This is a genomic window from Flavobacterium alkalisoli, assembly GCF_008000935.1.
In the GTDB taxonomy this organism is placed as follows: domain Bacteria; phylum Bacteroidota; class Bacteroidia; order Flavobacteriales; family Flavobacteriaceae; genus Flavobacterium; species Flavobacterium alkalisoli.
The window spans coordinates 2,937,307-3,167,992 of the sequence record NZ_CP042831.1 but is presented as its reverse complement, the minus strand read 5'-3'; the positions used below and the strand labels follow the sequence as shown (position 1 = coordinate 3,167,992).

Below are 230,686 nucleotides of genomic sequence, written 5' to 3'. Positions count from 1 at the left end.
GCTAATAAAGTTTCCGGATATTTACCTAAAACTTTCCTCGTTTGGTCAAGCTCAGCACAAAGGGCTAAAAATACAGCCTACATTTTTGCAGAAAGCCTTTCTATCCCCATAGATAACATAATCTTTAACGACGACCTTTATACTTTTGAGGTAAGAAAGCTTGAGAAAATCATAAAAAGTTGTGATAACAAATATGATAACCTAATTCTTTTTGGACATAACGAGGCGATTACTAATTTTGTTAATATCTTTGGGAACATTACCATAGATAATGTGCCTACTTCGGGATTTGTTTCAATGTCATTTAATACAGATGATTGGAACGTTATCGAAAAAGGTACAATAGAACAAACCGTTTTTCCAAGCGAATTAAAAAAGTATGATCCACCACCACACACCGGTGAACCGGTATATTGATAGGGAAAAAAGCTGGCTTGCATTTAATGCGAGGGTACTGCAGGAAGCTGCAGACGAAAAAGTCCCTTTATTAGACAGGCTTAGATTTTTAGGAATATTTTCAAATAATTTAGACGAATTTTTCAGGGTTCGGTACGCTGCTGTAAGACGTTTGAGTCTTGCAGGGCAAACCGGCGAAAAGATACTTGGAGGTATATCTGCACAGCAACTGCTTAAGGATATTACCGAGATTGTTATTGAACAGCAGTCTGAAAGTTTAAGGATATTAAGTGTTATAGAGCAGGAACTTCAGCAGGAAAACATTTATATCATAAACGAAACAGAAGTATCTAAAGAACAGCAAAACTTTATAAAGGACTTTTTTATACAGAAGGTAAGTCCTGAGCTGGTTACCATTATACTTAATGATCTAGATGAGTTTCCGCTTCTTAAAGATGCGGCAGGATATCTTGCGGTTAAACTTGTAATACCGCCAAAGGAAAAGAAAATTACTGAAGGAGAGCCTGTTAATTTAGAACCCGAAGTACGTTACGCTGTTGTTGAAATGCCTAAAACCATTAACCGTTTTGTGGTATTGCCTTCTAATAACGAAAAACAGTATATCATTCTCTTAGACGATGTAATTCGCTACAACCTGTATAGTATTTTCAATATCTTTAATTATGAAAGCATTTCGGCTCACATGATTAAAATCACCAGAGATGCTCAGCTCGAGATTGATAGTGATCAGAGCAAAAGTCTTATGGAGAAAATATCCAAAGGTGTTAAGGAAAGAAGGATTGGAGAGCCTGTTCGATTTGTATACGATCAATCCATTGAAAAAGATACATTAAACTTTTTCCTTACCAGAATGGGTATCGATGCTACCGATAGTATTATTCCGGGTGGGCGTTACCATAACAGGAGAGATTATATGAGTTTCCCTAACCTTGGCAGGTATGATTTACTGTACAAGCAAAACACTCCTTTACCTATACCTGGGCTTAGCCTGGAAGGAAGTATACTGCAAAAGATTAAACAAAAGGATTATTTGTTAAACGCTCCATATCAATCCTATTCTTATGTTATTAAGTTTTTAAGGGAAGCAGCGTTAGATCCTAAGGTTGTTTCTATTAAGATAACATTATATAGGCTGGCTAAGAATTCGCAGATTGTGAGTTCCCTTATCAATGCTGCTAAAAACGGTAAGAAAGTAACGGTTCAGATAGAACTTCAGGCACGCTTTGATGAGGCGAGTAATATCTCTTATTCTGAACAGATGCAAAGGGAAGGTATCAACCTTATTTTTGGTGTAAAAGGATTAAAAGTACACAGCAAAATATGTGTTATCGAGAGGATTGAAAAAGGTAAATTTAAACGCTACGGATTTATATCTACGGGTAACTTTAACGAGTCTACCGCTAAAATTTATACCGATGTAACTTTGTTTACTTGTCATCAGCAAATATTAAAGGACGTAAACAAAATATTCGACTTTTTTGACGTAAATTACAGGGTACACAGGTACAAACATTTGTTTGTTTCGCCCCATTATACAAGGTCTAAGTTTTATAAACTGATAGACAGGGAAATACTTAATGCTATAGCAGGAAAAGAAGCTTACATTAAACTTAAGATGAACAGTCTTACAGATTATAAAATGATTGATAAGCTGTATGAAGCAAGCAGGGAAGGTGTAAAGGTTCAGCTTATAATAAGAGGTATATGCTGTCTTATTCCGGGAGAGGAAGATATGAGCGAGAATATTGAGGCAATTAGTATTGTTGACAATTATCTTGAACACTCAAGGGTTTATATATTTGGTAATAGTGGCGATCCTGAGGTATTTATATCATCTGCTGATTTTATGACACGTAACTTGGATGAGAGGGTAGAGGTAACGTGTCCTATCTATGATGCCGATATAAAACAGGAGCTTATAGATACTTTTGAAATAGGGTGGAAAGGTAATGTAAAGGCAAGGCTTCATTCAGAAAATCTTGAGAATAAATACAGAAAACGCCCTCATGAAAAAGTATTCAGGGCACAACTTGAAACATATAACTATTATAGGGATATGCTTGAAGTGATTTACGAACAATTATAATTAGATTCTGAGGTTGTAAATGAAAGACCTTAGTAACTGAAGAGAATGATTAACATAAAAAAATATGCTGCTATCGATATTGGATCTAATGCCATGAGGCTATTAGTGTGTAATATTGTGGAGCAGGAAGGGAAACCTACACAATTTAATAAAAGTTCATTAGTACGTGTTCCTATCCGTTTGGGGCAGGATGCCTTTACAGTTGGTGAGATTGCAGATGAGAGTATAGAGCGAATGATTGACGCTATGAAGGCCTACAAGCTACTAATGAAGGTGCATAAAGTAGAACGTTATATGGCATGCGCTACTTCTGCTATGAGAGAGGCTTTTAACGGAAAAGAAGTAGCCGATCTTATTGAACAGGAAGCAGGAATTAAAATTGATATTATAGATGGTAAAAAGGAAGCTGCTATTATTGCTTCAACCGATTTACATGCTTTTATAAAACCCGACCAAACCTATCTTTTTGTTGATGTAGGTGGTGGTAGTACAGAGTTTTCATTGTTTGATAACGGAAAAATTGTTGCTTCAAAATCGTTTAAGAACGGTACCGTACGTTTACTAAACAATATGGTTAACGAACTGGTTTGGGTTGAGATTGAAAAATGGATAAAGACCGTTACCGAGCCTTATGAAACCATTACGCTTATAGGTTCCGGAGGTAACATAAATAAATTGTTTAAACTATCAGGTAAAAAACAGGACTTACCATTATCCTATTTCTATATAAATTCTCAGTACCAGTTTTTAAATACGCTTACTTATGAGCAGCGTATTTCTGAACTAGGACTAAACCCTGACCGTGCTGATGTGATTATTTATGCTACCCGTATTTACCTTAATGCTATGAGATGGAGTGGTGCACGTAATATTTATGTTCCTAAAATAGGTCTTTCAGACGGTATTGTTAAAGCTATGTACTATGGTAAGATATAATGATGGTAAAATAGAACTGATAAAAGGGGATATTACCAAAATTGAGGCAGATGCCATAGTTAATGCAGCTAATACATCTCTTTTAGGAGGTGGAGGTGTTGATGGCGCCATACATAGAGCAGGAGGGAAAGAAATACTGGATGCCTGTGTTGCTATTAGAAATAAACAGGGGAATTGTAAAACAGGAGAGGCTGTAATTACTACAGCAGGAAAGCTACCCGCTAAATTTGTTATACACACCGTCGGCCCGGTATGGAATGGAGGAAAAAAGAAAGAAGAGCAACTACTTCAAAATTGTTATATAAACAGTTTGCAGTTGGCCATAGATAATCATGTAAAGACTATTGCTTTTCCAAACATAAGTACCGGAATTTATCGTTTTCCGAAAGATAAGGCTGCCTCATTAGCTATAGCAAGTGTAAAATACTTTTTAAAGAATCACGAATCAATTGATAAGGTTATATTTGTTTGTTTTGATGATGAGAGCTTTGATTTATATCAGCAAATTTTAAAATTTGAAGAGTAAATGGAAACAAGGATAAGTAACTTTTCTTTTGGTATAGGTATGTGGCAATTATTTTGTATACTATTGCTCCTGCTTTTTGCAGTAGGTATATTTTTTCTTGTAAGATTTGTTGTAAAAAAAAATGAGAAATTAATCGATTATAGTTGCTTTGATATCTCTTTTATCAATTAATCCGATATACCTAGAATCCATAGCATTATCTCTGTTATCACCCATAACAAATAATTTATTGACAGGGATGATTATAGGACCAAAATTATCTTTATTCCAGTTCTTTCCAAAAGTCTCAACGATAAATTTGTCGGGGATACTATCTAGCTTTCTTTTAAAAGGAAATTTTGCTTTGTACATAATACGATCTTCAGCGCTAGTAATTAAGTATTTATTATTAAGTAAAGCAGGATAGGCTTTTTGTGAAAAATAATCTTTTTCATTTTCAGGAAGCTTTTTTATTTCTTCAATATCAATTAAGTAATTATGCTGAAGATTATAGTCCTTATCGAAATTTATCCCATTACGAAATAAAACGCCATCCCTAATTTCAAGAGTATCATTTTCTACTCCTACAAGTCTAAAAAAGCAGGAACCATACTCACATTTATAAATAATAAAATCTCCGACTTCTGCTTTTTTCAGACTCGTAGCGAAGAAAGTATCTCCTAATTTTATTGTAGGCTCATTACCACTAGTAGGTACATTATATAGATTTATTATTCCCAGTACCCTACATACAATGAGTAAAAAGAAAATAGTACCTAAAAAAATACCTGTAAATAAAAGTCCTTTTTTCATTGTGAAAATTTAAAATCCTTCAAATACACCTAATCCAAAAAGAGCGAAGTCATATTTAACCGGGTCAGTTGAATCTAACAGTCTTAATTGTGTATCCAGCTCCAACAGAGCTTTTGCATCATTTTGTTTTCTGTTCAATAAACCAAGTTTACGTGCTACATTTCCGGAATGCACATCAAGAGGGCAGGAGAGATGAGATGGGGAAATGTTTTTCCAAATACCTAAATCAACACCCGCATTATCATTTCTAACCATCCAGCGTAAAAACATGTTGATAAGGGTAATTAATGCGGTATGTTAATTAAATTTAACTAGCTCGTCTTTAGAAAGATTCACTTGATGTCCTGCCATAATAGAAACTGATTCATAACCAGAAAAATCAGCAGGAACTTCTTCTTTATTCAAATATTCATAAAGTTCTTTATCTTGATATTCTTCCTCTTTATTTGTAAATCCTTCTCTATGATGCTGAGCCCAAAACCATTTCATTAATTGGTGATTAGTAGTAAAAAGGGATATATCCCCAAAATGCTTATACTCCAACATCAAGATAAAATAACCTCCTTTTTCTTGTTTAAAATGTCCTACTTTAATACTCTCAATCAAACTATGAATTGACGCTTTAACCGTATCAAAACCTTGATTGATTTCAAATCCTTCAACTATATTATTAAAATGTGTTAGTGAAAAGTTAGATTCCATTTCACTTATTTCTTCTTTAAGTTTTTTTACTTTACTATTAAGTATAGTTTTTTTCTCTTTTGCTTTTTTAAATTGAAATACAAAAGTCTCATCATCTTCAACTTCATCAGCTACTAAAAGCATACGTTCAATACGTTTATTTATCTTTTGTAATTCTTCCTGCGAATTAGCCAATTTTAATTTGACCCCATCTATTCTTGATTCAGAAACAGGTCTTGAGCTATTTAATAACTCCTTAAGTGTTTTAGACTGAAATAAATGTTTTATAACAAAAGTTTCAAGTTTTTCAATATTCATACCTCTACAATTCATCCCTCCTCCACATTTATATGCTGAATCTTTACCTTTTTCACGCTTTTTTCCACGCATTTTCTTTCCACAATTCTCACAAGTAATCAATCCATTAAGCAAATATTTGTATTCTTCTCTTTTACCAACCTTCTTCTTGTTTGAAGAAAGATTTTCAATTACTTTATCATAAAATTCAGGTTCAATTATTATAGGTGAATCTATTGTAATTTGATTTTCTTTACCATGATTAAATACTCTAACTCCTTTATAAATCTTGTTCTGAATAATACCAGAAATTACATTCCCGCGCCATTTTATTGAACTTTTATCAAATGTAGTTTCTTCTTTAGTATATTTATCAACTTTTGTTATTTGACCGTTATACTTATTATAACGAGTTGGAATATTTTCTCTATTTAAAATATTAGCTATAGTATACGCTCCATTTCCTTCTAAAGAAAGCTTAAAAATTCTTTTTACAATAATACTTTCTTCCTCATCTATAACTAATTTTCCATCTTCACCTTTCTTATAACCGTAGGCGGTAAGGCCAATAGCTTTTTTTTGAGTAATTCTTTGAATAAAACTATCTTTTACTTTTTTGCTTGTCCTTCGGGCAAAGCTGGCATTCATAACAGACATTATATTTGTCATTACCCTCATATCTTCATCCTCAAGGTCGAAACGAATATTACCAGTATAAAAAGCAATTTTGTACTTTACTACTAATGTTTGAAAGTCAAACCATAATGTTTCACTGCGTTCAAACCTTGATTGGTCAATAACCCATACAGATGTAATTTTTTTAGCTTCAATATCTTTAAACATTTCATCTAATGCATCCCTATCATCAACACCTTTTTGACCACTTATACCTTTATCTACATAATATTTAAATGTTAAACCGTTTTTAGCTGCAAATTCAGCTCCTTGTCGTTGTTGAGTAGCAATTGAAGTATCAACTCCCTCTTCTTTCTTCTTCGATATTCTACAATATATAGCTAACATAAATATTATATTGATGATTTGTAAAGGCGGTGAACTGTAGTGGATAAAAATTGTTTTCCATATCTTGTTTTGAAGTTGAGCTCGTTAAGATATTCAGCAATCTGGCGAAAAGTCATTCCTTTTTCCTTACAGCTTTGAACTATAGATTTGGCTTGTCTGTTTCTATCATTATTCAAAGCATTCTTCTTAATGGTTTCTATACCTTTACAGCGTGCTTCTTGAGTAAGATTACTTGGATTGCCAAGCTTTATTCCTTTTTTCTTCAACTCGGCTAAAGATTGCTTAGTCCTTGAACTAATTAACTTTGCTTCTTGCTCTGCCAACGCACTAAAAATATGTATAGTAAAATTATTAGCAGAAGGCATATCAACTGCTAAAAATTCGATTCCAGAATCCATAAGGTTTGAAACAAAGCTAACATTACGGGCCAAACGGTCTAGTTTAGCAATGACTAACACAGCCTTTTTATCCTTGGCCAACTGAATAGCTTTTTTTATTTCTACACGTTCGCGTTTATTGGTTCCCGTTTCAACTTCCGTGAAGTCTTCCAAGACAGCCCCATCCTGAGATTTCACATATTTTTCTACGGCACTTTTTTGTGCTGCTAAGCCCAGTCCGCTTAAACCTTGTTCCTTTCGACTCACCCTATAATACGCGATGTAATTTTTCATAATGCTTCTTTTTAGGTTGTAACAAATCACAAACGACCGTTTAAGGTTTGTTACAACGATGAAGCGAATGTAATATCCTGGAATTTAATGCACAATAAAAATTATAATTATCCAGGAATATTATTAGTCTGTTTTATGTTCTTCGAGCTTTTTTATAAGTGAACTATTTTCTACTTTTAAACTATCGCATAGTTTTTTCTGTTTAATTCCCTCTTGCTCTAAGTGTATATTATCTTCAAGTAAACGTTCTATTTTATTTTTCATCACTTTTTCTTCTGAAAAATTTGACTTAAAAAAGAATGATGAAATAAAAAAGATTAAAAAAACAAATATCAAAGGAAAATAAAAGGAATAAAATCTTCTACTGGAATTTAAATTAATACTTAAAAATGTTTTAAAAGAACTATTTTTTAAAAAAGGAAAAAGATAGAACTTATAATTACTTTGTCTGGAAATAGAATTACTAAGTCCTAATTCTGGAAATACAGTATACCATTTATTCTCTATCGTTGAAGCCTGAATTGATGCTCCAATTAAATATTTATGATACCAAAATTTATCCATAAAATAAAAGCACCATATTATTAAAATTCCAATAGGACTAATAATCGTAAGAGCATTTAAATTTAAAGAGAATAATTTGATAAAAATATTTTCTTTGATTATGTATCCAAGCGTGGCCACAATAAAAGTAAAAGCCGTTAAAGTCAAATTTCTAATCCTGAGTGCGATATCATTAAAGTGTTGTTGCACTTTAACGATATCACTCCAAGCATTAATTACTTGTGGTAATAAGTTTCTATCTAACTTATATCTGTATGCTTCAAATGCAAAAAAATTAAAAAGCTCAGAAAAAGATGTGTTTAAGGTGTAATCAGGGGTAATTACATCATTTTTATGCTTCTCATGATTTTCAATTTCTCTTTGAACATCCTCTTGTGTCCAATGTGTAACTTCTCTTAATAAAGTATATTTCTCATCTTCTATTTCACTACCATATTTTGCATATACGCTTGTAATTCCTGCATCGATAGCCATTCTAACATCTCTATCGATTTTATCCCCAATGTAAATTGCTTGATTAAAAGGAACTTTAAAGTCTCTTAAAATGATTCCTAAAATTTCACTATTAGGTTTTTTTACTGTTTTAGATAAATATCTTATTTCTGTCTTTTGAGGCTCCCAGTATTCTTCACTATAAACTTTTCCAACACTTTGTGGAACACCTGTATCTAAAGGAGTATAAATGCAATCAAATAAGCCATCTAACCCTAAATGTTTAATTCTATATTTTGTAAAAAATGCATTCGACTCAGTAAAGCCAATTATCAAGACTCCTTTAGATTTTAATAATTCTAATGATTCTAAAACACCATCATATAACTTTAAGTTTAACTTCTTATCAGAGTTATACTGATGTAAGATGCTCTTTTTGCCTCCTTCTTTAGCTGTGATTTTTGCTTTATTTAAAGCATTTAAAGTATTAAGTTCTTCAAATGCAAAAGACACCTCTGTTGTATTATACTTTTGATGTAATTTTTTAAAATCAGCTTTTAATTCATTTTCGGGAATATTAAAATCCTTTTGAATTGTAGTATAATAAGGATGGAAAGAATTGTACCACATGGTTAACCAATCCCAAATAGTATCATCTAAATCAGTGACTACACAACTTTTAATGCTTTTTTCCATAATATTATTTATTCAATGCATAATCTTCAACATCAGTCATATTGGTTGCAACAATCATTTTACTACCAATAGCATCAAAATGACGTTTTCCGCATTTTATCTTACCAGCTTCTTTTGGTCTTAAATCAAATAAGCCTGTACTTCCTTTAGACTCAACAACAAAGAATAGCTTTTCTTCATCTTGGTCTTTCCACATAATTGCCCAGTCTGGATTATAGGTCCCTAGTGGTGTTTCAATTTTAAACCATTCGGGTAATTTAGCGTATACAGAAATATTTTCACTATTTTCAAACTCTTTAGTTAAATCAGACTCTACATTAGAATCATAAACTACATAGTTGTAAGGAGATTTTGAACTCTCTTTCAAATTACTCTTTAAATAGCCAAATAGCTCTTTGTTTTCAAAAAGTTCCTGACTATAATATTCCGTATCTCCAATTTTTTTATAACTGATACCATCAATTATATGCAGGTTCATTTGTTCGTTAATGATATCAATACATCCCTCAATGAATTTTTGAGGATTACTTTTAAAATAATCTAGCTTATCACAGCCTGTCAATATCTGGACAATTGATTTTCTGGTAAGCTGAGTTTCATTTTGAAGATAACTTACAATATCAGGTAACCTTTCAACTTCATCATTTATACTAACTGTTTCACTGTTTGGACTTACAACTCCATCGACACCACCTGCATTAATAGTAATTGCTGCCTTGGTATAAATAAGTTTACCTCTGGCAATTTTTAAACGGTCATTTATGGCATTAATACATTCCTTTACTAAAGTCTCAGAATCAAAGTTTACAGAAAATGTAGTTTTAAACTTCACTTTTTCCCATAGTTCTCTAAACTCAGGACTATCAAGAACTCTTTTATTAACAGCAACTTTCTTTTTGTCAGCTTGATTTTTAATTTCAAGTTTACCAGTCGTTTCTTTTAAGGTGTTTAATATTTGATTAAAAATATGTTCTTTTTCTTTGAACTCTTCTGGAATATCAACATTTTCAGCCTTTAAGTCAATTTTTAATTTATCCTGTACTTTACCTTTTATATCTATATAGCCATGATTAATAAAGTGATTAAATAGCTCTTCTGATTTTTGTTGTCCGAGATAAAGAATATGTTCTTCATTGATTTCAACTACAATATTACTAAAGCTATGTGTTTCCAGAATACCGAATTTGATACCTGTTTCAGCTTCAATCTCTTTTTGTAAATTATCAACAAACTCTACATATGTCTCAGAGGCCATTACTGTAAGCGTATTAATGTCATGTCCATAAACACGCTCTCCCTGCTGGTTAACACATAAACGTAATCCACGACCTATTTCCTGTCTTCGTCTTATCTCAGAGCCCCCAGCATCTTTTAAAGTACATATCTGGAATACATTTGGATTATCCCATCCTTCTTTAAGGGCAGAATGGGAAAAAATAAAACGTAAATTGGAATCGAAACTCAAAAGTAACTCTTTATCACGCATAATGAGATTATAAGTGTCTTCATCAGCATTAGTATTCCCTTTAGTATCTTTAAAGTATTCGTATTTATCTTTTTTATTTGAGGCCTTAGCTTTTTTATCAATCGAAAAATAACCATTATGCACTTGAGAAGCATCTATATCATCATCGGTTATTTCGCCAAATAAACTTACATACTTGGGTTTAGTTATTAGCTTTTTATATTCTCTTTCAAATATTTCGGCATATTCACCATTGCTTTCATTTCCATCTTCATCATACTGCCTGTATTTATTCACATTATCAATGAAAAACAGAGAAAGCACCTTTATTCCTTGAGGATTAAGTACAATTTCCTTATTTAAGTGTTCTTCAATTGTTTTACGAATTAATGCAGTTTTTATCTGCTTATCATCAACATTACCTATTGCTTCACCCAATCGTAATATTTCATCTTTACTGGTAAAATCAATATACTCATTACCAGCAACAGCATGTATATCTTTTATAATATATCCTTCATATTCTGTCCTGTCAGTAATTTGCTCAAGGTCGTAGTTTTGTTTTACCTGTAGTGTCTTTCTTGAAATACTGCCATTTTTAAAAATATCCAGCTCTACTTTAGCAATAGGAAAACCTTTAGAAACTTTTACCTCTACTAAACGGATATAAGCATTGTTATTTATACCCTCTGTTTGAACAGAACCCACCTCTATTTGTTTTACCAGCTTCTTTTCATAAGCATCTACAGCATCCAGCTTGTACATCATATTGATTTTTTCATCTTTACGGTGCGTAGCGGAATATTTAATAGTGGCTAACGGATTAAGGTTTTTAATAGCCTTTTTTCTCGTGTTTGTACTAATAGTTGTTTGCGGTTCATCGATAATTACTACGGGATTGGTATTTTTAATCAAATCCAATGGTTTGTAACCTAATGAATCATTATACCTGTGAATAATATTGGCTGCCTTTTTTTCATCGTCGGGATTATCAAAACTTTTAGCAAAAGCATCAATGTTAATAACCATTATTTCAAGTCGGTCATTAGTTGCAAAATCACGGACCTCATTTAATTTACTGGAATCATAAATGAAAAAGTTGTAATTAACATTATCATACAGTTCTTTTAAATGCTCTTTTGTAATCTGTAATGACTTGTAAACCCCTTCTTTTATAGGAATAGATGGTACAACAATAATGTGCTTGGAAAAGCCATACTTTACATACATTTCCAAAATGGTACGTAAGTAAACATAAGTTTTACCAGTACCCGTTTCCATCTCTACAGTAAAATCAAGATGGTTCCTGTCTATATCGCTCCTTGTTGAAGGTTTTAGTCCATTAGATAATTGTATACGTTGTACATTCTCTATTATTTGTCCCTCTGTTAATAGCAAGCGGTTACCATATCCTATTTCGGTAAACTCCATGCTCTTTTGCTTAGCCAGAAATTCAGGAGAATATACTGTAAAATTTGAATCGCATTTTTCCTGACCGCTAAATATATCAACAATAGCCTCAATAGCATCCTGCTGGTAGTTTAACGAACTGTCAAATTGTATTTTCATTATATACTTTTGATTTCGTTAATACCAAAGCGTTTTAAGGTTTGTACTGCATTGGTTTTCTCTACATCGGTAAAACCAGAATCTTTAAATATTACCCTGCAAACTTCGGGGTTCAATTCTTCTTTCCATTTACCAATACCTTCGGCTACTTTATTGGTTATGTTATCAGCAAGACAAATAAATAATGCTCCATAGCCAACACTAAATACATTTTTACCTTCAATCAAATTTTCTTCAATAGGTAAGGTAAGGTCAAGACCATATTTAAGAAGAATCTCAAACAAAACATCTTCTTCTGTACGGTCAGTTTTTATATTATCCTGTGAATCAAAAAGGTTTTGTTCGAGATTTTCAGGGTTACCATCCCAGCCTTTAATATTACTGCTATCTAATTTCAATACTTTAAAGCCTGAATGTACTGTTTTATAATCTTGATTACTTAAATAGACTTTTTTTATTCTATCTTTTGCAATATCAGTAATTTTCTTATAACCTAATGAAATGGCATTTTTTCCTTCTTCTGATTTTGAATCAATATCTTCTGGTAATTGAATGCATATAAATTTTAAGTTTAAACCTTGTTCTAACATAAACTCTATACCCGCTTGAAAAGTAGTCGCTGAACCAGAAAAAAAATCAAGAACTATATCCCCAGTTTGAAGTGAAAAGCCTAACAATTCTTTTATCAACCCAAGGGGTTTAGGATGTGAAAAAACTTCCTTCCCAAATAATTTCTTTATGCTATTACTCCCGTCACTATTAGTTCCCAATTCCGACCAGATAGAGTTTCGTAAAAAAATAGTTCTAGGTTTTTTACCCTTGGGTAATCTCTGTTTAAAATGTACATTCCAAACTCCTTTGTTTTGAACAAATCTTACTTCACCCTCACTTAAATCCTGTAAAAATCTTTCTTCACTTCTTAACCAACTAATTCTATTACCTAAATCATCAAACTCCAAAATGGAACCGTCTGGACAAGTAATCGAATAGAATTGTTTTCCAGATTTTCTTTTAAATGTGTCCCAGAAATATTTACCTTTTTCATCTTCCTCTTTATATCTTTTTAAATATTCTGGCTTATATGGCTCAAATAAGTCATGAAGAGCTGTTTCATTTTTACAATACATTATAACATACTCATGCTCGACAGCTACATATTTGGCATCATTTCCTCCACCTTTTTTATTTTGCCAGACAAAATCAGCAATGTGATTAGATTCACCAAATATCTCATCGCAAATGATTCTCAATTTACTGTTCTCAATCTCATCAATACTTATAAATATAACACCATCTTCTTTCAAGATATTTCTTGCCAATAGCAACCTTGGATACATCATGTTGAGCCAGTTAGAATGATAGCGGCCGTCATTTTCGGAATTGGTTGTAAGCTTATTACCGACATCATCAACTTGACCTGTTACTTGCTGATAGTTTTTCAGATTATCTTTATAATTATCTTTATATACAAAGTCTTTACCAGTATTGTAAGGTGGGTCTATATATATCATTTTAACTTTACCAGCATAACTTTTTTGTAGTAGCTTTAGAACTTCTAAGTTATCACCTTCTATATAGAGATTTTGAGTAGTATCCCAATCTACACTTTCTTCTTTAGCTGGCCTTAAAGTACCTGTACTTGGTTTATGAGCTTCTCTTCGAGCCTGTGCTTTACCTGCCCAAGTAAAACGGTAGTATTCTTCCCCTTCTTCAATTTCATTACCTAATATATCCTGTAGCACTTTAAAATCAATTTTTCCCTCGGTCACTACCTCAGGGAAAAGTTCTTTTAAACGAGATATATTTTCATTAACTATATCTAAACTTTTGGTAAGTTCATTACCGTTCTTAATTTGTTCCATTCTTAATTATTTTTTCCAGATGATTAATGCTGTTGCGTATAAATCATTTGCTCTGTCGCTTATTGTCTGTTCGTTCCAGTCTGGACTGTTTACATATTTAGTTGTTAACGGAAGAGAAGAATATTCGGTTAATATCTCTTTCTTCACCGCCCAAGCTGAATTTCGCAATTTACTATTTAAATTTCGCGTAATTATAGTTAAATTCCCTAGTGTTAATAATTTTTGATTTCTATAGTTTTTTTCTTCTGGAGTTAAATTTGCCTGCCAGTTACTCTGCCATTTCTTTGGCATAATATGTTCTACAGAAAATGATTCAGAACTTAAAGAAGTTATATCATGTAAAACTGTATTTACATGGTACAAAGTAATTATAAACAAAAACTCTTTTGAATATTGATTTGAGAATACCGAATTAGCGAAACCTGTTTTAAATTCTTCATCGCTAGGGAATCGACTGGTATCATCACTGTAACTCAACAAAATTTCAGAAAGACTATCTATTAACTTAGGGGTTTCAACCTCTTTTAATTGCTTTATAAGTGAAATAAATAAATTGTTATAATTTTTTGTAGTTAGTTTACATACAGCTCTTCTTACCAAATAGCTTTCAAGTAAGATTAGGCACTTCTCCCTTTCATATGTATCTTCAATGTTCTTGTATAAGAATAAAATTAGAGGATAAACTGTAGTAATATTTAAGTTTTCAATTATATGAAAGAATCGTTTTTCATTATCACTAAAGCGTAGGCTCTCTAATTCTGTACCAGATGGTAAAGAAAAATAAATCTCTGCATATGTTTTAAGAGCTTGTAAAAACTCCTTTTTGTCCTCAAATTTTTTATCTTTTAACCAAGCTTTATAGTCTTTAAATAAATGCTCAAGAGAAACATCTTTTTCCTTTTCTATTAATAGATAACAATATAGCAAAACATCTATATTCTCACGATAAACTCTACCTGCTGTTTTTTTGGTATTCCAAAACTTAACAGTCTCTTCATCCACTTCAAAAATATCTTCCCAGTATTCTTTATAATGTTCCTTAGTCTCATCATCATTAAAAATATGATTTTTTAAAAGTTCTGATGTTGTTAATTTAACCCCTAAAGAGTTAATAGTATCAAAAATTTCCTGCTCATCATCATTATGGTCAAGCACCATATTTATTGCAGGGAACTTGTGCAAAATAGTAACGTTTAAAGCTAATATTTCTTCGTTTGTAAAATCTTTAAATTTCTCCTTAAAAAAAAGATAGGTGTCAATAATTTTACTCCCATTAGAAGTTATATCAATGTCAGTATCACAATCAGATTGCATTACCAAATCAAATGACTTTTTATCCAATCTGTTGTGTATTATTCTGTAATGAACCTTACCGTAAGCATCCTCATAAAACAGAGAGCTATTAATATTTTTAATTAAAAAATTAGCTCCTTCAACAGTACTGTCTACACTGTTGGCTAAAGCCTTTATTACAAGACAGAAAGTTGTCATACGCTGTTGGCCGTCAACTAAATTATATTTCGCAGCCATCTGTGTACTGGAAGAGTTAATTTTTGTTATTACTGTCCCTATAAAATGCTCTTTTTGAGGTTTTATCTTTCCTTCCTCATAGGTTGCCAGTATATCTTCAAGTAAATTTTCGCAATCTTCTTTTTTCCATACATAAGGTCTTTGAAAAAAAGGTATTATATATTGGTTAGTTCCAGTATTTAATAATTTTATTAAATGTTCTTTGCTAATGTCCATTTGAAAGTGTGGTTTTTAAGGTGTGAATTTGGTTGCGTTTATCCTGAATTTCTATATTTAAAGAAACCTTTTGATTTAACTGAGTTTCTTTTTTTATTTGATTCGACAAAGTAATGATTTCTTTTTCTAAATTCTCTATTTTTTCAAGCGTTAAAAGGTCTTCGGCTGTACGATTACTACCTCTTAAATTAAATTTACCAGTAACTGTAGCGGTCTTTAATTGCACTATAGCCCCTATGTAACTCTTATATAATGTTTCGAGATTATTCTTATTCAGGGCACTAAAATTTATAACCTGAAAAAAGGTATTGATTGATTCATTTTTATAGAGTTTTGAGAGTAATTGCGTACTCAAATCTCTCTCTATAATTCTTTTATTGGTATCGGCTAAATTTATCCTTTTTTCAGAAACATTAATCATGAAATAATTGTCATCTTCTGCTATAACAATTGAGTGATACGGTATATATTTTTGAACGAACTGAATATATTTATTGGCTAGATTCTCTGTGATATTGTCAGAAAGCGTAATGATAATTATTTGAATTTCTTCATAACTATAAGCACTGGTTTTAACAGGGCTCACATTAACTGATGATTGTTTGATACTTGCAAACCAATTTATATTTGGAATATCATTAAGTAATTTTTTCTCAGCAGCAGTTAATTCAAAATTCTTCAAAAAGAAGGATTTTGTGATTTTCTTATTCAATAAGGTACGCTCTGGTAACCCAAAAATATTATTATAATTAAAACTCATTACTTTATTACTAAATAACTAATCAATTCAAGTCTGTCTTGCTCAGAAAAAGTTTCCTGTAGTAAAGTTGTGCCTCCTGGAGTAGCCAAAGAATCAAGTCCAACCTCCTCCTGAATCCCTACTATTTCTTCTATACACTTTTTAAGAAGTTTTGTGTAGGTCTTCATCTTTTTATTATGTTTAGTTTCTTTTTCAAACTCAGTTATCAATGAAGACAATACGCCGTCATTACCCATACATAACTTTCTAAAATAATCCAGTGCAAGTTTAGTTTGCGCAGCTTTTATAATTTCGCTGCCGTCAAGGCTGATATAAATTAAATAAAACGGGTGTAAAATGTTATTTCTTAGTTTTCCAGTATGCTCTTCCCCAATATCTTTTAAACAGAAAATAACACCTTGTTTTATGTCTTCAAGATTTGATTTTACAACTGCATAAGAGGCTTTAGGTATATCTCTAAGCTCTAACAATTCTTCATCAGTACTTTTCTCTAAATCTATTTTAAAATCATTGAATGTAAGGTCGGTTATAGATATAGTGCCTTGTACATCTTCAAGGTCTATTACCTGATTTTGTAGTTGTTTTAACTGTCTTCTCCTGTAATCCAAATCCTGCATCTCCCTACCACTTTGTGATATGATATTATCTTCACCAGTTGCAGAAACATCAAGCATTACCATACGTCCCTGAACACGAGCAACCAAATCAATAAAGCTATCAAGCTCCATTGAAGGAAAGAAATTCACCAGTTGAATTTTTTCATTTTTAGAACCAATACGGTCAATACGTCCAAAACGTTGAATGATACGAACGGGATTCCAATGGATATCATAATTAACCAAATAATCACAATCCTGAAGGTTTTGACCCTCAGAAATACAATCGGTACAAAAGAGAATATCTATTTCATTTTTCTCATGAGGATATATTTCATCCCTCTTTTTAGAAAGTGGAGAGAAGTTTGTTAGAATGGAGTTCAAATCTGTTTTGCACTTTGGCATATTGGTTTTATTAGTCCCTGAGCCTGTTACCAATGCAGAATTTAATTTATGCTTATTTTTTAACCAATTATGTAATTCATTATACAAATAGTCGGCAGTATCAGCAAAAGCCGTGAATACTATTATTTTTTTATTATCTGGGTTTATCGGATTGTTTAACTTTTCTTCAATTCTATTTTTAAGCTCTAATAGTTTTGCGTCACGTTTTACATCAATCAATTTGATACTTCCTAATAATTTAACTAAAATTGATTTATCCAATTTTAGGTCTTGCTTCCATTGAATGTTATCTAAATCCTGAATCAATACTTTCGTTTTTCCACCGACCAATAAATCTTCTAACTCAGTATCATCAATTTCAATATCATTAATACCAAAATCCAAATCATAAGCTCCTGATTTATGATTTTCTATTAACCTTAGATTTTCATCAATGATGGCAATTAATTTTTCAACAGTCAATTTAAAAGAATGGATAGAACTTTCTAAACGTTTTAAAAGGTTGACACGCATTAAATAAATTAAACTCTGCTCACGGTCAACTTGTTTAAAAACACCACCAGTACGCGTTTCTATATCATATTTCGTTTCATATTCGTCTCTTTTATCTGCTCTTACATAAGCCAAAGGAGTATATGATGCTAAAGTCAATGTACTGATTTCATCATAAATTTGTCCGATATTACTAAACTGACCTTTGGTGTCAATCTCTGGAGTAATGGTTAAAGGCGTGAGTCTATTTGGAAAATTACCAATATCGGCCATATCATAGTATTTCTCAATATGTTTACGAGACCTCGCAATAGTTAACATATCTAAAATTCTAAAATAAGTACCGTCTAAACTTTCCATTAATGAATTAACTTCTAAATTGTTTGGGTCTCCATTTTTGTACCAATTAGTGAATTTTCGTTGAGCATCACGCATTACTTGAGCGATACTGTCTATACCATATTGCGCGAAAGCCCTATCATTTCCCTCAGTAATAAATGAAACTTGATTTTTTAAATCGTTCATCTTATTATTTACAGGAGTTGCCGATAGCATTAATACTTTTGTTTTAATATTTGCTTTTATGACATCATTCATTAATTTTTTGTATCGAGTCATTCCCTCTCTCTTGTTGGGATTGTTTCTGAAATTATGGGATTCATCAATAACAACCAAATCATAATTCCCCCAATGAATCATTTCCAAATCAATATCACCTGATTTTCCTCTTTCTCGGGTTAAATCTGTGTGGTTCAACACATCGAAATTCAAACGGTCTTCTGCAAGGATATTTCTCCTATCATTTATTTGAGTATAAATTGTCCAGTTCTCTCTTAATTTTTTTGGTGCTAAAACCAAGACTCTTTTATCGTTTCTTAAAAGATAATATGACATTACTGCCAAAGCTTCAAATGTTTTCCCTAATCCAACTGAATCAGCAATTATACAACCTCCATAGGTCTCTAATTTTTCAATAGCACCAATTACGGCATCTTTTTGAAAATTATAAAGCATACTCCAGATTTTAGTATTTTTAAATCCAGTTCTCTCCAGTTTTTCGTCTGCTCTTTCATTTATTGTTGAATATTGAAATATTTCTCGTATACTGTATTTATAAATTGCTTCGGCTGAAAAACTTGCCGCCCCTCTCTTCAGCATAGAAATAACCATATTGTTAAGATTAGCCCTGCTATTATCCCATGAATTATTGAAGATATTTAAAAACTGATTCTGTTCATCTGGAAATGAAGTGATAAAAATTGGTGATTTAGCAGTAACCCGTCCGAGTGAAACAGAATCAAAATTTAATGGTGTAAGATTAAACGAAGTAGAATCACCACCATTTTCAACAATTAAGACACGTTGATTAGCTAAACTCCCTTTTCGTATTTCTATTTTATCTTCAATTAAGCTTATAACCTGATTAATACGATATTTTCTATCTAGTAGTAAGTTTAATTTATATTCTTCGGCATTATAGAGAAATTTAAAATCTTCCTCTGTATTAGTGTTATAATTCAATAGAATCCTTATTGTATTCACTTGTTTGAAATCATCCAGTATTTCAAATAAAGCATATGTTGTAAAATAATCACAACTTATTGAAATATTGGATTCAGAAGTAAGAAGAGCTTTTAACTCATCTATTAGCAAAACATTCTGATTGTTGATTAGTTTCATTTGTAAGGTTGGTTAGGTAAAAAATATTTAAACTTTAAAAGTAAGAATTTTAGGCCAACTAGAAATTATAAAATAAAAAAAGGGGCTAATAGCCCCAATTATAATGATTATCCAATAATATATTGTTTTCGATAACTTGTGCCTCCACAGGTGCACCCTGTGTAGCTACACTTCTGACAGGTTATTTTGCTACATCTGCTACATTGCTTTGCTCTGTCGCCCTTGTGACTGTTTCCACAGGAACATGATGAAATTTTATCCATGATATATGTATATTAGTTTAAAAATGAAACTATTATGATGACAAAGAACAACAGCATGTGAAAGCCAGCTATATAGCTATAAGGTTTCTGTTCTTTCATCTTATCCCTGAAAGAAGACTCAATATCAATGTCTTTGATGGCGTCAAATTTTTGCTCCTGTGCGGGCAATATCAGCTTTACGAAAATAAAAAGGGAAGCTATACAGCCCAGCCAGATATAAAACCAGATGCTGGTGTCGGGTATCTGCAAAAACTTATGGCATAATAAGCCAACTCCGAACGGAAATACAAAATATATGATATGATTTTGATTCATTGTTATTTATTTTACTTGTTTAATGCTTCCTGTGCGGTAATTAGGATTCATCTTTTTTGCCGTTACCAAAGCTGATGCCTGATTGGCAGCGAATACACGCGTAGCAGTCTTTAATCCTCCTCCTTTTGGTAGTAATTCAACTATAAACTCTTTCATAATTAATTGTTTGGTCGATGGTAATACTTAATGTAGTCCGCTTCTTCACTAGCATCCAATATAAGTTCACCATTACTTATAGTAATAATATGGTGGTAGCTATTTGGTGCTCCAAATGCAATGTTACCGTCATCCAATATCCACCAGAAGTAAGTGCCTGCAACACCGATATTACAATCATTATCGCTATATAAGGTTTCTGTTACCTCACCATTTCCATTGAATTCCAATATCTGACGGCCGCATTCTCCGTTACTCTCATAAAGTATCGGTTGAGTTCCCTCCCCGTAAATACCTTTATATATTACCCATTTACCAAGGAGTTGGGAAGTGTCTGTATTTTGAGCTGAGTTTGGTGAATCATCATTACCTGAACAGGCTGTAAAACAAACGATAATGGCCGTAAAAGCTAACGCAATTAATTTTCTCATAGGTTATTGATTTAAGATTTAGACTACAAATATAAAAATTAAATTCTATTTTATAGTGTACTATATATTAGAGTACCTAAAATCATACACTATTGTGAGATTTGAGGTATGGAAAAATCAACTAAGAAAGGACAATTACCTGAGCTGAATTTAATTGCAGAAAGATTAAAGGCTCTTAGAAAGGAGAAGGGGTATAAAAACTATGAGCATATCGCCTTTGATTTAGGCATGAGTAGAAGCGCTTACTGGCGATTAGAAACAGGTGCAAACTTTGAATTAAAAACATTGATAAATATTTGTAGGGTGCTTGGTGTTAGTCTTGAGGATTTCTTTACAGGAATCTCCTTGCCAGAGCCAAAAAAAGAAGATTAAACCTCCTTTAAACTTTTACCTCGTAATTTTTTATAAAAATTTTTTTTCAAAATATGAAAAGGACTCAGATTAGAGCTATCATAAGGAACCAGGGAGGGGGGATAAAAGGGAGGATACCCCAACCTTTTAAATGATTTTTTAAAAAATTCCGCTAATGGGTGCGTAGGAGAGACAAACCAATCTGTATTATATCTCCAAACAATACCAAAAACACATATTTAAAGATTGTAGGGCTTACCTTATACGTGTGAAGCAAGTTTCTTAATGTAACACTTAAACATTACTTAAATGACCTTATTTGCTGTTATGGTACAATATCAGCAGCGTATAGACGTTATTTCGGTGCGCTATTGGTTGTGAGATTGTTGGTCAGTATTCCTATATTTATACGATTAGTACTCTATTCTCTAACGTTAGACACATCCATTCTAATATTAGACTGATTACTATATATTCTTATTACCCTTTTCTCTCTATCATATATGTTACTTAATATATAACTAACTATATTAAAGGAACTACCAGTAAAATAGAGACATCATAAAGATTATCAATAAAAGTATTGAGCTTAGTTTGCGCTATTAAACTATTTCAACATAAAATTTATACCAATAAATATCCATTGTGTCATTGACTTATTAAAACATTTTGTGTAGAATTAGTGAAAATAGAGAGAATAAACTCCAAATTCCTGAGTGCTGGGGAAATGATTCACCCCAGCTTCTTCTGTCAGGTTAAATAACAGAAGACGATAAATAAGCACCAGTAGACTGGTGGGTGAATAGAAGTATAACCAAAATGATTTCAAAGCATGACTGCATTGGCCTTACAGGCGACACTGAGGATATTAATGTCCTATTAACTGAAAATAAGCTCTCTGAGGCTTCGTTGGTGTTTCCCAACGTAAATTCTATAATGATTCCGAAGAAAGCTCTTTACAATCTTTCTAAATACACTTCAAAGCCACTGCTTAAGGCCGTTGACCCAAAGATAGAGGTGGCCGTGGAAAAGTGCCTTGTTTTTCTCTCTAACCTTGCCATGACTTACTACACGGAGGATAAATGGAAAAAGCTGTACTCAGGTATCCTTCATGACCAGTCCAAAAAGGGTAATAACAATACATGTATATACCCTAAAATCGTTGATGTACTTACAAAAGGAACATCAAAGGGAGCTTTTATTGAGGTAAATAATCAATACTATGAAGGTGAGTCCAGAAAATACCGCTTAACAGAAACTTATCTGAAAGCTGGCCTTACGCAGTACACTATTAAAGATAGTAAGCTCATACAACGTCTTAACAGCATTTATTACACCAGACTGGATACGGCTATTAAAAACCCTGTTTGCCGTAATCTTATCAGCATCTATCCCAAACTTGAGCTGCCTACCTCTGAGGAACTGCTAGCCATTGGTAAGAAGCTGGTAAAGGAAGGCCGTGAAACTAAAAGAGGAAAGCTCCTGACCATGCGAAATAAGCACAGCAACGAGTACTGGAGTGATTATACGAACAGAAGCTTTGTAGAGGATAACATAAGGTTATTTGAGTTCCTGACCAGTAGGGGCTTTATGATTCCAAGCGAAGGGGATGATAAAAGCGGTCACCGTGTGGTAGACTCCTTTACACTTATGCCGTCATGGATAAGAGAGCAGATAACCATAGGCGGTATAAAGCTAAGGGAACGTGATTACACAGCATTACACCCCAACATAGCCATCAAACTCTATGGTGGTAAGCAAAGTAATATTACACATCAGAATGTGGCAGAAAAAGCCTCTATTGATATTATCGATGTAAAGCAGGAACATCTAAGCTTCTTTAACAAGACTTGGAAAGGGATGCAAAAATCACCACTATATCAACATTACCAACAAACGGAGCCTGTAATGCTGGAGAATCTTCGTAAAGACAAGAAAAAGAATGGTTATAAGGTCACATCCCGAAAGATGTTTAAAATCGAGGTTGATATAATGACCGAGGTAATACAACATCTTAATTCAGTTGGTATTCAGGTATTATACGTGTATGATGCGCTATTATGCGAAGAAAAAGACAGACAGGTCGTAACTGAGACTATGAACAGTACTATCTTAGAACATGGTGTAAAGACCTCAGTAAAGATTGAATCACCAGTACAGGGAGAAACAATCCAATGTAAGCAATATCGTTTAGATGAAGAAATAAACCTATATGAAGTATTACCAGCCATGTCATTTACCATAGAGGAAAGCATGACAATTATATGTGATTTTGATTTCAGTAAGATGCAGATGAGTGAACTGGTAAAATATATCGGAAAGCAACGCAAAGAGCAACAGTATAATGATTATAATGGTGTACGGATTACACCCGAACACATTGATGCATTAAAAACTATCATTGCTACATAATGCTAAAAAAAAATAAACCTCTACCAATTCAGTAGAGGTTATTTGTTTTATATCAACAAAATAATGTAATAAATGTTTGTCATCTTAATCAGTGGTTATTTCCAGCCCTCAAAAACTCCTAGTCCAAACAAGGCATAATCATACTTAACTGGGTCAATTGGGTCAAAATTCCTCAAATGAGTATCTAATTCCATTAAAGTTTTTATATCATCCTGCTTTCTGGTAATAAGCCCTAAATTACGACCAACATTACCTGTATGAATATCAAGAGGGCATGACAGTAAGCTTGGAGAAATAGATTTCCATATACCCAAGTCTACTCCAGCATTATCATTTCTAACCATCCATCTTAAAAAAAGATGAAGTCTTTTAGCAGCACTGCCACGTAAAGGGTCGGCAATATGCTTATGGGTTCTTTGTTCATGTTCAACCTCAAAAAACTTCTGTTTTAATTGGCTAATAGCATTATGCAAATATCCTTCTTTCTGATGCTTATTAAAGATATTTTCAAGACCACTATGGTTAGTATAAATATGTTTCAAACCGCAGATGAAGGTTGTAAAATCCCTACCGTTGAATGTTCTATGTACAAAGCTTTTCAAAGGTTCAAGTTGGTATGGCTTATGGGACATAACAAAATCATAAGGTGAATTCCCCATGAGGTTCATCATCTTATGGCAATTATTAATAACCATTTTTCTATTGCCCCAAGCTATTGTGGCTGCAAGAAATCCAGCAATCTCAATATCCTCTTTATGATTAAAAAGATGGGGAATCTGTACTGGGTCAGTTTCTATAAAGTTGCTGTTATTATATTGCTGATACTTTGTATCAAGTAGGTCTTTTAAATTTTCTTTATTCATTTTTCAAAAATACTATTTTTACAAAAAATAAGTATATTGAATATATTATTGGTTTTTACTATTAATCATAATAATCCTTTAATTTAGATATAGTCTTATTATTTAATCTATTACTTGATTATTTAAGATGTCAGAGATTTGATTCTGTTGGAAGAATGTTAGTACAACAATTTCTTTCACATTCGATAAAAATTAATTTAAAATAATATCTATGAACTTCTCGAAAGTTGTTAAATTAAGCATAATAAACTATTTAAAAGAGGAAGATGTAATACCTTTTTGGAATAAAGATAAGGTGATAAGCTTTGATTTTTATGACTTTATAAATAAAATAGCTGAACTAGATATAATGCCTTCTCAAATAGCAGAGTTTGAAAATGCCAAAGAAGAAATTGAAAACCTGTTGAATAAAAATGAAATAACTTTTGAAGAAGTTTTAATTGAACGATTAAATATATTGAACGATAATAATCTTTTTCAAAAACTTATTGAAGAAATCGTCTCAAAGGAGGATATAGAGGATGCTGAAAGAAAATTGCATCTATTTGCAATAAATAATTATTTAGAAAATGATAAGCTTATTTTAAAGTTAAATAGAAAAAATAATAAATATTCCGTAATTGGATTGACAGAGGATATTTTTGATGAAATTGAATTGAGGAAATCTCAATTCAACTTCATAGTTATAAATAAAAATGAAATTCATCGCCCAGTAGATAGAGGAGAGTATTTTCTTCTTCGTGAGGATACTTGGGATGATTTTAATAGTGTTACAACATTTGGATTGTCATATTACAAAGGCAACACTCTACTGCATAATTTTGGTTACATCAAAATTATGATAAAAAGTGAAAGAATTACAATGAACGTAATTCCAAAAAAATTCCATTTCTTACCTCAAAAATTCTGTTCTTTAGGGCAAACTGAAATATTTTACAAAAAAATGAATGAAATATTTTCAGATAAGTTCGTTATAATTTTGTCCGCTTTGTGTGATTGTGCTTTCTTTCCAGAAAAACTAGAACAATTTGAGAATCACCCAAGGTTTATAAATTCATTGATTAGGGATGATGATACTGAAAGGGTTCTCCGTACAATTAGACATACGCTATTCAATCATGATATAAGTAATATGTTCTCTTTTATTTACAAGTTCAAACCACCATATTCAAAAACTTCAATAGATGTTGGATTTAATTTTCCAAATAATCAATACCAAAAATTCTTTTATCCACGATTGAATACAATAACTTCTAATCGTATATATGCAATTATTGGAAAAAATGGTACGGGTAAAACTCAATTATTAAATTCGATTCCAAAAGATTTTATGGGAACTGATAAACAAAATTTTGTTCCACGACAACCATCTTTTAGTAATATAATACATATATCTTACAGTATTTTTGATAGTTTCAAACCTTCTACAATTACAAATAAAAAGTATGTATACTGTGGTTTGAAGGATGAAAAAGGTGATTTGATTGATTCAAAAAGGCTACTACTACGTTTTCACAATTCATGGAAAAAGATAAAATTTAATAAACGAATGTATCGGTGGAAAGAATTGCTATCGGGAATTATAGATATGGAATTATTAGATAACTTTATTATTGATGACCTTAATGATAATAATCATGACAATAGGTATACTGTCGACATCCCTAAATTCCATAAAACTAGAGAAAAATTAAGTTCTGGCCAAAATATATTGCTATTCATTATCACTGAAATCGTTGCAAACATCAAATATGATTCATTAGTATTATATGATGAACCCGAAACCCACCTTCATCCAAATGCTATAACTCAATTGATTGGAACTATATATCATCTAGTTGATGAATTCCAATCATTTTGCATTGTTGGTACCCATTCCCCTTTAATAATCCAAGAACTTCTTTCTAAAAATGTTTTGGTGATAGAAAAAGATGGTGAAGTAGCTTCTATTCGAAAAATTGAAATTGAGTCTTTTGGAGAAAATTTATCAAAACTAACAGAAGATGTATTTGGAAATAGAGATACCTCTAAAAAGTATAAAGAAATTATTTCTCAACAAGTAAATAATGATAAAACATACGACGAAATAGTAGAAATGATTACATCTGATGGAGTTCCATTAAGTTTAAATACAAGATTGTTTATTGCTGGAAAAATTTCACAACGATGAAACAATTAGAACCAACAACTAGAGACCATTACCAGTTCCATTGCGATGTAATTGCCTCTACAAGATTTCGACAAAATGACCCCGAGTTTCAAAATCGTTTAAATGCATTAGGTGCAGAATTAAGTACATTATTCATTCAGTATGCTGAAAATTTTGCAACAAATGATTTAACGACTACTTTACCAAGGGTAACCACTAATATTGAAAAAGCAGATTTAATAAGTTTATATAAGTTTGACCGCAAATTAATCCAAGAATTAAAAAAAGAAATAACAACAACCGCAACTGGAAGAATTATTTCGACATGTCAAAATTGTACAATAAATAGTGCAAATACATTTGACCACATTTTACCAAAAGAAGTTTATTCAGAGTTTTCTGTTAATCCATTAAATTTATTTCCTACTTGCTCAGAATGTAATAGTTATAAGAATTCACAATGGCAGAATGCAGGGATACCATATTTTCTAAATTTATATTTAAATAATTTACCTACAGTTCAATATTTATTTGTTGATTTAAACTTTAATGGAAATAATGTAACAACAAATTTTCGATTAGAACCTCATATATCAATAGCTCCACAGCTTTGGCAAATTATAAACTCACATTACACAAGATTGCATTTATTGCGAAGGTTTGTTAGTGAGGTAGATAGAGTAATACCAAAACTTGTAGCACAAATTAAGGCTAGCCTAGCCCATTCAAACCTTAATTACACCGAAATTCAACAGATTGTTATTTCACAAATTAATGAACAAAAATTATCATATGGTGAAAATTTTTGGGAAGCTATACTTGGTCTAACTTTAATAAATCATCCAGATTTTTTAGCGTTTGTAAATGCTAACTAAATTATTATGATTTTAAATAAATCTATGACTAATAATAATTTTCTAGGGAATTTACGCCACATTAATTACCCTTGTCAACATATTTATCCTTTTTGCGGCCGAACCATTTAAAGGATCAGATATATGTTTTTGAGTACGTTGCTGATGCGCTATTTCAAAAAATATTTTTTTAAATTCACTAATACTTTGCTGTAAGCTGTTGTTTCCCTGGTATCTTGCAAATACAGACTCCAGTCCGCCATGATTGGTGTAAATGTTTTTTAGCGACTGTATAAAAGTAGCAAAATCGATACCATTAAAAGTACGGTGTACAAAGCTTTCTAGACTTTCAAGATGGTCTTCGTTGTGACTCATTACAAAGTCATAAGGGCTGTTCCCCATAAGATCCATCATCTTCTTTGCATTATTGATAATCATTTTGCGATTACCCCATGCTATTGTCGCCGAAAGAAAACCGGCTATTTCTATATCCTCTTTTTGTGTAAACAGGTGAGGTATCTGTATTGGGTCTGTATCAATAAAATCCGGGTTATTGTAAAGTAGTACCTTTTCATCAAGGAACGATTTAAGTTCCTCCACATTCATTTTTTCTTTCATTAAACCTGTTTCAGTCATATATTATGTCCGGCTATTATCTGTCCGTCACTCATAACCAGTTTTCTGTCTGCCATATTGGCCAGTTCTTCATTATGGGTAACAATTACAAAAGTCTGTCCCATTTCATCTCTTAACTTAAAGAATAACTTATGAAGATTTTCTGCAGAATGCGTATCAAGGTTTCCTGAAGGTTCATCGGCAAAAATAACGGCAGGCTTATTAATAAGAGATCGGGCCACAGCTACACGCTGTTGTTCACCACCTGATAATTCCCCGGGTTTATGATTTATTCTGTGTGACAATCCTAAGTATTCCAAAAGTTTTTTAGCTTCTTCTTCAGTCTCGGCTTTTGGTTTTCCGGCAATAAAAGCAGGAATGCAAACATTTTCTAAAGCTGTAAATTCAGGGAATAACTGATGGAACTGAAATATAAATCCTAATTTGATATTACGAAACTTAGACAAGGCTTTGTCTTTCATATTAACTACATCTTCATTATCAATTAATAATGAAGTGCCAGCCTCAGGTTGTGGTTTGTCCAGTGTACCTAAAATTTGCAGGAGTGTAGTTTTACCGGCTCCTGAAGCTCCTACTATAGAAACAATTTCTCCTTTTTTAATATGAAGGTCAACACCTTTAAGCACATGTAGTGCATCATAATATTTATGGATGTTTTTTGCCTGTATCATCAATTCGGGGTTTTCACAAAGAAACAAACAATTTAAAGAAAAATAAATCTTTTTTGGCACAATATTTCGTATATAAAAGTATAGCTATTACCTCAAAAAAGAATTGTATAATTTTGAAAAACCGTTACACAATGAAAAACATACTAGCCATTACATTTGCTTTTTTAGCGCTTTCCTGCCAGGGGAAGGCTGAGACTGCAACGGCAGAAAATAATAACGACGAATTAGAGAAAGGAGAATTAAAACAAATGGATAACAGTAAATTAGAAACTGCCATCTTTGCAGGTGGCTGCTTTTGGTGTACAGAAGCTTTTTTTACCGAACTTAAAGGAGTGGATAAAGTAGTTTCGGGCTATATCGGCGGAAATACGAAAAATCCCACCTACAGGGAAGTATGCAGCGGTACAACAGGTCATGCAGAAGCAATTAAGATAACCTATAATCCTGATGAGATTGCTTATGAGGATTTACTGGAAATCTTTTTTGCCACACACGATCCAACAACCCTAAACAGGCAGGGTGCCGATGTGGGTACACAATACCGAAGCGAAATTTTCTACACTACGCCGGAGCAGAAAACCGCGGCAGAAAACTTTATTAAACTATTAGAAGATCAGAAGATATTTGATAAAAAGATAATGACCAGAGTAACTGAAGCACCAACTTTTTACCCTGCTGAAGATTACCATCAGGATTACTTTGCATTAAACCCTGATCAGCCTTATTGCAGGGCGGTAATTGAACCTAAGATGGCCAAGCTTAAAAAGAATTATAAATCTAAGCTTAAGGAATAAAAGAAAAAGCCCCTTAATTAGGGGCTTTTTTATTTTTAAACAGGAAACCTAGTCCCATTGCTTTCAGCATCTTTTTTTCAAAGTTCCAGAAGAACCTGAATTGTCCGGAAATAAACCCGAAAAATACAAGCAGTACCTGATATACAGGAAAAATTATTAATATTCTCAAAGGAATGTATATCCATGGAGATAAAGCTTCCTTTGAAATACCTAACCACTGAATTACAGGCTTAGATAAATAAGCAGATGTAGATCCTGTTACGGCAAATACAATAAATATTACTACAAGCTGGAAGTTACTGGTAATACCCCAGCGTTTTTTTAATTTTTCCATGAAAACGGTTAAAAGACAAATATACTTGATTTAGAATTGCGGCACAATACCTCCCAGACGTTGTCCTGTGGTTAATTGAAAATATACCAGATAATTGTATAACATATAATTTACTTCATACCCATAATCTATATGTGGTTCATAATCTATAGCCATTAAGTATAAGTCTCCATATCGTTGGGGCTGCATGGCCCGAATATTCCATTGTGTAACCCAAAGCTTGTTTTTGGTTTCAAAATACTGTTGATTATAGTATCCTCTTGGTCTTGCTCTACTATATAACCATGAGTTAAATCCCGGGTCAATAATGATAATTTCATATTCTAATTCATCGTTTGCAATGCGTACAGTGTCATTAGCCATAGCAGTGGCTTTTTCCTCGTCTGCTAGGTTCATGGGTTGCATATCGTTTTTCTCCTGAGTCTTACAGCTTATTATAAGTAGTAATAAACCAGAGAAAAAAAGAAAATAATTTTTCATAGCATCATGATTTAACGATCATACTATAAAATTAAAAAATAAAAGCACCCTTTAGGGTGCTTTTGTATAATTTAACCTTTTCGGTTTTTTATTTTTCTGTTTTAAGGATACTGATAATCTGTTCTGCCAGTTCAGTACCAATCCTGTCCTGAGCTTCCAGAGTAGCAGCTCCTATATGCGGAGTTAATGAGATTTTAGGATTCATCAGTACCTGTACTGCAGGCTTAGGTTCGTCCTCAAATACGTCAAGCCCTGCAAAGGAAACTTTGCCTGAATCAAGAGCATCAACTAAGGCAACCTCATCAATAATACCTCCACGTGAAGCATTAACTATACCTACGCCATCTTTCATTACTTCAAACTGATCTTTACTTATAAGGTAACCTTCCTGAGCAGGAACGTGAAGTGTAATAAAATCAGCATGTTTAAAGATGTCTTCTATTGGTTCGGTTGTAATTTCAACATTTATAAACTGGTTGTTGTAAAAATCAACCCTGATTTCTGCCTTACCAATAAACTTATCTGAAGCAATTACTTTCATACCAAGGCCTAAAGCAATCCTCGCAACCGATTTACCTATTTTCCCAAAACCTATAATACCAAGAGTCTTGCCTCTAAGCTCTATACCGGCAGCATATGCTTTTTTAAGGCTTTCAAAGTTTATATCGCCTTCAAGCGGCATCAGCCTGTTTGAGTCATGAAGAAAACGTACTCCTGAGAAAAGGTGAGCAAAAACAAGCTCGGCAACTGAGTCAGACGATGCAGCCGGAGTATTTATTACATGGATTCCTTTTTCACGGGCATATTCCACATCAATGTTATCCATTCCAACACCACCGCGACCTATAATTTTAAGGCTGGGGCAGTTGTCTATAATATCTTTTCTAACTTTTGTTGCACTTCTAACAAGCAGTACATTAATATTGTTTGTGTTAATGTAATTTGCTACCTGCTCCTGAGCAACTTTTGTTGTTATAACTTCAAATCCGGCATCTTCCAGGGCAATAATACCACTTTTAGAGATTCCGTCGTTTGCTAAAATTTTCATTATTATTTACGGGATTTAATGATTAAAAATTAAGCGTTTCTTTCCAGCTCCTGCATCACATCCACAAGTACTTTAACGCTTTCTATAGGCATTGCATTATATATGGAAGCCCTATATCCGCCAACAGATCTGTGGCCGTTAAGTCCGCTTATGTCAGCAGCTTTCCATAACTTATCAAACTGTTCAGTATGTTTTTCATCCTTAAGCAGGAAGGTAACGTTCATTTTAGAACGGTCTTCTGTATTTGCTGTCCCTGTAAATAACGGGTTGCGGTCTATTTCATTATAAAGAAGCTCTGCTTTTGAATTATTCTTCTCCTCCATAGCGGCAACACCACCGTTGTTTTTAATCCACTGTAAGGTTAACAACGAAGTGTAAACAGGAAATACAGGAGGTGTATTGTACATGCTCTCTTTAGCTATATGCTGACCATAATCCATTATGCCCGGAATAGCCCTGCCTGTTTTTCCTAAAATATCTTCCTTAACCACTACAAGGGTAGTACCTGCCGGACCCATGTTTTTTTGAGCACCTGCATAAATAAGGCCGAATTTAGAGAAATCCAGTTCTCTTGAAAAAATATCTGAACTCATATCACATACCATAGGCACTCCTGTTTCTGGAAAGCTATGCATTTGCGTACCAAATATTGTGTTGTTACTTGTGCAGTGAAAATAATCTGCATCTGCAGGTACAGTATAATCTTTTGGTATATAAGTGTAGTTAGCTTCTTTAGAAGAGCCTATAATTTCAGTATTGCCAAAGCGCTTAGCTTCTTTAATGGCGCCAGCTGCCCATGTTCCTGTATCAAGGTAAGCAGCTTTACCGTTTTCCTTTAAAAGGTTATAAGGTACCCTTACAAACTCCATACTGGCACCGCCGGAAAGAAAAAGAGCCTGATAGCCTTTACTTTCTAGGCCTAAAAGCTCTAAAGCTGTAGCTCTTGCTTCTTCCATTACAGAAACAAAATCTTTGCTTCTGTGTGATATTTCAAGGATTGAAAGGCCAAGGTTATTAAAATTGAGGACTGCCTGGGCAGATTTTTCAAACACCTCTTGTGGCAGGATTGAGGGACCTGCACTGAAATTATGTTTTTTCATGGGACAAATAAAATAGAATGCGAGCTACAAATTTCCAAAATATAGCTTAGAAAACAGCAAAAAATATTGGGAAATATTTCGCTATATTTTTGATAAAAATGCAATAGTATCTACATTATCAGCATAATCCCAAAGTTGTGGTTTTTGTGTTTGCCCAAAGGCAACTGAGTTTTCTCCCGAAATGTTACCAACAATACACTGTATCTGGTCTTTTTCATCTTCCAGTTTTGCTTTAAGGGTGTCGGTATTTGTATAATATTCGTAAAACAGACTCGAAATAGGAGAGGAGTAACTGCTATCCTCTTTTATGGTAAGAAAGCCATTATCAAGAATCTTGAAGTTACTCATTAAAAATACGGCTTTATTGTAGTCGTAATTGTTAGCATATTTTTCATACTGAATAATATCCCTGTATTCATAAACGGCTTCCCAAAACGGAGTAAAGTCATACCCTTCAGGAATAAATAATTTAGATACATTTCTACAGCCTAAACCAAAATACCTGAGTATATCTTCTCCCAGCTGTACAAGTTCTTCTTTACTCTCATTTCCTGTAAGCACTGCCGCAGAGTTCCTGTTCTTACGTATAATTGAAGGTTTATTCTTAAAATAATATTCAAAATAACGGGCTGTATTATTGCTTCCGGTAGCTATTACAGCATCAAAGCCTTCCAGCTTTCCTTCGGTAAAAGGAATGTAATCTTTAAAACGGGGTTCTACAGCAACAATATACTTAGCTAAAAAGGGTAGTAACAGTTGATCGTTTGAAGATGTTTTCACTAAAGCTCTGTGTCCGCTTATTAAAACAGAAAGAAAATCATGAAATCCTACTAATGGTATATTACCAGCCAGTATTAAACCAACTGTTTTTGGTTGTACATTTTCAAAATCATATTCATTAAGCCATTTGTCAAGATTTTGAGATGTAAGAGCATCTGCCCAAGACTGAGCTGCAAAATATACCTGTTCTTTTGTAAACCAACCATTGTGAGACTGTGATAATTTTATTAGATTGATAAAATCATCAAAAAATAAGTCATTACATAATACCCCCTCTTTTTGAGAAGTATTATTTTCAGAAAACTGACTTAAAAATTTTCCTAATTCCACAAAGGCTGTTTTTCTTTCGTCTAAAGTCATTAGATTTGCTTATGAATAGTTTTGGATGTAATTTTGTGCAAATTTACATTATTAAAAAATAAAATAAGCTATGGCTATCATTATAACAGACGAATGTATTAACTGCGGGGCATGTGAACCGGAATGCCCAAATACTGCAATATATGAAGGTGCTGATGACTGGAGATATAAAGACGGTACCAGTTTAAATGGCAGAATTGTACTGCCAAGTGGGGAAGAGGTAGACGCTGATGAAGCTCAAACACCTATTTCTGATGATATTTATTATATTGTGCCGGGTAAATGTACCGAGTGTAAAGGTTTTCACGAGGAGCCTCAGTGTGCTGCGGTATGCCCTGTGGATTGCTGTGTGCCTGATGATAACCATGTTGAAAGTGAAGAAACACTATTAAACAGACAGGCATTTTTGCATAACGAAGAATAGTTTATTCTAGATATTATTTTAAGCCCCAGCATTTCTGGGGCTTTTTTTATTGCAATAATTTAAGTTAAAATGTTTTACCATATAAGTAAATATTATAACTTTGAAATGCAAAGTACTTTTAAATATAAATTAACAATATGAGCACTGAATATTTTGTACATAAAAATTCTATAGTAAGAAAGATATGGGGGAAGAGCGATACCATTATTTTTATATTCGCAGGGGCCTCTGCAGAATTTGCTCTAAACAAGGCGGTAGACTGGCTCTATTTTACAGGTAAGCTACCTAAAGATCCCTTAGGACGTCTTTTTTCTACAGTAGCTTATGCAAAATTAATTGTATTTGCGGAAAGAGAATCAGCCATAAAGGCAATTAGTTCAATGGCAGCCATACATTCGCAGGTTGAAACTAACAGACAGGCTAAAATACCGGATTGGGCATACAGGGATGTACTTTTTATGCTGATAGTTTATTCTATAAAATCTTTTGAAGTATTGGAACGTAAACTAACAATAGAGGAAAAAAGGGAAGTGTTTGATGTGTTTAACAGGGTAGGACTGTTAATGGGGTTAAAAGGACTGCCTTCCAATTATGAAGAGTGGCAGAGTATGCGACAGGAGCATTTATCGCAAAACATGAAGTATAGTTATTATACTGATGATTTATTCAGGCAATATAGAAAACATCTCGGATTGGTAAGATATAGAATACTACTTGAAGTACAGCGTACTGTAATCCCGGTTGAAGTTAAGGAAATGCTGCGAATAAAAAATACAATGTTTGTTAGCAATATGGGGTTGTCTTTGTATAAACTAGCTAAAGCTTTAAATATAGATAGTATTTTGAAAGCTATGGTTTTGCCTGCTAACTATAAAGAGAAAGTAAAAGCACTGGATAATCCTCCGGGATAAAAATAAAAACACCCTTTTAAAGGGTGTTTTTATTTTTTAACTACAGCATTGTTGTTGGGCAAACGTAGTCACTGATTTTAAATTTACCGGAATCTTTAATAGCCTTAAAGCCTCCCTGTATATCAATCAGATTATTATAGCCTCTAGCCTTTAATATCGAAATAAAAATCATTGAACGATATCCGCCTGCACAGTGTACATAATACGTTTTATTTTTATCAACCTTAGCTAAGTTTTGATTTATATAATCGAGTGCAATGTTTTCTGATTGAATAATATGTTCAGAGAAATGTTCGCTGGCTTTCCTAACATCAAGAATATTTAATTCGGGATTAACCTGTAACCTTTCCCAAAGTTCATCAGCTGTAATTGAGGTAATACTATCCTGTGATTTTCCGGTTTTTTTCCATGTTTCAAATCCTCCTTCAAGATAACCTATAGTATTATCATAACCTACTCTTGCCAAACGTGTAACAACCTCTTCTTCACGTCCCGGTTCGGCTATAATAAGTATAGGGTGCTTAATGGTTGGTATTAATGCTCCTGCCCATGGGGCGAAGTTACCATCTATACCGATATTTATACTGCCGGGAATAAATCCTTTGGCAAAAATTTGAGGATCCCTTGTATCTAAGATAAGGGCTTCTGTTTCGCTTGCCGCAGTTTCAAAGCCTTCAGGGCTAAAGGAATGAAGCCCTTTATTTAAAACACTGTCAATACTTTCATACCCCTTAATATTCATAAGTACATTTTCAGGAAAGTAGGCGGGAGGAGGCATTAGTCCGTCTAACACTTTATCTGTAAACTCTTCTTTACTCATGGGTTGTAACGCATAATTTGTTTTCTTTTGATTACCTAACGTGTCAGTAGTTTCTTTACTCATGTTTTTGCCACAGGCAGAACCTGCACCGTGTGCGGGGTAAACAATTATATCATCAGCTAACGGAATAATCTTATCATGTAAGGAATTGTATAAATGTGCAGCAAGTTTTTCCTGAGTTAAATCTGCAATTACCTTTTGCGCAAGGTCGGGGCGTCCTACATCACCTATAAATAGTGTGTCTCCTGTAAATAAAGCTGTTTCTTTTCCATCAGAATCAATTAGAAGGAAACAACTGCTTTCCATTGTGTGTCCAGGCGTGTGAATAACCTTAATTGACACATCACCAAGCTGTAAAATTTCTCCATCATGGGCAACATGAGCTTCAAAACCGGGTCTTGCAGTAGGGCCAAATACTATTGTAGCTCCGGTCTTTTTAGCAAGATCTAAGTGGCCGCTCACAAAATCAGCATGAAAATGAGTTTCAAGTACATATTTTATTTTAGCATTATTGTTAGTTGCTCTGTCAATATAAGGCTGTACTTCACGTAACGGGTCAATTATTGCCGCTTCTCCATTACTTTCAATATAATAAGCTCCCTGAGCTAAACATCCGGTGTAAATTTGTTCTATTTTCATAATTAGGTTCTTTTAGTTATTATACTGTAAAAGTATATCTTGCTTATAGGTAAGGCAGTAACAAAAGTTACATACACAGCAATTAGTTAAGAACAGTATTTTGTAATGTTTTTAAGGTATCTGTAAACTGAGAAAGATCTTCAATTTCCACATGTCCCATAACAATGATTTTATACCATTGGTTGGATTCATCATGTTTTTGAGGAACCAAATCAAATTTATGAGCTATTTCGTCAGGAATACCTTCGGCTTTAATGGTAACGATATTCATATGGGGATTTCTGTAATAACTAATCCCTAACTCATCAAGCTGATTACAAAGCCAGACGGTTCTCATTTGAAGGATGCTTATTTTTTCAAACCACGCATGCGGTCCATAAGCCGAAAGTATTGTCCATACGGCTACAGCATTAGCTCCTGAACGGCTTCCGCATAATGTGAGATCCATACCTTCTACATACTCGGCTTCTTTAGTCAGTACATTTTCAATAAATCCTTTCCTGCATATAAAAATTCCTGTTCCATAAGGAGCCTGCAACATTTTATGGGCATCAATAGTTATGGAACTGATATTAGGGTTAAGAAAACTTATTTCATTATCTTTATTACTAAAAGGATAGATAAAGCCTCCATAAGCGGCATCAATATGTAATTTATATGTCAGTTTGTGTTGTTGCATTATATCGGTATATATACTTACATCATCTACTGATCCAAACATGGTGGTACCCATATTTGCTACTATAATAAAGTATTTCTTACCATTGGTAACAGCCTTCTCAACGATTGTCTTTAGTCCTTCTTTATGTATTGACCTATCCTCAAAATTTACAGGAACTTTCACATAATCAACTATTAAAAGATTAGAACCTTTAGGAATTGAATAATGTGTATCTTCCGAAGCCAGAATTACAATTTCTTCGGGTAATGCATTATAGTTGTTTATAAAGTAGTTTCTATATACCCATATCGCCTGTATATTAGCCTCTGTTCCTCCCGGAGCGATATAGCCATCAAAAGAATCAGGCTGTGCTTTAAAAATATCTACAGCCACGATGTTAAGTACTTTACGTTCTACATCCTGCGTGCCTTTAAAAGCTTTTTCTGAAGAACCGAAGGTGTGGCAGCCAATATGATTAGGGTTTGCAACAAAGGATTGCAAAATAGGGGAGTCTTTTAAAAAAGTAGCCTCATCATTAAAAACTTTTTCATCAAGTCTTGAGGCAGGATAGCCCAGAGAAGGATCTTCGGAAAAATTAACATTACCCTGTAATGCTTTCTTAATATATTTCAGACGTTCGTCATGGGAGAATTTTTTCCAGTATTTCATCTTAATTTACTTTTTAGGCAAAGTAAATCACTGCTCAAAACATAAAATATGATATAAGTTAGGTTTTGGAAATATTGTAAAAGTATTTATATCTGTTAAGAGTTGAAATTAAATACAAAACCAGTCTCAAAAAAGTGGAATTTAAGCTTAATATATTATGAATTTAGCGCCAATAGTTTTTTATTTCTGAAAATGTTTTATCATTTTAGTTATAAATTAACGTATTATTGCATAAAATAAAACAGAACTATCACCTTATCATCATCTGTATAACATGAAGAAGAAACAAGTATCAATAAAGAGTATCGCAACGGCCCTCAATATATCTGTTACTACAGTTTCATTTGTACTTAATGGTAAAGCAGAAGAGAAACACATCTCTAAAGAGATGACTCAAAAGGTTTTAGACTATGTGAAAAAAACAAATTACAGGCCTAATCAGATAGCTCAGAGCCTTAGAACAGGAAAATCAAAAATCCTGGTTTTTATGGTTGAAGATATCTCAAATAACTTCTTTAGCAAATTAGCAAGAATTATAGAAGATATGGCCTATGAGAAAGGTTATAAAGTTATTTTTTGCAGTAATGAGAATGACGACAATAAATCTGAAGAGCTTATCCAGCTGTTCAACTTCAGGATGGTTGACGGATTTATTATTGTTCCTTCTCCCGGGATGCAGGGAGTAATTAAACAGCTTATTGACGAAAATATACCAGTTGTACTTCTTGATAGATATTTCTCTGATTTAGAAAGTAATATTGTTATTGTAAACAACGATGAAGCTGCTTATAATGCTACAGAGCATTTAATAAAGAATCAATACAGGAAAATTGGTTTTATTACTACCGATACTTCTCAAACACAAATGCTTGATCGTTTAAATGGTTATAAACGAGCTATTTCCGACAATGGTCTTGTTTCGAACATTTTATACATACCTTATAACGAGACCAGTACACAGCTTAGTAGAGATTTGATTTATTCTTTTGTTGCCGATAATCCTGAACTGGATTCGTTGTTTTTCTCTACAAATTATTTAGCTCTCAGAGGATTGGAGTCACTTAAATCAGACTGTGATGCTTTAAAAAAGAATTTTGGGGTAGTAACATTTGACGATAATGAATTCTTTTCTATTTGTAATCCTACCATAACTGCGGTAGCGCAACCTTTATATCAAATAGGTGAGGAGCTTATGAAGATAATGCTTAATCTGCTTAAAAAAACAGACGACAAACCCCAAAAGATTATTCTTAACACAGAATTGAAGATTAGAGAGTCATCAAAACCAAAGCAGGTATTTTAAGAATTTAGTTTTTCTTAATTTTAAAATATTGCTCCTTAAAATTAAGAATACGTTAAATTTTATTTTGAATAAAAACATAAATTCAAAAAAAATAATTCTGTACTTCGCTGTTATCATTGTATTATTTTTAAAAAGTCGTGTATTATTTAACACTTGATTGATAATTTAACATAATTAATTTGCTAAATAAAAAAATATTTGTTTTACTAAATCGTTTTAGTACATTTGTTTTTAAACATAATTAATTATTCCTAGTTAACAATCAACTTAATGAAAATCAAAACTACTTTTAAAAATTTTCGGCAAAGCAGAGATTTGCTAAAAATAAGGGAAGGGTGTAATTTAAAAAGCACTTTACTTACCTTATCACTACTGCTATTATTTTCTTCTTCGGCTTTTGCCCAAACCCAGGTAAGGGTATCAGGTACGGTAAGTGATGCCACAGGTGTCACTTTACCAGGTGTTACAGTTTCTGAAAAAGGAACTACGAATGCTATACAAACAGATTTGGATGGAAACTACTCAATTGAAGTTTCTTCATCAGAATCTGTAATTGTTTTTTCTTATATAGGAATGCAAACGATTGAGAAGAAGGCAAGCGAAGGCCCAAACATTACAATTGTTATGCAGGATTCCTCTACAAACCTTGAGGAGGTTGTAGTAATAGGGTATGGCACCCAGAAGAGGGGTAAGGTTATTGGAGCTGTCGATCAGGTAAACAACGAAGCATTTAACGGAAGGGCTGTTGTAAATACAACTCAGGCGCTTCAGGGTAAATCACCAAGTTTAACTATACAGCAAACTAATTCTGAACCCGGTGCACCACTTAATATAAATATTAGGGGTATTGGTACACTTGGTAATAACAGTCCGTTAGTTGTAATAGACGGTATTGTGGGGGGAGATATAAATTCTTTAAATCCTGCAGATATAGAAAGTGTATCAGTTCTTAAAGATGCCGGTAGTACAGCAATTTACGGTTCAAGAGCCAGTAATGGGGTAATCCTTATAACTACACGTAAAGGAAAAAAGAATTCAAAAATCACAGTACAGTATAATACTCTTGTTGGTTTTAATTCTCCACATTATTTTACAAAACCTGTTCACGGTTATGAAAATGCTATGCTAAGGAATGAAGCTGCCTATAACTCAGGAGAGTCCAGTGCTGTTTTTACGGCAGATGAAATTGCAACTATGAAGGCAAATGGTGATACTGAATGGTTTGCCGAAGAAATAGTTAAGCCTGCATTACAACAAAATCATAATTTCTCAGTATCAGGAGGTAATGAAAATTCAAGCTATCTTGTTTCTGCAGGTTATCTGGATCAGAGGAGTAATTTTGTAGGCCCTTCTAAAGGTATGGAACGTTATAACTACAGGATTAATCTTGTAAATGAGTACAACAGATTTAAACTGACATCGTCAATAGCTTATGCTAAACAAAAAATAACAGATCATTCTTCCAGTACCAGTACACTAATGGTAGATGCTTTCAGGGTACCTTTATATTATACTCAAAAAGATGAAAACGGGAACTATCTTACTAATGATGTTCTTCAACAGTTTAATCCATTAGGTATTTTAGAAGAAGGCGGATTTAGAAGATATGATAATGATGATATTTTCGGTACTATCAATGCCGAACTTAAATTGACAGATAACGTTAAATTAAAAGGTATTTTTGGGGGAAGATCTTGGTCTAATACTATGTATAGCAGAGTCCAGACAGTTAATTTTGAACCAGGGGGTATTTATGGAGCAGACAGGAATACAAATGATGAAAGCCGTAAGAGTTTAGATCTTAATACTCAGTTTATGGCAGAATATACCAATACATTTGCAGATAAGCATTATGTAGATGTACTAGTTGGTGTTTCTAATGAAAATCATTCTGATAGAGGAACGGGTATTTATAAGCTTTATACAGATCCTGATCTAGGAACTCCTACAAGTGAAACAGTTATTAGTGAAAACTCATATAATTCTAATCAAAGCTCATCAAAAAATAGTCTTAATTCATTGTTTGGACGTGTTTCTTATGATTTTGAAAATAAATATTTTACTGAATTCAGTTTTAGATATGATGGTTCATCTAAATTCAGAAAAGACATACGTTGGGGATTCTTTCCTTCTGTAACAGTTGGTTATAATGTGACTCGTGAGGATTTTATGGAAAGTTACCGCTCTAATGTAGGTAATCTTAAACTAAGGTCTTCATATGGTGTAGTAGGAAATCAAAATGTTGGAAATTATCAGTTTCAAACTACTTACTTTACTTTTCAAAATGCCTATGGCTTTAACAATACAGGTGTAACCGGTACAGGATATAATTTTGCTAATCAGAATATTCAGTGGGAAAAAGCCTCTACTTTTAATATTGGTCTTGATGCTGATTTTTTTAAAGGAGCTCTTAGTTTAACTTTTGATTATTTTAATAAAGTTACCAGAGATATACTTGTACCACCTCAGGTGCCGGGTGTATTTGGAACTGGTCTTCCTGATTTTAACTCTGCAGAAGTTGGTAGTAAAGGATGGGAAGTAAGTCTTACTTACAGACATTCAGGTGAAGTTTTTAATCACAGCCTTACTGTAAATGTTGGTGATTCAAAAAATAAAGTGCTTGACTTTAACGGAGGTCAGGAAAGGTTAACAAACCTTGAAGAAATGCAGGTTATTTTACGTGAAGGGCTTCCATATAACTCTTATGTAGGGTTGATGAGAGATGGTTACTTCCAAAGTTGGGAAGAAATTCAAGGAGCAGCTGTTCCTGTTGGTGTAAGTGTACAGCCTGGGGATAACAGATATGTTGACCTTAATAAAGACGGAAAAATTGATGATAACGATAAATTCATTTTTGGTAATCCATTCCCAAGATATACTTATGGAGTTACTTATAATTTAGGTTATAAAAACTTTGATTTGGGAATATTTGTTCAGGGTGTAGGTAAAAGAACAATGATGATAAGAGGTGAATTAGTTGAACCATTTCATTATAATTATGGTATGACCATGTATACACATCAATTGGATTACTGGACACCACAAAACCCTGATGCAAAATATCCTCGTTTAGCAAATAACGGTACTCAGTCTAATACCAATAACTTTAGAAGAGGATCTGATATGTATCTTTATGACGGTGCCTATTTAAGGCTTAAAAATGTTCAGATTGGTTATTCACTTCCTGATAGTGCTGCTAAACAAATAGGTGTTGAAAAATTCCGTATGTATGCTTCAGGTCAAAACCTATTTACATTATCTAAAGTTAAATTTGTAGATCCTGAACTTTCAGAGTTTAACGGTAATATGACAGCATCAGGAGCTAATAGCGGAAGGGCTTATCCTACATTGATTTATGTTGGTTTAGGCTTAGATATAACTCTATAAAAAAATGAAAATGAAAAACAGAATTTTAAATAAACTTTTTCTTGTTCCCCTTGCTGCCTTAATGATAGTGGGTTGTGAGCCGTTAGATCTTGCACCGGAAAATCAGTTTACCGATTCAAACTACTGGACAAGTATTGAGAATGCATCTACTGTATTAAATACTGCTTATTCTCAGATGCAGAACAGTAATTATTTCTTTTACAACGAAGGTTTGTCTGATAATGCTTATAATGGCAGGGGAGATGTGGCAGGTGTTGCTTCTATAGCTGCCGGTATATATGACCCTTCGTTAGCAAGGTTAAAAGATGAATGGAATAGTAGATATGCCGGAATAAAAACCTGTAATTTATTACTTCAGAATATAGACAGGGTATCAACAAGTGATGTAGAGACAATTGAAAGATTTAAGGCAGAAGCTCGTTTTTTAAGAGCTTTTCAACACTTTCAATTAACGACATGGTTTGGAAATATACCATTACTGGATCACGACCCGTCTCTGGAAGAAGCTACTTCAATTACACGTACTTCTCATGCACAGGTTGTTGAATTTGTATTAAATGAACTGGATGACATTATAGAAATATTGCCTACAAATTCACAATATGCACCTCAGGATAGGGGTAGAGTAACCTCGGGGGCTGCACTTGCCCTAAAAGCAAGAGTACTTTTATATGAAGAAAGATGGGATGAAGTTGTTGAAGCGACAGAACAGTTAATGAATGGCCAATATGGTGATTACAGTCTGTTTAATTCATATAGCGGTATTTTTCTTCCTCAAAATGAATACAATAGTGAAGATATCCTAAGTATTCAATATGTTCCTCAGGACAGAATGTGGGGAGAGTTTTTTGATATGGCTCCTTTATCTGTTGGAGCAAGGCTTAATGCTTTAGCCCCTACACAGGAACTGGTTGATAGTTACCTTATGCTAAACGGACATAAGATTAACGATCAGGATTCTGGGTATGATGAACAAAATCCTTATGTAAACAGGGATCCAAGATTAACAGGTACTGTGGTATATCATTTATATGATTGGGAAAATGAAGACGGAACTTCAAGTACTATTTATATAAAGCCGGGAACTTTTCCGGGTGATGATGCTCCGGACGAGTATGTTCCTGGTTCATCAGCAAGTCCTACCGGATATTACACACGTAAATATTTTGATCCTCAGCATTTATCTTCTTTACAGTCAGGTCTTAACCTAATGCTTATTCGCTATGCAGATGTACTGTTAATGTACGCTGAAGCTAAAAATGAACTTGGCCAGCTGGACAGCAGTGTTTGGGATATTACTATTGGGGCATTAAGAGAAAGAGCCGGATTTACGGATGCATTAGCATTAAATTTTGACAGTTCTTTAAACCAGGCTCAGTTAAGGGATGTGGTAAGAAATGAGAGACGTTCAGAATTTGCTATGGAAGGCTTAAGGATCTTTGATATCAGAAGGTGGAAAATAGCAGAAGATGTACTTAACGGATGGGCTCATGGTGCTCAGTACGGAATAGAGTCTCAGGATAATGGTTATATAAGAGCAAACCTTAGAACTTTTGATCCCGGTAAACATTATTTATGGCCTATACCTCGTGATGAGAGATTGATAAATAGCAATTTAACTCAAAACCCTGGTTGGTAAAAATTTTAAAACTTAAAAACAATCAATATGAAAAATTTATATACAAAATTATTATTCCTGTTTTTAGCTGTTCTGGCTACAGGATGCTCGGATGATGATACCGTAAGTCACACTAATGTTTCGGCTGTTGAGGCGTTATACTTACCTGAAGACAATAAATTCTATGATTTAGGTGCACAAAGTTCTGCCTTATTTGAGTGGCAGGGAGCGTATGCTGAAGATAATGGTGTTGTACTTTATGATGTTGTTTTTGATAAAGAAAATGGCGATTTTTCTAACCCCGTTTATGTTATCCCTTCTGATGGTAACGGATTCCAAAAAACACTGAACCTTACTTTTACCAAGCTTAACACAATTGCAGGTTTAGCTGGTATTGAGCCTGAAACTACAGGGAAACTGAAATGGACAGTTCGCTCATCTAAAGGAATAAACTTTATGATGGCTTCTGTTTACCGTACTATTGAAGTTTTACGTCCGGGTGGTTTTTCACCTCCAGATCAGTTATTCATTACTGGTTCAGCTTCTGAAGAAGGTGATGTGGTTGAAAATGCAATTCCTTTCAAAAAAACAGGAGTTTCAACATTTGAGATTTACACTCAGTTACAGGCAGGAGAATACAGTTTTATTACACGTATAAACGGAACACCGGAAGTGTTTTATATTAATAACGGCGATTTAAAACAAGACGGATCTACTACTTATAGCGATGAAACTAAAGTGTACAGAATTAGGGTTGACTTTAGTGATGGATCTACAGAAATTACTGAAATTCAAAAAATAGAACTATGGTTCCCTCCATTAAGTGAATATTTATTTGAGTATAATTATGCAGGCCACGGAACATGGGAAGCTTTAAATGAATACATTGAGTTTAAGCAGGAATCTTGGGGAAGAGATGAGCGTTATAAATTTAAATTTACTGTAGTAACTGACGGAGAAACTACAGAAGAATGGTTTGGTAGTGTTAATGCAGATAACAACAGACCGGATGAGAATTCTTCGGAATCTTACTGGTATATGGTTCCTGTAACCAATGATTTTTGGAATAACTGTTTCAAATTTGCTACGCCGGTAGACATGAGTAATGTTAATGCTAAAATAGATTTTGGCGCAACAATACCGGCATATACACATAGCTTTACAGTACTTTAATAATAAAAAATATCCTTCGCTGTTATGCAGCGAAGGATGAAAAACATTTAATATGAAAAGTTTATTTTCGATACAAAAATATGCGGCAGTATTCGTTTTGGGTTTAGGTGCTTTAGTTACTTCGTGTGATGATGATCCTATTCCGTTAAACGATCCTTCTACTGGAGGAGGACAGGAATTTGAATATACCTGGGCTAAGACTGCCGATTCATTACAGGCTGCTACCTACAATACTTTCTTAGGTTCAAACGGAACTTTTGTACAAAACAATGCCGGTAATTCAACATTTCACTACTGGCCAAATGCCCATGTACTGGATGTATTGACAGACGGTTATTTACGTACGGGGGATGAAAATTATGTACCAAGAATGAAAGCTTTGCTTAATGGTATAAAAATTAAGAACGGAGGTACATACAACAATGTGTTTAACGACGATATGATATGGTTGGGTAATGCTTGTGTTCGTGCTTATAATGCTACTAATGATGAGGACTACAAAGATGTAGCTCTGGAATTATGGGGAATAATAAAACAGAGTTGGAGTGATGATGTTTTTAATGGCGGTATTACATGGAAACAGGATACACCTTATCAAAAAAATGCCGTTTCTAATGCCCCGGCTGCAATATTAGCGATGCGATTATATGGAATAGACCAGAATCCTGATGATCTTGTTTGGGCTCAAAAAATCTATAATTGGCAAAAGAGTACTCTTGTAAACCCATCTAATGGTATAGTGTGGGATAACATTTCATCTGATGGCCCTGAAGGCACTCCGGTTGTAAATTCTGATTGGGTGTTTACATATAATATGGGTACATATATTGGTGCTGGTGTATGGTTGTATAATGCAACTGGTGATCAGTCATATTTAAATGATGCCGTTAAATCTGCAAATACTTTAATGACTAGCCCTCAGTTAACATCCGAAGGTATTCTTAGGGATGAAGGTCAGGGAGATGGCGGATTATTTAAAGGTATTTTAGTGAGATATTTTACAGAACTTATAGAAGTATCTTCTTTAAACTCTACTGATCGTAGCAGTTATGTAAATTTCTTAAGATTTAATGCAACTACTTTCTACAATGATGGTTTACTTAGACCTTCAATGATGTGCGGACCAAATTGGAAAAACACACCAACAGGAACTACTGATTTAACAACACAATTAAGTGGTGTTATGCTTATCGAAGCAGCAGCAAAACTTCATGAAGAGCAATTATTAGATTAAATATGTAACCGCCGGGAGGAGTTTATTCTAACGGCGGTTAATCTTTTTATTAAACCAGCTAAAAAATATACGCATAAAATAATACATGAAAAAAGTAATTTTCCTGATGGCTCTTTTTGTTGTGTTTGGATTTCAGAATACAAATGCACAGGATTGTGCTAACTTAAAAAAATATGAAAAAGAAAATATAAGATTGGGAAAACCTAAGGCGATGGAAAAGAGGGTGGTATTTATGGGGAATTCCATTACTGAAGGATGGCTAAGAACAAGCCCTTCATTTTTTGAAGGTAAATCATATATAGATAGGGGTATAAGCGGGCAAACCACGCCGCAAATGCTTCTTCGATTCAGGCAGGATGTAATAGACTTACAACCAAAAGCCGTTGTTATTTTGGCAGGTATCAATGATATTGCCGAAAACACAGGGCCAATATCTTTAGAACAAACAGCAGGTAATATCTTTTCTATGGCAGAGCTGGCAAAGGCTCACGGCATAAAAGTAATACTGTGTTCAGTACTTCCGGCCTCCGATTTTCCGTGGAGTCCGGGAAAAAATCCTGGCCCCAAAGTGGTTAAACTTAATGCAATGCTTAAAAGTTATGCCAACGAGAATAATATTCCTTATGTAGATTATTATTCAGCTATGGTAAATAGCGAACTTGGATTAAAAAAAGAACTTGGTGAAGATGGTGTACATCCTAATCAGGAAGGTTATGCTATAATGGAACCTTTGGTTGAAAAAGCGATTGCAAAAGTTATTAATAAGAAAGTAAAATAATAATGAAAAAATATATTGTTACAATAATTGCCCTTGTTGCTACCCATGTCGTTAATGCACAACAATGGCAGCCACAAGGAAATAAAATAAAAACTAAATGGGCAGAGCAGGTAGACCCAAATAAAACACTACCGGAATACCCGCGCCCTATAATGGAACGTGACAAATGGAAAAACCTTAACGGGCTTTGGGATTATGCAATTCAGCCGGTAGGAAAAACTGCTCCTTCAAAATATGACGGAAAAATTCTTGTTCCCTTTGCTGTAGAGTCAAGTCTGTCAGGGGTTATGAAAGAAGTTGGCTCAGCAAATGAGCTTTGGTATGAAACCACATTTTCTATAGATAGTAACTGGAAAAGTAAAGATATCTTATTACACTTTGGTGCTGTGGACTGGAAAGCCGAAGTATGGATTAATGACATAAAAGTAGGTGTTCATACAGGAGGATTTAGCCCTTTCTCCTTTAATATTACACCATTTTTAAACGGGAAATCAAATAAACTTAAAGTTAAGGTTTGGGATCCGTCAAATGACGGACCTCAACCCAGAGGAAAGCAGGTTAAAAATCCGGAAGGAATTTGGTATACACCGGTAACAGGTATATGGCAAACGGTATGGTTGGAGCCTGTAAGTAAAAAACATATTGAAAACCTGAAATCAACTCCTAATATTGATAATAACAGTATAACTATTTTAAGTGAAGTTGAAGGTGCTGACAAAGGTGATATCATTGAAGTAATTGTATATGACGGAAATACCGTTGTTGCTTCCTCAAAAAGTGTTGCGGGACAATCGGTTGATATAGTTTTAAATAATCCAAAACTATGGTCTCCGGATTCTCCGTTTCTTTATGATATAAAAGTTAAGCTTATAAGCGGCGGTAAAGTACAGGATGAAGTAAAGAGTTATTTTGCTATGCGTAAAATATCATCTAAGCGTGATGATAGCGGTATAGTAAGAATGCAGCTTAATAATAAGGATTGTTTTCAGTTTGGTCCTTTAGATCAGGGTTGGTGGCCTGATGGTTTATATACAGCACCAACAGATGAGGCTTTAAAGTATGATATAGTACGAACTAAAGAGCTAGGGTTTAATATGATTCGTAAACACGTTAAGGTTGAACCGCAAAGATGGTATACACACTGCGACAGGTTAGGAATTTTAGTTTGGCAGGATATGCCAAGCGGAGATGACGGACCTATATGGCAAATGCATAATTATTTTGAGGGTACTGAGCTGAAGAGAACGGCACAATCTGAAGAATACTACAGAAAAGAATGGAAGGAGATTATGGATAATCTATACTCTTATCCAAGTATCGTAGTATGGGTTCCGTTTAATGAAGCATGGGGACAGTTTAAAACTGTTGAAATTACTGAATGGACAAAAAAGTATGACCCAAGCAGGCTGGTAAATTCGGCTAGTGGGGGTAATCATTTCCAAACAGGAGATATTTTGGATATACACCATTATCCGCAACCTAACTTATTACTGTATGATGCAAGAAGAATAACTGTATTAGGAGAGTATGGAGGTATAGGCCTTCCTGTTGAAGGACATTTATGGCAAACAGATAAGAACTGGGGGTATACCCAGTTTAAAAATAAAAACGAGACTACTGCTAAATACATTGAATATACAGATCTATTAAAAAAACTTGCGAAATCAGGATTCTCAGGAGCCGTATATACTCAAACGACAGATGTTGAAGGGGAGGTTAATGGTTTTATGACCTATGACAGAAAGGTTGATAAGATGAATTTTTCAGAAGTCAGAAAAGCAAATCAGGAAGTAATCAATTCAATAAATTAATTAATAAGTTGAAAAGATTAAGCATACAAAATATTTTGTTAGGGTTAGTAATAGTAACCGCATCTGTTACTAGTAGTGGTCAGACTGTACCTGTTAACGACAGTAAAACACCTGTAGAATGGGTGAGTCCGTTAATGGGTACAGACTCTGATTATCATGTCTCAAACGGGAATGTATATCCGGCTATAGCCATGCCGTGGGGTATGAATTTTTGGACTCCCCAAACAGGAGGCATGGGAGATGGCTGGGCATACACCTATAATGCAACAAAAATTAAAGGTTTCAAGCAAACCCATCAGCCTTCTCCGTGGATGAATGATTACGGACAATTTTCTATTATGCCGATAACGGGAGAACTTAGATTTAAGGAAGAAGATAGGCAAAGTTGGTTTTCTCACAAGGCAGAAACGGTAACACCATATTATTATAGTGTTTATCTGGCAGATCATAATGTAACAACCGAAATAACTCCTACAGAAAGGGCAGCACTTTTTAGATTTACTTTTCCTAAAACAGATGAAGCCTATATTGTTGTAGATGCATTTGATAACGGATCTTATATAAAAATAATACCTGAAGAAAATAAAATTATAGGTTATACCACTAAAAATAGTGGAGGGGTACCTCAAAATTTTAAAAACTACTTTGTAATTGTTTTTGATAAGAGCTTTACAACTTCTTCAGCTTTTAACGGAGATGCTTTGGTAAAAGAAATTGAGCTTAAAGCAAATCATACAGGAGCTGTAATTGGTTTTAAAACAAGGCAAGGAGAACAGGTTAATGCTAAAGTGGCATCATCATTTATAAGTTTTGAGCAGGCAGAAATAAACCTTAAAGAAATAGGAAACAATTCTTTCGATCAGCTAAAGGAAAAAGGTAAATCTGTTTGGAATGAAAACCTTGGAAGGATAGTACCAGAGGGTGGAACAGCTGCCCAAACGACTACCTTTTATTCCTGTTTATACCGTTCCATGCTTTTCCCTCGTAAATTTTATGAGTATGATGCTAACGGAAATGTAATGCATTATAGTCCTTATAACGGAAATATTTTGCCCGGGCATATGTATACAGATACCGGTTTTTGGGATACTTTCCGTTCTTTATTTCCTTTTCTTAATCTGGTCTTTCCTGAACAGAATTCAGAAATACAGGCTGGTTTGGCAAATGCATATAAAGAAAGTGGCTGGTTGCCGGAATGGGCAAGCCCCGGTTTAAGAGATATCATGGTAGGGAATAACTCTGCTTCAGTAGTTGCCGATGCGTATCTTAAAATAGGATCTGATAACCAGTATGATATTAATACGCTTTATGAAGCGGTAATACACGGAGCTAATAATGCTGGGCCTTTAAAGGCAGTAGGGCGCGCCGGAGCTGAGCAATATATACAATTAGGTTATGTTCCTTATGACGTAGTTAACGAAAGTGCTGCAAGAACTTTAGAATATGCTTATGACGATTTTGCCATCTACCAATTGGCTAAGGCGTTAAAAAGGCCTAAAAAGGAAATTGCCTTATACAAGAAAAGAAGTCAGAATTATAAAAACCTGTTTGATCCGTCGCATAATCTTATGCGTGGAAAAATGCAAAACGGAGAGTTTATGAAACCTTTTGATCCAATTCGTTGGGGGGAAGGTTTTACAGAGGGCAACAGTTGGCATTATAGCTGGTCTGTATTTCATGACATTCAGGGACTTATAGACCTTATGGGAGGTAAAGAGACTTTTGTAAAGCAACTGGATAGTGTTTTTGCAATGCCTCCGGTATTTAATAATAGTTTTAACGGAGGGTTTATTCATGAAATGCGCGAAATGCAGGTGGCAAATATGGGACAATATGCTCATGGCAACCAGCCAATACAGCATATGATATATCTTTATAATCATGGTAGTGAGCCATGGAAAGCTCAGTATTGGGTAAGGGAAACTATGAACAGGCTGTATACCCCTAATCCTGATGGTTATTGCGGTGATGAGGATAATGGACAGACATCAGCCTGGTATGTATTTTCAGCGATGGGTTTTTATCCTGTTACACCAGCTACAGATCAATATGTGCTTGGAGCACCGCTTTTCAAAAAAATTACCATTAATCTGAAAAACAATAAGCAGATAATAATAAATGCTCCAAAAAACAGTGTAGTAAACAGGTATATAAAATCATTAAAACTTAACGGAAAAGAGTATACTAAAAACTGGCTTAGCCATACAGAACTGATAAAAGGGGCTGTTCTTGATTTTGAAATGGATGAAATTCCAAACAAGAATCGCGGAATTAATAAAGAAGATTTACCGTACTCATTAACAAACGAATAATTAGGCGTAACCTTATAAAAATTACAAGAATGCAAAGAAGAAAATTTATTCAGAATACTGCACTTTTCGGCGGTTTAACTTTACTTGATCCTATGGAAATTATAGCAGGGATTAACAGCGGAAATAATTTTCCGGTAGTAAGAGTAGCTAAAGGCAAAAGAAATTTTGAAAGTGAAGTAATAGAAAAAACGATAACAGAGTTTCAAAAAAACGTAAAAGACAAAGAACTTGCCTGGTTATTTAATAACTGTTTTCCAAATACACTGGATACTACAGTAACGTATGCGCAAAAAAACGGAAGACCTGATACTTATGTAATTACAGGTGATATAGATGCTATGTGGTTAAGGGACAGCTCTGCTCAGGTGTGGCCATATATGGCTTTTGCAGGAAAAGACACTAAGCTTAAAAATCTTATTGCCGGAGTTATTAACAGGCAAACAGAATACATATTAAAAGATCCGTATGCGAATGCATTTTATGGAGACCCCAACAAAAGAGGGGAGTGGACCAGTGACCACACTGATATGAAACCGGGGGTACATGAAAGAAAATATGAAATAGATTCTTTATGTTACCCTATACGCCTTGCTTATAACTACTGGAAAACCACTGGAGATACATCTCCGTTTGATGAAAACTGGGTAAATGCAATAAAAACAACACTTAAAGTTTTTAGGGATCAACAGGAAAAGGATGGAAAAAATCCGTACTCATTCCAACGTACAACCCAGTTTGGGACCGATACAAGAGCACTAAAAGGATACGGATACCCTGTTAAACCGGTTGGACTGGTATGTTCAGCATTTAGGCCAAGTGACGATGCTACAGTATTTTCATTTCTGATACCTTCAAATTTCTTTCTTGTAGTTAGTATGAAGCAGGCTGCAGAAATGCTGAGGGAAATTAAAAAGGACAATGCTACTGCAAAAGAGCTCGAAACACTTGGAGCAGAAGTGGACATGGCATTAAAAGAACATGCAATTATAAATCATCCTAAATATGGAAAAATTTACGCATTTGAAGTAGACGGATTTGGAAACAGTTTATTGATGGATGATGCCAATGTGCCAAGTTTACTGGGATTACCTTACCTTGACGCAGTTGATGTAAACGACCCAGTTTATCAAAACACAAGAAATTTTGTTCTTTCTACAGATAACCCTTTCTTCTTTAAAGGTACTGCGGCCGAAGGTATTGGAGGCCCTCATGTAGGCATGGATATGATATGGCCTATGGCAATTACCATGAGAGCTCTTACAAGCACAGATGAAAATGAAATAAAGGAATGTATAAAGATGCTGAAAGCTACACACGGCGATACAGGGTTTATGCATGAATCCTTCCATAAGGATGATCCTAAAAACTTTACAAGACACTGGTTTGCCTGGGCAAATACACTGTTTGGAGAATTACTGTGGGATACTTATAAAAAACACCCTGAACTTTTGGAAGTATAAAAGCAATTTTAAATTATGAAAATATACAAAAATAATTTTGCACTTGCTTTTTTGGTTGCCATCTTATGTTTAGGGGAGGCATCGGCACAGTTAAAGACAAGTGTTGCAAAAACAAAATATACCTCACAGGTTAATCCTTTTATAGGTACAGCTCCCTTATTAGATACAAAAATTATAGGGTATACGCCTCCGGCAGATATGCGTGTATGGGCAGGGCTTGTATTTCCGGGTTCTTCTGTTCCTAATGCTATGGTGCAATTAAGTCCCATGACAAAATATAGGTCTGGGGCTGGTTATGAATATGAAGACACCTCAATTTTAGGTTTTACCCATACTAATAAAGGGCATTGGAATTTATGCCATATTCCAATACTTCCTGTATCGGGGAATGCGTCAGTACCATATCAGTCTGCTTTTAGTCATGATAAGGAAAAAGCTAGTCCGGCATATTACGAAGTGTATCTGGATGACTATGATGTTTTGGTAAAACTTACTTCTACCTTACGTTGTGGTGTACACGAGTATACTTATAAAAATAATTCAGGCAGAAAGATATTGTTTGATTTAGGTAAAGCAAACAATCATGTAGACGACTGGACTATTAAACAGGAAGGAGCAAATGTAATTACCGGATATCAGAGAACCGGAGGAGAGAAAATTTATTTTTACGCTACTGTAGATACTGATATTCTTAATACAGATGTAAAAGATATTACTAAAAGCAACGGATATGCATTATTATCTCTTAAGGATGGTAATAACCCTGTAACTCTAAAAATAGCTTTGTCTTTTGTAAGTGTTGAAAATGCGGCTGAGAATTTAAAAAATGAGGTAGGTAATAAAACTTTTTCACAAGTTTACCAGGAAGGTAATACTACATGGGAAAGCCTGTTGTCTAAAATTGAAGTACAGGGCGGTACAACCCACCAAAACATGTTGTTTTACAGCATGCTTTACAGATCGTTTCTTTGGCCAGCACTTAGAAGTGACGTAAACGGACAGTTTACGGATGAAGCCGGTAAGATTAGAAAAGAAAATTATCGTTATTATACCCTGCCATCTTTATGGGATGATTACAGGAATAAGCTTGTACTCCTTAGTATTTGTTCTCCGGATGTAACAAACGATGTTATAAACTCTATGATTAATGAAGGAGAAATAAAAGGTTTTATGCCTACATTTTTTCATGGTGATCACGCAGCATCTTTCATTGCAGGTTCCTATCTAAGAGGTATTAGAGATTATGATGTAAATAAGGCTTATCAATTACTATTAAATAACGCCTATAAAGAGGGCGGTACAAGACCTTATATTTCCGAATATATTGCCAAAGGTTTTATTTCAGATCCTGATGTTGAGGATCCACATGTGGAAACGAAAGCAAAAGCCGGTGTTACAAAAACACTTGAATATGCTTATGATGACCATGCTTTATCACTTCTTGCTAAAGAGTTAGGAGATACTGAGCATTATAAGGATTTAGAGAAACGTTCTAAAAACTATAGTAATGTATTTGACAAGCAAACCAACTTTATGAGAGGAAGACTTGAAAACGGAGACTGGATTACTCCTTTTAACCCTGAATATCCGTATTATGAATATATGTATCGTGAAGCCAATGCCTGGAATGTCTCGTTTTATGTGCCTCATGATATGGAGGGTTTGGTTAAACTTTACGGTGGTAAAAAAGCTTTTGAGAAGAAGCTTGATACATTTTTCACAAAACCCTGGAATCCTGAGTACATAGCCTGGAATATATCAGGTTTTATAGGTCAGTACTGCCATGGTAATCAGCCGGCTCACGAAGCTCCTTTCTCATATTATTTTGTAAATAAGCCTGAAAAATCGCAAAAGATTATTGATGAAGTTTTAGCTACCATGTATGATATTGGACCTGAAGGTCTTGCTATGTGTGGTATGGACGATGCGGGTGAAATGTCATCATGGTTTGTATGGTCAGCTTTAGGTTTATATCCTTTATCCCCGGCTGATCCTGAATATATTGTGACAGTACCGATTTTTGATAAAGTTGAATGGACTATGCCATCGGGTAAAAAGCTTATATTAAGTAATCCTAATGGTAAAAGAGATTTAAAGTCAATAAAAATAAATGGTTCTGATATAAAAGGATATTTTATACCACATGATTTATTTAAAAATGGCGGTAGTATTGAAGTAAATACAAAATAACAGAATATAATGTATATATGAATTTTAAAAGTATCATTATAATCTTAACAGCCTTTATTTTACAGGGATGTAAGGAAGAAGCTAAATCTTCTGTTACCGATTCTGTATATGCTGTAACTTCTGAAGGAGAGGAAATCCATAAGTATACCTTAATTAATATAAAGGGTATGCAAATGGAAGTCATTACAATGGGCGGAGCTATTATATCATTAACAGCACCTGATAAAGAAGGAAAATATGAAGATGTAGTATTAGGATATACAACTCCTGATTTATATCTAAATGGTAATCCGTCATATTTTGGCGCAATTATAGGACGTTACGGTAATCGTATAGCTAAAGGGAAATTTACATTAGAGGATGTTGATTATCAGCTTCCGGTTAATGATGGAGTTAATCATTTACACGGAGGTAAAGGTTTTGACCAGAGGATTTGGAAAGCCGAGATAATTGCAGAAGATGAGCCTTCATTAAAGTTGTCATACACATCTGTAGATAGGGAAGAAGGATATCCGGGAAATCTAGACGTTACTGTAATTTATACGATTACTAATAAAAATGCTCTTGAGATTTCTTATGAAGCCACTACAGATAAAACAACTATAATAAATCTTACTCAGCACTCGTACTTTAATTTGTCAGGTAATTTTAAAACTATACTTGATCACAGTTTAGAGCTTAAGGCCGATAAGTTTTTACCTGTTGATAATACCCTTATTCCTACAGGTGAGTTAAGGTCTGTTACCGGAACACCATTTGATTTTACAATAGCAAAAAATATTAAGGAAGATATTAATGTACATAACAATCAGCTTGTAATAGGAAAAGGATATGACCATTGCTGGATATTTAATGATACTGTTAAACACATGAAAGAAGTTGCAGGTTTATATCATAAAGATTCAGGCAGATACATGACAGTTTATACAGACCAACCGGCAATTCAGTTTTACAGCGGAAACTTTTTAGACGGAACTCTGAAAAATAAAAAAGAAGGGAACTATGAGAATCGTAGTGGTCTGTGTCTGGAAACACAACATTACCCCGACTCGCCTAACCAAAAAGAATTTCCTTCGGTTGTATTAAGGCCGGGAGAGAAATATAAAACAAAAACAATCTATGAATTTAGTGTTAGATAACTCACTAAACAAAGAGTTTTAAATATTTTTTTGAAAGTTAGTAGTTTGTAAAAGCCAATTCAATATTTATGAATTGGCTTTTTATTTAAGCTTAATTTTTAAATTAGAGTAAATTGTGATAAAATAAAAAAGCCTTCGATAAAATCGAAGGCTTTAATTAAGCGGAGAAAGAGGCTCCGTAACCTTGTTTAAAACACCAGTATTTACTGGGTATTCACAATACTATCTGAAACAGGGTAACATCTATCTAAATATAAATAAACATTACAAACAAACCATTTGTTTACATAAATCTACTATGACAAAGAAGCTGGTTATTATGTAAATATAAAAACATATAATTTAAATTTCTTTGTAATGTATCTGAATAACTGAATTTTAATTTGTTTGATATAAAATTTAAAAATAACTATAATGTTAAGTGTTTGGTATTGAGTGTGTTTTATGATTTTTTTAAGAAAACTAGCATAGCTATTTCTTAACTTTAGTTAAATAACGACTAAAAGTCTTAAAAAAATCATATACCACAACCACTAAACCAACCCCACATATGAAGCAATACTACCCTGAAGAATACTTTTCTTCCAAAAGGGGCTTTGCTACTAAGTTGTTTTGTATAGCATTTGTCCTGTTTTTTGGAACCTTAACACTCAAAGCTCAAAACTGTACTGTTAACGCAGGTATTTTAAATGAAACTATTTGTGAAACAGATGTACTTATATTACAGGGTAATGTACCTTCCCCCATTATTGGGCCGGCAGAATGGTCACAGGTATCAGGACCCAGCGTTAATATAGTATCTCCTAATTCCGTTAATACTGTAGTAACTGGTTACACAGGAGGTAATACTTATGTATTTAGGTATAGTGCAACCTGTGGTGATGGAGTTTATACTTATCAGGATAAAACGGTTGTGGTAATGCCAATAACAATCGCAGACGCGGGTACAGATATTGCCAGTTGTCCAAATTCTTCGGGAAGTCTTGTTATAACAGGAAATGCTCCTGAAAATTCCGGGGAAACAGGGCAATGGAGTATAGTTGGGAGTAACGATGCAGGTGTGGTTATTAATTTTCCTAATTCGCCCACATCAACCATTACACTTCCTCAAACAAGTTGTGGTACCACTACATTACGTTGGACAATAACCGGTACTGAATATGCCCCCGGGCAGTTTTGTGAAACTTCTTCTGATATTACAGTTACTAACTACGGAGGACAAACACCAATATCGGCGGGTCCCGATCAAACCCTTGGTAATTGTTACACAACAACACAGTCAACAGATTTGGCAGGTTCGTTTGGTGGTTGTGGGCTTAACGGACAAAGTGGTACTTGGGAATTTGTTAGCGGGCCTAATACTCCAACAATAAGTAGCCCTAACGGTAATCTTACATCAGTAGGTAATTTAATAGAAGGAACCTATGTGTTTAGATGGACAGTAACCGGTCCGTGTGTTTCAGGAAGCGACGAGGTAAGTATAACAGTGCCTGCTGCTACTCAGGATGTAACAACACTATCCGGAGGTAATGAAAACATTTATTTTTGTGATAATACCATTACTCAGGTAACACTTGAAGCACAAACTCCTTTGTACGCAAATGAAACGGTGGAATGGACACAAATTGAAGGAGATCCGGGAGCCGTAATTGAGTCACCTAATAATCCCACTACTTTAGTGACTAATATTTCAAATTCCGGAGATCCTTATACTTTTAGATATACACTTACCAATTCGGTAACAGGTTGCGTCTTTACAAAGGATTACATCGTACATTTTAGTGGTCCAACACGTACTATAGAAGCAAACGGAGGAAATAATATTCATGGTGCTTGTAATGAAATAGATTTTTCAATTCCACTTGTAACAACAGGTAATGGCGTAAACCGATACAGAATAGTTAGCGGTCCCGCAACATCTCCTCTTGGTCCGTTTCCTACTTCGCCTTCAAATGTAGGAAGCACTTTAAATATTAGTTTAACTGTTTCGGGTACATACATTATACAATTTGCACGTGTACCTAATGGTGATTTGCCCGTAGGGTGTGATTATGGGTTTGATACCATAACTATAGTTGTGTCAGGCGATCCGACTCCTTCTAATGCCGGTTCTAATATAAGTCTTGATTGTGGGGTAACATCCACTCAATTAGCAGGTGTGCCACCGGTTGTAGGTATTTCGGCATGGACGCAACTTAGCGGACCTAACCAGGCAACCATAACCGATAATTTTGATCCGGAAACTACAGTAACAGGACTTGTATCGGGTACTTATGTTTTTCAGTATATTACTAAAGGAGAAGGGGCAAGGTGCGGATTTTCTACGGCTAATGTGGAGGTATATGTTTCATCTTCAACCTTAACACCTGCTGATGCGGGTGCTGCTGATGCAGTTTGTGTTGAGGGAACAATAACATTATCAGCAAATGAACCTCAGGCAGGAGAATATGGGGAGTGGAGTCAGGTTTCCGGCCCTGATACAATAACCTTTTCCGATATTAATGATCCTAATGCAGTTGCCTCAGGCTTTCTTTCTGACTCTTCTGCTTATGTATTGCGATGGACAATAGGGTATTCAAATCCGGGGTCTGCTGGTTGTAGTGCTCCTGTGTTTGATGATGTAGAAATTTCTACTAATACAGATAATGCACCCACAACAGCAATTGCAGGGCCTGATGCCTGTTATCCTTCAGGAACTACAGATGTTCCTTTAAGTGCGAATGACCCCACTATTGTGGAAGAAGGAACATGGATAGTTAGTCCGGCAGTTGGAGTAACATTTGATGATGAAAACGACCCTAATACTATAGCACATGTACCGGCTAACGGTACTTATATTTTTACATGGGGTATACAAAGGATAATTCCTTTATGTAATGCCTCTACAGATGATATGGTGGTAACAGTGGCAGATACCCCTATTGCCGATGCGGGGCCTGATCAGGAAGTATGTGATGATAGTGTTATTATGGCAGCTACTTTATCAAGCGGGGCACAGGGTACATGGACAAGAGTTTCGGGTCCTGGGAGTTATACAATAAGTAATGTTAATGATCCTAATGCTACGTTCACTTTTACATACAGCGGGTTTTATACTTTTAGATGGACAGTAGATGCAGAGGTATGCGCAACGAATTTTGATGATGTAGACTTAACGGTTAACGTACCAGTAGGAACAGTAGATGCAGGCCCGGACCAAGATATTTGTGCTGGAGACTCAACAGTATTGGCAGGTAGTTCTTACGATTCTTTTTTTGAAACAGGGCAGTGGTCACTTTTGGCAGGAGCTCCTAATGTACCAACATTAGCTGATGCCAGCGACCCGAATACATCGGTTACCGGTTTGGTGGCAGGAACTTATACTTTTAGCTGGACCGTTTCAAGTAAAGATTATTTTTTATGTCCTCCTGTAACTGATACTATGGTAATAGAGGTGTCTCCTCCGGCAGATGCAGGAGATGACGCTAACTATTGTGATGTAACCAGTGTACAGCTTATAGGTAATGACAATTCTACAGGTACCTGGACACAAATTTCGGGTCCCGCCTCAACAATAATACAAAGCCCTGCTAACAGCTATGTGGCCAATGCTACGGTTATACCGGGAAATACATATGTGTTTCAGTATGAAACCGATACTTTTAATTTTACTTCGGGAGGTAATTGTCCCGGTTCTACCGATACAGTACAGGTAGAGATATTTTCGGGAGCCAGTGTAGATCCAAATGCAGGTCCTGACCAGCAACTATGTATAGATGACGTGGCAGGAACCGCAACAATGGTTGGTAATGCTCCACCGGGAGATGTTACTCTAGCCGAGTGGCGCTGGATATACCAGCCTGCAGGAAGTGTTGCTACTATCGATAACCCGACAGATGAAAATACTACTATTTCTAATCTGACCGTTGAAGGATTGTATATTTTAGAATGGGTGTTTGAAAGCGCTTCATGTCGAAGCCTTTCAGACATAGTACGTATTAACATGTATGCCGCGCCAAGTACTGTTGATGCAGGTCCTGATGATACGGTTGCTTGTCAGCAAACATATCAAACCAATGCCATAGCTCCTACTGTAGGTATTGGTACATGGTCCTTTGCAAATCCTGCCGATGATCCTTCAGGGGGAGATGTAGTTATAGATAACCCAAACAATCCGGTTACTACTTTATCTAACATAACTACATTAGGTACCTATACACTTACATGGACAGTTACTAACGGACCTTTTACAAACCCATCGTTATGTGAGCCTTCGACAGATACCATTTCCATAACATTTAATGATGATCCGCCATCACAGGCAGATGCCGGTGCAGATCAGGAATTATGTGCCGTAACACAAACCAATATGGCTGCTGTACCGTTATCGTCCGGTTTAGGTACATGGACACAAACTTCAGGGCCAACAGCTAACATAGCATCTCCAAATGATCCTGCAACTCTTATTTTCGGTATGATTGCCGGTACTTATGAGTTTACCTGGACAGCCACTACAGCTAATAATGACGGATGCTCCTCACAGGATACCATGCAGGTTATAATATATCAGGCGCCATCAGCAGCTAATGCAGGTCCTGACCAGCAGATAGCTCAGTTTTCCCCTGTAGTTATGGCAGCTACTGCTCCAACAGTGGGTACAGGAAGATGGACTCAGGTATCAGGTCCTACCACAGTAGGCTTTACAACTGATACATCACCAACAACAAATGTAACGGGTACAGTTGCGGGAATTTATGTCCTGCAATGGAATGTAAGCAATGGCACATGTAGTGCTTCTGTAGATCAGGTAACCATAGAAATTGTCGCTCTGGCAGATTTGGAACTTAGTAAATCAGTTTCGCCTACTACAGGTAATGCAGGAGATGTAGTAACCTTTACTATAGAAGTATTTAATAATGATGTTTTGGGAGGAAGTGTTGATGCTACAAGTGTTGCGGTTAAAGATATAATTCCTTCAGGCTATACACTTGTTCCGGGTACGGCAAGTAATGGAGGTGTATATAATTTGGGAGACAATTCTTTAACATGGTCAGGATTAACAATACTAAACGGAGATACGTTAACACTTACTTTTGATGCTACAGTCAATGCAACTGGATCGTATATTAATACGGCTCAGATTACAGCATCAGATCAGGTTGACCCTGACAGTACACCAAACAATGATGACGGCGATCAAAGTGAAGATGATGAGGATAATGCTACAATAAATGTTGAAGTTGCCGATCTTTCACTTCAAAAATCAGTAACACCGGGAACAGTAAGTGTAGGAGAAAATGTAGTGTTTACAATTCAGGTAGATAATGCCGGACCTGATAACGCTACAGGGGTTACAGTATCAGACCAGTTGCCTTCCGGCTACACCTATGTTAGTGATAATGGAGGAGGAGCTTATAATAGTAGTACAGGAATATGGACTATAGGAACTATCAATAACGGGGCTTCGGCTTCACTTCAAATAACTGCAACTGTAACTGCTATAGCCAACTATAGTAATACAGCTGAAGTAGAAACAGCAGATCAAAGTGACCCTGACAGTACACCGGGAAACGGACTTACAGAGGATGATCTTGATACAGCAACAATAAACTTACAGCAAGCCGATTTAGAACTGGTAAAGAATGTCTCAAGTACATTAGTTAATGAAGGAGATACGGTTACTTTTACCCTTACCTTTTTTAATAACGGGCCGGGTGATGCAACAGGAATTGAAGTTGAAGATTATCTTCCTAATGGTTATACCTTGGTACCGGGTTCAGTTTCAAACGGTGGGCTGTACCAAATTGCCAACAGCACTATTAGTTGGATCGGCCTATCATTAGCAAACGGAGGATCACTTAACCTTACCTTTGATGCCATAGCAGTAGCCGGTGGTAATCATTTTAATACAGCTCAAATCACCGCGAGTGATTTACCTGATCCCGACAGTACACCTGATAATGATGATGGCGACCAAAGTGAGGATGATGAGTCAGGAATTGATGTCAGTATAATAATTACCACACCTTCTGCCGATCTTTCATTAACAAAAAGTATAGTTGCAGGAAATACAACCCCATTAGTAGGGACACAGGTATCCTTTGAATTGATTATAACTAATGATGGACCGGATAATGCTACTGGTGTTCAGATAACAGACTTGTTGCCATCAGGATATGATTTTGTTAACTTCAGTTCGTCAGCCGGATTATACGATGAAAATACAGGTTTATGGAATGTAGGTACAGTAGATAGCGGTACATCTGAGTCTTTAATTATTGACGCTATAGTATTGGCAACAGGTGATTATCTTAATGTAGCTGAGGTAATTGCCAGTGATTTACCCGATCCGGATTCCACACCAAATAACGATGACGGTGATCAGAGTGAGGATGATGAGGACAATGCAATTGTAAACCCTATAGCCCCAATTGCTGATTTATCGATAACCAAAGCAGTAAGCAATACCACTCCGCTTGTGGGTTCTCAGGTGACTTTTGAAGTCGTGGTCACTAATGATGGCCCACAGGATGCTAGTGGTGTCCAGGTGACTGATTTATTGCCTAATGGGTATGTCTATAATTTATTCACCGCTTCTTCCGGAACTTATAACAGTACTACAGGTGTTTGGAATATAGGTACTTTAACAAGTGGTGATTCTGAAACGTTAATATTAGCAGTTACAGTAAACACTACAGGCGATTATGTAAATATAGCTGAGGTAACCGCCAGTGACTTACCGGATCCGGATTCTACTCCTAATAACGGAATCGATACCGAAGATGATTATGCGAGTGTATCAACCACCCCGGTAGCCACTGCAGCAGATTTATCAGTAAGCAAAACGGTTAACAATGCAACACCATTAGTTGGCACAAACATAACCTTTACCGTAACGGTAAGTAATGACGGTCCGCAGGATGCTACGGGAGTAATTGTAATCGACCTACTTCCTTCGGGATATATTTTTGTATCGTCAACTGCTACTACTGGCGCTTATAATAATGCTACAGGACTTTGGACATTGGGCAGCATTGCCACAGGAAGTTTTGAGACCTTACAGGTAACTGCTACAATTAATGCTACAGGCGATTATGTAAATATAGCTGAGGTAACAGCCAGTGATTTACCGGATCCCGATTCAACTCCAAATAACGGAATTGACTCTGAGGATGACTATGCCAGTGTAACAACCACCCCGATTGCCACAGCAGCGGATTTATCAGTAACTAAAACAGTAAATAATGCTACTCCATTGGTTGGTTCTCAGGTGACTTTTGAGGTCGTAATTACCAATGATGGACCACAAACAGCAACAGGTGTTCAGGTTACTGATTTACTTCCTGATGGCTATACTTATAACTCATTCAGTACTACAACCGGAACCTACAATACTACCACCGGATTATGGAATGTGGGAATACTTGCAAATGGTGAAAGTGAAACTTTATTGGTGTCCGCTACGGTTAATGCTACAGGCAATTATGAGAATATTGCAGAAGTAACTGCCAGTGATTTACCGGATCCTGATTCTACACCGAATAATGGAATTGATACCGAGGATGACTATGCTAGTGTAACAACCATCCCAACAAATGCTGTTGCCGATCTTTCATTAAACAAAACTGTTTTAGGGTCCACAACACCTTTGGTAGGAGGGCAGGTAACATTCTCCATAGCAATAAGGAATATGGGACCACAGGATGCTACTGGAGTTCAGGTGACAGATTTATTACCCGATGGCTATAATTTTGTTTCTTATAGCGCAACTACGGGAAGTTATGATAGTGTAACAGGTGTTTGGGATATAGGAGGTATGTCAAACGGAGCCAGTGAAACGTTACTAATTACCGTAACAGTAAATGCAACCGGAGACTACTTTAATATAGCACAGGTGTCAGCAAGTGATCAGGACGATCCTGATAGTACTCCAAATAATGATGACGGCGACCAGAGTGAAGATGATGAGGATAATGCCTTTGTAACTCCGGTAGCCACAGCAGCCGATCTATCAATAACTAAAACAGTAAATAATACTACACCTCTGGTAGGTACTAACATCAACTTTACCGTAACGGTAAGCAATGCCGGTCCGCAGGATGCTACGGGAGTAGCAATAACCGACCTGCTTCCTTCGGGATATACTCTTGTATCGTCAACAGCTACCACAGGAGCTTATAATGACGCCACAGGACTTTGGACAGTAGGTAGTATTGCAATGGGAAGCTTTGAGACTTTACAAGTCACCGCCACGGTTAATGCTACAGGTGATTATGAAAACATTGCAGAGGTAACTGCCAGTGATTTACCAGACCCTGACTCTACTCCGAATAATGCGGTAGACACCGAGGATGATTATGCAAGCGCAATAACCAATCCGGCAGCCCAATCAGCCGATTTATCATTGACCAAAACGGTTAATAATGCTACGCCATTAGTTGGCTCTCAGGTAACTTTTGAGGTTATCATTACTAATGATGGTCCCCAAACAGCAACAGGTGTTCAAATAACCGATTTACTACCAGATGGTTATACCTATAATTCATTTAGTGCCACGACAGGAACCTATAACAGCACAACCGGATTATGGAATATAGGAACTTTGGCAAACGGTGAAAGCGAAACTTTGTTGGTAATCGCCACAGTAAATGCCACAGGTGATTATGAAAACATCGCCGAGGTAACAGCAAGTGATTTACCGGACCCTGATTCAACTCCAGGTAACGGAATCAATACCGAGGATGATTATGCAAGCGCAATAACCACTCCGGTAGCACAATCAGCCGATTTATCATTGACCAAAACAGTAAATGATGCGACTTTGATTGTAGGAGATCAGGCAACTTTCGAAATTATTATTACAAATAATGGTCCACAAAATACTACAGGCGTTACAGTAACTGATTTTTTGCCTGCAATGTATACTCTTGAAAGTTATACTGTATCTACAGGAGTCTTTAATCCTGCAACGGGATTATGGACTGTAGGCTCACTCCTAAGTGGCAATTCAGAGACCTTGCAAATAGTCGTAACTGTTAATGCGGTAGGTACATACGGTAATAGTGCAGAAATAACAGCAAGTGACCTTCCGGATCCTGATTCCACACCGAATAATGGAGTTGATACTGAGGACGATTATGCCACAGCAATAACAGCGGTTAATGCCCAGGCCCCAATTGATGTTGATGCCGACTTATCATTAACCAAAGCAGTAAGCAATACTACTCCGCTTGTAGGTTCTTTAGTAACCTTTACGATTGATTTAGTTAATAATGGACCTTATGATGCTTTGGGCGTTGAGGTTACTGATTTACTTCCTTCAGGATATACTTATGTCTCTTATACTGCTACAGCTGGTACATATAATCCTGCAACGGGATTATGGAATATAAATCAGTTACCTGATGAAGCTTCAGAAACTCTACAAATTACAGTGATAGTAAATGCTGCAGGAAATTATGAGAATGTGGCTGAGGTTACTGCCAGCAGTCAGCCAGATCCTGACAGTACACCTGACAATGGTGTGAATTCTGAAGATGACTATGCCAGTGTAACAACAATTCCAATTGCCACAGCTGCGGATTTATCAGTAACCAAAACGGTTAATAATGCTACGCCATTAGTTGGTTCACAGGTAACTTTTGAGATTATTATTACTAATGATGGTCCGCAAACAGCAACAGGTGTTCAAATAACTGATTTACTGCCTGATGGTTATAGCTATAATTCATTTAGTGCCACGACAGGAACCTATAACAGTACAAGCGGATTATGGAATATAGGAACTTTGGCAAATGGTGAAAGCGAAACTTTGTTGGTAACCGCTACGGTTAATGTGACAGGCGATTATGAAAACATTACTGAAGTAACAGCCAGTGATTTACCAGACCCTGACTCTACTCCGAATAATGCGGTAGACACCGAGGATGATTATGCAAGCGCAATAACCACTCCGGTAGCCCAATCAGCCGATTTATCATTGACCAAAACGGTTAATAATGCTACGCCATTAGTTGGTTCACAGGTTACTTTTGAGGTAGTCATTACCAATGATGGACCGCAAACAGCCACAGGTGTTCAGGTAACGGATTTATTACCTGACGGATATACCTATAACTCATTTAGTGCAACTACAGGAACTTACAACAACACAACAGGGTTATGGAATGTAGGAAGCTTGGCTAACGGTGAAAGTGAAACATTATTAGTAATAGCGACCGTAAATGCTACAGGTGATTATGAGAATATAGCTGAGGTAACGGCCAGTAATTTACCGGATCCTGATTCGACTCCAAACAATGCAGTAGATACCGAGGATGACTATGCCAGTGTAACAACCACTCCTATAGCCACAGCAGCAGATTTATCAGTAACCAAAACGGTAAATAATGCTACGCCGTTGGCTGGTAGTAACGTAACCTTTACGGTAACGGTAAATAATGACGGTCCTCAGGATGCTACAGGAGTAACAGTAACCGACCTGCTTCCTACAGGGTATGCCTTTGTATCTTCAACAGCTACCACAGGAGCTTACAATAATACTACAGGATTATGGACAGTAGGTAGTATTGCAATGGGAAGCTTTGAGACCTTACAGGTAACCGCTACGGTTAATGCCGCAGGCGATTATGAAAACATTACTGAAGTAACAGCCAGTGATTTACCAGACCCCGATTCTACTCCTAATAACGGAATCGATACCGAAGATGATTATGCAAGTGTAACAACCACTCCTATAGCCACAGCAGCAGACCTGTCAGTAACCAAAACGGTAAATAATGCCGCACCGCTCGTGGGTTCACAGGTAACTTTTGAGATTATTATTACTAATGATGGTCCGCAAACAGCAACAGGTGTTCAAATAATGGATTTACTGCCTGATGGTTATACCTATAATTCATTTAGTGCAACAACGGGAACCTATAACAGTACAACCGGATTATGGAATGTAGGAACCTTGGCAACCAGTGAATCAGAAACATTGTTAGTGATGGCAATCGTTAATACGACAGGCGATTATGAAAACATCGCTGAGGTAACGGCCAGCAATCTTCCTGATCCTGACTCCACGCCGAATAACGGAATTGATACCGAAGATGACTATTCGAGTGTAACAACCGCCCCGGTAGCACAGTCAGCAGATTTATCAATAACAAAAACGGTTAACAATGCTACGCCACTGGTTGGCACAAACGTAACCTTTACGATAACGGTAAGCAATGACGGTCCTCAGGATGCTACAGGAGTAACAGTAACCGATCTGCTTCCTACAGGGTATGCCTTTGTTTCCTCAACAGCTACCACAGGTGCTTACAATAATACGACAGGATTATGGACAGTAGGGAGTATCGCCACAGGAAGCTTTGAGACCTTACAGGTAACCGCTACGGTTAATGCGACAGGCGATTATGAAAACATCGCTGAGGTAACGGCCAGCAATCTTCCTGATCCTGACTCCACGCCGAATAACGGAATTGATACCGAAGATGACTATTCGAGTGTAACAACCGCCCCGGTAGTACAATCAGCCGATTTATCATTGACCAAAATGGTTAATAATACTACGCCATTAGTTGGTTCACAGGTAACTTTTGAGATTATTATTACTAATGATGGTCCGCAAACAGCAACAGGTGTTCAAATAACCGATTTACTGCCTGATGGTTATAGCTATAATTCATTTAGTGCCACAACAGGAACCTATAACAGTACAAACGGATTATGGAATATAGGAACTTTGGCAAATGGTGAAAGCGAAACTTTGTTGGTAAACGCCACGGTTAATGCGACAGGTGATTATGAAAACATTGCAGAGGTAACTGCCAGTGATTTACCGGACCCTGACTCTACTCCGAATAATGCAGTAGACACCGAGGATGATTATGCAAGCGCAATAACCAATCCGGTAGTACAATCAGCCGATTTATCATTGACCAAAACGGTTAATAATGCTACGCCATTAGTTGGTTCACAGGTAACCTTTAGTATTCAGATAACCAATGCAGGACCTGAGGATACAAGTGGCGTAACTGTTACAGATTTACTACCTACAGGTTATACTTATGTTTCCTATACTGCGACTGCAGGAGCTTATGACTCTGTAACCGGTTTATGGACAATAGGTAATCTTGATAGTGGAGTTTTCCATACCTTACAGGTTACAGCAACGGTAAATGGATCGGGAGATTATACGAACATTGCAGAAGTTACTTCAAGCAACTTACCGGATCCGGATTCCACCCCTGGTAACGTTATTGATACAGAGGATGATTATGCCAGTGTAAGTACTGTACCTATACCTATATCTGCCGATTTATCAATCACTAAAACAGTTAATCATCCTACGCCATTAGTAGGATCTGGAGTTGTATTTACAATTACCGTAACAAATGACGGTCCACAGGATGCGACCGGGATTCAGGTAACCGATCTGTTACCTTCCGGATATTCTTTTATAGTTGCTACCACAACTTCCGGAATTTATAATAACCTGACAGGTATTTGGGAGGTTGGAACTGTTGCTTCCGGTGTATCAGAAACATTATTAATAAATGCAAGTGTACTACCTTCAGGAGATTATCTGAATGTAGCTGAAATTACTGCAAGTGATACTCCGGATCCTGACAGTACACCAGGAAACGGACTCGATACTGAGGATGATTATACCAGTGTTGCTACTGTGCCAATTGCAGTTTCTGCCGATTTATCAATAACCAAAACGGTAAATAACCCAACACCTCTGGTAGGCAGTGGCGTTATATTTGAAATAATAGTTACAAACAATGGACCTCAAACGGCAACAGGAGTTGTGGTTACCGACCAGCTTCCTTCCGGTTATTCGTATGTGGTTGCTACCACAACAGCAGGTATTTATAATAGTACCACCGGGGAATGGGTAGTAGGGACGATGCCGTCAGGTACGTCTGAAACCCTATTAATAAATGGTATAGTACAACCGACAGGAGATTATTTAAATATTGCAGAAATCACCTCGAGTAATGAACCCGATCCCGATAGTACTCCGGGTAATGGTATTGATACAGAAGATGATTATGCGAGTGCTATTACAGTGCCAATTGCTGTTTCTGCTGATTTATCAATAACAAAAACAGTAAACAATCCAACCCCTCTTGTAGGCAATGGAGTTGTATTTACAATTTCCGTAACAAATGACGGACCTCAAACCGCAAATGGAGTTGTGGTTACCGATTTACTGCCTTCAGGATATGCATTTGTGGTGGCTACTACAACGGGAGGTATTTATAACAGTACTATTGGTGAATGGTCGGTAGGTACGTTACCGTCAGGTACATCTGAAACTCTTTTAATTAATGCTATAGTACAACCGACAGGAGATTATCTGAATGTAGCGGAAATTACCTCAAGTAATGAACCAGACCCGGATAGTACTCCGGGTAATGGTATTGATACAGAGGATGATTATGCGAGTGTTACTACGGTACCAATTGCAGTTTTTGCAGATTTGTCGTTAACTAAAACAGTAAACAATCCTACTCCGATAATTGGAGGAGGAGTTACATTCGAAATAATAGTTACGAACGACGGCCCTCAAACAGCAACAGGAGTTGTAGTTACTGATTTGCTTCCTTCAGGATATTCTTATGTAATAGCCAGTTCAACAGATGGTGTTTATAATAGTAATACGGGTGAGTGGTTAGTAAGTGCTTTACCTGCCGGTGCTTCTCAAACCTTATTGATAAATGCTACGGTACAATCAACAGGTGATTATTTAAATGTTGCAGAAATTACCTCGAGTAACGAAGCTGATCCCGACAGTACACCTGGTAACGGTGTTGATACAGAGGACGATTATGCCACTGCAATAACTACCCCAATTATACCTACAGCCGATTTGGAGTTAACCAAAACGATTGTTGGAGGCAATACCACACCATTAGTAGGAAGCCAGATAATTTTTAATATCGAAGTTAGTAATGCAGGACCTGCATCTGCAACAGGAGTTGTGATTGAGGATGTTCTTCCTTCGGGATATACTTTTGTATCTTATAATGCGACGGAAGGTATATATAACAGTATAACAGGTTTATGGACAATTGGTGATCCGCTAATATCAGGAGCTTCAATATCCCTTCAAATAACAGCAGTTGTTAATAGTACAGGGGATTATTTAAATATAGCTGAAATCTTCTCCAGCGATGTATTGGACCCAGATAGTACACCAAATAATGGGGTTACTACAGAAGATGATTATGGATCAGTATCAACAATACCAATTCCTTTAGTTGCTGACTTGTCATTAACTAAAACAGTCAATAATGCTATGCCACTCGTTGGTTCACAGGTTATCTTTGAGATTGTTTTAACCAACGATGGCCCCCAAACAGCAACAGGCGTTCAGGTAACGGAGTTACTTCCAGATGGCTATACGTATAACTCATTTAGTGCTACAACCGGAACCTACAACAATACAACTGGGTTATGGAATGTGGGCAGCTTGGCTAATGGTGAAAGCGAAACTTTATTAGTAACGGCTACGGTTAACATTAGTGGTAATTATCTGAATATTGCAGAAGTTACGGCTAGTGACTTGCCGGACCCTGATTCCGTATCAAATAATGGGATTGACACTGAGGATGACTACGCGAGTGCAACCACAACTCCAATTACTACCGCAGCAGATTTATCGGTAACGAAGACTGTCAATAATGCCACGCCATTGGTTGGTTCACAGGTTACTTTTGAGGTTGTTATTACTAATGATGGTCCGCAAACAGCAACAGGTGTTCAGGTAACGGATTTATTACCTGATGGCTATGCGTATAACTCATTTAGTGCTACAACCGGAACCTACAACAATACAACTGGGTTATGGAATGTGGGCAGCTTGGCTAATGGAGAGTCAGAAACTTTACAGATAACGGTTACAGTTAATACTATTGGTGATTATGAAAACATTGTCGAGGTAACGGCCAGTAATTTACCGGATCCTGATTCGACTCCGAACAACGGAATTGATATAGAGGATGACTATGCAAGTGCGACCACCACTCCGGTTGCTACAGCCGCGGATTTATCAGTAACTAAAACAGTCAATAATGCTACGCCACTCGTTGGTTCACAGGTTATCTTTGAGGTTGTTATTACTAATGATGGCCCGCAAACTACAACAGGTGTTCAGGTGACAGATTTACTGCCTGATGGCTATACTTATAACTCATTCAGTGCCACAACAGGGACATACAACAGTACAACGGGATTATGGAATGTGGGAACATTAGGAAATGGGGAGTCAGAAACTTTACAGGTAACGACTACAGTAAATGCTACAGGTAATTATGAAAACATAGCTGAGGTAACAGCCAGTAATCTTCCTGATCCCGATTCGACTCCTAACAACGGAACCGATACCGAAGATGATTATGCCAGTGTTTCTGTAACTCCGGCTACAGTATTCGCAGATCTTTCAATAGCTAAAAATACAATTGATGGAAATACATCCTATAATGTAGGAGCTCTGGTGGTATTTGGAGTTACGGTAACCAATGATGGTCCCGGAGTTGCAACAGGCGTTGTAGTAGAAGATTTATTGCCGTCAGGCTTTAGTTTTTTGTCTTATACTGCAACCAGCGGAGTTTATAACAACACAACCGGAGTATGGACTACAGGAGCTGTGCTTTCGGGAGGTACACAAACACTGTTGGTTTACTCTACGGTTAATGTACCTACAGGAAATACAGGTGAATATACCAATATAGCAGAAATCATGCAAAGTGATGTTTCTGACCCGGATAGTACCCCCGGCAATGGTGTAACTATAGAAGACGATTTTGCAACCTTGGATATTATTGTTGAAATGGCCGATTTGAGTCTGGAAAAAACGGTAAACAATATTACCGCAAATGTGGGAGAAACCCTTGTGTTTACTATACAAATAAATAATGATGGCCCTACAACAGCCACCGGTGTTGCAGTAGAAGACATTGTGCCTGTTGGTTATTATGATGTAAGTAATATTAGCGGAGGCGGTATATTTAACGGCTATACAATTACATGGCAAGGCCTTACTGTTCCTTTAGGAGGAGTCACCTTAACCTATGAGGCAACAGTATATGATCCAGCAGGATTAAATGATGAGGATTATAAGAATATAGCCCAGATAACTGCGAGCGATCAGTTTGATATTGACAGTACACCTGATAATGATGACGGAGACCAGAGTGAGGATGATGAAGATGCTGCGTTTATTGAAGTTCCGCGTACAGATATCGGTATAACCAAGACGGTTGACAATGCTGAACCGGCAATGAATACCTTGGTGAGCTTTATCATAACAGCAGAAAATATTAGTGCTCTTGAGGCAACCAACGTAATAGTTAGTGATGCTTTACCAAACGGATATGAGTTTGATTCCTACTCAGCAAGTACAGGTGATTATAATCCGCTTACAGGAGTTTGGTCGATATCTCAAATTGCCGGAAACAGTTCAGAAACTCTTGTAATAACAGCTAAGGTGGTCGATAATAGCAATTACCTCAATATAGCCAGGTTGGAATCTTTAGACCAGGTAGATTATAACCCTGATAATGATGAAGGCAGCGCTTCGGTAAGTCCTAAATGTCTGGATATCTATAACGAGTTTTCTCCTAATGGAGACGGCGATAATGATACTTTCTACATAGACTGCATCACTAATTATCCAAACAATGTACTGAGAATTTACAGTCGTTGGGGAGATGAAGTGTTTAGTGCAAAAGGTTATGACAATACTTGGACGGGAACATCAGACGGACCTGAGAAAACACTACCGGTAGGTACCTATTTCTATATCCTTGATTTAGGTGACGGATCAGAGGAAATTCAGGGATGGTTATATCTAAAACGATAATATATTAACAGTATATATACCTAATAATAGTTGATTATGATTTACAAAATAAAACAAATACTGACATTATTTATACTGTTTATTGTATCACAGGCTTATAGCCAGCAGGATCCGCAGTATACCCAATATATGTACAATACATTGAGTGTAAATCCGGCATACGCAGGTTCTTTAGGACATTTTACCCTTACGGGTATTTACAGGTCACAGTGGGTAGGTATTGACGGAGCTCCTGTAACGCAGACATTAAGTATGGATTCGCCCGTAGGCAAAAATGTAGGGTTAGGTCTTTCTTTTCTTAATGAGAGCATTGGTCCGTCTGAAGAGCAATGGTTAAATGCAAATTTTTCCTACACAATAAAGACTTCAGAAACAATGAATCTGTCTTTTGGTGTAAATGCGGGTGGAAGGATATTAAATATTGACTGGAGTAAGGGGACTATGCAAAACGGAGATGATTTTCAATATCAGGATAATATAGTCAACCGTTTTTTACCTACCATAGGTGCAGGGGTTTACTATGATGGAGAAAGAAGCTACGTAGGGCTATCGGTACCTAACTTTTTAGTAGATGAAAGGTATGATGGTACAAAAGAAGGACTGGCAGATGAGCGTATGCACTTTTATCTAATCGGAGGATTGGTTTTCGATCTTTCGGCTAATACAAAGTTCAAGCCTGCTTTTTTACTTAAATATGTATCGGGAGCACCGGTTGTAGCCGATTTATCAGCCAACTTTATGTTTTATGACAAGTTTAGAATAGGAGCATCTTATCGTACAGGCGATTCGGTAAGTGGCTTGGTAGGGTTCCAGTTAACACAGTCTATATTAATAGGATATGCTTACGATTATACTACTACAGAACTCCAGCAATTTACCTCAGGCAGTCATGAAATTATGTTGCGGTTTGAGCTTAAATCTAAAGAGGAAGGTTTAAAATCACCAAGGTTTTTTTAATACGGTTTGATTATGAAAAAAATAGTTATACTAATATTTATTTTGGGAGCTTACACAGGCTTGGCACAAACCGGGAACAAAAATGCCGATGCATTGTTTGATAATATGTGGTATGTGGAAGCTGCAAAAGCCTACGAAAATGCTATAAAAAAAGGTGATACTTCGCGTATAACACTTGAAAGGGCAGGAGATTCCTATTACTTTAATACCCAAATGCAGGAAGCTAATAAATGGTATGGACAATTGGTATCAGAATATCCTAATGAAGTTTCTTCAAAATATTTATTTCGCTATGCACAAACATTAGAGGGTACACAAAATTATCCTTTAGCAAAGAAATGGATGAAACAGTTTGCAGAAAAAGCATACAATGATGACAGGGTAAAAGATTTTTCTTTAAAAGATATTACAATTGATGATCTGTTGGCTCTGGAACCTCAGTTTACATTGCAAAACCTGTCTATTAATTCCAAGAATTCAGATTTTGCGCCTATGTATTTTAAAGGTCAGCTTGTATATGCTACAGCTATAGATTCCTCTTATTTCCATACAAGAAAATACGGATGGAATAACCAGCCTTTTCTTAATTTACATCTTGGAAGGATTAATCCGGTACAGACCGATGTAACTTTTCTGGAAAAGTTCTCGAAGGATATAAATACCAAATACCATGAAGCCTGTGTGGCTTTTTCGCCTGATGAAAAAACCATTTACTTTACCAGGAATAATTATGAAGGTAAACTTAAAAAAGACGGTAACGGGGTTAATCATTTAAAATTATATTCTGCCACAGCAGTAGAAAAGGACGGAAAAATAAGATGGGAGAATATAAAAGAACTGCCTTTTAATAATGATAGCTATTCGGTAGGGCAGCCGGCAGTAAGTAAAGATGGTACAAAGCTTTATTTTGTTTCTGATATGCCGGGAACAATAGGGGAGACTGATATTTTTGTTGTAGACATATTAGGCGATGGTAACTACGGACAGCCTAAAAACCTTGGAGAAACCATTAATACAAATGGAAGGGAGATGTTTCCTTATGTGACCGACAGAGCATTGTATTTTGCTACCGACGGGCATTTGGGATTGGGCGGACTGGATGTTTTTGAAAGTGTTATTACAGATGGTACATTTCAAAAACCGGTTAATCTTGGAGGACCTCTTAATACTAATATGGATGATTTTGCCTACATAGTGAATGAAGAAACAAATAAAGGCTTTGTCTGTAGTAACAGAAAAACCGGAAAAGGGGATGATGATATTTATTCTTTTGAAAGAACGCCAATAGTTTGTAAACAGGTAATTAAAGGGATCGTTTCTGAAGAACTCACAGGTGAAAGGATATCCGGAGCAACGGTTGTTCTTTATGATACAAAGGGAGTAGAAAGGGAACGTACAGTATCACAAATTGGTGGAGAGTATGCTTTTACAACTCCTATAGACTGTAATATTAATTATTTTGTAGAAGCTTCCAAACAAGGATATAGAGTGACTAATAAAACGGTGCTTACAGGAAGTGTTACAGGTGAAACTGTAGTTCCTCTGGGTATTAGCCATGAATTGATAATTAAAGAGAACGGATTGCTTAAAATCAAGATTGACATTATTTATTTTGATCTTGATAAATCTTACATCAGAAATGATGCTGCTGTAGAGTTGAATAAAGTAGTGTTTTTAATGAATGAATATCCTAATATGGTAATTAAGATAGAATCACATACTGATTCCCGTGGTAGAGATCAATATAATTTAGAACTTTCTGACAGAAGGGCTAAAGCTACCAGAGATTACATTATATCGCAAGGTATAGCTGCAGAAAGAATTGAAAGTGCAATAGGATATGGTGAAACACAGCTTATAAATGACTGTTCTAATGGTATACCTTGTACTGATGCACAACATGAAATGAATAGGAGGTCTGAGTTTATTATATTGAAGATGTAATAATTAACTATTTTTATTAAGAAAATACATTGTTTAAAATACATAAATACAAACCAAGTCAGGTTACCACCTCGTCGGCAGCTTTAAGAACACTGTCGGAAATTCTTTCCTTAACCTCAATCCCTGTTATTTCCTTAATATCATCAGGCATGCATTACTTTTTTGTATCCAGAAATTCAATTATACGCCTGTCTACCTCATCTTTTTGGTCTATAGTAAGAAAATGCCCGGCATCTTCAATAACTGCAGCATTTATTTTAGGCAGTATTTTACCTGCTTTTTCAACTATATTACTATTATTAAGAATATCATGATCGCCAACAAGCACTAATACAGGTAGTGTTAACGCTTTAAGTTCTTTCTTACTGAAAGGAGTCATTTGCAGCACATCAAAATTAGACTTTGTATTTTTTACACCAAGGTACATCTGTTCCTTAAAGGCAGGAGCTATTTTTTCGGGCCTGCGTGAGAGGGCATTCACAGCTTTTTTTAAATTATTTCTGTTTGGGAAGAATTTAAAATTAGCAGCTGTCATAGTTTTAGTATCAACCTCAATATTGTTAAAGGTTTGTACCGGTGCCAGCAATATGAGTTTTTTTATTCTGTCCTTAGAATGTAGCGTATAATGTGTTGCCATCCATCCGCCTCTTGACATTCCGACAAGATTAAACTGTTCTAATCCGAGATTATTGAAAACCTGATCATACCAAGAAATAATCTCATCTGTATTAAGTTTATCGCCTTTTGAAACTGATTTTCCGGGCTCCATTAAATAATCTATGGTATATACCCTGTATTTTTTTGCATAATCCCCAATATTTGGATACCACATAGTAGAGCTGGCGTCCATACCATGCAATAGTACCAACGGCTCACCAGATGTAGGACCGCTTATTATAACATGTGCTGTGCCAAAGGAGGTATTAATATCTTTTTCCTCATAAGAAACAGGCCATAGTTTCATTGTATTATTATACGAGGTGATATATTTTTGTTCGGCTTTAGAATCTTTAAATACAAAATGGCTGCTTGCTGTTTTTGTTGCCCCACAGCTTAATAATATAAAAGCAGATACTATAAAAAGTGATTTATTGAACATAGATACTAAGATTTATTATCAAATTTCTGACATAATACAGTTTATCTGTATGACCATTTTTAAATATTTAACTAAAATGGTATGTTTTTAACGGAGTTTCCGGCATTATAGATTTTACACAATATTTCAATATAATCGAATGCAGGCAATTATACAAAAGAACATCACTCAAATCTTTGCTAATACGCTGAGTGAAAATAATTTTTCCTTAAATCCCAAGTGCTTTTGCGATATAAACTTAGTAGGTACAATAACTTCTTGAGCAATCCAATTCGCTTCAAAAAACAGGAATTTGGTCATGAACCAAAGAAGATCAAGGATTCCCTACAGCAGGTATTGATTGTCAGTATACCCCAACCGAATACCGCTTATTTGGATATGACCTATGTAAGCAGAAGTAATGTTGGTGACAATTTGGAACTGGCCTGTAAAAAACAAAATCTGATCATTGATCTGCGTAATCAGTTTGATTCAAGGGTACTGCTGGATATGGCCGGGGTGTTGCTCCCCAAAGAAGCTGACTTCTTTAAATCCACTTATGCAGATGCGGGCCGCCCGGGGCTACTGCGGATTAAAGAAGGCCAGAAGAATTTTCAGCGGAAAGCTTGGCCGCGACCGCTTCCTACAGCCGGAAGGATTTTTACAAAATATCTTTAGTGACAGATATGCCTAAAAACGAAAAAACCTTAAAACACTAGTGTTTTAAGGTTTTTTAACTTTTAAAGTTTCTTTTGAAACTTCTTTTGCGGAGAAAGAGGCTCCGCAACCTCATTTAAAACACCAGTATTTACAGGGTATTCACAATAATATCTAAAACAGGGTAACCAATAGGGTAACTCTGAAATTTTTATAAAATTATGAATTATTTTATAATTAAATTCTTTTTCAAAACTCCTTTATCAGTATGGATAATAATAAAATAGCTGGATGCTGATAAAAAAGAGGTATCTATCCTGTCAATATTACCTTCTATATTAAATAACTTTTTGCCTAACATATCATAAAAATCTGTTGATAGGATAAGTATATCCTCAGGCTTTTTTATAGTAATAAAATCTCTGGCAGGAATCGGATAGATTGATATGTCCCCTTTTGTAAAATCATTTATATTTAATGATGAGTCTACAACCGTTACAGTTGCGATGTCAGAAGATTCATTTCCAGCATTATCATAAACAGTTAGAACAACTTCGTATATTCCAGGTTGAGTAAAATTATTGATATTAATTTCTATGCTTTCTATATTGCAGTTATCATAAGATCCATTATTTATTTCCTCTGAAGTGATAGTAATTGATGCAGCTCCGTTAAGATCCACTGTTATGTCTTGCGTTATAACGGTAGGACTTGTAACATCTTCAATTATGATTTGTTGTTCCTGGTCAATACTATTTCCGTTACTGTCTTCAAATGTCCATAGAATTGTATAATTACCCTGTTCACTAAAATTTAATGAATTGTTAGTTGTGGCAATAGTTTCTCCTTCACAATCATCAATAGCTGTCGGAGTCTGTATTTCTTCAGATGTAAGTCCACATTCTGATATTAAATCAGGTAAGGTATTTATTGCAGGCACCGGAGCTTGGGTATCTTCAATCACAACTTGCTGTTGTTGAGTAAAATTATTTCCGTTACCATCACTATAAATCCAAATTATAGTATATGTGCCCTGATCAGAAAACTCTAATGAATCTTCTGTAGTAGCAATAACTACTCCCGCACAATTATCTAGAGCTGTCGGATATGTTATATCATTATTTGAAAGAGAACATTCTCCTGAAATTGAAGGCAAAGTTTCCAATGTCGGCACTGGAGCCTGTGTATCATTAATGATAACTGACTGCTGCTGAGTTGTTATATTTCCATTTCCATCATTATAGATCCAATTTATAGTATATGTGCCCTGATCAGAAAATTCTAAAGAATCTTCTGTAGTAGCAATAACTACTCCCGCACAATTATCCAGAGCTGTTGGATGTTCAATATCATTCTCGCTTAATTCACATTGAGAAGAAAGTGTAGGTAGATTTTCTAAAGTTGGAACAGGCATTTCACTATCTTCAATTAGTACCTGTTGACTTTGGGTAGTAATATTTCCGTTTCCATCATCATAAGACCAGATTATGGTATAACTGCCCTGCTCATCAAAATTTAAAGAATTACTTGTTGTGGCTGTAATTTCTCCGGCACAACTATCAATTGCAGTCGGGATGCTTATTTGTTCACTTGTTATACTGCAAGAAGCTGTAATTGTGGATAAGGTTTCTTGAGAAGGTACCGGCAGTTCGGTGTCCTGAATAATAACTTCCTGCTCGACAAAAATGGCATCTGCTTCATTTCCGAATTTCCAAACTATAGTACCTGTCTCAGTTAGAGGAAATGCTCCAAGGTGAAGCGATGCTGTCACCGTACCTCCGCAACTGTTAGTTGTAGTAGGTATTACTATATCGTCAAATTCAAGGGAACATTCAGTGACTAAAGGAGAAAGGGAAGGAGTATTTATATTACATATTATTTCTGTACAGGTTGTCCCTATCTGAATTAATGTAAGACTGTCAACAAAAGAATCATTACCAAGAGTTCCAAATTCGTTATCTCCCCAACTGTAAAGAGTTCCATTATTTTTCAATGCAATACTGTGATAAAAGCCTGTAACAGCCTGTGTCCAATTATTATCAGTACCAACCTGGACAGGTGATGACTGATTTACCCCGGGAGTGACATTCCATACTTCCCCGGCGACATTTCTTCCCCATGACCATAATGTACCATCCGAACGTATAGCCAGACAATGATTTGTTGACTCAATGTGTTGCCAGGTATTTGCGCCTATTTGTATCGGAAATATTTGATCACTTGAAGAAGCATTTCCTACCTGCCCAAATCCATTACTACCCCAGCCCCACAGTGTGCCATTCCCCTTAATGGCGTAGCTGGCGCTATAACCGGCCTCAATAGCAATCCAGTCGTTATCTGTGCCAATCTGTATAGGCACATGTTGATTGCCCATTAGCCCTATTCCCAGTTGCCCATATGAATTTAATCCCCATGCCCATAGTGTTCCATCGGATTTTAAGGCTAAAGTATGCTGGGCTCCTAAAGAAACGGCAACCCAGTTAGTATCTTCGCCAACCTGTGTTGGTGTATTAAGATTTGTTGTTGAGTTATTTCCAAGTTGTCCATAGAAATTCGCTCCCCACATCCATAATGTTCCATCAGACTTTATGGCAGCACTAAAAGATAATCCGGCTTCGGCCAGTATCCAGTCGGTATCTTCACCAACCATTTCAGGAATATCTGCCCCGCCATTGCCTGTTTGTCCATAGCTGTTAGAACCCCAAGCCCATAATGTCCCATCAGATTTAATTGCAAGTGAATACTGGGTACCAGCACTGACACTAGTCCAGCTATTATCAGTTCCAATTTGTATTGGAGATGGTTGATTATTTCCTGAGTTGTCGCCTATCTGATCGTTCTCATTTTGTCCCCAGGCCCACAACGTTCCATCAGTCCGAATAGTTAAATTATGAAATACTTTTGAGCTAACTTTTGTATAACACTGAGAATAGGAAATCAAATAGAAAAACAAGAGTGCAACTGTTATATAAATATTTTTCATATGGATAAGATGTGAAATTTTTACAAACATATAAAATATTAATTTTCATAGTTTTATAAATTCTGACTTTAATACTATTGTAACAAAAAATGCTTTATAAGAAAATAGTCTTATATTTGCAGTGTGTAATTTACTTTAGAGATATAAAAGTAAAATATCATATAATAATTTAACGAAATTTTTATTATAAATTTACTTTCAAACAATATTTGCTTGTATAGTTAGTTATATATTTGTAAAACACCTTACCGTTTAATTTATATATTGATAATATTCTACTGTTATCCTTTCTTCAATAACTATTTGTAATTAGTAATAGTTGTATATATCATATTAAATTCTAAGCTTAAGGTTTTTAGTTATTTAAGATTTCAGAATTTAATATTATGGAAACAAATTCACAAGTTTACTTTCAATTATTTTTTTTATTCGCAATTAAAAATTGCTACTCTGTATTGTTTCAGATTTTTTATCGCAAAAGATTATCTGAAAAAGCAAGAGATTTTATTTCGATGTAGTTCTAATGTTATAAGCTTGGTAAAGTCATTGTAAGAATATTAATGGCTACAACATGTTTGTATATTTCTATTTAATTTTTAATACAACTTAGTATTTATGGCGACTTCTTATTTTTTTACAAATACAGACGGTTTATCGGAAGAGAATAATCTGGGTTTTGGACCTATAGATGAAAATAGTTTTAGGGTTACTTCCTCCTTTACTTTTACTGGCGAACTTAAGGCGTATGCTGTGACTGACGGACATTTATTCGTAGTTCCCAATTCAGCCTACAGTGACAAGGTGAACGTTGTTTTGAAGCCTTTGAATTCTTTATATATGGGAGTGAAAATCAAATATCTGATTTACAGGGGGATTAAAAAAAGTAACTTTATAAAGACTTTCAATAATGAAGATTTAGTTACAGCTTTGGGAGATCCTGACGCAACTCCCTTAATTGCTCAGCTTTGGGATGATTTTGGAGAGTTTAATGCCGCTAACCCGAATGAGCAGTTTAAAGCAACTTATATAGGGATAGATTCCAGTATCACTTCTGATGAGAAGATTATAAAGAAATTTTTTAACCAAACCACCTATAATTTACCAAAGGTTAAAGCCGGAGATGTTATTGGTTCCTTTAAAAATAACTTAGGGTTTGACGTGGTTATTGATTTTGGTGACTATGTGCAGAGTATAGAAGAATCGGGATTTAGTCTTGATATAGACTATCTGAAAGCGAAGGAATGTATCTTAAATGTCAATAGTAGTAATCCTTCAGATATAGCGGGTAATAAACCTGCTTCGGTAAGCGATAAAATTTTCAGAGAAAATGTTTTTATGTTTTTGGATCCTGCGGCTTTTTATGGAGCTCATATATCTGTCGAAAGCTTGCAAAGTAAGGATATTCAAAGGAATAGTGATGTTAACAAGGTCATACATTTTCCAGATAGTAATAGTAATTCGGATAAAATTTTTTATACTTCGGAGATTTATTTGAACATAATAAATAAATTCATAACAAAAAATAATTTGTACCTATATGTTTTAGGAAAAAGGGGAAGGTCCGTTGACTTTTATAATCCACCTGGACCAGCTAATGTTCATAGCGGTGTATCTAATTTTTTAAAGACACAACATTGGCCTATAAGGATAATTACAGGTAGTACATCTCCAGGAATTTCAAGAACAAATGAAAATTTTATGTGGCCACGTCTTGAGGGACCGCAGCCTAATACAAGTAAGTATCCAATACCTGAGAACACAATTTATTTCAATATACAATTTGATTTAACAAAAAATGAAACGTTCGATTCGTTTTTCTACCTAAATGATTCATTTAACAAAAGTTATTATATTGAAGAGAGGTATGCAACAGATGTTGGCGACAAGACTGTAATAAACCCAAAAGATCACACGGACATAATATTTAAAAAGCCGGCTTATATCAACAATATTTCAGGAGGTATTACTCAAATAGATAATGATCCTGATAGAGTAATGGTTGCAAATTTTGTATATGCATTTTATCGAGAGACTGATTTAGTTGATAATTTTAATAATTGTGAGGATATTTTTGGTCCTATAGATTTGGAAAGGATTTACGAAGCTTTAGATTATGAGAATAATGATAATCTTATCGAGACTGTCGTATACAAAAAATTAGCAATGGCTAAATTTAATAACTCAAAATACTTGACACAAAATTATATTGTTTATGATCAGGCTGCAGCAAATAGATTATATGTGGCATATACAATTGATTCTCCTGAAACTGAATTTATTAAAAGTACACAGGAATTAATTGCTAAATATAGTATAGACTATGATTTGAATAGTATTTTTAATATAAATGATGCTTTAACAGGTGATACTCTAAGATTTTGGAAAAATCAAAAAATGGTTAATGGTACTCCGATTTTTTATCTTAGTATAACAGGTAATGGTACAGATTTTAATAATCTTAATCGGAGTTATATGTTGGGTATTACTAATGATCAATATAACAGCCTTTTAAATATTAATACAGATGACAAATTAAATATTTATGTAGAATTTAAAAACTTGTCATATACTGATGGGGTGTATAGTGCTGAGGTGGGAATTAAATATGAAAATATTGATGGAGAGGTTATTGTGGCTTTTCCCGCGGTTGGAAGTGAGATAATGGTTTACTCCGGAAATGGTCTTATATTTACTAGTACAGGATTTTCTAATTCGTTTAGTTATGCTTCACAAATAGCAGATACCATTGTCAACTTTTTACCAAAAGATAATTGGAAAGGGATACCATCGGATAATTTTTATGGCATTGGTGAGTACGGAGTTGACTGGATGCGTACTGAACCATTAAGTTCCAGTAATATTTATTATCCTCCTTTTAGTGAAATTACAGGTATCCTTATCGGACAGACTGATATGAATCAATTTGATTTACCCTTTGAATTCAGACCTGAAATATATTCTCAGTTAAAAAGAGAGATATATGATGCTGTTCTCGTTCCATGGGGAACCTTACCTAATGATGAGTATTTTACAACTTGGCTAAGACTGGGTCCTGCTGAAGAGGCTGTTCTGAAGTTAAGAATTATTGTAAATGCTGTTCCTGAAAGACTTACTATAACCTACGAAGCAAGTAATTATGAAATAACCGTATATAATGACGGTACTGAAATAGGAAATAGAGAGAATAAACCAAATAATATCAAGGATTATATATTACCGGGATCCCTTTTTACAGACTCCTCCATAGAAGATAATTTTACAATAAAGATAAAAAGACTACAAGAAGCATCAGCAGATGAACAAAATAGAAGACTTGAGATATTTGCTACAGAAAACATTAATGGCCAAAGAAAAGAAAATATTGCGGGGATGATTAAAATTTTTCAGGAGCCGGAAATACAGCTCAATGTTATCATTGCTAATGTTACAATTAAAAATTTTGATGGACCTGGGACTACTATTGTCAGTCGGTCGATGTATGATAAACAACGTGATTATTTAATAAGATATTTACACCAAGCAGGAATAAAGGCTAATATTCCGATATTTGATGAGAGTCCAATAATTGATGTATCGACCGATCCTAAATTTCTATTAGGAGGTGATTATATCGTTAATTCCGGAGATGGTATTCTAATTGCAGGAAAAATAGAAGGCACACCTCCCTCAGGCTATGTTCCTATTAAAGATTACCTTAAGAGTAAACTTCCCGATGCTGTTTCAAATCCTATACCTGTAAATGGTTTGCCGCAAACGAGTTTAATAATCTATTTTATAAACCGCAGAGCAAAAACTAAAGATGCAATAACAAATCAAGCTGTTGAACTAGATGGCAGATTTCTTGGAGGCTTTTCATCAGGGGAAAATTCAGACGCGATCATGTTTACACAGAATGAAAATGATAAAATTACTTGCGCACATGAAGTCCTGCATTCGTTGGGGTTAGGGCATACTTTCAGTAGGTGGGAAAAATTTTCATTTGATTCGAGAAAAACGGATAATATTATGGATTATACTCAGCTTGCTACTTCATTGTATACTTCCCAGCCAGCAACATATTATTGGCAATGGTTAAAAGCACGTAAAATAGCACAATCATGGAAAAGAAAATAGTCCTTATTACAATTATTATTATAGCTGCTTTTACATCATGCACGGTGAGTAAGGCACCTAAATATAAACAATATGTCATGAAAGAAAAATTTGTCAATATTAAAGGTGTGAATGTACCCGAACTAACACCGGAACGAAAAGTCTTCAATCCTTCTAAGGAATTAAAAAGAGATATGAAAAACAGCTTACTTAGGAGCCAAGTAATAGAAATTTATGGTAATAATGATAATGCTTATTGGGAGGCTAGAAAGAATCATTTAATTAAGGTAACAAATGTTAATACAGAATCTTATAATTATGAGTATGTCACCTACGACCAAACTTACTTAAAGCCTAAAGATAAGTATGATGTTGTACGTTATGCTTATTCAGGTGATAACATATTAAAATATATTGAAGAAATTAAAATGCAGGTTTTACCTCTTGACGATAATATATATACTGGGAACTCCGAGTATTCTGAATTTACAGATGAGGCCCTCGTAGAATATACTTGTTGGTTTTCTTACTATCCAGATGGTACTATTAGTCATTATTCCTGTAATATAAATAAGGCTAGAGTTGGCAGTATGTACTTAATATTTCGGGGCGTTTCTATCGGTGCAGAAGACGGTTTTGATGAAAATGGAGATTTATCAATGTCTGTTAATCATGAAGATGGATTTAAAATGGATTTTGCAACAATTATATCAATTATATTAAAAGGAAGAAAAGAGCTTATTGATAATGACGATACTGTATATAATGTAGCGATACTTGATATAATACGGAATAAAAACAAACTAGGAGATTTTTGGATAGTTCCTTATAGGTTAGGAGAAAAAAGATTGTTGCACAGAATTATTGATGGTAAAACAGGACTTGTTATAGATGAATTTGAAAATAATGAGGAGATGTATCAAAAATATACTGAAAAAGATAAGGAGCAGCAGGAGAAAATTGATGAGTTAAGGAAAGTTTTCATTAAAGATTAGATTATGCCAGTAAATACCAACCTAAAATATTATCCGTCATTAAAGAATCTTATCACATTAGATTCAATACCTGACAGCTTTGATTTTGTAAAAACAATGGCTGCCGATATTTTTGAAAAAATCTTTTACAAAGATTTTCAGTCATCAGTCAGTAACGATGGTTCAACTGCTTTTTATAATTTAGAAATTATAACTCGTGAGCAAATAGCATTTGATCTGCTTTTAGGTTTAAAATTTGTTCTCAACCGCGATACAGATCAAAATGATATTTCCTCATTTCCGATCACAATTGAGTATAATTGGCCAATTATTGCTCATTTTAAAAGTTTTGATATTGAGACTTTTTCTTTTAGTCTTGAGGATTTTTACAAGTTAGGTCTTACCGTTTTCAATATTTCCGAAATAGAAGTTGTTGATCAAGCTATTAAAAATAGAGCTGTTGATATACCTCCTTCGTTAAATCCGGTAAATCTATTTGTTGATGATTTAAATACTGCTCTGTCCGGACATTTGAGCGCACCCATCTCTTATCCGGTGACAGACAATCCCGCTCAAGAACTTGTAAGAGATATTGAGATAAAATATGAAAGTATTGCTTCAGTTGCTGTTTTTAAGACTTATCTCCTAAATACGGATGTAGCTACAACACAAGATAATACGGAAGCCTTTTTTAAAGCCTTCGTTCCTTATGATTTTAAAACCTACTTAAGGGAAATACTGATACCACGGGCAAGGGTGACCTTGGAAGTATCAGCTTCAATTGAATTTCCGAGAAATATACTTAAGCCATGGAATGATTTAGGAACCTTGCCCGATCCTAATCCTGAAAGTAAAGCTTATTTTGATTTTGCTAAGGCTATTTTATATGCTGATACAGATGCGGGAGTAGGTTATAATTTGGAACTTGCGGGAACCCTAAATCCAAGATATTGTGAAATTGGCGATACAGGTCTTCTGGTTCAGATTGAGAGCCTTAAGCTGGACTTGAGTAAGAGTACCAACATACCAGAAGCTTTTAATGATAATAGACCAGAGAATTTTACCGGGGTTTATGCTCGTGCTGTATCGGTCACTTTTCCTCCACGATGGTTTACTCAGGAATCCGAAATTACAGGAAATACAACTACTTCTTTACGATTAGGAGCGTATGATCTTTTAATAGGCACCGGAGGTTTTTCAGGTATTATTGGTCTTGAAGCGGTACCAGTCGGAGTAGGAACAGAATTCCAGTATTTTAACGATAAGTTTAATTTTATTTATCCTGTAACTCTGTATGAAAAAAATGATGAAACGAATCAGTTTTTCGAGGTAAATTTCTCAAATTATGTTGATTTAAGAGCTTATTTAGCAACGCTAAATCAAGACGTGCCTTATGCGTTTAAGTTTCCGCTTTCATTGCAGCCTGTGGGTTCATCACAGGTACTGAAATTTACAACTGCTTCCGAATATTATAGTTATTTGGCATCGCTTAATGAAAATATATTGTGGAAAAGAATTGGAAATGATAATGGTTTTAAAGTTGGTTTCAGGAGTTTTGACATAACCTTTAGCCAAAGTAAAGTTATTTCCTCCAATATTTCCGGAGTACTGGAATTGAATAAGTTCACCTATCCGGAAGGACATTTTTTGGAAGATTCTCCAATGCAAATTGACATTGAAGGACATGTACAGGAAGATGGAGGTTTTAATCTTACAGCCAAAACACAACAGTTACCGATTACATTAAAAGATATTTTTACTTATAACCTTAAAACAGTTGAATTAGGCAGGGATAATAGTAATAGTCCATTTTATTTGGGTACCTCAGGAACTTTGCAGTTTGAAGGTATACTAAGAGATGTCCTTAAATTGGGACCTATTGAGATTGACAGACTACGTATTTATAGTGATGGTTCTATGGAGTTTGATGGCGGTTCCATCAATCTTGCTGAACCAATAGTATTACCTCTTGGTCCTGCGGATATCACGGTTACTGCAATCCATTATGGATCACACCAGAAAGAAGTGAATGGCGTAATGCGCAAGTTCAATTATTTCGGATTTGATGGTGGTATTAACGTAGATCCGTTAGGAGTCGAAATAAGGGGAGATGGTATCAAGTATTATTATTGTACGGATGACCTTCCTAACAAGCCACAGGCCTATCTGCATATTCAAACTCTTTATTTGGATCTTACAATACCAGCCAGTACGCCAGTTGCCATAATAAACGGATGGTTATCCATTCCGGAGCCGGGAACTTCACCTGAGTATGCCGGAGGTATCAAAATTCAATTACCAAAAGCCAAAATAACCGGTAGTGCCGATATGAAATTGGCACCTAGATACCCGGCCTTTATCATAGATGCCTCAATTGAATTCCCGGCTCCTATTCCTTTAGGCACATTTGCCATTTATGGTTTCCGAGGATTATTAGGCTATAGGTATGTTGCCGAGAAAGAGGCCGTGGGTCTCGTTTCCGGAGTAGATACTTGGTATGATTATTATAAGGTGCCGCCACGTGGTATTCATGTTACTAAATTTAGGGGACCAAATCAGACAAACAATGCCCAGGATCCTTTTTCTATAGGTGCAGGTGCATCGTTGGGAACCTCGTTTGACAATGGTACGGTTCTTAATATTAAAGCAATGATTCTGTTGTCCGTTCCGTCATTATTTATGATTGACGGGCGAGCCGCTGTTTTATCCGCAAGGTTAGGACTTGACAATACTCAGGATCCGCCGTTTTTTGCCTTTGTGGCTATCGGGGATAATTCCCTGGAATTCGGCTTTGGAGCAGATTTTAAAATGCCTACAGGAAGTGGATCTATACTGAAACTTTATGCCGATGTTCAGGCTGCTTTCTTTTTTAATAATCCATCGAAGTGGTATGTGAATATTGGAACCAGGGATAACCCTGTTACCGCAGAAATACTACAGTTAGTTACCCTTAAGAGTTACCTAATGCTTTCAGGCAGGGGTATTGAGGCCGGTTCAAGGGGTGAGTTTGACTTCCAAAGGAACTATGCCGGAATTATCAAGGTACATGCCTGGGCATATATTGAGGTTGGAGGTAAGATAAGTTTTGAGAAGCCTCAGTTCGGTGCTTATCTTGATGCCGGTGTTGGTGCCGAGATCAATGTCAAGTTTGTAGAACTGTCTGCATCATTCCAAATACTTTTTGCTGTTGAGGCATCACAACCATATCTGATCTACGGTAAGGTAAGAATAAAGATTAAGATCAAAATACTGTTTGTCTTCAAGTTCTCTTTTGATCAGGAAGTTGAAGTACTTTGGGAGAAGAGCAAGAATGTTGACAGAACTCCAATTAATCCATTGATTAATGGTACTAATACTGCCATAATCCCACAAATTGTCAAAGGGGTTAATATGCTTAGCAATGAAACATTTGAATTGGCATATCTGGGTAGTTCAATACCTTCAAACCTACCTTCGCAGATTACCCAGCATATAATCCCTCTGGATACTTATATTGATTTAAAGACCGAAAAAGCACTATTGCCGGGTGCGGTTGGAAATCTGATAGGCGGAGTTACTAATCCGCCCGATAAATATACTGATCTGATACCACCAGATAAGGTGGTTAAAGGAAAAGAGTTACGTCAGGTGAAACACCAGTATTCACTGGAGAGTCTGGTTATAAAATCATGGAGGCCGGCCTCACAAGGCGTATCGGCAGCATGGGTGGATTATCATCCTTATAAGGCCTTGTATCCTGATGATCAGAGTTCGGCTTTTGATAACCTTAAAATAGGTCAGTTTCAGAAATCAGATGGCAGGTACAATACGGTAAGGTTATTGGCAACAACACCTTTCTCTTATACTGAACAGGGGGAACCTGGATGGTACATTCCTGAACAGTATGGGCTGACTCCCGGTACACTTTTCTGTGAAGGTGAACACCTTTCTCCTAAATGTGCTGACTTTTTGGACAAGCCGTTACAACAGCAGTATTATTTCTTTGACGGTAACCAGATGATCTATTCCAATGAAGCCGCTTTTTTACTGCTTAACACAACAGATAATGATTATGCGGAGATAACGGATCATACCAATGTATTTGGTTTTGCAAAATCATTGGCCTTCGGTAATAAAAAGAAACTTCAGACAATTTTGCCGGAACCTTCGGTATACATATCACTAAAGCTCAGCAGTGACAGTCAGGGAGTAAGAATAAAGTACTACGCTCCACTAATAGATGATTTGGCTCTGGAGGTGCAATACGGCAATCCGGACCCTAATGCGATTAACCAGAGTGAGCCTCATACGGTACTTTTAAGTACCTCACAGCTTAACGAATCGATACTCTATAATAAACCTTCCTGGAGGGCAGTTACTAAAATAGTCATAGAACCACTTTATCCTAATCCGGTCCTTTTGAATTCGCTTCAGGCTCAGATACAGGGTATAAATAACCTTAATGCCCAGATTGCTTTAGGCCTGGCCACAGGTACACCGCAATCTACAGATTCTCTTATCAGCGAACTAAACCTGATCAACGGACAGCAGGGTAATATATCCTCGCAGGGCTATTCTTTTGATCTGGATAATAATCTGTATCAGGCAGATAATAATACCACTCTGTTAACGGCATGGGATTTTGGTAGCGGACATAAGGTAAAAGGAAATCCTTTCGGATTTATGGTCAGCGGTAACGTTCTGACTATTGAGAGCAGACATCAAATATTAGGTGTAAGGCTGTTCCCGGAATTTCCTACTACCCGTTATGAACTGATCAATGATGGCAGAAAAGCAACCGTACTCGCGGGTGATATAAGGGATTTTATAGTCCCGGGAGAAGGAATTAAGCTTGAAATAGATGTTTTTGAGACAAAATGTGAAAAGGATGAGACTTTGTGTGAGCTGTATGATTCACTACTTCAGATTTATAATGGTTGTCTAATAGACCCTTCACAAATCCGAGAGGAAGAGATTCCGGATGTTGCCAAATGCATTGCCAACTCCAGAAGTCTGATTTATGATTTTGATAAGCAATACCCTCAGTACGAGGTGGAGAATATTTATATCGATCAGACTAAGGACATCGATACTTTCATGGCCGATCAGACCCTTGAGCATTATGTAAGGGCTTATCAGGCTCTAGCGAAAATTATTGAAGGTATAGAACAGACAGGAGGATGCGATTGTGGCTGTGATGAAGATTATGAGCTTTGTAAGCTATATGACGACTTGATGGCAATTTATCAGTCCTGCCTAATGGATCCCGGAGTGGCTGAGGAAAGTGACATGACAGCAATGACCGGATGTATGCAGTCCTATCTTTCTACGGTAGGTGATTTTGATAGTAATTTCCCAGATTATGAATTGGCTAAAAAGTTATATTACGACCAGCTTAAGGACATAAATAACTTTATCGCTAACGGATCGCTAGCAAGTTACCAAGTGGCTTATGCTGCCGCTCAGGAGATACAGAACGGAATCAGTATAATGGGCAACTGTGATTGCGGAGGTGATAAAGAAACCACTCTTGAGGACCTATTCAATTCCATTGAGGAGATTTACCATAACTGTTTTCCTGATATTGATAACCTATTTGACTTTTCGGTTCAGATAGGCTGTGCGCAGGATATTATTGATTTCCTGAACGATTTCGATACTGCCAATCCGCAATACGGAATTATTGGAGACCTGCAGGACTACATAGACCTGTTGCTGGATTTTATTGTACATCCGGATGCAGGGAGCTACCAGAATGCCGTGGGAGCCATCGGAGAGATCCTGGATTATCTGAATGATTTGGGACATTATGCTTTTGACAAAATTCCCGATACCACGCTTTTGCATCAGGTTTGCTGGCTGTCACTGGAAAGCTATGAGTATAATTTAAATATTCCGGGACAGGCTGCCATATCTCAGGATGCACAGGCAACCATTGACGGGATTACCAAATATATCCAGCCTGTATGGAGACCTGACACCTCTTATGTGGTTCAGTTTGTACTAAAGGACACTGTTGATAATGGGGAGAACAGCCAACTGTATCCGTTTACCTATGGCTTTACCACAGGGGGACCTGTTGGATATTTCCATACCCATCCGCAATCCACCTACGGAGGGAATCAGATTAACAGTAATCCGGATGCTTTTGCACTAACCTCGCTGCGACAGTATATTGATTATGAGAGGTCCTATCCAAATGCTGATGGTAACCTATTGAGTGCTAAGCCTCTGTTCTATAATGATGAGACATCACAGATATATCTCTTCTTTGCCAAAACCTATGCTACCCATTTCTTTAATACCTGGCAAACGTATAACGGAAAAGCACCAGTTAGTGGTAGGATGAAAATAGTTATTAAAGATCCGGTAGAGGGGACTCAAATTGTCAATCCACCTTATCTTGATTATGATGAAAACGATATTACAACGATACATATCCCTCAGACCGTTGAGGAGTGGAGGGATGATCTCTTCCCGCCGGTACCATTTGTGATTAGCCAGTGGGCAAACCTTTACCAAGCCAATAACTGTATTATTGTTGGGGCTGACCCGATTAAGCCGGCCTCTAAGTTTATCAGTATTGCCCTGAAGCACCTCAAGCCGGAGAAATTATATACGGCCATAGTGAACAATCTTTATGACAGTGACGGTAATGGCCAGTTTAGTGCAGTGGACGAAACCCGTGAAGTACACAAGTTTGTATTTAAGACCTCTCGTTATGCAAGTTTTGCAGAACAGGTGAACAGTTATCTGCTTACCGATGGAACAGGGGATGACTCTGTATCAAGGGAGGCAGTCTTCTCCATTTCCAAACCTTTAACCGCTCAGCAGGTTGACATGGCCTACAAAACCATAGTAGGAGTTGCCAATCCGGCAGATAGTTATATTAACCAATATCAACACGCCTATGATAGGATTTTTGAGGGAATACTGGGACTGGAACCTTTGGATGAGGCTGTATCGACCGAATTTAATTTTATAAGGAACAGTAATGATAATAAGGTTATAGCAGTAATAGTACGAAATCCTGAACCTTTTAATATCCCGAGGATCCCGATAAGTGAGATAATGGACACGCTTCAGGTGATGAATGGCAGCAGTCCGGATACGAATTACAAAGTAGTCTTCTCGAAAGATTATGCTCAGGCTATCATTATGCATTCTTCGCAGGCAATTACGGCTCCAAGTCTTTCCTTTAAGTTCCGATATAAGATATGGAACGGCTACAGTTACGAGGAGTCCGGTAATGTACCACCGATAACAATTGATGTTTTATAAACCTATAAATAAAAAAGATCATGATTGAGATAACAGCAAAAACCTCTCTTCAATCACCACATATATATCTTCAGAGTGCAGGTTCTACAGGTACGGACAGTACAAAAGGCATCCATCTTCGATGGATGCTTAAAAACGGGTTGTCCCAACACCTTCCCAAGGGGGATTATGCCACGCCGGGTATTAATTTTAACAAAACAGCGGATTTTGTAAATATTTACAGGGCGCCCTATCAGAATACCGGAAAATTAGCAACAGTCAGTTTTTCTGCCATACCGGGAACCATTAATGACAGCTCCCTGTATTGGGCCTATGCAGTAAGCGGTAAGATGTTCCACGTACGTTTTAAAAATGGCTCAATATATGCACAGGTACGTGCCTCTGTCAACCCGGGACAGAACCCGCAGGGATTTATTGCTTCCTACATGGGGCAGGGAGGGATACTCGAGGTTGAAAACCAGAGTGAACTAAGCTTTTCGGTTAAGGTAAACCTTTCCAATGCAAGCCAGGCCACTATTAAAACAGAACTGCTTTCGGTAGAGGAAAACACACTGACAGCACCAAGAAGGGCAACGTTGCGTAAAACCTATGATTTTACAGGTATTAACGGCAAAAAGCTCTACAGTGAAAATATACGAAGTATCCGATTACAATGCACCGGTACCTATCCGACCAGTATCGACTTTGAACTTTATTCGGATTTGGTTTCCGACAGGAAAATAACCTGGACACTGCTCGGTAAGCATGCACTCACCCTTGATGATGCCACAGCCTTTGAAAGGCTTGAACCGGCGGCCAATATCGTAAACGGGCGCTGGCTCCGCTATAATGACAATGCGCTTGTTAATGTGAATAATTACAAGCTGCGTTGGAGTGGGGGAAGTGTCCCTCCTGATGAACGCATAAAAAATGGTGTGCAGCGCTATATACAGTTAAGTGACAGCGCAAGTAATCCGATGGCTATGGAAACCTTTAGCTATGATGCGGTGGAGGGGCCGGGTGGTACGCAGGAAGCCTCAGAGTTTGAAATATCAAACCTGCAGCTGCTTGTCATGGCTTCACTGGACTACCATATTGCAAGGATGATGGGTCTGGGCGTACTTGATTTTGGGGGTGTGGTTGAGAGCGGTTCCCGATTTATCTATATAGCAGAATATGTTACCTTTGGTGACCTTCAGGACGGTTTGGGTGCAAGGGAGGTCCATCACCTGTATTGCTCCCTTCCCACTGCACTAACAGATCAGCGACTGCCGGTCCCTGTTGACCTGAAAGCTCCCGTTCCCGGGATGTATACCGGTAACATGATCGAATCACCGGCGAGTATCACCGATCCCGACGGATATTCCCATGACGGTAGGACCCGCTATCTCTCTTTGTTTAATGAAGACCTTCCCGATGAGCAGGAAAATGCGGCTTTCTTTTATAAAAATTATGAGTTCATCTCTGCAGACCTTACAAATCCGGTCTATGCAGGTATCGAATATAGGAAGACCGGGCAGCCCAATTGGCGAAAACCCGAACTCTCGAATAATTCACGGTACGGCAATCTGGACAGTACAGTAAGTACCACCTACGAAAAAAGGGAAACTGTCTCCATTGTTATTCCAGATCCGGGACATGCCTTGTTTGTACACCGCGAAAAGGAATCAGGCTCTCACGATTATAGTTCTTACGGGATCAACTGGTTCTCCAGGGCCACTTCCAGTTCGGTAATCAGGACTATTGAGTCTGTTATTGTGCCGGCCAATGACCTGCTGCCGCCTACCAATATCAATACGGTATTAATACAGAAGGAAAATCCTTTGTTTCTAACCAGTGCCATGGAACAGGACAAGTATGATGATATTGGCCAAGCTGATAAGACTCTTGTGCGTATGACTTTTGAATATGATCATGCCCAGGAGCTTATTGACTATCAGCAGAAAATAGGAAATGAACTGATTGAAGGTTATACGGAATTCCCGGACAATGAGGAACTTTTTGCAGAAAACATCGAACTGTTTTTCAGGAACAGGTTACCACATACCGTTTCCGGTAAGATCCTCTCGGTAACCAATCATAGTAATCCATTGCTGGTTATCATAAAGACCACACCGTATGAACTGGTGAGTACGGGGCAGGAGGATCCTGAGCTGGAAAATCAGGTGATTATACCATCGGTGCCTGCAGGGACTGCCAATAACTTTATAGGAAGCGTATTGGTGGCTGGTGAGTTCGAATATGTAGTCCAGGCGGTTAATACTGCCTCGACATATCCTGAATTTACAGTATACAAAAGGGCAATTAGCGGAGCCATCATCAATGCGCAGACCACTGTCGTACCGGATGAGGACCTTGAGTCCCCGGAGGCGGGCGCCCTGTTTTTGGTTGTAGAGAATATGCAGAGCACTACCTCATGGAATGAACCGACACTGAATAACCCTTCGGGCTTTAAGATAAATATTGATCAGACTGCTGTCCACAGGGAGAGCATTGCCATTATCAATTCCGATAATATAGCGGAAACCCATGTACAGAAATTCAGGGGTATCTATAAAAATGCCACGGTGAAGAAATTCATGGAAGAGGTAAATGTTGCCGATGAAGGGGAGGAGCCCGTTATTGAGCTTAAGCACCTGGGATTGTATGAGGTTACTTTCCCATCCTTTCAGATGCCACAGCACAGCCAGTATACCCAAGGCCATGATTCGGTTGAGTTCTATAACGGAACCGTAAGGATACATACCCTTGCCGACGCACAGGGTACGCGAAAGGTATTTAAGGTTGTCAATGCTAAAAATATTGGAGTTTCCGGTGCAGACCTTACCCTATATATCAGTGATTTATCCTTTCCGGCAGATGAGACCCAACAGGCTTCCTATGAAGGGAAAATAATTCCTGACGGGCAGTCCTCAATCAGTCAGATGGTTAATTACTATCCGGGGTATAAGGTGTATCTGTATGAGGATACCACTTTGGGCCTTACTTCTGCCAATATCCTTCCGCAGGGCGAAGATGATCTCAGGTATTCCGTATTTGGTCTGAGAAGTCATGATAACCTGTACAATTACGATTCCAAACTTTCGACCCCTGTACTGATGTTTGCCAAGGCCATCAGAGAACCGGAGCCTCCCAAACAACCCGAAGGCGGTGATTACGCTACAAGACCTGACTTTTTCGGTAAATCCACCTATACCTTTACCACAGATTATAAAGAAGGGCATAAGCCTTATGCGGTCCAGTTTGGAAGGGCTAGTGATATTCAGCTCCTGTCGGCAGTATATAACAGGACGCCACAGGGACAGCAACCCTCCACAGTGGAATCGATAATGAAAAATATATTTTTGAATGGTGAGGAGGAGTTCTATGTTAACCGTTGGAATAACTTTTTAAGTTTTAACTATCCTGACGGCCAGTTTGAGAGTTTTCCGGATGCGCAGGGAATAGCTTTGCCGCTTCCTGATAGTCCCGATTTTATAGCAGCCATCAATGCTTTTATTGACAATCATAATGATTTCTATACTAACGAGGCAGATGTAGCACATATAACTACAATAACTTCCCTGAATCAGGTGGTCATTGGATCAACTCCGGTTCACGGGCAACTGATAATCAGGGACTTCTTTAAGGATACCATACTGAACTGTTTTGTGCCGCTTACGGAAATACCAATTGTTTTCAGTCATGTAAAAGGGACAGGTTATACACCGGTTCCTAAAAAGCAGAAGGTAAGGGACAGAAACGGTAACCTGCTCAGCCCGACGGATCCTGAGTTTGATATGGCGCCGATGATGAAGGTACTGCAGCAGAATCCCTATATTACGCAGTTTACGGATTTTGGGTTGGATGGTGCTTCCAACGCTAAGTACTTCTATGCAGCCAAAGAAATGAACATGCAGATGAAGTCGAGTGATTACAGCCCTATTTTGGGACCGATAAGTATGGTGAATACCAGCCCTGCTGCTTCACCTGATGTGGTTAAGGTCATATCAATACTGGAGAATGAGGCATTAGGAATCACACCGGCGATAGAATTTACTATAAATGCCTATCCTAAAACGCAGCATATTAAGAAAATTAACTTATACCGTACCAGCAATGCTGCGGATTCCCTTTCTGTAAGGACCATGCAGTTGGTAAAGACTGTCGATCTGACCGAAACGATGTTATTATCACAGCCTCAATGGGTTTTCCGTGATGATTTCGATGATTTGGGTTACACCCCTTACGGCGATCCCCTGTTCTACAGGATAACCGTATCCAGACAGGTGAAATACAATGACAGTACGGGAGCACTTATTATCGATTATGCACCATCGGAGGTATCCAAGGTCGTGATGAGCAATGTGGTAAATAATACACTTCCGGAATCACCGGTGCTGCAGTACTACAGCGAGCCGATCAGTCAGGGTGTTCTCAATTCGGTGATTCTGGCGTGGGATCGCACGGTCTATAACGGCAAGTATCATCTCTATAAAATGAACAGCCAGGGCAACTGGGTTAAGGAAGATACGATTGTAACCAATGCTGCCGAGGTATACTACCCGTTAGGGAACCATACTGTTTTGGACAGTGAGGGGAATCCGGTATACCATCACTATAAGGTTCTGGCGGAGAACTTCTCGGGCATGATAAGCACAAAGGAAAATATACTTACCATATACAGTGAGGATAACTGGCAGGATATAGGAGGAATAGGGGACATGATTGTTGGCGGAACATTCTTAATTCGATAATTACTATGGCAATACAACTCAGAAATATACTTAAGGGCTTTTTTAATACCGGGGACCGTCCGACAGAGGCGCAGTTCTCTGATGTGGTAGACAGTTTTGTCCATCAGAGCGAAGATAAGGCCTCCACGGCAGAGGTGCAGGTAGGAACTAATAATGTCAAATATGTTACACCGGCAGGGGCGAAGGCCTCAGTACAGACCTTTGCACCGGTTAAGACCGTGAATGGTCTGACACCTGTTTCCGGAAATGTTGCCCTGAATATAGGTGGCGGTACCGATTACGGGAGTGTGGAACTGGGTGTTGTGAAGTTCAGACACACAAGTAGCAGTGCAACTAATATTTTCCATTTGAAGTTACCACATCGTGTTGACCAGCACAATGCCATGTTCCATTTCAAAGCCGAAGGCTATGCCTATAATGCGGCCGATATTATAGATATCGTCTGGGTAGGCTATTGTTATAAAAATCAGGGGACCCTAACCTATAAAAAAACAGATGTGAGTAGGTCTACGGTTATAACGGCCGGTCAGTATATCGGTTCGGACAATCATATTTATTTATGGTTTAAGGCAGCAAATACCTATTATGTGACTTTTAAGGTAGATTCCATTAAGGTAGGTAACGGTTTCCAGGTTAATCCGGGAGATATAGAAGTTTTTGTAACTAATCAGACACAATTGTAAATAGTATGGCAGTAAATATAAACACGATATTAAATTGGTTTAAAACAGGGGAAAGGCCAACCCAATCCCAGTTTTGGGATACATGGCAGTCTTTCTGGCACAAAGAAGAGTCGATACCACAGAACAAGATTGAGAATTTAGAGACAACATTTAACGCGAAGGCTAATAAGGCAAGTACCCTGACATTTCAGGACTATATACCCACTTCAGCGGATTTGAATGACTATATGGAAACCGGTTATTATTTTCAAAGGATTACGGCAGGTGCGGCAGGGGGATTTAATTATCCGGCTCCTTATGCCGGAAAATTGCAGGTAGTAGCTAACATGATAAACTCCGATACAGAATTTGTTTATCAGGTTTATCATGTTTTTGGTCCTAATGAAACTGTTTATTATAGAAATTATTACCATACTCTTGGTTGGAGTGACTGGAAACGAGTGAACAGTGCAAGAAAAGACACTATACTAAGTGGGGCAGATCTTAATACATATACCGAAACAGGAGTATATTTTCAAAATAGCAATGCTGCAGCAATTGCAGGTTCAAATTACCCTATAGCCTTAGCTGGAAAATTAGAGGTTCAGCAAAGTACTAACTCTTCTTTGGTTTATCAAACCTATCATTCATACGGACCTAACAATGATCAGTATATCCGAACTAAGTATGGTTCTAGCTGGTATGCATGGAAAAAGGTAGTTACAACATCAATCTAGATTCACTATGCCAATTCAACTTAGAAATATACTAAAGAGTTTTTTTAATACAGGGGATCGTCCTACAGAAAATCAGTTTTCGGATCTAGTAGACAGTTTTGTTCACCAAAGCGAAGACAAGGCCTCTACGGCAGAAATTCAGGCAGGAACAAACAATGCCAAGTATGTAACACCTGCAGGGGCAAAAGCCTCAGTACAAACCTTTGCACCGGTTAAAACCGTAAACGGGCAGACACCGGTTTCAGGCAATGTTTCTATTAATACGGGAGGAGGTAATGATGTTTGTAGTGTTGAACCGGCTGTATTAAGATATTTGCATACACCTGACAGCAGTACCGATATATTTCACATAAAACTGCCTTTTAATATTAATGTTCATCAAAATATGTTTCATTTTAAGGCAGAAGGATTCGCCTACAGATCTAGCGATGTTATTGATATTGTGTGGGTAGGCAGATGTTATAAACCGCAGGCAAACCTAATTTATGCTAATACGGTGGTAAGCAAATCTTCAACCATTACAGCAGGTCAGTATATCGGTAGTGATAATTATATCTATTTGTGGTTTAAAGTCCCCAGAACATATTACTGCTCATTTAAGATAGACTCAATGAAAGTAGGGAATGGTATTCAGGTGTTACCGGGACAATTAGAAGTTATAGTAAGTAGTCAGACGCAATTATAAATAATATGGCGGTAAATTTAAATACAATATTAAATTGGTTTAAAACAGGTGAGAGACCAACCCAATCACAATTTTGGGATACCTGGCAGTCTTTTTGGCATAAAGACGAGATAATTCCACAATCGAAGATTGAGAACTTAAATGGTTCCCTAAACACAAAAGCAAATGAAGATGTTACACTTAGTGATAAAGGCTCAATTCCTGATGCCGCAGATCTTAATAATTATACTGAAACAGGACTTTTCTTTCAGAAATTAAATGCAAGAGCAGCCTCTGGGTTAAATTATCCTATAGCTAAAGCCGGAAAACTTGAAGTTACTACTACAAGTGGTTTTGTTTATCAAACTTATCATGCATATGGTTCTTACAATAATATATATTTCAGGAATCGTTATGGTGATACATGGTATCCATGGAAGATGCTAAGTTCAGAAAGTATATAATAAAATAAAAAATAAATGGCAATTCAACTTAGAAATATATTAAAAAGTTTTTTTAATACGGGAGACCGTCCTTCGGAAGATCAGTTTTCGGATGTGGTGGACAGTTTTGTTCATCAAAGCGAGGACAAAGCTTCGACGGCAGAAATTCAGGCAGGGACCAACAATACGAAATATGTAACACCGGCAGGTGCAAAAGTTTCAGTGCAGACCTTTGCACCTGTTAAGACCGTGAATGGGATAGCCCCTGTTGCAGGCGATGTAGCAATCAACACGGGAGGCGGAACAGTTGTGGGAAGTACTGAATTGGGAGTAGTCAAATTTTTCACCGGAACCAGTAGCTCCACAAATATTTTTCATCTGAAATTGCCTCATAGTCTTGCATTGCACAATGCGATGTTTCATTTTGAGGCTAAAGGTTATGTATATAACGCTACAGATATCATAGATGTGGTATGGGTAGGGTACTGTTATAAAAATGCCGGGATTCTAAAGAATCCAAAGACAGAGGTAATCAGGTCCACAGCCGTTACTGCCGGTCAGTATGTTGGTTCAGATAATCATATCTATTTATGGCTAAAGGTACCCAACACGTATTACTGTTCATTTAAAGTGGATTCGATCAAAGTAGGTAATGGTTTTCAGGTTTATGAAGGCGATATTGAGGTTATTGTAAGTGCTCAGGCACAATTATAAATAGAATCATTTAATGGCAACGCAAAATAAAAACACCCTAAAGGGCTATTTTAATACGGGAGATCGCCCAACAGAGATGCAATTTTCGGATGTGGTAGACAGTTTTGTTCACCAAAGCGAGGACAAAGCTTCGACGGCAGAAATTACGGCAGGGACCAACAATGCCAAATATGTAACACCGGCAGGAGTAAAAGCTTCGGTAGAAACCTTTGCTCCTGTAAAAACAGTTAATGGAATCGCTCCTGCATCGGGAAACATCACGCTCAACACCGGTAGCGGAAGTAGTGTAGGAGGAGTTGAGCTTGCCGTGGCTACATTTGGTACGCAAACCAATAGTGCAACAAATATTTTTCATATAAAACTTCCCTACAATACCTATACGCTGAACGGTATGTACCATATAAAGGCAGAAGGGTATGGCTATGTTGGAGGGGAGATTATTGATATAGTATGGGTAGGCTATTGTTATGTTGCGGGACATAATCTAATTAACCAAAGAGCACATGTTAACCGTTCAACGGAAATTACGGCTGGACAATATGTTGGTTCGGACAATTTCATCTACCTGTGGTTCAAAGTACCAAATACCTATTTCTGTAGTTTTAGGATTGATTCTTCACGAGGTACGACAGGTATTCGAATAAAACCAGGTGATTTACAGATTATAGTATCGCCCAATGCACAACTTTAGCCATGTTTAAAAAATAACAAGCCATATGGAAGAGGATAAAAAATTTAAAATTTCCATAGCGATGGCAGGTGCTGTTTCTGCAGGTGCCTATACAGCAGGTGCCATGGACTATCTGCTTGAGACCCTCTCCATTTGGGAACGGGCCAAGCAAAAAAACAGGGCTTTGGGAGAAGGTCATCCCGATTATGATTTTTCAATTCCCATGCATGATGTAGAGATTGATGTCATTAGTGGTGCTTCAGCCGGAGGTATAACAGGTTCCCTTACACTTTTAAATCTGGTCGATCAGAACTTTGAGCATGTCAACAGAGACAATCCCTACGGAAGAAATAATAGGTTTTACCAAGGTTGGGTTGAGATGGCCGATGATATACAGTATACCACATTTGAACGTATGTTATTTACTGATGACCTTAAAAAGGGAGAGAAGCCGGAGTCTTTGCTCAATAGTGCATCTATTGATTCCATAGCTGAGTCTGCACTGCACATCAAGGAGGTGCAGCATTATCCTCCCTATATTTCCAATAGCCTTGATCTGGTGCTGACCACCACCAATCTGCGTGGTGTGAATTTTAGGATTGATTTTGGGGGAAGCGCTCAGGGAGGTACGGTAATTACCAGCCACGCCGGCTTTTTTCGTTACCGTCTTGCCAACGAGAATTTTCCTGAAGGTGTACCTGAGGACCAAAACTCATTGTATTATGTACTGAATCTTGAAAACCCGGGTGATATGGGCTACCTGAAGAATGCCACTTTGAGTACTGCTGCCTTTCCCATAGGCTTAAAGTCAAGGGAGATAAGCATTGCAGGAGAGTATATCAACCGTTATCCCAAATATCTTTTCGGACAGAAAAAGGGAATTACTCCTCTACTGCCTCAGGGTATCAACTATGAATTCAACTCCATCGATGGTGGACTGATCAATAATGAGCCTTTTGGCATCGCTATGAAAATTAATAAGGAAAAGAACAAAGAGCTTGTAAAAAGAGACAGGTATGCTGTAATTATGATTGACCCGTTCCCCAACCAGGATAATTCCGTTGCGTATGTCAATCCTCCAAGGGATATTTTATCTATCCTTAAAGGGATGTTTAAGGCACTGCGCAACCAGGTGATGTTCAATCAGGATGGTCTTTTGGATGCTTTGGAGTTGAGCGACCGTACCAAGTTCCTGATAGCTCCGGTACGAAAGGACATCAGCACCGGTGAACGGGTAGGGGCAGGTAAGGATCTGGCCACGGCTCCCCTGAGCGGTTTTGCCGGATTTCTGGACCGTTCACTGCGCCATCACGATTATTATCTTGGCAGACAGAACTGCCAGAGTTTCCTAAGGTATTATTTTGCCGTTACTGAAGAAAATATTACCCAACGTCTTTGTTGTGAACCCAATGAAAAAGCAAGAAACCGATTTGTTTTCAATGAAATTAAAGGGGATGAAAACAGTGCGCGGCTATTTCCGATTATCCCGGACCTAAGGCAGCTGGACAATAAAAAGGACATTTCTGATACAGCTAACTTTGGTGAAGACGCAAAACTACAGTATCAGGAGTTTCCCAAGCTGTCTCGTGAAAAGTTTATTGCAAGGTATAAAAACCCGGCAAAAAAAAGAATTGAAGTCCTGATAAATAGATTTGCTGATAACTTTTGGGTAACGATCCTTAACCGACTTATACTACGAAAAAAAGTATATAAATTTTTAGAGAAAACCATATTGAAAGAACTCGAAGATACAGGGCTTATGAAATAATATAGCCTTACAAACCAACCAATATCAATATATAATGCAATATACGATCAAAAAAGGGGATACACTTGGCAGGATAGCTGAAAGGTATCATGTCCCGCTTTCGGTACTTTTAGCCATGAATCCGGTTATTACCAACCCGGATCATATTTTTGTGGGACAGGTTTTAATACTTCCCAATATGCAGGACCTTCCCGAGGAGGCCGTTTTTACCGATCCTGTAAATGCCGGAGAACTTGTGTTTCGCGCTCAATCTGTAATCGGCTCTGCCATCAGATATAAGCTTGGGGGTGGCGGGATGTATCCTACAGATGCGCTTCCTTCCAGAGACGGTTATTGCGACTGCAGTGGTTTTGTATGCTGGGTACTGGGCCTGTCGCGAAAGACAGAACTGCCCTTCTACAGGAAATTCGGGGGATGGATCTATACCGATGCCATGGTGAGTGATGTGGAGAGCCCTTCCGGTATTTTTGAAAAGATAAGTACTCCGGAGCCGGGATGTATTGTGGTCTACGGAGCGGGTAGGGCCATAGGGCATGTGGGCATTGTAAGTGAGGTGAAAGCAGGCGTTATGAAAAAAGTGATCCACTGCAGCTCGGGTAATTCCAGGAATTTCGGAACAGCTATACAGGAGACTTCTCCGGCAGTCTTCAACAGGGCTGATACGGTATGGGGAAGGTTTTCGGGAGTCCTTTAATCCAGCTTTAACGATTTGAGAAGCGAAGTCTAATTAAAGAATATATCTATTATGGCAACATTATCAGTTATTGGCAACACCCTGGTGGATACCGAGGAGTTGCAGGCTAAAAGGATTACTGGAGAACTGAATATGCCCGGAGGGCAGGTTCTAAGGGTAAATAACGAGGCGATTTCCCAAAATGATCTTACTGCAATACAACTTGAAAGGAACTTTAAGCCGATAGGAATCGGTAAACCCATGAGTATTGAAATCGCTACGGTATATATCGGAGAGTATAAGAAGTTTTTAGGTGGTAAGAAAGATGTCATTCTTGTTACCGGGGTGAAAAGTTCCCAGACCTTTAAGGCTACTTCCAGGGCCATAAATATGAAAGCCGATAAGGTAGAGGAGAATGCCTATCTGGAGTTTAATGCTTTGGAGGAAGGTACTAATATTGTGTACTATACACCCGGAATGGATGCTGAGAACCTGATTGCTTCCTTCGAACTGATGTTTGACAATTTCGACACCCAGATATTTGAGACGCTGTCCGGACTGTTTACTTCGGCGGCAGGCATCCCAGTCTTTTTACCGGCAGCACCTTATCTGCTGGGTGGTTCTCAACTGGTAAATATCGGCTCCAAACTTGGCGATGCACTGTTTTCGGGAAGACCAAATCTGTCCTCTTCGATTGAGGTTAAATTTGATTCACCGATTATTCCGCCAACCGAACCTAGGGAATTTATCATCTGCAACAATAATGACCTTGATGAGTTCAAAAACCTTAAGGTAGACCTGTCAGGAACCCCGGGAAATAAAAAACTGCGACTTGTGGATAAGCAGAGCGGTACTGTGTATAAAGGCAAAGCACCTTATTTGATTATTCTTCTGGACGGAAGGAAAAGACAGGACCTGGAGGGATTTGCACCAACATTGGCAACAGCTTCACTACTTAAGAAATTCTATGGTCCTGAAGACAAGACCGGAGAGGTAACCGGAGCACTACAGGATGCTATGAAACTCTATAATGACTCCATATATAACCGTAAGGGACAACGACTGAAAGAGCAGCTGGCAAAGTATGACAGAGATTCGGAAGAATATAAAAAACTAAAGAGCCTTTATGAGGCCTATGCGGCCAATATCCAGACCGATACCTTCAAATTACCGACGATTACGGATTAGCCTATTTAATTTTTGTATTAAAGATTAGGGTCGGAGATAATGATCCGGTATGTTTTAGGTATTAATAGAATTATTAAAGCCCCTTTTGATAGGGGCTTTCTTTATATTAGCTTTTATAGAAGTTTTAGTCCGATGAGTTTTAATCCATAAGTTCCCATCATTGTCTTTGTAAAGATTCCTTTCAGTTAAATTACATGCATCTATAGGAGCATAACCAGTATAACAACTAAATAAGAAAATATCTTTTACCTTTTCTAATCTTTCTGTATTGAATATTTTATTTTCTATTAAATCTAATTCTTGTTGATTTAAATATATAGCATCTTTAACGGTGATTTTTCCATCATATATGTCAAAAGGGTTTTTATTAATTCTAGTTTAATACCATAGTTGCATACAGTTTTAAAGTTTTTAAAATATTTAACTACTGAGTTATTTTTAATACACTTTTTGTACTTGTATTTACTATCATATTTTAAGAAAGACTCTAAATTATATATAAAAGCACCATTTATTTCATTTACTGGATAGTCGTTTAAATTATATTTATTTTTAATGAATTCTTTAACAAGGTCTTTTGATCGATTATATTTTTGTAATGATGCCGGGGCCCGCTCACCGATTGCCACCCTCTTTTTGAAACTTAAATTATATTTATCAAATATTTCAAGAATGCCCGCTGACTTGATGTTTAATTTAGGCTTACCTTTAATTTGTTTCTTTAAGTCAATTAATGATACATTTAAATCTGTTTTGTATAATTCTAGAAATTTTTTCTCAATCCTTAATTGATACAAGTCTAATGATTGCTTTAGCACTTTTTCTTTTTCAATTTTTAATACGTTTCTAAGTTTATTGGTAGATTGCCATCGTTCTTTAGAGATGGATTTTCCTGTGCTTAATGTAATTGATTTGTTGTTGTAGGAGATTTTGGAAAAAATAGGGTTTTCTCCATTTAGATACTTCTCTGCTTTGATGTAAAAAATTACTTTTAACATAACTATGAAATTTAATTAATATTCAAATTGAATTGAAAATTTCATGAGTCCCTAGGAATCTCAGCGAATTCCGTTAATTAGTTACTTTTTTTAATCCCTAAAAAAGGTTGATTTTAGAAAGTAACTAAAAAAGTAACTATCCTTTGATATTATATGTGTGTTTTAGAATATATCTAAAAACAAAAAAACCTTAAAACACTAGTGTTTTAAGGTTTTTTGACTTGTAAAGTTTCTTTTGAAACTTCCTTTCGCGGAGAAAGAGGGATTCGAACCCCCGGACCTGTTACAGTCAACGGTTTTCAAGACCGCCGCATTCGACCGCTCTGCCATTTCTCCAGTATGTCGCTCTCATTCCCTGATTGCGGTGCAAATATAGAAAGCTTTTCCGGTTTTCAAAAACATTTTAGGTAAAAAAAGTAAAATATTTTCGTACTGTTTTTTAAGCCTTTCATTTACTTATGGTTAAGAAAAAAATATTTTTTCTTAATATTCCACATACTCGGTAATTTCCAGTCCGTAGCCTATCATACCTACACGTTTTGTTTGTGTAGAGTTCGTAAGAAGGCGTATTTTTGAGATATCAATGTCATGTAAAATCTGTGCTCCGATACCAAAATCCTTCACATCCATTTTAATTTGTGGAGCTTTATTGATGCCTTTTGACTGTAATTCCTTTAACTCTTTTATACGGGTTAAAAGTTCAGATGGTTGAATTTCCTGATTTATGAATAGTATCGCGCCTTTACCTTCCTTATTTATACGTTGAAACATATTATCAAGCTTTCTGTCGGCGTCGTTTGTTAGCGTGCCTAAAATGTCGTTATTAACCTGTGTAGAGTTAATACGGGTTAAAACAGGTTCACCTATGTTCCAGCTGCCTTTTGTAAGGGCAACATGCACTTGTTTATTTGTAGTTTGCAGATAAGCCCTTATACGGAAAGTGCCAAATCTGGTTTCTACTTCAAAATCTTCTTTTTTCTGGATAAGGCTGTCATGCTGCATTCTATATGCAACAAGGTCTTCTATAGATACCAGTTTAAGGTCAAATTTTTTAGCTACTTCATATAACTGCGGTAACCTGGCCATTGAGCCATCATCGTTCATTATTTCACAAATTACACCTGCAGGTCTAAAACCGGCAAGCCTTGCAAAGTCAATAGCGGCTTCTGTATGGCCTGTTCTCCTTAATACACCACCTTCTTTAGCTATAAGAGGGAAAATGTGCCCAGGCCTCCCTAAATCGCTTGGTTTTGTTGTAGGGTCTACCAAAGCTTCTACGGTTTTAGCCCTGTCGTGAGCAGAAATACCAGTAGTAACACCATTACCTTTAAGGTCTATAGAAACTGTAAAGGCAGTCTGCATACTATCGGTGTTGTTAGTAACCATAACATTCAGCTCAAGTTCTTTACAGCGCTTTTCGGTTAGGGGAGTACATATAAGTCCTTTTCCGTGTGTTGCCATAAAGTTTATCATTTCTGGTGTAACCTTATCGGCAGCGGCAAGAAAATCTCCTTCATTTTCACGATCTTCATCATCAACAACAATAATAACTTTACCGTTGCGAATATCTTCTATAGCTTCTTCTATAGTATTTAGTTTTATATGCTCAGCAGACATTTTATTCTTCGTTTGATTTAATCTTAAATAATTTCATTACGGCTTTTTGCAACGGAAGCATAATTGCATCCATATTAATCATGCCTATATCATTAGTGGCTCTGTATGTTAGTAATATTGCCAGAGGTGTTAATACAATTGATGACATCCATGATCCTAAAAAAGGAGGGATGCCGTTTTCCTGCGCCAGTTTCTTACCAAAAGTATTTATAAAGTGGAATACGATAAATATGATTACGGCAAATACTATTGGTAATCCAATACCTCCTTTACGGATAATAGCTCCAAGAGGTGCACCTATAAAAAACATTAAAAGACAGGCATAAGCAATTACAAACTTTTCGTATAATGCCAGCCAGTGGTTATTAATGTTCTTCATTCTTTCATTTTGAGCATTAATACTCTGTTTAATGATATTTGCACTACTACTAGTGTTATTAATGGCTATATCCAGTATTCTTTGTTTTTTGGAATCGACCATAAGACTTAAAAGGTCGTTTTTATCTGTTTTTACAGAATCAGGAAGTTTTTCAATATGGCTAAAGTCCCTTTCTGTATAGCTCGTTTTTCTGGAAAGTGCATTAGAAGTGCGTTTTACCACATTGTCGGTTATAGAACGCTCTTCTTTGGTATAATTGTTTTCCAGTGAATCCAGAGTATAATTAAGCTCACTGATGTTAAGCATTCCGTTTGTTTGTGAAATCTTTTCCTCATCCATATCATTATTATTCAACATGGAAAGGTCAATATTCATAATCTGTTTAGAGAAGGTACTTTTAGCAAACGGAGCTTTTTGTTGTTCTCTTGAGTTCTTAGATTTAAGTTCCTCATAATAGTAACCATCAAAAAGTTCAAGCTGTAAAAGATTAGAGGATTCGTTACTTTTAAGTAAACCATTCTTAGCTCTTATTATAGTTGCCTGAGCTTCTCCTTTTCCTCTTTTATGAATAGTTACATCGGTAAGTTTTTCCCCTTTTTCGCCAGACTTTTTGCTAACTTTTATATTAAAGTTATCGCCAATGGAATTGAATTGTCCTTCAACGATAGCCATAGCCGGTTGTCGTTGTATTATGTTTTTTCTAAGGTTAACAAACTTATATTCAGCCTTTGGGATAACATTATTTGCAAATATGAATGCAACAATACTTAATCCGAAAATGAATATGGTAAGCCCCCTCATGGCTCGCCCAAGAGAAATACCGGAAGATTTCATGGCAGCAAACTCATAGTTTTCGGCAAAACTTCCAAAAGTCATAATTCCGGCTAATAGTATTGATAGTGGTAATACCAGCGGAATCATTTTAGGAGAATAAAACAAAAGGAATTTTGTAACTAGCCAAACATCAAGGTCTTTCCCTGCAAGTTCGGCAATAAACAGCCATATTCCCTGTAAAATAAATATAAAGAACAGGATAATAAATACTGTAGCAAATGTCGTGACAAACGATTTGAGGATATAGCGGTCTAAGATTTTCACCGGAAAACTAGTCTAATCTATTAATGTAATAATTAGGATATTTACTTTCGGTAAAGGTAAAATGATTTTTTGACAAAGGCTGATTTGTTTTAAAAGAATTTATAGTAAAAGTACTTTTACTGCCATCTTTGTCTACCTGTATCAGATTATGGATGTGTTTTGTCTGGTAATCAATACCAATAAGTATTTCTTTAGCCTTGTCATTAGCATCAATAGGCTTTAGTTTTACATACTGTATTTTACGTCCTTTTACATTTTGAAGGATGTCCATTGAATATTTATAACCTGAACTGAAAAAAGTAAGCATTTTAGAAGGAGTAAGTTCATCTTTCTTCTCCTTATCATAATTTGAAATGGTTATCTCTTCGTCTTCGGGTACAATATTGTATATTTTTTTTCCGTCAAAAATACGTGTAATGCCCATAAAGTTTAAAACGTACATTTCTCCCTGCATAGAAACATTTCCTTTGCTTTCCTGATTAAGGTTACTGTTTGGGTTGGAGTAGGAGTATTTAAAGTCAAAAACTATATTTTCATACCCTTTAATTTTTGCCGATACATCATCAAGAAGCTTTTTGGCTTTTTGAGCTGAATCCTGTGCGTTAAGTGAAAAGGTTATAAAAAATACGGCTAATACCTTTATAAAATTGTACATCTTAAAAGTTGTTTTCTTCATTCTTAAAAAATTGTTCCAGCGACGTAAGGTCAGGAATTAAAACATTACGGGCTTTACTGCCTTCAAAAGGACCTACAATACCCGCTGCTTCCAGCTGGTCGATAAGCCTTCCGGCACGGTTGTACCCAAGTTTTAATTTACGCTGAAGTAATGATGCTGAACCTTGTTGGGCTGTAACAATAACTTCTGCGGCTTCCCTGAACATAGAGTCTCTCTCAGATACATCTATATCAAGATTAGTGCCACTTTCTTCTCCTACATATTCAGGAAGTTGATAAGCATCAGGATATGCCTTTTGCGAACCTATAAATTCGGTTATTTTATCTACTTCCGGCGTATCTACAAAAGCACATTGTACACGAGTAAGATCATTACCCTGAGTATAAAGCAAATCACCTCGACCTATAAGCTGATCAGCACCCTGACTGTCAAGAATAGTTCTGGAGTCAATTTTAGATGTTACCCTAAAGGCTATCCTTGCAGGGAAGTTCGCTTTAATAATACCTGTAATTACGTTAACCGACGGCCTTTGTGTAGCGATAATAAGGTGAATACCAATAGCACGTGCTAGCTGTGCCAAACGGGCAATAGGAGTTTCTACTTCTTTACCAGCTGTCATTATAAGGTCGGCAAACTCGTCAACTACAAGTACTATGTAAGGAAGGAAACGGTGTCCGTTTTCAGGATTAAGTTTTCTTTGTTTAAACTTATCGTTGTATTCTTTAATGTTTCTAACCATTGCATCCTTTAAAAGGTTATAACGGTTGTCCATTTCAATACATAATGAGTTTAATGTGTTGATAACCTTTGTATTGTCAGTTATAATCGCGTCTTCACTATCAGGAAGCTTGGCCAGATAATGTCTTTCGATTTTATTAAATAAAGTAAGCTCAACCTTTTTAGGGTCTACAAGTACAAATTTAACTTCGGCAGGATGCTTTTTATATAGTAATGAGGTAAGCACTGCGTTTAAACCTACCGATTTACCCTGTCCTGTAGCACCGGCCATAAGAAGGTGAGGCATTTTGGCAAGGTCTACCACAAAAGTCTCATTAGATATGGTTTTACCTAAAGCTATAGGTAATTCCATTTCCGCATTTTGGAACTTAGGAGAACCTATTACACTTTTCATGGAAACCATAGTAGGGGTCTTGTTGGGTACTTCAATACCAATGGTTCCTTTACCCGGAATAGGAGCGATAATACGTATTCCTAAAGCCGAAAGTGATAGTGCAATATCATCTTCAAGACTTTTAATTTTTGATATACGTATACCGGCTTCCGGTATTATTTCATATAATGTAACCGTAGGGCCAACAGTTGCTTTAATTTGAGCAATGTCAATTTTGTAGTTTTTAAGAGTCTCTACAATACGGTTTTTATTTTCTTCAAGTTCTGCCTGATTAATAGTTATACCTCCTGAAGAGTATTCTCTTAGAAGCTCAATTGATGGCATTTGATAATTGGAAAGGTCCAGGGTAGGGTCAAACTCTCCAAAATCCTGAACAAGTTTTGCAGCAAGATTTTCTTCTACAACGTCTTCTTCCGCAGATTTTTCTATAACAAAGCTTTCGTCGCTACTTTCAATTATTTCATTCTGTTGTATTTCCTCAGGTTTAGGAGTTTCTTCTTTAACCTTAGGATTCAGATTGATTTCTGATGAATGACTTATAGTTGGCTTAAGGGATTCCTTGTTTATTTCAAATTGAGATGAAGGCACAGTCTTTAGTTCTATATTTTCTAAATCCAGATCATCTTCTTCATCTGTATCGTAAGTGTTGTTTACTGTAGGAACAGTTATGTTTTGAGGAGTGTTTTGTGCCTGTTCCTGCGCAGCAATTTCCTGTAGTCTTTTTTCTTCTTCAGCAGCTTCTCTTTCCTGCTGTCTTTTTTCAAAAAATGTTTTAATGGCATCCGGAGATATTTTTACCCTTAATAAAAGGAATACGAATAAACCGAAAATAAGAACAAGAAGAGTTCCTGTCTTGGCAAGATAGTCCTGCATGTAAAGGTTTATTTCATAACCTATAATACCTCCTAATTCAGGAAGATACTGATTGAAAAAACCAAAAAGGACCGAAAGGATTATTACCAGATATAAATCCCAGAATAATGTTTTTTTCAGTTTGCCAACGGGTAAGTCTAATACCAGGTAAGAACCCAGTAAAAAGAAAAAGCGGATAAAAATAAAGGAAGCAGCACCAAATCCTCTGTATATAAACAGGTCTGCAAGGTAAGCTCCAAACTTACCCAGCCAGTTATAAACCTTTTCCTGCCTGTTTCCTAAATCAGAAAGGCCACTTTGGTCAAAATCACCATATAAAAAATAAGAAACAAAAGAAAGCAGTAATGCTATGGAAAAAAGGAAAAACAAAATTCCTACCAATACTTTATTGCGTCTTGAAAGTTGGAATTTCTTTTTTTCCGTAGTGGGTTTAGCTTCTTTTTTGCCAGTATCTTTTTTATTGCTTTTTGCCATTTATAATTTACTTACCTAATTGTAAAAATAGAATAAAACCTTAAATCAGCAGAAAAATTTAGGGTAATAAATAATTATGCCGATAGCTATAGCTGTAAGTGCCGCAAAAAACACGGCACCTGCAGCAATATCTTTTATAAAACCGATACGTTCGTTGTATTGCGGATGGATGAAGTCGGCTATTTTCTCAATAGCAGTGTTAAGTCCTTCAATAGAAATAACAAGACCTATAGCAAATATTTGAAAAAGCCATTCGGTGGTTGATATTTCAAAATAGAATCCGGCGATGGTTACTAGTATACCTATAGAAAACTGTACCATTATACTATGCTCTGTAGTTAACAGTTTTACTGCCCCCTTAGCAGCATATACCATGCTTTTTAACCTGCCTATAATAAACCTGTTATCCTTCATCAAAAGAGAAAATTATTAAAGTGCCGCTAAAGCATTTTCATAATTAGGCTCATCAGCAATTTCAGAAACCTGTTCAGTGTATTTTACATTTCCGTTTTCATCAACAACAACTACTGCACGAGAATGTAAACCTGCCAGAGGTCCGTCAGCAATTGTAAGTCCGTAGTTATTTCCAAACGAACCATCTTTAAAATCAGAAAGAGAAATTACGTTTTCAATTCCCTCTGCTCCACAAAAACGTTTTTGTGCAAAAGGAAGGTCGCGGGAAATACAAAGAACTTTTGTGTTTTCCAGAGAAGATGCTTTTTCATTAAACTTTCTTACAGATGTAGCACATGTCCCGGTATCAATACTAGGGAAGATGTTAAGTACAAGTTTAGTACCTTTAAAATCAGAAAGAGATACTGATGAAAGATCTGTTCCTGTTAATGTAAATTGTGGTGCTGCAGTACCGTTTTGAGGTAGTTCACCTGATGTTTTTACCGGATTTCCTCCTAAAGTTATGTTAGCCATTTTCTTAGATTTGTTAGCTAACAAAAGTAAGAAAATATATTATAAGAGTTTGGGTAGGGAAGTAGTTTTATAGTTATATTAAGACTAAGGCTGAGCTGCTGTTTCTAACAAAAATGTATTAGCTTAAAGCTCATCTATTTTCCTGCGTTTATTTTCTTTTACCGACTTGTAATAGGTAGGGGTGAAGCCTGTTACTTTTTTAAACTGGCTCGATAAATAGGCAGCACTGCTGTATCCCATAGCTTCGGCAATTTCACTTAACGAGAGTTCATCATACACCAATAGTTCTTTTACTTTTTCTATGCGTTGAGCTATAAAGTATTTCTCGATGGTAGTGCCTTCAACTTCAGAGAAGAGGTTGCTTAAATAAGTATAATCATAATGGAGTTTATCTGCCAGCCAAAAGGAAAGGTTTGTATTAAGTATACTCTCAGAATGATGAATTACATAAACGATCTCATTTTTAATTTGCTCTATAAGCCGGCCTTTTTTGTCGTTTATTATTTCAAACCCTAATTGTTTAAGCGTAATACCAAGTTCTGTGAGCTCTTGAGGAGATAAATCTTCTTCAATTTCTACTTCTCCTAAATCAATAGATCTTATATTGGCATTTAGTTTTTCAAGTTCGTTTTTAACTGCAGTAATACAGCGGTTACAAACCATATTTTTTATATAGATGTGCATTCTTTTCAGCGTTGTTTTAAACAAAAGTAAACAAAAAACGCTCTGTTGTAATAACAGAGCGTTTAGGTAAATTATGTAAAAACCTAATTTTTATCAATTGCACCAAGAACACGCGACATAAAGCTGTTTAGTGCTTCTTTGCGGTCCATTCCGTCCTTAACCATTTTATTTACCTCAAGGGCACCATACAGGTTAGAGATAAGTTCACCTATAACATCCAGTTCTTCATCTTTAAGAGAAGGGACTTCGGTTAATGCCTCAAGTACTTCCAGGGTTTCTATAATATAATCCTGGTCGTTATCTTCAATAAACTGGGTTAAATGCTTAATTACTGGTAACTTCATTAACTAATTCGGTTAAAACGTCTACTTTATTTGTTTGTGTCTGATTAATAAGAACCCCGTTTTTAAAAGTGGCAAATGTAGGCAGGTTGTCTACCTTCGCCAGTTTTCTTGATTCCGGGAAATTCTCGGCATCAGCAATCACAAACGTTATGTTTTCATTTTCAGAAGCCATTTTTTTGAATTTTGGCTTCATGATTCTGCAGTTTCCGCACCATCCGGCCGAATATTGTACTACTACAATTGGCTCTCCTGAAACGATTTCTGCCAAATTATCTTTTTCCAGTTCTTTTAACATGGCTTCTTTAATTTTTATATTAGTTTACGCTTAAGTAAGAAGCAACACCTGTACGGTCTGCTGTCATAGCTTCTTTACCTTCTTCCCAGTTTGCAGGGCAAACCTCACCTTTAGTTTGTACGTGCGTGTAAGCGTCGATTAATCTTAAGTATTCGTTTACATTACGGCCAAGAGGCATATCGTTTACGCTTTCGTGGAAAATTTTTCCTGTTTCGTCAACAAGGTAAGTAGCTCTGTAAGTAACATTAGAACCTTCTAAAAGAACTGAATCAGTTTCTTCGTTGTATCCTGCAGTTTCTACATCAAGAATACCAAGGATACTGGAAAGGTTTCTGTTAGTATCAGCTAAAAGCGGGTAAGTAACACCTTCAATACCACCGTTGTTTTTTGGAGTGTTTAACCACGCAAAGTGAACCTCGTTAGTATCGCAAGAAGCACCTATTACAATAGTGTTTCTTTTTTCAAACTCACCAAGAGCAGCCTGAAAAGCATGAAGCTCAGTAGGACATACAAAAGTGAAATCTTTAGGGTACCAAAATAAAAGTACTTTTTTGTTATTATTTACTGCTTCTTCAAAAATGTTAATTTTAAGGTTGTCTCCCATTTCTGAGATAGCATCAACTGCAATGTTTGGAAATTTTTTTCCTACTAAAGACATACTATTATTAATTTATGGTTTATAATTTTAATTCGGTGCAAAAATACATTATAATAGTTTTTAACTATAGTTATAAGTATCATAAATGTTTATTGGAATATAGAATTCATTTATGCCGAAACAACTCTTTGGGTTAATTGTCTGATTTTAATCCTAAAAGCTGCAAAGATTAAAGTCATAATCGGACTTAAAATATTGAAAAATGCGTAAGGAAGGTAGTGTAAGGTAGATACTCCTAATACGCTCGATTGATAGGCACCACATGTATTCCAGGGAACAAGTACTGAAGTTACTGTTCCTGAATCTTCTAATGTACGGCTAAGGTTTTCTGGAGCGAGCCCTTTTTCACGATAAGCTTCGGCGAACATTTTACCGGGTACTACAATTGCTAAGTATTGATCGGATGCTGTTACATTAAGTACAATACAACTGCTAACCGTACTCGCAAAAAGGCCAAAAATACCGTTAGCGACTTTAAGCATTGCTCTGCTTATTGCCTTTAATGCTCCTATAGCTTCCATAACACCGCCAAAAACCATAGCGCATAATATAAGCCAAATGGTCCCTAACATTCCTTCCATACCTTTAGACTCAAAAAGTCCCTGTAATGTTTCGTTTGATGTTTCTACAGAACTTCTAACGGTAATAGAATTCATGATGCCTTTATATCCTGAAATAAAGTCCAGTTTATCTCCTCCGCCTATTTTAGCAACGAGTTCCGGCTGGAATATAACAGCAAATAATGCTCCTAATAAAGTCCCTATAAGCAGGGCTATAAGTGGTTCTGTTTTTTTTACAATTAGAGCGATTACTATAATAGGTACAATAAACAGCCAAGGGCTAATGGTAAAACTTTCTTTTATGGCATTTAGTGTTGTTGCTGTATCGGTAGCTCCTTCCATGTTTTGTGTTAGTCCTAAAATAATAAACAGGATTAATGTAATTATATAGGTAGGCACCGTTGTATAGACCATGTATTTTATATGGGTAAACAAATCGGTCCCTGCCATTGCAGGTGCAAGATTGGTTGTGTCAGATAGGGGAGACATTTTATCTCCAAAATAAGCACCCGAAATTACTGCTCCGGCAACCATGCCCGGATTGATGCCTATTGTATTTCCTATCCCTATTAGTGCTACACCTACAGTAGCTGAAGTTGTCCATGAACTACCGGTAGCTATAGATATTATAGAACAGATAATTACACAAGCCGGAAGAAAAATATCCGGATGCAGTATTTGTAATCCGTAATATATCATCGCGGGTACTATTCCGCTTATAAGCCAGGTGCCCGATAAAGAACCTACAAGTAGAAGGATTAAAATAGCGCCCGAAGTAGATTTAATGTTTTTAGACACTTTGTTAAGCATCTTTTCATAAGGGACTTTATTCACAAAGCCAACTACAGCTGCAAATGCACCTCCCATTAACAGTACAAACTGATTAGATCCGCCAATAGCGTTGTCCTTAAAAATATAAACGTTAAGTGCTAAAAAAGCGACAAGTAAAATTATTGGGATTAATGACTGAAACAGGGTTATCTGTTTTTCGTTATTAGAAGTAGTTTCGGGTATGTTATTATCCATTTATAGCCTTTCTGTTAAAGAAACGCAAGATAATAAAATTATGATATTTAGAGTGAGTATAAACAGTATGAATTTTACTATACTCAAATAACAAAGACTTATTTATCTTCCATTCTCTTTAAAATATCCTTCATCTGTTCAATCTCTCTTTTTTGAGATTCAATAATCTGTCGGGAAAGAGCCTGTACTTCCGGATCTTTTAAATCTGCATGCTCACTAGATAATATAGCTGAAGAGTGGTGGGGTATCATGGCTTCCATGTATCGCTCGTCATTTATGTAGGCTTGGGTTCTTAACATTACAAATGATGCCGTGAACAATAATACTCCTGTAATGATAATGATATTGTTTTTACTTCTGTTTCTATACATTTTCTGCATAAACAGCAACATTACCAAGGCCATGGGAACAACCATTAATATAGTCATATAAAATCGGTTTAGACTGAAGTATATATGACTTTCACTGGCTACATTGGCATACATTACAGCATACATTACTATAAATGAAACAAGTAGCATCAGTAAAAACCTTCCGTAGTTTCCTCTTTCCATTATATTGCAATTTATAGTTTAACAATAGTAAATTTACAAATAATGTACGGTAACTATGTTATAGATAAGTGAAAGTATGAGTTTGATATTTTATCTCCATGCTTCTATTATAGCTAGAAGCATAAGTTTTGTACCTGTAAAGAAATTTCCTTCTTTATAATTAGGTATAGCGTGTTTGTTGATTAACTGTTGGCAAAAATCATCACTAATTACTTCTTCTGTCCCTATACCGGTGTTAATCCTTACAAGTCGGAGTTTTTTACTTAATATTATACTCAATCCATTGTTTTTATCAGGTTTACCTACACCCCAATAGTTAGATAGGTCAATAGTATATTTTTCGAAACTATCATAATTACTAATATTATCGATAGTCGCAACCACAATTTCATTTCCTGTTTCTTTTTCAAACAAGGAAATAATTTCTGTAAGCTCTTTTATTTCTTCCGGGGTATAAATATTTTCAAAATCATTTATATATCCTGTTATTTGGGGGAACTGAGTTATATTCTCTTTTTGTTGAGAAAAACTCAATGAAATTGAGAATAAGCTAAATAGGAAAAAGAATATTGCTTTAATTTTCATTTGGTTAGTTTTTTATATAAATATATGAAATAAAAAATCCGCTCTGAATAAGAGCGGATTTTATTGTTATCGTTATTACTTACTATAAGTGAATTACTTCACCATAAGCATCAGCAACAGCTTCCATTACCGCTTCACTCATAGTAGGGTGAGGGTGAACTGCTTTTAATATTTCGTGACCTGTAGTTTCCAGTTTACGGGCAACAACAGCTTCAGCAATCATATCGGTAACACCGGCACCAATCATGTGGCAGCCTAACCATTCACCATATTTAGCGTCAAAAATAACTTTTACAAAACCGTCTGGAGTACCAGCAGCTTTTGCTTTTCCTGAAGCCGTGAATGGGAATTTGCCAATTTTAAGCTGGTAACCTTTCTCTTTAGCCTGTTTTTCAGTAAGACCTACAGAAGCAATCTCAGGAGTAGCATAAGTACAGCCAGGAATGTTTCCGTAATCAAGAGGTTCTACGTGCATACCTGCAATTTTCTCCACACAAAGAATACCCTCTGCAGAAGCAACGTGTGCAAGAGCCTGACCTGGAACAACATCACCAATAGCATAGTAACCCGGGATGTTAGTCTGGTAGTAGCTGTTTACTAATATTTTATCTCTGTCTGTAGCGATACCAACCTCTTCAAGACCGATGTTCTCGATGTTTGATTTGATACCTACTGCAGAAAGGACGATGTCTGCTTCAAGGATTTCTTCTCCTTTAGATGTTTTTACCGTAGCTTTAACTCCGTTACCTGTTGTATCAACTTTCTCTACAGAAGAGTTAGTCATTATCTTGACACCTGATTTTTTAAGTGAACGCTCAAATTGTTTTGAGATATCCTCGTCTTCAACAGGAACAATATTAGGCATAAACTCAACAATAGTTACATCTGTCCCCATTGAGTTATAGAAGTGAGCAAATTCAACACCTATAGCTCCGGAACCTACAACAATCATTGATTTAGGTTGCTCAGGTAATGTCATTGCCTGACGGTAACCAATAACTTTTTTACCATCCTGTGGAAGGTTAGGTAGTTCTCTTGAACGTGCACCTGTAGCTATAATAATATGATCTGCACTTATTTCAGTTGTTTTACCATCTTTATCGGTAACGTCAACTTTTTTACCGGCCTTAACTTTACCGGCGCCATAAATAACCTCAATCTTATTTTTTTTCATAAGGAACTGAACACCTTTGCTCATACCGTCGGCAACGCCACGGCTACGCTCAATAACAGCGTTAAAATCCTTATCAAACTCTTTTACTGTAAGTCCGTAGTCTGAAGCGTGTTTAAGATAATCGAATACCTGAGCACTCTTTAAAAGTGCTTTAGTAGGTATACATCCCCAGTTAAGGCAAATACCGCCAAGGTTCTCTTTTTCTACAACAGCTACTTTAAAGCCAAGTTGTGAAGCCCTTATTGCAGTAACATAACCGCCTGGACCGCTTCCTAAAACTATAATATCGTATTTCATCAGTATGTATTTTACCAGTTTAAATTCCGCGTACGAAAATAAGTATTTATTTGCTTATTCTAAAATCTTTGAATTTATTTCATTTTATTTAAATAATAAATAATCTTTATTAAATTTTGTGTAAAAAGCAAATTAAATAACAAAAAATTTAGGTGTAATTAACATGTGTTAACATTAATTTTGTAATTTTACTAATGTAAGACCAAATCAGACCCCACAAAAGATCTTTTTCTTTTTTGAATTTTTATAATATTTAAAATCTAACTAATTGTTATAAAAATGTGATACTGAAGGAATATTTTAAAATTTAATCCTTTTCAATTAACCAATTTCTACCACAACGCAAATTAAGGATTATGAGAGTTTTTACTTTAATTTTATCGACAATTGCTTTTTTCTCCACAACTTATTACTCAATTGTTGCATTTCCCGATCTGTCAACAGCAAACGGAATTTTATATTTTTCAATGCTCGTTATTTTACTTTTAATATGTATTACCGGTATGATTTTAAGTATACCTATGGGTAATTCAAAGAAGAGTAAAGCCATTAATACAAGGAAACAACAAAAACGAAACGAATACTCATTAATTTAAAAATGAAAAGGCTGCCAATCGGCAGCCTTTTTTATTGTAATAAACTAAAGATTATTTAGTTTGGTTTTTCATTTCTTTTTCGATCATATCATAGAACTGATCGATTTTAGGAAGTACATAAATTCTAGTTCTTCTGTTTCTTGCTCTTCCATCGGCAGTATCGTTAGATTCAAGAGGAATATACTCACCGCGTCCTGCAGCTACTAATCTTTGAGGTTCTATATTGAAATCTTCCTGAAGTATTCTTACGATAGATGTAGCACGTTTAACACTTAAGTCCCAGTTATCCTGTAGTACAGGATTTTTGATAGGCACATTATCTGTGTGGCCTTCTACCATGCACTCAAAGTTAGGTTTGTCTTTAACGATTGCAGCAACTTTACCTAAAACTTCTTTAGCTTTATCACTTACCTGATAGCTACCGCTTTTAAATAGTAACTTATCTGCAATTGAAATATATACAACACCTTTTTCAACATTTACTTCAATATCCGGATCGTTTATACCAACAGCTCTTTTAATACTAGTTACTAATGCAAGTGTTACAGAGTCCTTACGTGTTAAAGCATCCTGTAGTCTTGTAATTTTAAGGTCTTTCTCTTTAATCATCTCAAGAGATTTTTCAACGTTGGCTGCATCTTTTGATGAAAGAGTAGCCATGGTATTATGAAGGTCAGAGTTGTTCTTTTTAAGGTAATCAACCTGATCTGTCAATGAATTTTTCTCGGCTAAACAGGTATTCAGCTTCATAGTAGCTGTGTTTAATAGATCCTGGATCTCTTTGTTCTTTGCTTCTAACTCGGCAATCTTCTTTTTAGATCCACAAGATGTCAGCGTCATTGCTGCCAATGATAGTAATAGAACGGTTCTTCTCATAAGATAGAAAGTTTAAATTTTAAAACAAAATTATATATATTCCTGCAAATAATAACGCTTTGGTCTATAAACTATTGTTAAAATTTTTCTTACCTAAAACGAAATAATTGTAAACGATACTATTTGTTTTATAGTAATTTTTATACTGCTTTGATTTTCTTTTATTTAAAAATCTGAACAGATATAAATAAAAATAAAAATGAGACTTTAAAACAGCCCATAAAAAGACAAATTTGCCTTGATAAAGAAACCGCATACTTGCTAATCCGTCCTGAAAAAGTCGGACAAATAGTACAGGGAAAAGTTTGCCTGTGGGAAGATTCTTAAGCATCATCCATAATGAGTTCCTGAAGTTGAGAAAAGTCTTCTTAGGGTTAGTATTTTTTAGTGTGGCTCCGCCTACATGAAACACATGAGACGTGCCACAAACTTTTGCTTTATAGTTTTGGTTAAATGCACGCCAGCAAAGGTCTATTTCTTCCTGATGGGCAAAAAAGTCTTCATCAAATCCTCCAAGCTCCCAAAAAACATTTTTTCGTATAAAAAAGCAGGCGCCAGAAGCCCAAAAAATATCTGAAATGTCATTGTACTGGCCATTATCCTGCTCAATAGTTTCAAAAACACGACCCCTGCAATAAGCAAAACCGTATTTATCAATAAAACCACCGGCAGCTCCGGCATATTCAAAAGTATCTCTTTTGTAATAGTCAAGTATTTTGGGTTGTACTATGGCTGTTTCTTTGTCTTTATCAAATAACTCGGCTATTGGTAAAAGCCAGTTAGGGGTAACCTCAATATCAGAGTTTACTAAAGCATAAATTTCTTCATCAACTTCCTTAAGGGCTTCATTGTACCCTTTTGCATAGCCAAAATTGCCTTTGTTCTGTATAATTTTAATTTGAGTAAAAGCAGTTTTTACATACTCTATAGAGGTGTCGGTAGAAGCATTGTCTGCAACATATATAGCTGCATTTTCAGAATATTTAATGATGTAAGGTAAAAACTCTTCTAAAAGTGCTTTTCCGTTCCAGTTTAAAATAACAACGGCAATATTATTCATCGGCTTATTGTAAATTCAGGCAGTTCTCGCAGAAAATTATATTTTTCCTGTTCATAGTTCATATGGCAAAAGTAATGATTTAACCCGTTTGTAACCATCATATAATTAGCATTAAGGGTCATGTTGTAACGGGCTATCTGGTCAAACGTATTTTGAGTAATGGTAACTTGTGGAGCTTTGCATTCAACCAGTAGAAAAATGCTTCCGTCAGGATTAAAAACCACTACATCATATCGTTTGGTGAGTCCGTTGATTTTTAATACTTTCTCAACGTTTATGTAAGATTTGGGGTATTTTTTTTCATTAAGCAGGTAATGTACCACATGCTGCCTGACCCATTCCTCCGGTGTGAGAAGAATAAATTTTTTACGTATTTCATCAAAAATGGCTACCTTATTTTCACTATTTTTGAAACGGAAAGTGTAATTGGGAAAGTTTAGCTTTTGCATAAAGCAAATGTATAATTTTTTTGATTTTAATTAATTTGACTAAACAAAGGCTTAGTGGACGAAGTAGTAAAAATTGTTAACGATATAAAACAGGGCAACATAAAGCCCATTTATTTTTTTATGGGTGAAGAGCCGTACTATATAGACAGGCTTACCGAATATATTGAAGACAACATACTTAGTGAAGAGGAGAAAGGTTTTAATCAGATGGTGCTTTATGGTAAGGATGTAAGTATTGAAGATATTATGTCGAGCGCCAGGAGATACCCTATGATGGCCGAAAGACAGGTAGTGATAGTAAAGGAGGCCCAGGAACTTTCCAGAACTATTGATAAGCTTGAAGCTTATGCACAAAATCCGCAGCCTACAACAGTTTTGGTATTTGCTTACAAGTATAAAACTCTGGATAAACGTAAAAAAGTTACTAAACTTTTAGATAAGGCCGGACTGGTTTATGAAAGTAAAAAGCTTTATGAAAACCAGGTAGCCGACTGGATTAAAAGAGTGCTTTCGGGTAAAGGGTATACAATTGAGCCCAAGGCTGCTGCAATGCTTGTGGAGTTTTTAGGTAATGACTTAAGTAAGATTAACAATGAGATTGAAAAGCTGTTAATAATACTTCCTAAAGGCAGCAACATAACTCCAAAGAGTATTGAGGATAATATTGGAATAAGTAAAGACTATAATGTTTTTGAACTTAGAAAAGCCATAGGGGAGAGGGATCAGTTAAAGGCATATAAAATAGCCGGTCATTTTTCTCAAAACCCTAAGGATAATCCATTGGTTATGACTACAGGTTTGGTATTTGGTTTCTTTTCGCAACTACTCCAATATCACGGATTAAAAGATAAAAGTCCCGGGAATGCTGCAAAAATGCTTAAGGTTAATCCTTATTTCGTGAAGGATTATGATATAGCACTTCGTAATTATCCTATGAAAAAAGTTAGCAGCATAGTTAATGCTTTACGTGATATAGATGTAAAAAGTAAAGGAGTAGGGGCTAATGCCATATCTCAGGCTGATTTACTTAAAGAGATGCTTGTAAAAATATTTAATTAAATAAAAAGCACGATATTTGCAGGCTAAAACCCTTTATAAATATAATATAACAAAATGGGAATGAACAAAAACACCATCTTCGGGTGGGCTTCATTTATACTGTTCCTTATTGGTGCGGCTCTGGTTCTTTTAGGAGTATTAAAATATCCTGATTATGCTATAGGTTTTTCTGTAGTAGGAATTGGTTTTTTTGCTATCTCCTGGGCATTTAATGCTTTGAAGGGCAGAATCTAAGCACCCTATTTCTTTTTATTAAAGCTATATAATATAAATTACTGATTTAACATTTTAAATCAGAATTCATTTTTATTACCTTTACTTATCTTAATTTATTGTTTAAGTAATACCCAAGCCCTACACTAATGGAAAAAAAAGCTTTTCCTATACCTGCTAATGAAAAAGAAAGACTCGAAGCTTTACATGACTATAATATTTTAGATACATTCTCTGAACAGGAGTTTGATGATATTGTTCATTTAGCGTCTTATATATACAAGACCCCTATAGCTTTAGTGTCTTTTATTGATGAAAAAAGACAATGGTATAAAGCTAAAAAAGGGATGGATGTTTCTGAGTTACCCCGAGAGGAAACCTTTTGCCAGCATGTTATAATGCAGGATGATTTAGTTGAAGTACCAGACGCTACAAAACATCCTATATTTAAAGATAACCCAAATGTAACGGGAGACTTTGGTGTACGCTTTTATGCCGGAGTACCTCTAAAATCTTCCGAAGGTTATAACATAGGTACAATTTGTGTTGTTGATACGGTAGTAAAAGAAATTGATGATGATCAGCGTAAAGCACTTAAAACTTTAGCTCATCACGTAATGAATCAGGTTGAAATAAGAAAAAGAAACTTAGAAATAAGGAAAAGAAACTCAAACCTTCGTGAAGAGGTTGCCAGAATGGCAAAGAAAGAGCTGGAATCTGTAAACAGAGAACTTGAAAGTTATAAAATAGCTTTAGATGAAACTTCAGGTGTTATTATTTTTGATAAAGAAGGTAAAATAACTTTTGTAAATGATACAACATGTAGTATTACAAAATTTAAACGTAAAGAATTAATAGGTAAAAGTATTAAGGATACAAAAACTGCTTACGGAAATACAGGGGCATTTTCTAATCTATGGAATACAATTAGCTCAGGTGCTGTATGGAGAAATGAAGTTAACAGTGAGACTAAAGATGGAAAACAGTATTGGGTTGAAGTGGTTGTGGTTCCTTTTTTAGACAGTAAAGGCGTTCCTTTTAAATTTGTAGAAATAGCAAACGACATAACTGACAGAAAAGCTGTAGAAGCAGAATTGATTAAAGCAAAAGAAATTGCAGAGAAAGCTATTTTTGTAAAAGACAGTTTTATGGCCAATATGAGCCATGAGATTCGTACTCCTATGAATGCTATAATAGGCTTTACTGATTTACTGGCACGTACTGAATTAAATGAAAAGCAAAAGGAATTCGTTACGAATGTGCAAACAGCTGGCGACAACCTATTGTTGATTATAAATGATATACTTGATCTTTCAAAAATAGAATCAGGAAAGCTTGTAATAGAGAAGTCACAATTTAATTTAAAGAATACCCTTAAACATGTTTACGATCTTTTAAAAGTAAAGGCTTCTCAAAGCAATGTAGAATTTAATCTGTTTCTTGACGCCCATATGCCGGAGACTGTGGTAGGTGACAAAGGACGTATAAATCAGGTGTTGATGAATCTGGCAGGGAATGCATTAAAATTTACTGAAAAAGGAGAGGTTACAATTTCTGTAAAAAAGATTGAAGAAAACGATGGTAACTGCAAACTTAAGTTCTCTATAAAGGATACCGGTATAGGCATACCTGAAGATAAACTGAATACTATTTTTGAACGTTTTACACAGGCAGAGGAAAGTACTACAAGAAGATTCGGTGGTACAGGATTAGGGCTTAATATCGTTAAGCAGCTTGTAGAGCTTATGGATGGAGAACTGGGTGTAAAGAGTACTCTAGGTAAAGGTTCTGAATTTTATTTTATACTTGATTTTGATAAGATTTGTGAAGCAGATACTCTTGAAGAAAAAATTGAGGAAAAAAAGCCAGTTGAAAGCTTAGGTAAACTTTCCATACTACTTTGTGAGGATAACATACTTAATCAGCATCTTGCCAAAAACATTATAAAAGGATTTGGTTTTGATATTGATATTGCCAATAACGGACAGGAGGGTATAGATTTGCTGGCTAAAAATCAGTATGATCTAATCCTTATGGATCTACAGATGCCAGTAAAAGATGGTTATCAAACAACAGTATTTATAAGGGAAGAATTAAAAAATAATGTTCCTATTATAGCAATTACTGCACACTCATTAATAGGGGAGCAGCAAAAATGTTTTGACTTAGGTATGAATGCCTATGTGTCTAAACCATTTAAGCAGCATGAGCTTCTGGAGAAGATATATGAAGTAATAGAAAAATAATAAAATCATAAATAGGTGCGGGTAATTTGAAATCTTTACATTTCAGATTATCTTTGCTGCTTACTTAAAACTAAATTAATCAAATTACATAATGTCAGACGATAAGAAAGTAATATTTTCAATGTCCCGTGTAAGCAAAACTTACCAGGGCGCTAACAAACAGGTATTAAAAGATATATATCTAAGCTTTTTCTACGGAGCTAAAATTGGTATCCTTGGTTTAAACGGATCTGGTAAATCATCGCTTCTTAAAATTATTGCAGGAGTTGATAAAAGCTATCAGGGAGATGTTGTTTTTGCCCCGGGATATACTGTTGGGTATTTGGAGCAGGAACCGCAACTGGATGAAAATAAAACAGTAATCGAAATAGTTCGTGAAGGTGTAGCAGAAACGGTTGCTTTACTTGATGAGTTTAATAAGATTAATGACATGTTTGGCCTTCCTGAGGTTTATGAAGATGCAGATAAAATGCAGAAACTTATGGACCGTCAGGCTGAGCTACAGGATAAAATAGATGCATCTGGTGCATGGGAGCTGGATACTAAGCTTGAAATAGCTATGGATGCTCTTCGTACTCCGGAACCGGATACTCCTATTAAAGTGCTTTCGGGAGGTGAAAGAAGAAGGGTGGCTTTATGTCGTTTACTATTACAACAACCGGATGTATTATTACTGGATGAGCCTACCAACCACCTTGATGCAGAGAGTGTACTTTGGTTAGAGCAACACTTACAGCATTATGCAGGTACTGTTATTGCAGTAACTCACGACCGTTATTTCCTTGATAATGTAGCCGGATGGATTCTTGAACTAGACAGGGGAGAAGGTATTCCGTGGAAAGGAAACTATTCTTCATGGCTTGATCAAAAATCAAAACGTTTAGAGCAGGAAGAAAAAACAGCTTCTAAAAGAAGAAAAACTCTTGAAAGAGAGCTTGAATGGGTTAGACAGGGAGCTAAAGGCCGTCAGACAAAACAGAAAGCCCGTTTACAAAATTACGACAGGTTATTAAACGAAGATCAAAAACAGCTTGAAGAGAAGCTAGAGATTTATATCCCGAACGGACCAAGACTTGGTACTAATGTAATTGAAGCTAAAGGTGTTGCTAAAGCATTTGGCGATAAACTATTATATGATAACCTAAACTTTACTCTTCCTCAGGCAGGTATTGTTGGTATTATTGGTCCTAACGGTGCCGGTAAAACAACAATCTTCAAAATGATAATGGGACAGGAGAATCCGGATAAAGGAGAGTTTACTGTAGGAGATACTGTAAAGATTGCTTATGTAGATCAGTCGCACTCTAACATTGATCCTGAAAAAACAATTTGGGAAAACTTTTGTGACGGACAGGAACTAATCATGATGGGTGGCCGTCAGGTAAATTCAAGGGCATACCTAAGCAGGTTTAATTTTAGTGGTAGCGATCAGAATAAAAAAGTAGCTACGCTTTCAGGAGGTGAGAGAAACAGGCTTCACTTAGCCATCACTCTTAAAGAAGAAGGTAACGTATTGCTGCTGGATGAGCCAACAAACGACCTGGATGTAAATACATTGAGGGCCCTTGAAGAAGGTCTTGATAACTTTGCGGGTTGTGGAGTTATTATTTCGCACGACAGATGGTTCCTTGATAGGGTATGTACACATATCCTTGCTTTTGAAGGAGATTCTGAAGTATACTTCTTTGAGGGAAGTTTCTCTGAATATGAAGAGAACAGGAAAAAACGTTTAGGAGGTGATTTAACGCCTAAGCGTATTAAATACAAAAAACTTATTAGAGGATAAAAAATATATTATATCTTTATAATCAATACTTTAAAGCTATTAACCGTAATAAAGGATACTTTAAATAGAGATTGATTAGGCTACTGAAATCATTAATATTTGTGTTTTTTGAGTAATTATTTCATTAGAATTATGAGTTTTTATTTTGGCAGATTAATATGAATTACACCAACCAACTAATTAATTAAATCAAAAAAACATGAAGATCTTTGGAATAAAATTACTATACCTACTATTATTGTTGTTATCAGGAGGTTTGTATTCTCAAACAATTGATTTTACTGATCCTAATTTTAAATATTTTCTTACTCTGATTGACGAATCTGAATGTAGTATTTATTCAGATTATGGTTATGCAAAGAATAGTTTGGGTGAATGTATTACTATTGATGCAAATAACGACAATGAAATAGATATGATAGAGGCTGCTGCAGTTTGGGAGTTATCTTTTCCTCATGTTTTTATGGGTTGGAGTGGAATGGATTCTTTTGATGGTTTAGAAGCATTTGTGAATATACGTGTTATTACAATCGAATTTGATTTTTCTTTCATTGATTTGTCAGTACTTCCTAATCTTGAAGAAGTGTATCTTCGTACAGATGAATTAGTTTCTCTCGATTGTTCAACACTCACTAACTTAGAGCATTTAAAGTGTGATTGTGAAAACTTAGCATCATTAACTATAAATAACTTACAGAATCTTAAAGTTTTAGATATTGAGAATTCATACAACAGTCCTATACCATTAAACTTATCGGGACTTATAAGTCTTGAAGAAATCAACTGTTCTTATACTTCTTTATCGCAGCTTGACTGTACTAATCTTACAAATTTAAAAAAAATAGATAGTGGATTTTGTACTGGACTGACTAGTGTAAACACATCCGGATTGCAAAACCTCGAAGAAGTTTATTTGCCGGGCTGTACCTCTTTAACTGTATTTAATTGTGAGGATAATAACAATATTAAGCACATAGACTTGAGTGGCTGTTCTGCATTAACATCACCTTATGATTTTACTTATATAGAAACTTTAGAAACCTTAAATATATCTAATAGCAACATAGTATCAGTTAATATTTCAAACATTACAGGTCTTAAAGAGCTTTACTTTGATAATACTATATTTACACAAATCAATTTAGATGGTTTGTCTTCTTTAGAAAAGTTATCATGTAAACAATCATTATTGCAATCTCTGGATGTTAGTGAAGCAGTTAGTTTAATTGATTTAAATTGTTACAGAGCAGAGAGTTTAAACACTTTAACCTTGGGTAACCTTAGTAATCTTATAAGTCTTGATTGTACACTTTGCCCAATAACTACTCTTGATGTTTCGGGTTTATTGAGTTTAGAATCACTTATTATGTATGGTACTTTTGTTGAATCATTAGATCTTACGGCATTAGAAAATATAGAGATATTTAATGCTGTAAATTCCCCTAACATATCTTCAATTGCTTTAGGAACTCATCCTGAGTTGCATACTTTTGAAGTTGAAAGTTGTGGATTATTACAGGAAATAGATTGTTCAGGATTAGAAAATGTTACTGTGCTGAATTTTAGCAACTGTGTAAGTTTAACTACAATAATATTGAATGATTTACCTAATTTAACTGAATTAACTTGTGGTGGTGCTGAAGGAACCCCTTTATTAACATCGTTACAAATTGGTCAAATGCCTCTTTTGCTTAAGGTTTGGTTTAGGCACTGTGAATCTCTGGAGTATTTAGATTTAAGTGGTTGTCCATCCCTTAATCGTCTTCACCTGCAATATTGTACAGGCTTATCATATATTAACTTGAAAAACGGATCTGTTGGTTATGTCTATTTTAATATGTATAACAACATGAATCATCCATATATTTGTATTGATGAGGATGAAGAGTTTTACATTTTTGAGGATATTAGTCCTAATGATGCCTATGTAAGCACTTATTGTCCGGATGGAGGAGGTAATTACAATACAATTAGCGGTATACTTACTTTTGATAACGGGGATAATAATTGTGAAGAATTTACTTATTTAAGTGATTTTATTAAAATAGGTGTAACGGAAAGTACTAATAGCGGAGCTACATTTACAAACCCTTCAGGAGAATACAAATTTTATGTTGGTGCCGGTAGTTATAATATACTCCCGGAATTTGAAAATGATTGGTTTACAGCAACTCCTACGTCTGCAACAATTAATTTTTCAAGTGAAAATGGTTTATCTCAAATTCAGGATTTTTGTATTACAGCAAACGGATCTCACCCTGATGCTGAAATAAACATAATAAGTTTGGAGCCGGCACAACCTGGTATGGATGCTTCTTACAAAATTACTTATAGTAATAAGGGTAACACAATACTTTCAGGCAGTGTTTCGATTAATTACGAGAATGATGTGATGGATTTAGTTTCGGCAAATCCTTTACAGGATAACAACAATAATGGTACAATTGAATGGAATTTCACTGATTTACTTCCATTTGAAAAACGTAGTATAAATGTTGTTTTTAATGTTAATGGGCCAATGGAAAACCCTGCGGTAAATATTAATGACGTATTGACTTATACTGTTAGTGTTGATTTAGACCCGGATACTGATGAAACTCCTCAAGACAACGAATTTATTTATAACGAAGTTGTAGTAGGTTCATTTGATCCTAATGAGATAATTTGTATGGAAGGAGAAATAGTCTCTGTTGAAAATATTGGTGATTACCTTCATTATAACATTAATTTTGAAAATATTGGTAATGCTCAGGCAGTTAATGTAAATGTCATAGAATTAATTGATCTTTCTTTATTTGATATTACTACCTTAGAATTAATTGATGCATCACATGAAGTTGTTATTAGGATTGAAGGAAATATGGTAGAATATAAATTTGAGAATATTAATTTAGGACCACAGGAAAGAGGTAATGTTGCATATAAGATTAAAACATTAAATACGCTTGAAGCAGGTGATTCGGTTGTTCAAAAAGCAAATATATTCTTTGATTATAACTGGCCTATAATGACGAATGAGGCTGTCACTATGTTTGATGTCCTTGCAGGGATAGATGATTTTGAAATGGATAGTTTTATAAAAGTATATCCAAACCCTGCTGAAGATTTTGTGAATATAGCATCTGTTGATAATATAAGTTCAATTGAGGTTTATGATAGTAATGGTAGATTACTACAGATCGCTTTGGTTAATGATACAAATACTGTACTTGAGTTAAGCACTAAAATACAAGGAATATATTATCTTAAGATCATAACAGACAGAGGGACTAAATTTGAAAAAATCATAAAAAAATAATTTCAAAAGCCCAGTTATTAAATAGCTTACTAGTGATATAAGACTTATGTTAAGTGATCTAAACCAAAATAGCACTAAGCCCTTTAGTATCTCAATATAAATCACAAGTGTTATATCTATAGGCTTTTATAAGTATACAATACTGTAAAAAATAATTACCAGTAGCGTATATGATAAGTTGAACGTAAGTAGGTTAATCAGGTTAAGTTAATTGAAGTAATAACAACCTGTTTCATAATTTTATAAGGTTGATTAATGAGAGTCAAATATAAATAAACAATAAAAAAAAGCCCTGTTAATACAGGGCTTTTTTTTATTGTTATTAAGCTTATTAGAATCTGTAACGAACACCTAGAGCGATATCTGGTCCGAAGTCATCTTCGCGGAAATCATCGGCAAAATAAATCTCAGGTCTAAAGTCTAAAGACAATTGTAATGGTATATCAAAGTTGTACTCAATACCAATATCTCCTGCAAGTAGTGCATAGAATCCGCTGTCATCGTCTCCGTCATAATAAGGAGGACGATTGTCTTTGTCAAAACTCCATGTACCAAAACCACCACCTACACCGGCATACCAGTTAAAGCCACCTTCAATGTTCCATACCCATTGGTATAAACCAACAACTTTAAAAGCATCATAATTATCTGAATCTCTCCATCCTAAGTCTACCTCAAGTCGGTTATTACTGGCTAAAAGACGCTGATATGAAACCTCAAAACCAAATCCGTCGTTTTCTCCAAGTCTTAAACCTAAGGCATTTCGCCTATCCTGTGCATTAGTGCTTAATACTAATCCTAGTAGTAAAAAAGCTGATAAAAATAGTTTCTTCATAATGTTGTTTTAGTTATTTATTTAACAAATATACCATGTTGTTTTTTGTAAGAATACTATCTTTTCAAATATTTAACATCTTTGTTTAAGCCTGATTTGGCTTATTCAACATTGTAAGAAGACAGAGTTTCTTCCTGATGTTCGCTATAAGATTGAGGAATAGGCAGTTCAATTGTGGGTAAGCTGCTTAAAGCATATTGAGTATTGGTTGAAGTGTGAATCATCCCGATGTTTTCAGCATAATATTGCGTTGATACAACCACATCCTGAGCAGGTAATATGGTATAAGGGAACGGAAAATCAGGTATAGAAACTTTTACCTGCATATTTAGTTTTACAACACTTTCTTTTACATTATTATAGACTTCATTATTTGGAGTAGTAAACGAAGAATAACTTTCTCCAGCCTCAGATGATAATGTATAAGTAATATCAATATTAAAACCTTCTAATTGTTGTTGAGTACTTCCGTTTACAGAAGTTAACTGTGTGCCGGCTGTTGCATTGGTATCAAAAATTATAAAATCACTAATAGTAAGATCCAAAGGAAAATCAGGTATGCCGGTATCAACACCGCCACTTAAGTATAATTTGCCATCAGTATTTCTTAATCCGTTACCTCGTAGTGAGGTTGAATAAAAGCCAAAAGGGAATGATTTTGTTTTAAACTTTTTATAAATATTACCATTAATAGTAGTGTCGTTAGAAATATATAATGAATCCCTTCCGGTGATTCCTTCCATAGTTACATCATAAACCCAGTAATTACCTATTGAAAGGGGGATAGCATTGTTTACTCCTGATGAAGCAGAACTGTCATCATCTGAAGAGCATGATATAATAAATAAGCTAAAAATAAGTAGTAAGTAGTGATTTTTTTTCATTGTTTTTGGTTAAAATTAGAAGACTAATATAAACCAAAAATAGCTACTGATTATTTTTTATTAAAAAGTAACGATGCTATAAGTTCATTGCTTAGCTGGGTCTCCATTTCAAAATACTCCTCTTCATCATTAAGCTGGACTTTTATCTCATCCATATGACGGTATAGTTTCCATCTTTTTTTATGGTATTCAAGCGCAGTAAGGTTTTCTATCCAGTCTCCGGAATTTAGATAAGTAACAGAACCTTTCTTGTTTTCCTTTTTAAGCATTTTAGGTTCGTGTATGTGTCCGCATACAACATAATCATATTGATTTTCAATTGCCAAATCTGCAGCTATAGTCTCAAAGTCAGAAATAAACTTCACAGCTTTTTTTACTCCCGATTTAATTTTCTTTGAAAGGGAATAAGGTTCTTTACCCATTTTTACAAGACACCAGTTTACAAAACGGTTTAATAGTATAAGATAGTCGTAACCAATTCCTCCAAGCTTAGCTATCCATTTAGCATGGTTAACCGAGCTGTCAAATACGTCACCGTGAAAAAACCAGGCTTTTTTATTGTCAAGTTCAAGCACAACTTTATCTACTATAGAGAAGTTTCCTATAGTTGTATCGCTAAACTTTCTTAGCATTTCGTCATGGTTTCCTGTAATGTAGTATACGCGGGTTCCTTTAGAAGCAAAGTCAAGCAGTTTTTTTACTACTTTCATATGAGGTTTTGGGAAATAAGATTTCCTGAATTGCCAGATATCAATTATATCACCATTAAGGATAAGTGTTTTAGGCTTAATTGTAGAGAGATAAGCCAAAAGTTCTTTTGCATGGCACCCATAAGTTCCTAAGTGTACATCAGAAAGAACTACAACATCAACTATTCTTTTTTTCATTAAGAATGTTTTATTGCAAAATAGACGGATTAACTTAAACTGGCAGTTAATTAAACATTAACTTTAGGTTTTTTGAAATCTGATTTAATTAAGGATTATAAAACATTAAATTTGTAAACAAACTATTACTTAATCATGGCAGGAAATACTTTTGGCAATATATATAGGTTATCATCATTTGGAGAATCTCACGGAGAAGCAATAGGAGGGGTTGTAGATGGATGTCCGCCAAATATAGAATTAGACCTTAATGCGATCCAAAAAGAACTCGATCGCAGAAAGCCGGGGCAATCTGCTATAGTAACACAAAGAAAGGAAAATGATGAAGTGGAGTTTCTTTCAGGCATATTTGAAGGGAAAACTACAGGTACACCTATAGGTTTTATTGTAAAAAATACAAATCAGAAATCTAAAGATTATTCTCATATAACAGATGTATACAGGCCTTCTCATGCTGATTATGTATATGAAAAAAAATATGGCATAAGGGATTACAGAGGAGGAGGAAGGAGTTCTGCAAGAGAAACAATAAGCAGGGTAGTAGCCGGAGCTATAGCAAGACAAATAATTCCTGAGATAAAAATTAATGCATTTGTATCTTCGGTAGGAGATATATTTATAGATAAGCCTTATCAGGCATTGGATTTTTCTCTTACCGAATCTAATGATGTTCGCTGTCCGGATTTAGTCACAGCAGAAAAAATGGAAGCCTATATTAAGGAGATAAGAAAAGAAGGAGATACTGTGGGAGGTACAATAACATGTGTAATTCAAAATGTTCCTGTAGGGCTTGGCGAACCGGTATTTGATAAACTACATGCAGAGTTAGGCAAAGCAATGCTGTCTATTAATGCTGTAAAGGGTTTTGAATATGGAAGCGGATTTTGTGGTGCTAAAATGAAAGGAAGTGAGCATAATGACTTATTTAATCCGGATGGAAGCACCAAATCAAACCTTTCAGGAGGTATACAGGGTGGGATAAGTAATGGGATGGATATTTACTTTAGAGTTGCGTTTAAGCCCGTAGCAACAATAATGAAAGAACAGGATACAATTAATAGTAAAGGAGAGATGGTTAAAATGCAGGGTAAGGGAAGGCATGACCCCTGTGTAGTTCCAAGAGCAGTGCCAATTGTAGAGGCAATGGCAGCTATGGTAATTGTTGATTTTTATTTATTGAATAATATTTTTAAAGCATAAATTACTGTTAATAGGTTTATTTGGTTTCTAAATAATTATTAAAAGTTTAATTATACCATGTTTTTTTATTAAGAAAAGTTAAATAAAAATTGGAGGTGATTTTTTTTTTATTATTTTTGAGGTAAAATTATAAAACTATCATCATGAAGAAAAAATTACTTTTAGGTGCCTTTTTATTAGGTTCTTTTTTAACGGTTAAAGCTCAGGAAACTATTTCATTTGAAACGACTGAAGGTTATACTTTAGGCTCTTTAAATGATCAAAATGAGTGGGGACTTACACAAATTGACGAACAAGGCACAACAATTGCCGGTGTTGAAGTTAATGATGTTATGGCTTCAGACGGAACGATGTCCGTTAGCATTACTAAAGATGCAGCTATCGGAAATCAACAAAATGCTAATATGGGGGCTTTTAGTCCTGCTATTTCAGCTCCTTACAATGTTATATCTTTATCATTCGATTTCTATATTGCTACAGATAGCGACGAAACGACTGAAGGTTCTGATTATGCAGTAATTCTACAATCAAATACTCAAAATGCATTAACATCTAGACTTCAGTTCCGTTTTGATAACACTATAGCTGTTGTAGATATTGATTCTGAGACAAATGAGCCAGCTTTATTATTAATTGAAGGTGCTGAGTACACTAGCAATGAATGGCATACTGTTACCATTGATTATGATTTCCAGGCAAACACAATCAACTATACAATGGATGATGTACTTCTTTTTGAAGGAACTGCTTTTAGTGGTACAGCTATAGATCAAATGGTTTTACTTCACGATAACTGGGCAGGTACTACTTTCTACATTGATAATGTTATGTTAGATGGTACTTTAGGTGTTAACGAACAACTTTTATCTAAGTTTTCAATCTATCCAAACCCTGCATCTGATGTAATCAACATTGCTAATGCTGAAAACATTCTTGTAAATGGTGTTGAGATTGTTGACCTTAACGGACGTGTTGTTAAGTCAGTTAACTTAAACGGTGTTACTGAAGCTCAAATTAATATATCTGATTTATCATCAGGTATGTACTTAATGAATGTATCTTCAGATCAAGGTACAACAACTAAGAAAATTGTTAAGAAATAATTTCTTATAGATATAAAATAAAAGTCCCGCTGCTAAGCGGGACTTTTTTATTTATTGAAGTTTAATTTTTTAAAGAAATTTAGTTTTCATTTCAGGAGTTGGAATCATGCATTCATCTTTTTTACCATACCATTTATATCTGTTTTTGGCAATATAATCATATACTGAATTTGAAACAGATTTTGGCAGAATTGTAAATATATTCATTAAAGTAAAAAGACCTCCAAGTTGTGCAGCTATTTTAATTGCTGCTTCTGCTTTGTAATAATAGGCCGTACCTGGCTCATATAAAATTATTGAGTCAGTTTTAGTCCTGTCAATACCAATATGATTTACAATCTCTTCTCCCAGATCAGATTGAAGGGCAACAAACCTGAAGATATCTTTTTTATCTAGCTTAATGATAAACTGAACGGTAGAGTCGCATAAATTACAAACCCCGTCAAATAGTATTATCTTTTTATCTCTTGGTAAGTTTTCCATTTTTGTTATTTCTTTTTGGCCTCAACCAATTCAAGAGACTCAAGATCAACTTTAGAAGTAAAAATGCCGTAGTTTACTGTTGCTTTGTTTTTTTCGATACTATCAAGAGTACCTACAGCTTTACCATCAATCATTCTTACCCTGTCGCCAATTTTTAAAATGGCTTTAGGTTTAATAATGGTTTTTTCCTTAAGTTTCTTTTCTTTTTTCTCCTTACGAATTTCTTCGACCTTTTGTTTAACCTCGGTTTCAACCTTCTTTTTTACCACCTCTTTAGCTTTTTGCTCTTTAGCGGTAAGTTTTTTGCGTTTCGAGTTTTCTATTTCAACCATTTTAAGGAATTCACCTATTAGCTCTTTCTTATTTTTATTATTGAAATATTTCTCACTTATATCGTCAATTTTTTGACCCATATAAATTAAGCGTTGGTTGGCATCATACAATTCCTGATAGCTTTCAAGCTTTTGCTGGATTTTTGTATTGATGTTCTCCATTTTTTTACTCTCTTCTCGTGCTTTTCCTTCCTCTTCTTTTAATATTTGTGAGGTTTTCTCAAGCTTAGAACGCTCTTTTTGCAGGTTAGCAATTGTTTTATCAAAACGTACTTTACCTTTTTCAATTTTCTTTTTGGCTCTGTTTATCAGTCCAAAAGGTATACCATTTTTTTGTGCTACTTCAAAAGTAAAGGAGCTACCTGCCTGACCTAAAATCAGTTTATACATTGGCTCCAGAGACTTTTCATCAAAAAGCATATTTGCATTTGTAGCAAAAGGAAGCTCATTAGCCAGTATTTTAAGGTTTGCGTAATGTGTGGTGATTATACCAAAAGCTTCTCTGTGATAGAATTCTTCAAGGAATGTTTCGGCCAAAGCACCACCTAGTTCAGGGTCTGAACCGGTACCGAACTCATCAATAAGGAAAAGTGTTTTTTCATTGCACTTCCTTAAAAAGTAATTCATGTTTTTAAGTCGGTAACTATAAGTACTTAGATGATTTTCAATAGATTGATTATCACCAATATCTGTCATTATTCTGTCGAATAAAAAGGTTTCACTTCGCTCATGAACAGGGATTAATAAACCGCACTGTAGCATAAGTTGTAATAAACCAATGGTTTTTAGGGTAATACTCTTACCACCTGCGTTAGGGCCTGATATTACAATAATCCTGTTTTCCTGTGTTAACTCAATAGTTTGAGGAAAAGTGGGTTTATTTTTCTGTTTGTTATTCAGGAATAGGATAGGGTGGTAGGCTTCCCTAAAAAATAATCTTTTCTCACTTGATATTTTAGGCAGTATACCATTTATTCTTCGGGCATATTTAGCCTTACCTGAAATAATATCTATATCAGTTAAAAACTCCTGATAATCTTTTAATAAAGGAACATAAGGACGTATAACATCGCTTAATTGTCTAAGGATACGTTTAATTTCCTCTTTTTCCTCATATTCATAGTTATTAAGTTCTCGGGAATAACGCAAAGTAGCTTCCGGCTCGATATAAGTAATACTCCCGGTTTTAGAGCTTCCTAAAATAGAACCTTTAACCTTACGTCTGTACATAGCTAAAACAGCAAGTACCCTGCGGTTTTCCACAACACTTTCACGAATATCATCAAGATAGCCTAAACCGTTATACTGACTAAGGGCCATGGCAAAGCTCTGGTTTATTTTACCTTTTACCAGGTTCATTTCCCTGCGGATATTTTGCAGTTCAGGTGAAGCATCGTCCTTTATTTCACCATATTTATCTATTACTTTGTCAATATTTTTTACTATTTCCTTTGTGTACTCAACTTCAGTGGCTCTTTTATAAAGTGAAGAGTAATAGTCCTGAAATTTTTCAAGGAATTTTATAAGTGTATTAGATGTTTCGGATATGTTGGAAATTTTCCTGAATCCACCTGCTTCAAGATAGCTGTCTTCTATAGAAAGAAACTTGATTTCATTGGCTATCGTTTCAAAGCCATGATTGGGCAATGCATTGTTATTATCAAAAGAAGATACGTATTCTGATGTTTGTTGTAAAGAGAGCATTAATTCCTCCCTGCTTTTAAAGGGAGGAATATTCATTGCTTTTTCTTTTCCGTCATCTGTTGTGCAACTACTTGCTACAGCTTCCAGTACGGTATTAAATTCTAAATCTTTAAGGGTTTTATCTGTAATACTAATCATTATAAATTTCAGGAAATTTTATACAAAAATACTACATATTTAGACTATATGTACAACTTTAAAATACCTTTATAAGTGCTTTAAAGCGGTAATAATTATATTTGTGAAAAATAAACAATAATGCTGGTTAAAATACATCCTTCCTGGAAAGAAGTTCTGGAAAACGAATTTGAAAAACCATACTTTAATTCTTTAATTGATTTTGTTAAAGATGAATATGCACACCATACCTGTTATCCAAAAGGGGGCCATATTTTTTCTGCATTTGACCATTGTCCTTTTGATAAGGTAGAAGTAGTGATAATAGGGCAGGATCCTTATCATGGCCCGGGACAGGCCAACGGGCTGTGTTTTTCTGTTAATGATGGTATTCCTATGCCACCGTCTTTAATCAATATTTTTAAGGAAATTGAAACTGATTTGGGCAAACCGTTTCCTCAAACAGGTAATTTAGAACGCTGGGCCAATCAGGGAGTACTTTTACTTAATGCTGTTTTAACGGTTAGGCAGGCAGAAGCCGGAAGTCATCAGGGTAAGGGTTGGGAAACGTTTACCGACGCCGTTATTCAGAAAATTTCTGATGAGAAAAAAGACGTTGTTTTCCTTTTGTGGGGTGGATTTGCCAAAAAGAAAGGTGCACGTATTGACAGGCAAAGGCATTTAGTTCTGGAAACAGGACACCCGTCTCCATTGAGTGCTAACAGAGGCTTATGGTTTAATAACAAGCATTTTAGTAAAACCAACGAATTTTTAAAACAAAAAGGAAAGAAGGAGATTAACTGGTAACTATTCTAAAGTTAGTGCACCCAAAATTTCTTCCGACATGAAAGGTCCGCCCGGGTATGTGGCTGTATAATCGAGGTTTAACCATATTTGCCCGCGTTCATCAATGTGATAATGAATTTCCTTACCTCTACTTTCATCCACAAACAAAACTTCTTTAATAAGGTAGTTAGCTGTCTCTAAGTCTGCTTTATGGCCTACCAGCATTTCCGGATACAAGTGCCCTCCGGTATGAATAAGTCTTGGTGTGCCTCCAATAGCCCTAATACAGGCAGCCATAAGTATAGCGTGGTCATCACAATCGCCAGAAAAATGCTGTAAAGATTCAGAAGCATATGCAATGTATTCCCTTCCTTTAGGGTCATTTACATAGTTCCATTTATTACGTATTTCCTTAAACACCGCAAAACACTGAATCATTAGTCTGTCTTTCCGATTACTTTTAACCTCATTAAAATATTTTCTCGTGGCGGCAAGAGCAAAATTTCTGACTCTTGGGTTATTGTAATCTATCGCGTCAAGGGTTTTAGACTTGTTAGGAAAGGGTAGGAGTTTTGATATTATTATATCTTCGGGGTTTGGATCATCAGCCATGGCAAAAACCATTGCCCTGTAATCTTCAAACACGGCAACAAAGCCATATTTCCCAAATATAGACCCGTAAATTAAAGCTATAAGGTAAAAGAAGATACAAACTATCAAAATCGTTTTTAAAAGCCTTAAAACCAGCTGTATTGAAACTACTAATGCAATAAATATTAAAACCCTGTCCAAATGTAAAGGCCAGTTTGGGTCTATAAGGTTTTGATGCAGAATTATAAAAAGGGGTATTGCAATAAGAACGTTTAGTACAAAGATGATAATAGAATCCCAAGGCTTCCGGATTTGAAGCCTTTCTTTAAGTTTTTTAATAGATTCGGAATTTATCTTTGCCATTGTTTATTCGATAAAACACACGGTTTTATCCGGTTACTGCTTCATAAGATGTTTTGTTTTCAATTATCTGTAAGCGAACTAACTGATCCTGCACTTTATCAAACGTGGTTTTATTGAGTTTCGTTTGCGACCATTCGGTTAGTTTTAACCATTCTCTTATATCTTCAACTTTTTGATTGTATTTGTCAGCCAAAACAGCATCTATGTTCTCGATATTTTTAAAAGAAGCAGTTTTGTTATTGATTACCTCAAGAACTGTACCGATAGCCTCAGGGTTATTTTCAAGAATTTCGTTTCTTACAGCAATTACAAAGCAGGGCCATGGAGTAGGGCAGTCACCAACTCGCCTGAATATCCCTTTATCTACCAAAGGTTTGGTCATAAAGCGTTCCCACATAAAATAATCGGTATTTCCTTTAGTAAGAGACTCAACGGCACCGTCTATGGTATTTATGATTTCAAAATCAAGTTTAGAAGTATCCCAACCCTGATTTTCGGCATTTACAAAAGCCATTAAATGAGATCCGGATCCATAACGACTTATAGCTACTTTACCTTTTTGAATGTCTTCTATTGTTTGATAGGGTGAGCCTGCAGCGACGTGTATCCCCCAAATAAGAGGGGAAGCTACATATACCTGAACAATTTTAGAATGATTTCCTGCGGCAATATCTTTAATAATTCCTTCGGTTAAAATTACTGCAATATCAGTATCTCCATTACGTAACATTTGACAAAGTTTGCCTGTACCTTCAGGAACATCGGTCCATTTTAAATCAATATTTTTGTTTGAGAATTCGTTATTATTGATGCTTAAATGCCATGGCAGATTAAAATGCTCAGGAACACCGGCTATTTTTAATGTAGTCATTATTTATCTCTGTTAAAAAGATAAAGGTACTAATAGAATTTACTGTCTCAAAACTTTTGGTATTATAAAAAATCCCTAAAGTGCTGTTATGTCATTTAGGGATTTTAAATTATTATCTGATTAGTTATTAACTGCCTACACGTTTTACTTTGTAGCCTTCTTTAATAAGGTAATCCATTATTTTATCTCTAAAGTTACCTTGTATTATAATCTCACCATCTTTAGCTGTACCGCCCACACCACAAAGGGTTTTTAGTTTTTTGGCAAGGGTTTTAAGATCTTCTTCATTTCCCTCAAAACCTTTTATAACTGTAGCAACTTTTCCTCCACGATTTTTTTTATCAAGGTGTGCTTCAAGTCTTTGTTCTCCGTTTGCAGGAGTCTCAATACTTTCTTCATTTTCAAACTCAAAGTCCTTATTGGTAGAGAAAACAAAACCTCCTAAATCCTCTAAACTATTTAATTTCTTTCCCATAATCTTCTATTTAATAAGCCCAAGTTCCACAAGCCTTTCATGCAAAAAATTTCCTGCTGTTATATCATCAAATTGTTTCGGGTTGTTTTCGTTTATACAGTTTTCTAGGCAATTCAGTTTCATGTCTGCCACAGGGTGCATAAAAAACGGAATAGAATAACGTGATGTGCCCCATAATTCTCTTGGTGGGTTAACTACCTGATGTATAGTAGATTTAAGCCTGTTATTCGTATGTCTTGAAAGCATATCTCCTACATTTATAACCAGTTCATCGGGTTCTGCTATAGCATCAATCCATTCGCCATCATGATTTTGTACCTGTAGGCCACGGCCCTGAGCACCCATAAGAAGTGTAATAAGGTTTATATCTCCATGTGCTGCTGCACGCACCGCATCTTTAGGCTCATTAGTAATAGGAGGGTAGTGTATAGGCCTTAATATACTGTTACCTTCAGTCACATATTTGTCAAAATAGAACTCGTCTATCCCTAAATAAACAGATAATGCCCTAAGTACATAAATGCCTGTTTTTTCAAGCATTTTATAAGCTTCTTCACCTGTTGAATTAAATTCAGGCAATTCTGTGACTTCAACATTTAGAGGATAGATAGCATTATATTTTGAATCTGATTTCAAATACTGCCCAAAGTGCCAAAACTCTTTTAAGTCGCCTTCCTTACGGCCTTTAGCATGCTCTTTACCAAAAGAAACATAACCGCGCTGCCCGCCAATTCCCGGAACTTCATACTTTTCTTTTGTTTCCAGCGGAAGATTAAAAAAGTCTTTAACAGAAGCATATAGCTTATCTACAAGTTCCTGATCCAGGAAATGCCCTTTTAAGGCTACAAAGCCTATATCTTCATATGCTTTACCGATTTCATTTACAAATTTTTGCTTGCGTTTCGGGTCATCCGAAAGGAAATCACGCAAATCTACACTGGGGATGTTTTGCATATTATTTAATACAAATTGGGTTTTATTAATCTTGCCTGAAACCAGACATAACAAAGGTAGAAATAATTAATCCTTTTGAGGAAAAAAATAGTCTGTTGAAAGGTTAAAACATGATTATAATTTTTTATGGTGTTATCGAAAAGACTTGTTACTTTTGATTAATAAAAATGTTGATATATAATTTTCTCAAACGTTTGATGTTATAATTATATAACATTTAAAGTTGATAATGTTATTTTTTATACATTTGAAGAAGTTTACTCAAACCAATATATGACATCTACATTATTAAAATTCGACAGGAAAAATTTAACTGATGATAAGTTAATAGAATTATATAAGAAGCTTTTAAAACCAAGGATGATAGAGGAGAAGATGCTTATCCTAATACGTCAGGGAAAAGTATCCAAATGGTTTTCCGGAATCGGACAGGAAGCTATATCTGTTGGTGTAACAGCAGTTTTACAAAATGACGAATATATACTGCCTATGCACCGTAACTTAGGTGTATTTACAGGAAGGGATATACCATTATATAGACTTTTTTCTCAATGGCAGGGTAAAGCTAATGGTTTTACTAAAGGACGTGACAGATCATTTCACTTTGGTACTCAGGAATATAAGATTATAGGTATGATTTCCCATTTAGGTCCTCAATTAGGTGTAGCCGACGGGATTGCCCTTGCTAATAAACTTAGTAAAAATGGTAAAGTTACTGCTGTCTTCACAGGAGAAGGCGCTACAAGTGAAGGAGATTTTCACGAGGCTCTTAATATTGCCGCTGTATGGGAGTTACCTGTGCTTTTTGTAATTGAAAATAACGGATATGGATTATCTACACCAACCAATGAGCAATACCGTTGTGAACACCTTGCAGACAAGGGAATTGGCTACGGAATTGAATCTCATATTATAGATGGTAATAATATATTAGAAGTGTACACTCAGCTTAGTGATATTGTTGACTCAATGAGAGAAAATCCACGCCCTGTATTGTTAGAGTTTAAAACTTTCAGGATGCGTGGTCATGAAGAGGCGAGTGGCACTAAATATGTTCCGCAGGAACTAATGGACTTATGGGCTGTTAAAGATCCGGTAGATAACTATAGAAATTTCTTAAAGGAAGAAGGCCTTTTAACTGATGCTATGGATGAGCAAATAAGAGCCGAATTAAAGCAGGAAATTGATGAAAATTATCAAAAAGCATCTAATGAAGAACCTATAGAGGCTTCTTTAAGTGAAGAATTAAATGATGTGTACAAAGAGTTTATTTTTGAGGAAATTAACTCTAAAAATGATTCTGAAAATGTCAGGATGATTGATGCTATATCACAAGGTTTAAAACAATCTATGGAGCGTCATGAAAACCTAATTATAATGGGGCAGGACATAGCTGAATACGGAGGAGCTTTTAAAATTACAGACGGCTTTGTAAATGAGTTTGGAAAAGACAGGGTACGTAATACTCCAATATGCGAATCTGCGATTGTATCAGCAGGTATGGGATTATCTATAAACGGATATAAGTCGGTTATAGAAATGCAGTTTGCAGATTTTGTTTCAACAGGATTCAATCCCATTGTAAATTATCTGGCAAAAGTACACTACAGATGGAACGAAAAAGCAGATGTTGTTGTTAGAATGCCATGCGGAGCAGGAGTACAGGCAGGTCCGTTTCACTCACAAACAAATGAAGCCTGGTTTACCAAAACCCCGGGATTAAAGGTAGTTTATCCTGCATTTCCATATGACGCAAAAGGATTACTGGCTACAGCTATTAATGATCCTAATCCGGTAATGTTCTTTGAACATAAAGCCTTATACAGAAGTATTTACCAGGACGTTCCAAAAGATTATTATACGTTACCATTTGGCAAGGCATCTTTAATTAAAGAAGGTAATGATGTTACTATTATATCATTTGGTGCAGGTGTACATTGGGCTTTGGAAGTTTTAGACAAAAATCCTGATATAAAAGCGGATTTACTTGATTTAAGGACACTTCAGCCAATGGATACCGAAGCAATAATCAATTCAGTTAAAAAAACAGGAAAAGCGATAATACTACAGGAAGATACATTATTTGGAGGTGTGGCAAGTGATATTTCTGCCATGATAATGGAAGAATGTTTCAATTATTTAGATGCTCCGGTAAAACGTGTAGGAAGTTTAGAAACCGCAATTCCTTTTACAAAAGCCCTTGAAGATCAGTATTTACCTAAATCAAGGTTTGAAACTGCTCTTAAGGAATTACTTGAATATTAGTTAAGTTATTTCAATAAAAAAACCTCTGCCAACTAATGCTCCAAAAGTTACTGGCAGAGGATTTAACTAATGTGCCACAAATGTAAGATTTCAATCATTGGATTAGCATAGGTCACAATTTTTGATTAACACATTGTGCTAATAAGAAACTAATAAGAAATGTGTAATGACTGACGCATTAGAAAGTATAAAGACTATAGATAAAGCTAAGGAAGAGTTTAGTAAAGATTGTCGTAATAAGCTCAATATACAATAAATTAAAAAGTATTATAATTGAATTATAATATACATTATGTAAAATAAAAGATTTAAAAACACCACTACTGTTTCATATTAGATCAAAAAAAACACTGCCTTATCAGCAGTGTTATATATACTTTGTATTTTGTTCTTCTTATTTAATACTGATTGGAATATCAAGGTTATCCCAGCTTAAAGTAACATTGTTAGCATTTATAGAGTATTTTAAACTTTCAGTTTTAGCCGCAGACTGTTTAGGCTTAACAGTAACTCTTAATTGGTCTTGAGCTGAATCATATTTTGAAGCCTGCATAGATCTGTCTTTACCAAAAATTATTGTAAAATTATCTTTTTCAGGAATTACATAAAATGAATATTTACCGGCAGGAAGTTTTTTCCCTTCTACAGTAATATCTTTATCAACAGCAAACATTGTAGGTGCATTTGCTCCGGCTCTCCAAACTTTACCGTAAGGAACTAAGCCTCCCCAAATTTCTCTTCCTCTTGCAGAAGGACTGCTATATGTAATATTAATGTTTGCACCATTAATTTCACCTGTTGATGAAGCCGAAGGACTTAAAGGTTGTTTTTCCTGGGCACCTGCTAAAACTGTAAAAAATACAGTTAAAAGTACCGTAGCAATTTTTTTAGAAATTTTCATGTTTTAATAAATTTGATTGTTAACCCTGTAAATTTAAAAACATTAATTTAAAAGCAAATTTTATTTTAAGGTTTATTTAAGGGTAACCGATTAATTTTTAACAAACAATTGGATTGTTTCGCTTAAAATTGCTTGCTATGATTGTTAAAAAGTAGTATTTTTAAATCACAAATAGCCTTATTATGAAAAATCCTGTTGCTGAGAATGTTGCGAATTTTTTGAAGTACTTCCCCCCTTTCAGTAGTCTTACTTTTTCAGAGTTGCTTAGTATTGCTAATCAGTCTAAGATAATTTATCTCGAAAAAAACCAAACTTTATTTAAAGGTGGTGAAGACACCCATAAGGATTTTTATGTCGTAAAAAGTGGCGCTGTAGGGCTTTCGCTTACATCAGACGCAGAGGAAACATTAGTTGATAAATGTGATGAAGGCGATATCTTAGGCTTAAGACCTTTTTTTGCCAAAAATCATTATTTAATGACGGCAAAAGCTCGTGAAGAGTCCATTATATGTGCTATTCCTATTGCTGCGTTTGAGCCTTTAGTTACAGGAAATTCGGAAGTATTAAAATTCCTTCTTCAAAGTTTTGCATCGCATACAAGAAACCCTTATGATAAGGAACATAGCGGTAAACTGATTTCTGAAAATATGATATTTGCGGAACATACTACAGATATACAGTATTTTCAGCCCATTGCTTATACTAAGAACCCTATTACAGCCAATCTTGACGATGTGGTTATGTACATTGCTAAAACAATGTCTAACAGTGCTATAGGGAGCGTAATTATACAAAGAGACAAACTGCCTATAGGTATAATTACAGATAGGGATTTAAGGTCTAAAATAGCTACAGGGCTTTTTCCTATAGATGTTACAGCCGATAAGATTATGACAACACCGGTTATAACAGTTCCTGAAAACATATCTGTTGCTGAAGCTCAAATGCTTATGCTTAAACATAATGTAGGTCATTTATGTGTTACTAAAGACGGAACTGAGAAATCGTTTATCACTGGTATAATTTCTGAACACGATGTTGTTGCAGCGCAATCTAATACCCCAGGTGTACTTCTTAAACAAACAAGGAGAGCTTCTGAAGGTAAAGAGTTAAAGGTTGTTAGGGAAAAACTAAGTGAATTGATTCAAAACTCAATAGATAAAAACATTCCTGTTTATCATATTACAAATATAGTATCCGAAATAAATGTAGCCATAACAAGAAGAGCCATCGAGCTTGCTGTACAGGAAATGGGTACTCCCCCTCCTGCCCGCTTTGTATGGATAAATATAGGTAGTCAGGGTAGAAAAGAACAACTTTTACTTACAGATCAGGACAATGCATTAATTTTTGAAGATGTAGACTCCAACGAATATGAAATGGTTAAAAGCTATTTCCTTGTTCTGGCTGATAAAGTTGTGCATACCCTTAAATATGTGGGATATGAAATGTCTCCTGATGATGTAATGGCTAACAATCCAAGATGGTGTAAATCAGTTACCGATTGGATAAAACAATATAATACATGGATAAATACTCCGGCAGAAAGAGGTGTTGAGTTAAGTACACTTTTCTTTGATCTTGATTTTGTATATGGTATACCTGAAATAGAACAGGTTATTACCGAAACCATTATTAAAAATATGGATCACAACAAGAAGTTTTTTGCTTATCTTGCCGCAGATACATTAAAAAATCCGGCGCCGTTAGGATTCTTCAGGCAGTTTTTGGTTGAAAATGATGGTGAGCATAAAGATAGCTTCGATATTAAAAGCAGGGCTCTTGAACCATTGGGAGATGCTGCCAGGGTTTTAGCTTTGAGTCATAATCTGGTAGACTTTACAGGTACTTACCAGCGTTATAAAAAGCTGGCTGAAATAGAACCTGAAAATGAAGAATTATTCAACAACTGTGCAGACGCATTTAATGTGTTAATGCGTTTTAGAACTGAAGAAGGTTTAATTAATAATTCAGATGGTAAGTATTTGAATTTAAAAGATTTATCGAAATCAGATAAACTTAAACTTAAACATTGCTTTCAGCCTATAAACGAGATACACGACTTGATTAAAAACCGTTTTTCACTTACATATATCAATTAATATATAGTATGGCATTAGACTGGCTTATAGGGGCTAACCTTCCACAATTCTGGAAAAATTATCTTGCTCATTTTGAAAAGGAAGAAAAACAGGAAGTACATAAACGTTATGTAGTTTTTGATATGGAAACTACAGGTCTTAACTGGCGTGAAGATGTAATACTTTCCATTGGTGCCATTGGTATAAATGATAATGCTATAGAAATAAAAGATTTCTTTGAGATTTTTATCAGGCAGGAAAAATTTAATCCGCAATCCATTGCTTTTAGTGGTGTTTTTAAGGATGAAGAAGAGAAATATGTAGAGGCCGAAGCCATGATACAGTTTCTTAATTTTATTAAAGATGCTACTTTGGTTAGCCATAATATCAATCTGGATATAGAGATGATTAACCTGGCGCTTAAGCGTTTGGAGTTAGGAAGATTGAAAAATAGCTTTATGGACACCAATGCCCTGTACCAGAGATGGCAACATCATGTTGAGGATACTCAGGTAAGTCTTGATGAAGTATGCGATGCTTTAAAAATAAATAAGAGCGATCGTTTAACTGCATCTGGTAATGCATACACAACCGCTCTTGTATTTTTAAAATTAAAAGCTAAACTGGGCTTTTAGGTTTATAAATTATCTCTTTTATAAAAAATATAATCGGTAACTAATGGTGTTAAACCATGTACTTTAGAATCGGTCGCTATTTGCCCTCTGTGATAAGTTGAGTGGTTTACAACATGAAAAAGCATATCCCTTATTGTGTTTATAAACTCCTCTCCTTTTGAGTTAAAATAGTTTATTTTTTCTTCTAAATTAAATGAATCGATTATTCGTATTGAATTTTGAAAATTAGCTTCATTAATTTTCTTTAGGTTTATTACAGGTCTCATTTCCCAAACCTGCGTTTTACAATCTTTTTTCTCGATTCTGCTGTTCCATATTTCGTGAGCATTAATGGTATGATTTATTAGGACTAACGATTTTTCGGGAATAGCATCTTTACTTTGCAGTAAGCTGTCAATTACCTTACTGTTGAAAGTATATGTATACTCAAAAATTTCTTTTAAAAATATCTTCATACTAATAGCTGTTTATTTAATATTTGCAGCCTCGCTCAATAACAAGAACTTTTTTTAGTTTTTTATAATCTGTCAGGATCATTTTTTCAAGGAGTTCCTCGTCCTTAACAATATAGGTTTGCCTGAAGAGCCCACTCGGTAGTGTTTTTCCTGAGGCCCAACAGAAGTAAGGAATAGTGCCCGGAGTTACATTAGGAAGATGGAATTCAGTACTTTTTTGAATTATAAAATGCCTCTCACCGGATTCTTTAGCAGCTCCCGGATCAACAGATCTTATAACATAATGCTGAAGAGTATCTTTTCGGATAATAGTATCATTTAGTTTCTGGAAATCGAAACTGATAACAGAGTTTTTAGCATTACTTAAATCCTGTTTTTCTGTAGAAGAACAGTTTACAATAATACTCTCTTCATTAAAAAATTCTTCTTTAGACATTTTAAGCATAGCCTTTTGTCCCGAAGCATGCAAAAATGTTACTGTTACATTTTTGCCTTTTTCTAAAACAGACAGTATGTAGCTGTTATCTTTTGAGTTAGAAAACTCGAAAGTTTTGTCTACATCTGTTTTCGCGTCTTTTTTGAACTGATACTCAGAGTACGTGTCAAATTCATATCGCTGCCCAAATCCTGCAAAGGAAATAAGCAGCAATAGTGCTGTAAAGTGTTTGTTCATGGTTGGTTTGGTTGTTGTTTAGTTTTTAGTTGGATGTTGGAATTTATTTATAATCTTTCATTTTTTATTTCGTCTACAATTTCAGGGTTTAACAATGTTGTTGTGTCTCCAAAGTTAGAAAAGTCGCCTTCAGCAATCTTTCTTAATATTCTACGCATAATCTTTCCGGAACGCGTTTTAGGTAATCCTGAAACGAATTGTATTTTATCCAGTTTTGCAATAGGCCCTATGTGGCTTGATATATGCTCGTTAATTTCTTTTCTAAGGTTTTCTCTGTTTCGGTCTTCACCAGATTCTTTAAGAATAATAAATCCGTAAAGTGCATTACCTTTTACATCATGTGGGAAACCAACAATTGCAGATTCTGCAACTGCGGGGTGTTCATTTATAGCATCTTCAATAGGTGCTGTTCCCAGATTATGGCCAGATACGATTACCACGTCGTCTACCCTACCGGTAATACGGTAATAACCTACTTCATCTCTAAGGGCCCCGTCTCCGGTAAAATATTTACCTGGGTAAGCGGTAAAGTATGTTTCTTTAAATCGTTGATGATCACCCCAAATAGTTCGTGCCATTCCCGGCCACGGGAATTTAATACACAGGCTTCCTACTACCTGATTATCTTCAATTTCATTACGTCTTTCATCCATTAATACAGGTTGAACTCCCGGTAATGGTAAAGTAGCATAAGTTGGTTTGGTTGGCGTAACAAATGGTATAGGCGATATCATTATACCCCCTGTTTCTGTTTGCCACCAGGTATCCACAATAGGAGATTTCTTTTTACCAACATGGTCATTGTACCAGTGCCATGCTTCCTCATTAATAGGCTCGCCTACAGACCCTATTATTTTAAGAGACGAAAGGTTATACTTATCTACCCATTCCCAGTTTTCTTTTGCAAGGGAGCGGATAGCTGTTGGTGCGGTATAGAACTGGGTTACTTTGTGTTTGTCTATTACTTCCCAAAAACGCCCGAAATCAGGATAAGAAGGTACACCTTCAAAAATAACAGTTGTTGCACCGTTTAACAGCGGACCATAAACTATATAAGAGTGTCCTGTTATCCAGCCTATATCAGCTGTACACCAGTACACATCATTCTCTTCGTAATTAAATATATTCTTAAAGGTATAAGCGCTATAAACCATATAGCCTGCTGTAGTGTGTAGCATACCTTTAGGCTTACCGGTAGAACCTGAAGTATAAAGTATAAATAACGGATCTTCAGCATCCATAATTTCAGCAACGTGGTTAGGCTGTGCAGCATCTAAAAGGGGCTGAAGCCACTCGTCACGTCCCTCTTTCATTTTAACTGGGCTGTTAGTTCTTTTTACAACCAGTGTTTTCTCTACACAGTCACATTTTTCAAGAGCCTCATCAATTATGCTTTTAAGTTCTATGGTTTTGTTTCCTCTGTATCCTCCATCGGCAGTAACAACAAGCTTACATTGTGAGTCGAGCACCCTTGTGGTAACAGCAGAAGCTGAGAAACCGGCAAAAATTACCGAATGCACGGCACCAATTCTTGCACAGGCTAAAACGGTAACGGCCAGTTCAGGTATCATCGGCAGGTATACACATACCCTGTCTCCTTTTTTAATACCCTGATCTTTTAATACGTTAGCCATTTTGGTTACCCTGTCATATAACTCATTATATGTTATATGTTGTGCTTCCTCTTTAGGGTCATTAGGTTCAAATATAATAGCTGTTTTGTCTCCCCTTTTAGCAAGGTGCCTGTCTATACAGTTTTTTGTAATGTTTACTTTGGCATTTAAAAACCATTTCACATCAGCCTCCTGCATATCAAACTCCACGACCTTATCCCATTTTTGGTACCAGGTAAAGTTTTCGTCGGCTATTTTATCCCAAAATTTACGGGGTTCTCTTATTGATTTGTTGTAATGCTTAAAGTATTGTTCAAGACTTTTTACCTGATAGTAACTCATCTTAATTATGCGGTTTTAATTGTTAAAAGTCAAATAAGTCCTAACAAAAATACAATAATTAGGTGCACTTATGTATGGCATTTCGGATAAAAATCATGATTTTCTCGATAAAGTAAAAAATATACTTAAAACACGTTTTTTTTATTTAGTACATAATTTTAAATATATTTTTTTGAAGTTTATTTAAATTTTAAATTTGCTGTCGATCAGTAAAATAACAACTGATAATGAAACAAAATTTAAATTATTCTTTTTTAAACTATGTTTTTATAACATATATATGTAAAAAATGATAATATTTTTTTCTTTTATTTGCAATATATATTAATACCGATATGATAATTGACCCGGCACATACAAGCCAAAGTGACGTTTATAAAATCCTTACCGGATCGGTTATTCCACGACCTATAGGATGGATATCCACAATAAGTGAAGACGGAGTGCCAAATCTTGCTCCCTTTTCCTTTTTTAATGTTGTGGGCGAAGATCCGCCTCATGTAATGTTTTCTACCGTAAGGCCCGGAAACTCTAATAAAGATACTCTTAATAATGTGCTCGCTACAAAACAGTTTGTGGTAAATATGGCTGTTGAAGAATTGGTTGAAGCTGTAAATACAAGCTCTGCCTCTCTTCCTCCCGATGTTAATGAGTTTGATTATGCAGGAGTTACACAGGCTCCAGGTATTAAGGTAAAAGCACCAAGAGTACTGGAAAGCCCTATAAACTTTGAATGTGAGCTGGTACATCATTATACACTTGAAGATCACAAACACGGAGGGGCAACCATTATGATAGGACGTGTAGTGATGTTTCACGTTGATGAAAGCGTATTATTAGATAATTATAAAATTAATCCTGAAGTATATAGACCTGTAGCCAGACTTGCAGGCTCTAACTATGCTAAACTGGGAGAAGTTTTTTCAATAAAAAGACCTCAATAATGAAAATAACAGTTATCGGCGGCGGACCCGGCGGTTTATACTTTTCGATATTAACCAAGAAAGCAATCCCTGATTGTGATATTACCGTTTATGAACGTAACAAAGCGGATGATTCCTTTGGCTTTGGGGTAGTATTTTCAGATGAAACTTTAAGCGAATTCCTAACCCGCGACCCTCAGTCGTATGATCTTATAAGAAGCAGGTTTGCTTATTGGGATGAGCTCGATGTTGCCCGAAATGGTGAAAAAGTACGAATAACAGGCAACGGTTTTTGCGGATGTTCCCGTAAAACCCTTTTGCAGTTATTACAGCAAAGATGCCGGGAAGAAGGCGTAAAGTTAAATTTTGAAGCGAACGTAGATGATGTTTCACAGTTTAGTGATTCGGATATTATAGTGGCAGCCGATGGTATTAACAGCAGTATAAGAGATAAATTTGCTGCAGAATTTGGTACTGAAGTGAAGATGCAGAACAATCGTTTTGTATGGTTAGGTTCTACCAGGCCGCTTGATGCTTTTACTTATTTCTTTAGGGAAACACCACACGGAACTTTTGTAGCACATACATATCAGTATGAAGAAGGTATGAGTACCTGGATATTTGAAACTACTGATGAGACATGGCAAAAAGCTGGCTTTAGCGTTACTGATGAGCAGGATACCATAGCCAAAATATCAGAGATATTTAAGGAAGAACTTGACGGACATTCATTGATTTCAAACAGGTCACACTGGAGACAATTCCCTGCGGTTACCAATAAAAACTGGAGTAAAGACAATATAGTATTATTGGGAGATGCTAAGGCAACTGCCCACTACTCTATCGGTTCAGGTACTAAACTGGCTATGGAATGTGCTATTGCTCTGGCCGATTCGGTAATAAAATACAGAACAGACACAAAAGTTGTTTTTGAGAACTACGAGAAGCTGAGAAGAAACCGTGTAGAGGTTATTCAGCATGCTGCAAATGTTTCTCTTGAATGGTTTGAAAATATGGACAGGCATATTAAGCATGATTTTATGCAGTTTGCCTTTAGTGTAATGACAAGGGCTAAAAAAGTAACTTTTGAAAACCTTGCACTAAGGGATTCATCCTTTACACAAAAAGTTCTGGAAGAATTTAATACAAGAACAGAAAACGAGAACCTTAAAACTTCTGCCGCTTTTACACCTTTCCGATTAAGGAAAATGAAGTTGGACAACAGGATTGTTATGAGCCCGATGGAACAATATTCTGCAATGGACGGACTTGTAAACGACTGGCACCTTATGCACTATGGTTCAAGGGCTGTTGGCGGTATAGGGTTAATCCTTACCGAAGCTACAGCTATATCCCCTACAGGTAGGGTTACTTTAGGGTGTCCGGGGATATGGTCTGAAGAACAAGTTGCAGCCTGGGAAAGAATTACCGATTTTGTACACTTAAACAGTACTTCTAAAATAGGAATGCAAATAGGCCACTCAGGCAGAAAAGGAGCTGTAAAATTCCCTTGGGAAGGCAATAATGAGCCATTAGAAAATGCATGGGGATTAATGTCGGCCTCCCCTATTCCGTTTAACAATAAAATGGAAATGCCTGAAGAGATGACTCAGGAAGATATGGATATTATAACTTCTGAGTTTGTAACAGCTGTACAAAATGCAGATAAAGCGGGGTTCGATATGATTGAATTACAGGCTCATCACGGATTCCTGTTGGCATCATTCCTTTCACCGTTAACTAATACACGTACCGATGAGTTTGGCGGAAGCATAGAAAACAGACTGAAGTTTCCTATAAGGGTATTTAGGGAAATGAGAGCTGCTTTCAATCCAAACAAACCTATGAGTGTAAGAATTTCTGCTTGTGACTGGGCAGAGAACGGAATTACTGAAAACGATGTTGTAAAAATAGCCGAAGCTTTTAAAGAAGCCGGAGCTGATATCATAAATGTTTCTACCGGATTAACGGTAGAAAATCAAAAACCAGCAGTGGGAAGAATGTGGCAAACCCCATTCTCTGATATGGTTAGAAATGAAGTAAATGTACCTACAATAACTGCGGGATACATTCAGGATATAGACCAGATCAATACCATTTTACTTAATGGTAGAGCCGATTTGGTTGCACTTGGAAAAACATTACTGTTAGATCCTTCCTTTGTTAGGAATGCACAGGCTTATGAACAGCATAAGGCTGATAATTTAGACGGTTTAGGGATACCAAAACCTTATTCTTTTGCTACTTCTCACCTTTACCCGTATAGGGCAGGTGAACGCAAAATGATGGAAGGAATGAAAAAAGCACTTAAACCTTTAACTCATAAAAAGTAATAAAGCATTATAGTGATGAAACATTACGAAGATAATTTTGCACACGATCATTTACCTTCTCAGGAATTACATGCCGAGTGTTTTACAGGGCATTCTGATTTTGAGTTTCCGGAGGATTTAAATTGTGTGGAAAGGCTTTTAGACAGGCATATTGCCGGAGGTAACGGAAATAAGGTTGCCATACGCACTTTTGATACAGAATGGACCTATAAGGATTTATATGAAAAAGCAAACCAGATAGCTCATGTATTGACTGAAAATTTAGGCCTTGTTCCTGGTAATAGGGTACTTATTCGTTCGGCTAATAATCCTATGTATGTTGCCTGCTGGTTTGCAGTATTAAAAGCAGGAGGTATTGTAGTAGCCACTATGCCCCTTTTAAGGGAAAAAGAGCTTACAGTAATGGTAGAAAGTGCCGAAATATCTCATGCATTATGTGATTACAGGCTTGAAGAGGAAATGATGGCTGTAAAGAGCCCGTTCCTAAAGCAGGTTATTACTTTTGACGGTTCGGGGAAAGGGATTTCTAAACTGGAAACCCTTATGGCAAATAAGTCCAAAACCTTTAATAATTACGCTACTAAATCAGGTTCATTATCTATTATAGGTTTTACATCGGGTACTACCGGAAAACCGAAGATGACATCACATTATCACAAAGATATTTTGCTGATTTGTGAAGCTTTCCCTAAATACTCATTACAACCTACTCCGGATGATGTCTTTACGGGTAGTCCGCCACTTGGGTTTACCTTTGGATTAGGAGGATTGGTATTGTTTCCGTTCTATTTTGGAGCTTCAACCTTTTTGATTGAAAAACCGGCTCCTGAGTTGCTTCTACAGGCTATTCAGGATTATAAGATAACTATTTGCTTTACCGCTCCTACTGCCTGGAGGGTACTAACCCAAAAGGTTCAGGATTATGATATTTCATCCCTTCGCAAATGTGTTTCGGCGGGAGAGACGCTTCCTGTAAAGGTTTGGGAAGACTGGTACAAAGCTACAGGTCTTAAAATTATAGATGGTATTGGCTCTACCGAAATACTGCATATCTTTATATCCTCTAATGAGGAAAACATGCGTATTGGAGCTACCGGATTACCAATTAGGGGCTATGAGGCAAAAATTATTGATGCTGATGGCAACGATGTTGAAGATGGTACAGAGGGCCGACTGGCAGTGAGAGGAATTACAGGATGTAAGTACCTTAACAGTCCGGAAAAACAAATGGAATATGTTCAGGGAGGTTGGAATGTTACAGGAGATATTTTCCGTAAGGATAAAGAAGGATATTTTTGGTTTGTTGCCCGGGGTGATGATATGATTATCTCATCAGGTTATAATATTTCTGCTATCGAAGTGGAAAGCGTTTTACTTACCAATGAGAATGTAGCAGAATGTGCTGTTGTAGGGCTTCCGGATGAAAATCGCGGTATGCTTGTTTGTGCTTATATAGTACTAAAAGACAAATCAAAGGCCTGCGACGAACTTACAAAAGCTATTCAGGATTGGTTTAAGGAGGCTGCTGCCCCATATAAATATCCAAGAGAAATAAAGTATGTTGATGTATTACCTAAAACCGAAACAGGTAAAATACAGCGATTTAAATTAAAAAATACGGTACAGGCTTAATGGAAAGAGCATTTATTAAAAAAGAAAAAGTACGTTTTCAGCATGTAGATTATGCAGGTATAGTTTTTTACCCTCGTTTTCTGGAAATGCTTAACTGCCTTGTTGAAGACTTTTATGAGGAGGCTTTAGAATTACCTTTCAAAAATATCCATAAAACCGGAGGTATACCAACGGTTGATCTAAAAGTACAGTTTAAAAAAGCGGCCCGTTTGGGTGATGAGCTTACCAAATACCTTTGGTTAAAAAACATAGGAGGTTCGTCTATGGTATGCGGATTTAAATTTGAACATGAAGACGGTTCAATCTGCCTTGAAGGAGAAGTTACACTTGTAAAGGTAGATTTCCTGAATGACAGAGGTGATATTAAAGCGAGTCCGTTTACTGATGCTATGAGAGTAGTGTTAGAAAGATATAAAACAGAGAATTAATAATTCGAAATACAATGTTAGAATTACCAAAATTTAAAGCTGCTGCCGTTCAGGCTGCTCCTGTTTTTCTTAATGCAGAAGCCACAGCAGACAAAGCCTGTTCAATTATTGCCGAAGCTGCAGGAAACGGAGTATCTTTAGTTGCTTTTCCTGAAGTATTTGTAGCAGGTTATCCTTACTGGAACTGGATTATGACTCCGGTACAGGGAAGCAAATGGTACGAGCTTTTATATAAAAACTCTATTGCTGTTCCCGGGCCTGAGGTAAACAGGATTTGTGAAGCAGCTAAAGAGCACAATTGTCATGTGGTTATTGGTGTAAATGAGCGCGGACAAAGCTTTGGCGAATTGTATAACACCAACCTTATTATTGATAACAAAGGTAACCTGATAGGTAAACACAGGAAGCTTGTACCTACGTGGGCAGAGAAGCTCACCTGGACAGGTGGTGACGGATCGTCTCTCAAAGTATATAATACGGGTATTGGACCAATTGGTACATTAGCCTGTGGTGAGAATACCAATACCCTTGCCCGTTTTACACTGCTTACTCAGGGAGAATTAATACATATTGCGAATTATATTTCCTTACCGGTAGCGCCGCCTGATTATAATATGGCAGAAGCTATTAAAATAAGGGCTGCTGCACACTCATTTGAAGGTAAATTGTTTACCATTGTGTCCTGTTCAACCATTTCTAAGGAGATTATGGATGTTCTGAAGGAAGACGTGCCGAATGTAGAAGAACTGCTTACAAGAAAAAACAGTGCCTTTACGGGTGTTATAGGGCCTAACGGAGCTGTTATTGGTGAACCGCTTATAGATGATGAAGGTATTGTGTATGCTGATATTGATTTGTCTAAATGTATTCAGCCAAAACAAATGCATGACATATTAGGTCATTATAACCGCTTTGATATATTTGATTTAAAGGTAAATACCGCCCCGCGAAAAAACATTACCTTTATTGATAATCAGGAAGATTAAACAACAAACAACTTAAAATACTATTAGTATGGATACAAAATACGATGACAGTGTACTGGGACGCGCAAGAGTACAGGACACTCCGGAATTAGAAGCCTACTATGCTGAATTAAACAAACTTGGTGCCGGTGCTTTATGGACCGTTGCAAATGATATTGAGCCTTGGGAGCCTCGCCCCTCTTCTGTTCCAATGCTTTGGCGTTATGAGGATTTAAGGGAGCTGGTTTTAAAATCTTCAGAGTTGGTAACACCAGAACAGGCCGGCAGACGTGTCGTTTATCTTGTAAATGACAAACGAAGGGATGTTAGTGCTGCTGTGGGATGGCTTTATACAGGTATTCAGGTTACAAGGCCAGGTGAAAGCACATCAGCTCACAGGCATAAAGCTTCTGCCCTACGTTTTATTATGGAAGGTGAAGGCGGCTATACAGTAGTAGACGGTAATAAAATAATGCTGGAGGTCAACGATTTTGTTATTACTCCTAACAGTACATGGCATGAGCACGGTGTAGAAGAAGGCGGAAAGACCTGTATTTGGCAAGACGGACTTGATATTCCGTTAGTAAATGCACTTGAAGCGAATGATTATGCTGTTTTTGACGGAAAGCAACCATTAGAAAAACCAATAAACTATTCTCCGTTAACTTATGGTGGTGCAGGTTTAGTTCCTGCAGATCAGGAATGGAATAAGCCCTACTCTCCCCTTTTTAAATACTCATGGAAGCAGGTTTACCCTGCATTACAGGATGCTGCAAAAGTTAAGGAAGGTTCGCCTTATGACGGAATACTTATGCATTATACCAATCCGGTAACCGGAGGCCATGTAATGCAGACAATGGGTGCTTCTATTCAGATGTTACGCCCCGGAGAGCAAACAAAAGCTCATAAACACACAGGTTCTTTTGTGTATCAGTGCGCAAAAGGAAAAGGTTACTCTATAATTGGAGGAAAACGATATGACTGGAAAGAAAGAGATATTTTCTGTGTACCTTCGTGGGTTTATCACGAACACGTAAATCTTTCTGAAACTGAAGATGCATGCCTATTCTCGTTTAACGACCTACCTGTAATAGAATCACTAGGGTTGTATCAGGAAAAAGCACATCCGGAAGGACACCAGGAAATAGAACAATAAGAATACAAACGAATAAATAATAATGAAATTAGTAACTTACAGAATAAACCATGCGCCTTCAAGCCTTGGTTTTATTGAAGGTAATATTATAATTGACGCCGAAAAGCTGGGTCATTTAAAAAAGAGCCCGCTTCCTAACAATATGCTTGATTTTATTGATTTAGGTGAGCACGGCGTTAAGCAGGCAACGCAATTAGTAAACACTGCAACAGAAGAAGAACTTTTAGAGTGTTCTGTTCCAATTTCAAATGCTACGATACTTGCTCCTATACCAAAACCGAGAAAGAACATATTTGGTATTGGCCTTAATTATACTGAGCACGTTGCAGAATCGGCACGTTCTTTAGATACTTCTAAAGAGCTTCCGCAGCAACCTGTGATCTTTTCTAAGCCTACTACAGCAGTAACCGGTACAAATACTAATATAATTCACAACCAAAACGTAACACAGCAACTTGATTATGAGGTTGAGTTAGCAGTTATTCTTGGTAAAGGTGGTAAAAACATAGCTAAAGAAAATGCCTTAGACTATGTTTACGGTTATACGATAATAAACGACATCAGTGCAAGAGATTGCCGTCGTGCCGGACAATGGATTGTTTCTAAAGGTCAGGATACTTTTGCTCCTATGGGGCCAGTATTGGTTACTAAAGATGAAATACCCGATCCGCACAACCTAAACCTATCACTAACTGTTAACGGTGTTGAAAAACAAAATTCCAATACCAAGTTCATGCTTTTCAATATTAATGACCTGATACATGATTTAAGTACAGTGTTTACTCTTGAAACAGGAGACATTATCGCTACCGGAACACCGGCTGGTGTAGGTGCAGGAAGAACTCCTCAGGAATTTATGTGGCCAGGCGATGTTGTTGAGGCAACTATTGAAGGTATCGGTACACTAAAAAATACTATTGTAGATTCAGAAAGCTTATAATAACGACTTAAAGTTTAACTTTAAATAATGAGTAATAAAGTATATAGAATAGGTCAGATAGTTCCAAGCTCAAACGTAACTATGGAAACTGAAATACCTGCCCTTTTACGTTCTCGAGAGACAATTGCGCCAGAGCGTTTTACTTTTCATTCCAGTAGAATGAGAATGAAAAAAGTAACCAAAGAAGAGTTAGAAGCCATGGATGCCCAGAGTCTGAAATGTGCTCAGGAATTATCTGATGCACGTGTAGATGTAATGGGTTATGCCTGCCTTGTTGCTATTATGAGCATGGGGCGTGGTTACCACTGTGTATCTGAAACAAATCTTTACGAGGAAACTGTAAAAAATGATGCCCCTGCTCCTATTGTTACGAGTGCAGGGGCTCTTATAAACGGATTAAAAGTATTAGGTGCCAAAAAAGTAGCTGTAATTACTCCGTATATGAAACCATTAACTGAAATGGTTGTTGATTATATCGAGCATCAGGGATTTGAAGTGGTAGACTATGTTGCACTTGAAATTCCGGACAATCTTGAGGTTGCTGCCCAGGATCCTAAAAACCTTCTTGAAATCTACAAGAGACTTAACCTTGAAGGTGTAGATGTTATAGTTGCTTCGGCCTGTGTACAGATGCCTTCACTTGAAGCGATTGATGCCATAGAGAAAGAAGTGGGCATTCCGGTAACATCGGCAGCTGTATGTACTACATACGAAATGCTTAAAAAACTTGGATTAGATACTAAAGTACCTATGGGTGGCGCTTTATTAAGCGGAAAATATTAAAATATAGTTATATTTGAATATACTTATCCCCTCTTTAAAGAGGGGATTTTATTTTTGTATAATGGAAAAGGAAAAGAATATAAAAATCATCTCTTCCAACCTTTTATCGGATAATTGGGGAGAATTACGTAAAGTTAAGTATGACTTTAAGCTCAATGATGGTACATGGCAACAACAGGAGCGCGAAGTTTATGATCGCGGAAATGGAGCTGTTATCCTGCTGTATAGTAAAGAAAAAGGTACTGTTATACTCACAAGGCAATTGCGTATACCTACCTGGTTTAACGGTAATGAGGACGGCATGATGATTGAGGCCTGTGCAGGAGTTTTGGATGAAAATGATCCTGAAGAATGCATAAAACGCGAAACACAGGAAGAAACCGGATACAAGATTACAGAAGTAAAAAAAATAATGGAAGTTTATATGTCCCCGGGATCAGTAACCGAGATTATTTACTTTTTTACGGGAGCCTATGCCGATGATATGAAAATAAGTGAAGGAGGCGGTGTTGAGGGTGAATATGAAAATATAGAGGTTCTAGAAATTCCGTTTACTCAGGCGCTTCAAATGGTTGAATCGGGAGAAATTAAGGATGCTAAAACAATTATGCTACTGCAATATGCAAAGATTAATGATTTGGTGTAAAATAGTTATAACATTATAACAAACCGCCGTGTTTAACATTATGTAACACGGCGGTTTTGTATTTTTACAGTTCTTACTTCACTTAACAATTAATGAAACGATCAGGCTCAGCAGATTTACCGTTACATAACGGACATGTACCTCTTTGGTTATCCGAAAGGATGGCAAAGCTCGGGCTTGCTATTGTTGAGACCATTGCAATGGAATTCTCAACAGAAGAAGTAATAAGTAAACTTGCCGATCCTTTTTGGTTTCAAAGCTTTGGTGCTGTTATGGGTATGGACTGGCATTCATCAGGAATAACAACCTCTGTACTTGGAGCCCTTAAGAAATCGGTTAATCCGCATTCAAAAGAATTGGGAATATATATTTGTGGTGGCAAGGGTAAGCATTCTATGAAAACTCCTGATGAATTGCTTTTTGTGGGTGAAAGAACAGGATTAAACGGTACTGAACTTGCCGGGTTTAGCAAGTTAACTGCAAAGGTTGATAATACTGCTATTCAGGACGGATTTCAACTCTATCAGCATAATTTCATTGTGACTGATAAAGGTGGTTGGTGCGTAATCCAGCAGGGAATGAATAACAGTAACGGAATGGCAAGAAGATATCACTGGCATTCAAAAGATTTACAGTCATTCATAAACGAGCCTCATACTTTTATTTACGGAAGAAATCAAGGGAAGATCCTTAACTTAACAGCAAACAATGCTTCTTTAGCCAGAGAAAAATCATTGCTAATTGCGAATGAAAACCCAGATAGAGTACTTAAAGAAGTAAATCACTTGGTGATGCCTAATCATCATGATATAAGGATGAAAGATGTCAACATGAAAAGGCTTGGCGCTATGCTTTGGGTAACTCATGAAAACCAGCCTCAGGATTTTGAAAGCCTTCTTATGTTGAAAGGAATGGGGCCAAGAGCATTACAATCGTTAGCTTTGGTAAGCGAAGTTATTTATGGTACCCCTACCCGATTTGAAGATCCTGCCAGATTCTCTTTTGCTCATGGTGGTAAAGACGGGCATCCGTTTCCTGTACCTGTTAAAGTATTTGATGAGACTATTAATACATTACAAACAGCCATAAGCAGGGCAAAAATAGGTAATAGCGATAAAATTCATGCTATTAAAAAGCTCTCTGAGATTTCTATTGACGCAGAAAAGAACTTTACACCAAACGAAAATTTTGATGCTCTTATTCAAAAAGAAAGGGATGAGTCATACAAATACGGAGGCAGAACTATATTTGGAAAAGCCCAGCCGCCTAAAAAAGATAAACCTTCTTCAGGTCAGATGTCTTTGTTTTAGTTTATTCTCCCATGGCATATTTTCGGTATAACTTACCAATCATAGCACTTAAGCGTGTTTTATAGTCTTCCATTAACCATTCCCTGTAGTTTTTAGTGGTTCTGGTTAATAGTTTTGAGTATTCCTTCACCCTGTATTCAATATCTCCTTCAAGAAGTTTGGCCAGTTTTTTAGCCTCCGGTAATGTATCGCTATTATCAATACACATTTGTGCATGTTGTAATATCGATTTGTCTATTACAGTTTTTGGCTTCATTTTTAGTTCTGCAGCTACTTTAAATTCGTCTTCCACATCAAAGGTAATATCATCCGAATTTGCAAATTGCTCACGAATTTCTTCCGGCATGGTATAAACATGGTAGCTTTCAATATCGGCATCAGAGCGTATACTGTCTAAAAATGCTTCCGGATTACGGAAAATATACTGCCAGTCTATCGGGTCGCTCCATAAACCAAAGCGTTGGGCATTATTACCAAGGTCTATTACTGTAAAAATATCTTTATTAGGTAGTTTTCTAGAACCACGACCTATCATCTGGAAATAAAGCGTTAACGAACGGGTTGCCCTGTTAAGGATAATTGTCTCAACAGTAGGCTCGTCAAAACCGGTTGTTAAGATTGATACCGACGTTAAAATTGCATCAGGTGTATTTTTAAACCAGCTTAATATTTTTTTACGCTCCATTTCAGGAGTCCTGTTATCAAGGTGTTTTATTGGTAAACCAGCAGCCTTAAATGTTTCATACACATAAAGCGAGGTATAGATACCATTATTGAATATAAGCGTTTTTTTACCTCTTGCCCTGTAAGTATAAGCCTGTAGCAGCAAATCCTGCATATTGGCACGTGAATATAGCTCATCTGAAGATGCAACCGTATAATCTCCGTTAATACCAAGTTTAAGGGAAGTAAGTTCAACATCATAATCATACATGGCAGCATTGGCCAGGTATCCCTTTTTTATAAGTGATTGTATAGGCTCCCCTACTATAAGTTCGTCATAAGTTTCATACATCGGTAAATCGATGTTTGAACTTAACGGAGTTGCTGTAACACCTAAAAACAGTGAGTTTTTGAAAAAGGCAAATAATTTTCGAAAGGAATTGTAATGTGCTTCATCCACTATTACAAGGCCCACGTCATTCATATGGAATTTTTTGTCCTTTAACCTGTTGTTAAGGGTTTCCACCATTGCAACATAACAGGTATAATCATTATCTTCAGGAAGTTCCTTTACATTACTGTCTATAATAGCATTTTTAACTCCAAATCCTTTAAGCATTTGCGAAGTTTGCTTACTAAGCTCAATTCTGTGGGTTAAAACCAGTACCTTATGTTTGTATTTTTCTGTATAACGGCGTGCTATTTCTGAGAAAATAACAGTCTTCCCACCTCCTGTTGGGAGCTGGTAGAGCAAATGATAGTTGTCAGGCTTACCTTCAAACGTGTCAAAAATAGCATCGATATCCTCTTTTTGATATTGGTACAGCTCTTTCCTGTCTTCTTCCTTTAATTCTCTTTCCATACGGTTCGATAAATACCAAAAATAATGGATTGGGGTCCATATTTCTGTTTAAAAAATCATAATCTTTCACTATACCTAAATTTAGGGAAACATTAGCATTACCAAGACTTTAATGGGGGTTATTAATTCGTATTTTTAGCTAATTTTAAAGTGGTTTTATGCTAAATTATAACAACATTTCCATTGCAGAGGCTACTGCACTTCAAAATGAACTTAGGTATAAGTTGGTACTGCAAACATACAACAAAAATATTACTACTATAGCAGGAGGCGATATTTCACATAATAAAGATACTGATATAGTATATGCAGGGGTTGTTGTTTTAAGCTATCCGCAAATGGTTTTACAGTCTTATTCTCTGGTAGTTGCTAAGACATCTTTCCCTTATGTACCACAATATTTGGGTTTTAGAGAAGTCCCGGCTTTAATGCTGGCCTGGAACCAATTGCCTGTTAAACCGGATTTACTTGTTTTGGACGGACAGGGAATTACACATCCCAGACGAATGGGTATTGCTTCTCATTTTGGAGTTTTGGCAGATGTAACAACTATTGGTTGTGCTAAAAATATGTTGTTTGGTAAGTATGACCCGCTTGGTTTGGAAAAGTTTAACACCAGTGAGATTTATAATTCAGGAGAGTTGTTGGGCTATGCGCTTCGCACTAAAACAGGTGTTAAACCTGTATATATTTCGCCGGGACATAAAATAACAGTTGAAGATTCCTTAGATGTTATGAAGCATTGTGTGCTTAAACACAGGATACCAGAACCTACACGACTGGCACATGAAAAAGTAAACCTGTTTAGAGTTGGTAAGCTTCAGTCAGGTTATCATATGGCAGATATACAGACTAATCTGTTCCTATAGGCTATTCAAAATTATCATATATCCTTTCAAATTCCTTTCGGTTTTCCCAATGCTGTACAAAAGCCTCATCATGAATGGACTTTAATCTCTTTTTAAAATCCTGAGCCATGCCATTGGTAATAACAAAATCGGTTACTTGTTTATAAGAGTTAAGCATGCTCTTGTAAAATGAGGAGTATCCTATTTGTCTTTCTGCTGAATAGCTTTGTGCTATTTCCAGATTAAACAACATTATATCGGCTATCATATAAGGATCGGCACCAAGAGCTATAAAATGTTTGATGTATTTTTGTGCAACAGACCTTCGCATCTTTGCCTTCTTACTTTTTACAGGAAAATATTCATTTGAAATTTTCACTTTCGCTTCCTGTTCCAGCTTATCTTCTTTGGGGTTAAAAACAAAATTATAGTAAGTTTTTACTTCACTAAATTTGTCGTACATTTCGATGAATTGTTCTTCAAGTTGATCTTTAGTTAATCCCGAAAGGTATTTTTTAAGGTCTCTTTTGCTCATAAAACGCTTTATATAGCTCAAAAATAAGGTTTAAAAACGGCTAAGGCAATTATTTAAAAAAAAGATATGGAAAAATTAGATAAAGTAGTATTTTTGCAGTCCTTAAATAAGTTCAAAACTAAATCGCTATAAACTGTGGAAAATCCGAGTGCACAAAAACTGATCAAAAAAATACAGGTTGATCTGTTTAAAAATGGTTTTGTTGCTGAAACAATGATTGCCGACCTGAAAAGACTGCGCGAATATGCGCTTGAAGAACAAAACCCGGTATTAGTAAAAGCTATACGCCTAACCTATGAACACCTGGAAGAAAATGGTGCTTTCTTAATACCTATTCCGGATGATGAGCCTGTAGACGAAGAAACAGAACTTATTACTGAAGAGAATACAAGTACTGAAAACAATATTGAAAGTTTAGAGTATCTTTTATCATTATTTAGTGATTTAAGCAAGAAGAACAATCTTTTAGATTTAAAGGAATATAATAAAGCTTTTCAGGAGTTTTAAAATAATTTACATCATTAGTTATATAATTAGGGCTGTTTGGAAACAAACAGCTTTTTTTATTTGTACAATTAACTTTTTCTGGCTTTTTAGAATTGTTCTTAATTAGTACCTTTGCCCAAAATTAAAATTATGGTAAAGTTTTTTAAGATAATTGCAACACTTGAAGGTATATCTCTATTAGTTTTATTGTTCTTTGCATATGTATATAGAGTTGATCAATTAGTACGTATAATAGGTATGGCTCACGGAATGCTTTTTATTACTTATATTGTTTTGGCAATTATGCTTTTTAGTGAAGAAAAGTGGCCTGTAAAAAAGTTGCTGATTGTTTGTGTGGCATCGGTAATTCCTTTTGGTACTTTTTATATTGAAAATAAATACTTTAAACAATCTTCAAACGCATAAATGGACGCATTTAACTGGGCATATAAAATATTAAGAGATTTAGATTTTAGCCGAACAACAGCTACATACGGTAATCTTATGATTAATATTGTAGTTATTGTACTGGTAGCACTTATCCTTGATTTTATTTCTAAAAAAATACTGGTTGCTGCTTTTAGTGTTTTGGCTAAAAGGACAAAAACTGCTTTTGACGACTTTTTAGTTGAAAACAGGGCTACCAAATATGTTGCCCATTTAGTGCCTACCCTATTTATTTACCAAACGCTTCCTGTAGCTCTTAAAAACTTTAAATATTGGGAAGCTGTTTTTGAAAAAGGGATGAAAACGTTTATCATTCTTCTTTTTCTGTGGATTATAAGAAGCATACTGCACTCTGTAAAAGACTATTTAAAAACAAAACCGACTTATAGTGACAAGCCTATAGATAGTTACATACAGGTTATGATGATCATCTTATGGATGTTTGCCATAATCTCTGTAATATTAATGCTTTTTGGGGTTGAAATAGGCGCGCTATTAGGAGCTTTAGGTGCAATTTCGGCGATTATATTATTGATATTCAGGGATACCATACTCGGTTTTGTAGCCAGTATCCAGGTGAGTGTTAATGATATGGTGCGTATTGGCGACTGGATAACTATTGAAAAATACGGTGCCGATGGTGATGTTATTGAAATTAACCTTGCTACAGTAAAGGTTAGAAACTTTGACAACACGACCACCACCCTGCCAACATATAGCCTGATTTCTGATTCTTTTAAAAACTGGAGAGGTATGGTCAACTCCGGAGGGCGAAGAATTAAAAGACATATACTTATAAAAGCAAACAGCGTACGCTTTGTTACCGGAGAAGAGATTGAAAAATTCAGGAAGATACAAATGCTGCAGTCTTATATAGACCATCGTCAGGCTGATATTGATAAGTTTAATAGCCTTAATGCTGCGGATAAGAGTATATCTATTAACGGGCGTAACCTTACTAATTTAGGGTTGTTTAGGAAATATATAAATCAGTATATAGAAAATCATCCGGCAATCAATAAGGACATGACCATGATGTGCAGGCACCTTCAGCCAACTGAAAAAGGCATACCCATCGAGATTTATGCTTTTACATCCGATAAACGTTGGGTAAATTATGAGTATATAATGGCCGATATATTTGACCACATAATAGCTGCAGTACCTTATTTTGGACTTGAAATATTTGAACTTCCTTCAAACAGTAACAAGGCTGCTTTTGTAGAGCCAGATAATTAACGGTTGTTGGCCGCTATACGGTCTTTTACATACTCTATTTTAGTTTTTCCATGTGGTGCCGGTTTGCCAAAACTATCAAGATTTACCATAGTAATATTATCTACCGTTATAATCTTTTCATGAGTCATTTTATTACGTACCTCACATTTTAATACTAAGGAAGTAGTACCAAAACGAACCACATCAATACCTATCTCAACGATATCGCCCTGCTGTGCTGAGCTCATAAAATTGATTTCAGACATGTGTTTGGTAACTACACGTTGGTTTTCAAGCTGAATTATAGAGTATAAAGCAGCTTCCTCATCAATCCATGCCAATAGCTTCCCCCCAAACAATGTACCGTTAGCATTTAAATCTTCGGGCTTAACCCATTTTCTTGTGTGGAACTTCATATAGTAAGTTTTTACTTAAACAAATTTAAAATTTATATCCTTTTAACAAGTAGCAGAAGTATTATTTAACCTAAAAGGTTTTCGCTAAATTTATTTTATTGTTATTATTAACTTGTGCTGCAAAATTAAATATAATTGAACCCTTATTTATTGATATTCAAAAGGTTTTGTTTATACAGTTATTGGTTTTAACCATAGTTTTTATTCAAATAATATGAATAGTTTATAATTTTACTAGTTAAAAAAACTAAAGAACTATTTTCTTGAACTCAAGACTTTGGAGAGATACAAAAAAGTATATAGATGACAGTAAGTTGTTTGCTTAATCACAAAATAATAATAATTGTGGGTGAAGAGAATTTGTGGTATTTTTAGTTTTTATAACCAATGCACATGAAACATTTGCCTTTGCATCTTCAAAAAGATATCAATGACATTAGTCAAATTTCGGCTATACCTATTATGCTTAATGTTATTTGTCAAACAACAGGGATGGGATTTGCGGCGGTAGCACGTGTAACTGAGGAGCATTGGATAACATGTAGTGTGCGTGATGATATTGGTTTTGGATTAAAACCAGGTGATGAACTTGAAATTAAAACTACAATTTGTGATGAGATTAGACAATCAGGTGAAGGTGTTATTATAGATTCTGTAAAAGATCATCCACATTTTTGTTCTCATCATACACCTTTAATGTATGGTTTTCAAAGTTATATTTCTATCCCCATATTTAAAAATGATGGAAGCTTTTTCGGTACATTATGTGCTATTGACCCAAACCCAAATATAGTTACATCTGAAGCTGTTACGGGGATGTTTAAACTTTTTGCAAGCCTTATTTCCTTTCATCTTAATACGTTAGATTCGGTAAGAAATATAGAATCACAATTTATCGCAGAAAAGGTTTTTAATATTCAGTTAGAGAAAAAAGTCTTTGAACGTACCCAACAACTGGAAAAAAGCAATAAAGAGCTAATAAAAATAAATAAGGAGTTACAGTCTTTTAATTATATTTCCAGCCACGATTTACAGGAGCCATTACGTAAAATACAAACAATAGCATCTTTAATCGAGGAAAGGGAAATAGATAATCTTACAGAAAGAGGTAAAGACTATTTTAATCGAATTAGAATGTCTGCAGCAAAAATGCAGGAGTTAATAAGTGATCTGCTCAAATACTCTAAAACAAATCCTGATGAAAACAACTTTAAAAATATTGATTTAAATTCAATAACTAAAGAGATTATACAAGATTTAGAAGAAGTTATAAGACGGAAAGAGGCAAATATTGTTATAGATGTAAAACATAAAATTAATGCTCTTGATTTCCAGGTTAAGCAGCTTTTATTTAATCTTATAAGCAATGCTTTAAAGTTTATAAAAACCAATAATAAACCAATAATAAAAGTATCTGATAAAATAGGTTTAGGAAAATCTTTTGATATAGACAATCTAATTCCTAATGTTGAATACTGCTGTATAACTATAGAAGATAACGGAATTGGATTTGAACAAAAATACAGTGCTAAAATATTTGAACTCTTTCAAAGTCTCCATCAACGTTCAAAATATGAAGGTACCGGCATAGGTCTTACTATAGTTAAAAAAATAGTTGAAAATCATAATGGTATAATAACTGCTCATGGAGAACCTGATAAAGGGGCTGTTTTTTCAGTATATCTCCCTCAGTAGTTTTTTAAGAATCTTAAAATCGAATATTCCATTGGATTTAGAAATAATAAAAAATCATTACAGGTCACTGAGTGACACTAAAATAAAAGATATTGCAAAGTTTGAGGCAAGGGCTTTAAGGCCTGAAGTAATTCCTGTACTTAAGCAGGAAATTATAAACAGAAAACTTCCCGAGGAACTTTTAGATTTTTTAGATAGAAAATTATTAAGACCTACAGAATTAGAAATCATTAATTATTGTAAAATAATTCAGAAACAGCGTTGTCCTTCTTGTTATAAAAGAAGCACAAATTTAAATGCTACTAATTATAAATATGTAATAAGTTTTTTATTTGGCTGTGTATATAGGGTTAAATTTAAAATCGCTTGTCCTCATTGCCTGAATAAACAAGTACGTAATGCTTCTATTAAAACTTTTCTTTTAGGGTGGTGGTCATTTTATGGATTTATTCATACAATAGATTCTTTAATTTTCAATTTCAGGATGTTTAGAAAGCATCATCACAACATTCCTAATGAAACGCTTAAGGATTTTGTATGCAAAAATATATCTATAATAGAAGCGTGTAAAGAGAGTGAATTAAGAATGCAGGATTTTTTGAAAAACCCTGATAACAATGCCAGACAACTTTCAATAAATCCTGAAGAGTATTATGATCTATAAGTTTAATCCGTACTTTCTATCATCCATGGACGTTCCTGACCTCCAAAGTTTTTAGCTTCTATATATATCTTTTTTACTGTAGGGAATTTCTTTTTTATTTCGTCTTCCAGTTGTTTAATGGTACTGAAAAGATTTTCAACTGTCATATCACTTTGAAATTCAACATCCAGAGCAAGTAAAATTTCGTCTGGTGCCAAATGCATGGTTAAAGGAAAATATAAGGTTTTTACACGATTGTCACTTTCTACAAGTCTGTAAATACCTTTTACTATTTCGCTATCTGCGCTTTCCCCTACCAAAAGTCCTTTACTTTCCTTAACCATTATTATGGCAACGATAATCAGTACCAATCCAATAAGCATTGATGCCAGCGCATCATATAATGGATTGTTTAAGTAGTGCCCTAAAAATACTCCGGCCAAGGCTATTAACAACCCTATAATAGCAGCGCTTTCTTCATAAATAACTGCAAAAAGCCCGGGATCTTTACTAAGGCTTACTTCTTTCCAGAAACCAAGTTCTCCCCTACTTTTGTTAAACTGTCTTATAGCGTAAAAAAGTGAAGCTCCTTCAAAAATAATAGACGAAAAAAGTACAATGTAATTCCAAAACGGATCTTTAAGCTCTACAGGATGCTGTAAATGGGTTATCCCTTCATAAACAGACATACCACCACCTAAAGAGAATACAAGGATTGCAACAATTAAAGACCAGAAGTAAATTTCCTTACCATGACCAAACGGGTGGGTCCTGTCAGCTGGCTTTTGGCTTCGCTTCATACCTAATAATAGAAGCAACGAATTGCCGCTGTCTACAGTACTGTGGATACCTTCTGATATCATGGCTGAGCTTCCTGTTACTGAAGCTGCTACAAATTTTACTACTGCAATTGCTAAATTGGCTGCCAGAGCCCCGTATATGGCTATTTTAGAGTTTCCTGTCATTGTACGATATAAAAAATCCCTGATATTTTAAAATATCAGGGACAAATATAAAGGATTACTTGGATTCTTAGTTGGTATAACGTTCATTTGATTCCTCAAAGTCGTCATCATCACTTGATATTGATTTGTTTTGATCTTCGTCTAAATCAAGATTATCATTAAGAATAGTGTCATCCTGATTAAAAGCATCAGAATTTTTGCTGTTACCACCTTCTTCATCCCACTCATCTTTACCATTGTAGTCATTAGGGTTTACCCTGTCAGAGTTTGCCGTATGATTATCTTCTTTGGTATAGCTTACACCCGGCTGTTCCATAGCCAGGTATTTATTGGGGTTATCTAATTTAGCCGTTTCGTTTTTTTGCTTTGGTGTTTTAGATTTCTCTTCTTCATTATTTCTTTTCATTTCCTCATCCATAGCATCATTTTTTGTTTTTAAAAAAGTAAAAATGTACTTATATCGTTAATTTTTAAAAGTCTCAAATTTGTTTTAAGTAAGTTTTTTAGTAACTGATTACAAGATAGTACTTCATTCTTTTGAGCTTCCTTTTCCTGTTGTGCAGCAGCCTTTTCATAAGAAACTGTTCTCATGGCATCCACCCCTCCCGACTGTGTTGTAATTATGCGTTCCATGGCAATTTATAATTTAACGGTATTAAATGTTTGTTTTTATCTACTCCTAAGTTATTAACTTATTTCGTAATTTTTATCTAAAAGTGTATTAAATAATCTCCAATTTAGAAACTTTAACTTTAAGCAGGTCATTCACAAAATGTTACATAGAAAACTTTAACATAATCTACTTGTTTAGAAGTAATTATAATATCGTGTTTAACTGCTTAATTGAGGCTATAATTAACACTATTTTAAACATAAAGCATAGGAAAATGCCTATTTTTAAGGATTAATCGAAATAAGATGAATATTACTTTTCTAAATGACCCCAAGCTTTCAATACTCCTACCTGTTATCTATTTAGCTTGGCAGGATGATATTTTAACCAAAGACGAATTTAAGGCACTCAACAACTTTATAAATAATCAGGATAGCTTTACTAAAGCCGAAAAAGAGTTTCTTAAATCAAAGATAGATTTAAATACCCCTCCCGGAAGATCTGAACTTTTTCATTGGAAAGACCTCATAAACCGTGCGTTAAAAAACAATAAGAAGCCGGGTAGTTTAACCCAACTTGGTTTTTTAATTGCCAATGCCGACAGGCAGGTTTACACTAAAGAGGATATACAGAAGTTTGAAAGTTCTTTTGCTCAGCTTGAATCGGATTTAGGTATTATGAGCCAGGAAGTGATTTCAGGCCTGTGTGAAACACGTGATACCATTACCAATAAACATGAGACAGTAGAGAGTTTCAGTGCACAAAAAATGACTGCTTTGCTTGATGGAGATCAGGCTCCTGTTATAAACAGGATTAAAGGAATTATTAATAGTCCTGAATTCGCTTTTGAAACTTCAACAGACACTGCTGTTTACAGAGAAAAGGTTTTGGAATGGTGTAAGATATTAGCCAAAGAAGGCTATGGTTCTTATGCTTATCCAAAAAAATATGGAGGCTCGGGAGATATCGAAGGATATTTTACAATTATGGAAACGCTTAGCTACCATGATCTAAGCCTTGTTATAAAGTTCGGGGTTCAGTTTGGTTTGTGGGGAATGAGTGTTATGTTTCTTGGGACTGAAAAACATTTTAAAAAATACCTGAACGATATTGGTAAACTCGAAATACCGGGTGGTTTTGCTATGACAGAAACCCATCATGGGTCTAATGTAAAAGGTATACAAACCACTGCAACTTATAATCATGAAACCAGATCTTTTACCATTACTACCCCTACCGAGTATGATCGCAAGGAATATATAGGTAATGCAGCTGTACATGGTGAAATGGTTACTGTTTTTGCTAAGCTTATTATTGATGACCATGATTATGGTGTAAATGCTTTTATAGTCCCCATAAGAGATAAGGAAAGAAATGTATTAAATGGTGTACGCATTAAAGATTGCGGTCATAAGATGGGGCTTAACGGAGTTGATAACGGCATTATCTATTTTGATAATGTAGAAATTCCTTATGACAATATGCTGGACCGCTTTGCTCAGGTAAATGAAAAAGGAGAATTTGTAACTTCTATACCGAGTGATAACCGTAGGTTCTTTACAATGCTGGGAACACTTGTAGGTGGCCGTATAGGTATACCTCGATCAGCATTAGCGGCTGCAAAAACAGGATTAGCTATTGCTATAAAATATGGGGATAACAGAAGGCAATTTGGCCCTGACGGCGGATTTGAAGTGCCAATACTAAATTACAGGATGCATCAGCAGCGATTAATGCCTTATCTGGCTAATGCTTATGCAATGCATTTTGGATTACAGTATTTGACTCAACGTTTTTTAAACAGGACAGAATATGATATGCAGGAAATTGAGGCTCTTGCTGCCGGAATGAAATCATATTCTTCTTGGAATACCAGAGATACTCTTCAGGAATGTCGTGAAGCTTGTGGCGGTAAAGGATATCTTTCTGAAAATCGTTTGGATGATTTAAAAAACGATACAGAAATCTATACCACTTTTGAAGGGGATAACACAGTTTTGATGCAATTAGTGGCTAAAAACCGCTTAGGGGAATTCCGTAAACAGTTTGGTGAAATGAATATTGCCACAATTTTCAGTTATGTGTTGGATCAGGCAAAAACAGCTGTTACAGAGAAAAACCCTTTTGCTACAAGAAACACAGATGACAAACACCTAAAAGATGCAGAGTTTCATTTACACGCTTTTAAATACAGGGAAAAAGAGCTTGTTGGTTCGGCTGCCAGAAGGTTTAAAAAACTGGTAGATGATGGCCTGGACACTTTTGATGCAGCAAATATAATGCATCCCCACATGTTACAGATAGCTTATGCTTATCTTGACAGGGTATTTTTAGAACAGTTTCAGCAACAGTTAGAAAAAGCTGATGAGTCTTTAAAAGAGGTGCTTACAAGATTATATAATCTTTTTGCTGTAAATAAATTACTTGAGAATAAGTCATGGTATCTGGAACAGGGTTATATGGAAGGAAGTAAAACAAAAGCACTCCGTAAACTGTTTAGCCAGTTGTGTTGGGAAATAAGAAGAGATGCTGTTCCGTTGGTTGATGCTTTCAATATCCCTGAAAATTGCCTCGCTCCTATTGTAACTACCAAATCTAAAGAAGCATAATAAAAAAACAGCCAAATGGCTGTTTTTTATTTAATAAGATAACCCGGGAGTTTTTCTCAGGTAGGTATCGCTTTCTATTTGTTTCAGCATAAAATCTGCTACATCTGCCCTTGATATTTTTACCTGAATATTTTTAGAGTCTGCAGCAAAACCATGCTGGTATCTGCCTGTATGATTACCATCAGTAAGATTTCCAGGCCTTGCAATTACCCAATCCAGGTTACTTTCTTTTATATGTTTTTCCTGCAAAGCATGATCGGCAAAGCCTTTTTTTAGTATGTAAGGAACTATAAGGTGTTTAAAGTACCAGGGAGTCCTGTCAAGTGTCTTTACACTGTCTCCATAACCTAAAGAGGTTTGGCATATAAAGCGTTTTATTCCTGCTTTCTGCATTGCAGTGATAATATTTTTCGTTCCCTGTGAACGTATAACCCCTATTTTGTTTGCCGGTGAACCTATACAGGATAAAACAGCATCATGGCCGTAAATAGCATGTTCTACCTCTATTGCATTTAAGATATCTCCTTTTGCTACTTTAAGTCTAGGATGCTTAAGAGTGAAGTTTTCAGGAGTGCGCACATAAGCTGTTACATTGTATCCGTTTTGTAATGCCTGATGAGTTAAAAGCTTCCCTGTTCCTCCGGAAGCTCCAAAAATAATTAAGTTCATAGTTTATCCTTTTTTGATTAATAATGCCAAAATTATGGCAGGCATAATCCTTAAAATAGAATAAACCCGACAGTAGGTTATTTTTTTAGTTGAGACAGGTTTTCTACCACTTCTTTAGAAAAGTTCTGATACTGGTTAGGGGAAAAACCTGCAAATTCTCTGAAAGATCTTATAAAATGAGACTGATCTGAATAATCATTTTGAAAAGCAACATCAGAGAGCTTTTCAAAAGTATTATTCCTCATTTGATTGAGTGAAGACTGAAAACGGCATATTCTTGTAAACAGTTTAGGGGTAATACCAACATATTCTTTAAACTTTCTTTCAAATGTGCGTTCAGACATCTGTAACTGTTCCTGTAAATCTCGAAGTATAATGTTTCCTCCCGATCGCATGATGGCTGATAATGCATAAGCCATGACTTCATTTTTATTAAAATCATTAGCCTTGATATGCAGAAAAAGAAATACAGAAAGAATTTCTATACGTTGTTTAACAGTTTTGGCATCATTAAGCTGTTCTAAAAGAGAAAACCCGGTTTTTTTACAAAGTTCATTTACATCAAGACAGGAATCGGTAAGCTCTTCGGGATTAAGTCCGAAAATAAGTTTTAACGAACTTGGGTGAAGATAAATACCTATAGCATTCATTTTACCTTTTAAGGTAAGTTCTGTAAATTTTGTTGATTGTCCGTAAAGGAATATCTGAGGCAGTGCTTTTTCCTTTTGATAAAAACAACCATCATCAGGATGTTGAAATATAATACCGGGGCAACCATCGGCCATTGCTCTGAAACTCTGTAATGGAGCAATCTCCATACTGTTATCCAAAGACCAGAAAAAACGAACATATGGGTTCAGGTTTTCTGTAGGTATGTAGGTTTTATAATTCATGGTAAGAAATTATCCGGCTTAAAGTTACAAATTTACATTCCAGCTAAGTTCTTTATTATAAATTAATTGACCTTGTTTTACTTCAAGTGGACAATCAAAATTATTGGTATATAATCCGCCGGTTCCTAATCCCTGTGGCATAGGATTGTTTAAGGTAAATGTCCATTGGGCTATAGCATTAAGTCCAATATTACTTTCCAGTGCAGATGTTATCCACCAACCGATATTATATTTTTCGGCCAATTCAATCCATTCCATGCTGCCTTTAAAGCCTCCAATAAGGCTGGGCTTTAAAATAATGTATTGTGGCTTTATTTTCTGTAACAGGTTTTCCTTGTCTTCTTTACCAAAAACACCAATAAGTTCTTCATCAAGGGCAATAGGCAGCGGAGTCTCTTTACATAACTCAGTCATACTGTCTATTTGATTTTGTTTGATTGGCTGTTCAATACTATGTAATTGAAATTTTGATAATTGGTTTAATTTACCTAATGCTTCACTTGAAGTAAAGGCACCGTTAGCATCAACTCTTATTTCAATTTGTTCAGCGCTAAAATTATCTCTTATAAATTCTAAAAGAGCTAGTTCTCTTGTAAAATCGATAGCGCCTATTTTAAGCTTTATACAATTGAATCCCTGCTTCAGTTTATCCTCAATCTGCTCCTTCATAAACGGTTCTTCTCCCATCCATACTAGTCCGTTTATGGAGATGTTTTCTTGTCCGGAAGTAAATTGAGAAGGGAAAAGTAAAAATGAATCTTCTGACTGAAGTGACTGAAAAGCCATTTCCACACCAAACTGAATAGATGGGAACTCAATAAGTTCTTCCCATAGTTTATCCTTACCTAAGCTGATATTATCACAAACCCATTTAAGTTTCTCTTCATAATCGGGCCGGTCATCAATACTAAGGGTTCGCAGTATACCACACTCCCCTATTCCGGTTTTACCATTTTCTTCTAAAAGTAGAAACCAGGTTTCCTTTTCAGTAAGAACGCCCCGCGAAGTTCCGCTGGGGCGTTTAAATTTTAGTATATATTTTTTGTATGAAGCTTTCATTATTTAATTAAAAATTTCAAATTATGAATTACGAATTGTCTTTTGGATACTTCCAATTATTCTTAATAATTCATCAACATCATTTAACAAACTTTGACTTTGTTGATTATCTAAATAATGTGTATCACGTAATAACTTAATCCAATACGCTGTTTCCCTTGCTTCTTTATAAGAAATAGAAAGTTTATGTAAAAAATCTTTTTGACTATGTCCACCTAAAGCTTCTTCAACATTGGCTCCAATTGAAGTACCACTTCTTAATAATTGCTTAGATAGAACATATTCCTGATGATTTTGAATTATGTATTTATACACATTAACTATCCTTACAGCAAAAGCATAACTTTTGATTTGTACAGCATTATCTGTTTTCAATTCCTAATTCTTAATTCAAAATTTATAATTCTAAAGACCCACCTATTTCCAAAAGCATTAAGTCTTTATCCTTATCATAGAATTTCTTTTTGGCATCTTCATGATCAATTTTAATGTAGCCAAACGTATCATAATGGTAACCCAGTACTTTATCACATTCAAGGAAATCTGAAGCGATTATGGCATCTTCAACATCCATTGTAAAGTTGCTGCCAATAGGCAATATGGCTAAGTCTAACTTTGTACGAAGCGGAATCAATTTCATATCATAAGTAAGAGCCGTATCTCCGGCGATATAAATATTTTTATGCTCACCTTCAATTACAAAACCACCCTGATTACCACCATAAGTTCCGTCAGGGAAAGAGCTTGAGTGGATAGCAGTAACATATTTTACTTTACCAAAATCAAAGTTCCAGCTTCCGCCATGATTCATTGGGTGCGTTTTAAAACCTTTCTTTTCATAATACCCTGCAATCTCGGCATTAGAAACAATTGTAGCGCCTGTGTTTTGTGCAATAGCCTCTACGTCAAGAATGTGGTCTCCGTGAGCATGAGTGATTAAAATATAATCAGCTTTAAGCTCCATGATGTCAATATGTTTAGCCAGTTCGTTAGCCGTAATAAAAGGATCGACAATTATATTTTTGCCTCCTACTTTTATTCCAAGGCTCGCATGTCCGTAATATGTTATCTTCATAATTTTATGGTTGTATGTTGTCTATTTTTAAAACTGTAAAACAATACTAAGTAAAACCGACAATAAAAAAGTACCTAAGGCTACCTTCTTCAGTTCCGGATCAAGTTCACGGGGAACAGTATTTTTGCTAACTGTTTTTATGTGAAGTAAAAACGGAACATAGGCTATTAAAAACAGGTACTGTAACGGTTTAAAGTTATACAAGATAGCAAATAGCAGCGTTAAAAACAATGCTGTTAAGATTATTGTATAATGATATATTTTAGCTTTTTTAGCCCCCATTTTCACCACCAACGTGTTTTTACCCGACATAGTATCGGAAACCTGATCGCGCATATTGTTTAGGTTTAATACGGCTACACTTAATAACCCTATTGATATTGCCGGAAGTACAATTAAAATATCCAGCTGCTTTGCAAATAAGAAATAGCAACCTAAAACACTTACAAGGCCGAAAAAGATAAATACAAACAAATCTCCCAGCCCTTTATAACCGTAAGCGGAGTTACCTACAGTATATTTTATGGCTGCAGCAATTGCCGCCAATCCTAAAAAGAAAAAGAATAGTGAGTACGTAAGATTCTCTTTACCAAAAGACAGGTAAATAAGCATTACTGCAGCCACAAGGGTTAATAATGATGTTATTACAATACCCTTTTTCATAGCACCAACAGTAATAGCACCACTTTGTATAGCACGCTGAGGGCCAATACGATTTTCGTTATCGGTACCCTTTACGCCGTCTCCATAATCATTTGCAAAGTTTGAAAGCACCTGTAAACCTAAAGTAGTTAGTAATGCGAAAGCAAATATGCTCCAGTTTTTCATTCCTTGTGAAAAAGCATAAAAACTACCTACAAGTATCCCTGATACTGATAATGGTAAAGTTCTTAATCGTGCGGCTTCAAGCCAGGCTTTTGCATTTGCCATTTGTATAGTCGAAAAAATTAATTTTAATATTACATCCAGTTCTTATCGGTTGTCTCTACCTGATACAACCAATAATTAACCAATTCTTTTAGCTTTATATATCCTGTTAATCCAAAAGTAAGATTGCCTCCGGCCGTATGCAAAGTTACGATTCCTATATCATAATTTTTATGCCAAAAGTATTGTGTAAGGCTAACTCCCTGAATTTTGTGAGGTGCCAGTATCTCTGTGCTTATATCCCATGCTCCGCTTTGCTTTATAATGAAATCATTATTTACAAAGAGTCTGTAATTCCTGAAAGAAAAGAAAATAATGATACTTACAAAAAGTACATATACAGCAAGGAACATTACATAATCTATCATTTCCGGCGACAGGTAAACTAAAAAGAAATAAATTCCTGAAGGGATAAGAATTGCTTTTACTATCTGAAATATTACTTTACGTATACTAGGTCTTAAACCAAGCCCCTTTTCAGGTATTTTACCTAAAAGGAACTGCATCACGGCATCTTTTTCACTATCATTACAACCGGGTATTTCAATAGCCGATTTTAAATGGTCCTTATTAGATGTCTGGTTATATGCCTGACGTATCCTAATATCCTGTATTTTTAGTTTCTTCTGAAAGAAGTTTCTCCCAACAGCAAGAATCTGTACCTTTTCAGGGCGAATAATAGTACTCTTAGTGTTTATTAATCCAAAAGAAAGCAACAGAGAGTTTTGTTTGCGAGTGATTTTAAAATCAAAATACTTGATAATAGTGCGTAAAAGGTTTACTACCAATGTAAGTACTAATATGATAATGACAATAGTAGTTATAAACCTAAGGAACAACTCGGCGTTTATATACTCCTTTAAAGGGTCTTCTTCATAACCTGTTGCCTGAATTATATCTTCAATATATTGATATATAGAGATAAAAAAGGCGAAAAGTAAGGCAAAACTGCGTGTGTAGTTTGATGTGATACCTGTTTTTAAAAGCGTAATAAAGCTTATCTGAATAAAAGGATGTTCTTTTTCGTACTGTCTGATCTTTACCTCTCCTTCTTCGGAAATATCACTGTTTTCAGTAACTTCATTTTCGTTTTCCAGCAATCTTTCCTTGAGTAAAAGTGCAAGATTATGATCGATAGCCCTTATGGAAACCTCTTTTTTACTACTACCTGCAGTGTCAACTTCTAAAGCATAAACATTAATTATTCTTTGTATAAGTGACTGATTGATATTTACCTGCTGTATTTTATCTAAAGGGATTGCTAGTCTGCTCTTATTTAAAATTCCTTTACGGATAACAAACTCCTCGTTTTTCTCATCAAGAAAAAAGGTGAAGTTAAGGTACTTAAGGTATGCTATAATGCCAACCAAAACGATAATAGCACCAGCTCCTGCTAAAACAGAAAGTTTATTAAGATCTTTAAATCTAAAAATCCAAACTATAAGAATAGGCCATAAAGCACGTATTGCTCCCTGAAAAGTGTCGGCAAACATAACCACAACACCTACTAAAGACTGTCGTTGCGGTTTACTGAAATCACTCTTCATTTGTGTTCTCCTGCTTTAATATTTTTCCAACTAAAAGCTGCTTTATATTTTCAGCATGTTGTTTTTCTATACCTGATATTTTTATATCGCTACTGTCACCACCGGCAGTAAATACCTCTACTGAGGCAAGTCCGAATTTTCTCGAAAGGATACCCTCGTGCAAAGCAACGTGCTGTACCCTGTTATAAGGGATAATTGTAGTTGTAGTAGCTATAACGCCACTTTTGTAAATAACATCATGATTACGAAAAGCAAATCCCCTGTTCTTAAAACTTAAGTTAGTAAGTACTATGCTTATAAAGAGAAAGACAGTATATATTATAATTGCCGGGATTATATAATCTCTCGCCTGTTCTATAAAATATAAAGCTGCTCCCCCTGCTATAGCAACTATTATATAAATAAGCGCCACATTAAAGAACATTATTTTCCTGTAATCAGGCTGTAATACAGTAAGAGCTGCTTCCTCAAATTTAGGCAAGGAAGCAGTATCTATAACATTATTTTCAAATTCGTTATTTATGGTATCCATTTGATATCCCTAAAGTTAGGTTTTCTCTTTTCAAGGAAAGCATCACGGCCTTCTTTAGCCTCTTCTGTCATGTAAGTTAAACGGGTAGCTTCTCCGGCAAATACCTGTTGTCCTACCATTCCGTCATCAGTAAGGTTAAAGGCAAACTTAAGCATCTTAATAGATGTTGGAGATTTATCTAATATTTCCTGCGCCCATTCATAGGCAGTATCTTCAAGTTCAGCATGAGGGATAACAGCATTTACCATTCCCATCTCATAAGCTTCCTGAGCCGAATAGTTTCTTCCTAAAAAGAATATTTCACGGGCACGTTTTTGCCCTACCATTTTAGCCAGGTAAGCCGAACCGTATCCACCGTCAAAACTGGTAACATCAGCATCAGTCTGTTTAAATATGGCGTGTTCTTTACTGGCAAGGGTAAGGTCGCAAACTACGTGAAGGCTATGTCCTCCTCCTACTGCCCAACCGGGAACAACCGCGATAACCACTTTGGGCATAAAGCGTATTAAACGTTGTACTTCAAGAATATTAAGCCTGTGCATACCGTCATCACCTACATAACCTTGATGTCCACGTGCCTTTTGGTCACCCCCGCTACAAAATGAATAAACCCCGTCTTTGGAAGAAGGGCCTTCTGCAGAAAGTAATACAACTCCTATCGAGGTATCTTCTCTGGCATCAAGAAAAGCTTCAAAAAGTTCGCTGGTGGTTTTAGGCCTGAAAGCATTCCTTACATCGGGTCTGTTAAAGGCTATACGGGCAACGCCGTTACATTTTTTATAGGTTATATCTTCAAATTCCTTTACGGTTTTCCAGTCTATAGTACTCATATTTGTATAATATTTCCCGTAAAAATAAGCCATTTTTTGCATTTGCCAATAAAATAAGCCTAATGAAAAAAGTCTCTTTATATAATTTACTTTATCTCAAAAACTTAGGGGTTCAGTACAATAAAACTATAGTTTAAATTGTTAACCTTGATAAAAAAGAGGGGTAAAAAAGTTTCAATTATTTATATTTGCGCTTCCACGCTTTTTCCTCACATATAGAATACAGAAATATAAAGAATGAAGTTTTTAAGATTTATACCTTTTATACTATTATTTACTGCAGCAACATCATGTAAAAAAGATAAGCCTGTAATAGCCCAACATGTAAAGAAAGTAGAAAAAGATACTGTTTTAAGAATTAAGCCTCTTGATATAAAATTAAACAAAGTACCACAAAGCTATATAAACTCTAAAAAAGCCAGTATTGATAACTTTTACAATAATATATGGCCTAAAGATAATTTAAGCGGAGGATTTTTGGTTGCCAAAAACGGTGAAATATTATATGAAACCTATGGAGGACTGGCGAACAGAAGTACTAAAGAAGAAATCAATTCACATACACCCCTACATCTGGCTTCGGTTAGTAAGGTTTTAACGGCTGCTGTTGTGCTTAAGCTTATTGATTTTAAAAAGCTGGAACTGGATCAAAAGGTAAACACCCTATTTCCTGAATTTCCTTATGAGGATATTACTATAAAAATGCTTTTGAACCACAGAAGCGGATTACCAAACTACGCTTATTTTTGTGATGACAGTAAGATTTGGGATCGTAGTATGCTGCATAATCAGGATATTCTTGACCTTATGGCTAAACACAAATTTGATCTTTACTTTAAACCGGACAAAAAGTTTGGTTATTGCAATACTAATTACGCTATGCTGGCTCTTGTAATTGAAAAGGTTACAAAAATGAATTACAGGGATGCCATGAAAAAGATAATTTTTGACCCTCTAGAAATGAACGATACTTATGTATTTAATTATGAAGAGGACAAAGAAACAGCCAGCCGTTCTTATAAAGGCAATAATGTACTGTACGGTTTTGATTTTCTTGATGATGTATATGGTGATAAGAATATCTATTCAACTCCAAGAGATTTACTGAAGTTTGATATGGCTACCTATTCTCACGACTTTTTAAACCCTGAGCTTGTAAAGCAGGTGTTTAAAGGTTATAGCTATGAGAGCAAAGGAGTTAAGAATTATGGCTTAGGCATTCGCCTTCGTGAATGGAAAACCGGCGAAAAACTCTTTTACCATAACGGATGGTGGCATGGTAATACTTCATCATATGTTACCCTTAAAAAAGATACGGTAACTATTATAGCACTGTCTAATAAATTCAGCTATAAGCCTTATAAGGTTTCTAAACTGGCTCCTTTGTTTGGGGTATATCCAATGAAAGATGCCGATGAGGATTTGTTTGATTAATTGGTTTAACCAATTTTTACAGAAGTCATATTAAGGGAACCTCCTACCATTTTATCATTAAAGAAACTTAAATCGTCTTTATTATCCTGTAAGCCTAGGATATACATTAAAGGATAGTAATGATCTGGTGTTGGTATGGCTAACTTGGCAGCTTTATTCAGACTTTCATAATCCATAAGGGCTTTATGGTTTCCGTCTGCTATCTTTTCCTTAAAGACATTATTCATTTCTATAGCCCAGTCAAAGCCATAATCAGGTTCGTTTAACTTTTTCCAGTCAATCATCCTAAGGTTGTGAACCATGTTTCCACTACCAATAATCAGTACGCCTTTTTTACGTAATGAAGAAAGTTGTTTAGCAAGTTCATAGTGATAGGAAGCAGGCTTGCTATAATCTATACTTAACTGTAATACCGGAATATCAGCATTAGGGTACATATGCCTTACTACTGTCCAGGTACCATGATCTAATCCCCAATCGTGGTCTAAACCTACCTGTGTGCTTGTAATAAGTTTTGCTGTTTCTTTAGCCAGTTCTGGATTTCCTTTAGCAGAATACTGAACATCAAACAATTCCTGAGGAAAACCGCCAAAATCGTGAATTGTTTTCGGGTCTTCCATTGCTGTTATGTGTGTTCCTCTGGTAAGCCAGTGAGCGGAAACTACAATAACAGCCTTGGGGCGGGTTATCCCCTGTCCCATTTTAGACCATGTTTGAGAAAACTCGTTATCCTCTATGCCATTCATAGGAGAACCGTGACCAATAAACAATACAGGTAATTTTTCATCCTGTTCGTTAAGATTATCTGTCCAGTTTTTAAAATTATGTAATGACATAATGGTTGAATCAGTCTTTTATAAGATAAATACCGTCTTCTTTTATTTCTATAAGCCTTTGTTTGTATAATGAACCAATTGCTTTTTTAAAAGCCTTTTTACTCATCTTAAGAACCGATTTTATATCTTCAGGATGGCTGTCATCAGTAAGACGTAAAAAACCCCGACTATCACGAAGCTCCTCAAGTATCTTTTCGGCATTAGGCTCAATACCCTCAACTCCTGCTTTTTGTAAAGAAACATCTATCTTATTATCAGGCCTTATGGCTTTAATAAATCCATTCACACGATCACCTGTCCTAAGCTCTTCATATACTTCATCTTTGTAAAGAAGCCCTTTATGTTTACCATTGATAATTACATTAATACCCATATCGGTAATATGAGAAACAATAAGGTCAACTTCCTCTCCTACTTCAACAGAAAGCTCTTCATTATCAAGGAAACGGCTTAGCTTACTGGAACCTACAAGTCTGCCTGTTTTTTCATCAATATACATATGGATTAGGTAACGCTTACTTTTTTCCATTGGTCTCGCCTGTTCCCTAAAAGGCACAAATAAGTCCTTTTCCAGACCCCAGTCAACGAAAGCCCCAAATTTATTAATATAACTTACCCTTAAGTAAGCAAAATCATTAAGGGTTATATAAGGCTTTAAGGTTGTAGCTACAAGCCTTTCCTCATGATCAAGATATACAAATACAGCCAGTTCATCTCCCATTTCAAATTTGCGAGGCACATATTTATTAGGAAGCAGTACGTCTTTACTGCCGTCTGTTAAATACAGTCCTACACTGGTGTCTCTTTCTATTTTAAGCGTATTATATTGTCCTATCTCTATCATTTGAGCTGTTATATGTTATAAATGTACGAAGTTTTGCGCTACAAAACTCTTTAAGCCAGTGCTTTAAAATATTCTTTAAGTATTTTGTCATTAAGCTTTACAGGAGTAAATATCTCCAGTATTTTTGGTTGTCCCGAATTACTGAAGAAACTTTGAAATTGACTTTCCAGTTCAGGTTCATTAGTAGCAGTATGGTATTCAAATCCAAACATTTTAGCTAAATGCTCTGCGGTCTGATTATGTTCAGTTTCAAAATAGGTATTAAATACCTGATTTTCCTGATGACCCGGTAATATCCTAAAGATACCACCACCTCCGTTATTAATAAGTATTATTTTAAAATCTTTAGGAATATAGCTGTTCCATAATGCATTACTGTCATAGAAGAAGCTAATATCTCCTGTAAGCATTATGGTTTCTTTACCGCTTGCCAAAGCGGCACCAATAGCTGTAGATGTACTGCCATCTATACCGCTTGTACCCCTGTTACAAAATACTTCTACGGTAGACTTTATATCAAAAAGCTGTGCATAGCGTATTGCCGAACTGTTACTTATCTGCAATTGACTATTATCCGGTAACACCGGTAATAATTTTTCAAATACCTTAAAATCACTAAACGGAACATCCGTAAGGTATTCTTCATGCTTCAGTTTTCTGTAGGCTTTTACTTCCAGAGCTCTTTTGTTATAGCTGCTTTCAACATTATTGGTAGCAGGTAAAAAACGGTTTAAAAATGCGTTTGGTTCTGCTATAAAATGTTTAGTTAAAGCATCAAAAGTATCATAAGCCCTTAAAGTATCTATATGCCAGTGTTCATGTGGCTTATATGTCCTTAAAAAGGCTTTAATACGTTTAGAAACCACCATGCCTCCAAAAGTCAGAAGGATTTCCGGGCTAAATGCCTTAAAATCCTCCTCAGTAAAAGGAGTTATAATAACATCAATACTATTAAGGAAGTTTTTATGATGAAGGTTTGATGTTGTTTCAGTCATAACTACTACAGATGGATCTTCCGCCAAACGTTCAATTATAGCAGCATCTATTGAGTTAGGATCATTAACGCCTACCAGTACCAGTTTCTTTTTGGCTATATTCCATTTCTCAACATAAGGACTTAAATCCTCTGCAAAATGGTTTTCAAAAGCAATGTCCTGAATGTTTGGAGTAACAGATAGCTCTTCAACCAAATCATACAAAGGTTCTTCAAAAGGAGCATTTATATGCACAGGGCCCTTCTCACTAATAGCTTTTTCTATAGCCACATTTATCTTATTATCGTTCTCGTGAGAAGCTTCCTCCAACAGGTTTGCTGAATAGATAATATGATTTGCATAAACATTTTCCTGACGGATGGTTTGTCCGTCACCTATATCAATTTTATCATGAGGCCTGTCGGCAGAGATAACGATTAATGGTATCTGACTGTAAAACGCTTCAGCAACGGCAGGATAATAATTCAGTAATGCCGACCCTGAAGTACAAACCACAGCAACAGGCTTTTTAAGCTGTTGGGCCATGCCAGTGGCAAAAAAAGCAGCACAGCGCTCATCGGCAATACTGTAGCATTTAAAAGCCGGATTATTAGCAAAACCTATGGTAAGAGGAGCATTACGTGATCCAGGAGATATTACAATATCAGTAACGCCTTTAACCCTGCATATTTCAATAATGCTTTGGGCTAAAGGTATTTTAGGGTACATCATTTAAGTCGTTCTTTATTAATGCGGGAATTAAGCCAAAGGCTTATTATGATTTGATCCAGTTTACAATTTCAGGATCCTTAGGTGTAGTACGCGGACTAACAACCTTTACAAGTTCACCATTTTCGTTGATAAGGTACTTTTGGAAATTCCACTCCACTTCGCTGTCCTGAAGTCCGTTTTTACTTTTTTCTGTAAGAAAATGGTAAATCGGAGCCATATCATCTCCTTTTACAGAGATTTTAGACATCATAGGGAACGTAACGCCGTAGTTTTTCTGGCAAAATGAAGCTATCTCTTCGTTAGAACCAGGTTCCTGTCTTGCAAAGTTATTTGCCGGGAAACCTACAATAACAAGTCCTTTATCCTGATATTCTTTGTAAAGTGCTTCAAGTTCTTCATACTGTGGCGTAAGCCCGCATTTAGAAGCTGTATTTACAACTATTACTTTTTTCCCTTTAAGGGTTGAGAAGTCAAAATCTTCACCATAAAGGTCTTTTACTTTAAACTGGTATATGTTTTCTTTAGTCATGGACTCTGTATTTTCTATGGTTTGAGCAGCCTCTGTAGTCGCTGCCGTTTCTTTCTGAGTATTGTTTTTACAACTTGTAAAAGCGATTAGCCCTAATGCTAGTATTGCAATTTGTTTCATGATTTTATTTTACTGTAAAATTAAATAAAAAATCGGTTAAGCTAAAGAATTCAGTATATTTAAACTTACTAACCAAACATCGCTGCCAATGTTCTTTTTTCATACTATATTCAGTTTCTTAAAAAACAGGGAATACAGGGATCTTCTATATACTACAATGATAATTTTAATAATAGGAACAGTATCCTACCATTACATTGAAGGCTGGGGTATTATAGATTCATTATATTTTTCTGTAGTTACCTTAACTACCATAGGTTTTGGTGATTTTTCTCCTCAAACAGATCTGGGTAAAATTTTTACCATTATATACATCATTCTGGGCATAGGTATTATACTTCAGTTTATTAATACAGTACAAAACCACTACAGCGAAACCCGAAACAAACGACATAAAAAGCATTAAAAAAGCCCCTTTAACAAGGGGCTTTTATTTTATTTATTCTTTCTTAAATGTTTCCAGTACTGAACAAATGAGAATCCTCCAAGAATTAAAACTCCCAGAGCCATCCAGAAGAAATACATTGGGGTCCTTACCTCTCCGCTCGCGTAAGAGTGTAATCCTGTAAGATAGAAATTCACACCGAAGTATGTCATTAATATAGAGGCATAAGCCAATACACTAAAGAAGTTGAATATCCAAAGTCCTCTTAGTTTTGGAACAAAACGCATGTGTATAACAAACGCATAAACCATGATACTTACCAGTGCCCAGGTTTCTTTCGGGTCCCAACCCCAGTAACGTCCCCAACTCTCATTTGCCCATTGTCCGCCAAGGAAGTTACCAATGGTTAACATTACCAAACCAACTGTTAAGGCCATTTCGTTGATATATGTTATTTCCTTGATATTAAGGCTCATTATCTTTTTATTCTTACTATTAGTAGACAGCATTAATAACATAGCCACAAGACCTAATACCATACCTAATGTAAACGGACCGTAGCTACCTACAATTACTGCTACGTGAATCATTAACCAGTAAGAGTTTAGTACAGGAACAAGGTTACCTATTTCAGGGTCTGTCCAGCTCTGGTGTGCTACCCAAAGTACTATTGCAGCTACAAATGCGGTTGCAGGTACTGTAAGTTCAGATTTGCGTCCAAATGCCAAACCAAAAAACATTGTTGACCACCCTACAAATATAACCGACTCATAAGCATTACTCCACGGTGCATGCCCGGATACATACCAACGGGCAATAAGTCCGGCTGTGTGTAATACAAATAAAACTATTGTTATAACATGGAAAATCTTAACAGTTTTGTTTACCCATTTTCGGGATTTAAATATTTTAATTATTACAAATACAAACATTAAAATCCCTACACATGCATACATTTTGTAAAGATTTTTAAAAATGTCATATTTATTATATGCTATTTCCGCACTTACCTTATCATCACCTGGCATCACTTCGCCTCCAAATTTGTGCTGATAATTTGTAAGTCCTTCTACCACACTGTTTGCCAGAGTATAATCTTTATCCTGAGATGCCTTTTCTATTGCCTGTACATAGAAAGGTAGTATATTCTTAGCCTTTTGTAAATCTTCATTTTTAATTTCTCCGGCTTCATTATAAGAAACCCATTTGTTATTAGGGTCGTTAGGAACAGGGAATACTTTCAGGACACTTCCGCTAAGGGCAGAATATAAAAGGTTTATTCTTTTATCAATATCCATATAGTCCTTATCAAACTGATTAGGTACTGTTTCCCTATAAGCTCTTTCTAAGGTTTGGGAAAGCTTATAGTTACCCTGCTGATCAAAGAAATTAGCTAAAGAAGCATATTCAGCATCTTTTTCTAATCCTGCTACAATCCTAAGGCTGTCGTTCCCTCTCTTTAGGTAAATTATAGGTGCATTATACCAAACTTCCGGCAGGTGAGTTATAGATAAAAATACCTGATCGGCATTCATATCCTTGTAAGTATCTTTTTTACTCACTTTCCTTAAAAGTTCTGAAGCAAAAGTGTTTACAGGCTTCATCCTACCTCCCGCATCCTGTATAATTACACGACCAAATTTAGCAGCATGTTCCTTACTTACTTTATAAGCACTTATTATAGAATCTATCTGTTTTTCACTAGGAACCTCATGAACATGCTGAGAATACCCTGTAAAGCCTAGTAAAAGCAACACCATCAAACTGATAGCTTTAGCTTCCTCCAGTTTCTTAGCCCTTACTTTATCAAGCTTTCTCTTAAGATCGCCAAAGCGCGTATCCTTAGTAAATAATATCCCCATTAAACCTAAATACAGTAAAAAATAACCTATATAGCTAATCCATGTGCCCCAAAAATCATGGTTAACAGATAGTTTTGTTCCTTTTTCATCCGGATCAAATCCTGCCTGGAAAAAGCGATAACCTCTGTAGTCCAGTACATGGTTCATATAAATACGGGTATTAAAAGTGTTATTTTCTTCTTTATCTAATACAGTCACTTTACTTTCAAATGAAGCATAGCTCGATTCTGTACCGGGGTACTTTTCCGCAATAAAATCATTAAGTTTTATATCAAATGGAAGTTCGTAAGTTTTACTGCCATAAATAAGAGTATATTCTAGATTTCCAATTTTTATTGATTGTGGCACTCCCATTTTTTGTTTACCGCCTAAAAGGGTTACATCCTTTTCTACCCCTTCATTTTTAATAGTAACCGTAAGAGCGGCATCTTCTTTAGTTTTATAGTCTCCATTAGATTTGTAAACCATTTTCCCTTTTATAGGAGCATCAGGGAATACAAACTGGGATCCTGCAACATTATAAAGAGACCTGAACATTAATGGCTGTATCGAATCGGCATATACAACGCCCTCCATTCTGTCGGCCATTCGCATAAAATTACCTCCAAAAGCAGAGTTAATAGTGTAAATATCCTGAACAGAATTAATGTTTACCGCACCTTCTGTTGGCTTGTTAAAAGCAAAGAGTATATTGTGAATACTCTGAACCTCGCCTTCTTTAAGGTAATGCTCATGGCGGCCACCGTCTCCGGCTTCTACCATTTTAATATAATTTACACCATCTTTATCTTGAACAATGGTATCTTTAGCGCCAAGTAAAAAATCTTTGTACTCTATAGAAAAAGGAGTTTCGTCAAATTTCTCGTTTATAGAGAAATGATTACTTCCCAGCATTCCTATAAACCAAGGCTTATCACCTTCGGGAGTCATAAGGAGTTCTTTAGAAAAAGTCCTTCTTCTCATCTCTCCCTTATACTCACCGTCTACAAGAACAGTAAGGTATGTTTTATCAGAATAGAAATGATTCTCTGTCTCCCCTTCCCTTATCGGCATCATTCCTTCATAACTGATATAACGTGTAACAAAAGCACCCAGAATAATTAAAATAAAAGAAAGGTGAAGCAGTAATGTAGCCCATTTTTCTTTTTTATGGAGCTGGTAGCGTTTTATATTACCTATAAAGTTAATTATGAAAACAAGCATAATGACTTCAAACCATCTTGCGTTGTAGATATACAATCTTGCAGTTTCTGTATTGTATGCGTCTTCTATAAAAGTGCCTATTCCCATAGCAGCTGCAAAAACTATAAAAAGAACGGCCATTAAGCGTGTAGAAGAAAGGAAGGAGAATACTTTATCCATGTTAGAGTGGAAAATATTGTTTTTAAATTGTTGCAAAAGTACTTAAAACTTCATTTTTAAAGTTTATTTTAACTATTAAAAATTTAAGGAAATTTCTTCCTCATATACTTTTTATAAAGTCTGTTACTTATTTTTGCTTTAAAGCTTTTGTTTTTAATGAGCTTATATCAACTGAAAAACTAAACATTATTAATGAAAAGAATCTATTGTACCTTACTGGTGTGCCTTATGGGGTTTGCATCATTTGCTCAGGAGGCTGAGCCAAACAATCAGGATAAGTTTGACGATTTTATGTACAGGCGCGGCAATGTTTACAGGGCTGCATCAGGAGTACCGGGGCCGGAATACTGGCAAAACGGGGCTGACTATGTAATTGAAGCCGAACTTGATGATGTGAACAACATTTTAAAAGGAAAGCTTACCATGACATATCATAACAACAGTCCGCAGGATTTGGATTTTGTATGGATGTATGTGGAACAAAACCGCTTTACCCCAGATTCAAGAGGTACATTAACAACGCCTATAGCCGGTAACAGATATTCAGGTGATACTGATGGCGGACTTAAAATAAGTAAACTTGCAGCGAACAGTGGCGGAAAAGAATCTAACCGTTACCTGATAACCGATACCAGAATGCAGGTTTTCTTTGATAAACCCATAGCTGCTAAAGGCGGTAAAGGAACCGTTAGTATGGATTTTGAATTTAAAATCCCTCAGGAAGGTATGGACAGGATGGGCCAATACAAAACTAAAGAAGGTGTAACCTACTCTATGGCACAATGGTATCCAAGAGCTGCCGTGTATGATGATGTTGTAGGCTGGAATACCGAACCTTATTTAGGTGCCGGTGAGTTTTATGTTGAATATGGTAATTTCGATTATAAAGTAACCGTGCCTTATAATTATATAGTTGTAGGTTCAGGAGAACTTATTAATCCTAAAGATGTACTAACTAAAGAAGAGGTAAATCGCCTTGAAAAAGCCGCTGCAAGTGATAAGACCGTTTATATTATTTCACCTAAAGAAGCAGGAAATACTTCTGTTACAAGGCCGATTCAAAACGGTAAGCTTACATGGCATTTTAAAATGGAAAATACTCGTGATGTGGCTTTTGCTGCGGCAAAGAACTTTATATGGGATGCGGCAAAAATAAACCTGCCAAGTGGTAAAAAAGCAATGGCGCAGTCGGTTTATACTAAGGAAAGTGACGGAGATAAAGCATGGGGACGCTCTACCGAATATACTAAAGCATCAATAGAACATTATTCTAAAATGTGGTACGAATACCCTTATCCTAATGCGGTAAACGTGGCTTCAAATGCCGGAGGTATGGAGTATCCGGGAGTTTCTTTCTGCCATGCCAGAAGTCGTGAAGCCGATTTATGGGACGTTACCGATCATGAATTCGGACACAATTGGTTCCCTATGATTGTTGGCTCAAACGAACGCCGTTATGCATGGATGGATGAAGGTTTTAATACTTTTATCAACTACTACAGTACAGTTAACTTTAATAATGGAGAATATACATCGGATGTTGCAAAAAGCCGTAATCGTGTAATGTGGTTCAGGTGGAGCGGTAGGGAAAGTGTTTCTACATACCCTGATGTTGCAAAAAGCATGAATCTTGCTTACACTGCTTACTATAAGCCGGCAACAGGCCTTATTATGCTAAGGGAATATATATTAGGGCATGATCGTTTTGACAATGCCTTTAAAACCTATGTAAACAAGTGGGCATTTAAACACCCTCAGCCTTCGGATTTTTACAACTGTATGGAAAATGTTGCCGGAGAAAACCTTAATTGGTTCTGGAAAGGTTGGTTTGTGGGCAATGGCAATGTAAACCTGGCAGTAACCAATGTATCGCAATATGATAACGATTCAACCATAATTACATTTGCTAACAAAGGTGATATTCCTATGCCGGTGGTATTTAAAGTAATTTACGATGACAATTCAACCGAAATAAGAACACTGCCTGTAGAGGTTTGGCAAAGAGGTAACGAATGGAAATACCTTTTAAAATCACCTAAGAAAGTTAAGATTGTTGACATAGACCCCGGAAGGTTTTTACCGGATATTGACGGAACAGACAATTCCTGGATAAAAGAAGAGCAAAAATAACAACATATTAAAGCTGGCATTTTATTATAATGCCAGCTTTATTTTTAATAATTTAGCGACCATGTTAAAAGTAGTCGTTATAGGTTCCGGTAATGTAGCGCAACATTTAATAGCCGTTTTTAAAGAGGCTAAAGGTGTTGAGCTGGTTCAGGTTTTTGCCCGAAATCCGGAGAAGCTGACTCATTTGCTTGAACCTCAAAAAGTAACCGATTCTGCTGATTCCATTAAGGAAGCTGATATTTATATCATTTCTGTAACTGATGATGCTATAGCACAGGTATCTTCCTCCCTGCCCTTTTCAGGAAAGTTAGTTGTACATACTTCGGGAAGTGTAGCTATGGAACAGCTTGATTCAAAAAACAGGCGAGGTGTTTTCTATCCGTTACAGACTTTCTCTAAAAACAAAGAGGTAGATTTCAGTATCATCCCGCTTTGTTTAGAAAGTGAAAGAAATGAAGATTATCACATCTTAGAACAGTTAGCCAATCAGATAACCAAGAGTGTATATAATATAAGTTCGCAACAACGCAAGGCTTTGCACGTTGCTGCCGTTTTTGTTAGCAATTTTGCGAATCACATGTATGCTATAGGAAGTGACATTTGCCAGCAGAATGATATTCCGTTTGATATTTTAAAACCTTTGATTCTTGAAACAGCAGATAAGATTTTATATCTCGATCCCGTAAAAGCACAAACAGGCCCAGCCGTTAGGAATGACAGACAGACTATAGAAAAGCATCTTGATTTTATTACAGACGAAAAACAAAAAGAAATATACAAGTTAATTACGCAATCCATACAAAATGTCAAAAAGCTATAAAGAATTAATGAACGACATTACCACATTTATTTTTGATGTGGACGGAGTTCTTACAGATGGTACCATACATGTAACCCCTACTGGGGAAATGCTTAGAAATATGAATATCCGAGATGGATATGCCATGAAAGCTGCCGTAGAGAACGGTTATACAGTTTGTATTATTTCCGGAGGCAGTAACGAAGGTGTTCGTGTAAGGTTAAGAAATTTGGGCATTACAGACATTTACCTTGGAGTTTCTGACAAAGTAGAAACCTTTGACGAGTTTACAGACATCTATAATATTAAACCAGAACAGGTACTTTATATGGGAGATGATATTCCTGATTACCATGTAATGAAACTGGTAGGCTTACCTACATGCCCGCAGGATGCAGCTCCTGAAATTAAGGAGCTTAGCAGGTATATATCTCACAAAAACGGAGGTACGGGCTGTGTAAGGGACGTTATAGAGCAGGTAATGAAAGTACAGGGTAAATGGATGGAACATTTTAATGCCAAATACGACTAAAATTAAATTAAGAAAACACACAAAACATAAACTTATTTAACCTATAAAATGAAATCAGCCAGACTTATACGATACGGAAACCTATTATTCTTAGCATTTGCCTTTTGTGCTTTTCGCTACGGCTTCTTAGAGCAACAGCAGGGATTAACACTTGCCCTGAATCAGTTGCAGTTTCTTATGCTGGTTTTCTCTTGTGTATGTATTGCTGCAGGAGGCTTTTTAATTAATAATATTATAGACGGTGACAGTGAAATTAATTTTGGTATAAGTGAGGCCAAAGGATATAATCTTTATGCTGCACTTAATATTGTTGGTGTTGGTATTGGTTTTTATTTGTCAAATCTTATTGGCGAGCCCGGATTCGCTTTACTTTTTATTCTAATAGCCGCTACAATGTATTTTTATGCCACAAATCTTAAATATACTATAGTAGTAAATAATCTTATTATAGCCTTATTGGTAGCAGTAAGTATACTTATTGTAGGTATTTATGATTTATACCCAATGATTACTCCTGAAAACCAAACATACCTGGCTACGCTGTTTGGTATTTTTATTGATTTTGCCTTTTTTACATTTGTAATAAGCTTAATAAGGGAAATTGTAAAAAATATAAGGGATGTAAATAAAGATTATAATGCAGGTATTAACACCCTTCCTATTGCTGTAGGAAAAGAAAGAATGGCAAAAATTACTTTTGTTTTATCTTTAATACCAGTAGGGCTTCTACTTTTTTATGCCAATACTTATCTTATTAATGAAAAATCAGCGCTGCTTTATGCGCTAATTTACCTGTTGTTGTTTGTTCTTGGTCCGCTTATTTATTTTATGATAGGATTATGGACAGCTAAAACAGAAAAGGATTTTGACAGGTTAAGCCTTGTCTTAAAAATTGTATTGGCTTTTGCAGCTTTATCTATAGTAGTAATAACTTTTAATATTCAGAACAATGCTTAAGGAAAAATTAAAAGGTTACAATGTTATACTCGCCTCCGGTTCTCCCAGAAGGCAAAAGTTTATGAAAGAACTGGATATAGACTTTGAAATCCGACTCAAGGATGTGGAGGAGGTTTATCCTGAAAATTTACAGGGAGCTGAAATTACAGACTATCTGGCGGAATTGAAAGCCGCTGCCCTACTCGATACGCTTTCTGATAATGATATACTTATAACCAGTGATACAATTGTTTGGCATAACAATAAGGCATTAGGGAAACCAACTGATAAAGATGATGCTTTTACCATGCTAAAAGCTTTATCAGGAAATGTTCACGAAGTAATTACTTCGGTTTGTATAAAAAGTAATAGTAAATCCGTTATTTTTAACGAAACAACCAGAGTATCTTTCAATACCCTTAGTGATGATGAGATAAATTATTATCTTGATAATTACAGGCCTTATGATAAAGCCGGTGCTTATGGCATACAGGAATGGATTGGGCTTGTAGCAATTGCTAAAATTGAAGGCTCGTATGTAAATGTTGTAGGAATGCCGGTTGATAAGGTTTATCAGCATTTAATAACTTTTACTAAATAATACAAAGGCCTAAAGCCTATAAAATTATGCATAAATTATTAAGTTACCTCTTTATATTATGTTGTGCAGTTGGTTATGCACAACAACCTCAAAAACCATCTTCAGTAGAAATATACCATAAAATAGAAAAGCTGAACTTTTTAGGTTCGGCCCTGTATATTGCTGCGCACCCCGATGATGAAAACACACGTCTCATATCCTATCTTTCTAACGAAGACATGGCTCATACTGGCTATTTAGCCCTTACCCGAGGAGATGGCGGACAAAATCTTATCGGTCTTGAATTAAGGGAGTTATTAGGGGTTATACGTACACAGGAACTTATTGAGGCCAGAAAAATAGACGGAGGCGAACAGTTTTTTAGCCGTGCCAACGACTTTGGCTTCTCAAAAGTGCCGAACGAAACCCTACAGATTTGGGATAAGGAAGAAGTGCTTGAAGATATGGTTTGGGTAATACGTAAATTCCAGCCGGATGTTATCATCAATCGTTTTGACCACCGTACACCGGGTTCAACACATGGGCATCATACTTCTTCTGCTATGCTTACACAGGAAGCTTACAGTTTAGCAAATGATCCTCATTATGCAGCAGATCAGCTTGAATATGTAAATACATGGCAGCCTAAACGAGTGTTCTTTAATGTTTCTTGGTGGTTTTTTGGAGGTAAAGAACAATTTGACAAGGCCGATAAATCTAAATATATTAACCTGTCTACAGGTGTTTACTATCCTATGTTAGGTAAATCCAATCAGGAAATTGCCGCCTTAAGCCGAAGCAGGCACCGTTCTCAGGGATTTGGTACAAGCGGAGCACGTGGGGATGATATGGAGTATCTGGAACTTATTAAAGGAAGTAATTTAAAAGACAAACAAAACCTTTTTGAAGGTATTGATACTTCCTGGAACAGAGTTAAAGGTGGTAAAGAGATTGGTGAAGCCGTACAGCAGATACTAAATAATTTTGATTTTAAAAATCCTTCAGCATCTGTTCCTGCATTAACAGCTGTTTATATAAATATAGCAAATATTGAGAATAAACACTGGAAAGAAATTAAGCTAAAAGAGATCAAAGAAATAATCGCAGCATGTAGCGGACTTTTTATTGAAGCTGTAGCTGAAAATCAGTCTGCCACACCGGGTAGTGATATTTCAGTACGCTGGGAGGCGATAAACCGCAGTTCGATTCCTATGGTTTTAAAATATATTAGTGTATTACCTGAGAATAAAACCTTTATACAGGATTTAGGATTGGATAACAATATAGATCAGGGAAATACAATTTCGGTAACAATACCTAAAACGGCTAATTATACTTCCCCTTATTGGTTAAAGGAAAAAGGAAATAAAGGAATGTATACTGTTAGTGATCAGCAAAATATTGGAATTCCTGATGTTATTCGTGAAATGGAAGTCAGTTTTGTTATTGAGGTTAATGGCGTGGCTATTCCTTTTACAAAAGAGCTTGTATATAAATATACCGACCCTGCTTTTGGTGAAGTTTATCAGCCTTTTGATGTAGTACCTGCCGTAACTACTAAAATAGTAAACAAAGTACAGCTGTTTAAAGACAACAGAAAACAACAGGTACTGGTAAAAATACATGCCGGTAAAGACAATTGTTCAGGTAACCTTGAACTAAGGCTTCCTGATACATGGAGAGTTAACCCTGCTTCTATTCCTTTTGATTTAAAGAATAAAGGAAGCGAAATAACGGTGAGCTTTGAAGTTACTCCACCTATTGAACCGGAAGAGGCAGAAGCTGAAAGTGTTGCTTTAATTGATGGTGCTGAATATAATAAAGAACAGATAATTATAGATTATCCTCATATTGCAAAACAACAAGTGTTAATGCCTTCTATAGCTAAATTCACAAAGGTAGATTTAGAAATTAAAGGACGTAGAATAGCTTATATAATGGGTGCAGGAGACAACGTTCCCGAAAGCCTGAGACAAATGGGATATGAAGTTACCCTGTTAACGCCGGAAGCTATTTCACCTGAAGCATTAGCCGGTTTTGATGCCGTAATTATGGGTATACGCTGTTATAATGTACTTGAGTCATTAGAATTTAAACAACAGGTGCTTTTTGATTATGTGAAGGAAGGTGGTAACATGGTGGTACAATATAATACTACAGGACATTTGTCTATAAAAGATGTAGCTCCATACCCTATCAGGATATCAAGGGACAGGGTAACTGAAGAAGATGCAAAAGTTACGTTTTTAGATCCTTCAAATGCAGTATTAAACCGTCCTAATAAGATAACTGACAAGGATTTTAAAGGTTGGGTACAGGAACAGGGATTATATTATCCGGACGAATGGGCATCGGAATTTACCCCTATCCTATCCTCTCATGATAAAGGGGAATCGCCAAAAAAAGGTGCACTGCTTATAGCGAAGCACGGAAAAGGTTATTATATTTATACCGGCCTGAGCTTTTTCAGGGAGCTGCCTGAAGGTGTTTCGGGGGCTTACAGGCTAATGGCTAATATTATTGCTTTAGGTAAATAACAGGATTTCTGTGTAACAATTAAGTTTGTTATCAGTCCTATATATCGAAGTTAAAAAAGGAATTGTATGAAAGATAATCCGACAAAATGGAAAAAAAGTTATTCGTTGGTGTTGCTGCTTAACGTTATCTACATACTTATTTTTTATTTTATAATGCAAATCTTTACATAGTATGCAGACAATTGACTGGATTATACTTTCGGTTACATTACTCTTCATTGTTGTTTACGGGGTTTTAAAAACCCGAGGAAGTAAAAATGTTGAAGAATTTATACTCGGCAATAACGAAACTCCCTGGTGGACAGTGGGACTTTCTGTTATGGCAACACAGGCAAGCGCCATTACCTTCCTTTCAACACCGGGACAGGCATACCATGACGGTATGGGCTTTGTGCAGTTCTATTTCGGGTTGCCGTTAGCTATGGTTGTAATATGCCTTACATTTATCCCTATATACCATAAATTAAAGGTATTTACGGCCTATGAATTTTTAGAGCAGCGTTTTGACCTTAAAACCCGTTCGTTAGCTTCAATTATTTTCCTTATACAACGCGGACTTGGTACAGGGTTAACAATTTATGCCCCTGCAATTATACTTTCTTCCCTTTTAGGATGGAATCTTAACTTAATGAACTTTATGATAGGTTTATTGGTTATTATATATACCTTTTCGGGAGGTACAAAGGCAGTAAACGTTACCCAAAAACAGCAAATGTTTGTTATAATGACGGGTATGGCAATTACCTTTATTGTATTGCTGAATAATTTACCTGATGAGCTTAGTTTTGGGAATGCCTTACATATTGCAGGTGCTAACGACAAAATGAATATTGTTAATTTTTCATTTGATCCAGGGCAACGTTATACAATATGGAGTGGTATTGCCGGAGGTTTCTTTTTAGCACTGGCCTATTTTGGTACCGATCAGTCTCAGGTACAGCGCTACCTTTCTGGCAAATCTATAAGAGAAAGCCAAATGGGGCTTATCATGAACGGGTTACTGAAAGTACCTATGCAGTTCTTTATCCTGCTTATTGGTGTTATGGTTTTTATATTTTTCCAGTTCCACTCTGCCCCACTGCACTTTAATCCAAACAACGTAAAAGCATTACAGGAATCACAGTATAAAGACGAATATAACGGACTTGAAAGGCAGTTGGATAATCTTGCTGATGAAAAGAAAGAAATCAGTATGCTTTATGTAAATCAGCTTAATCAGGATTACGATAATAAGGAGCTTCATAATAAAATGATTGCTCTTAATACGAGAGAAAAAGATCTAAGGGATAAAGCGAAGGAACTGATTAAAAAAGTAAACGAAAAGGCAGAAACCAATGATAAGGATTATGTCTTCCTGTACTTTATACTTAACTTTTTACCAAAGGGTCTTATCGGATTATTGCTTGCAGTAATATTCTCAGCTGCAATGTCATCATCCGCGTCAGGACTTAATGCCCTTGCCTCTACCACAGCTATAGATATCTACAAACGAAACGTAGGTAATAAATCGGAAAAACATTATGTAAATGCTACTAAGTTTTTTACTCTTCTATGGGGTATAGTAGCCATATTATTTGCCTGTGTAGGTACATTGTTTGAAAACCTTATTCAGCTGGTAAACATTATAGGTTCTATTTTCTACGGAACGGTATTAGGTATATTCCTTGTAGCATTCTATATTAAATACATAAAGGCTGAAGCCATATTTTGGGGTGCTTTAATTACTCAGGCTGTTGTTATTTACATATGGTACGAATATGCCCGTGTAGATGCAATTGGTTATTTATGGTTAAACTTTATAGGTGCCATGTTAACAATTGTACTATCGTTTATGTTGCAGCCATTGTTTAATAAACCAAAGCAGGAAGAAACTATATAAAATAAAAAAGCAGGCTTTTAGCCTGCTTTTTTATTATTTGATTACTCAGATTATTTTCTGCTCCATTCAAGAATAGAGTCTTTATTCATTTTTACATAATCAAAGTTGTTAGCTTTTTCAGCTCCTGCAAGAGATTGTTTAGCAGTTTCTATAGCTCCCTTCTTATCCCCCATTTTAGCCTGGATAAGCGATTTTTGTCTTAAGATATAATAAGGAACATCTTGTCCTTGTGGCGTTTTCGCAATAGCGTTATTAACCCAGTCAAGAGCTTTGTTCATATCAGCGTCAGACTGATAATAGTACTGCGCAGCTGCAAAGTAGTCACTTGCAGATGGCCCAGCCATAGCTGTTTCAATACTCTTAATAGCTACTTTTTTAGTAGGTACTTCAAATTTAAGCGTAACTTTAGTTCTTTCCCAAGAAAGCTCAAGATTAGCATAATCGTTATCTAAGTCGGCAATATTTAAAGTAAATGTCTCAACGTTTTTAGATAAGAACTCAGGTTTTACAGTAGCTCTTAAAGCCTCTTTGTTCTCGTCCCATTTTTCAGGAAGTCCCCAGTTATTAGTGTCTTTATAGAAAATAATATCCCAGCTGTCTGCTTTTGGTAAAGTATATAAAGCATACTCACCTTTAGGAAGGGTTTTACCTGCAATAACTACATCTTCGCTAAAAGAAATTAAAGTATTAGCGTTAGCCCCTGTTCTCCAAAGTTTTCCGAAAGGAACTAATTCTCCGTAAACTGATCTTCCTCTTGCACTTGGGCGGGAATAATCAATTTTAACATCTGTAAGACCTACAGTCTGTTCAATTTTAGCATTAGGGCTGGCCATTGGTGTGCGTACCTGTGCTGTTCCGGTTAAGCAACCCAGCACTATAGCTCCTGCAATAAGTAGTTTTTTCATTGTGAGTCTGATTTTTTATAGAAATATATACTGCGAAATTAATCAATAACTGTTTTACGAGTGTTAAAAAATACTAAAAATAGCGATGAACAAACCTTAAATTTCCCTTGTGTTTCCTAACTTCACGCAACATTTAAAAGTTTTAGATTTGTATACACTACACAAAAAACAAAATTTACCCGTAAGCTTACAGGAAGCCTGGGACTTTATTTCCACTCCCAAAAACCTTGCCGTAATTACGCCTCCCTCAATGGGATTTGTAACTTTATCAGGTGACGACAGAAAAATGTTTGCCGGACAGATTATCCATTATACCATTACTCCCTTGTTAGGTTATAAAATGGAATGGATTACAGAGATAACTCACGTGCAAGACAAACAGTTTTTTGTAGACGAGCAGCGCTATGGCCCCTATAAATTTTGGCATCATAAACATTTCCTGAAAGAAATTCCGGGAGGGGTTGAAATGGAAGATATAGTACATTACAAAATTCCTATGGGAATTTTAGGTAAAATGGCTCATCCTATCTTAGTAAAACCTAAGCTGGAGGAAATTTTTGAATACAGGAAAAATAAATTAATTGAACTTTTTGGTGAATTTAAAGGATAAGGAACAGAAATGAATATATTTTGGTTTAGAAGGGATTTACGCATAGAAGATAATACAGGCTTATATGAAGCCTTAACATCAGGAGAGGAAGTACTCCCTATTTTTATTTTTGATCCTAATATTCTTGAAGAATTGCCTAAAGATGATGCCAGGATTACTTATATTCATCAGTTATTGGAACAGATAAATACAGAACTTAAAAAGCATAATAAATCGTTAGCGGTGTTTTATGATACTCCGGAAAAAGTATTCAAAAAATTACTTTCAGAAAATGATATTGAGGCTGTTTTTACCAATCATGATTATGAGCCTTATGCTTTAAAAAGAGATAAACAAATACTTCAATTATTACAGGATAATAATGTTGATTTTAAATCTTTTAAAGATCAGGTCATTTTTGAAAAAGATGAAGTAGTTAAAGATGATAGTGACCCGTATGTGGTTTACACTCCTTACATGAAAAAATGGAAAGAGAAGTTTACCGTTAAGGATGTAAGGCAACATCATCCGGAAGAGAAATTATCTGAATTAACACCACACTCCTATCCTTTTTTAGAACTTAAAGATTTAGGTTTTACGGAAAGTAACATTAAGGTAAAACCTTACACCGTTACCCCTACGCTTGTAGATAATTATGAAGATACCAGAAATATTCCCTCTATAGACGGGACCTCTTATTTGAGTCCTCATTTAAGGTTTGGTTCTGTAAGCATCAGGGAATTGGTTAAAAAAGCCCTTGAAAGCAAAAACGGAACATTTTTAAATGAGCTCATATGGAGAGAGTTTTTTATGCAGATATTGTGGCATTTCCCGGAGACAATAAATAAAAGTTTCCGTCCAAAATATGATAATATCAAATGGAGAAATAACGAAAAGGAATTTAAGGCATGGTGTGAAGGGAAAACAGGTTATGCAATGGTAGATGCCGGTATGCGTGAACTTAATACTACCGGTTACATGCATAACAGGGTTAGAATGGTTGTTGCCAGTTTTTTATGCAAACATCTGCTTATTGACTGGCGTTGGGGTGAGGCCTATTTTGCTGAAAAACTATTAGACTATGAACAGTCCAGTAATGTAGGTAACTGGCAGTGGGCAGCCGGAAGTGGAGTTGATGCTGCTCCTTACTTTAGGGTATTTAACCCGACAGAACAGGCCAAAAAGTTTGATGGAGATTTTAAGTATATAAAGAAATGGGTGCCTGAGTTTCAGGAGTTAGACTACAGGCCTATTGTAGATCATAAAGAAGCGAGGGAAAGGGTTTTGAAAGTTTATAAAGAAGCTGTTCAATAATGTTTGTGCAACAACAAACTTTAAATAAATTTGTGCTGCAAACAATTTATAACCAACCCCATGATTACATACAACCCTAAAGAGTGGTTTTCTTTTATATTCCGATTTCATAAGGGAGATACTTTCAGGAAGTTATTACCTATAATGCTGGGTATTGCAGCCTATTCTTTTATCATAGCCTATTTAGAACTGGAATATTGGCAACTTTCTGAATTAAGCCATGTAAAGAATATTACGGTAATGCATACCCTATTGGGTTTTGTAATATCCTTATTGCTTGTGTTCAGGACAAATACTGCCTATGATCGCTGGTGGGAAGGCCGTAAAGCATGGGGTGCATTGGTTAACAATAGTCGTAATTTGGCCATTAAAGTAGCTGTAATGATTAAAGCTAAAGAAGACAAGGAGATTTTCAGGAAACTTATACCTGCATATTCTTCTGTATTAAACCTGCATTTAAAGAATGCTGATATAAGCCATGAACTTTTTGAGGATGCTATACTTGCCGCAGATCATTACAAGCATAAACCCAATCAAATAGCTAAAACCATAATAGCAAAAGTGAATGAGCTATATGAGCAGGGAAAAATTACAGGCGACCAGCTTATCGTATTAAATGCAGAAATACAATCACTAACAGATATTTGCGGAATTTGTGAAAGGATTAAAAACACTCCTATTCCCTATTCTTACAGTGCCTTTATAAAGAAGTTTATTTTTATATATGTTATGACACTTCCTTTCGGATATGTTTTTATGTTAGGCTATCTGGTAATACCTGTTGTAACTATAATATTTTATGTGCTGGCAAGTTTGGAGCTTATCGCAGAAGAAATTGAAGATCCGTTTGGTTATGATCCAAATGACCTACCTACTGCAAAACTGGCAGAAATGATACAAAAAAACGTCGAGGAGCTTATTTACTAGTAATTTTAGGTCATTCTTAACAAAAAGAAGTTCTTCAAATTCCTAATATTACACTTTAAAAAAATATTTATGGAAGAAGATAAAAAACATGAGGGCACAACTAAATCAAGTGATAATGTAGATAACAACGCGCATTATGACAAGTCAGGTGAGCCAACAAGGGAAGATTTCAGAGACGAAAAAGACAGTATAAACGACTGGTTTGCAGAAAAAAACCGATCAGGCAGACACAGATAATTAATAATTTTCTGCAAGGCTGGTTAGTAATTCCGGCCAGGCTACTTCCCCATAGTTTTTACCTAATCGTACAATTATAAGATCTTTAGAAGGGTATACATAGATAAACTGCCCTAAAAGCCCTTTTGCCATATAACTGCCTCCGGAAGAAAGCCACCATTGGTATTTGTAATAATCAACATTCCCCAATCCAGTATCGGGTTTTGTAGATTCCTCTACCCAATTTTCTGATACAATCTGTTTACCGTTCCAGTTTCCTTTATTAAGGTATAATCTTCCTATTTTAGAGAAATCCCTTGCTCTTGCATTAATACAGCAAAAGGTTTTTTCCAAACCGTTTTTCTCCCTGTCCAGGCTCCAGGAAGCATCATATTCCATACCAAGTGGTTTCCATATTTTTTCATCAAGATATTCGGTAATTGTTTCTCCTTTTAAAGAGCGCTCTAAAACCAAACCTAATAATTGTGTATCACAACTGCTGTATGAAAATTCTGTTCCGGGCTCACGTTCAGGTTTCATTTTACTTAAAGCTTTCCTCAAATCAGTACCATAATAATAGGTAGCCGCATCCCCAAAAGGGTTTATATAGCTTTCTTCACACTTAATTCCGCTTGACATTTGTAATAAGTGTTTTATGGTAACTTTTTCAAGCCCGTTATCCTTAAGTTCAGGAACATAATTAACAACCGGTTCATCAACCGATTTTATAAAGCCGTCATCCAGAGCACACCCTATAAGTATTGAAGTTACCGATTTTGCCATAGAAAACGATGCTATAATCGACTCCTGCTCATACCCATTAAAATACTTTTCGTACTGAATTGTATCGTTTTTGATAATCAAAAAAGCTACTGTTTTATTATCAGCAAGAAAATCATCAAAAGCAACTTCACTTCCGTTGTAATTAATTTTCTTAGGAACCTTTGCTTTGTCCTGCTCTGTTGTATAGTAATGAAACACTATTGAATCATTTACAAGAGGACGTGAAGGAAATATTTTATAATCGGTAATATTTGCAAGATTGTAGTATACAAAACGTCCGACTTTGCAGGAAACACAACATAATGTTAAAAATAGTAAACTGAGAATGATTGGTAACTTTTTCATTAACTTGGGGTAAATTAGAAGACAAATATGCTTAAAAATAAATTATCTGTACGGGAAATCCAAGATAAAGATGTAAAACTAATTGCTGATTACTGGTTTAAAGCTAATAAGGAATATCTTATTAATATGGGGGTTGATATAGAAAAGCTTCCTGCCAGAGAAGATTTTACTGCAATGCTTCAAACACAGCTTACACTGCCCTATGAAGAAAAGAAAGTATACGGAGTAGTATGGTGTGTGAATGATGAACCTATAGGGCATAGTAATTTAAACCCATTAACTTACGGAGATCATGGTTTTATGCATTTACATATTTGGAATACTGATTACAGGAATAATGGTTATGGTGTAGATTTTATAAAAATGACCCTGCCCTACTATTTCGATAATATAAAACTTAAAAAGGTGTATTGCCAGCCCAACGCCTTTAACCCTTCCCCGAACAGGAGTTTGGAAAAAGCAGGTTTTAAACTCGTAAAAGAGTATGTTACAACTCCCGGCTCCATCACGTTTGAACAGGTAGTGAAGTTATGGGAAATTAAAGCAGAAATAAAATAACGGCTTTTACGTTGTTACACTTTAATACTTATTGACTTATTTTTTATTAATTTGTATTGGCTAATTTTTAGGCATGTTAATTGCTTACACTATTTTAGTTCAAAAAACATATTATGAAATACCTTGTTATACTATTCCTTTTTTTATGCATTAGCCCTAAGGTTATGGCCCAGGGTGGTGATAAGCCGCAGGGAGGTATAGCTATCCCTAGGGAAAAGGATCCTCAGGTATCTCCGGAACCTTCCAAAGAGGATAATACACCAAGTATGTTTACCATAAAGCCCCCTAAAAAAGAGCTTGACCCGCGTTTTCAGATTGGTGTGGATAAGACTGATACTTCTCCCATGATTATTGAAAAGCAGTATGCAGATTCCGGTGAAAACTACGAAGACCGCGTAAAAATCAGACAGCAGGGAGAATCGAGTGAAGCCTATAAAGGGAATCAGTTTTTAGGTGAAATACGTACAAAGTCTGAATATATAAATTCCTACGTTGCTGACTTTGGTCTTCAGGATGGTGACAGAATTAGGGTCTGGATAAACGATCATATTGTAATAAGCGACTTTGTTCTCACCAATAACTCATCGGCTATTCAAATAAGACTACAGCCCGGATTCAATAAAATTGAATTTGAAGCACTAAATCAGGGAACAACAGGACCAAATACAGCAGACATCAGAATCGTAGATGACCAAAAGAATGTTCTTCATTCAAGTCAATGGAATCTTGCTACAGGATTCAGAGCTAAGGTAGTTGTTGTAAAAGAGGATGCTAACGAAGGAACAAACGTTTCTAAAGAATAGATAATATTATTAAGCATAAAAAAGCCCAAACATTACGTTTGGGCTTTTTCTTTATTATTTAGCATACATGCTTTTTCTTAATTCTTTTACTTTATCGTCATCAAGATAATCATCAAACGACATGTAACGGTCTATTACTCCGTTTGGTGTTATTTCAAGTACCCTGTTAGCTACAGTTTGGGCAAACTCGTGGTCATGTGTTGTAAACAATACAGATCCCTTAAAGTTTTTAAGTGAGTTGTTAAATGCAGTTATCGACTCAAGATCAAGGTGATTTGTAGGTTCATCAAGCATTAATACGTTAGCTCTAAGCATCATCATTCTTGAAAGCATACAACGAACTTTTTCACCTCCCGAAAGTACTCTTGAAGATTTAAGAGCCTCTTCTCCACTGAAAAGCATTTTACCAAGAAATCCGCGGATATAAACTTCATCACGCTCTTCCTCTGTAGTAGCCCACTGGCGTAACCAGTCAACCAGGTTTAGATCGGTATCAAAAAACTCATGATTTTCTACCGGAAGGTATGATTGAATTGTTGTTACACCCCATTCAAATTTACCGCTGTCCGGCTGCATATTACCGTTAATGATTTCATAGAAAGCAGTTGTAGCACGAGAGTCTCTTGATACTACTACTATCTTATCACCTTTTGCCATATTCAGGTCAAGGTTTTTAAATAAAACCTCACCTTCAACAGAAGCGCTAAGTCCCGAAATGTTTAATATCTGGTCACCGGCTTCACGTTCCTGATCAAAAATAATTGCAGGATATCTTCTGCTTGATGGTTTAATATCGTCAACTTTAAGCTTTTCAAGCATTTTTTTACGGCTGGTAGCTTGTTTAGATTTAGCCACGTTAGCACTAAAACGCATGATGAACTCCTGAAGTTCTTTTTTCTTTTCTTCGGCTTTCTTGTTTTGCTGTGCTCTTTGCTTAGCTGCTAACTGGCTAGATTCATACCAGAAAGTATAGTTACCGGAATAATGGTTGATTTTGCTAAAGTCGATATCCGAAATATGTGTGCAAACAGCATCAAGAAAGTGACGGTCGTGAGATACAACGATTACTGTATTATCGTAGTTAGCAAGGAAGTTTTCAAGCCATGATATTGTTTCAAAGTCAAGGTCGTTGGTAGGCTCATCCATAATAAGAACGTCCGGGTTACCAAATAGTGCCTGAGCTAAAAGGACACGAACCTTAAGTTTGTTATCCATATCTCCCATTAATGTATAATGGTGCTCATCGCCTATACCTAAACTTGATAAAAGTGCTGCAGCATCAGAATCGGCATTCCAGCCATTCATTTCTTCAAAAATAACCTGAAGCTCACCTACCCTTTCACCATCCTTATCAGAAAAGTCAGGTTTAAGGTAAATTTCATCCATTTCTTTTTTAACCGAAAAAAGCTGTGTATTACCCATCATCACTGTTTCAAGAACGGTATGCTCATCAAACATATTGTGATTCTGGTTAAGTACAGACATACGTTTGCCCGGCTCAAGAAATACATGACCCGATGTAGGATCTACGTCTCCTGCTAATATTTTTAGAAAAGTGGATTTACCGGCACCATTTGCGCCAATGATACCATAACAGTTACCTTGGGTAAAAGAAGTATTTACTTCGTCGAATAATATCCTTTTACCAAACTGAACCGATAAATTTGAAACTGAAAGCATTTTAAAAAATTTTTGCAAAAGTAAGAAAAATAAAGAACTATTAGGTCTATTAAGAGTAATATAACAAGCCTAATATTTTTAACTGTCCTTTAACAATATATGAAGATGAGAAAAAATATTTTTGTTAAAGTACGGAAAAGACGCAATGAAACTATTAAGAAAAAAATTACTACTGCTTCTTGTCTTTTCGTTATCACTTGCCTCATGCGGCAATGGTGATAACTATGAAGCATATTTTGGAGGCGAAGTATCCAGCCCCCAGTGCAGGTATATCCTTTTCTGTCGCAATAATAAAGTTATAGATACTTTACCTCTTGATGAAAAGAACAGATTTTTTGTAAAATTTGATTCTCTTACCCCTGGACTTTACAGTTTTAAAAACGAACCTGATTTTCAATACGTCTACTTCGATAAGAACGACAGTATTATGGTTAATATAAATGCCAGATACTTTGATGAATCTTTAGTGTTTAGCGGCCGAGGTAACGAGAAAAACAATTTCATGATGGAGCTTTTCCTTATGAATGAAAAAGACCGTACCAAATCTGCAGCCATATATGATTACAATCTAAAAGATTTTATGCGCACGATAGATTCGGTAAACGTAAAAAGAACATCGTACTATATTGCAGAAAAACAAAGAATTGGCTGGAACGATGATTTTGATTTTTATGCCAAATCAAGAGTTGAGCTTAATTACTACACCAAAAGGGAATACTATCCTTATATTCACAAAAGACATACCGGTGAAGATGTTAGGAACCATATGCCAGATGATTTTTATGACTTCAGGAAAGATGTAGCGCTTGATGATCCGCGACTAACGAACTACTCCCCATTTATGAGATATGTAACAGCAATGATAAATAATATTGCTCAGGATAAATATCAGGACACAGCAAAAAGAGATTCGTTAGAGATAAACATTATTAAGCTTAATGTCGCCGATTCAGTCTTTACCAACCAATCTGTGAAAAATCAGGTTTTAAACACCCTAGCCTTTAATTACCTGCTTGAAGACCAGAATATGATCAATAATCAGGCTTTCCTTAAACGTTATGATGAGCTTTGTACCGATGACAGCGACAGTAATGAGATAATGCGTATTGGTAAGGCTGTAAGTAATTTAAAAACCGGAAATAAACTCCCTGAAATTACTCTGGTAGATTCTTATGATAATCACGTAGACATCAATAATAATATCGATAAGGAAACGGTTATTTTCTTTTGGAGTAGTTGTTCAAATAACCGAACAGAATTAGTTCACAATAAAGTAAATGCTTTACAACTGCAACATCCTAATGTAAACTTTATTGCTGTTAATATAGACGAAGATGCCGAGTGGAAAAAATCGATTAAAGAGTATGATTTTAAAAGCACCTGCCAATTAAGGGCTTCCGATTTCAGGGCGTTAAAAGACAAATGGGTGCTTACTAAAATAAACCGAACAATTATACTGAATCCTGACGGCACCATTAAAAATGCCTTTACCAATTTAATGGATTCCAACTTTAGTCAAAACCTACAGTAATTACCGTATTGGTATCCAGATTTCTTCTTCAGATTCATCACTGTTATTCTTATACTTTTCTCCTAAAACCTCAAAATGCGGACGATTATCTAATTGATAACCCGACTGCGGTAGCCATTCCTGTAAAATATAGCCCATCACCTCTGCTCCTTTCGCAGAACTCCCTCTGTAATTGAATACGGCATATTGTCCTTCCGGTAATGTAAACATTTGCATACCTTCAGGTACTTCATTAAAATCAGTAACTTCCACCAAAGCCCATTTAGTGAATTCAGTAGTAGGATTAAATTGAGAAAAGAAATTCTCACTGTAAACCTGTAGCGAATACAAATCGTTGCTAATAGCGTTAGCGATTTCTTTTCGTCTCGGCATAAAGCTACGCCATAGCTCAGCTGTTTTATTATCAGCGAATGACATGTTTAAGCTTAAACCAACCAGTTTTTTATATGGTATTAATTTTATTGAAGGAATCATATTCAAAATTAAGCAGAAGAGATTATTTAAACTACGAAATAAAAAGATTAGCTTTTGATAAAATAGTATATTAAAAAAATTAACACTTAAATTAATAAAAATGTATTTTTGATAGAACCAATAAATTAAAAATGTAATTATGGAATCTAAACTAGGTAATCCGGCTCCGTTAGGCCTTATGGGCTTTGCAATGACAACAATCCTTCTTAATATACATAATATCGGCTTTTTTCCTTTAAGCGCTGTTATACTGTCTATGGGAATTTGCTATGGCGGACTGGCACAGATAATTGCAGGAATATTATCCTTTAAAAAAGGAAATACCTTTGCAGGAACAGCCTTTACATCTTACGGATTCTTTTGGTTATCATTAGTAGCAGTATGGTTATTACCTGGCCTAAATATGGAAGTTGCACAAGCTACCCCACCTGATTTCTTAGGTTTGTACTTGGCTTTATGGGGAATTTTTACTGCATTTTTATGGGTTGGGACCTTTGGAAAAAGTAAAGTTCAGCAGTTTGTATTTTTTTCATTAACCATACTGTTTTTCCTTTTATCCATTTCGCTATGGACAGGAAACGGAACTATACATAAAATAGCAGGCGTAGTGGGTGTACTATGCGGAAGTAGTGCTTTCTACCTTGCAATGGCAGAGTTACTTGAAGAAGTAAAAGGTAAAAGGATTTTGCCTTATTAAGTAATTTTAATCAGGCTATACAAATAACTCCTAACCTCTTCTTGAATAGAAATGAGTATAAAATTTATTATGTTTAATTGACTCAATAACATCATGTAATTTTTTACAATGATAATCTATACTCGCTAATGATTGGAGATTAATTATTGTTGGGATTGAAGCAATACTATGTCTATCAGAAGACTTATTAATTTCTCTATAGAATATCATATCTTTAAAAATATTTCTATTGTAGTAATCCCTTGTATATAGCAAAATACTCATTGTTAACTGTAAAATGTAATCTCCGTATTCAATTGCTTCTTCTCTTGAAGGAATATAACCCTGATGAATTACTTTATTCCTAAATTCAATCCATTTATTAGCTATAATAAATTTTGTCTCTCCAAATTCATACATCTGCAATACATAAAAAGCTCCAAGCTGTCTTTCAGACTGCTTACTTATTAATTTCCAAGAAGAGGTAAACGTTTTAATATCTACATTTCTATTTATTGATAATGCCTTTATATAAAACTCAATAAATCGTTCAAATGAACTTGCTATAGTGGACACACTTTCTTTGCTATAACCATCTATCAACGCCATAACTCCATAATCAAATAAAAATTCAAATTTTTCATTTTGAAATTGCACGGTTGTTGTATGCCCTTTTTCACAGTATAGTGTATAAATATTATCATTATTGATCTCAATATTTCGATCCACGAATTTATCTTTCAAATTATTATAAGATTCTTTTGTTTGGTCAGTCTCATCAAAGCATTTGTAACAGAAAGAAGATAATACTATTTTCATTATAATTTTTTTCTACTAAAATAATTTATTCTTTAGAGTTTTCTCAATTGATTTTAACAATTTCTTACTCTTGCCTCATTTAAAAAATACCTTTAAAATCAGTATCTTTGCGTTTTGCACAAATTTGCTATGCTAAACGAAGATACTATTGAAGTACTGGGTGCACGCGCCCATAACCTTAAAAATATAGATGTTTCCATTCCCCGCGAAAAACTTGTTGTTATAACAGGGCTTTCAGGCTCGGGAAAATCATCACTTGCTTTTGATACCATTTATGCCGAAGGGCAGCGCAGGTACATCGAGACCTTCTCTGCTTATGCACGTCAGTTTCTAGGCGGACTGGAACGCCCAGATGTAGATAAAATTGACGGGTTATCTCCGGTTATTGCCATAGAACAGAAAACCACAAGTAAGAGTCCGCGCTCTACAGTAGGGACCATTACCGAGATTTACGACTTTTTGAGGCTATTATATGCCCGCGCCGGTGAAGCATACAGCTATGTTACCGGAGAAAAAATGGTTAGCTACAGCGACGACCAGATCAAGGAACTTATTGTTGAAAAGTTTAACGGTAAACGCATTACAATCCTTGCTCCTATTGTTCGTGCACGTAAAGGGCATTATCGTGAATTATTTGAGCAAATTTCTAAACAGGGCTTTCTTAAAGTTCGTGTTGACGGCGAAATAAAAGACATAGAAAGCGGTATGAAACTGGACCGCTACAAAACCCACGATATAGAAACGGTTATAGACCGTATGCAGGTTGATACCAGTGCCGATTTAGATAAGCGCCTTAGCGAAAGTATTAAAACAGCGATGTATCATGGTGACGACGTGATGATGGTTATAGAGCATGATACCAATGAGGCACGTTATTACAGTCGTAACTTAATGTGTCCTACCTCGGGTATCTCCTACCCTAATCCAGAACCGAATAACTTTTCTTTCAACTCCCCTAAAGGAGCTTGTGATAATTGTAATGGTTTAGGAACCGTAAACGAAATCAACCTTAACAAAATAATACCTAACCCTAAACTATCCATAAAACAGGGAGGTTTTGCCCCTCTTGGAGAATATAAAAATTCATGGATATTCAAACAGCTTGAGGTAATAGGTGAAAAATTCGGGTTTAAGCTTACTGATACGATAGAAACCATTCCTGCTGAGGCAATGGATATGATAATGAACGGCGGTAAGGAAAAATTCACTATCAATTCTAAAACACTGGGTGTTAACCGTGAATACAAAATTGATTTTGAAGGTATTTCCAGCTTTATCAAAAACCAGTATGACGAGAGCGGATCTTCTTCTATTAAACGTTGGGCGAAAGATTTCATGGACGAAGTGGAGTGCCCTGTTTGTAATGGTACACGACTTAAAAAAGAATCACTATACTTTAAAATAGACAATAAGAATATAGCGGAACTTTCATTAATGGATGTATCAGACCTTGCAGAATGGTTTGAAAATCTCGATGAAAGACTTTCGGAAAAGCAAAAGGTAATTGCTTCGGAAATCGTTAAGGAAATCAAGGCCAGATTAAGTTTTCTTCTGGATGTGGGCCTTAATTATCTTGCTCTTAACCGAAGCTCTAAATCGCTTTCTGGTGGTGAGGCACAACGTATAAGGCTTGCAACACAAATAGGCTCTCAGCTTGTAGGGGTGTTGTATATCCTGGATGAACCGAGTATAGGTCTGCATCAGCGTGATAATGAAAAACTTATCCATTCACTGGAACAGCTAAGGGATATAGGTAACTCTGTTATCGTGGTAGAGCACGATAAAGACATGATAGAGCGAGCTGATTATGTTATCGATATTGGCCCTGCTGCCGGCCGTTTTGGCGGACAGATTGTTAGTAAAGGTACTCCTGCAGAACTTTACAAGGAACATACGTTAACTGCGGCTTACCTAAACGGTGAAAAACAGATTGAGGTTCCTAAGAAGCGTCGTGAAGGAAACGGAAAAACCATTAAACTAACCGGAGCAAGCGGTAATAACCTTAAAAATGTTACAGTAGAGTTTCCGTTAGGTAAGCTTATTTGTGTTACAGGTGTTTCGGGCAGTGGTAAATCTACCCTTATTAACGAAACCCTATACCCTATTCTTAATACCCATTTCTTTAATGCGGTAAAAAAACCACAGCCTTATAAAAAGATTGAAGGGCTTGAAAATATTGATAAGGTAATTGATATAGACCAGTCTCCTATCGGGCGTACACCAAGATCTAACCCTGCTACCTATACCGATGTGTTTTCTGAAATCCGCAGGCTGTTTACACAAACACCGGAAGCAATGATTAGAGGTTACAAGCCGGGCAGATTCAGCTTTAATGTTAGCGGCGGTCGTTGTGAAACCTGTGAGGGATCGGGACTTAGGGTTATTGAAATGAACTTCCTTCCAGATGTTTATGTAGAGTGTGAAACCTGCCAGGGTAAACGCTTTAACCGTGAAACGCTTGAAATACGCTATAAAGGCAAATCAATATCAGATATACTTGAGATGACAGTGGATGAAGCTGTTCCGTTTTTTGAGAATATCCCTAAAATATACCGTAAAATTAAAACCATACAGGATGTAGGTCTAGGATATATTACCTTAGGACAGCAAAGCACTACCCTATCAGGCGGTGAAGCACAGCGTATTAAACTGGCTACAGAACTTTCTAAAAAAGACACAGGTAATACCTTCTACATACTGGATGAGCCTACCACAGGCCTTCATTTTGAGGATATAAGAGTATTGATGGAAGTTATTACAAGATTGGTAAACAAGGGTAATACTGTTCTTATTATAGAACATAATATGGACGTTATTAAACTTGCCGACTATATCATAGATATTGGTTATGAGGGCGGTAAAGGCGGAGGCCAGCTCGTTGCTAAAGGTACACCGGAAGAAATAATAAAGAATAAGAAAAGCTATACTGCAAAATTCCTTAAAAAAGAGCTATCTTAGTTCTATACCTAAAAATATAAATTGTTGCTATGTCAAAAGAACATTACGAAAATGAAGACGACAAAATTCTAGAAGGCTTAAAACAAAAACCATGGAGTGAAATAAGAAGTAACGACTCCTGGGTAATCTTCAAGGTAATGTCAGAATTTGTAAACGGATTTGAATCGATGGCTCGTATAGGTCCCTGTGTTTCAATTTTCGGTTCTGCCAGGACAAAATCAAGTGACAAATACTATCAGTTAGCTGAAAGGATTGCCGAAAAAATTTCTAAAGCAGGTTATGGTGTTATAACAGGTGGTGGCCCCGGTATTATGGAGGCAGGAAATAAAGGCGCCGCTAAAGGGATGAGTCCTTCTGTGGGTCTTAATATAGAACTTCCTTTCGAACAGCATTTTAACCCTTATATAGACCAGGATAAGAACCTTAACTTTGATTACTTTTTTGTTAGAAAAGTAATGTTTGTTAAGTACTCTCAGGGATTTGTGGTTATGCCCGGGGGCTTTGGAACTCTGGACGAAATGTTTGAGGCCATTACACTTATACAGACAAAAAAGATTGCCAAATTCCCTATTATACTTGTAGGTACTGAGTTTTGGGGCGGATTAATGGACTGGATTAAAACTGTTTTGATAGAAAAATATTTTAACGCAAGTCCTGAAGACCTGAAACTTATAAAACTCGTAGATACTGAAGATGAAGTTCTTGAGGTTATAGATACTTTCTATAAAAAATATAACCTTAGCCCTAACTTCTAATCTTAATTGATGAGTTTTAACTTTTTTACAGGCAACCAGTTGCAATAATTCTCATCTTTTTAAGTAAATATTAATGCATGCATAGTTTGTAGTACGCATGTAAATCCTATTTTAGTGATATTGATTAGTAATTAATTTAAGCCATACCTTTGAAAAGTAAATTCGGGATCTTACTTCTTTTATTTCTGATTTTTTCATCAGTTTCCCATGCACAGCATCTCAATAAAATGAATGTTGAACTGGACTATGAAAATAAGGTCCTTAAAGTAAATCAGGAAATTACTTTTTATAACGAGTCTCAGGATACCTTAAGAGAATTTATCCTTAACGACTGGAATAATGCTTATTCAGACAAAACCACTCCCCTTGGCAAGCGCTTTTCAGATGAATTTGTAAGATCATTTCACAGGGAAAAAGATGAAAACCGAGGAAAGACAACAATATACTCCATAACAAACCAGTATGGCGTTCAGCTAAAAAGAAAAAGGCCTGAAGAAAATCCTGATTTACTTGATATACAATTAATTAAACCCATTTACCCAAATGAAAAGTTTACAATAAATATTGTATATGACGTTAAGCTTCCAAATGACAAATTTACCCGCTACGGATATGACAATAACGGTAACCTAATGCTTAAGGACTGGTACCTTACCCCTGCCCGTATTGAAAACGGAAAGTTTGTAAAATACAGTAACGAAAACCTTGATGATATAGCAAATACTTTTTGCGACTATCAGCTCACTCTTACCACTCATAATAAGCTTACGATAAGTACCGATTTATATCAGGGAAATGTTACGCCTACTGATGATGGTGAAAAATATTTCTTTATAGGTGAAAATCGTGCCGGTTTCAGCATGATAATCCAACAGCAAAATAATTTTAATGTTTATAACAGCTCCTCTGTAATTGTAGAAACAAACCTGATTGATAGCAGGGTTACCGATTATCAAAAAGCCCACCTTATTGATAATATTATCAAATTTACCAACGAAAATCTGGGTAGTTATCCTAACGGAAAAATAGTAGTTAGCGAAGTTGATTATGAAAGAAACCCGGTTTACGGATTAAACCAGCTTCCTGCATTTATTACTCCGTTCCCGGACTCTTTTATTTATGAGGTTAAATTTCTAAAGACCTACCTAAATAACTACCTAAAAAACACGTTGAATATAAATCCTCGTGAAGACAACTGGATTTATGATGCTTTGCAAACCTATTTAATGTATAAGTATGTTGAGCAGTATCACCCGGATAAAACCATGGCGGGAATAAAATGGGGAATATTAAAAGGATATAACCTTTTTAGGGTCCCTTACAATGATCAGTACAGCTATCTTTATCTTTTAATGGCAAGAAAGAACCTTGATCAGCCTATTGGCGATCCGAAAAATACTTTTATAAAGTTCAATGAACAGTTAGCCGGAAAATATAAAGCCGGAATAGCACTTAACTACTTAGAAAGTTATTTAGGTGAAGGTACAGTAAGCAATTCAATAAAAGAGTATTTTGAGCTAAACAAAAGCCAACAGACAAACAGAACTGATTTCAGAAACATAATAGACTCTAAAACTGATAAGGAAACAGCTTGGTTTTACAGTGAATTAGTAGACGACAGAACTATTATTGACTTTAAATTTGGTAAGGTTAAAAGAGATAAGGATTCTGTAGAGGTAACAATAAAGAACAAAACACACGCTGATGCCCCGGTTTCCTTATACGGACTTAAGGATGGACAGATTGTTTTTAAACAATGGCTTGAAAATATTAAAATCGACAGCACTTTTACTATAGCCCGACAGGATGCAGACAAGCTTTCTATAAATTATGAAAACGAAATACCCGAATACAACAGGCGCAATAACTGGAAGAAACTAAACAAAGTAGTAATAAACAACAAGCCTGTTAAGTTTACTTTCTTTCAGGATCTTGAAAACCCGGGGTATAACCAGATTTTTTATGTCCCTAACTTTACCTTTAACCTTTATGATGGTGTTTCGGTAGGGCTTCGTTTTCATAATAAATCATTACTTGATAAACCCATTATTTTTGATATAACTCCTACCTACTCCAGTAAAACTGGTACTATGATTGGTTCAGCCTCAATGCTGTTTAATCAATATATAAGAGATGGCGGCAGCCTGTATAATATCAGATATGGCCTAAGCGGTTCAACATATCATTACGAGCCGGATGCCGCTTATGTGAAGTTTACGCCAAGTGTACAGTTCCGTTTTAGGGATACAGATTTACGAAAGAACAAAAAACAATTCCTTCTTTTCAGATATGTTTCCGTAAACAGGGAGCAGTCGGCATATAATTTTGATAAGCAAAACGAAGATTATTCTGTATTTAATGCCCGATACACTTCTGCAGAATCAGAAATCATCAGGCATATAGACTATTCTACCGATTTACAGATAGCCAGTAACTTTGGTAAATTGGCAGGAGAAGTACAGATAAGAAGATTGTTTTATGACAATACACAGTTAAATCTTCGCTTTTACGGAGGTATGTTTATGTATAGGGATACAAGTTCAGACTATTATAGCTTTGGCCTTGACCGCCCTACTGATTATTTATTTGACTATAATTTTTACGGAAGATCTGAAACTACAGGTATATATAGCCAACAGTTTATAATGGCCGAAGGTGGGTTTAAGTCAAAACTGGATACAAGATACGCCAACCAGTGGATGACAACCGTTAATGCAAGTATAAATGTATGGAACTGGGTTGAAGTATACGGCGATATGGGATTTTTGAAAAATAAATATGAAAATGCCGAATTTGTTTACGATACGGGAATCCGTTTAAATCTCCTAACTGATTATTTTGAATTGTATTTCCCGGTGTATTCTTCAAACGGTTTTGAGCTGAATGACAGCAATTATAGCCAAAATATAAGGTTTGTAGTTACTTTAAGTCCGGGAACACTTTTAAAATTATTCACAAGAAAATGGTTTTGATATAGGTTTTATAACGAAAATAAAAACTTCTTTAAAAATACATTTTATTCATTTTTTTGAATATTTCATTAAAAATATTTTATCGAAAAATATTCAAATCCTCTTTTCACTGCTAAAAGTGAAATCATTTTTTTCTTCAAATTTTATGAAATTACATTCTTTTAATTAAATTTGTAATCATACAACATGCGTATTTATGACTGAGACAGAAACAAAAAAATCACTTTCGTTCGACGATTTTAAAGCAGAAGTGCTTAATGATTATAAAATTGCCGTAATAAGCAGGGAGTGCAGCCTTTTAGGCCGCCGTGAAGTACTTACCGGGAAAGCCAAGTTTGGTATATTTGGTGACGGTAAAGAAGTACCGCAGCTGGCTATGGCTAAAGCTTTTCGTAATGGTGACTTCCGTTCAGGTTATTACCGCGACCAGACTTTCATGATGGCCATAGGACAGCTTACAGTACAGCAGTTTTTTGCTGGATTATACGGTCACAGCGATTTAGAGCATGACCCAATGTCTGCAGGTAGGCAAATGGGCGGGCATTTTGCCACTCACAGCCTTGATGCAAACGGTAACTGGAAAAGCTTAACACAACAAAAGAATTCCAGTGCAGACATCTCTCCTACTGCGGGACAAATGCCAAGACTTTTAGGTTTGGCGCAGGCATCTAAAATCTATAGAAATGTTAGTGGTATTGAAAACAAAACCAACTTCTCTATAAATGGTAATGAAGTAGCTTGGGGTACTATAGGTAATGCAAGTACTTCTGAAGGGCTTTTCTTTGAAACCATTAATGCTGCCGGTGTACTTCAGGTACCGATAGTAATGAGTGTTTGGGATGATGAGTATGGTATTTCTGTACATGCACGCCACCAAACTACAAAAGAAAATATATCTGAAATATTAAAAGGATTCCAAAGAGATGAAGACTCAAACGGATATGAAATAATAACTGTTAGAGGCTGGGATTACCCTGAACTTGTATCAGCTTATGAAAGAGCATCTGTAATAGCAAGAGAACAGCATGTTCCTGTACTTATACATGTATATGAGCTTACACAGCCACAAGGACACTCAACATCGGGCTCTCACGAGCGTTATAAAGATGCTGACCGTTTATCATGGGAAGCAGAATATGACTGTATTGCCCAAATGAGAAAATGGATGATTGAGAATGAAATGGCTGTTGCAGAAGATCTTGACGCCATTGATGCTCAGGCTAAAAAAGATGTTCTTGAGGGTAAAAAAGCTGCTTGGTCTGCTTATGCCGATCCTATTAAAAAAGAGCGTGACGAACTTGTAACAGTACTTAAAGATATAGCTGCTCAAAGCCCTAATAAAGTATTTATTGAGAACCATATCGCTGAACTTTCTGCTGTAAAAGAACCTATAAGAAAAGAAATTCTTACTACGGCAAGAAAAGTACTTAGGATAATAGTTAAAGAAGGCGGTAAAAAGACCCTTTCTGCCTGGATTACAGATTATACAGCTAAAATACAGCCCAAGTACAGCTCTCACCTATTCTCTCAGTCAGATAAAAATGTATTCAGCGTAAATGAAGTACTTCCTGAATATGGTGATACTCCTGAAGAAGTAGACGGACGTGTGGTAATACGTGACAATTTTGATGCAATATTCAGTAAACATCCGGGAACGCTTGTTTTTGGTGAAGACTGTGGCCATATTGGCGACGTTAACCAGGGACTTGAAGGTATGCAGGAAAAATATGGAGATTTCCGTGTTTGTGATGCCGGTATACGTGAAGCAACTATTTTAGGACAAGGTATAGGTATGGCAATGAGAGGCCTTCGCCCTATTGCTGAAATTCAGTATCTGGATTACCTATTATATGCTATACAGATAATGAGCGACGACCTTGCTACATTACAGTACCGTACATCTGGCAGGCAAAAAGCTCCGCTAATCATCAGAACACGCGGACACAGATTAGAAGGTATATGGCATTCAGGATCTCCAATGGGAATGATAATTAATGCTATTCGTGGTATTCACGTACTTGTACCAAGAAACATGACTAAAGCTGCCGGCTTCTATAACACCCTTTTAGAGACAGATGAGCCTGCATTAGTGATTGAATGCCTTAACGGATACCGTTTGAAAGAGAAAAAACCAACTAACCTTGGAGATTTTAAAACTCCTATTGGTGTAGTTGAAACTATAAAAGAAGGTAAAGACATCACCCTTGTCTCTTATGGTTCTACCCTGCGACTTGTTGAACAGGCTGCTAAAGAATTAATGGAAGTAGGTATTGATGCAGAGATTATTGATGTACAATCTCTTTTACCTTTCGATATTAACCATGATATCGTTAAGAGCGTAGCTAAAACAAACAGATTATTAGTAATAGATGAAGATGTACCCGGAGGTGCTTCGGCTTACATATTACAACAAATACTGGATGAGCAAAATGCCTACAGACACTTAGACAGTAAACCTGAAACATTAACAGCAAAAGCCCATAGGCCTTCTTATGGTACTGATGGTGATTATTTCTCTAAACCATCTGCTGAAGATATCTATGAGAAAGTATATGCTATAATGCATGAGGTTAACCCGAATGAATATCCGGAATTATACTAATACTAAAATCCCCGCTATAAGCGGGGATTTTTATTTACCCTATTTTATATAAACGGTCTTCACGTTTACAAATTCCTTTATACCATTTTCAGCAAGTTCACGGCCAAAACCTGATTTATTGATACCTCCAAAAGGTAATGCCGGATCAGATTTAACCATAGCATTTACAAATACAGCTCCTTCTTCAAAAAGGTGAATTTTTTGTTTTAGGGTTTCTACATCCTTTGTAAAAATATTTACACCTAATCCAAAAGATGAATTATTGCTTAATTCAACAGCTTCCTCAAATGTACCAAAAGCTACCACAGGTGCTACAGGGCCAAATACCTCTTCATTAAATACAGGCATGTCAGTAGTAACATCAACGAGCACTGTAGGCTCATAAAAAGCATCTTTACGCTTTCCTCCCGTTACTATCCTTGCTCCCATCTTTACAGACTTATCAACCTGCTTTTCTATATCCTCAGCTAAATCTACTCTTGCTAATGTTCCTATTTCAGTACTTTCATCTAACGGGTCACCACATTTCATCTTCTTAACTTCTTCTGTAAAACGGGAAACAAACTCATTATATAATGATTTATGAACTATAAATCGCTTAGCCGCAATACAACTTTGCCCTGTATTTTGCATTCTGGCAGTAACCGCAACCGGTATTGCTTCATCAAGGTCGGCATCTTCAAGAACTATAAAAGCATTACTGCCTCCAAGCTCAAGCACTGATTTTTTTATTAGATTAGCAGCTGCTGAAGCTACTGAAGCTCCTGCTTTTTCACTCCCCGTAAGAGAAACTCCTTTTATCACAGGATTCTCTATCACATTTTTTACCTGTTCACCGGAGATTTGCAGGTTTTGATATACAATCTCCGGAAATTCAGCTTCCTTAAAGATATCTTCTAATAATGCGGCACAACCTGCAACATTTGATGCATGCTTAACAACTACTGTATTACCGGCAATAATTGCAGGTATAGCAAACCTGAATACCTGCCAATAGGGGAAATTCCATGGCATTACTCCTAAAATTACTCCTAATGGTTCATGAGTAACAAAACTTTCACCAGCTTCGGTTTTAATATTTTTATTTTCAAGAAAACTTTCGGCATGCTCTAAATAGTATTCACATAGCAATCCGCACTTTTTCACCTCTGCAATAGCCTGTTTTACGGGCTTTCCCATCTCTTTAGAGCATGTTTCAGCTAGCAAATGTTGTTGTTTTGTTAAAACAAATATTAAATTTTTGATAAATTTCAACCTTTTTTTTAGGGGCATTTTTCCCCATTTTTGAAAGCTTTTCTGACTAATTTCAAGCATTTGAATCACCTGAAAGTCAAGAAAATACTGATATTCCGAAAGGGTTTCTAAGTTGTAGGGATTGGTAGTTACTGGCATAATAAAGTTTAAAAATGAAAAAATAACACATATTTTCTTAGATTTAAAATTACTACATTTACAAAAAATTTCAAAGTACTGATAACAATAAACAATTATTATGAAGAAAGTTGTACTACCTTTATTAATGATTTGCCTTACTTCGGCAAGTTTAAAAGCACAGGACGTGCAGGAGACCGGAAACATGAATGACTTCAACAAATGGTCAATCGATGTTAACGGTGGTTTCAGCAAGCCCGCTAATCCAATGAGCCCGGGCTATCATTCATCTGCATTTAATTTCTTTCATGCAGATTTAGGTTTCAGGTACATGTTCAATACCAAATTTGGTTTAAAACTTGGAGCTGGCTATGATAAAATGAGTGAAGACAAAGGACCTGCATTCGAATCTACACTATTAAGCGCTAACTTACAGGGTTATGCTAACCTTGGGCGTATTATGGAGTTTGAGTCATGGACTAAAACATTCAACCTTTTAGGTCACATGGGTGTTGGCGTTGGTCAACTTAAAAATGATGATCGTTTCAACGGTGAAGACTGGATTGGTAGTTTCTTAATCGGTTTAACCGGACAAGTTAGATTATCTGACAGAGTAGCTTTAAACGCTGACTTTACAATGGTAAATAGCTTCTCTCAACAACGTACATGGGATGGTGGTGTATATTCGCCAGGAAGCCAACAAGGTTTTGACAGCACACTTTACAATGCTACTTTAGGTCTTTCTATTTATTTAGGTAAGCACCAACAGCATGCTGACTGGTTTGTTGATGAAAAACTTGACGAACTTGAAGCTCTAGAGCAAAGAATTGGTGAAATCGAAACTATGATGAATGACTCTGATAAAGATGGTGTGCCAGATTATCTAGATGCTGAACCAAACAGTGTAACAGGTGTTGCTGTTGATACTAAAGGTAGAGCTATTGATAAAAACAACAATGGTGTGCCGGATGAGCTAGAGTCTTACCTAGATCAAAGAACTAAAGAAATTAAACAAGAAGTTAGCGAAGGTGTAAGCGGAGACTTAGCTGGTCTAATCAACAACGGTTATGTAAACGTATACTTCGATTTCAACTCAGATAAGCCAAATGCACAGTCTGTAAGCGGAATCAACTTCCTAATCAAGTATCTAAAACAAAACCCTTCAGTTTCTGCTGACGTAGTAGGTTATGCTGACGAAATCGGTAACAGCGATTACAACAAAGACCTTTCTGCAAGAAGAGCTGAAAACGTTAAGAAAATTTTAGTTGATGCTGGTATCGATGCTGGTAGACTAAACATTGTAGGTAACGGTGAAGATACTTCAGTAAACAAAGACTCTAAATACGCCCGTCAGGTAGTAAGAAGAGTTACTTTCATCCTGAAATAATAAATTCAGATAAATAAAATTAAAACCTCTGCATAACGCAGAGGTTTTTTTATATCTTTAAGAAAAAGAAAAATATGAACCAACGTGACACAGCTATCCTTTCTATGCGAGGGGGAGCTATTGGCGAAGTAACTGAGCAGTCTTCACAGGAAGAAATATTTCAAAATCAAACCTTACGACCAATCCTTAAACTACAAAACGACCTTTTTATAGAATCATTTCTTAACTATGTAAATAAGCATAAAGGTGATTTTTTCAATCTAACTATCGAAAAGAAATTATTCTTTATAGAGAATGCCATACAAAAAGATATCAAGTTTAGAAACGCCTTAAAAGGTATGGTGATAGCAATATTTACAGTTGAAGAGTTTAGGGAGTATATAAAAAACTCATCTAACCTTAATAAAAGGATGATGAATATACTTATTGAGCGTCTTAAAGATCAGGTACAGGTTTTAGTAAAACCCGAATAATAAAAAAGGAGCTTAAAAGCTCCTTTTTTATTTTATGTAAATAGTAATCTACTTGGTTTTTGGAACAAAGACCATAACTTCTTTATCTTCATATAACAGGGCAATTCTGTTTTTTTCGGTTTTAATCTTATCGGCTTTACCCAATGCTTTAAAAAACTCATTTTCCCCTTTAGCATCTTCACAATACATTTTAGTAGCAACTACCTTATCGGTTTTAAAGCTTCCGTCATCACCTATAGTATAAGTACCCCTATAGCCATTACACCCTCCGTTACCGGAAATTGTATTATCTGCAGAAAAAGTTACAGTAGGTAAAATTCTTTGAAAATCTGCTGCGTTAGGAGCTTTTCCGTTGAGCATGGATAATTCCCATGAATTGTTGGTTAAAACTGCTTTAGAAGCCTTTTGTGTGCATTTACAAGACGCGACACATACTAAGGCAAAAAATACTAAAGCTGAAAGCGCTATTTTTTTCATAACTCGATTATTTGATTATATCAAATTTAGCCAAATATCGTCAGAAAATATAGCTGTTATAATATTTTTAAGGTTTTTATAAAAGCCCGTTATACTTTCTTGTAAACCATTCTATTGCTAATGATAAACAAAGTATAATTAATAAAGTGAGCCAGTCTATAAGTGGTGACTTTGTAGTTTTTACTTTCTGTGTTGCTTTATAACTATCGTTTTTAGAAAGAAAATCAATAAGCTTTTCTATTTGTAAAGGATAGTAAACTTGACCATTTGTATTGCCAGCCGTTTGCTGTAAACGTGTAAGATCCGGGTTTACAAACTGTTTTTCAATTTCAAAATCAAGAACTTCAAAGCTTCCGTTTAAAGTAGTATTTGAGGTATTTTCTTTTACAGTAAAAGTATATTTCCCTGTAGGTAATCCGTCCATATTTACCTTATACTCATTGTTTCCTTTTAGAAAATCATACGTCTTACTAAAGTCAGAATCATTACCTTTTACAATAATAGTCAGTCTGGCATTTTCGTCAAACTCATAGTTTTTATTAAAATACTGGGCTGTTATAGCAATAGGTTCTCCCGAATTGTAAAAGCTCTCATTATTTACGGTAAGTGATTTTCTTTTAGAATTTGTGGCAAGATACTGAATAGTCTTATCTATAAAGATATCAAACTCATCATACGACTTGTTTTTTATGTGTGTTTCCAGTCTCCACTTCCAGATATTCTCTCCTAAAAGGAAAGCTCTGCGTGAAGCACCACTCTCAGAAAATACCATTAAAGGGTTCTCTGTAGCCACATTTCGTATTCTTGCCTGTAATAAGGTATTTGTACCTGCACTAAGCTTAACAGTACCAAAGGGGTGCTCCAGAGGAGGAAATTGCTCAAAGCCTATATTTTGTGTAGCAAACAAATTAAATGAGGAAACATAATCTGCCAGATAATCTTCCTTTTGAGAGGTCATCTTAAAAGAAAGCATTTGCTGATACTGGTTAAGCAAATTAAAATCTGTGTGAGTACCTGTTATTATCCATGTGTTTAGGCCTGCATTTTTATTCAGATCCAGCAATCCTTTAAATGAAGCATCCGGCTGATATAAAACCAAAACATTAAAATCGTTTAAAGATTTTATTTCGTTTGGTTTGAGTATGGTTACTTTTCTTTGCTGATTGCTTTCTACAGCACGTTTTATTGCTCCAAGGTCTGGGTGGTTTACAGAGGATACTATAGCAACTTCACTGCGTTGGTCTATAACCTCTACAGCAAAGTTCTTTATATTATTGTATTTGTTCTTTTCCTCTTCCGGTGACGATATAACAGCCCTAAAGGTTTGTACTCCTACTCTTTCAGCATCTAATAATACGGTAACTGATTGTGCTTTTTTGTCTTTAGTAAAAATAATATTTTGCTTAGTTAAAGTAGTATTACCCTGCTGAATACTAAATACCGCATTAACTGTTTTATTTCCGTTATACTGAAGGAATACTTCTACCGGAAATTTGTTTTTAAGGAATACGTACTTATTTACGTTAAGCTGATTGATCTTTAAATCAGGAAAAACCGTAGTGTCACCTAAAACAACGGGATATACAGCCGTATTTTGCTGAAAGCTGTAAACATAGTCATTTCCTATAGTCTGATTACCATCGGTAAGCAATACAACAGGATATGATGTGTTCCTGTAAAATTGCTTTAAATTTTGTACCGCCTGATCTATGTGTGTCTGCTTTCCTGTAAAATCAGGTTCTTTTCCGGTTTCAAAACCATCCGCAAAAGTATAAAGCTGAACATCATATTTATCTTTAAGTGAATTATTACGTGTTATTTTTTCAGCAAGTATCTTAGCTATACTATCCTGGCCAAGCTCCTTAACAGATAATGAATTATCCAAAAGCACAGGTAATGGTGTTTTTACCGTCTCAAAATCTTTTTTAGTAATAACCGGATTTATAAGCAGTAAAAAAACAGATAGTAATGTTATAAAACGTAAAAAAGCCAAAAAGAAAAACACAAGGCTTCTCTTTTTGGCTTTAAATAAATATTGATAGAACGATAACGCAAAGGCTACAAGTGCAGATACTATTATTAATAAAACTGTAGATGTAGTCATTAGTTGGTTATCGGTATTTCAATTAGTTTAAATTTTAGTTTTTTGCTTAATTAGGTAAGCATACCACCATCTACATTAAGTGTCTGGCCGGTAACATACGCAGAAAGATCTGATGCAAGGTACACACAAGCGTTAGCTACATCTTCCGGAGTACCACCACGCTTCAACGGAATGTTCTCTGTCCACCCTTTAATAACGTCTGCTCCCAGTTTTTCTGTCATCTCTGTTTCAATAAATCCAGGTGCAATAGCATTACAACGGATATTTCTTGATCCTAATTCAAGTGCGACAGATTTAGTAAAACCAATTACCCCTGCTTTAGAAGCTGCATAGTTAGTTTGCCCTGCATTACCTTTAACACCAACAACAGAACTCATGTTGATGATAGAACCATGACGCTGCTTAAGCATTGTTCTTTGTACCGCCTTAGTCATGTTGAATACTGATTTAAGGTTAACTTCGATAACTTTATCAAAATCTTCCTCAGAGATTCTCATTAAAAGGTTGTCTTTTGTAATACCTGCATTATTTATTAGTATATCTACTGTACCAAAAGTTTCAACTACTTCGTCTACCAGTTTCTGAGCTTCATTAAAATCTGCTGCGTTAGACTGATAACCTTTCGCTTTAATGCCCATGGCCATTAACTCATCTTCTAATGTTTTTGCAGCTTCTGCAGAAGAACTGTACGTAAAAGCTACATTAGCACCATGTTTAGCAAAAACCTGGGCAATACCACGGCCAATACCTCTACTCGCTCCGGTAATGATAGCCGTTTTTCCTTCTAGTAATTTCATATGTTCGTATTGTTTGTTTCTTTATTTATAGAGCAACAAATATAATAAAATGTTTGTGGTTTACTTACCCTGTTACTGTTTTACAAACTAAGGGTTGTTTATTTTTGTAGGGAAACTCATTATTAAGCTGTTATGAAATTATGAAACATATTTATAACGAACATACTTTGCCCGATGGCAAAAAAATAATAATACGCAACGGTAAAATAGAAGATGCCCCTGCCCTTATAAAGCTTAAAAAAAGTTATATAAAAGGTACTGCCTCCATACCTCTATATGAAGATGAATATAAAAACGGTATACTGGAAGAAACAGCCTGGATAAACAGGTTTAGTAATGAAGAGAACAGTCTTTTATTAGTAGCTGAATATGATGGTAACCTAATAGGAAATATAGACCTGAACGGGAATCAACGCAAAAAGCTTTACCATACGGCAATGATAGGTATGGGAATAGCTTATGATTGGCATAATAAAAAAATAGGTTCGTTATTAATGGAGGGTATTATAAAATGGGCTCTTACATCTAATTTGAATATAATATGGCTTGAAGTTTACTCTACTAACACGGGAGGAATAAAGCTTTATGAAAAGTTCGGTTTTGAGGAGTGCGGCATAATAAAAAACTTTTTTGAGAAAGAGAATCCTGCCGACAAAATAACCATGGTAAAGTATCTATAAGTTTACGAAAAAAATAACTTAATGCTAATTAACTCTTTAAATATTAAAGTTTTATTAAAGACACAGGGCTTTCGATTTACTATTTGTAATTTTATGCTTGAAAAGAAAAATCAAATAAAAAAAACGTAATGATTAAGATTAACCTTGTAAAACAAAAAGAAATGAAACTGGTAAAATTTTTCCTGGCGATGCTAGCAGGATTCGGACTTATAAAAGTCTACAATTTTGTGGCGCAAATGGAACTTGAAGAAGAAGAGAGCGACATCTATGATGACGAACAAGAATATCCTCTTTTTGTATAGTTCCGCTATACATATTAAATTTTACTAAAGCACCTTACACTTAGGGTGCTATACCCTTTTAAGCCTATACCATATTTTAGGCTTATATCTTTCCTGAATTTTTCTCTTAAACATTTTAACACCTTAGAGGTTAACGTATAATAAAACGTTAAACTACAAAGGTTTGTCCTGTTTTTAAGACATCGTTAATACAGTTGCGGTTTCAGAATGCTTAACTTAGTAAAGCGTCTTAAAAACATATATTATGGAAAATCAAAATATACATCACGATAAGGATCCACTTCCTAAAAATATGGTGCCTAACCAAAACCCTAAGCCTGTGCCTCAAAAAGACAGACAAAAATCATTAGGTAGTTTAGATAATAAGGATGACGTAAAACGCGACTCTAAATTAGAGAAAAGCGATGTAAAAGCAGACAGGAAAAGTGACAACAAATAATATTTTATTAATTATATAAATTAAACAGCTATGAGTAACAAAAAAGTAGTATTAGGAATTGCAGCCGGTGTTGCAGCCCTTGCAGTAGTAGGAGTAATGTTAAAAAGAAAAGGATACCTTGACGGAGCTTGCGAAAAAGCTGAAGAACTTGGCAAAGACCTTAGAAACAAATACAAAGATGTAAAAGAAAGTGCACGCAGAAAATTTGATGAAGTAGTGCACAAAGGCGGAGAAATAGCCGACAACATGAAAAATAAAGCAGAGAATACTGCTAAAAATATTGATCCGGCAACAAACTAGCTAAACAATATTATTCCAAAACAGAAAAGCTGCCAATGGCAGCTTTTTTTATGCTTTTACTTAAAAGATATCAGGATCTCCCTTACCTTCCCTAACCAATTCAGGTTCATCTCCCGAAAGGTCTATAATTGTAGAAGCTACATTGTCACCATATCCGCCGTCAATAACAGCATCTACAAGATTTTGCCATTTCTCAAAAATAAGTTCGGGATCTGTAGAATACTCCAATATTTCATCATCATCATGAATAGATGTTGAAACTATAGGATTACCCAACTGACGTACAATTTCTAATGCTATGTTATTATCAGGTATACGGATACCTACCGTATTTTTCTTTTTAAATTCCTTAGGCAGATTGTTATTGCCTGGAAGGATAAAAGTATAAGGGCCCGGTAGTGACCTTTTCAATATTTTAAACGTACTGGTGTCTATCTGTTTAACATAATCGGATAAGTTACTTAAATCACTACAGATGAAAGAAAAATTAGCCTTATCCAGCTTTATACCTTTTATCCTTGCTATTTTTTCCAGTGCCTTGCTGTTTGTTATATCACAACCCAGTCCGTAAACTGTGTCTGTAGGATATATTATAAGCC

178 protein-coding genes, 1 tRNA gene and 2 pseudogenes (2 of these 181 running past the window's edge) are annotated in these 230,686 nt (G+C 35.8%); 94 read left to right on the top strand and 87 right to left on the bottom strand.

Going from position 1 to position 230,686, the window contains the following annotated elements; all coding sequences use genetic code 11:
* The 4 genes in view from FUA48_RS14340 to FUA48_RS14325 are tightly spaced (at most 45 nt apart) and all read left to right on the top strand, a layout consistent with a single transcriptional unit that may run on beyond the window.
* On the top strand, window positions 1-417 hold the 3' portion of the coding sequence (locus FUA48_RS14340; RefSeq protein ID WP_129749741.1) for a SixA phosphatase family protein. It extends 108 nt beyond the left edge of the window; 417 of the gene's 525 nt are visible here — the last part of the coding sequence; the start codon falls outside the window, past its left edge; its stop codon occupies window positions 415-417.
* Window positions 380-2,503, top strand: a complete 2,124-nt coding sequence (ppk1, locus tag FUA48_RS14335) for a polyphosphate kinase 1 (RefSeq protein ID WP_147584165.1) — start codon at window positions 380-382, stop codon at window positions 2,501-2,503. Before FUA48_RS14340 ends, ppk1 begins: the two co-directional genes overlap by 38 nt.
* A 45-nt stretch (window positions 2,504-2,548) precedes the next feature.
* A complete protein-coding gene (locus FUA48_RS14330) occupies window positions 2,549-3,439 on the top strand; it encodes a Ppx/GppA phosphatase family protein (protein ID WP_147584164.1) in 891 nt (296 codons plus the stop codon).
* Window positions 3,426-3,965, top strand: coding sequence for an O-acetyl-ADP-ribose deacetylase (locus FUA48_RS14325; RefSeq protein WP_147584163.1), 540 nt, complete (start codon window positions 3,426-3,428; stop codon window positions 3,963-3,965). Before FUA48_RS14330 ends, FUA48_RS14325 begins: the two co-directional genes overlap by 14 nt.
* A 129-nt stretch (window positions 3,966-4,094) precedes the next feature.
* Here the strand turns inward: FUA48_RS14325 and lepB are convergent, their stop codons facing one another.
* The 13 genes and pseudogenes from lepB to FUA48_RS14265 form a co-directional block, all read right to left on the bottom strand.
* Window positions 4,095-4,757, bottom strand: coding sequence for a signal peptidase I (lepB, locus tag FUA48_RS14320; RefSeq protein WP_147584162.1), 663 nt, complete (start codon window positions 4,755-4,757; stop codon window positions 4,095-4,097).
* Between the two features lie 9 nt (window positions 4,758-4,766).
* Window positions 4,767-5,033, bottom strand: a pseudogene (locus FUA48_RS14315) (DUF2400 family protein); the annotation flags it as partial.
* Window positions 5,034-5,054: 21 nt separating this feature from the next.
* A complete protein-coding gene (locus tag FUA48_RS14310) occupies window positions 5,055-6,758 on the bottom strand; it encodes a recombinase family protein (protein WP_147584161.1) in 1,704 nt (567 codons plus the stop codon).
* A 5-nt stretch (window positions 6,759-6,763) separates the two neighbouring features.
* Window positions 6,764-7,429, bottom strand: a complete 666-nt coding sequence (locus FUA48_RS14305; RefSeq protein ID WP_147584160.1) for a recombinase family protein — start codon at window positions 7,427-7,429, stop codon at window positions 6,764-6,766.
* Window positions 7,430-7,552: 123 nt separating this feature from the next.
* Window positions 7,553-9,121: an HAD family hydrolase gene (locus FUA48_RS14300; RefSeq protein ID WP_147584159.1), complete on the bottom strand. Its 1,569-nt coding sequence runs from the start codon at window positions 9,119-9,121 to the stop codon at window positions 7,553-7,555.
* Between the two features lie 4 nt (window positions 9,122-9,125).
* On the bottom strand, window positions 9,126-12,155 hold the full coding sequence (locus FUA48_RS14295; protein ID WP_147584158.1) for a type III restriction-modification system endonuclease: 3,030 nt from the start codon (window positions 12,153-12,155) through the stop codon (window positions 9,126-9,128).
* Entirely contained in the window at window positions 12,155-14,017 is a 1,863-nt protein-coding gene (locus FUA48_RS14290; protein ID WP_147584157.1) for a site-specific DNA-methyltransferase, read from the bottom strand. Before FUA48_RS14290 ends, FUA48_RS14295 begins: the two co-directional genes overlap by 1 nt.
* 6 nt (window positions 14,018-14,023) lie before the next feature.
* A complete protein-coding gene (locus FUA48_RS14285; RefSeq protein ID WP_147584156.1) occupies window positions 14,024-15,763 on the bottom strand; it encodes a DUF262 domain-containing protein in 1,740 nt (579 codons plus the stop codon).
* Window positions 15,753-16,523, bottom strand: coding sequence for a DUF4391 domain-containing protein (locus FUA48_RS14280; protein WP_147584155.1), 771 nt, complete (start codon window positions 16,521-16,523; stop codon window positions 15,753-15,755). The genes FUA48_RS14285 and FUA48_RS14280 overlap by 11 nt, the downstream gene beginning before the upstream one ends.
* The gene (locus FUA48_RS14275; RefSeq protein WP_147584154.1) at window positions 16,523-19,696 is read right to left on the bottom strand and encodes a helicase-related protein; all 3,174 of its coding nucleotides are present in this window, start codon (window positions 19,694-19,696) and stop codon (window positions 16,523-16,525) included. The genes FUA48_RS14280 and FUA48_RS14275 overlap by 1 nt, the downstream gene beginning before the upstream one ends.
* Before the next feature lie 275 nt (window positions 19,697-19,971).
* A complete protein-coding gene (locus FUA48_RS14270) occupies window positions 19,972-20,274 on the bottom strand; it encodes a hypothetical protein (protein ID WP_147584153.1) in 303 nt (100 codons plus the stop codon).
* A 6-nt stretch (window positions 20,275-20,280) separates the two neighbouring features.
* Window positions 20,281-20,430 (bottom strand): hypothetical protein, encoded by a 150-nt coding sequence (locus tag FUA48_RS18410; RefSeq protein WP_168196992.1) that lies wholly within the window; start codon window positions 20,428-20,430, stop codon window positions 20,281-20,283.
* Window positions 20,431-20,432: 2 nt separating this feature from the next.
* Window positions 20,433-20,861: a hypothetical protein gene (locus FUA48_RS14265; protein WP_147584152.1), complete on the bottom strand. Its 429-nt coding sequence runs from the start codon at window positions 20,859-20,861 to the stop codon at window positions 20,433-20,435.
* Between the two features lie 108 nt (window positions 20,862-20,969).
* Here FUA48_RS14265 and FUA48_RS14260 point away from each other — a divergent pair, with 108 nt between their 5' ends.
* Both FUA48_RS14260 and FUA48_RS14255 read left to right on the top strand, forming a co-directional pair.
* Complete coding sequence (locus FUA48_RS14260) at window positions 20,970-21,233, top strand: helix-turn-helix domain-containing protein (protein ID WP_147584151.1); 264 nt, start codon at window positions 20,970-20,972, stop codon at window positions 21,231-21,233.
* A gap of 798 nt (window positions 21,234-22,031) precedes the next feature.
* On the top strand, window positions 22,032-23,624 hold the full coding sequence (locus FUA48_RS14255; protein WP_147584150.1) for a hypothetical protein: 1,593 nt from the start codon (window positions 22,032-22,034) through the stop codon (window positions 23,622-23,624).
* Between the two features lie 95 nt (window positions 23,625-23,719).
* Here the strand turns inward: FUA48_RS14255 and FUA48_RS14250 are convergent, their stop codons facing one another.
* Complete coding sequence (locus tag FUA48_RS14250; protein ID WP_147584149.1) at window positions 23,720-24,487, bottom strand: TIGR02757 family protein; 768 nt, start codon at window positions 24,485-24,487, stop codon at window positions 23,720-23,722.
* Between the two features lie 211 nt (window positions 24,488-24,698).
* Between FUA48_RS14250 and FUA48_RS14245 the strand changes: the two genes are divergently transcribed.
* Both FUA48_RS14245 and FUA48_RS14240 read left to right on the top strand, forming a co-directional pair.
* Window positions 24,699-26,657 carry an AAA family ATPase gene (locus FUA48_RS14245; protein ID WP_147584148.1) on the top strand — a complete coding sequence of 653 codons (1,959 nt, stop codon included), beginning with the start codon at window positions 24,699-24,701 and terminating at the stop codon, window positions 26,655-26,657.
* Window positions 26,654-27,511, top strand: coding sequence for an HNH endonuclease (locus FUA48_RS14240; protein WP_147584147.1), 858 nt, complete (start codon window positions 26,654-26,656; stop codon window positions 27,509-27,511). Before FUA48_RS14245 ends, FUA48_RS14240 begins: the two co-directional genes overlap by 4 nt.
* Before the next feature lie 69 nt (window positions 27,512-27,580).
* On the opposite strand, the pseudogene FUA48_RS14235 reads toward FUA48_RS14240, so the two are convergent.
* Together FUA48_RS14235 and FUA48_RS14230 are read right to left on the bottom strand one after the other, a co-directional pair.
* Window positions 27,581-28,096, bottom strand: a pseudogene (locus tag FUA48_RS14235) (DUF2400 domain-containing protein); the annotation flags it as partial.
* 26 nt (window positions 28,097-28,122) lie between these two features.
* Window positions 28,123-28,797: an ABC transporter ATP-binding protein gene (locus tag FUA48_RS14230; RefSeq protein WP_147584146.1), complete on the bottom strand. Its 675-nt coding sequence runs from the start codon at window positions 28,795-28,797 to the stop codon at window positions 28,123-28,125.
* A 248-nt stretch (window positions 28,798-29,045) separates the two neighbouring features.
* On the opposite strand from FUA48_RS14230, the gene msrA reads away from it, so the two are divergent.
* Complete coding sequence (gene msrA / locus FUA48_RS14225) at window positions 29,046-29,591, top strand: peptide-methionine (S)-S-oxide reductase MsrA (RefSeq protein WP_147585009.1); 546 nt, start codon at window positions 29,046-29,048, stop codon at window positions 29,589-29,591.
* 13 nt (window positions 29,592-29,604) lie between these two features.
* Here msrA and FUA48_RS14220 read toward each other — a convergent pair whose 3' ends face one another.
* From FUA48_RS14220 to FUA48_RS14200, 5 genes are all read right to left on the bottom strand, one after another.
* Window positions 29,605-29,925 (bottom strand): DUF6787 family protein, encoded by a 321-nt coding sequence (locus tag FUA48_RS14220; protein WP_147584145.1) that lies wholly within the window; start codon window positions 29,923-29,925, stop codon window positions 29,605-29,607.
* 30 nt (window positions 29,926-29,955) lie between these two features.
* A complete protein-coding gene (locus FUA48_RS14215; protein ID WP_147584144.1) occupies window positions 29,956-30,405 on the bottom strand; it encodes a DUF6146 family protein in 450 nt (149 codons plus the stop codon).
* 88 nt (window positions 30,406-30,493) lie between these two features.
* The gene (locus FUA48_RS14210; RefSeq protein ID WP_147584143.1) at window positions 30,494-31,453 is read right to left on the bottom strand and encodes a D-2-hydroxyacid dehydrogenase; all 960 of its coding nucleotides are present in this window, start codon (window positions 31,451-31,453) and stop codon (window positions 30,494-30,496) included.
* A gap of 29 nt (window positions 31,454-31,482) precedes the next feature.
* Window positions 31,483-32,553, bottom strand: a complete 1,071-nt coding sequence (serC, locus tag FUA48_RS14205) for a 3-phosphoserine/phosphohydroxythreonine transaminase (RefSeq protein WP_147584142.1) — start codon at window positions 32,551-32,553, stop codon at window positions 31,483-31,485.
* 81 nt (window positions 32,554-32,634) lie between these two features.
* Complete coding sequence (locus FUA48_RS14200) at window positions 32,635-33,693, bottom strand: acyl-CoA reductase (RefSeq protein ID WP_147584141.1); 1,059 nt, start codon at window positions 33,691-33,693, stop codon at window positions 32,635-32,637.
* 70 nt (window positions 33,694-33,763) lie between these two features.
* Between FUA48_RS14200 and FUA48_RS14195 the strand changes: the two genes are divergently transcribed.
* Both FUA48_RS14195 and FUA48_RS14190 read left to right on the top strand, forming a co-directional pair.
* Window positions 33,764-34,117, top strand: a complete 354-nt coding sequence (locus FUA48_RS14195) for a 4Fe-4S dicluster domain-containing protein (RefSeq protein ID WP_129749751.1) — start codon at window positions 33,764-33,766, stop codon at window positions 34,115-34,117.
* Window positions 34,118-34,254: 137 nt separating this feature from the next.
* Window positions 34,255-35,028, top strand: a complete 774-nt coding sequence (locus tag FUA48_RS14190; RefSeq protein WP_147584140.1) for an oxygenase MpaB family protein — start codon at window positions 34,255-34,257, stop codon at window positions 35,026-35,028.
* 40 nt (window positions 35,029-35,068) lie between these two features.
* Here the strand turns inward: FUA48_RS14190 and FUA48_RS14185 are convergent, their stop codons facing one another.
* Together FUA48_RS14185 and FUA48_RS14180 are read right to left on the bottom strand one after the other, a co-directional pair.
* Window positions 35,069-36,487 (bottom strand): MBL fold metallo-hydrolase, encoded by a 1,419-nt coding sequence (locus FUA48_RS14185; RefSeq protein ID WP_147584139.1) that lies wholly within the window; start codon window positions 36,485-36,487, stop codon window positions 35,069-35,071.
* 82 nt (window positions 36,488-36,569) lie between these two features.
* A complete protein-coding gene (locus FUA48_RS14180; RefSeq protein ID WP_147584138.1) occupies window positions 36,570-37,817 on the bottom strand; it encodes a pyridoxal-dependent decarboxylase in 1,248 nt (415 codons plus the stop codon).
* A gap of 274 nt (window positions 37,818-38,091) precedes the next feature.
* On the opposite strand from FUA48_RS14180, the gene FUA48_RS14175 reads away from it, so the two are divergent.
* From FUA48_RS14175 to FUA48_RS14110, 14 genes are all read left to right on the top strand, one after another.
* Window positions 38,092-39,120 (top strand): LacI family DNA-binding transcriptional regulator, encoded by a 1,029-nt coding sequence (locus tag FUA48_RS14175; protein WP_147584137.1) that lies wholly within the window; start codon window positions 38,092-38,094, stop codon window positions 39,118-39,120.
* A gap of 270 nt (window positions 39,121-39,390) precedes the next feature.
* Window positions 39,391-42,507: a SusC/RagA family TonB-linked outer membrane protein gene (locus tag FUA48_RS14170; RefSeq protein ID WP_147584136.1), complete on the top strand. Its 3,117-nt coding sequence runs from the start codon at window positions 39,391-39,393 to the stop codon at window positions 42,505-42,507.
* A gap of 10 nt (window positions 42,508-42,517) precedes the next feature.
* Entirely contained in the window at window positions 42,518-44,146 is a 1,629-nt protein-coding gene (locus FUA48_RS14165) for a RagB/SusD family nutrient uptake outer membrane protein (RefSeq protein ID WP_205729412.1), read from the top strand.
* Between the two features lie 27 nt (window positions 44,147-44,173).
* The gene (locus tag FUA48_RS14160; RefSeq protein WP_147584134.1) at window positions 44,174-45,298 is read left to right on the top strand and encodes a SusE domain-containing protein; all 1,125 of its coding nucleotides are present in this window, start codon (window positions 44,174-44,176) and stop codon (window positions 45,296-45,298) included.
* A 52-nt stretch (window positions 45,299-45,350) separates the two neighbouring features.
* On the top strand, window positions 45,351-46,532 hold the full coding sequence (locus FUA48_RS14155; RefSeq protein WP_147584133.1) for a glycoside hydrolase family 76 protein: 1,182 nt from the start codon (window positions 45,351-45,353) through the stop codon (window positions 46,530-46,532).
* An 85-nt stretch (window positions 46,533-46,617) separates the two neighbouring features.
* Complete coding sequence (locus tag FUA48_RS14150) at window positions 46,618-47,310, top strand: SGNH/GDSL hydrolase family protein (RefSeq protein WP_147584132.1); 693 nt, start codon at window positions 46,618-46,620, stop codon at window positions 47,308-47,310.
* A gap of 2 nt (window positions 47,311-47,312) precedes the next feature.
* Window positions 47,313-49,121: a glycoside hydrolase family 2 protein gene (locus FUA48_RS14145; RefSeq protein ID WP_147584131.1), complete on the top strand. Its 1,809-nt coding sequence runs from the start codon at window positions 47,313-47,315 to the stop codon at window positions 49,119-49,121.
* Window positions 49,122-49,129: 8 nt separating this feature from the next.
* Entirely contained in the window at window positions 49,130-51,433 is a 2,304-nt protein-coding gene (locus tag FUA48_RS14140) for a GH92 family glycosyl hydrolase (RefSeq protein ID WP_262712736.1), read from the top strand.
* A 29-nt stretch (window positions 51,434-51,462) separates the two neighbouring features.
* Complete coding sequence (locus FUA48_RS14135; protein ID WP_147584130.1) at window positions 51,463-52,893, top strand: glycoside hydrolase family 125 protein; 1,431 nt, start codon at window positions 51,463-51,465, stop codon at window positions 52,891-52,893.
* Between the two features lie 15 nt (window positions 52,894-52,908).
* Window positions 52,909-55,083: a GH92 family glycosyl hydrolase gene (locus FUA48_RS14130; RefSeq protein WP_147584129.1), complete on the top strand. Its 2,175-nt coding sequence runs from the start codon at window positions 52,909-52,911 to the stop codon at window positions 55,081-55,083.
* 17 nt (window positions 55,084-55,100) lie between these two features.
* Complete coding sequence (locus tag FUA48_RS14125; RefSeq protein ID WP_147584128.1) at window positions 55,101-56,222, top strand: aldose epimerase family protein; 1,122 nt, start codon at window positions 55,101-55,103, stop codon at window positions 56,220-56,222.
* Window positions 56,223-56,772: 550 nt separating this feature from the next.
* Window positions 56,773-73,068, top strand: a complete 16,296-nt coding sequence (locus tag FUA48_RS14120) for a CARDB domain-containing protein (RefSeq protein WP_147584127.1) — start codon at window positions 56,773-56,775, stop codon at window positions 73,066-73,068.
* Between the two features lie 36 nt (window positions 73,069-73,104).
* On the top strand, window positions 73,105-74,025 hold the full coding sequence (locus FUA48_RS14115) for a PorP/SprF family type IX secretion system membrane protein (protein WP_147584126.1): 921 nt from the start codon (window positions 73,105-73,107) through the stop codon (window positions 74,023-74,025).
* A gap of 12 nt (window positions 74,026-74,037) precedes the next feature.
* Window positions 74,038-75,969, top strand: a complete 1,932-nt coding sequence (locus tag FUA48_RS14110) for an OmpA family protein (protein WP_147584125.1) — start codon at window positions 74,038-74,040, stop codon at window positions 75,967-75,969.
* Window positions 75,970-76,123: 154 nt separating this feature from the next.
* Here FUA48_RS14110 and FUA48_RS14105 read toward each other — a convergent pair whose 3' ends face one another.
* The gene (locus FUA48_RS14105; protein WP_147584124.1) at window positions 76,124-77,068 is read right to left on the bottom strand and encodes an alpha/beta fold hydrolase; all 945 of its coding nucleotides are present in this window, start codon (window positions 77,066-77,068) and stop codon (window positions 76,124-76,126) included.
* Between the two features lie 258 nt (window positions 77,069-77,326).
* Between FUA48_RS14105 and FUA48_RS14100 the strand changes: the two genes are divergently transcribed.
* On the top strand, window positions 77,327-77,725 hold the full coding sequence (locus FUA48_RS14100; protein WP_147584123.1) for a hypothetical protein: 399 nt from the start codon (window positions 77,327-77,329) through the stop codon (window positions 77,723-77,725).
* A 205-nt stretch (window positions 77,726-77,930) separates the two neighbouring features.
* Here the strand turns inward: FUA48_RS14100 and FUA48_RS14095 are convergent, their stop codons facing one another.
* Window positions 77,931-80,687 (bottom strand): RCC1 domain-containing protein, encoded by a 2,757-nt coding sequence (locus tag FUA48_RS14095; RefSeq protein WP_394349169.1) that lies wholly within the window; start codon window positions 80,685-80,687, stop codon window positions 77,931-77,933.
* A gap of 615 nt (window positions 80,688-81,302) precedes the next feature.
* On the opposite strand from FUA48_RS14095, the gene FUA48_RS14090 reads away from it, so the two are divergent.
* Genes FUA48_RS14090 through FUA48_RS14030 form a run of 13 tightly spaced genes read left to right on the top strand, consistent with a single transcriptional unit; the run spans window position 81,303 to window position 105,247 of the window.
* Window positions 81,303-84,800, top strand: a complete 3,498-nt coding sequence (locus tag FUA48_RS14090) for a hypothetical protein (RefSeq protein ID WP_147584121.1) — start codon at window positions 81,303-81,305, stop codon at window positions 84,798-84,800.
* Complete coding sequence (locus tag FUA48_RS14085; protein ID WP_147584120.1) at window positions 84,785-85,774, top strand: hypothetical protein; 990 nt, start codon at window positions 84,785-84,787, stop codon at window positions 85,772-85,774. Before FUA48_RS14090 ends, FUA48_RS14085 begins: the two co-directional genes overlap by 16 nt.
* 3 nt (window positions 85,775-85,777) lie before the next feature.
* A complete protein-coding gene (locus FUA48_RS14080) occupies window positions 85,778-93,013 on the top strand; it encodes a hypothetical protein (RefSeq protein ID WP_147584119.1) in 7,236 nt (2,411 codons plus the stop codon).
* A gap of 20 nt (window positions 93,014-93,033) precedes the next feature.
* Window positions 93,034-97,728, top strand: a complete 4,695-nt coding sequence (locus FUA48_RS14075; RefSeq protein ID WP_147584118.1) for a hypothetical protein — start codon at window positions 93,034-93,036, stop codon at window positions 97,726-97,728.
* A gap of 5 nt (window positions 97,729-97,733) precedes the next feature.
* Window positions 97,734-98,411, top strand: coding sequence for a hypothetical protein (locus FUA48_RS14070; protein WP_147584117.1), 678 nt, complete (start codon window positions 97,734-97,736; stop codon window positions 98,409-98,411).
* Between the two features lie 5 nt (window positions 98,412-98,416).
* Window positions 98,417-99,127 (top strand): pyocin knob domain-containing protein, encoded by a 711-nt coding sequence (locus tag FUA48_RS14065; RefSeq protein ID WP_147584116.1) that lies wholly within the window; start codon window positions 98,417-98,419, stop codon window positions 99,125-99,127.
* A gap of 7 nt (window positions 99,128-99,134) precedes the next feature.
* Window positions 99,135-99,812 carry a hypothetical protein gene (locus FUA48_RS14060; RefSeq protein ID WP_147584115.1) on the top strand — a complete coding sequence of 226 codons (678 nt, stop codon included), beginning with the start codon at window positions 99,135-99,137 and terminating at the stop codon, window positions 99,810-99,812.
* A gap of 5 nt (window positions 99,813-99,817) precedes the next feature.
* Window positions 99,818-100,255 carry a pyocin knob domain-containing protein gene (locus FUA48_RS14055; RefSeq protein WP_147584114.1) on the top strand — a complete coding sequence of 146 codons (438 nt, stop codon included), beginning with the start codon at window positions 99,818-99,820 and terminating at the stop codon, window positions 100,253-100,255.
* Window positions 100,256-100,270: 15 nt separating this feature from the next.
* Complete coding sequence (locus tag FUA48_RS14050) at window positions 100,271-100,948, top strand: hypothetical protein (RefSeq protein WP_147584113.1); 678 nt, start codon at window positions 100,271-100,273, stop codon at window positions 100,946-100,948.
* A gap of 13 nt (window positions 100,949-100,961) precedes the next feature.
* Entirely contained in the window at window positions 100,962-101,639 is a 678-nt protein-coding gene (locus tag FUA48_RS14045; protein ID WP_147584112.1) for a hypothetical protein, read from the top strand.
* Window positions 101,640-101,664: 25 nt separating this feature from the next.
* The gene (locus FUA48_RS14040; RefSeq protein WP_147584111.1) at window positions 101,665-103,386 is read left to right on the top strand and encodes a patatin-like phospholipase domain-containing protein; all 1,722 of its coding nucleotides are present in this window, start codon (window positions 101,665-101,667) and stop codon (window positions 103,384-103,386) included.
* Between the two features lie 34 nt (window positions 103,387-103,420).
* Window positions 103,421-104,080, top strand: a complete 660-nt coding sequence (locus FUA48_RS14035; RefSeq protein ID WP_147584110.1) for a LysM peptidoglycan-binding domain-containing protein — start codon at window positions 103,421-103,423, stop codon at window positions 104,078-104,080.
* A 51-nt stretch (window positions 104,081-104,131) separates the two neighbouring features.
* On the top strand, window positions 104,132-105,247 hold the full coding sequence (locus FUA48_RS14030) for a hypothetical protein (RefSeq protein WP_147584109.1): 1,116 nt from the start codon (window positions 104,132-104,134) through the stop codon (window positions 105,245-105,247).
* Window positions 105,248-105,555: 308 nt separating this feature from the next.
* Here FUA48_RS14030 and FUA48_RS14025 read toward each other — a convergent pair whose 3' ends face one another.
* From FUA48_RS14025 to FUA48_RS13935, 19 genes are all read right to left on the bottom strand, one after another.
* Complete coding sequence (locus tag FUA48_RS14025) at window positions 105,556-106,245, bottom strand: phage integrase SAM-like domain-containing protein (RefSeq protein ID WP_147584108.1); 690 nt, start codon at window positions 106,243-106,245, stop codon at window positions 105,556-105,558.
* 251 nt (window positions 106,246-106,496) lie between these two features.
* Window positions 106,497-106,581: transfer RNA gene (locus tag FUA48_RS14020), tRNA-Ser, on the bottom strand.
* A gap of 147 nt (window positions 106,582-106,728) precedes the next feature.
* Entirely contained in the window at window positions 106,729-107,862 is a 1,134-nt protein-coding gene (gene ribB / locus FUA48_RS14015) for a 3,4-dihydroxy-2-butanone-4-phosphate synthase (RefSeq protein ID WP_147584107.1), read from the bottom strand.
* A gap of 1 nt (window position 107,863) precedes the next feature.
* On the bottom strand, window positions 107,864-109,339 hold the full coding sequence (locus tag FUA48_RS14010) for an LptF/LptG family permease (protein ID WP_147584106.1): 1,476 nt from the start codon (window positions 109,337-109,339) through the stop codon (window positions 107,864-107,866).
* Window positions 109,340-109,346: 7 nt separating this feature from the next.
* Window positions 109,347-109,994, bottom strand: a complete 648-nt coding sequence (locus FUA48_RS14005; RefSeq protein WP_240732471.1) for a LolA family protein — start codon at window positions 109,992-109,994, stop codon at window positions 109,347-109,349.
* 1 nt (window position 109,995) lies between these two features.
* Window positions 109,996-112,494, bottom strand: a complete 2,499-nt coding sequence (locus tag FUA48_RS14000; RefSeq protein WP_147584104.1) for a DNA translocase FtsK — start codon at window positions 112,492-112,494, stop codon at window positions 109,996-109,998.
* 45 nt (window positions 112,495-112,539) lie between these two features.
* Window positions 112,540-112,908, bottom strand: a complete 369-nt coding sequence (locus FUA48_RS13995; protein ID WP_147584103.1) for a diacylglycerol kinase family protein — start codon at window positions 112,906-112,908, stop codon at window positions 112,540-112,542.
* Window positions 112,909-112,923: 15 nt separating this feature from the next.
* Entirely contained in the window at window positions 112,924-113,421 is a 498-nt protein-coding gene (gene tpx / locus FUA48_RS13990; protein ID WP_147584102.1) for a thiol peroxidase, read from the bottom strand.
* Window positions 113,422-113,544: 123 nt separating this feature from the next.
* Entirely contained in the window at window positions 113,545-114,105 is a 561-nt protein-coding gene (locus FUA48_RS13985; RefSeq protein WP_147584101.1) for a helix-turn-helix domain-containing protein, read from the bottom strand.
* Window positions 114,106-114,188: 83 nt separating this feature from the next.
* Complete coding sequence (locus FUA48_RS13980; protein ID WP_147584100.1) at window positions 114,189-114,449, bottom strand: DUF6952 family protein; 261 nt, start codon at window positions 114,447-114,449, stop codon at window positions 114,189-114,191.
* Complete coding sequence (locus FUA48_RS13975) at window positions 114,430-114,744, bottom strand: thioredoxin family protein (RefSeq protein WP_147584099.1); 315 nt, start codon at window positions 114,742-114,744, stop codon at window positions 114,430-114,432. The genes FUA48_RS13980 and FUA48_RS13975 overlap by 20 nt, the downstream gene beginning before the upstream one ends.
* A 19-nt stretch (window positions 114,745-114,763) precedes the next feature.
* Complete coding sequence (locus FUA48_RS13970) at window positions 114,764-115,402, bottom strand: peroxiredoxin (RefSeq protein ID WP_129749801.1); 639 nt, start codon at window positions 115,400-115,402, stop codon at window positions 114,764-114,766.
* A 110-nt stretch (window positions 115,403-115,512) separates the two neighbouring features.
* Window positions 115,513-116,988 (bottom strand): Na+/H+ antiporter NhaC, encoded by a 1,476-nt coding sequence (gene nhaC, locus FUA48_RS13965; protein ID WP_147584098.1) that lies wholly within the window; start codon window positions 116,986-116,988, stop codon window positions 115,513-115,515.
* A 98-nt stretch (window positions 116,989-117,086) separates the two neighbouring features.
* The gene (locus FUA48_RS13960) at window positions 117,087-117,542 is read right to left on the bottom strand and encodes a DUF305 domain-containing protein (RefSeq protein WP_147584097.1); all 456 of its coding nucleotides are present in this window, start codon (window positions 117,540-117,542) and stop codon (window positions 117,087-117,089) included.
* Between the two features lie 90 nt (window positions 117,543-117,632).
* Window positions 117,633-118,127: a TPM domain-containing protein gene (locus FUA48_RS13955; RefSeq protein ID WP_147584096.1), complete on the bottom strand. Its 495-nt coding sequence runs from the start codon at window positions 118,125-118,127 to the stop codon at window positions 117,633-117,635.
* 82 nt (window positions 118,128-118,209) lie between these two features.
* Complete coding sequence (lpdA, locus tag FUA48_RS13950) at window positions 118,210-119,598, bottom strand: dihydrolipoyl dehydrogenase (RefSeq protein WP_147584095.1); 1,389 nt, start codon at window positions 119,596-119,598, stop codon at window positions 118,210-118,212.
* 647 nt (window positions 119,599-120,245) lie between these two features.
* Complete coding sequence (locus tag FUA48_RS13945; protein ID WP_147584094.1) at window positions 120,246-121,070, bottom strand: OmpA/MotB family protein; 825 nt, start codon at window positions 121,068-121,070, stop codon at window positions 120,246-120,248.
* 64 nt (window positions 121,071-121,134) lie between these two features.
* Window positions 121,135-122,130: a glycosyltransferase family 2 protein gene (locus tag FUA48_RS13940; protein ID WP_147584093.1), complete on the bottom strand. Its 996-nt coding sequence runs from the start codon at window positions 122,128-122,130 to the stop codon at window positions 121,135-121,137.
* Complete coding sequence (locus FUA48_RS13935; RefSeq protein WP_147584092.1) at window positions 122,127-122,579, bottom strand: type I restriction enzyme HsdR N-terminal domain-containing protein; 453 nt, start codon at window positions 122,577-122,579, stop codon at window positions 122,127-122,129. The genes FUA48_RS13940 and FUA48_RS13935 overlap by 4 nt, the downstream gene beginning before the upstream one ends.
* A gap of 54 nt (window positions 122,580-122,633) precedes the next feature.
* Here FUA48_RS13935 and holA point away from each other — a divergent pair, with 54 nt between their 5' ends.
* The 5 genes from holA (at window position 122,634) to FUA48_RS13910 (ending at window position 131,181) form a co-directional block, all read left to right on the top strand.
* Window positions 122,634-123,638, top strand: coding sequence for a DNA polymerase III subunit delta (gene holA, locus FUA48_RS13930; RefSeq protein WP_147584091.1), 1,005 nt, complete (start codon window positions 122,634-122,636; stop codon window positions 123,636-123,638).
* Between the two features lie 54 nt (window positions 123,639-123,692).
* A complete protein-coding gene (locus tag FUA48_RS13925) occupies window positions 123,693-123,872 on the top strand; it encodes a CAL67264 family membrane protein (protein WP_129749810.1) in 180 nt (59 codons plus the stop codon).
* Window positions 123,873-124,000: 128 nt separating this feature from the next.
* On the top strand, window positions 124,001-126,097 hold the full coding sequence (locus tag FUA48_RS13920; RefSeq protein ID WP_147584090.1) for an ATP-binding protein: 2,097 nt from the start codon (window positions 124,001-124,003) through the stop codon (window positions 126,095-126,097).
* 91 nt (window positions 126,098-126,188) lie between these two features.
* Window positions 126,189-127,883, top strand: coding sequence for an energy-dependent translational throttle protein EttA (gene ettA / locus FUA48_RS13915; protein WP_147584089.1), 1,695 nt, complete (start codon window positions 126,189-126,191; stop codon window positions 127,881-127,883).
* 199 nt (window positions 127,884-128,082) lie between these two features.
* Complete coding sequence (locus FUA48_RS13910) at window positions 128,083-131,181, top strand: DUF7619 domain-containing protein (protein WP_147584088.1); 3,099 nt, start codon at window positions 128,083-128,085, stop codon at window positions 131,179-131,181.
* A 331-nt stretch (window positions 131,182-131,512) separates the two neighbouring features.
* On the opposite strand, the gene FUA48_RS13905 is transcribed toward FUA48_RS13910, so the two are convergent.
* The 3 genes from FUA48_RS13905 to FUA48_RS13895 all read right to left on the bottom strand — a co-directional run bounded on the left by FUA48_RS13905 (window position 131,513) and on the right by FUA48_RS13895 (window position 133,787).
* Window positions 131,513-132,016: a hypothetical protein gene (locus tag FUA48_RS13905; RefSeq protein ID WP_129749814.1), complete on the bottom strand. Its 504-nt coding sequence runs from the start codon at window positions 132,014-132,016 to the stop codon at window positions 131,513-131,515.
* A gap of 101 nt (window positions 132,017-132,117) precedes the next feature.
* On the bottom strand, window positions 132,118-132,900 hold the full coding sequence (locus tag FUA48_RS13900; RefSeq protein ID WP_147584087.1) for a hypothetical protein: 783 nt from the start codon (window positions 132,898-132,900) through the stop codon (window positions 132,118-132,120).
* 50 nt (window positions 132,901-132,950) lie between these two features.
* Entirely contained in the window at window positions 132,951-133,787 is an 837-nt protein-coding gene (locus FUA48_RS13895) for a UDP-2,3-diacylglucosamine diphosphatase (protein ID WP_147584086.1), read from the bottom strand.
* A gap of 135 nt (window positions 133,788-133,922) precedes the next feature.
* Here FUA48_RS13895 and aroC point away from each other — a divergent pair, with 135 nt between their 5' ends.
* Both aroC and FUA48_RS13885 read left to right on the top strand, forming a co-directional pair.
* Window positions 133,923-134,987: a chorismate synthase gene (gene aroC, locus FUA48_RS13890; RefSeq protein ID WP_147584085.1), complete on the top strand. Its 1,065-nt coding sequence runs from the start codon at window positions 133,923-133,925 to the stop codon at window positions 134,985-134,987.
* Window positions 134,988-135,130: 143 nt separating this feature from the next.
* Entirely contained in the window at window positions 135,131-136,090 is a 960-nt protein-coding gene (locus FUA48_RS13885) for a T9SS type A sorting domain-containing protein (RefSeq protein WP_147584084.1), read from the top strand.
* Between the two features lie 69 nt (window positions 136,091-136,159).
* Here the strand turns inward: FUA48_RS13885 and FUA48_RS13880 are convergent, their stop codons facing one another.
* Window positions 136,160-136,573 (bottom strand): thiol-disulfide oxidoreductase DCC family protein, encoded by a 414-nt coding sequence (locus FUA48_RS13880; protein WP_147584083.1) that lies wholly within the window; start codon window positions 136,571-136,573, stop codon window positions 136,160-136,162.
* Between the two features lie 5 nt (window positions 136,574-136,578).
* Window positions 136,579-138,747, bottom strand: a complete 2,169-nt coding sequence (locus tag FUA48_RS13875) for an endonuclease MutS2 (RefSeq protein ID WP_147584082.1) — start codon at window positions 138,745-138,747, stop codon at window positions 136,579-136,581.
* A 120-nt stretch (window positions 138,748-138,867) separates the two neighbouring features.
* Here FUA48_RS13875 and FUA48_RS13870 point away from each other — a divergent pair, with 120 nt between their 5' ends.
* The gene (locus FUA48_RS13870; protein WP_147584081.1) at window positions 138,868-139,533 is read left to right on the top strand and encodes a uracil-DNA glycosylase; all 666 of its coding nucleotides are present in this window, start codon (window positions 138,868-138,870) and stop codon (window positions 139,531-139,533) included.
* Here FUA48_RS13870 and FUA48_RS13865 read toward each other — a convergent pair whose 3' ends face one another.
* From FUA48_RS13865 to FUA48_RS13850, 4 genes are all read right to left on the bottom strand, one after another.
* A complete protein-coding gene (locus FUA48_RS13865; RefSeq protein WP_147584080.1) occupies window positions 139,534-140,466 on the bottom strand; it encodes a transglutaminase-like domain-containing protein in 933 nt (310 codons plus the stop codon). It lies immediately after the preceding gene.
* A 25-nt stretch (window positions 140,467-140,491) separates the two neighbouring features.
* On the bottom strand, window positions 140,492-141,337 hold the full coding sequence (locus tag FUA48_RS13860; protein WP_147584079.1) for a substrate-binding domain-containing protein: 846 nt from the start codon (window positions 141,335-141,337) through the stop codon (window positions 140,492-140,494).
* Window positions 141,338-141,464: 127 nt separating this feature from the next.
* Entirely contained in the window at window positions 141,465-141,812 is a 348-nt protein-coding gene (locus FUA48_RS13855) for a translation initiation factor (protein WP_147584078.1), read from the bottom strand.
* Window positions 141,813-141,818: 6 nt separating this feature from the next.
* Window positions 141,819-142,766 (bottom strand): isopenicillin N synthase family dioxygenase, encoded by a 948-nt coding sequence (locus FUA48_RS13850; RefSeq protein WP_147584077.1) that lies wholly within the window; start codon window positions 142,764-142,766, stop codon window positions 141,819-141,821.
* Between the two features lie 273 nt (window positions 142,767-143,039).
* On the opposite strand from FUA48_RS13850, the gene FUA48_RS13845 reads away from it, so the two are divergent.
* Window positions 143,040-145,031 carry an alpha-ketoacid dehydrogenase subunit alpha/beta gene (locus FUA48_RS13845; protein ID WP_147584076.1) on the top strand — a complete coding sequence of 664 codons (1,992 nt, stop codon included), beginning with the start codon at window positions 143,040-143,042 and terminating at the stop codon, window positions 145,029-145,031.
* Window positions 145,032-145,425: 394 nt separating this feature from the next.
* Here FUA48_RS13845 and FUA48_RS13840 read toward each other — a convergent pair whose 3' ends face one another.
* Complete coding sequence (locus FUA48_RS13840; RefSeq protein WP_147584075.1) at window positions 145,426-145,932, bottom strand: DUF2911 domain-containing protein; 507 nt, start codon at window positions 145,930-145,932, stop codon at window positions 145,426-145,428.
* A gap of 182 nt (window positions 145,933-146,114) precedes the next feature.
* Here FUA48_RS13840 and FUA48_RS13835 point away from each other — a divergent pair, with 182 nt between their 5' ends.
* Window positions 146,115-148,034: a DUF294 nucleotidyltransferase-like domain-containing protein gene (locus FUA48_RS13835; protein ID WP_147584074.1), complete on the top strand. Its 1,920-nt coding sequence runs from the start codon at window positions 146,115-146,117 to the stop codon at window positions 148,032-148,034.
* A gap of 8 nt (window positions 148,035-148,042) precedes the next feature.
* Window positions 148,043-148,648, top strand: a complete 606-nt coding sequence (locus FUA48_RS13830; protein WP_147584073.1) for a 3'-5' exonuclease — start codon at window positions 148,043-148,045, stop codon at window positions 148,646-148,648.
* A gap of 2 nt (window positions 148,649-148,650) precedes the next feature.
* On the opposite strand, the gene FUA48_RS13825 is transcribed toward FUA48_RS13830, so the two are convergent.
* From FUA48_RS13825 to acs, 3 genes are read right to left on the bottom strand one after another with little or no spacing between them, the layout of a single operon-like run.
* On the bottom strand, window positions 148,651-149,103 hold the full coding sequence (locus FUA48_RS13825) for a DinB family protein (protein ID WP_147584072.1): 453 nt from the start codon (window positions 149,101-149,103) through the stop codon (window positions 148,651-148,653).
* A gap of 16 nt (window positions 149,104-149,119) precedes the next feature.
* Complete coding sequence (locus FUA48_RS13820; RefSeq protein ID WP_147584071.1) at window positions 149,120-149,776, bottom strand: hypothetical protein; 657 nt, start codon at window positions 149,774-149,776, stop codon at window positions 149,120-149,122.
* Window positions 149,777-149,823: 47 nt separating this feature from the next.
* Window positions 149,824-151,731, bottom strand: coding sequence for an acetate--CoA ligase (acs, locus tag FUA48_RS13815; RefSeq protein WP_147584070.1), 1,908 nt, complete (start codon window positions 151,729-151,731; stop codon window positions 149,824-149,826).
* 335 nt (window positions 151,732-152,066) lie between these two features.
* Here acs and FUA48_RS13810 point away from each other — a divergent pair, with 335 nt between their 5' ends.
* The 10 genes from FUA48_RS13810 to FUA48_RS13765 all read left to right on the top strand — a co-directional run bounded on the left by FUA48_RS13810 (window position 152,067) and on the right by FUA48_RS13765 (window position 162,847).
* The gene (locus FUA48_RS13810; protein ID WP_147584069.1) at window positions 152,067-152,675 is read left to right on the top strand and encodes a flavin reductase family protein; all 609 of its coding nucleotides are present in this window, start codon (window positions 152,067-152,069) and stop codon (window positions 152,673-152,675) included.
* On the top strand, window positions 152,675-154,987 hold the full coding sequence (locus FUA48_RS13805; protein WP_147584068.1) for an oxidoreductase: 2,313 nt from the start codon (window positions 152,675-152,677) through the stop codon (window positions 154,985-154,987). The genes FUA48_RS13810 and FUA48_RS13805 overlap by 1 nt, the downstream gene beginning before the upstream one ends.
* Window positions 154,988-155,002: 15 nt before the next feature.
* A complete protein-coding gene (locus FUA48_RS13800; protein ID WP_147584067.1) occupies window positions 155,003-156,619 on the top strand; it encodes an AMP-binding protein in 1,617 nt (538 codons plus the stop codon).
* Window positions 156,619-157,047: an acyl-CoA thioesterase gene (locus FUA48_RS13795; RefSeq protein ID WP_147584066.1), complete on the top strand. Its 429-nt coding sequence runs from the start codon at window positions 156,619-156,621 to the stop codon at window positions 157,045-157,047. Before FUA48_RS13800 ends, FUA48_RS13795 begins: the two co-directional genes overlap by 1 nt.
* A gap of 14 nt (window positions 157,048-157,061) precedes the next feature.
* Entirely contained in the window at window positions 157,062-158,033 is a 972-nt protein-coding gene (locus tag FUA48_RS13790) for a carbon-nitrogen hydrolase family protein (protein WP_147584065.1), read from the top strand.
* 28 nt (window positions 158,034-158,061) lie between these two features.
* Window positions 158,062-159,168, top strand: coding sequence for a cupin domain-containing protein (locus FUA48_RS13785; protein WP_147584064.1), 1,107 nt, complete (start codon window positions 158,062-158,064; stop codon window positions 159,166-159,168).
* 22 nt (window positions 159,169-159,190) lie between these two features.
* Window positions 159,191-160,108: a fumarylacetoacetate hydrolase family protein gene (locus tag FUA48_RS13780; protein ID WP_147584063.1), complete on the top strand. Its 918-nt coding sequence runs from the start codon at window positions 159,191-159,193 to the stop codon at window positions 160,106-160,108.
* 27 nt (window positions 160,109-160,135) lie between these two features.
* Window positions 160,136-160,891 (top strand): maleate cis-trans isomerase family protein, encoded by a 756-nt coding sequence (locus FUA48_RS13775; RefSeq protein ID WP_147584062.1) that lies wholly within the window; start codon window positions 160,136-160,138, stop codon window positions 160,889-160,891.
* Between the two features lie 61 nt (window positions 160,892-160,952).
* Window positions 160,953-161,537, top strand: a complete 585-nt coding sequence (nudK, locus tag FUA48_RS13770; RefSeq protein WP_147584061.1) for a GDP-mannose pyrophosphatase NudK — start codon at window positions 160,953-160,955, stop codon at window positions 161,535-161,537.
* 92 nt (window positions 161,538-161,629) lie between these two features.
* Window positions 161,630-162,847 (top strand): DUF763 domain-containing protein, encoded by a 1,218-nt coding sequence (locus tag FUA48_RS13765; RefSeq protein WP_147584060.1) that lies wholly within the window; start codon window positions 161,630-161,632, stop codon window positions 162,845-162,847.
* Between the two features lies 1 nt (window position 162,848).
* Here the strand turns inward: FUA48_RS13765 and FUA48_RS13760 are convergent, their stop codons facing one another.
* Window positions 162,849-164,372, bottom strand: coding sequence for a DEAD/DEAH box helicase (locus FUA48_RS13760; RefSeq protein WP_147584059.1), 1,524 nt, complete (start codon window positions 164,370-164,372; stop codon window positions 162,849-162,851).
* A gap of 158 nt (window positions 164,373-164,530) precedes the next feature.
* On the opposite strand from FUA48_RS13760, the gene nfi reads away from it, so the two are divergent.
* The gene (nfi, locus tag FUA48_RS13755) at window positions 164,531-165,241 is read left to right on the top strand and encodes a deoxyribonuclease V (protein WP_147584058.1); all 711 of its coding nucleotides are present in this window, start codon (window positions 164,531-164,533) and stop codon (window positions 165,239-165,241) included.
* A gap of 1 nt (window position 165,242) precedes the next feature.
* On the opposite strand, the gene FUA48_RS13750 is transcribed toward nfi, so the two are convergent.
* Window positions 165,243-165,755 carry a DUF6155 family protein gene (locus FUA48_RS13750; RefSeq protein ID WP_147584057.1) on the bottom strand — a complete coding sequence of 171 codons (513 nt, stop codon included), beginning with the start codon at window positions 165,753-165,755 and terminating at the stop codon, window positions 165,243-165,245.
* A 135-nt stretch (window positions 165,756-165,890) separates the two neighbouring features.
* Between FUA48_RS13750 and FUA48_RS13745 the strand changes: the two genes are divergently transcribed.
* The 3 genes from FUA48_RS13745 (at window position 165,891) to FUA48_RS13735 (ending at window position 167,927) form a co-directional block, all read left to right on the top strand.
* Window positions 165,891-166,262, top strand: a complete 372-nt coding sequence (locus FUA48_RS13745; protein ID WP_147584056.1) for a hypothetical protein — start codon at window positions 165,891-165,893, stop codon at window positions 166,260-166,262.
* Between the two features lie 129 nt (window positions 166,263-166,391).
* Window positions 166,392-166,667, top strand: a complete 276-nt coding sequence (locus FUA48_RS13740; RefSeq protein ID WP_147584055.1) for a DUF3817 domain-containing protein — start codon at window positions 166,392-166,394, stop codon at window positions 166,665-166,667.
* Window positions 166,668-167,927, top strand: coding sequence for a mechanosensitive ion channel family protein (locus FUA48_RS13735; protein WP_147584054.1), 1,260 nt, complete (start codon window positions 166,668-166,670; stop codon window positions 167,925-167,927).
* Here FUA48_RS13735 and FUA48_RS13730 read toward each other — a convergent pair.
* Entirely contained in the window at window positions 167,924-168,322 is a 399-nt protein-coding gene (locus tag FUA48_RS13730) for an acyl-CoA thioesterase (protein WP_129749849.1), read from the bottom strand. The genes FUA48_RS13735 and FUA48_RS13730 overlap by 4 nt on opposite strands.
* A 393-nt stretch (window positions 168,323-168,715) precedes the next feature.
* On the opposite strand from FUA48_RS13730, the gene FUA48_RS13725 reads away from it, so the two are divergent.
* Window positions 168,716-170,017: a GAF domain-containing sensor histidine kinase gene (locus FUA48_RS13725; protein WP_168196990.1), complete on the top strand. Its 1,302-nt coding sequence runs from the start codon at window positions 168,716-168,718 to the stop codon at window positions 170,015-170,017.
* Window positions 169,968-170,681: a hypothetical protein gene (locus FUA48_RS13720; protein ID WP_147584052.1), complete on the top strand. Its 714-nt coding sequence runs from the start codon at window positions 169,968-169,970 to the stop codon at window positions 170,679-170,681. Before FUA48_RS13725 ends, FUA48_RS13720 begins: the two co-directional genes overlap by 50 nt.
* Before the next feature lie 2 nt (window positions 170,682-170,683).
* On the opposite strand, the gene FUA48_RS13715 is transcribed toward FUA48_RS13720, so the two are convergent.
* The 3 genes from FUA48_RS13715 to FUA48_RS13705 all read right to left on the bottom strand — a co-directional run bounded on the left by FUA48_RS13715 (window position 170,684) and on the right by FUA48_RS13705 (window position 172,258).
* Window positions 170,684-171,625 carry a cation diffusion facilitator family transporter gene (locus FUA48_RS13715; RefSeq protein WP_147584051.1) on the bottom strand — a complete coding sequence of 314 codons (942 nt, stop codon included), beginning with the start codon at window positions 171,623-171,625 and terminating at the stop codon, window positions 170,684-170,686.
* Between the two features lie 67 nt (window positions 171,626-171,692).
* Window positions 171,693-172,043: a hypothetical protein gene (locus FUA48_RS13710; protein ID WP_147584050.1), complete on the bottom strand. Its 351-nt coding sequence runs from the start codon at window positions 172,041-172,043 to the stop codon at window positions 171,693-171,695.
* Window positions 172,044-172,060: 17 nt separating this feature from the next.
* On the bottom strand, window positions 172,061-172,258 hold the full coding sequence (locus tag FUA48_RS13705; protein WP_129749853.1) for a hypothetical protein: 198 nt from the start codon (window positions 172,256-172,258) through the stop codon (window positions 172,061-172,063).
* A 285-nt stretch (window positions 172,259-172,543) separates the two neighbouring features.
* Between FUA48_RS13705 and FUA48_RS13700 the strand changes: the two genes are divergently transcribed.
* Window positions 172,544-174,847: an acyl-CoA dehydrogenase family protein gene (locus FUA48_RS13700; RefSeq protein ID WP_147584049.1), complete on the top strand. Its 2,304-nt coding sequence runs from the start codon at window positions 172,544-172,546 to the stop codon at window positions 174,845-174,847.
* A gap of 30 nt (window positions 174,848-174,877) precedes the next feature.
* On the opposite strand, the gene FUA48_RS13695 is transcribed toward FUA48_RS13700, so the two are convergent.
* From FUA48_RS13695 to FUA48_RS13655, 9 genes are all read right to left on the bottom strand, one after another.
* The gene (locus tag FUA48_RS13695; RefSeq protein WP_147584048.1) at window positions 174,878-175,516 is read right to left on the bottom strand and encodes an NAD(P)-dependent oxidoreductase; all 639 of its coding nucleotides are present in this window, start codon (window positions 175,514-175,516) and stop codon (window positions 174,878-174,880) included.
* Between the two features lie 77 nt (window positions 175,517-175,593).
* Window positions 175,594-176,409: a helix-turn-helix transcriptional regulator gene (locus tag FUA48_RS13690; protein WP_147584047.1), complete on the bottom strand. Its 816-nt coding sequence runs from the start codon at window positions 176,407-176,409 to the stop codon at window positions 175,594-175,596.
* 24 nt (window positions 176,410-176,433) lie between these two features.
* Window positions 176,434-177,468 (bottom strand): o-succinylbenzoate synthase, encoded by a 1,035-nt coding sequence (locus FUA48_RS13685; protein WP_147584046.1) that lies wholly within the window; start codon window positions 177,466-177,468, stop codon window positions 176,434-176,436.
* 21 nt (window positions 177,469-177,489) lie between these two features.
* Window positions 177,490-177,843 (bottom strand): four helix bundle protein, encoded by a 354-nt coding sequence (locus FUA48_RS13680; protein ID WP_147584045.1) that lies wholly within the window; start codon window positions 177,841-177,843, stop codon window positions 177,490-177,492.
* A gap of 22 nt (window positions 177,844-177,865) precedes the next feature.
* Window positions 177,866-178,543, bottom strand: coding sequence for a metal-dependent hydrolase (locus FUA48_RS13675; protein ID WP_129749858.1), 678 nt, complete (start codon window positions 178,541-178,543; stop codon window positions 177,866-177,868).
* A gap of 27 nt (window positions 178,544-178,570) precedes the next feature.
* Window positions 178,571-179,473: a 1,4-dihydroxy-2-naphthoate octaprenyltransferase gene (menA, locus tag FUA48_RS13670; RefSeq protein ID WP_147584044.1), complete on the bottom strand. Its 903-nt coding sequence runs from the start codon at window positions 179,471-179,473 to the stop codon at window positions 178,571-178,573.
* A 29-nt stretch (window positions 179,474-179,502) separates the two neighbouring features.
* Window positions 179,503-181,017, bottom strand: a complete 1,515-nt coding sequence (locus FUA48_RS13665; RefSeq protein WP_147584043.1) for a PH domain-containing protein — start codon at window positions 181,015-181,017, stop codon at window positions 179,503-179,505.
* Complete coding sequence (locus FUA48_RS13660) at window positions 181,007-181,549, bottom strand: PH domain-containing protein (protein ID WP_147584042.1); 543 nt, start codon at window positions 181,547-181,549, stop codon at window positions 181,007-181,009. The genes FUA48_RS13665 and FUA48_RS13660 overlap by 11 nt, the downstream gene beginning before the upstream one ends.
* On the bottom strand, window positions 181,537-182,379 hold the full coding sequence (locus tag FUA48_RS13655) for a 1,4-dihydroxy-2-naphthoyl-CoA synthase (RefSeq protein WP_129749977.1): 843 nt from the start codon (window positions 182,377-182,379) through the stop codon (window positions 181,537-181,539). Before FUA48_RS13655 ends, FUA48_RS13660 begins: the two co-directional genes overlap by 13 nt.
* A 237-nt stretch (window positions 182,380-182,616) precedes the next feature.
* Between FUA48_RS13655 and FUA48_RS13650 the strand changes: the two genes are divergently transcribed.
* On the top strand, window positions 182,617-183,813 hold the full coding sequence (locus tag FUA48_RS13650) for a serine hydrolase domain-containing protein (RefSeq protein ID WP_147584041.1): 1,197 nt from the start codon (window positions 182,617-182,619) through the stop codon (window positions 183,811-183,813).
* Between the two features lie 5 nt (window positions 183,814-183,818).
* Here the strand turns inward: FUA48_RS13650 and ygiD are convergent, their stop codons facing one another.
* From ygiD to FUA48_RS13630, 4 genes are read right to left on the bottom strand one after another with little or no spacing between them, the layout of a single operon-like run.
* Complete coding sequence (gene ygiD, locus FUA48_RS13645; RefSeq protein WP_147584040.1) at window positions 183,819-184,649, bottom strand: 4,5-DOPA-extradiol-dioxygenase; 831 nt, start codon at window positions 184,647-184,649, stop codon at window positions 183,819-183,821.
* A 10-nt stretch (window positions 184,650-184,659) separates the two neighbouring features.
* The gene (locus FUA48_RS13640; RefSeq protein ID WP_147584039.1) at window positions 184,660-185,493 is read right to left on the bottom strand and encodes a CvfB family protein; all 834 of its coding nucleotides are present in this window, start codon (window positions 185,491-185,493) and stop codon (window positions 184,660-184,662) included.
* A gap of 50 nt (window positions 185,494-185,543) precedes the next feature.
* Window positions 185,544-187,199, bottom strand: coding sequence for a 2-succinyl-5-enolpyruvyl-6-hydroxy-3-cyclohexene-1-carboxylic-acid synthase (menD, locus tag FUA48_RS13635; RefSeq protein ID WP_147584038.1), 1,656 nt, complete (start codon window positions 187,197-187,199; stop codon window positions 185,544-185,546).
* A gap of 43 nt (window positions 187,200-187,242) precedes the next feature.
* Complete coding sequence (locus FUA48_RS13630; protein WP_147584037.1) at window positions 187,243-187,848, bottom strand: glutathione peroxidase; 606 nt, start codon at window positions 187,846-187,848, stop codon at window positions 187,243-187,245.
* 88 nt (window positions 187,849-187,936) lie between these two features.
* Between FUA48_RS13630 and FUA48_RS13625 the strand changes: the two genes are divergently transcribed.
* A complete protein-coding gene (locus FUA48_RS13625) occupies window positions 187,937-188,254 on the top strand; it encodes a potassium channel family protein (protein WP_147584036.1) in 318 nt (105 codons plus the stop codon).
* Between the two features lie 29 nt (window positions 188,255-188,283).
* Here the strand turns inward: FUA48_RS13625 and ccsA are convergent, their stop codons facing one another.
* Window positions 188,284-191,457, bottom strand: a complete 3,174-nt coding sequence (gene ccsA / locus FUA48_RS13620) for a cytochrome c biogenesis protein CcsA (RefSeq protein ID WP_147584035.1) — start codon at window positions 191,455-191,457, stop codon at window positions 188,284-188,286.
* Window positions 191,458-191,649: 192 nt separating this feature from the next.
* Here ccsA and FUA48_RS13615 point away from each other — a divergent pair, with 192 nt between their 5' ends.
* The 7 genes from FUA48_RS13615 (at window position 191,650) to FUA48_RS13585 (ending at window position 200,850) form a co-directional block, all read left to right on the top strand.
* Entirely contained in the window at window positions 191,650-193,587 is a 1,938-nt protein-coding gene (locus tag FUA48_RS13615; protein WP_147584034.1) for a M1 family metallopeptidase, read from the top strand.
* A gap of 61 nt (window positions 193,588-193,648) precedes the next feature.
* Entirely contained in the window at window positions 193,649-194,407 is a 759-nt protein-coding gene (locus FUA48_RS13610; RefSeq protein ID WP_147584033.1) for a Rossmann-like and DUF2520 domain-containing protein, read from the top strand.
* Window positions 194,391-194,918 (top strand): KdsC family phosphatase, encoded by a 528-nt coding sequence (locus FUA48_RS13605; protein ID WP_129749871.1) that lies wholly within the window; start codon window positions 194,391-194,393, stop codon window positions 194,916-194,918. The genes FUA48_RS13610 and FUA48_RS13605 overlap by 17 nt, the downstream gene beginning before the upstream one ends.
* 48 nt (window positions 194,919-194,966) lie before the next feature.
* Complete coding sequence (locus tag FUA48_RS13600) at window positions 194,967-195,875, top strand: geranylgeranylglycerol-phosphate geranylgeranyltransferase (protein WP_147584032.1); 909 nt, start codon at window positions 194,967-194,969, stop codon at window positions 195,873-195,875.
* A complete protein-coding gene (locus FUA48_RS13595) occupies window positions 195,868-196,455 on the top strand; it encodes a Maf family nucleotide pyrophosphatase (RefSeq protein ID WP_147584031.1) in 588 nt (195 codons plus the stop codon). Before FUA48_RS13600 ends, FUA48_RS13595 begins: the two co-directional genes overlap by 8 nt.
* A 26-nt stretch (window positions 196,456-196,481) precedes the next feature.
* On the top strand, window positions 196,482-198,971 hold the full coding sequence (locus tag FUA48_RS13590) for a PIG-L family deacetylase (RefSeq protein ID WP_147584030.1): 2,490 nt from the start codon (window positions 196,482-196,484) through the stop codon (window positions 198,969-198,971).
* 172 nt (window positions 198,972-199,143) lie between these two features.
* Window positions 199,144-200,850 carry a sodium:solute symporter gene (locus tag FUA48_RS13585; RefSeq protein WP_147584029.1) on the top strand — a complete coding sequence of 569 codons (1,707 nt, stop codon included), beginning with the start codon at window positions 199,144-199,146 and terminating at the stop codon, window positions 200,848-200,850.
* Between the two features lie 50 nt (window positions 200,851-200,900).
* On the opposite strand, the gene FUA48_RS13580 is transcribed toward FUA48_RS13585, so the two are convergent.
* Window positions 200,901-201,755, bottom strand: coding sequence for a DUF2911 domain-containing protein (locus tag FUA48_RS13580; RefSeq protein WP_147584028.1), 855 nt, complete (start codon window positions 201,753-201,755; stop codon window positions 200,901-200,903).
* Window positions 201,756-201,903: 148 nt separating this feature from the next.
* Between FUA48_RS13580 and FUA48_RS13575 the strand changes: the two genes are divergently transcribed.
* The 4 genes from FUA48_RS13575 (at window position 201,904) to FUA48_RS18405 (ending at window position 204,822) form a co-directional block, all read left to right on the top strand.
* Window positions 201,904-202,365: an SRPBCC family protein gene (locus FUA48_RS13575; RefSeq protein ID WP_240732468.1), complete on the top strand. Its 462-nt coding sequence runs from the start codon at window positions 201,904-201,906 to the stop codon at window positions 202,363-202,365.
* Window positions 202,366-202,374: 9 nt separating this feature from the next.
* On the top strand, window positions 202,375-203,658 hold the full coding sequence (locus FUA48_RS13570; RefSeq protein WP_147584026.1) for a cryptochrome/photolyase family protein: 1,284 nt from the start codon (window positions 202,375-202,377) through the stop codon (window positions 203,656-203,658).
* Window positions 203,659-203,718: 60 nt separating this feature from the next.
* Window positions 203,719-204,585 carry a bestrophin family protein gene (locus FUA48_RS13565; RefSeq protein ID WP_147584025.1) on the top strand — a complete coding sequence of 289 codons (867 nt, stop codon included), beginning with the start codon at window positions 203,719-203,721 and terminating at the stop codon, window positions 204,583-204,585.
* Between the two features lie 69 nt (window positions 204,586-204,654).
* Window positions 204,655-204,822, top strand: coding sequence for a hypothetical protein (locus FUA48_RS18405; RefSeq protein WP_168196988.1), 168 nt, complete (start codon window positions 204,655-204,657; stop codon window positions 204,820-204,822).
* Here FUA48_RS18405 and FUA48_RS13560 read toward each other — a convergent pair whose 3' ends face one another.
* A complete protein-coding gene (locus FUA48_RS13560) occupies window positions 204,823-205,929 on the bottom strand; it encodes a serine hydrolase domain-containing protein (RefSeq protein ID WP_147584024.1) in 1,107 nt (368 codons plus the stop codon).
* Between the two features lie 27 nt (window positions 205,930-205,956).
* Between FUA48_RS13560 and FUA48_RS13555 the strand changes: the two genes are divergently transcribed.
* Window positions 205,957-206,487: a GNAT family N-acetyltransferase gene (locus tag FUA48_RS13555; protein ID WP_147584023.1), complete on the top strand. Its 531-nt coding sequence runs from the start codon at window positions 205,957-205,959 to the stop codon at window positions 206,485-206,487.
* A 113-nt stretch (window positions 206,488-206,600) separates the two neighbouring features.
* Entirely contained in the window at window positions 206,601-207,290 is a 690-nt protein-coding gene (locus tag FUA48_RS13550) for a hypothetical protein (protein WP_147584022.1), read from the top strand.
* Between the two features lie 54 nt (window positions 207,291-207,344).
* Here FUA48_RS13550 and FUA48_RS13545 read toward each other — a convergent pair whose 3' ends face one another.
* The gene (locus FUA48_RS13545) at window positions 207,345-208,970 is read right to left on the bottom strand and encodes an ABC-F family ATP-binding cassette domain-containing protein (protein ID WP_129749883.1); all 1,626 of its coding nucleotides are present in this window, start codon (window positions 208,968-208,970) and stop codon (window positions 207,345-207,347) included.
* 145 nt (window positions 208,971-209,115) lie between these two features.
* Here FUA48_RS13545 and FUA48_RS13540 point away from each other — a divergent pair, with 145 nt between their 5' ends.
* Window positions 209,116-210,501, top strand: coding sequence for a TlpA family protein disulfide reductase (locus FUA48_RS13540; RefSeq protein ID WP_147584021.1), 1,386 nt, complete (start codon window positions 209,116-209,118; stop codon window positions 210,499-210,501).
* Here FUA48_RS13540 and FUA48_RS13535 read toward each other — a convergent pair whose 3' ends face one another.
* The gene (locus FUA48_RS13535; RefSeq protein ID WP_147584020.1) at window positions 210,502-210,975 is read right to left on the bottom strand and encodes a GyrI-like domain-containing protein; all 474 of its coding nucleotides are present in this window, start codon (window positions 210,973-210,975) and stop codon (window positions 210,502-210,504) included.
* Between the two features lie 139 nt (window positions 210,976-211,114).
* Between FUA48_RS13535 and FUA48_RS13530 the strand changes: the two genes are divergently transcribed.
* Window positions 211,115-211,672, top strand: a complete 558-nt coding sequence (locus FUA48_RS13530) for an acetate uptake transporter (protein WP_147584019.1) — start codon at window positions 211,115-211,117, stop codon at window positions 211,670-211,672.
* A 30-nt stretch (window positions 211,673-211,702) separates the two neighbouring features.
* Here FUA48_RS13530 and FUA48_RS13525 read toward each other — a convergent pair whose 3' ends face one another.
* Window positions 211,703-212,470 (bottom strand): hypothetical protein, encoded by a 768-nt coding sequence (locus FUA48_RS13525; protein ID WP_147584018.1) that lies wholly within the window; start codon window positions 212,468-212,470, stop codon window positions 211,703-211,705.
* A gap of 129 nt (window positions 212,471-212,599) precedes the next feature.
* Between FUA48_RS13525 and uvrA the strand changes: the two genes are divergently transcribed.
* The 4 genes from uvrA (at window position 212,600) to FUA48_RS13505 (ending at window position 221,757) form a co-directional block, all read left to right on the top strand.
* Window positions 212,600-215,428, top strand: a complete 2,829-nt coding sequence (gene uvrA, locus FUA48_RS13520) for an excinuclease ABC subunit UvrA (protein ID WP_147584017.1) — start codon at window positions 212,600-212,602, stop codon at window positions 215,426-215,428.
* A gap of 29 nt (window positions 215,429-215,457) precedes the next feature.
* On the top strand, window positions 215,458-216,183 hold the full coding sequence (locus FUA48_RS13515; RefSeq protein WP_147584016.1) for an LOG family protein: 726 nt from the start codon (window positions 215,458-215,460) through the stop codon (window positions 216,181-216,183).
* A gap of 227 nt (window positions 216,184-216,410) precedes the next feature.
* Window positions 216,411-219,155 carry a M1 family metallopeptidase gene (locus FUA48_RS13510; protein ID WP_147584015.1) on the top strand — a complete coding sequence of 915 codons (2,745 nt, stop codon included), beginning with the start codon at window positions 216,411-216,413 and terminating at the stop codon, window positions 219,153-219,155.
* Window positions 219,156-219,351: 196 nt separating this feature from the next.
* The gene (locus FUA48_RS13505; RefSeq protein ID WP_147584014.1) at window positions 219,352-221,757 is read left to right on the top strand and encodes an alpha-ketoacid dehydrogenase subunit alpha/beta; all 2,406 of its coding nucleotides are present in this window, start codon (window positions 219,352-219,354) and stop codon (window positions 221,755-221,757) included.
* A gap of 39 nt (window positions 221,758-221,796) precedes the next feature.
* Here FUA48_RS13505 and FUA48_RS13500 read toward each other — a convergent pair whose 3' ends face one another.
* Window positions 221,797-223,149, bottom strand: coding sequence for an NAD-dependent succinate-semialdehyde dehydrogenase (locus FUA48_RS13500; protein WP_147584013.1), 1,353 nt, complete (start codon window positions 223,147-223,149; stop codon window positions 221,797-221,799).
* Window positions 223,150-223,249: 100 nt separating this feature from the next.
* Here FUA48_RS13500 and FUA48_RS13495 point away from each other — a divergent pair, with 100 nt between their 5' ends.
* Window positions 223,250-224,515: an OmpA family protein gene (locus FUA48_RS13495; protein WP_147584012.1), complete on the top strand. Its 1,266-nt coding sequence runs from the start codon at window positions 223,250-223,252 to the stop codon at window positions 224,513-224,515.
* A 74-nt stretch (window positions 224,516-224,589) separates the two neighbouring features.
* Complete coding sequence (locus tag FUA48_RS13490) at window positions 224,590-224,988, top strand: glyoxalase (RefSeq protein ID WP_147584011.1); 399 nt, start codon at window positions 224,590-224,592, stop codon at window positions 224,986-224,988.
* Between the two features lie 48 nt (window positions 224,989-225,036).
* Here the strand turns inward: FUA48_RS13490 and FUA48_RS13485 are convergent, their stop codons facing one another.
* The 3 genes from FUA48_RS13485 to fabG all read right to left on the bottom strand — a co-directional run bounded on the left by FUA48_RS13485 (window position 225,037) and on the right by fabG (window position 228,366).
* Entirely contained in the window at window positions 225,037-225,465 is a 429-nt protein-coding gene (locus FUA48_RS13485; protein WP_147584010.1) for an META domain-containing protein, read from the bottom strand.
* A 76-nt stretch (window positions 225,466-225,541) separates the two neighbouring features.
* A complete protein-coding gene (locus FUA48_RS13480; protein WP_147584009.1) occupies window positions 225,542-227,569 on the bottom strand; it encodes a hypothetical protein in 2,028 nt (675 codons plus the stop codon).
* A 50-nt stretch (window positions 227,570-227,619) separates the two neighbouring features.
* Window positions 227,620-228,366, bottom strand: coding sequence for a 3-oxoacyl-[acyl-carrier-protein] reductase (fabG, locus tag FUA48_RS13475; RefSeq protein WP_129749896.1), 747 nt, complete (start codon window positions 228,364-228,366; stop codon window positions 227,620-227,622).
* Between the two features lie 140 nt (window positions 228,367-228,506).
* Here fabG and FUA48_RS13470 point away from each other — a divergent pair, with 140 nt between their 5' ends.
* From FUA48_RS13470 to FUA48_RS13460, 4 genes are all read left to right on the top strand, one after another.
* Window positions 228,507-229,046 carry a GNAT family N-acetyltransferase gene (locus FUA48_RS13470; RefSeq protein ID WP_147584008.1) on the top strand — a complete coding sequence of 180 codons (540 nt, stop codon included), beginning with the start codon at window positions 228,507-228,509 and terminating at the stop codon, window positions 229,044-229,046.
* 128 nt (window positions 229,047-229,174) lie between these two features.
* The gene (locus FUA48_RS18400; protein ID WP_168196987.1) at window positions 229,175-229,348 is read left to right on the top strand and encodes a hypothetical protein; all 174 of its coding nucleotides are present in this window, start codon (window positions 229,175-229,177) and stop codon (window positions 229,346-229,348) included.
* A gap of 244 nt (window positions 229,349-229,592) precedes the next feature.
* Entirely contained in the window at window positions 229,593-229,787 is a 195-nt protein-coding gene (locus FUA48_RS13465) for a hypothetical protein (RefSeq protein WP_147584007.1), read from the top strand.
* Between the two features lie 30 nt (window positions 229,788-229,817).
* Window positions 229,818-230,087, top strand: a complete 270-nt coding sequence (locus tag FUA48_RS13460; protein ID WP_147584006.1) for a YtxH domain-containing protein — start codon at window positions 229,818-229,820, stop codon at window positions 230,085-230,087.
* Between the two features lie 60 nt (window positions 230,088-230,147).
* Here FUA48_RS13460 and FUA48_RS13455 read toward each other — a convergent pair whose 3' ends face one another.
* A protein-coding gene (locus FUA48_RS13455; RefSeq protein ID WP_129749900.1) for an L-threonylcarbamoyladenylate synthase crosses the window boundary here: on the bottom strand, window positions 230,148-230,686 show its 3' portion. 82 nt of this gene lie beyond the right edge of the window; 539 of the gene's 621 nt are visible here — the last part of the coding sequence; its start codon lies off the right edge, out of view; it ends in the stop codon at window positions 230,148-230,150.

What these genes read in the sequence shown, in the direction of transcription:
- FUA48_RS14230 (WP_147584146.1), bottom strand. Translation starts at nt 28,797, where the DNA reads ATGATACAGGCAAAAAACATCCATAAATATTATGATGCACTACATGTG.
- FUA48_RS13495 (WP_147584012.1), top strand. Translation starts at nt 223,250, where the DNA reads ATGAAGAAAGTTGTACTACCTTTATTAATGATTTGCCTTACTTCGGCA.
- FUA48_RS13750 (WP_147584057.1), bottom strand. Translation starts at nt 165,755, where the DNA reads ATGAGCAAAAGAGACCTTAAAAAATACCTTTCGGGATTAACTAAAGAT.
- FUA48_RS14285 (WP_147584156.1), bottom strand. Translation starts at nt 15,763, where the DNA reads ATGGACATTAGCAAAGAACATTTAATAAAATTATTAAATACTGGAACT.
- FUA48_RS13925 (WP_129749810.1), top strand. Translation starts at nt 123,693, where the DNA reads ATGGGAATGAACAAAAACACCATCTTCGGGTGGGCTTCATTTATACTG.
- FUA48_RS13975 (WP_147584099.1), bottom strand. Translation starts at nt 114,744, where the DNA reads ATGTTAAAAGAACTGGAAAAAGATAATTTGGCAGAAATCGTTTCAGGA.
- FUA48_RS13710 (WP_147584050.1), bottom strand. Translation starts at nt 172,043, where the DNA reads ATGGATGAGGAAATGAAAAGAAATAATGAAGAAGAGAAATCTAAAACA.
- menA (WP_147584044.1), bottom strand. Translation starts at nt 179,473, where the DNA reads ATGGCAAATGCAAAAGCCTGGCTTGAAGCCGCACGATTAAGAACTTTA.
- FUA48_RS13920 (WP_147584090.1), top strand. Translation starts at nt 124,001, where the DNA reads ATGGAAAAAAAAGCTTTTCCTATACCTGCTAATGAAAAAGAAAGACTC.
- FUA48_RS13510 (WP_147584015.1), top strand. Translation starts at nt 216,411, where the DNA reads ATGAATGTTGAACTGGACTATGAAAATAAGGTCCTTAAAGTAAATCAG.
- FUA48_RS14070 (WP_147584117.1), top strand. Translation starts at nt 97,734, where the DNA reads ATGGCAATACAACTCAGAAATATACTTAAGGGCTTTTTTAATACCGGG.
- FUA48_RS14175 (WP_147584137.1), top strand. Translation starts at nt 38,092, where the DNA reads ATGAAGAAGAAACAAGTATCAATAAAGAGTATCGCAACGGCCCTCAAT.
- FUA48_RS14210 (WP_147584143.1), bottom strand. Translation starts at nt 31,453, where the DNA reads ATGAAAATTTTAGCAAACGACGGAATCTCTAAAAGTGGTATTATTGCC.
- FUA48_RS14060 (WP_147584115.1), top strand. Translation starts at nt 99,135, where the DNA reads ATGCCAATTCAACTTAGAAATATACTAAAGAGTTTTTTTAATACAGGG.
- FUA48_RS14280 (WP_147584155.1), bottom strand. Translation starts at nt 16,523, where the DNA reads ATGAGTTTTAATTATAATAATATTTTTGGGTTACCAGAGCGTACCTTA.
- aroC (WP_147584085.1), top strand. Translation starts at nt 133,923, where the DNA reads ATGGCAGGAAATACTTTTGGCAATATATATAGGTTATCATCATTTGGA.
- FUA48_RS13870 (WP_147584081.1), top strand. Translation starts at nt 138,868, where the DNA reads ATGCTGGTTAAAATACATCCTTCCTGGAAAGAAGTTCTGGAAAACGAA.
- FUA48_RS13605 (WP_129749871.1), top strand. Translation starts at nt 194,391, where the DNA reads ATGTCAAAAAGCTATAAAGAATTAATGAACGACATTACCACATTTATT.
- FUA48_RS13615 (WP_147584034.1), top strand. Translation starts at nt 191,650, where the DNA reads ATGAAAAGAATCTATTGTACCTTACTGGTGTGCCTTATGGGGTTTGCA.
- FUA48_RS13895 (WP_147584086.1), bottom strand. Translation starts at nt 133,787, where the DNA reads ATGAAAAAAAGAATAGTTGATGTTGTAGTTCTTTCTGATGTACACTTA.
- FUA48_RS13840 (WP_147584075.1), bottom strand. Translation starts at nt 145,932, where the DNA reads ATGAAAATTTCTAAAAAAATTGCTACGGTACTTTTAACTGTATTTTTT.
- FUA48_RS14265 (WP_147584152.1), bottom strand. Translation starts at nt 20,861, where the DNA reads ATGAGAAAATTAATTGCGTTAGCTTTTACGGCCATTATCGTTTGTTTT.
- lepB (WP_147584162.1), bottom strand. Translation starts at nt 4,757, where the DNA reads ATGAAAAAAGGACTTTTATTTACAGGTATTTTTTTAGGTACTATTTTC.
- FUA48_RS13800 (WP_147584067.1), top strand. Translation starts at nt 155,003, where the DNA reads ATGAAACATTACGAAGATAATTTTGCACACGATCATTTACCTTCTCAG.
- FUA48_RS13760 (WP_147584059.1), bottom strand. Translation starts at nt 164,372, where the DNA reads ATGGAAAGAGAATTAAAGGAAGAAGACAGGAAAGAGCTGTACCAATAT.
- FUA48_RS14330 (WP_147584164.1), top strand. Translation starts at nt 2,549, where the DNA reads ATGATTAACATAAAAAAATATGCTGCTATCGATATTGGATCTAATGCC.
- FUA48_RS14185 (WP_147584139.1), bottom strand. Translation starts at nt 36,487, where the DNA reads ATGAAAATAGAACAAATTTACACCGGATGTTTAGCTCAGGGAGCTTAT.
- FUA48_RS13735 (WP_147584054.1), top strand. Translation starts at nt 166,668, where the DNA reads ATGGACGCATTTAACTGGGCATATAAAATATTAAGAGATTTAGATTTT.
- FUA48_RS13985 (WP_147584101.1), bottom strand. Translation starts at nt 114,105, where the DNA reads ATGCACATCTATATAAAAAATATGGTTTGTAACCGCTGTATTACTGCA.
- FUA48_RS14240 (WP_147584147.1), top strand. Translation starts at nt 26,654, where the DNA reads ATGAAACAATTAGAACCAACAACTAGAGACCATTACCAGTTCCATTGC.
- FUA48_RS14305 (WP_147584160.1), bottom strand. Translation starts at nt 7,429, where the DNA reads ATGAAAAATTACATCGCGTATTATAGGGTGAGTCGAAAGGAACAAGGT.
- FUA48_RS13765 (WP_147584060.1), top strand. Translation starts at nt 161,630, where the DNA reads ATGAAACGATCAGGCTCAGCAGATTTACCGTTACATAACGGACATGTA.
- FUA48_RS14300 (WP_147584159.1), bottom strand. Translation starts at nt 9,121, where the DNA reads ATGGAAAAAAGCATTAAAAGTTGTGTAGTCACTGATTTAGATGATACT.
- FUA48_RS13500 (WP_147584013.1), bottom strand. Translation starts at nt 223,149, where the DNA reads ATGCCAGTAACTACCAATCCCTACAACTTAGAAACCCTTTCGGAATAT.
- FUA48_RS13905 (WP_129749814.1), bottom strand. Translation starts at nt 132,016, where the DNA reads ATGAAGAAACTATTTTTATCAGCTTTTTTACTACTAGGATTAGTATTA.
- ccsA (WP_147584035.1), bottom strand. Translation starts at nt 191,457, where the DNA reads ATGGATAAAGTATTCTCCTTCCTTTCTTCTACACGCTTAATGGCCGTT.
- FUA48_RS13960 (WP_147584097.1), bottom strand. Translation starts at nt 117,542, where the DNA reads ATGGAAAGAGGAAACTACGGAAGGTTTTTACTGATGCTACTTGTTTCA.
- FUA48_RS13695 (WP_147584048.1), bottom strand. Translation starts at nt 175,516, where the DNA reads ATGAACTTAATTATTTTTGGAGCTTCCGGAGGAACAGGGAAGCTTTTA.
- FUA48_RS13525 (WP_147584018.1), bottom strand. Translation starts at nt 212,470, where the DNA reads ATGAAAATAGTATTATCTTCTTTCTGTTACAAATGCTTTGATGAGACT.
- FUA48_RS14165 (WP_205729412.1), top strand. Translation starts at nt 42,518, where the DNA reads ATGAAAAACAGAATTTTAAATAAACTTTTTCTTGTTCCCCTTGCTGCC.
- FUA48_RS14270 (WP_147584153.1), bottom strand. Translation starts at nt 20,274, where the DNA reads ATGAATCAAAATCATATCATATATTTTGTATTTCCGTTCGGAGTTGGC.
- FUA48_RS14085 (WP_147584120.1), top strand. Translation starts at nt 84,785, where the DNA reads ATGGAAAAGAAAATAGTCCTTATTACAATTATTATTATAGCTGCTTTT.
- FUA48_RS13935 (WP_147584092.1), bottom strand. Translation starts at nt 122,579, where the DNA reads ATGCAAAAGCTAAACTTTCCCAATTACACTTTCCGTTTCAAAAATAGT.
- FUA48_RS13850 (WP_147584077.1), bottom strand. Translation starts at nt 142,766, where the DNA reads ATGCAAAACATCCCCAGTGTAGATTTGCGTGATTTCCTTTCGGATGAC.
- FUA48_RS13600 (WP_147584032.1), top strand. Translation starts at nt 194,967, where the DNA reads ATGAAATCAGCCAGACTTATACGATACGGAAACCTATTATTCTTAGCA.
- FUA48_RS13675 (WP_129749858.1), bottom strand. Translation starts at nt 178,543, where the DNA reads ATGAAGATAACATATTACGGACATGCGAGCCTTGGAATAAAAGTAGGA.
- FUA48_RS13650 (WP_147584041.1), top strand. Translation starts at nt 182,617, where the DNA reads ATGAAGTTTTTAAGATTTATACCTTTTATACTATTATTTACTGCAGCA.
- FUA48_RS13580 (WP_147584028.1), bottom strand. Translation starts at nt 201,755, where the DNA reads ATGAAAAAACTACTTATTGCAGGAGCTATAGTGCTGGGTTGCTTAACC.
- FUA48_RS18400 (WP_168196987.1), top strand. Translation starts at nt 229,175, where the DNA reads ATGATTAAGATTAACCTTGTAAAACAAAAAGAAATGAAACTGGTAAAA.
- FUA48_RS13795 (WP_147584066.1), top strand. Translation starts at nt 156,619, where the DNA reads ATGGAAAGAGCATTTATTAAAAAAGAAAAAGTACGTTTTCAGCATGTA.
- FUA48_RS13470 (WP_147584008.1), top strand. Translation starts at nt 228,507, where the DNA reads ATGAAACATATTTATAACGAACATACTTTGCCCGATGGCAAAAAAATA.
- FUA48_RS14310 (WP_147584161.1), bottom strand. Translation starts at nt 6,758, where the DNA reads ATGTTAGCTATATATTGTAGAATATCGAAGAAGAAAGAAGAGGGAGTT.
- uvrA (WP_147584017.1), top strand. Translation starts at nt 212,600, where the DNA reads ATGCTAAACGAAGATACTATTGAAGTACTGGGTGCACGCGCCCATAAC.
- FUA48_RS13560 (WP_147584024.1), bottom strand. Translation starts at nt 205,929, where the DNA reads ATGAAAAAGTTACCAATCATTCTCAGTTTACTATTTTTAACATTATGT.
- FUA48_RS13690 (WP_147584047.1), bottom strand. Translation starts at nt 176,409, where the DNA reads ATGAATTATAAAACCTACATACCTACAGAAAACCTGAACCCATATGTT.
- FUA48_RS14110 (WP_147584125.1), top strand. Translation starts at nt 74,038, where the DNA reads ATGAAAAAAATAGTTATACTAATATTTATTTTGGGAGCTTACACAGGC.
- FUA48_RS13780 (WP_147584063.1), top strand. Translation starts at nt 159,191, where the DNA reads ATGAAATTAGTAACTTACAGAATAAACCATGCGCCTTCAAGCCTTGGT.
- FUA48_RS14180 (WP_147584138.1), bottom strand. Translation starts at nt 37,817, where the DNA reads ATGAAATACTGGAAAAAATTCTCCCATGACGAACGTCTGAAATATATT.
- FUA48_RS13570 (WP_147584026.1), top strand. Translation starts at nt 202,375, where the DNA reads ATGAATATATTTTGGTTTAGAAGGGATTTACGCATAGAAGATAATACA.
- FUA48_RS13465 (WP_147584007.1), top strand. Translation starts at nt 229,593, where the DNA reads ATGGAAAATCAAAATATACATCACGATAAGGATCCACTTCCTAAAAAT.
- FUA48_RS18405 (WP_168196988.1), top strand. Translation starts at nt 204,655, where the DNA reads ATGGAAGAAGATAAAAAACATGAGGGCACAACTAAATCAAGTGATAAT.
- FUA48_RS13720 (WP_147584052.1), top strand. Translation starts at nt 169,968, where the DNA reads ATGGAGAACCTGATAAAGGGGCTGTTTTTTCAGTATATCTCCCTCAGT.
- FUA48_RS13480 (WP_147584009.1), bottom strand. Translation starts at nt 227,569, where the DNA reads ATGACTACATCTACAGTTTTATTAATAATAGTATCTGCACTTGTAGCC.
- FUA48_RS14245 (WP_147584148.1), top strand. Translation starts at nt 24,699, where the DNA reads ATGAACTTCTCGAAAGTTGTTAAATTAAGCATAATAAACTATTTAAAA.
- FUA48_RS13860 (WP_147584079.1), bottom strand. Translation starts at nt 141,337, where the DNA reads ATGACTACATTAAAAATAGCCGGTGTTCCTGAGCATTTTAATCTGCCA.
- FUA48_RS14325 (WP_147584163.1), top strand. Translation starts at nt 3,426, where the DNA reads ATGGTAAGATATAATGATGGTAAAATAGAACTGATAAAAGGGGATATT.
- FUA48_RS13945 (WP_147584094.1), bottom strand. Translation starts at nt 121,070, where the DNA reads ATGAGAAGAACCGTTCTATTACTATCATTGGCAGCAATGACGCTGACA.
- FUA48_RS13805 (WP_147584068.1), top strand. Translation starts at nt 152,675, where the DNA reads ATGAAAATAACAGTTATCGGCGGCGGACCCGGCGGTTTATACTTTTCG.
- ppk1 (WP_147584165.1), top strand. Translation starts at nt 380, where the DNA reads ATGATCCACCACCACACACCGGTGAACCGGTATATTGATAGGGAAAAA.
- FUA48_RS13875 (WP_147584082.1), bottom strand. Translation starts at nt 138,747, where the DNA reads ATGATTAGTATTACAGATAAAACCCTTAAAGATTTAGAATTTAATACC.
- FUA48_RS14115 (WP_147584126.1), top strand. Translation starts at nt 73,105, where the DNA reads ATGATTTACAAAATAAAACAAATACTGACATTATTTATACTGTTTATT.
- FUA48_RS14135 (WP_147584130.1), top strand. Translation starts at nt 51,463, where the DNA reads ATGCAAAGAAGAAAATTTATTCAGAATACTGCACTTTTCGGCGGTTTA.
- FUA48_RS14155 (WP_147584133.1), top strand. Translation starts at nt 45,351, where the DNA reads ATGAAAAGTTTATTTTCGATACAAAAATATGCGGCAGTATTCGTTTTG.
- FUA48_RS13665 (WP_147584043.1), bottom strand. Translation starts at nt 181,017, where the DNA reads ATGAAGAGTGATTTCAGTAAACCGCAACGACAGTCTTTAGTAGGTGTT.
- FUA48_RS14045 (WP_147584112.1), top strand. Translation starts at nt 100,962, where the DNA reads ATGGCAACGCAAAATAAAAACACCCTAAAGGGCTATTTTAATACGGGA.
- FUA48_RS14090 (WP_147584121.1), top strand. Translation starts at nt 81,303, where the DNA reads ATGGCGACTTCTTATTTTTTTACAAATACAGACGGTTTATCGGAAGAG.
- FUA48_RS13775 (WP_147584062.1), top strand. Translation starts at nt 160,136, where the DNA reads ATGAGTAATAAAGTATATAGAATAGGTCAGATAGTTCCAAGCTCAAAC.
- FUA48_RS18410 (WP_168196992.1), bottom strand. Translation starts at nt 20,430, where the DNA reads ATGAAAGAGTTTATAGTTGAATTACTACCAAAAGGAGGAGGATTAAAG.
- FUA48_RS14050 (WP_147584113.1), top strand. Translation starts at nt 100,271, where the DNA reads ATGGCAATTCAACTTAGAAATATATTAAAAAGTTTTTTTAATACGGGA.
- FUA48_RS14080 (WP_147584119.1), top strand. Translation starts at nt 85,778, where the DNA reads ATGCCAGTAAATACCAACCTAAAATATTATCCGTCATTAAAGAATCTT.
- FUA48_RS14030 (WP_147584109.1), top strand. Translation starts at nt 104,132, where the DNA reads ATGGCAACATTATCAGTTATTGGCAACACCCTGGTGGATACCGAGGAG.
- FUA48_RS14125 (WP_147584128.1), top strand. Translation starts at nt 55,101, where the DNA reads ATGAATTTTAAAAGTATCATTATAATCTTAACAGCCTTTATTTTACAG.
- FUA48_RS13970 (WP_129749801.1), bottom strand. Translation starts at nt 115,402, where the DNA reads ATGTCTTTAGTAGGAAAAAAATTTCCAAACATTGCAGTTGATGCTATC.
- FUA48_RS14200 (WP_147584141.1), bottom strand. Translation starts at nt 33,693, where the DNA reads ATGACTTTAGACGAAAGAAAAACAGCCTTTGTGGAATTAGGAAAATTT.
- FUA48_RS13625 (WP_147584036.1), top strand. Translation starts at nt 187,937, where the DNA reads ATGTTCTTTTTTCATACTATATTCAGTTTCTTAAAAAACAGGGAATAC.
- FUA48_RS14025 (WP_147584108.1), bottom strand. Translation starts at nt 106,245, where the DNA reads ATGTTAAAAGTAATTTTTTACATCAAAGCAGAGAAGTATCTAAATGGA.
- msrA (WP_147585009.1), top strand. Translation starts at nt 29,046, where the DNA reads ATGGATAACAGTAAATTAGAAACTGCCATCTTTGCAGGTGGCTGCTTT.
- FUA48_RS13535 (WP_147584020.1), bottom strand. Translation starts at nt 210,975, where the DNA reads ATGATTCCTTCAATAAAATTAATACCATATAAAAAACTGGTTGGTTTA.
- FUA48_RS13730 (WP_129749849.1), bottom strand. Translation starts at nt 168,322, where the DNA reads ATGAAGTTCCACACAAGAAAATGGGTTAAGCCCGAAGATTTAAATGCT.
- FUA48_RS14055 (WP_147584114.1), top strand. Translation starts at nt 99,818, where the DNA reads ATGGCGGTAAATTTAAATACAATATTAAATTGGTTTAAAACAGGTGAG.
- FUA48_RS13855 (WP_147584078.1), bottom strand. Translation starts at nt 141,812, where the DNA reads ATGGGAAAGAAATTAAATAGTTTAGAGGATTTAGGAGGTTTTGTTTTC.
- FUA48_RS14170 (WP_147584136.1), top strand. Translation starts at nt 39,391, where the DNA reads ATGAAAATCAAAACTACTTTTAAAAATTTTCGGCAAAGCAGAGATTTG.
- FUA48_RS13900 (WP_147584087.1), bottom strand. Translation starts at nt 132,900, where the DNA reads ATGAAAAAAAATCACTACTTACTACTTATTTTTAGCTTATTTATTATA.
- FUA48_RS13740 (WP_147584055.1), top strand. Translation starts at nt 166,392, where the DNA reads ATGGTAAAGTTTTTTAAGATAATTGCAACACTTGAAGGTATATCTCTA.
- FUA48_RS13505 (WP_147584014.1), top strand. Translation starts at nt 219,352, where the DNA reads ATGACTGAGACAGAAACAAAAAAATCACTTTCGTTCGACGATTTTAAA.
- FUA48_RS13790 (WP_147584065.1), top strand. Translation starts at nt 157,062, where the DNA reads ATGTTAGAATTACCAAAATTTAAAGCTGCTGCCGTTCAGGCTGCTCCT.
- FUA48_RS14260 (WP_147584151.1), top strand. Translation starts at nt 20,970, where the DNA reads ATGGAAAAATCAACTAAGAAAGGACAATTACCTGAGCTGAATTTAATT.
- FUA48_RS13830 (WP_147584073.1), top strand. Translation starts at nt 148,043, where the DNA reads ATGGCATTAGACTGGCTTATAGGGGCTAACCTTCCACAATTCTGGAAA.
- FUA48_RS14130 (WP_147584129.1), top strand. Translation starts at nt 52,909, where the DNA reads ATGAAAATATACAAAAATAATTTTGCACTTGCTTTTTTGGTTGCCATC.
- FUA48_RS13630 (WP_147584037.1), bottom strand. Translation starts at nt 187,848, where the DNA reads ATGAAACAAATTGCAATACTAGCATTAGGGCTAATCGCTTTTACAAGT.
- FUA48_RS14120 (WP_147584127.1), top strand. Translation starts at nt 56,773, where the DNA reads ATGAAGCAATACTACCCTGAAGAATACTTTTCTTCCAAAAGGGGCTTT.
- FUA48_RS13980 (WP_147584100.1), bottom strand. Translation starts at nt 114,449, where the DNA reads ATGAAGTTACCAGTAATTAAGCATTTAACCCAGTTTATTGAAGATAAC.
- nfi (WP_147584058.1), top strand. Translation starts at nt 164,531, where the DNA reads ATGCTAAATTATAACAACATTTCCATTGCAGAGGCTACTGCACTTCAA.
- FUA48_RS13540 (WP_147584021.1), top strand. Translation starts at nt 209,116, where the DNA reads ATGAAACTATTAAGAAAAAAATTACTACTGCTTCTTGTCTTTTCGTTA.
- FUA48_RS13515 (WP_147584016.1), top strand. Translation starts at nt 215,458, where the DNA reads ATGTCAAAAGAACATTACGAAAATGAAGACGACAAAATTCTAGAAGGC.
- FUA48_RS14195 (WP_129749751.1), top strand. Translation starts at nt 33,764, where the DNA reads ATGGCTATCATTATAACAGACGAATGTATTAACTGCGGGGCATGTGAA.
- FUA48_RS14255 (WP_147584150.1), top strand. Translation starts at nt 22,032, where the DNA reads ATGATTTCAAAGCATGACTGCATTGGCCTTACAGGCGACACTGAGGAT.
- ettA (WP_147584089.1), top strand. Translation starts at nt 126,189, where the DNA reads ATGTCAGACGATAAGAAAGTAATATTTTCAATGTCCCGTGTAAGCAAA.
- FUA48_RS14105 (WP_147584124.1), bottom strand. Translation starts at nt 77,068, where the DNA reads ATGTTCAATAAATCACTTTTTATAGTATCTGCTTTTATATTATTAAGC.
- FUA48_RS13490 (WP_147584011.1), top strand. Translation starts at nt 224,590, where the DNA reads ATGAACCAACGTGACACAGCTATCCTTTCTATGCGAGGGGGAGCTATT.
- FUA48_RS14000 (WP_147584104.1), bottom strand. Translation starts at nt 112,494, where the DNA reads ATGGCAAAAAGCAATAAAAAAGATACTGGCAAAAAAGAAGCTAAACCC.
- FUA48_RS13995 (WP_147584103.1), bottom strand. Translation starts at nt 112,908, where the DNA reads ATGAAGGATAACAGGTTTATTATAGGCAGGTTAAAAAGCATGGTATAT.
- FUA48_RS13880 (WP_147584083.1), bottom strand. Translation starts at nt 136,573, where the DNA reads ATGGAAAACTTACCAAGAGATAAAAAGATAATACTATTTGACGGGGTT.
- ribB (WP_147584107.1), bottom strand. Translation starts at nt 107,862, where the DNA reads ATGTCTGCTGAGCATATAAAACTAAATACTATAGAAGAAGCTATAGAA.
- FUA48_RS13835 (WP_147584074.1), top strand. Translation starts at nt 146,115, where the DNA reads ATGAAAAATCCTGTTGCTGAGAATGTTGCGAATTTTTTGAAGTACTTC.
- FUA48_RS13660 (WP_147584042.1), bottom strand. Translation starts at nt 181,549, where the DNA reads ATGGATACCATAAATAACGAATTTGAAAATAATGTTATAGATACTGCT.
- FUA48_RS13865 (WP_147584080.1), bottom strand. Translation starts at nt 140,466, where the DNA reads ATGGCAAAGATAAATTCCGAATCTATTAAAAAACTTAAAGAAAGGCTT.
- FUA48_RS13550 (WP_147584022.1), top strand. Translation starts at nt 206,601, where the DNA reads ATGAAATACCTTGTTATACTATTCCTTTTTTTATGCATTAGCCCTAAG.
- ygiD (WP_147584040.1), bottom strand. Translation starts at nt 184,649, where the DNA reads ATGTCATTACATAATTTTAAAAACTGGACAGATAATCTTAACGAACAG.
- FUA48_RS14215 (WP_147584144.1), bottom strand. Translation starts at nt 30,405, where the DNA reads ATGAAAAATTATTTTCTTTTTTTCTCTGGTTTATTACTACTTATAATA.
- FUA48_RS13785 (WP_147584064.1), top strand. Translation starts at nt 158,062, where the DNA reads ATGGATACAAAATACGATGACAGTGTACTGGGACGCGCAAGAGTACAG.
- fabG (WP_129749896.1), bottom strand. Translation starts at nt 228,366, where the DNA reads ATGAAATTACTAGAAGGAAAAACGGCTATCATTACCGGAGCGAGTAGA.
- FUA48_RS14040 (WP_147584111.1), top strand. Translation starts at nt 101,665, where the DNA reads ATGGAAGAGGATAAAAAATTTAAAATTTCCATAGCGATGGCAGGTGCT.
- FUA48_RS14160 (WP_147584134.1), top strand. Translation starts at nt 44,174, where the DNA reads ATGAAAAATTTATATACAAAATTATTATTCCTGTTTTTAGCTGTTCTG.
- FUA48_RS13810 (WP_147584069.1), top strand. Translation starts at nt 152,067, where the DNA reads ATGATAATTGACCCGGCACATACAAGCCAAAGTGACGTTTATAAAATC.
- FUA48_RS13700 (WP_147584049.1), top strand. Translation starts at nt 172,544, where the DNA reads ATGAATATTACTTTTCTAAATGACCCCAAGCTTTCAATACTCCTACCT.
- tpx (WP_147584102.1), bottom strand. Translation starts at nt 113,421, where the DNA reads ATGGCTAACATAACTTTAGGAGGAAATCCGGTAAAAACATCAGGTGAA.
- FUA48_RS14295 (WP_147584158.1), bottom strand. Translation starts at nt 12,155, where the DNA reads ATGAAAATACAATTTGACAGTTCGTTAAACTACCAGCAGGATGCTATT.
- FUA48_RS14275 (WP_147584154.1), bottom strand. Translation starts at nt 19,696, where the DNA reads ATGAAACTAATCAACAATCAGAATGTTTTGCTAATAGATGAGTTAAAA.
- FUA48_RS13725 (WP_168196990.1), top strand. Translation starts at nt 168,716, where the DNA reads ATGAAACATTTGCCTTTGCATCTTCAAAAAGATATCAATGACATTAGT.
- FUA48_RS13545 (WP_129749883.1), bottom strand. Translation starts at nt 208,970, where the DNA reads ATGCTTTCAGTTTCAAATTTATCGGTTCAGTTTGGTAAAAGGATATTA.
- FUA48_RS13595 (WP_147584031.1), top strand. Translation starts at nt 195,868, where the DNA reads ATGCTTAAGGAAAAATTAAAAGGTTACAATGTTATACTCGCCTCCGGT.
- FUA48_RS14145 (WP_147584131.1), top strand. Translation starts at nt 47,313, where the DNA reads ATGAAAAAATATATTGTTACAATAATTGCCCTTGTTGCTACCCATGTC.
- FUA48_RS14095 (WP_394349169.1), bottom strand. Translation starts at nt 80,687, where the DNA reads ATGAAAAATATTTATATAACAGTTGCACTCTTGTTTTTCTATTTGATT.
- nhaC (WP_147584098.1), bottom strand. Translation starts at nt 116,988, where the DNA reads ATGGATAATAACATACCCGAAACTACTTCTAATAACGAAAAACAGATA.
- FUA48_RS14150 (WP_147584132.1), top strand. Translation starts at nt 46,618, where the DNA reads ATGAAAAAAGTAATTTTCCTGATGGCTCTTTTTGTTGTGTTTGGATTT.
- FUA48_RS13555 (WP_147584023.1), top strand. Translation starts at nt 205,957, where the DNA reads ATGCTTAAAAATAAATTATCTGTACGGGAAATCCAAGATAAAGATGTA.
- FUA48_RS13885 (WP_147584084.1), top strand. Translation starts at nt 135,131, where the DNA reads ATGAAGAAAAAATTACTTTTAGGTGCCTTTTTATTAGGTTCTTTTTTA.
- FUA48_RS13655 (WP_129749977.1), bottom strand. Translation starts at nt 182,379, where the DNA reads ATGAGTACTATAGACTGGAAAACCGTAAAGGAATTTGAAGATATAACC.
- FUA48_RS13940 (WP_147584093.1), bottom strand. Translation starts at nt 122,130, where the DNA reads ATGAATAATATTGCCGTTGTTATTTTAAACTGGAACGGAAAAGCACTT.
- FUA48_RS13485 (WP_147584010.1), bottom strand. Translation starts at nt 225,465, where the DNA reads ATGAAAAAAATAGCGCTTTCAGCTTTAGTATTTTTTGCCTTAGTATGT.
- FUA48_RS14005 (WP_240732471.1), bottom strand. Translation starts at nt 109,994, where the DNA reads ATGTACAATTTTATAAAGGTATTAGCCGTATTTTTTATAACCTTTTCA.
- FUA48_RS13910 (WP_147584088.1), top strand. Translation starts at nt 128,083, where the DNA reads ATGAAGATCTTTGGAATAAAATTACTATACCTACTATTATTGTTGTTA.
- FUA48_RS14250 (WP_147584149.1), bottom strand. Translation starts at nt 24,487, where the DNA reads ATGAATAAAGAAAATTTAAAAGACCTACTTGATACAAAGTATCAGCAA.
- FUA48_RS14065 (WP_147584116.1), top strand. Translation starts at nt 98,417, where the DNA reads ATGGCAGTAAATATAAACACGATATTAAATTGGTTTAAAACAGGGGAA.
- FUA48_RS13640 (WP_147584039.1), bottom strand. Translation starts at nt 185,493, where the DNA reads ATGATAGAGATAGGACAATATAATACGCTTAAAATAGAAAGAGACACC.
- FUA48_RS13590 (WP_147584030.1), top strand. Translation starts at nt 196,482, where the DNA reads ATGCATAAATTATTAAGTTACCTCTTTATATTATGTTGTGCAGTTGGT.
- FUA48_RS13715 (WP_147584051.1), bottom strand. Translation starts at nt 171,625, where the DNA reads ATGACAGGAAACTCTAAAATAGCCATATACGGGGCTCTGGCAGCCAAT.
- FUA48_RS13705 (WP_129749853.1), bottom strand. Translation starts at nt 172,258, where the DNA reads ATGGAACGCATAATTACAACACAGTCGGGAGGGGTGGATGCCATGAGA.
- FUA48_RS13610 (WP_147584033.1), top strand. Translation starts at nt 193,649, where the DNA reads ATGTTAAAAGTAGTCGTTATAGGTTCCGGTAATGTAGCGCAACATTTA.
- serC (WP_147584142.1), bottom strand. Translation starts at nt 32,553, where the DNA reads ATGAAAAAACATAATTTCAGTGCAGGTCCCTCAATCCTGCCACAAGAG.
- FUA48_RS14075 (WP_147584118.1), top strand. Translation starts at nt 93,034, where the DNA reads ATGATTGAGATAACAGCAAAAACCTCTCTTCAATCACCACATATATAT.
- FUA48_RS14220 (WP_147584145.1), bottom strand. Translation starts at nt 29,925, where the DNA reads ATGGAAAAATTAAAAAAACGCTGGGGTATTACCAGTAACTTCCAGCTT.
- FUA48_RS14290 (WP_147584157.1), bottom strand. Translation starts at nt 14,017, where the DNA reads ATGGAACAAATTAAGAACGGTAATGAACTTACCAAAAGTTTAGATATA.
- FUA48_RS13460 (WP_147584006.1), top strand. Translation starts at nt 229,818, where the DNA reads ATGAGTAACAAAAAAGTAGTATTAGGAATTGCAGCCGGTGTTGCAGCC.
- FUA48_RS13585 (WP_147584029.1), top strand. Translation starts at nt 199,144, where the DNA reads ATGCAGACAATTGACTGGATTATACTTTCGGTTACATTACTCTTCATT.
- FUA48_RS13825 (WP_147584072.1), bottom strand. Translation starts at nt 149,103, where the DNA reads ATGAAGATATTTTTAAAAGAAATTTTTGAGTATACATATACTTTCAAC.
- FUA48_RS14035 (WP_147584110.1), top strand. Translation starts at nt 103,421, where the DNA reads ATGCAATATACGATCAAAAAAGGGGATACACTTGGCAGGATAGCTGAA.
- FUA48_RS13955 (WP_147584096.1), bottom strand. Translation starts at nt 118,127, where the DNA reads ATGAAAATTAAAGCAATATTCTTTTTCCTATTTAGCTTATTCTCAATT.
- FUA48_RS13565 (WP_147584025.1), top strand. Translation starts at nt 203,719, where the DNA reads ATGATTACATACAACCCTAAAGAGTGGTTTTCTTTTATATTCCGATTT.
- FUA48_RS13820 (WP_147584071.1), bottom strand. Translation starts at nt 149,776, where the DNA reads ATGAACAAACACTTTACAGCACTATTGCTGCTTATTTCCTTTGCAGGA.
- FUA48_RS13845 (WP_147584076.1), top strand. Translation starts at nt 143,040, where the DNA reads ATGACATCTACATTATTAAAATTCGACAGGAAAAATTTAACTGATGAT.
- FUA48_RS13530 (WP_147584019.1), top strand. Translation starts at nt 211,115, where the DNA reads ATGGAATCTAAACTAGGTAATCCGGCTCCGTTAGGCCTTATGGGCTTT.
- acs (WP_147584070.1), bottom strand. Translation starts at nt 151,731, where the DNA reads ATGAGTTACTATCAGGTAAAAAGTCTTGAACAATACTTTAAGCATTAC.
- lpdA (WP_147584095.1), bottom strand. Translation starts at nt 119,598, where the DNA reads ATGAAATACGATATTATAGTTTTAGGAAGCGGTCCAGGCGGTTATGTT.
- nudK (WP_147584061.1), top strand. Translation starts at nt 160,953, where the DNA reads ATGGAAAAGGAAAAGAATATAAAAATCATCTCTTCCAACCTTTTATCG.
- menD (WP_147584038.1), bottom strand. Translation starts at nt 187,199, where the DNA reads ATGATGTACCCTAAAATACCTTTAGCCCAAAGCATTATTGAAATATGC.
- FUA48_RS14190 (WP_147584140.1), top strand. Translation starts at nt 34,255, where the DNA reads ATGAGCACTGAATATTTTGTACATAAAAATTCTATAGTAAGAAAGATA.
- FUA48_RS13685 (WP_147584046.1), bottom strand. Translation starts at nt 177,468, where the DNA reads ATGAAAGCTTCATACAAAAAATATATACTAAAATTTAAACGCCCCAGC.